Origin of the sequence: Sphingobacterium sp. ML3W, from assembly GCF_000747525.1 — a bacterium.
Classification (GTDB): domain Bacteria; phylum Bacteroidota; class Bacteroidia; order Sphingobacteriales; family Sphingobacteriaceae; genus Sphingobacterium.
The window spans coordinates 4,264,713-4,495,398 of record NZ_CP009278.1; the positions used below are offsets into that span (position 1 = coordinate 4,264,713).

At 36.4% G+C, this 230,686-nt stretch carries 194 protein-coding genes, 3 tRNA genes, 3 rRNA genes and 2 pseudogenes (2 of these 202 only partly in view); 98 read left to right on the forward strand and 104 right to left on the reverse strand.

Translation table 11 applies throughout. The annotated features are described in order from the left end of the window. Positions 1–3,005, reverse strand: partial view of a two-component regulator propeller domain-containing protein gene (locus tag KO02_RS18305; RefSeq protein WP_158500312.1) — the 5' portion only. The gene continues 835 nt to the left of window position 1, outside the view; the window shows 3,005 of its 3,840 coding nt (coding positions 1–3,005); the start codon lies at positions 3,003–3,005; its stop codon lies off the left edge, out of view. A gap of 12 nt (positions 3,006–3,017) precedes the next feature. Next, positions 3,018–3,266 (reverse strand): annotated as a pseudogene (locus tag KO02_RS24405) (hypothetical protein); the annotation flags it as partial. A gap of 207 nt (positions 3,267–3,473) precedes the next feature. Here KO02_RS24405 and KO02_RS18310 point away from each other — a divergent pair. Genes KO02_RS18310 through KO02_RS18320 form a run of 3 tightly spaced genes read left to right on the forward strand, consistent with a single transcriptional unit; the run spans position 3,474 to position 5,983 of the window. Next, positions 3,474–4,427: a DUF2157 domain-containing protein gene (locus KO02_RS18310; protein WP_038700638.1), complete on the forward strand. Its 954-nt coding sequence runs from the start codon at positions 3,474–3,476 to the stop codon at positions 4,425–4,427. Further along, positions 4,417–5,508 (forward strand): DUF4401 domain-containing protein, encoded by a 1,092-nt coding sequence (locus KO02_RS18315; RefSeq protein ID WP_038700640.1) that lies wholly within the window; start codon positions 4,417–4,419, stop codon positions 5,506–5,508. The genes KO02_RS18310 and KO02_RS18315 overlap by 11 nt, the downstream gene beginning before the upstream one ends. Continuing rightward, a complete protein-coding gene (locus KO02_RS18320; RefSeq protein WP_038700642.1) occupies positions 5,495–5,983 on the forward strand; it encodes a GDYXXLXY domain-containing protein in 489 nt (162 codons plus the stop codon). The genes KO02_RS18315 and KO02_RS18320 overlap by 14 nt, the downstream gene beginning before the upstream one ends. Before the next feature lie 58 nt (positions 5,984–6,041). Here the strand turns inward: KO02_RS18320 and atpG are convergent, their stop codons facing one another. From atpG to KO02_RS18365, 9 genes are all read right to left on the reverse strand, one after another. Continuing rightward, positions 6,042–6,935, reverse strand: coding sequence for an ATP synthase F1 subunit gamma (atpG, locus tag KO02_RS18325; RefSeq protein WP_038700644.1), 894 nt, complete (start codon positions 6,933–6,935; stop codon positions 6,042–6,044). A 79-nt stretch (positions 6,936–7,014) separates the two neighbouring features. Then, the gene (atpA, locus tag KO02_RS18330) at positions 7,015–8,589 is read right to left on the reverse strand and encodes a F0F1 ATP synthase subunit alpha (protein WP_038700646.1); all 1,575 of its coding nucleotides are present in this window, start codon (positions 8,587–8,589) and stop codon (positions 7,015–7,017) included. A gap of 49 nt (positions 8,590–8,638) precedes the next feature. Further along, complete coding sequence (locus KO02_RS18335; protein ID WP_038700648.1) at positions 8,639–9,184, reverse strand: F0F1 ATP synthase subunit delta; 546 nt, start codon at positions 9,182–9,184, stop codon at positions 8,639–8,641. A 31-nt stretch (positions 9,185–9,215) separates the two neighbouring features. Continuing rightward, positions 9,216–9,716 (reverse strand): F0F1 ATP synthase subunit B, encoded by a 501-nt coding sequence (locus KO02_RS18340; RefSeq protein WP_038700650.1) that lies wholly within the window; start codon positions 9,714–9,716, stop codon positions 9,216–9,218. A 92-nt stretch (positions 9,717–9,808) separates the two neighbouring features. Next, positions 9,809–9,997: an ATP synthase F0 subunit C gene (gene atpE, locus KO02_RS18345; protein ID WP_021188666.1), complete on the reverse strand. Its 189-nt coding sequence runs from the start codon at positions 9,995–9,997 to the stop codon at positions 9,809–9,811. 35 nt (positions 9,998–10,032) lie between these two features. Then, a complete protein-coding gene (atpB, locus tag KO02_RS18350) occupies positions 10,033–11,121 on the reverse strand; it encodes a F0F1 ATP synthase subunit A (RefSeq protein ID WP_038702969.1) in 1,089 nt (362 codons plus the stop codon). Between the two features lie 76 nt (positions 11,122–11,197). After that, a complete protein-coding gene (locus tag KO02_RS18355; protein ID WP_038700652.1) occupies positions 11,198–11,602 on the reverse strand; it encodes a hypothetical protein in 405 nt (134 codons plus the stop codon). After that, positions 11,595–11,816: an AtpZ/AtpI family protein gene (locus tag KO02_RS18360; protein ID WP_038700654.1), complete on the reverse strand. Its 222-nt coding sequence runs from the start codon at positions 11,814–11,816 to the stop codon at positions 11,595–11,597. The genes KO02_RS18355 and KO02_RS18360 overlap by 8 nt, the downstream gene beginning before the upstream one ends. Before the next feature lie 48 nt (positions 11,817–11,864). Beyond that, positions 11,865–14,105: a helix-turn-helix domain-containing protein gene (locus tag KO02_RS18365; protein WP_038700655.1), complete on the reverse strand. Its 2,241-nt coding sequence runs from the start codon at positions 14,103–14,105 to the stop codon at positions 11,865–11,867. A 243-nt stretch (positions 14,106–14,348) separates the two neighbouring features. Between KO02_RS18365 and KO02_RS18370 the strand changes: the two genes are divergently transcribed. Further along, the gene (locus KO02_RS18370) at positions 14,349–14,846 is read left to right on the forward strand and encodes a phosphoheptose isomerase (RefSeq protein WP_038700657.1); all 498 of its coding nucleotides are present in this window, start codon (positions 14,349–14,351) and stop codon (positions 14,844–14,846) included. Positions 14,847–15,035: 189 nt separating this feature from the next. Here KO02_RS18370 and KO02_RS18375 read toward each other — a convergent pair whose 3' ends face one another. Both KO02_RS18375 and KO02_RS18380 read right to left on the reverse strand, forming a co-directional pair. Continuing rightward, complete coding sequence (locus tag KO02_RS18375; protein WP_038700659.1) at positions 15,036–16,139, reverse strand: zinc finger domain-containing protein; 1,104 nt, start codon at positions 16,137–16,139, stop codon at positions 15,036–15,038. A gap of 6 nt (positions 16,140–16,145) precedes the next feature. Further along, positions 16,146–17,267, reverse strand: a complete 1,122-nt coding sequence (locus KO02_RS18380) for an SPFH domain-containing protein (RefSeq protein ID WP_038700661.1) — start codon at positions 17,265–17,267, stop codon at positions 16,146–16,148. A 202-nt stretch (positions 17,268–17,469) separates the two neighbouring features. Between KO02_RS18380 and KO02_RS18385 the strand changes: the two genes are divergently transcribed. Both KO02_RS18385 and KO02_RS18390 read left to right on the forward strand, forming a co-directional pair. After that, positions 17,470–19,332: a DNA topoisomerase IV subunit B gene (locus KO02_RS18385; protein ID WP_038700663.1), complete on the forward strand. Its 1,863-nt coding sequence runs from the start codon at positions 17,470–17,472 to the stop codon at positions 19,330–19,332. 240 nt (positions 19,333–19,572) lie between these two features. Further along, positions 19,573–21,357 (forward strand): hypothetical protein, encoded by a 1,785-nt coding sequence (locus KO02_RS18390; protein ID WP_038700665.1) that lies wholly within the window; start codon positions 19,573–19,575, stop codon positions 21,355–21,357. Positions 21,358–21,500: 143 nt separating this feature from the next. Here the strand turns inward: KO02_RS18390 and KO02_RS18395 are convergent, their stop codons facing one another. From KO02_RS18395 to KO02_RS18405, 3 genes are read right to left on the reverse strand one after another with little or no spacing between them, the layout of a single operon-like run. Beyond that, a complete protein-coding gene (locus KO02_RS18395) occupies positions 21,501–22,406 on the reverse strand; it encodes a class I SAM-dependent methyltransferase (protein ID WP_038700667.1) in 906 nt (301 codons plus the stop codon). Between the two features lie 54 nt (positions 22,407–22,460). Further along, positions 22,461–23,213, reverse strand: a complete 753-nt coding sequence (locus KO02_RS18400) for an ABC transporter ATP-binding protein (protein WP_038700669.1) — start codon at positions 23,211–23,213, stop codon at positions 22,461–22,463. A gap of 16 nt (positions 23,214–23,229) precedes the next feature. Further along, entirely contained in the window at positions 23,230–23,964 is a 735-nt protein-coding gene (locus tag KO02_RS18405) for an MlaE family ABC transporter permease (protein WP_038700671.1), read from the reverse strand. A 282-nt stretch (positions 23,965–24,246) separates the two neighbouring features. Between KO02_RS18405 and KO02_RS18410 the strand changes: the two genes are divergently transcribed. Both KO02_RS18410 and ispG read left to right on the forward strand, forming a co-directional pair. After that, on the forward strand, positions 24,247–25,191 hold the full coding sequence (locus KO02_RS18410) for a LiaI-LiaF-like domain-containing protein (RefSeq protein ID WP_038700673.1): 945 nt from the start codon (positions 24,247–24,249) through the stop codon (positions 25,189–25,191). Positions 25,192–25,236: 45 nt separating this feature from the next. Then, positions 25,237–27,249: a (E)-4-hydroxy-3-methylbut-2-enyl-diphosphate synthase gene (gene ispG, locus KO02_RS18415; RefSeq protein WP_038700675.1), complete on the forward strand. Its 2,013-nt coding sequence runs from the start codon at positions 25,237–25,239 to the stop codon at positions 27,247–27,249. 55 nt (positions 27,250–27,304) lie between these two features. Here ispG and KO02_RS18420 read toward each other — a convergent pair whose 3' ends face one another. After that, positions 27,305–27,769: a T9SS type A sorting domain-containing protein gene (locus KO02_RS18420; protein WP_081918429.1), complete on the reverse strand. Its 465-nt coding sequence runs from the start codon at positions 27,767–27,769 to the stop codon at positions 27,305–27,307. A gap of 255 nt (positions 27,770–28,024) precedes the next feature. On the opposite strand from KO02_RS18420, the gene KO02_RS18425 reads away from it, so the two are divergent. Together KO02_RS18425 and rlmF are read left to right on the forward strand one after the other, a co-directional pair. Next, positions 28,025–29,971, forward strand: coding sequence for a KUP/HAK/KT family potassium transporter (locus tag KO02_RS18425; RefSeq protein WP_038700677.1), 1,947 nt, complete (start codon positions 28,025–28,027; stop codon positions 29,969–29,971). A 252-nt stretch (positions 29,972–30,223) separates the two neighbouring features. After that, positions 30,224–31,135 carry a 23S rRNA (adenine(1618)-N(6))-methyltransferase RlmF gene (rlmF, locus tag KO02_RS18430; RefSeq protein ID WP_038700679.1) on the forward strand — a complete coding sequence of 304 codons (912 nt, stop codon included), beginning with the start codon at positions 30,224–30,226 and terminating at the stop codon, positions 31,133–31,135. A gap of 56 nt (positions 31,136–31,191) precedes the next feature. Here the strand turns inward: rlmF and KO02_RS18435 are convergent, their stop codons facing one another. Continuing rightward, positions 31,192–32,886: an amino acid permease gene (locus KO02_RS18435; RefSeq protein WP_038700681.1), complete on the reverse strand. Its 1,695-nt coding sequence runs from the start codon at positions 32,884–32,886 to the stop codon at positions 31,192–31,194. A gap of 80 nt (positions 32,887–32,966) precedes the next feature. After that, complete coding sequence (locus KO02_RS18440) at positions 32,967–33,650, reverse strand: hypothetical protein (RefSeq protein WP_038700683.1); 684 nt, start codon at positions 33,648–33,650, stop codon at positions 32,967–32,969. 112 nt (positions 33,651–33,762) lie between these two features. On the opposite strand from KO02_RS18440, the gene tyrS reads away from it, so the two are divergent. After that, positions 33,763–35,046 (forward strand): tyrosine--tRNA ligase, encoded by a 1,284-nt coding sequence (tyrS, locus tag KO02_RS18445; RefSeq protein WP_038700685.1) that lies wholly within the window; start codon positions 33,763–33,765, stop codon positions 35,044–35,046. A 260-nt stretch (positions 35,047–35,306) separates the two neighbouring features. Here tyrS and KO02_RS18450 read toward each other — a convergent pair. The 6 genes and pseudogenes from KO02_RS18450 to KO02_RS24265 all read right to left on the reverse strand — a co-directional run bounded on the left by KO02_RS18450 (position 35,307) and on the right by KO02_RS24265 (position 41,859). Continuing rightward, positions 35,307–36,152 (reverse strand): annotated as a pseudogene (locus tag KO02_RS18450) (RteC domain-containing protein). Positions 36,153–36,640: 488 nt separating this feature from the next. Further along, the gene (locus KO02_RS22965) at positions 36,641–37,099 is read right to left on the reverse strand and encodes a hypothetical protein (protein ID WP_051960042.1); all 459 of its coding nucleotides are present in this window, start codon (positions 37,097–37,099) and stop codon (positions 36,641–36,643) included. A gap of 10 nt (positions 37,100–37,109) precedes the next feature. Beyond that, complete coding sequence (locus KO02_RS24020; protein ID WP_200878566.1) at positions 37,110–37,931, reverse strand: ATP-binding cassette domain-containing protein; 822 nt, start codon at positions 37,929–37,931, stop codon at positions 37,110–37,112. A gap of 50 nt (positions 37,932–37,981) precedes the next feature. Continuing rightward, positions 37,982–39,307, reverse strand: coding sequence for an ABC transporter transmembrane domain-containing protein (locus KO02_RS24025; protein WP_200878567.1), 1,326 nt, complete (start codon positions 39,305–39,307; stop codon positions 37,982–37,984). Beyond that, a complete protein-coding gene (locus KO02_RS18465) occupies positions 39,304–41,652 on the reverse strand; it encodes a TonB-dependent receptor domain-containing protein (RefSeq protein WP_038700687.1) in 2,349 nt (782 codons plus the stop codon). The genes KO02_RS24025 and KO02_RS18465 overlap by 4 nt, the downstream gene beginning before the upstream one ends. Before the next feature lie 78 nt (positions 41,653–41,730). Then, positions 41,731–41,859 (reverse strand): hypothetical protein, encoded by a 129-nt coding sequence (locus tag KO02_RS24265; protein WP_262506673.1) that lies wholly within the window; start codon positions 41,857–41,859, stop codon positions 41,731–41,733. A gap of 334 nt (positions 41,860–42,193) precedes the next feature. Between KO02_RS24265 and KO02_RS18470 the strand changes: the two genes are divergently transcribed. Together KO02_RS18470 and KO02_RS18475 are read left to right on the forward strand one after the other, a co-directional pair. After that, complete coding sequence (locus KO02_RS18470; protein WP_158500313.1) at positions 42,194–43,495, forward strand: sensor histidine kinase; 1,302 nt, start codon at positions 42,194–42,196, stop codon at positions 43,493–43,495. Beyond that, the gene (locus KO02_RS18475) at positions 43,488–44,156 is read left to right on the forward strand and encodes a response regulator transcription factor (RefSeq protein ID WP_038700691.1); all 669 of its coding nucleotides are present in this window, start codon (positions 43,488–43,490) and stop codon (positions 44,154–44,156) included. Before KO02_RS18470 ends, KO02_RS18475 begins: the two co-directional genes overlap by 8 nt. A gap of 28 nt (positions 44,157–44,184) precedes the next feature. On the opposite strand, the gene mobB is transcribed toward KO02_RS18475, so the two are convergent. Together mobB and mobA are read right to left on the reverse strand one after the other, a co-directional pair. Continuing rightward, complete coding sequence (gene mobB, locus KO02_RS18480; RefSeq protein ID WP_038700693.1) at positions 44,185–45,447, reverse strand: conjugal transfer protein MobB; 1,263 nt, start codon at positions 45,445–45,447, stop codon at positions 44,185–44,187. Between the two features lie 4 nt (positions 45,448–45,451). After that, complete coding sequence (gene mobA / locus KO02_RS18485; protein WP_038700695.1) at positions 45,452–45,886, reverse strand: conjugal transfer protein MobA; 435 nt, start codon at positions 45,884–45,886, stop codon at positions 45,452–45,454. Between the two features lie 546 nt (positions 45,887–46,432). Between mobA and KO02_RS18490 the strand changes: the two genes are divergently transcribed. The 7 genes from KO02_RS18490 (at position 46,433) to KO02_RS18520 (ending at position 50,105) form a co-directional block, all read left to right on the forward strand. After that, a complete protein-coding gene (locus KO02_RS18490; protein WP_038700697.1) occupies positions 46,433–46,927 on the forward strand; it encodes a DUF3408 domain-containing protein in 495 nt (164 codons plus the stop codon). Positions 46,928–47,068: 141 nt separating this feature from the next. Then, positions 47,069–47,758 (forward strand): nucleotidyl transferase AbiEii/AbiGii toxin family protein, encoded by a 690-nt coding sequence (locus KO02_RS18495; RefSeq protein ID WP_038700699.1) that lies wholly within the window; start codon positions 47,069–47,071, stop codon positions 47,756–47,758. 49 nt (positions 47,759–47,807) lie between these two features. Then, positions 47,808–48,116 (forward strand): DUF6922 domain-containing protein, encoded by a 309-nt coding sequence (locus KO02_RS18500; RefSeq protein WP_051960043.1) that lies wholly within the window; start codon positions 47,808–47,810, stop codon positions 48,114–48,116. 18 nt (positions 48,117–48,134) lie between these two features. Beyond that, a complete protein-coding gene (locus KO02_RS18505) occupies positions 48,135–48,449 on the forward strand; it encodes a DUF6922 domain-containing protein (RefSeq protein ID WP_051960045.1) in 315 nt (104 codons plus the stop codon). Between the two features lie 612 nt (positions 48,450–49,061). Further along, positions 49,062–49,430 carry a hypothetical protein gene (locus KO02_RS18510; RefSeq protein ID WP_235212287.1) on the forward strand — a complete coding sequence of 123 codons (369 nt, stop codon included), beginning with the start codon at positions 49,062–49,064 and terminating at the stop codon, positions 49,428–49,430. Further along, entirely contained in the window at positions 49,372–49,827 is a 456-nt protein-coding gene (locus KO02_RS18515; RefSeq protein ID WP_235212288.1) for a helix-turn-helix domain-containing protein, read from the forward strand. Before KO02_RS18510 ends, KO02_RS18515 begins: the two co-directional genes overlap by 59 nt. Further along, on the forward strand, positions 49,824–50,105 hold the full coding sequence (locus tag KO02_RS18520) for a helix-turn-helix domain-containing protein (protein ID WP_038700703.1): 282 nt from the start codon (positions 49,824–49,826) through the stop codon (positions 50,103–50,105). Before KO02_RS18515 ends, KO02_RS18520 begins: the two co-directional genes overlap by 4 nt. A gap of 97 nt (positions 50,106–50,202) precedes the next feature. Here KO02_RS18520 and KO02_RS18525 read toward each other — a convergent pair whose 3' ends face one another. Further along, a complete protein-coding gene (locus KO02_RS18525; protein ID WP_038700705.1) occupies positions 50,203–51,453 on the reverse strand; it encodes a site-specific integrase in 1,251 nt (416 codons plus the stop codon). Positions 51,454–51,776: 323 nt separating this feature from the next. Between KO02_RS18525 and KO02_RS22970 the strand changes: the two genes are divergently transcribed. Next, positions 51,777–52,751 carry an energy transducer TonB gene (locus KO02_RS22970; protein WP_051960047.1) on the forward strand — a complete coding sequence of 325 codons (975 nt, stop codon included), beginning with the start codon at positions 51,777–51,779 and terminating at the stop codon, positions 52,749–52,751. 64 nt (positions 52,752–52,815) lie between these two features. Here the strand turns inward: KO02_RS22970 and KO02_RS18535 are convergent, their stop codons facing one another. Further along, entirely contained in the window at positions 52,816–53,514 is a 699-nt protein-coding gene (locus KO02_RS18535; protein ID WP_158500314.1) for a DUF4397 domain-containing protein, read from the reverse strand. 156 nt (positions 53,515–53,670) lie between these two features. Here KO02_RS18535 and KO02_RS18540 point away from each other — a divergent pair, with 156 nt between their 5' ends. Continuing rightward, on the forward strand, positions 53,671–56,370 hold the full coding sequence (locus KO02_RS18540; protein ID WP_038700709.1) for an FtsK/SpoIIIE family DNA translocase: 2,700 nt from the start codon (positions 53,671–53,673) through the stop codon (positions 56,368–56,370). Between the two features lie 2 nt (positions 56,371–56,372). Then, positions 56,373–57,029 carry a LolA family protein gene (locus KO02_RS18545; RefSeq protein ID WP_038700711.1) on the forward strand — a complete coding sequence of 219 codons (657 nt, stop codon included), beginning with the start codon at positions 56,373–56,375 and terminating at the stop codon, positions 57,027–57,029. A 52-nt stretch (positions 57,030–57,081) separates the two neighbouring features. Here the strand turns inward: KO02_RS18545 and KO02_RS18550 are convergent, their stop codons facing one another. Then, positions 57,082–57,891: a lytic transglycosylase domain-containing protein gene (locus KO02_RS18550; protein ID WP_038700713.1), complete on the reverse strand. Its 810-nt coding sequence runs from the start codon at positions 57,889–57,891 to the stop codon at positions 57,082–57,084. A gap of 247 nt (positions 57,892–58,138) precedes the next feature. Here KO02_RS18550 and KO02_RS23380 point away from each other — a divergent pair, with 247 nt between their 5' ends. Both KO02_RS23380 and KO02_RS18560 read left to right on the forward strand, forming a co-directional pair. Beyond that, on the forward strand, positions 58,139–59,902 hold the full coding sequence (locus tag KO02_RS23380) for a pseudouridine synthase (protein WP_038700715.1): 1,764 nt from the start codon (positions 58,139–58,141) through the stop codon (positions 59,900–59,902). 103 nt (positions 59,903–60,005) lie between these two features. Further along, positions 60,006–60,476, forward strand: a complete 471-nt coding sequence (locus KO02_RS18560; RefSeq protein WP_038700717.1) for a nucleoside triphosphate pyrophosphohydrolase family protein — start codon at positions 60,006–60,008, stop codon at positions 60,474–60,476. 40 nt (positions 60,477–60,516) lie between these two features. On the opposite strand, the gene KO02_RS18565 is transcribed toward KO02_RS18560, so the two are convergent. Further along, positions 60,517–61,464, reverse strand: coding sequence for a TIGR01212 family radical SAM protein (locus KO02_RS18565; RefSeq protein WP_038700719.1), 948 nt, complete (start codon positions 61,462–61,464; stop codon positions 60,517–60,519). A gap of 115 nt (positions 61,465–61,579) precedes the next feature. Between KO02_RS18565 and KO02_RS18570 the strand changes: the two genes are divergently transcribed. After that, positions 61,580–62,605: a LacI family DNA-binding transcriptional regulator gene (locus tag KO02_RS18570; RefSeq protein ID WP_038700721.1), complete on the forward strand. Its 1,026-nt coding sequence runs from the start codon at positions 61,580–61,582 to the stop codon at positions 62,603–62,605. A 1,172-nt stretch (positions 62,606–63,777) separates the two neighbouring features. Here the strand turns inward: KO02_RS18570 and rrf are convergent. The 10 genes from rrf to spt all read right to left on the reverse strand — a co-directional run bounded on the left by rrf (position 63,778) and on the right by spt (position 74,675). Further along, positions 63,778–63,889: ribosomal RNA gene (gene rrf, locus KO02_RS18580) — 5S ribosomal RNA — on the reverse strand. A 112-nt stretch (positions 63,890–64,001) separates the two neighbouring features. Then, a 23S ribosomal RNA gene (locus KO02_RS18585) occupies positions 64,002–66,888 on the reverse strand. A 225-nt stretch (positions 66,889–67,113) separates the two neighbouring features. Next, a tRNA-Ala gene (locus tag KO02_RS18590) sits at positions 67,114–67,187 on the reverse strand. An 11-nt stretch (positions 67,188–67,198) separates the two neighbouring features. After that, positions 67,199–67,275 (reverse strand) — tRNA-Ile (locus KO02_RS18595). Between the two features lie 122 nt (positions 67,276–67,397). Next, positions 67,398–68,927: ribosomal RNA gene (locus KO02_RS18600) — 16S ribosomal RNA — on the reverse strand. Together the 16S, 23S and 5S rRNA genes with 2 tRNA genes alongside form the textbook arrangement of a ribosomal RNA operon. A gap of 1,334 nt (positions 68,928–70,261) precedes the next feature. Continuing rightward, on the reverse strand, positions 70,262–70,648 hold the full coding sequence (locus KO02_RS18605) for a GtrA family protein (RefSeq protein ID WP_038700725.1): 387 nt from the start codon (positions 70,646–70,648) through the stop codon (positions 70,262–70,264). A 3-nt stretch (positions 70,649–70,651) separates the two neighbouring features. Continuing rightward, the gene (locus tag KO02_RS18610; protein WP_038702983.1) at positions 70,652–71,341 is read right to left on the reverse strand and encodes a CDP-alcohol phosphatidyltransferase family protein; all 690 of its coding nucleotides are present in this window, start codon (positions 71,339–71,341) and stop codon (positions 70,652–70,654) included. A gap of 11 nt (positions 71,342–71,352) precedes the next feature. Continuing rightward, the gene (locus KO02_RS18615) at positions 71,353–72,345 is read right to left on the reverse strand and encodes an NAD-dependent epimerase/dehydratase family protein (protein WP_038700727.1); all 993 of its coding nucleotides are present in this window, start codon (positions 72,343–72,345) and stop codon (positions 71,353–71,355) included. Further along, complete coding sequence (locus KO02_RS18620; RefSeq protein WP_038700729.1) at positions 72,342–73,466, reverse strand: hypothetical protein; 1,125 nt, start codon at positions 73,464–73,466, stop codon at positions 72,342–72,344. The genes KO02_RS18615 and KO02_RS18620 overlap by 4 nt, the downstream gene beginning before the upstream one ends. 9 nt (positions 73,467–73,475) lie before the next feature. After that, complete coding sequence (spt, locus tag KO02_RS18625) at positions 73,476–74,675, reverse strand: serine palmitoyltransferase (RefSeq protein ID WP_038700730.1); 1,200 nt, start codon at positions 74,673–74,675, stop codon at positions 73,476–73,478. A 389-nt stretch (positions 74,676–75,064) separates the two neighbouring features. Between spt and smpB the strand changes: the two genes are divergently transcribed. Beyond that, positions 75,065–75,520, forward strand: coding sequence for an SsrA-binding protein SmpB (smpB, locus tag KO02_RS18630; protein ID WP_038700732.1), 456 nt, complete (start codon positions 75,065–75,067; stop codon positions 75,518–75,520). On the opposite strand, the gene KO02_RS18635 is transcribed toward smpB, so the two are convergent. Continuing rightward, positions 75,507–76,430, reverse strand: coding sequence for a helix-turn-helix domain-containing protein (locus tag KO02_RS18635; protein ID WP_038700733.1), 924 nt, complete (start codon positions 76,428–76,430; stop codon positions 75,507–75,509). The two genes, smpB and KO02_RS18635, sit on opposite strands and share 14 nt — an antisense overlap. 161 nt (positions 76,431–76,591) lie before the next feature. Here KO02_RS18635 and KO02_RS18640 point away from each other — a divergent pair, with 161 nt between their 5' ends. Together KO02_RS18640 and KO02_RS18645 are read left to right on the forward strand one after the other, a co-directional pair. After that, on the forward strand, positions 76,592–78,094 hold the full coding sequence (locus KO02_RS18640) for an aldehyde dehydrogenase family protein (protein WP_038700735.1): 1,503 nt from the start codon (positions 76,592–76,594) through the stop codon (positions 78,092–78,094). A gap of 121 nt (positions 78,095–78,215) precedes the next feature. Beyond that, positions 78,216–78,590: a DUF779 domain-containing protein gene (locus KO02_RS18645; RefSeq protein WP_038700737.1), complete on the forward strand. Its 375-nt coding sequence runs from the start codon at positions 78,216–78,218 to the stop codon at positions 78,588–78,590. A 47-nt stretch (positions 78,591–78,637) separates the two neighbouring features. Here KO02_RS18645 and KO02_RS18650 read toward each other — a convergent pair whose 3' ends face one another. From KO02_RS18650 to KO02_RS18670, 5 genes are all read right to left on the reverse strand, one after another. Then, the gene (locus KO02_RS18650; RefSeq protein WP_038700739.1) at positions 78,638–79,042 is read right to left on the reverse strand and encodes an acyl-CoA thioesterase; all 405 of its coding nucleotides are present in this window, start codon (positions 79,040–79,042) and stop codon (positions 78,638–78,640) included. A 6-nt stretch (positions 79,043–79,048) separates the two neighbouring features. After that, positions 79,049–80,872, reverse strand: coding sequence for a MutS-related protein (locus KO02_RS18655; RefSeq protein WP_038700741.1), 1,824 nt, complete (start codon positions 80,870–80,872; stop codon positions 79,049–79,051). Positions 80,873–80,995: 123 nt separating this feature from the next. Beyond that, positions 80,996–81,652, reverse strand: coding sequence for a protein-L-isoaspartate(D-aspartate) O-methyltransferase (locus KO02_RS18660; RefSeq protein ID WP_038700743.1), 657 nt, complete (start codon positions 81,650–81,652; stop codon positions 80,996–80,998). Positions 81,653–81,784: 132 nt separating this feature from the next. Next, entirely contained in the window at positions 81,785–84,268 is a 2,484-nt protein-coding gene (gene priA, locus KO02_RS18665) for a primosomal protein N' (protein ID WP_038700745.1), read from the reverse strand. Positions 84,269–84,365: 97 nt separating this feature from the next. Beyond that, on the reverse strand, positions 84,366–84,755 hold the full coding sequence (locus KO02_RS18670; protein ID WP_038700747.1) for a DUF423 domain-containing protein: 390 nt from the start codon (positions 84,753–84,755) through the stop codon (positions 84,366–84,368). Positions 84,756–84,911: 156 nt separating this feature from the next. Between KO02_RS18670 and KO02_RS18675 the strand changes: the two genes are divergently transcribed. From KO02_RS18675 to KO02_RS18685, 3 genes are all read left to right on the forward strand, one after another. Beyond that, on the forward strand, positions 84,912–87,551 hold the full coding sequence (locus tag KO02_RS18675) for a WD40 repeat domain-containing protein (RefSeq protein WP_038700749.1): 2,640 nt from the start codon (positions 84,912–84,914) through the stop codon (positions 87,549–87,551). Positions 87,552–87,670: 119 nt separating this feature from the next. Continuing rightward, on the forward strand, positions 87,671–88,681 hold the full coding sequence (locus KO02_RS18680; protein WP_038700751.1) for a DHH family phosphoesterase: 1,011 nt from the start codon (positions 87,671–87,673) through the stop codon (positions 88,679–88,681). 18 nt (positions 88,682–88,699) lie between these two features. Beyond that, complete coding sequence (locus KO02_RS18685; protein WP_038700754.1) at positions 88,700–89,686, forward strand: FKBP-type peptidyl-prolyl cis-trans isomerase; 987 nt, start codon at positions 88,700–88,702, stop codon at positions 89,684–89,686. Positions 89,687–89,802: 116 nt separating this feature from the next. Here the strand turns inward: KO02_RS18685 and KO02_RS18690 are convergent, their stop codons facing one another. Both KO02_RS18690 and KO02_RS18695 read right to left on the reverse strand, forming a co-directional pair. Continuing rightward, entirely contained in the window at positions 89,803–90,321 is a 519-nt protein-coding gene (locus KO02_RS18690; protein WP_038700756.1) for an ankyrin repeat domain-containing protein, read from the reverse strand. A 20-nt stretch (positions 90,322–90,341) separates the two neighbouring features. Beyond that, the gene (locus KO02_RS18695) at positions 90,342–91,865 is read right to left on the reverse strand and encodes a catalase (protein ID WP_038700758.1); all 1,524 of its coding nucleotides are present in this window, start codon (positions 91,863–91,865) and stop codon (positions 90,342–90,344) included. A 477-nt stretch (positions 91,866–92,342) separates the two neighbouring features. Between KO02_RS18695 and KO02_RS18700 the strand changes: the two genes are divergently transcribed. Together KO02_RS18700 and KO02_RS18705 are read left to right on the forward strand one after the other, a co-directional pair. Further along, a complete protein-coding gene (locus KO02_RS18700) occupies positions 92,343–93,110 on the forward strand; it encodes a TatD family hydrolase (protein ID WP_038700760.1) in 768 nt (255 codons plus the stop codon). 8 nt (positions 93,111–93,118) lie between these two features. After that, complete coding sequence (locus KO02_RS18705; RefSeq protein ID WP_038700762.1) at positions 93,119–94,138, forward strand: asparaginase; 1,020 nt, start codon at positions 93,119–93,121, stop codon at positions 94,136–94,138. 68 nt (positions 94,139–94,206) lie between these two features. On the opposite strand, the gene KO02_RS18710 is transcribed toward KO02_RS18705, so the two are convergent. The 11 genes from KO02_RS18710 to KO02_RS18760 all read right to left on the reverse strand — a co-directional run bounded on the left by KO02_RS18710 (position 94,207) and on the right by KO02_RS18760 (position 106,212). After that, positions 94,207–95,505 (reverse strand): bifunctional folylpolyglutamate synthase/dihydrofolate synthase, encoded by a 1,299-nt coding sequence (locus KO02_RS18710; RefSeq protein WP_038700764.1) that lies wholly within the window; start codon positions 95,503–95,505, stop codon positions 94,207–94,209. A gap of 12 nt (positions 95,506–95,517) precedes the next feature. Next, positions 95,518–96,345: an energy transducer TonB gene (locus tag KO02_RS18715; protein ID WP_038700766.1), complete on the reverse strand. Its 828-nt coding sequence runs from the start codon at positions 96,343–96,345 to the stop codon at positions 95,518–95,520. 62 nt (positions 96,346–96,407) lie between these two features. Next, positions 96,408–96,815 carry an ExbD/TolR family protein gene (locus tag KO02_RS18720; protein ID WP_038700768.1) on the reverse strand — a complete coding sequence of 136 codons (408 nt, stop codon included), beginning with the start codon at positions 96,813–96,815 and terminating at the stop codon, positions 96,408–96,410. A 27-nt stretch (positions 96,816–96,842) separates the two neighbouring features. Then, a complete protein-coding gene (locus KO02_RS18725; RefSeq protein WP_038700770.1) occupies positions 96,843–97,559 on the reverse strand; it encodes a MotA/TolQ/ExbB proton channel family protein in 717 nt (238 codons plus the stop codon). 34 nt (positions 97,560–97,593) lie between these two features. After that, positions 97,594–98,787 carry an SPOR domain-containing protein gene (locus KO02_RS18730; RefSeq protein ID WP_038700772.1) on the reverse strand — a complete coding sequence of 398 codons (1,194 nt, stop codon included), beginning with the start codon at positions 98,785–98,787 and terminating at the stop codon, positions 97,594–97,596. A gap of 43 nt (positions 98,788–98,830) precedes the next feature. Then, a complete protein-coding gene (locus KO02_RS18735) occupies positions 98,831–100,567 on the reverse strand; it encodes a TonB-dependent receptor (protein WP_038700774.1) in 1,737 nt (578 codons plus the stop codon). Positions 100,568–100,573: 6 nt separating this feature from the next. Beyond that, complete coding sequence (locus KO02_RS18740) at positions 100,574–103,609, reverse strand: tetratricopeptide repeat protein (RefSeq protein ID WP_038700776.1); 3,036 nt, start codon at positions 103,607–103,609, stop codon at positions 100,574–100,576. Between the two features lie 241 nt (positions 103,610–103,850). Continuing rightward, the gene (locus KO02_RS18745; RefSeq protein WP_038700777.1) at positions 103,851–104,789 is read right to left on the reverse strand and encodes an aspartate carbamoyltransferase catalytic subunit; all 939 of its coding nucleotides are present in this window, start codon (positions 104,787–104,789) and stop codon (positions 103,851–103,853) included. A gap of 27 nt (positions 104,790–104,816) precedes the next feature. Next, the gene (pyrR, locus tag KO02_RS18750; protein ID WP_038700779.1) at positions 104,817–105,365 is read right to left on the reverse strand and encodes a bifunctional pyr operon transcriptional regulator/uracil phosphoribosyltransferase PyrR; all 549 of its coding nucleotides are present in this window, start codon (positions 105,363–105,365) and stop codon (positions 104,817–104,819) included. Positions 105,366–105,436: 71 nt separating this feature from the next. Next, positions 105,437–105,943: a hypothetical protein gene (locus tag KO02_RS18755; RefSeq protein ID WP_038700781.1), complete on the reverse strand. Its 507-nt coding sequence runs from the start codon at positions 105,941–105,943 to the stop codon at positions 105,437–105,439. A 44-nt stretch (positions 105,944–105,987) separates the two neighbouring features. Next, positions 105,988–106,212 (reverse strand): helix-turn-helix domain-containing protein, encoded by a 225-nt coding sequence (locus tag KO02_RS18760; protein ID WP_038700783.1) that lies wholly within the window; start codon positions 106,210–106,212, stop codon positions 105,988–105,990. A 101-nt stretch (positions 106,213–106,313) separates the two neighbouring features. Here KO02_RS18760 and KO02_RS18765 point away from each other — a divergent pair, with 101 nt between their 5' ends. Further along, the gene (locus KO02_RS18765; protein ID WP_038700785.1) at positions 106,314–106,598 is read left to right on the forward strand and encodes a hypothetical protein; all 285 of its coding nucleotides are present in this window, start codon (positions 106,314–106,316) and stop codon (positions 106,596–106,598) included. Between the two features lie 418 nt (positions 106,599–107,016). On the opposite strand, the gene KO02_RS18770 is transcribed toward KO02_RS18765, so the two are convergent. From KO02_RS18770 to KO02_RS18800, 7 genes are all read right to left on the reverse strand, one after another. Continuing rightward, entirely contained in the window at positions 107,017–107,856 is an 840-nt protein-coding gene (locus tag KO02_RS18770; protein ID WP_038700787.1) for a hypothetical protein, read from the reverse strand. 768 nt (positions 107,857–108,624) lie between these two features. Then, complete coding sequence (locus KO02_RS18775; protein ID WP_038700790.1) at positions 108,625–109,893, reverse strand: tyrosine-type recombinase/integrase; 1,269 nt, start codon at positions 109,891–109,893, stop codon at positions 108,625–108,627. 392 nt (positions 109,894–110,285) lie between these two features. Further along, positions 110,286–111,677 carry an APC family permease gene (locus KO02_RS18780; protein WP_038700792.1) on the reverse strand — a complete coding sequence of 464 codons (1,392 nt, stop codon included), beginning with the start codon at positions 111,675–111,677 and terminating at the stop codon, positions 110,286–110,288. Between the two features lie 227 nt (positions 111,678–111,904). Then, a complete protein-coding gene (locus tag KO02_RS18785; protein WP_038700794.1) occupies positions 111,905–112,345 on the reverse strand; it encodes a carboxymuconolactone decarboxylase family protein in 441 nt (146 codons plus the stop codon). Between the two features lie 229 nt (positions 112,346–112,574). Continuing rightward, entirely contained in the window at positions 112,575–113,207 is a 633-nt protein-coding gene (locus KO02_RS18790; RefSeq protein WP_038700796.1) for a gluconate 2-dehydrogenase subunit 3 family protein, read from the reverse strand. 5 nt (positions 113,208–113,212) lie between these two features. Beyond that, positions 113,213–114,949 carry a GMC oxidoreductase gene (locus KO02_RS18795; RefSeq protein ID WP_038700798.1) on the reverse strand — a complete coding sequence of 579 codons (1,737 nt, stop codon included), beginning with the start codon at positions 114,947–114,949 and terminating at the stop codon, positions 113,213–113,215. Positions 114,950–115,240: 291 nt separating this feature from the next. Next, positions 115,241–118,252: a DUF2723 domain-containing protein gene (locus tag KO02_RS18800; RefSeq protein ID WP_038700800.1), complete on the reverse strand. Its 3,012-nt coding sequence runs from the start codon at positions 118,250–118,252 to the stop codon at positions 115,241–115,243. A 290-nt stretch (positions 118,253–118,542) separates the two neighbouring features. On the opposite strand from KO02_RS18800, the gene KO02_RS18805 reads away from it, so the two are divergent. From KO02_RS18805 to pth, 8 genes are all read left to right on the forward strand, one after another. After that, a tRNA-Gln gene (locus tag KO02_RS18805) sits at positions 118,543–118,613 on the forward strand. Between the two features lie 676 nt (positions 118,614–119,289). After that, on the forward strand, positions 119,290–120,246 hold the full coding sequence (locus KO02_RS18815; RefSeq protein WP_038700802.1) for a ribose-phosphate pyrophosphokinase: 957 nt from the start codon (positions 119,290–119,292) through the stop codon (positions 120,244–120,246). Between the two features lie 141 nt (positions 120,247–120,387). Beyond that, positions 120,388–120,984, forward strand: coding sequence for a 50S ribosomal protein L25/general stress protein Ctc (locus tag KO02_RS18820; protein ID WP_038700804.1), 597 nt, complete (start codon positions 120,388–120,390; stop codon positions 120,982–120,984). A 180-nt stretch (positions 120,985–121,164) separates the two neighbouring features. Further along, complete coding sequence (locus tag KO02_RS18825) at positions 121,165–122,019, forward strand: PstS family phosphate ABC transporter substrate-binding protein (protein ID WP_038700806.1); 855 nt, start codon at positions 121,165–121,167, stop codon at positions 122,017–122,019. Between the two features lie 8 nt (positions 122,020–122,027). After that, positions 122,028–122,918 (forward strand): phosphate ABC transporter permease subunit PstC, encoded by an 891-nt coding sequence (pstC, locus tag KO02_RS18830; RefSeq protein ID WP_038700808.1) that lies wholly within the window; start codon positions 122,028–122,030, stop codon positions 122,916–122,918. Continuing rightward, positions 122,908–123,765 carry a phosphate ABC transporter permease PstA gene (gene pstA / locus KO02_RS18835; protein WP_038700810.1) on the forward strand — a complete coding sequence of 286 codons (858 nt, stop codon included), beginning with the start codon at positions 122,908–122,910 and terminating at the stop codon, positions 123,763–123,765. The genes pstC and pstA overlap by 11 nt, the downstream gene beginning before the upstream one ends. Continuing rightward, positions 123,755–124,501, forward strand: a complete 747-nt coding sequence (gene pstB / locus KO02_RS18840; RefSeq protein ID WP_038700812.1) for a phosphate ABC transporter ATP-binding protein PstB — start codon at positions 123,755–123,757, stop codon at positions 124,499–124,501. Before pstA ends, pstB begins: the two co-directional genes overlap by 11 nt. 97 nt (positions 124,502–124,598) lie before the next feature. After that, a complete protein-coding gene (pth, locus tag KO02_RS18845; protein WP_038700814.1) occupies positions 124,599–125,162 on the forward strand; it encodes an aminoacyl-tRNA hydrolase in 564 nt (187 codons plus the stop codon). 55 nt (positions 125,163–125,217) lie between these two features. Here the strand turns inward: pth and KO02_RS18850 are convergent, their stop codons facing one another. Together KO02_RS18850 and KO02_RS18855 are read right to left on the reverse strand one after the other, a co-directional pair. After that, a complete protein-coding gene (locus KO02_RS18850; RefSeq protein ID WP_038700816.1) occupies positions 125,218–127,125 on the reverse strand; it encodes a M56 family metallopeptidase in 1,908 nt (635 codons plus the stop codon). A 2-nt stretch (positions 127,126–127,127) separates the two neighbouring features. After that, entirely contained in the window at positions 127,128–127,493 is a 366-nt protein-coding gene (locus KO02_RS18855) for a BlaI/MecI/CopY family transcriptional regulator (protein ID WP_038700818.1), read from the reverse strand. Between the two features lie 330 nt (positions 127,494–127,823). On the opposite strand from KO02_RS18855, the gene KO02_RS18860 reads away from it, so the two are divergent. The 16 genes from KO02_RS18860 to KO02_RS18935 all read left to right on the forward strand — a co-directional run bounded on the left by KO02_RS18860 (position 127,824) and on the right by KO02_RS18935 (position 144,662). Beyond that, positions 127,824–128,729, forward strand: a complete 906-nt coding sequence (locus KO02_RS18860) for a LysR substrate-binding domain-containing protein (RefSeq protein ID WP_038700820.1) — start codon at positions 127,824–127,826, stop codon at positions 128,727–128,729. Between the two features lie 79 nt (positions 128,730–128,808). After that, a complete protein-coding gene (locus KO02_RS18865; RefSeq protein ID WP_038700822.1) occupies positions 128,809–129,789 on the forward strand; it encodes a c-type cytochrome in 981 nt (326 codons plus the stop codon). A gap of 3 nt (positions 129,790–129,792) precedes the next feature. Continuing rightward, a complete protein-coding gene (locus KO02_RS18870) occupies positions 129,793–130,263 on the forward strand; it encodes a DsrE family protein (protein WP_038700824.1) in 471 nt (156 codons plus the stop codon). A gap of 14 nt (positions 130,264–130,277) precedes the next feature. Further along, complete coding sequence (locus KO02_RS18875; protein ID WP_038702985.1) at positions 130,278–131,189, forward strand: molybdate ABC transporter substrate-binding protein; 912 nt, start codon at positions 130,278–130,280, stop codon at positions 131,187–131,189. 307 nt (positions 131,190–131,496) lie between these two features. Continuing rightward, positions 131,497–132,783: a citrate synthase gene (locus tag KO02_RS18880; RefSeq protein ID WP_038700826.1), complete on the forward strand. Its 1,287-nt coding sequence runs from the start codon at positions 131,497–131,499 to the stop codon at positions 132,781–132,783. A 214-nt stretch (positions 132,784–132,997) separates the two neighbouring features. Beyond that, positions 132,998–134,026 (forward strand): complex I subunit 1 family protein, encoded by a 1,029-nt coding sequence (locus KO02_RS18885; RefSeq protein WP_051960048.1) that lies wholly within the window; start codon positions 132,998–133,000, stop codon positions 134,024–134,026. Between the two features lie 17 nt (positions 134,027–134,043). Next, a complete protein-coding gene (locus KO02_RS18890; protein WP_038700830.1) occupies positions 134,044–134,607 on the forward strand; it encodes a 4Fe-4S binding protein in 564 nt (187 codons plus the stop codon). Beyond that, positions 134,607–135,155, forward strand: coding sequence for an NADH-quinone oxidoreductase subunit J (locus KO02_RS18895; RefSeq protein WP_038700831.1), 549 nt, complete (start codon positions 134,607–134,609; stop codon positions 135,153–135,155). Before KO02_RS18890 ends, KO02_RS18895 begins: the two co-directional genes overlap by 1 nt. Then, the gene (nuoK, locus tag KO02_RS18900) at positions 135,152–135,457 is read left to right on the forward strand and encodes an NADH-quinone oxidoreductase subunit NuoK (protein WP_038700833.1); all 306 of its coding nucleotides are present in this window, start codon (positions 135,152–135,154) and stop codon (positions 135,455–135,457) included. Before KO02_RS18895 ends, nuoK begins: the two co-directional genes overlap by 4 nt. Before the next feature lie 2 nt (positions 135,458–135,459). Then, positions 135,460–137,502, forward strand: coding sequence for an NADH-quinone oxidoreductase subunit L (nuoL, locus tag KO02_RS18905; protein ID WP_038700834.1), 2,043 nt, complete (start codon positions 135,460–135,462; stop codon positions 137,500–137,502). A gap of 2 nt (positions 137,503–137,504) precedes the next feature. Further along, positions 137,505–139,106 carry a NuoM family protein gene (locus tag KO02_RS18910; RefSeq protein ID WP_038700837.1) on the forward strand — a complete coding sequence of 534 codons (1,602 nt, stop codon included), beginning with the start codon at positions 137,505–137,507 and terminating at the stop codon, positions 139,104–139,106. A gap of 4 nt (positions 139,107–139,110) precedes the next feature. Beyond that, complete coding sequence (locus KO02_RS18915) at positions 139,111–140,601, forward strand: NADH-quinone oxidoreductase subunit N (protein WP_038700839.1); 1,491 nt, start codon at positions 139,111–139,113, stop codon at positions 140,599–140,601. A 178-nt stretch (positions 140,602–140,779) separates the two neighbouring features. Next, positions 140,780–141,385 (forward strand): DUF4254 domain-containing protein, encoded by a 606-nt coding sequence (locus KO02_RS18920; protein ID WP_038700841.1) that lies wholly within the window; start codon positions 140,780–140,782, stop codon positions 141,383–141,385. Beyond that, positions 141,385–142,410 (forward strand): glycosyltransferase family 9 protein, encoded by a 1,026-nt coding sequence (locus tag KO02_RS18925; protein ID WP_038700843.1) that lies wholly within the window; start codon positions 141,385–141,387, stop codon positions 142,408–142,410. The genes KO02_RS18920 and KO02_RS18925 overlap by 1 nt, the downstream gene beginning before the upstream one ends. A 46-nt stretch (positions 142,411–142,456) precedes the next feature. Beyond that, positions 142,457–143,590, forward strand: coding sequence for a glycosyltransferase family 4 protein (locus tag KO02_RS18930; protein ID WP_235212290.1), 1,134 nt, complete (start codon positions 142,457–142,459; stop codon positions 143,588–143,590). Continuing rightward, positions 143,571–144,662: a glycosyltransferase gene (locus KO02_RS18935; RefSeq protein WP_051960050.1), complete on the forward strand. Its 1,092-nt coding sequence runs from the start codon at positions 143,571–143,573 to the stop codon at positions 144,660–144,662. Before KO02_RS18930 ends, KO02_RS18935 begins: the two co-directional genes overlap by 20 nt. On the opposite strand, the gene KO02_RS18940 is transcribed toward KO02_RS18935, so the two are convergent. Next, entirely contained in the window at positions 144,659–145,420 is a 762-nt protein-coding gene (locus tag KO02_RS18940) for a glycosyltransferase family 2 protein (protein WP_038702991.1), read from the reverse strand. The genes KO02_RS18935 and KO02_RS18940 overlap by 4 nt on opposite strands. Positions 145,421–145,711: 291 nt before the next feature. Here KO02_RS18940 and KO02_RS18945 point away from each other — a divergent pair, with 291 nt between their 5' ends. Together KO02_RS18945 and KO02_RS18950 are read left to right on the forward strand one after the other, a co-directional pair. Beyond that, the gene (locus KO02_RS18945; RefSeq protein ID WP_200878568.1) at positions 145,712–146,467 is read left to right on the forward strand and encodes a glycosyltransferase family 2 protein; all 756 of its coding nucleotides are present in this window, start codon (positions 145,712–145,714) and stop codon (positions 146,465–146,467) included. Further along, on the forward strand, positions 146,464–147,447 hold the full coding sequence (locus KO02_RS18950) for a hypothetical protein (RefSeq protein WP_038700847.1): 984 nt from the start codon (positions 146,464–146,466) through the stop codon (positions 147,445–147,447). The genes KO02_RS18945 and KO02_RS18950 overlap by 4 nt, the downstream gene beginning before the upstream one ends. Before the next feature lie 61 nt (positions 147,448–147,508). Here KO02_RS18950 and KO02_RS18955 read toward each other — a convergent pair whose 3' ends face one another. Further along, positions 147,509–148,507: a hypothetical protein gene (locus KO02_RS18955; RefSeq protein WP_038700849.1), complete on the reverse strand. Its 999-nt coding sequence runs from the start codon at positions 148,505–148,507 to the stop codon at positions 147,509–147,511. 138 nt (positions 148,508–148,645) lie between these two features. On the opposite strand from KO02_RS18955, the gene KO02_RS18960 reads away from it, so the two are divergent. The 5 genes from KO02_RS18960 to KO02_RS18980 all read left to right on the forward strand — a co-directional run bounded on the left by KO02_RS18960 (position 148,646) and on the right by KO02_RS18980 (position 153,887). Continuing rightward, complete coding sequence (locus tag KO02_RS18960) at positions 148,646–149,668, forward strand: hypothetical protein (protein WP_051960054.1); 1,023 nt, start codon at positions 148,646–148,648, stop codon at positions 149,666–149,668. Between the two features lie 6 nt (positions 149,669–149,674). Then, on the forward strand, positions 149,675–150,712 hold the full coding sequence (locus KO02_RS18965; protein ID WP_038700851.1) for a hypothetical protein: 1,038 nt from the start codon (positions 149,675–149,677) through the stop codon (positions 150,710–150,712). A gap of 136 nt (positions 150,713–150,848) precedes the next feature. Then, the gene (locus KO02_RS18970; RefSeq protein ID WP_038700853.1) at positions 150,849–151,334 is read left to right on the forward strand and encodes a SixA phosphatase family protein; all 486 of its coding nucleotides are present in this window, start codon (positions 150,849–150,851) and stop codon (positions 151,332–151,334) included. Between the two features lie 21 nt (positions 151,335–151,355). Continuing rightward, entirely contained in the window at positions 151,356–153,359 is a 2,004-nt protein-coding gene (locus KO02_RS18975) for a thioredoxin domain-containing protein (protein ID WP_038700855.1), read from the forward strand. Between the two features lie 30 nt (positions 153,360–153,389). Beyond that, positions 153,390–153,887: a peptidylprolyl isomerase gene (locus tag KO02_RS18980; RefSeq protein ID WP_038700857.1), complete on the forward strand. Its 498-nt coding sequence runs from the start codon at positions 153,390–153,392 to the stop codon at positions 153,885–153,887. A 482-nt stretch (positions 153,888–154,369) separates the two neighbouring features. Here KO02_RS18980 and KO02_RS18985 read toward each other — a convergent pair whose 3' ends face one another. Continuing rightward, positions 154,370–155,545: an IS4 family transposase gene (locus KO02_RS18985; RefSeq protein ID WP_038694773.1), complete on the reverse strand. Its 1,176-nt coding sequence runs from the start codon at positions 155,543–155,545 to the stop codon at positions 154,370–154,372. 109 nt (positions 155,546–155,654) lie between these two features. Here KO02_RS18985 and KO02_RS18990 point away from each other — a divergent pair, with 109 nt between their 5' ends. Further along, positions 155,655–157,139 carry an MAC/perforin domain-containing protein gene (locus KO02_RS18990; RefSeq protein ID WP_158500315.1) on the forward strand — a complete coding sequence of 495 codons (1,485 nt, stop codon included), beginning with the start codon at positions 155,655–155,657 and terminating at the stop codon, positions 157,137–157,139. Positions 157,140–157,627: 488 nt separating this feature from the next. Continuing rightward, positions 157,628–158,803: an IS4 family transposase gene (locus KO02_RS18995; protein ID WP_038694773.1), complete on the forward strand. Its 1,176-nt coding sequence runs from the start codon at positions 157,628–157,630 to the stop codon at positions 158,801–158,803. A 295-nt stretch (positions 158,804–159,098) separates the two neighbouring features. Here the strand turns inward: KO02_RS18995 and KO02_RS19000 are convergent, their stop codons facing one another. Beyond that, positions 159,099–160,268 (reverse strand): IS4 family transposase, encoded by a 1,170-nt coding sequence (locus KO02_RS19000; RefSeq protein WP_038694775.1) that lies wholly within the window; start codon positions 160,266–160,268, stop codon positions 159,099–159,101. Positions 160,269–160,387: 119 nt separating this feature from the next. On the opposite strand from KO02_RS19000, the gene KO02_RS19005 reads away from it, so the two are divergent. The 4 genes from KO02_RS19005 to KO02_RS19020 all read left to right on the forward strand — a co-directional run bounded on the left by KO02_RS19005 (position 160,388) and on the right by KO02_RS19020 (position 166,245). Further along, a complete protein-coding gene (locus tag KO02_RS19005) occupies positions 160,388–161,926 on the forward strand; it encodes an MAC/perforin domain-containing protein (protein ID WP_158500316.1) in 1,539 nt (512 codons plus the stop codon). 199 nt (positions 161,927–162,125) lie between these two features. Next, entirely contained in the window at positions 162,126–163,388 is a 1,263-nt protein-coding gene (locus KO02_RS19010) for a S41 family peptidase (RefSeq protein WP_051960055.1), read from the forward strand. Between the two features lie 165 nt (positions 163,389–163,553). After that, positions 163,554–165,044, forward strand: a complete 1,491-nt coding sequence (locus KO02_RS19015; RefSeq protein WP_038700863.1) for an MAC/perforin domain-containing protein — start codon at positions 163,554–163,556, stop codon at positions 165,042–165,044. 1,021 nt (positions 165,045–166,065) lie between these two features. Then, positions 166,066–166,245: a hypothetical protein gene (locus KO02_RS19020; RefSeq protein ID WP_038700865.1), complete on the forward strand. Its 180-nt coding sequence runs from the start codon at positions 166,066–166,068 to the stop codon at positions 166,243–166,245. 289 nt (positions 166,246–166,534) lie between these two features. On the opposite strand, the gene mnmD is transcribed toward KO02_RS19020, so the two are convergent. Next, positions 166,535–167,206, reverse strand: a complete 672-nt coding sequence (gene mnmD / locus KO02_RS19025) for a tRNA (5-methylaminomethyl-2-thiouridine)(34)-methyltransferase MnmD (RefSeq protein ID WP_038702997.1) — start codon at positions 167,204–167,206, stop codon at positions 166,535–166,537. Positions 167,207–167,436: 230 nt separating this feature from the next. On the opposite strand from mnmD, the gene KO02_RS19030 reads away from it, so the two are divergent. Further along, a complete protein-coding gene (locus tag KO02_RS19030) occupies positions 167,437–168,654 on the forward strand; it encodes an FG-GAP repeat domain-containing protein (protein WP_051960057.1) in 1,218 nt (405 codons plus the stop codon). 87 nt (positions 168,655–168,741) lie between these two features. Here the strand turns inward: KO02_RS19030 and KO02_RS19035 are convergent, their stop codons facing one another. The 5 genes from KO02_RS19035 to KO02_RS19055 form a co-directional block, all read right to left on the reverse strand. After that, positions 168,742–169,875 carry a metallophosphoesterase gene (locus KO02_RS19035; RefSeq protein WP_158500317.1) on the reverse strand — a complete coding sequence of 378 codons (1,134 nt, stop codon included), beginning with the start codon at positions 169,873–169,875 and terminating at the stop codon, positions 168,742–168,744. A gap of 23 nt (positions 169,876–169,898) precedes the next feature. After that, on the reverse strand, positions 169,899–171,350 hold the full coding sequence (locus KO02_RS19040) for a RagB/SusD family nutrient uptake outer membrane protein (RefSeq protein WP_038703003.1): 1,452 nt from the start codon (positions 171,348–171,350) through the stop codon (positions 169,899–169,901). Positions 171,351–171,360: 10 nt separating this feature from the next. After that, complete coding sequence (locus KO02_RS19045) at positions 171,361–174,708, reverse strand: TonB-dependent receptor (protein ID WP_038700867.1); 3,348 nt, start codon at positions 174,706–174,708, stop codon at positions 171,361–171,363. A 135-nt stretch (positions 174,709–174,843) separates the two neighbouring features. Then, positions 174,844–176,028 (reverse strand): FecR family protein, encoded by a 1,185-nt coding sequence (locus KO02_RS19050; protein WP_051960063.1) that lies wholly within the window; start codon positions 176,026–176,028, stop codon positions 174,844–174,846. Between the two features lie 102 nt (positions 176,029–176,130). Then, positions 176,131–176,712, reverse strand: coding sequence for an RNA polymerase sigma factor (locus tag KO02_RS19055; RefSeq protein ID WP_038700869.1), 582 nt, complete (start codon positions 176,710–176,712; stop codon positions 176,131–176,133). Between the two features lie 357 nt (positions 176,713–177,069). Here KO02_RS19055 and KO02_RS19060 point away from each other — a divergent pair, with 357 nt between their 5' ends. Beyond that, entirely contained in the window at positions 177,070–178,323 is a 1,254-nt protein-coding gene (locus KO02_RS19060; RefSeq protein ID WP_316929678.1) for a dicarboxylate/amino acid:cation symporter, read from the forward strand. Here KO02_RS19060 and KO02_RS19065 read toward each other — a convergent pair. Next, positions 178,312–179,256, reverse strand: coding sequence for a lipid A deacylase LpxR family protein (locus tag KO02_RS19065; protein ID WP_038700871.1), 945 nt, complete (start codon positions 179,254–179,256; stop codon positions 178,312–178,314). The two genes, KO02_RS19060 and KO02_RS19065, sit on opposite strands and share 12 nt — an antisense overlap. A 213-nt stretch (positions 179,257–179,469) precedes the next feature. Here KO02_RS19065 and KO02_RS19070 point away from each other — a divergent pair, with 213 nt between their 5' ends. The 4 genes from KO02_RS19070 to KO02_RS19085 all read left to right on the forward strand — a co-directional run bounded on the left by KO02_RS19070 (position 179,470) and on the right by KO02_RS19085 (position 184,896). Continuing rightward, on the forward strand, positions 179,470–179,880 hold the full coding sequence (locus KO02_RS19070; RefSeq protein ID WP_038700873.1) for a cytochrome c maturation protein CcmE: 411 nt from the start codon (positions 179,470–179,472) through the stop codon (positions 179,878–179,880). Between the two features lie 20 nt (positions 179,881–179,900). Beyond that, positions 179,901–182,366, forward strand: coding sequence for a heme lyase CcmF/NrfE family subunit (locus tag KO02_RS19075; protein WP_038700875.1), 2,466 nt, complete (start codon positions 179,901–179,903; stop codon positions 182,364–182,366). Then, complete coding sequence (locus KO02_RS19080) at positions 182,366–183,130, forward strand: Rossmann-like and DUF2520 domain-containing protein (RefSeq protein ID WP_038700877.1); 765 nt, start codon at positions 182,366–182,368, stop codon at positions 183,128–183,130. The genes KO02_RS19075 and KO02_RS19080 overlap by 1 nt, the downstream gene beginning before the upstream one ends. A gap of 245 nt (positions 183,131–183,375) precedes the next feature. Continuing rightward, entirely contained in the window at positions 183,376–184,896 is a 1,521-nt protein-coding gene (locus KO02_RS19085; RefSeq protein WP_235212291.1) for an FMN-binding glutamate synthase family protein, read from the forward strand. A 52-nt stretch (positions 184,897–184,948) separates the two neighbouring features. Here KO02_RS19085 and KO02_RS19090 read toward each other — a convergent pair whose 3' ends face one another. Further along, on the reverse strand, positions 184,949–185,395 hold the full coding sequence (locus tag KO02_RS19090; RefSeq protein WP_081918433.1) for a MarR family winged helix-turn-helix transcriptional regulator: 447 nt from the start codon (positions 185,393–185,395) through the stop codon (positions 184,949–184,951). A gap of 178 nt (positions 185,396–185,573) precedes the next feature. Between KO02_RS19090 and KO02_RS19095 the strand changes: the two genes are divergently transcribed. Then, positions 185,574–185,951: a hypothetical protein gene (locus KO02_RS19095; RefSeq protein WP_038700881.1), complete on the forward strand. Its 378-nt coding sequence runs from the start codon at positions 185,574–185,576 to the stop codon at positions 185,949–185,951. A 6-nt stretch (positions 185,952–185,957) separates the two neighbouring features. Here KO02_RS19095 and KO02_RS19100 read toward each other — a convergent pair whose 3' ends face one another. Beyond that, positions 185,958–186,734: an amidohydrolase gene (locus tag KO02_RS19100; protein ID WP_038700883.1), complete on the reverse strand. Its 777-nt coding sequence runs from the start codon at positions 186,732–186,734 to the stop codon at positions 185,958–185,960. Between the two features lie 82 nt (positions 186,735–186,816). After that, positions 186,817–187,785 (reverse strand): polyprenyl synthetase family protein, encoded by a 969-nt coding sequence (locus tag KO02_RS19105; RefSeq protein ID WP_038700885.1) that lies wholly within the window; start codon positions 187,783–187,785, stop codon positions 186,817–186,819. A gap of 270 nt (positions 187,786–188,055) precedes the next feature. Here KO02_RS19105 and KO02_RS19110 point away from each other — a divergent pair, with 270 nt between their 5' ends. Together KO02_RS19110 and KO02_RS19115 are read left to right on the forward strand one after the other, a co-directional pair. Further along, positions 188,056–189,219 (forward strand): glycosyltransferase, encoded by a 1,164-nt coding sequence (locus tag KO02_RS19110; RefSeq protein ID WP_038700887.1) that lies wholly within the window; start codon positions 188,056–188,058, stop codon positions 189,217–189,219. Between the two features lie 8 nt (positions 189,220–189,227). After that, positions 189,228–189,557, forward strand: coding sequence for a metal-sulfur cluster assembly factor (locus KO02_RS19115; RefSeq protein WP_038700889.1), 330 nt, complete (start codon positions 189,228–189,230; stop codon positions 189,555–189,557). A 49-nt stretch (positions 189,558–189,606) separates the two neighbouring features. Here the strand turns inward: KO02_RS19115 and KO02_RS19120 are convergent, their stop codons facing one another. The 3 genes from KO02_RS19120 to KO02_RS19130 form a co-directional block, all read right to left on the reverse strand. Then, a complete protein-coding gene (locus KO02_RS19120) occupies positions 189,607–190,848 on the reverse strand; it encodes a cation:proton antiporter (RefSeq protein WP_038700891.1) in 1,242 nt (413 codons plus the stop codon). A 22-nt stretch (positions 190,849–190,870) separates the two neighbouring features. Beyond that, positions 190,871–191,350 carry a cation:proton antiporter regulatory subunit gene (locus KO02_RS19125; protein WP_038700893.1) on the reverse strand — a complete coding sequence of 160 codons (480 nt, stop codon included), beginning with the start codon at positions 191,348–191,350 and terminating at the stop codon, positions 190,871–190,873. A gap of 212 nt (positions 191,351–191,562) precedes the next feature. Continuing rightward, complete coding sequence (locus tag KO02_RS19130) at positions 191,563–192,339, reverse strand: MBL fold metallo-hydrolase (RefSeq protein ID WP_200878569.1); 777 nt, start codon at positions 192,337–192,339, stop codon at positions 191,563–191,565. Between the two features lie 116 nt (positions 192,340–192,455). Here KO02_RS19130 and recJ point away from each other — a divergent pair, with 116 nt between their 5' ends. From recJ to KO02_RS19145, 3 genes are read left to right on the forward strand one after another with little or no spacing between them, the layout of a single operon-like run. Next, positions 192,456–194,156: a single-stranded-DNA-specific exonuclease RecJ gene (recJ, locus tag KO02_RS19135; protein WP_038700895.1), complete on the forward strand. Its 1,701-nt coding sequence runs from the start codon at positions 192,456–192,458 to the stop codon at positions 194,154–194,156. Between the two features lie 46 nt (positions 194,157–194,202). Continuing rightward, positions 194,203–194,943: an LPS export ABC transporter ATP-binding protein gene (lptB, locus tag KO02_RS19140; protein WP_038700897.1), complete on the forward strand. Its 741-nt coding sequence runs from the start codon at positions 194,203–194,205 to the stop codon at positions 194,941–194,943. A gap of 17 nt (positions 194,944–194,960) precedes the next feature. Next, the gene (locus KO02_RS19145) at positions 194,961–196,475 is read left to right on the forward strand and encodes a GH3 auxin-responsive promoter family protein (RefSeq protein ID WP_038700899.1); all 1,515 of its coding nucleotides are present in this window, start codon (positions 194,961–194,963) and stop codon (positions 196,473–196,475) included. A gap of 63 nt (positions 196,476–196,538) precedes the next feature. Here KO02_RS19145 and KO02_RS23850 read toward each other — a convergent pair whose 3' ends face one another. After that, on the reverse strand, positions 196,539–196,679 hold the full coding sequence (locus KO02_RS23850) for a hypothetical protein (protein ID WP_158500318.1): 141 nt from the start codon (positions 196,677–196,679) through the stop codon (positions 196,539–196,541). A 382-nt stretch (positions 196,680–197,061) separates the two neighbouring features. Here KO02_RS23850 and KO02_RS19150 point away from each other — a divergent pair, with 382 nt between their 5' ends. Then, positions 197,062–198,132: a branched-chain amino acid aminotransferase gene (locus KO02_RS19150; RefSeq protein ID WP_038700901.1), complete on the forward strand. Its 1,071-nt coding sequence runs from the start codon at positions 197,062–197,064 to the stop codon at positions 198,130–198,132. Between the two features lie 104 nt (positions 198,133–198,236). Here the strand turns inward: KO02_RS19150 and miaA are convergent, their stop codons facing one another. The 5 genes from miaA to KO02_RS19175 form a co-directional block, all read right to left on the reverse strand. Then, entirely contained in the window at positions 198,237–199,151 is a 915-nt protein-coding gene (gene miaA, locus KO02_RS19155; RefSeq protein ID WP_038700902.1) for a tRNA (adenosine(37)-N6)-dimethylallyltransferase MiaA, read from the reverse strand. Further along, positions 199,151–199,741 carry an IS1096 element passenger TnpR family protein gene (locus KO02_RS19160; RefSeq protein WP_038700904.1) on the reverse strand — a complete coding sequence of 197 codons (591 nt, stop codon included), beginning with the start codon at positions 199,739–199,741 and terminating at the stop codon, positions 199,151–199,153. The genes miaA and KO02_RS19160 overlap by 1 nt, the downstream gene beginning before the upstream one ends. Positions 199,742–199,809: 68 nt before the next feature. Beyond that, positions 199,810–201,243 (reverse strand): CCA tRNA nucleotidyltransferase, encoded by a 1,434-nt coding sequence (locus KO02_RS19165; protein ID WP_038700906.1) that lies wholly within the window; start codon positions 201,241–201,243, stop codon positions 199,810–199,812. Positions 201,244–201,358: 115 nt separating this feature from the next. After that, positions 201,359–202,414, reverse strand: coding sequence for a 4-hydroxythreonine-4-phosphate dehydrogenase PdxA (gene pdxA / locus KO02_RS19170; protein WP_038700908.1), 1,056 nt, complete (start codon positions 202,412–202,414; stop codon positions 201,359–201,361). A gap of 51 nt (positions 202,415–202,465) precedes the next feature. After that, complete coding sequence (locus KO02_RS19175; protein ID WP_038703013.1) at positions 202,466–202,969, reverse strand: GNAT family N-acetyltransferase; 504 nt, start codon at positions 202,967–202,969, stop codon at positions 202,466–202,468. A gap of 165 nt (positions 202,970–203,134) precedes the next feature. Here KO02_RS19175 and rsmA point away from each other — a divergent pair, with 165 nt between their 5' ends. The 4 genes from rsmA to KO02_RS19195 are packed head-to-tail and all read left to right on the forward strand — an operon-like array spanning position 203,135 to position 206,920. Beyond that, the gene (gene rsmA, locus KO02_RS19180) at positions 203,135–203,914 is read left to right on the forward strand and encodes a 16S rRNA (adenine(1518)-N(6)/adenine(1519)-N(6))-dimethyltransferase RsmA (protein ID WP_038700910.1); all 780 of its coding nucleotides are present in this window, start codon (positions 203,135–203,137) and stop codon (positions 203,912–203,914) included. A gap of 28 nt (positions 203,915–203,942) precedes the next feature. Then, a complete protein-coding gene (locus tag KO02_RS19185; RefSeq protein WP_038700912.1) occupies positions 203,943–204,818 on the forward strand; it encodes a hypothetical protein in 876 nt (291 codons plus the stop codon). A 15-nt stretch (positions 204,819–204,833) separates the two neighbouring features. Then, positions 204,834–205,994, forward strand: a complete 1,161-nt coding sequence (locus KO02_RS19190; protein ID WP_038700914.1) for an FAD-dependent monooxygenase — start codon at positions 204,834–204,836, stop codon at positions 205,992–205,994. Then, the gene (locus KO02_RS19195; protein WP_038700916.1) at positions 205,991–206,920 is read left to right on the forward strand and encodes an NAD(P)-dependent oxidoreductase; all 930 of its coding nucleotides are present in this window, start codon (positions 205,991–205,993) and stop codon (positions 206,918–206,920) included. Before KO02_RS19190 ends, KO02_RS19195 begins: the two co-directional genes overlap by 4 nt. A 21-nt stretch (positions 206,921–206,941) precedes the next feature. Here the strand turns inward: KO02_RS19195 and KO02_RS19200 are convergent, their stop codons facing one another. Continuing rightward, positions 206,942–207,811: a UbiA family prenyltransferase gene (locus tag KO02_RS19200; RefSeq protein WP_038700918.1), complete on the reverse strand. Its 870-nt coding sequence runs from the start codon at positions 207,809–207,811 to the stop codon at positions 206,942–206,944. Between the two features lie 180 nt (positions 207,812–207,991). On the opposite strand from KO02_RS19200, the gene acs reads away from it, so the two are divergent. Beyond that, positions 207,992–209,908, forward strand: coding sequence for an acetate--CoA ligase (gene acs / locus KO02_RS19205; protein WP_038700919.1), 1,917 nt, complete (start codon positions 207,992–207,994; stop codon positions 209,906–209,908). A gap of 144 nt (positions 209,909–210,052) precedes the next feature. Here the strand turns inward: acs and KO02_RS19210 are convergent, their stop codons facing one another. From KO02_RS19210 to KO02_RS19255, 10 genes are all read right to left on the reverse strand, one after another. Next, positions 210,053–210,484 carry a PH domain-containing protein gene (locus KO02_RS19210; RefSeq protein ID WP_158500319.1) on the reverse strand — a complete coding sequence of 144 codons (432 nt, stop codon included), beginning with the start codon at positions 210,482–210,484 and terminating at the stop codon, positions 210,053–210,055. Positions 210,485–210,821: 337 nt separating this feature from the next. Then, the gene (locus KO02_RS24270) at positions 210,822–210,953 is read right to left on the reverse strand and encodes a hypothetical protein (RefSeq protein WP_262506674.1); all 132 of its coding nucleotides are present in this window, start codon (positions 210,951–210,953) and stop codon (positions 210,822–210,824) included. A 466-nt stretch (positions 210,954–211,419) separates the two neighbouring features. Beyond that, on the reverse strand, positions 211,420–211,680 hold the full coding sequence (locus KO02_RS19220; RefSeq protein ID WP_038700925.1) for a hypothetical protein: 261 nt from the start codon (positions 211,678–211,680) through the stop codon (positions 211,420–211,422). Between the two features lie 185 nt (positions 211,681–211,865). After that, the gene (locus KO02_RS19225) at positions 211,866–212,879 is read right to left on the reverse strand and encodes a hypothetical protein (protein WP_144243361.1); all 1,014 of its coding nucleotides are present in this window, start codon (positions 212,877–212,879) and stop codon (positions 211,866–211,868) included. Positions 212,880–212,939: 60 nt separating this feature from the next. Further along, positions 212,940–214,259, reverse strand: a complete 1,320-nt coding sequence (locus KO02_RS19230; RefSeq protein ID WP_081918434.1) for a DUF4302 domain-containing protein — start codon at positions 214,257–214,259, stop codon at positions 212,940–212,942. A gap of 4 nt (positions 214,260–214,263) precedes the next feature. Beyond that, the gene (locus KO02_RS22980) at positions 214,264–215,682 is read right to left on the reverse strand and encodes a substrate import-associated zinc metallohydrolase lipoprotein (RefSeq protein ID WP_051960070.1); all 1,419 of its coding nucleotides are present in this window, start codon (positions 215,680–215,682) and stop codon (positions 214,264–214,266) included. A 10-nt stretch (positions 215,683–215,692) separates the two neighbouring features. Continuing rightward, positions 215,693–217,189, reverse strand: a complete 1,497-nt coding sequence (locus KO02_RS19240; protein WP_038700930.1) for a RagB/SusD family nutrient uptake outer membrane protein — start codon at positions 217,187–217,189, stop codon at positions 215,693–215,695. A 12-nt stretch (positions 217,190–217,201) separates the two neighbouring features. Beyond that, complete coding sequence (locus KO02_RS19245) at positions 217,202–220,906, reverse strand: SusC/RagA family TonB-linked outer membrane protein (RefSeq protein ID WP_038700932.1); 3,705 nt, start codon at positions 220,904–220,906, stop codon at positions 217,202–217,204. Between the two features lie 125 nt (positions 220,907–221,031). Beyond that, complete coding sequence (locus tag KO02_RS19250) at positions 221,032–222,198, reverse strand: FecR family protein (RefSeq protein ID WP_038700934.1); 1,167 nt, start codon at positions 222,196–222,198, stop codon at positions 221,032–221,034. 216 nt (positions 222,199–222,414) lie between these two features. Then, positions 222,415–222,954 carry an RNA polymerase sigma factor gene (locus tag KO02_RS19255; RefSeq protein WP_038700936.1) on the reverse strand — a complete coding sequence of 180 codons (540 nt, stop codon included), beginning with the start codon at positions 222,952–222,954 and terminating at the stop codon, positions 222,415–222,417. A 209-nt stretch (positions 222,955–223,163) separates the two neighbouring features. Between KO02_RS19255 and KO02_RS19260 the strand changes: the two genes are divergently transcribed. Genes KO02_RS19260 through mnhG form a run of 7 tightly spaced genes read left to right on the forward strand, consistent with a single transcriptional unit; the run spans position 223,164 to position 228,893 of the window. Further along, the gene (locus tag KO02_RS19260) at positions 223,164–225,473 is read left to right on the forward strand and encodes a putative monovalent cation/H+ antiporter subunit A (protein WP_038700938.1); all 2,310 of its coding nucleotides are present in this window, start codon (positions 223,164–223,166) and stop codon (positions 225,471–225,473) included. 1 nt (position 225,474) lies between these two features. Then, positions 225,475–225,888 (forward strand): Na+/H+ antiporter subunit B, encoded by a 414-nt coding sequence (locus KO02_RS19265; RefSeq protein WP_038700940.1) that lies wholly within the window; start codon positions 225,475–225,477, stop codon positions 225,886–225,888. Positions 225,889–225,895: 7 nt separating this feature from the next. Next, complete coding sequence (locus KO02_RS19270; protein ID WP_038700942.1) at positions 225,896–226,252, forward strand: Na+/H+ antiporter subunit C; 357 nt, start codon at positions 225,896–225,898, stop codon at positions 226,250–226,252. Beyond that, complete coding sequence (locus KO02_RS19275; RefSeq protein ID WP_038700944.1) at positions 226,249–227,751, forward strand: proton-conducting transporter membrane subunit; 1,503 nt, start codon at positions 226,249–226,251, stop codon at positions 227,749–227,751. The genes KO02_RS19270 and KO02_RS19275 overlap by 4 nt, the downstream gene beginning before the upstream one ends. A gap of 8 nt (positions 227,752–227,759) precedes the next feature. After that, entirely contained in the window at positions 227,760–228,236 is a 477-nt protein-coding gene (locus KO02_RS19280; protein ID WP_038700946.1) for a Na+/H+ antiporter subunit E, read from the forward strand. After that, entirely contained in the window at positions 228,233–228,508 is a 276-nt protein-coding gene (locus tag KO02_RS19285) for a cation:proton antiporter (RefSeq protein ID WP_038700948.1), read from the forward strand. Before KO02_RS19280 ends, KO02_RS19285 begins: the two co-directional genes overlap by 4 nt. Further along, positions 228,501–228,893: a monovalent cation/H(+) antiporter subunit G gene (gene mnhG / locus KO02_RS19290; RefSeq protein WP_038700950.1), complete on the forward strand. Its 393-nt coding sequence runs from the start codon at positions 228,501–228,503 to the stop codon at positions 228,891–228,893. The genes KO02_RS19285 and mnhG overlap by 8 nt, the downstream gene beginning before the upstream one ends. On the opposite strand, the gene KO02_RS19295 is transcribed toward mnhG, so the two are convergent. Continuing rightward, positions 228,883–229,977, reverse strand: coding sequence for a lactonase family protein (locus tag KO02_RS19295; protein ID WP_038700952.1), 1,095 nt, complete (start codon positions 229,975–229,977; stop codon positions 228,883–228,885). The genes mnhG and KO02_RS19295 overlap by 11 nt on opposite strands. Before the next feature lie 268 nt (positions 229,978–230,245). Between KO02_RS19295 and KO02_RS19300 the strand changes: the two genes are divergently transcribed. Continuing rightward, a protein-coding gene (locus tag KO02_RS19300) for a peptidylprolyl isomerase (RefSeq protein ID WP_038700954.1) crosses the window boundary here: on the forward strand, positions 230,246–230,686 show its beginning. It continues 906 nt past the right edge of the window; only the first 441 of its 1,347 coding nucleotides appear in the window; its start codon is at positions 230,246–230,248; the stop codon falls past the right edge of the window.

Genomic DNA, 230,686 nt, shown 5'->3' on the forward strand with positions numbered 1-230,686 from the left:
CCCTCTACACTATCAATTGAAATATTTCCATTCAGAAACTCCACATAATCCTTAACGATAGAAAGACCAATACCTGTCCCTTGATTCAAACGGCCATTCTTTACATCATATTGAAAATAACGATCAAAAATTCGAGATTGGTATTCTTCGGGTATCCCAGGACCTTCGTCCTTAATTTCTAATCGCCAAACATCAAAATCATTAATTTGTTCCTCAATAGTAACCCCAACAGTCACCTTACCTCCAGACTTACTAAATTTAATTGCATTTGACAGTAAATTGAAAAGGATACTTTCAATTTTCCCTTTATCAAAATTACCTAGATAATGCTCCCGGTCATAACTTGCCTCTATATACAGAGAATTTACTTCGGCCAATTGGAAAAATGGTGCAATCTGTTCTTTATTAAAAAGAATCAAATCACCATATTCATCCATACGGTTAATCTGATTTTTTTCTAACTTTCTAAAATCCAACAATTGATTAACCAAAATCAATAAACGCGAAGCATTCTTATTGATCAGCCTTAAATCTTCCTTCTTCTGCACATCTGTTTCCTTTTGCAGAAGCTGCTCAGAAGGTGTTAAGATTAAACTGATCGGAGTCCTAAACTCGTGACTTACATTGGTGAAAAAACGAGTTTTCAACTCGTCCAGCTCTCTTGCCTGTAAAGCCTGTTCAGTCACCAAAATCAATTGGTTTCTGGTCTTTGAACGTAATTTCAACCAAGCCTGCCATAAGTAAGCACAAGAGATCAAAACCAGTACATAGAGCAATAATGCCCACGACGATTTCCAAAAAGGAGGCGCTATAGCAAGTGTCAATAATAATGTTTTCTCAGACCAACTTTCATTATCCACAGAATGCCTAATATAAAATTTATATGATTTTGAATCGAGATTGGTAAAATTTGCTTTCATGGTACCAGTCTCAAAATCAAACCATTCATCACTTAATCCATCCAGCTGGTACTGATATATACGATTATCCTGTTGCAAATAATTAAATGATGATAATTCAAGTGAAATAGCATTTTGATTATATGGAAGTTTTAATTTCTTCACATCAATCAACGACTCATTAAGAATAACCTGACCATTTAAGCGTTCACCAACATTTATTTTGCGATTAAAAAGATAGATATTAGATAATACAGGTCTTAAATTTTCCTTTGAACCCCAGATCATATTAGGGTCAATGATATTATACCCCTTGGGCCCACCAAATATAAGTTGTCCATTACGCATCTTCAAAGCCGAATTTTCATTAAATACATTGCTCTGAAGCCCTTGCTCCTTATTAAAATTACGAATTACAAATTGACTAGCATCTTTAATGGGAACGATTTCAGACAAACCCTTTGCCGAGGATGCCCACATGTTATTCTTGTTATCTAAAACCAATGTCAATATACCATTATCGATTAACCCATCCCCCATATTCAAATATCGGATAGTATCATTTTGAATAATATTTATACCCTCCTGCGTAGCCACCCAAATATGCCCCAACTCATCCTCCTTGATATCATAAATCAAATCATTAGAAAGACGTAATTTCCCTTCTCTTTCATTAATATGTTTAATTTGACCATTTGGTGTAATCAATTCAATACCGGTAGCAGTTCCAACCCAAATGTTTTTTTTAGAATCTTCAAACAGAACTGACACATATGTACTGGAAATAGGCTTTCCCTCACGAGAACGGAACGGAAAAAATCTTTCATGTTCCTGATTAAACAAATATAGACCAGCAGATAACGTTCCTATCCAGAAGCGTCCTCTTGAATCTTCAAATATTTCCCATACACTATCCCCCGGTAAACGAGCTGGTCCAGTACCCTTATCATATGTTTTAAACGTTTTACCATCGAATCGGCTCAATCCTCCATGATAAGTACCTACCCAAAGTATATTCTTATTATCCAAATAGAGACTTACTACAACATCACTAGGTATGGAATTTTGATCGCTCGGATCGTGTTTATATTGCTTATAGATTTTATTTTCAACATCATAATGGAGTAAACCACCACCATTCGTACCGATCCATAAATTATCATGATCATCTTGAATAAAACGATTAACATCATCAAAAGGTAATGTTTTAGAATTGCCAGCATAATTTTGGTAAACAGGAAATAACAATAAGTTTGGATGATAATAACTTATTCCACCCTTATACGTTCCAACCCAGATTATCCCTTTTGGATCCTTATAAAGAGAAGTGATACTGTTGTAAGGCAAACTTCTTAAATTATATTCTTCATGACCTATAATGTCAATAGATCCCGTCTTCTTATCAAACACATTGATTCCCCCATGATCAGTAGCTAACCAAATCAAACCATGCTCATCTTGAACAATATTTCCAACAAAAACATTTGACAGCCGTTCTTTAATAGGAATGATTTCATTTGATCCATCTTTAATCCAAAATGCACCTATTGGGATATCTTTTGAATGCACCCACAAATCTCCTTCTCCATCTATAAAAAGACGATAATTAACACGCTGTATATCAACCGGCAAAGCAAATTCCTTTATTCGTTTCCAAGATCTATTATGGATTAATTGAACCAAGCCATTGTCATATACAACCCAAAAAGATTCTTTCGAGAAATTCAAAACATCAACAATTTTTCGACCTTTTATGGATGGGAAAAATCTTGCTTTTTTTAATTGAGTATCGAATAAAACAAGTGAACTATCTTTATATAAGACCGCGAATTCATTATTGCCGAAAGAACGAATAATCTCTGGGTCGCCAGAAGGTAGATTCCAAATACGTAGAATAGAGTCAATATTTTGAGTAATAGTTCCTCTTTTTTGATCATATACATTCATTTTCGAATGCGTACGAATCCATATTTGTCCCTCAGGTCCCTCAAATAATCCTGAAATGGGATTGCTACTCAACCCAGAACCTTTGTTGGATGAATAACGAAAATTTGTAAATTGAAGTCCATCAAATCTACTCAATCCAGATTCTGTACCAAACCACATATAGTTATACTGATCTCGTAGCGTACAATTAATATGATTATGAACTAAACCTTGATCTGATGTAATATTTTTAAAAGAATAGCCTATACCTTGACTGAAACAAAAATTAGTAATCCATGAAAAAATAAGCATAAAGCTCAAAAGTAGGGCATTACGGAGCATCAAATTTACAATTAGTAGTTTAGCACCAATGATAGCAAAAATATAATTAAATAAAAAGAAAATATTCCCAGACAAATGTTTATTGCCATCACATCGCATATTTGCGATTGATTAAATGTAAACCAATCTAGCAGTTTAGCTATCAGGCATCAACTTATATCGATAAACCAAGTGGTTACTTTATCGGAACATGCTTATTCAACGTAATATGCAGAATCATGCTATCCATTAACAGCCTATCGCTACGAATAGACGGTTTTCAATAATTAGACAATCAAATCCTACAATTTATTATTAAATTTAGTAATGGAAAAAATAGATCGAGAAGACATATCTATTACTAGCAAACACAGTAATAGATCAAAAGAGCAGATAAAAAAGCTCCTAGAACAATATGTATATGCGAACAACGAAGATTGGAGAAAATTCATAAATCTATTTTTACTCATATTAGGAATAGGATTTTTTGTATCTGGAGTCATATTTTTCTTTGCATACAATTGGGCTGACCTCAATAAGTTCATGAAAATTGGAATTGTACTTATCTTACTTATAACGACTGTAGTTTGTGGAATCCAATTAAAGATAAAGGAGTCTTATAAAAATATGCTTCTTACCGCTGCTTCAGTAATCGTAGGGCTATTATTTGCAATATTTGGCCAAATATATCAAACTGGAGCTAATGCCTATGATTTTTTTCTAGCTTGGACACTGTTCATTACCATCTGGGTCTTAGCAATTAATTTCTATCCCCTTTGGCTCCTATATATGATTTTATTCAATACCACAATCATACTGTTCAATGAACAAGTACAGAACAATTTTGATACGAATGCATTAACAACACTTATTTTTCTCATCAATGGTATTACCTTGGTCGCACTCCTAATTTACAGTAAAAGGAAAAATAACAACATTCCACTCTGGTTTAGAAATACGTTGGTACTTATAGTCACTACGATAGCTACCATTGGTATGATCGATATAATTTTTTACGCTAAATTTCCAGAAGGTTTATTATTAACCTCCGGTACGCTCGGTTTCTTTATATACGGCATAATTTACGCACTCTCGACTAAAAGTACTTTCTTTATAGCGACCATATCATTCAGTCTATTAATCCTAATCAATAGTCTACTGATTAAAATTTTTGAAAACGAAGCTGTCTTAATCCTGGTCAGTATTGTTGTCATTATTGCGACAACGGCAATTATTAAATTATTACTAACTCTTCAAAGAAAGTGGAACAATGACAAATAATCAAGAACTATTAAAAAAGATAGAGGCACTAACCCACGATAGCGAAGCTGGATTTCAAATCAATAATCAAAAAGTCGTTGAAGAGTATCAGCATCTGAAAGAAAATAGAACCAACATAGCCATAAAAATATTGTCGATACTTGGAATTATCCTAAGTGTTTTAAGTTTTTTAGCTGCATTACTATTTCTCAATCTGTTGGATGAAAAATTAAACCTGATTATCAGTGGTGCCCTATTACTAATCCTTTCGATAGTAGGCCTTAAAAAATATAGCAGTATTATCATTGACACTGCGAGTATAACATTGTACGCAGTAGGAGGCTGGATGTTGATTTATGGTCTCGATACAAATAATACAAACTTGATATTAGTATTATGTATAGTGATTAGCTCATGCACACTCGTAATCGTGCAGCGCTATCTCTTATCTCTTCTTAATATGCTTTGTATCATTTACGCCATATTTGCTTTAATAGCTAATAACTTTGAAAATATGATTTACTTCGCATTTGCTAATGCTTTAATCGTAGTCGCCTTATTCTTAATTTCAAATCATGAAGCATTCATAATTTCGAAACGAAACTTCATCAGTCAAATTCAACAACCTTTACGAACAGCATTATTCTTATCCACCTTAGCAACAACAGCGTACATTGTACTTTCACATTTCGACACCTATGAAAATAGCGTAAACACTAGCTCAATAGCCTTATATCTAACATCGATTACCTATGCGGTTGCAATTATATATATGATTCACAAAATCATGCTCAAACTTGGTATCACTAATACAAAATTGCGCATCACGATCTATACACTAAGCTTAATGATTTTAATTGCAACTATAATCAATCCGGGAATATCAGCATCCATTTTCCTTATTTTACTATGCTTCTATTATCAATATAAGTTTGGTCTTTCATTGTCCATAATTGCAATGCCATTTTTTCTATGGCATTTTTACTACAATCTCAACTTTACATTATTGACCAAGTCCATCCTATTACTTGCCTCAGGAGCATTATTTATAGCCGCATATTTTGTTATCAACATCACTAAAGACCAACATGAAGAATTATAGAAACTGGATAATCGCTGTTAATCTACTGGCAATAATCGCTTATTTTAGCTATACAGTAATCGAAAAAGAACGCACATTAAGACATGGAAAACTCATTCTTCTAGCATTGGCACCTGTAGATCCTAGATCACTTATGCAAGGTGATTATATGCGTTTAAGGTATAGTATCGCAGACAGCATAGACCTACATACAGCCGCCCCGAGAGGTTATCTCGTTGTTAGGTTGAATGAGCAAGGTATAGCGAAAGGAATTCGGATACAAGACGATGCACTCCCCCTAAACAAAGGCGAAATATTAATAAAATATACCTTATCCAATAGAAACGCCTTAAACATTGGCGCCGAATCATATTTCTTTCAAGAAGGGCATGCTGTAAAGTATGAACATGCTAAGTTTGGAGGACTTAGAGTAGATGAAAAAGGAAATAGTTTATTGATTGGACTTTATAATGAAAAGGAAAAATTCATTGAATAAAACATAAAAGGCGATGAATATAATTCATCGCCTTTTATGTTTTTATTATTAAGCTTTATTATCCATTTGACAATGCTGCAGCACCAGAAACAATCTCTGTCAATTCTGTTGTAATAGCAGCCTGACGAGCTTGGTTGTATGAAAGCTTCAATGCTTTTAACAAATCCCCAGCGTTATCAGTTGCTTTGTCCATTGCAGTCATACGAGCCCCATGCTCAGAAGCATGAGAATCCAGAATAGCTTTGTATAATTGGGTTTTAATAGCTTTAGGAATTAATTCCTCGATGATCTTCTCTTTTGAAGGTTCGATAATATAATCAACCTCAGCAGTTTTTTCCTTAGCCGAAAGGTTCTCCTCCGAAGGAAGTAATGGTAATATTTGCTCAGAAGTCAAGATTTGTACCGCTGCATTCCTGAATTGGTTATAAACCACTTCTACACGATCAAAGGTACCTTCTTTGAATTGTTCCATTACAAATTCAGTGATTTTTGAAGTGTTTTCAAAATTCAAATCACCGAATAAATCACTATGATTGGCAATAATATTATAAGCAGGCCTTTTAGCATAGAAATCATAACCTTTCTTACCTACAGCGATGATACTCACATCACCTTTACGTAATTGATCGGCATATTTTTCAGCAACTAACTTATTAGTAGTCTTGATTGCATTCGCATTAAAAGCACCAGCCAAACCTCTATTTGAAGAAACAACAATAATCAACACTTTATTTGGTTCACGATCTACAGTGTAAGGAGAATTACTTCCTTCTACACTTGCAGATACATCTGCCAAAATCTCACGAAGTTTATTCGCATACGGACGCAATTGAACAATTGCATTAGTAGCACGTTTTAATTTCGCTGCAGACACCATTTTCATCGCTTTAGTAATCTGCTGTGTTGATGTTACCGACGCGATACGGATTCTTACTTCTTTTAAATTTGCCATATTTAATTTGAGATTTGAGTATTGAGTACTGTGTATTGAGTATAACTCGCTATACTCAATACTCTATACTCATATCTAATTAATATTTTGATGCTAAATCTTTAGCTACTGTTTCTAATACTGAAGTTAACTCATCAGAGAATTTACCCGCTTTAAAAGCGTTTAAAACCTCTGGATGACGTTGCTCTAACAACGTTAAGTACTCTTCTTCAAATTCTCTCACTTTATTTACTGGAACAGAACGGAATAAACCTTTTGTACCCGCATAAATAATCGCTACTTGTTTTTCAACAGAAACTGGAGAATATTGAGCTTGTTTCAAAATCTCAACGTTACGAATACCTTTGTCCAAAACTCCTTTTGTTGCTGCATCTAAATCAGATCCAAATTTCGAGAAAGCTTCTAGCTCACGGTATTGTGCTTGGTCTAATTTTAATGTACCTGCAACCTTTTTCATCGGTTTGATCTGCGCGTTACCACCTACACGTGATACAGAGATACCTACGTTAATCGCTGGACGAATACCCGCGTTAAACAAGTTAGATTCTAAGAAAATCTGACCATCAGTAATTGAAATTACGTTTGTAGGGATATAAGCAGAAACGTCACCCGCTTGAGTCTCGATAATAGGAAGAGCAGTTAATGAACCACCACCTTTTACCAAGTGTTTGATAGACTCAGGAAGGTCATTCATATTTCTAGCAATCTCGTCAGAAGCATTGATTTTCGCAGCTCTTTCTAATAGACGACTATGTAAATAGAATACATCACCTGGGTATGCTTCACGTCCCGGAGGTCTTTTCAATAATAAAGAAACCTCACGGTAAGCTACCGCTTGTTTTGATAAATCATCATATACGATTAACGCTGGACGACCTGTATCACGGAAGAATTCTCCGATTGCAGCACCCGCCATTGGCGCATAAAACTGTAATGGAGCTGGATCAGCAGCTGAAGCAGCAACAACAATTGTATATGCCATAGCACCACGCTCTTCTAAAGTACGAACGATGTTCGCAACTGTAGAATTCTTTTGACCAACAGCAACATAAATACAATATACAGGTTGACCTGCATCATAAAATTCCTTTTGGTTTAAGATCGTATCGATACATACAGCAGTTTTACCTGTTTGACGGTCACCGATTACTAACTCACGTTGTCCACGTCCTACTGGAATCATGGCATCAATTGCTTTGATACCTGTTTGTAATGGCTCAGTTACCGGTTGACGGAACAATACACCTGGAGCTTTACGCTCGATTGGCATTTCATATGTTTCACCTGTAATAGGTCCTTTACCATCAATTGGCTGGCCTAATGTATTTACAACACGACCACACATACCTTCACCTACTTTAATAGATGCTATACGATTCGTACGTTTGATAGTATCACCTTCTTTCACGATGTCTGAAGGACCTAAAAGTACAACACCAACGTTATCTTCTTCTAAGTTTAATACGATACCTTGTAATCCGTTATCAAATTCAACCAATTCACCGGACTGAACTTTAGTTAAGCCGTAAATACGAGCAATACCGTCACCAATACTAAGTACGGTACCAACTTCCTCTAGTTCGGCTTCTGATTTAAAGCCCGACAATTGTTCTCTTAAAACTGCCGAAACCTCATCTGGTCTTACCTCTATCATTGTTATTATTATAAGGGGTTCTTGATTTTATTAAATGTTAAAATCAACGCTATGCGCGTTGACCTTCAAAATATCTTTCTAATCTATTTAATTTACCTGCAATACTTGCATCATATTGTTTGTCACCAATAGTGATTACAAATCCACCGATCAACGATTGATCAATTTTATTAGTAATCAACACCTGTGCATTGATTTGATTTGCAATAATTGCTTTTAATTCTGATAAATTAGTATCAGAAAGTGGTGCCGCAGATGTAACTGTAGCATTTACAATTCCTTTTACCTCATTGTACGCACGAATAAATTCATGAGCAGCAGCTTCAATTACTTCAGCACGACCCTTTTGGATCATAATATTGAAGAATGATAAAATAGCGGGATTGATTTTATCTTTAAATAATGCCTCTAAGATATTTACTTTCTTATCCAATTTAATGATTGGATTAGACAATACTGCACGTAGCTCAGGATTAGCTTTCAAAACAGCGATAAATTGTTCCATATCTGTTTTGATAGCGTCCAAACTACCTTGTTCATTTGCCAAATCAATTAATGACTTTGCGTATCTCGATGCTACTTTAAATACTGACATACTTCTTTAATGATAAAATTTGAATGACCGATTAGTTTACTTTTACGTCTTTAAGCAAATCTGCGATTAACATCTCTTGCTTATTTTGGTCTTCAAATTCTTTGCTTAATACTTTGCGAGCGATATCCAATGCCAAAGTAGAAACTTGATCTTTCACCTCAGCCATAGCCTTATTTTTTTGCTCGTTGATTTCAACCGAAGCCTGAGCAATCATTTTCGCACCTTCGGTTTGCGCGATGGTTTTAGCTTCAGCAACAATCTTATCTTTTATTTCTTTTGCTTCCTTCAGGATTAAATCACGTTCTACGCGAGCTTCCTTCAATAAAGACTCATTTTCGTTTGTTAAACGAGCCATCTCTAATTTAGCTTTTTCAGCAGATTCCAAAGCCTCAGAAATACCTTGTTCACGCTCCGCTAATGCAGCTATGATAGGTTTCCAAGCAAACTTGCCTAATAAAAAGATAATGATTAATAAGATGATGACTTGCCAGAAAAACAAACCAAATGAAAACTGTTCTATTAATTTTTCCATTGATGTATGATAATATTTTTTGTATTTCGTCTAATTGAAAGTATTATCTATGACCAACCGTCATAAATAATACTTTTAAATTCATTGGGTGATTATTTACCTAATAATAACGCACCGAAAGCTAAACCTTCTAATAAGGCTCCGATAATGATCATCGCAGTTTGGATTTTACTAGCTGCTTCTGGTTGGCGAGCAATTGCTTCCATTGCTGAACCACCGATTTTACCTAGACCTAATCCTGCTCCGATAACGATTAAACCTGCTCCAATTAAATTGTACATAATAAATGATTTAAATATAATTAAACAAAAAATTCTTAGTGATGTGCCTCGTTGTGTTCTTCAACAGCCATTCCGATAAATAGGGACGACAACATGGTGAAAATAAACGCTTGTAAAAATGCAACTAAAATTTCAACTACCATAAGGAAACTTGTCAGTAACAATGAAACACCGATACTTCCGCCTACCGATAGCTGCTCTTGCAGCAAATAAACAACGGCAATTAAACCCATTACTACAGTGTGACCTGCCGTAATGTTGGCAAATAAACGAACCATTAAAGAGAATGGTTTTGTGAACAAACCCAAAAACTCGATTGGCATTAAAGCAATTTTAAAAGGAACTGGTACTCCTGGCATCCAGAAGATATGTTTCCAATAATCCTTATTTGCTTTAAGATTGATAAATAAAAATGTAAAGATCGCTAGACAAAAAGTAACCGTGATATTACCCGTTACGTTAAACCCTAGCGGAGTTAAACCCAAAAGGTTTAAAACCAATATCATAAAAAACACCGATAACAAATAGGGCATAAACTCTCTATAACGGTGACCGATATTTGGAATAGCCATCTCATCACGTACGTACAGTACCATAGGCTCTAATACGCGTCCAAAACCTTTTGGCAAGTTGTTAGCACCTTTCTTGTATGTGTTTGCTAAGCCTAAAAAGCCCCAAAACAACAATACAGTAGTTAAAAGTAAACCGACAACATTTTTTGTAATTGAAAAATCTAATGCTTTTTCATTTGTTGGATGATGTGCTTCGTCGTAATTAAGTGTTCCTGCAGCATCTGTCTTGTATATTTTTCCATGATACAATTTGTAAAACTGACCATCTTTCTCTACAACATTCTGTCCAAAATTGAATTCTGAAGACATAAACACTTTAATTCCTCCATCAATCAAGATAACAGGTAATGGGAACCCAAAAGTTTTACCCGCCTCTTTATCTGTGAATAATGAAAAATAATGATCATCTTGCAAGTGATGCTCGATGTAAGATGAGATTTCCTCACTTTGAGATTTAGGCTCTTCGCTTACTTCATTAGCTTTAGCCAAAAACGGATTAACAGCAAATAAAATCACTGCAAAAAAAAGAAATGCTTTCTTAACGCTCCCCATGTTCTGTTTTTTATTTTTGCGCAAAAATACAATATTATTGTCAATTTTTGCGATTAATTTGAACTTTTTATTAAAACTACTTATTGACTGATTCGACATCCTTATTTATGACCTTAAAAGCAACTAATACGTCAAAAAATAAGAAAAGAAAAAAGACGACTAAAAAATTATATTCGAAGATATCATCGGATGAATGATTCATTCCCGCTCTAAAATACACATAACTCAATGCAGCTTTGAGTGTGATCAATCCTAAAAAAATAAAACCTAAATTTTTAGGCATCACCGCATCAGAAATCAAAATAACAATCAGTATAACCAACGATGCAAGCGATTCAAATGTATACAAACTATATAACTCAAAACCGGTAAGACTTTTAAAGTCTGCTATTCCAAATGAAGGTAACGCGTAATGGTGCACCCCAAATAGGACAACAGTAAAAATTAAAAGTAGGGCAATAAATTTTATGTAATTATTCATCTCTATTCAATCGATTAGCTTCTCGTATAAAATGATAAAGTGAGGCGAAAATACCAATAAATGTACATATTTTCATGGCAAGACCATTAGAAAAATGGTACTTCTCATCTAACCATGTGCCTAACAAATACATCAAATAAATGGTAACACCCATTTGAAATGGTAATGATATAAAAACCATCCATTTATTTGGGTTCTTATTAGACTTTCCCATGGCTATTTATAGCTAACTTTTACAAACATACACATATTTTGAAACATCTTAATCATGAAGTGGAGTTTCTAAAACTTTTTGTCCGATTTTAATATGCGGATAATCCACACTTGCGCCTAATATCATCTTTAATTCTGATGATGATTTTCCTGGATTTGCCTTTATTGCATTAACGATAAGCTCCAATTTATCTTGCTCAATCAATTCAGTAGCTTCCACTTCTGTACCCACATAATGAATTAAATGACCATAAATAGTACCCGCAACCATCCCTCTTTTTACCGCAATTTCTTCAATGGTAGCACCATCCTTATACAGTTCCAAAGTCACTTGTTTGGTATCTAGCTTTTTAGCACTTTCTCCCTCTTCTTTCTGTACGACTAGATCTTCTTTTTCCTTTGTTTTAGATTGTTCCTGCACTTGCTCTAAAGCTTCCTGAAAATCATCTTTTTTCGAGAGTGCATCAGCAATAATCAAACATTGTTGCAGCTGCTCCCTCTTGCGCTTAAAATCCAACAATAACTCCTTAGCCTCGTCGATATATTTTTTTGTACGTTTCTTAATCTGCCAATCTTTAACATGCTTTTCCAATGCCGAAATCAGATCTTGATCCATTTTTGGCAAAAACCAATTCACAGCAGAGGTCGTACGCTCACAGATCAAGGCATAGTCCACATGTTGATCGGTCTTTTTCAACAATTCGTATAATTGCGTGATAAATTTATGCGCTACCTTTTCCTGTGTCGCCAAATTAGACTGCAGGGTAGACCAGAAAGCTTCCGCCTCCACTTTACCATCAATATTACGATCGGCTAAAGCCACGACCTGCTCTTGACAAGAACTGGTCAGATAATCCCAACGAAAACATTGGATTAGATTTTGAGCCAAGTAGGTTCTTTGACATTGCTCTAGAATTTCCTTAACATCGGTTTGAAATGAAGACCGTAAAGCAAATTCGACCACTTGACTATCGGTACGTATCGCATAGTTAGGGATGATAGATTTCAGCACAAGTCCATTCAAACTGGTCAATCTACTCAAAGCAACATACACCTGCCCTGCTGCAAACGAAGTGCCTGCATCTATAATCGCTTTATCGAATGTCAAGCCTTGGCTCTTGTGGATAGTAATAGCCCAAGCCAACCGTAACGGGAATTGTGAAAATGTTCCCAATACCTCTTCTTTTATCTGATCCTGTCCCTTATCATAATTATACTTGATGTTTTCCCAGGTTTCTCTTTTAGCAGTTACCTCCTCACTTCCATCCGGAAAAGTCACAACGACCGTTCCTGCTTGAAGATTAATATCCTTCACAGTACCGATTTTACCATTATAATACTTCCGATCTTCACCAGTGTCATTGCGAATAAACATCACCTGCGCACCAATCTTCAACGAAAGGATCTCTTCTGCTGGATAAGCCCCTTGAGAAAATTCATCCTTAACCACAGCTTTCAAATTAAGCATCTTCCCCGCCAGATTGGCCAATGCTTTACCATTAATATCATCTGCATTACGGTTATGTGATGTAAGCGTAATAAATTGATCTCCCTCCTTTGGTTCAAAATCGGGTTTATAATATGTATTAAGTTCCTGCAACATTTCGGTATCGCAGTTATTGTTTCGGATTGCATTTAAAATCGAAATAAATCCTTCATCCTGCTGACGGTAGATTTTATCCAGCTCCAATAAAATAGGTGGGTTGTCGCGAAGAACTTTAGCATTAAAAAAGAAAACAGAACTATAATGATTGCGAAGAACCTGCCACTCATGATCACGAACGACTGGTGGCAATTGATATAAATCTCCAATAAATAGTAATTGTAAACCACCAAAAGGACGCATATCGCGACGTACAGACTGCAGAATTACATTAATAGCATCTAATGTATCAGCACGAACCATAGAAACTTCATCAATCACCAACAATTCCAACTCCTGAAGAATCGTACGGCGTTGTTTAGTCAATTTAATGGTGCTGAACAATCGGCTCTTATTGTAAATATGGCCATCTTGCTCATCCCACTTCAACTCGTGGTCTTCTATAAAAGTTCCAAATGGCAACCAAAACAACGAATGCAACGTTGTCCCTCCCGCATTCATAGCTGCAACACCAGTAGGCGCAGTAATCGCCATTTTTTTATAACTGTGGTCACGTATATATTTCAGAAATGTCGTTTTACCTGTACCCGCCTTTCCCGTAAGAAAAATATGCTGATTCGTTTGATTAACAAAAGCAACAGCTTGCATAAAAGACGTATTTTCACGATCGATTTTAAATTCTGACATATTGATATTTTAAAGTAGGATTACAAAACTAGTCAAATATTCTGAGAGGATATAATGATAACAACGCTACAATTTATAGCAACCACAACTTACACTCCTCAAAGGTTAGCATAAATTAGGAATCGAATAATACGACCCATGTGTAATAAAAAAAATAGCTAAAACGTTTATGCTATTTTTATTTAAAAGATTTTTTTTATATTTAGCACTGAAATAAACGACATTCTCACTAAGAAACATATTATGGTAACTGATAAATCAACGCTATTTGAAGAATTAGATAAGGCGTTAAAAGAAAAGGGATTTGAAATTGATAAATCTGATCAAACAAGACCTTGGGGTGGCTTCTTTGTTATAAACGAAGACCAAGCTCAAAAATTTGCAGATGAGTATTTCGACGGTTTAGACATTAAGGATTTAAAAATATCCGGTAAATTAAGCCCGAAAGTGCTTGTTGTAGCACCACAAAAAAGATTGTCTTGGCAATATCATCACCGTCGTGCCGAAATTTGGAAAGTAATCCACGGGACTGTTGGTGTTATGGTTTCAGACACTGACGATGAATCAGTGGTACAAACCTTAACTGCTGGTAGTGTAATCAAATTACGTCAAGGTCAACGTCACCGCCTAATCGGATTAGATGGATATGGCATCCTTGCTGAAATATGGCAACATACAGATATTGAAAACCCATCTAATGAAGACGATATCGTTCGTGTTCAAGATGATTTTGGCAGATAATAAATATTGCTAGACAAATAGTCAACCAATAACAAGCTACATATAAAGAAATCATGGAACTTCACAGTCCATGATTTCTTCTTCCATCTTGTTCCATTGCTGTAAAATAATGGCTATCTAAAAAATCACCACAGCTCGTATAAAGATACGTCTCCTATCAAGATATCATTTTTGGATACTAAATCAACTTTATTGACTCAATAAAGCGACAATAATGACGATAAATAAAACAAGAAATGCAATCTTCCAAAAACTATAAGGTCGTTGACCATACACCCTACCATTAAATGCATTAACCATGATTTGGTAACTTTTACCCTTATATCGATAGGCTGACAACCAAACCGGAAGTAATACATACTTCAACTTGACATCCTTATAAACAGAATCAACATCATCTATTTGCTGTGTATCTCCTCCAATATCTGCGCGCACCGTGTTGGCGATTTCAGCATCCATTATATTTTTGGCAACATGGCTCCCTGCAATATGATCGATACTAAAAGTCTCTGCCACAAATCCACTTAAATATTGACTATTGAATGGTTTTAGATGCTGCATATCCCAAGGGCCTATCTTCGAAGCAAAATCATGAGGTAAAGATGTTGACGCACTGACCAATACATCTTTAAAACGATTATAAACATGCCCTGAAGCATGATGCCATCTTGTCCGTTGTTCCTGATAAGTTTCAGTTTTACCATCGGCCGCCCTCCGGGTTCTTGTTACATAATAATATTCACCTCGCTGCCCTTGATAAGATGAACTCGCATGGGCATCATAAGACCAAAAGGGAATATAAACTCCCTTTAACCGATTGTTCTGTGCGCTAAAAATACGTTTAAAGTTATTTGGCGCAAACCACAATCCACCCGACCATTTCTTGAAAAGAGAAAATGCTTTATTCTCTTCAATAAAAAACGGAATTAGAGCATGTGGTTTCACAACGCGTTTCTCCTGATGGTCAATCACCAATGGAGAAGCACAAAAAGCACATAAATCTGCTGTAACATGAGGATCCAAAGTTGAGTTTGCACCACAATTTTGACAGTGCACAACCTCAGCAGTGATCGTAAATCGAGCATCATGAATATCCTGCATCGCAGCAGTGAACTCATCGTAGTCAACAGCATCAATAACAGCATGAGCGATATCGCTTTCTATAATCTGATTTTCAGTCCCGCAATAAGCGCACTTCAAATATGATGTCCCAGGTTGATAGGCTAAAATAGCACCACAACCCTGACACTTCAAATCTTGGCTTATATCCGATGTTTTTTCTACAAAACCCATAATTGCTTACTGGACTCCTGGAATTGGGGGCGGCATAGCGTTGAATAAACTTTTCAATTCTTCTATTTCACGCGCTTCCTTCCAATTTTCCATACCTGCTTTCCAAACCAATGTTTCAGCAAGTAGTTTTCCACTCTTAACCTCACCCTGTAATTGTTCTATTCTAAATGGCCCTTCTTGCACACCATTTAAAGCTAAAAAATATTGAACCACCATAGGTATTGCAGGAGGAACTTCTCCGGATGGATGATTTCCATCAAATTTATTTTGCTGAAAAACGCCTGTCATTTGACCGGCCATTCCCGCTCCCAAACCTACGCCCAAGCCAGCTCCCATAATACCACCACCACTTGGGTTTTCTGCAGCCTTTTCCATGGCATTTGCAGCTTGAAACTGGGCATAAGAACCTAAGTTGCCAACAATACCCATACTGCTTCTTTTGTCCAACACTTTTTCAACCTCTTCCGGCAATGAAATATTCTCGATCAAAAATTTAGTTAAATTCAAACCGATTTCTTCAAATTCAGGATTTATCTTCTCATGCACAAAAGTCGAAACCTCATCATAATGAGAAGCCAAGTCCAAAACAGCAATTTTCGACTCCGCGATAGCATCCATCCCTCTGGTGACAGCAATATTACGCAGTTGCTCATGAATACCCTCTATAGTAAACGTTGAATTAGTCGATGCAATCTGCTTTAAAAACACCGCTGCATCCTTAACCTGAAAAGCATAAGATCCAAAAGCACGCAATCGTACAGGACCAAATTCAACATCACGAAGCATAATAGGGTTCTTAGTACCCCATTTCTGATTCGTAAACTGTCTTAAACTGATAAAGAATACATCCGCCTTAAATGGACTATTAAAACCGTATTTCCACCCCTGCAAGGTAGTCATGATGGGCATATTTTGAGTGGTCAAAACATGTCTACCAGCTGTAAAAACATCGGCTATTACCCCTTCATTCATAAATACCGCAACCTGCCCCTCTCTGACAGTGAGCTGTGTATTCATTTTTATTTCATTCTGATACCTCGGAAATTTCCATACGATTGTATCAGAACTATCATCGACCCATTCAATGATATCGATAAACTCATTTCTTATTTTATCAAACAACCCCATAATTACGTTTATTACGTTTCCTAAATTTAGTTAAATATTCAACATTCTAATGCAAATATTTCGACAATTTATCGCAATACATTTAAACCGGAACAAGGATAAACACCGCTTCCAGTTTAAATAGTTGATTTAAGATATTGACTTCACTTATTTAATCTTTATTTTGCTATTTTTGCTACACACCGAAGAATAATTAAAAAACATGAGTACTTATAACGAAGATAGTATACGTTCCCTCGATTGGAAAGAACATATTCGCTTACGTCCCGGTATGTATATTGGGAAGCTAGGAGATGGTTCTGCCTACGACGACGGTATTTATGTCCTATTAAAAGAAGTAGTCGACAACTCTATAGATGAGTTTGTAATGGGCGCAGGAAAAACAATCGAAATTACAGTCAATGACAATAAAGTTGCTGTACGGGATTATGGTAGAGGTATACCAATTGGTTCCGTAGTAGATGTTGTTTCAAAAATCAATACAGGGGGTAAATACGATAGTAAAGCCTTTCAAAAATCTGTCGGCCTTAATGGTGTAGGTACTAAAGCTGTCAATGCCTTGTCAGGACAATTTACCGTGCAATCATACCGCGAAAAAGTAACACGCGTAGCACAGTTTAGTCAAGGAGAGCTGCTATCAGATGAAGAAAAAGAAACCACACAGCGAAATGGTACAGCAGTTATATTTTATCCTGACGAAACCATATTCAGAAATTATAAATACCGCTTAGAATTTGTGGAGAACATGATTTGGAATTATGTTTTCTTAAACTCAGGCTTGACGATTAATTTCAACGGACAAAAGTTCATCTCTGAAAATGGGTTAAAAGACCTTTTAGAAAGAAATATCGATACGGAATCAATGCGCTATCCAATCATTCACCTCAAAGGAGAAGATATTGAAATAGCGATGACCCATGGTCAACAGTATGGAGAAGAATATTACTCTTTTGTAAATGGACAACATACCACCCAAGGGGGTACCCATCAAGCAGCCTTTCGTGAAGCATTGGTTAAAACCATACGGGAGTATTATAAGAAAGAGTTTGAAGCTTCAGACGTTCGTTCTTCTATTATTGGCGCTATTGCCATAAAAGTACAAGAACCCGTATTTGAATCGCAAACTAAAACCAAGCTAGGTTCGCAAAGTATTGGTCCAGATGGTCCTACAGTAAGAACATTTATCAACGACTTTGTAAAAAAAGCACTTGATGATTACCTGCACAAAAACTCGGATACAGCGGATGCCTTATTGAAACGTATCTTACAGTCCGAAAGAGAACGTAAAGATATTGCGGGAATCAAAAAACTAGCAAATGAACGTGCAAAGAAAGCATCGCTACATAATCGTAAGTTACGTGATTGCAAAGTTCATTTTTCGGATAAAAATGAACGCAATTTAGAAACAACCTTATTCATCACAGAGGGAGACTCCGCTTCTGGTTCCATTACAAAATCGCGTGATGTACAGACACAGGCTGTCTTTAGTTTAAAGGGAAAACCGTTGAATTCATTTGGCATGTCCAAGAAAATCGTATATGAAAATGAAGAATTCAACCTCCTACAACATGCTTTGAATATCGAAGATGGCTTAGACGGATTACGCTATAACAATATCGTATTTGCCACGGATGCCGATGTCGACGGTATGCACATCCGTTTGTTGCTTCTAACATTCTTTTTGCAATTTTTCCCGGATCTTGTCAAAGCAGGACACGTATCCATTTTGCAAACACCATTATTCCGTGTGCGCAATAAAAAAGAAACCATATACTGCTATTCCAATGAAGAAAGACAGCGTGCAATTGCTAAACTAGGAAACAAACCTGAAATCACACGATTTAAAGGTCTTGGTGAAATTTCACCATCCGAGTTTGGTTTATTTATTGGAAAAGATATGCGTTTAGACCCTGTATTCTTATCAAAAGATAATAAGATAAAACAACTTTTAGAATATTATATGGGCAAGAACACTCCTGATAGGCAAAAACACATCGTAAACAATCTTCGCGTTGAGTTAGATTTAGAAGAAGAACTAGCCAAACTAGCACAGCAAGCGGGTTAACCCCCGCTTGTTTTCTATCCTACTTCACCCAAGGTTACCATCCAACAACTCCAATCCACAGCGACTCGATGTCGGGAATTAAGAAGTGACACCTACCTAGACTAAAATTAATAATCAAAAAAAACCTAAAGTTACGTCCAATTCTAGGATTAAAAAGTGATCTATATCATTTTTAAAACACACAAGCATCACTTTTTGAGATCAATTTTATTCCGTATTTCGTATTGAAATAAAATTGATATGACGCACTCATTCCATATTCCCGTTTTGGGACTAGCCTTTTCAATAGACTCTCCTTTAAAAGTTGCTCGATTTGGCATTTCTTCTGTAATATCCATCGTAGATGATGAGTTAATAGAACGTATTCGAGCATACTACTGCAATAGCTATCATAAAGAATACCTCCCGATTACAAAAGCAGATCAAAACTACAGATCCCTAAGAATAACATCTTACCTAAATCTTGTTTCACAAGCAGTAAAAGAACAAATTGATCATATGCGAACAGAAATATTTGAACCAGGTTCAGCTATCGATCGCTATTTTCAACTTATTCCAGAATCACACCCAGCAAAAAACTGCTATTACAACATGTTGTTAGAAACCAACTATGTCGAAAAAGCGAAGAAAAAGCAAAGCTTAAGATCTTTTATCCAAGCAGGAGATATTGATGTGAATATCATGTCTAAAGTTGATAAGATAAATCACGATAAAAATGGAAATCCCTTAGATGAAAAATGGTCCGATGCTTTGGCGGCATTGCAGGGATTTGCAAACTCAGAGTTAAAATCTTCAGTCATTCTATCAGCCGGTATGAACCCAAGGCTCTATAGTTATTTAGCCGAATTACCTTCATTCTGGCAGAATGAGGATGGTACATTCGATAAAAAATTAACATTAAAAGTCAGCGATTATCGATCAGCTTTAATTCAAGCAAAATTTTTAGCAAAAAAAGGAATTTGGGTTTCCGAGATTAGAGTCGAATCAGGTTTAAACTGCGGTGGACATGCCTTTGCCACTGATGGTTTTTTATTGGGCCCGATATTATGTGAGTTTAAAAATAAAAAACTCATATTACAACAAGAGCTGTTCGCTATTTATCAACAATATTGGACTCAAAGAAACAGACACTTCGCAGATGCTCCTCCAATTAAATACACCGTGCAAGGTGGGGTCGGCACCGCAAGTGAACACCAATTTCTGCTGAAACATTATGAATTTGATGCCGTAGGGTGGGGTTCTCCTTTTTTACTTGTACCAGAAGCGACAACAGTTGATGATGAAACATTGACGGCATTGACAACTTCGGTAGCAGATGATTTTTACATTAGCGGCGCCTCTCCCCTTGGAGTTCCATTCAACAACTTTAGAAAAAGCACTGCAGAACGTTTGCGGAAAAAGAGAATAAAAGAAGGTCGCCCAGGTAGTCCTTGCAAAAAAAAATACTTGGTATCAAACATCGACTACGGCGCTGAACCTATTTGTACAGCATCTCGCCTTTATCAAGACAAAAAGATTAAAGAACTAAAAGCAAAAAAACTAGACCAAGTAACCTACGAGCAGGAATTCGCACGCATAACAGAAAAAACATGCCTTTGTGATGGACTTGCAGCACCTGCATATTTAAAATATAATATTTTAAAACCCAAAGAGCAGGATGCAGTGTCCATATGCCCTGGTCCGAATACCGTCTGGTTTAAACAGAAATTCTCACTCGACCAAATGATCAATCACATCTACGGAAAAGACGATTTAATAAAGAACGAAAATCGACCATTTTTTTTCATCAGCGAACTGGAACTATATGTAGCCCATATCAAAAAATACGTAGAACTGAACTCCTTTTCTGTGGATGATAAAAAAATAAAATACCTCGATAAATTCAAGAATCAATTGATTGATGGAATTACTTATTACAGAAATTTAACACATGATTTAAAAGATTTTTCACAACAAATTATAAATAGTATACCGCAACAACTGGAGAATGCCGAGACAGAACTAGCTGAAATAAAATTCCAATAGTCTGTTTTACCCTAAAAATCTATTCTTCACGGATTGCAAAAGCGATTACTGAACCAATCAGGAAGAGAACAAGCAACACAAGTTATAAAAGAAGAAGGGGCAGCTAATCAGCTGCCCCTTCTTCTTTTATAATGTAATTCCAGTTACTTCGCAACTTTTCTGAATTTACCAAAAACACCCAAAGGTAATTTCGGTCCTGCAGTAGCCTGAAGATAAAGTTCTCCAACTTCCAGATTCTCTACTTTCGGAAATGCTGTACGAATTAAGTTCTCTACGATAACAGAAGAAAAACCTAAAGAATAAGTATTCAATATCAAGAAATGTTCTTTAGGATCCAATAATTTCACTACATCATGCATCATCTCCATGATATGATCCTCAAGCTTCCATTTCTCTCCTTTTGGACCATGGCCGTAAGCCGGAGGGTCCAAGATGATACCATTATATTTATTACCGCGTTTTACTTCACGCTTCACAAATTTCAAAGCATCCTCTACAACCCAACGAATATTATCAATATCCGATAATTCTTGATTTTCATTAGCCCAAGTAACAACTTGTTTAATAGAATCGACGTGAGTCGTATCTGCACCAGCAGCACGAGCAATCAATGATGCACCCCCAGTATAAGCAAATAAATTTAATACTTTAGGTGTTTCAGTTTCAAATGCACGTACAGATTGAGATATATAATCCCAATTTACCGCTTGTTCTGGAAAGATACCTACGTGTTTGAATGATGTCAGCCCGAGACGAAACTTAATCGCAACATCATTATTTTTATATTGGATATGCCAGCGATCTTGCACTTTAGGGTTCTTTTTTAACCACTCCCCTGAAGTAGCAGAACGACCCTTGAATTTAATATCATGGTGTTTATTCCATTCTGCTTCCGTCAACGTTTTCGGCCATACAGCCTGTGGTTCTGGACGAATTAAAACTAAATCACCAAAACGTTCTAATTTCTCGAAATCACCACAATCGATTAACTCGTAATCTTTCCAATGTTGTGGTGTTAATAATTGTATATCTGTAGTAGTCAAAATCAATAATTTGGCGCAAAGATACGTAAATCTAAAAACAAATATGCAAAGATGAGTAGATTACATCGTTTCTTTTGCACGCTTCATCAAGGGACTTGCAAATACAAAATTATTGAGCTCCTCGACATCCGACCGCATCATATCTTGATTTGACCCTTCCCAAAACTTTTGTCCCTTATAGAGATATAAAATATATTCGCCAATTCCCATAACCGAATTCATATCATGAGTAACCACAATCGTCGTCGCATTGTATTCTTGTGTCAATTCCAAAATCAACTCATCGATCAAGATTGAAGTTTCAGGATCCAAACCCGAGTTTGGCTCATCGCAAAAAAGATATTTAGGACTCATGGCAATTGCACGTGCAATGCCAACACGTTTCTTCATTCCTCCAGATAATTCCGAAGGAAAGAGTTTATTTCTTCCTTTCAAGTTCACCCTTTCCAAACAAAAATTAGCACGATCCAATTTTTCTGATTTAGACATCTCCGTAAACATATCCAAAGAAAAAATTATATTTTGTTCAACAGTCATGGAGTCGAATAAGGCAGAATTCTGAAATAACATCCCGATTTCTTTTCGGATAGGAATACGGTCTTCAAAACTTAATTTAGAAAAATCCTGACCATTAAAGAGCACGCGCCCCTTATCAGGTTCATGCAAGCCCACCATACATTTTAATAACGTACTTTTTCCAGAACCCGAACCGCCAATAATCAAACTCACCTTTCCCGGCTCAAAAGTAGCGTCAATGCCTTTCAGCACCTCATTACTTCCGAAAGATTTATAAATATGCTCTATTTGTATCATAATATGTTAAAGAGAATTAAAGCATCAGCGCCGTAATTAAATAATCCGCTGCCAAAATTGTTATACATCCGATAACAACAGCTTTTGTACTTGCTTGCCCCACTTCTAATGCACCCCCACTAACAGTAAATCCTTTATAAGCTGATATGGAAGTAATAATAAAACCAAAGACAAATGCTTTCACCAAGGCAACAGTAACCGTAAATCCATTAAAACCCTCTTGAATTCCCATGATATAGTCCGAAGGTGTTACAGCCCCCGACAGAGCTCCCCCTAAAAGTCCGCCAACAATAGAGCAAAAAATTGCAATAGTAACCAATACAGGCACCATCGTGATACCCGCCAATATTTTAGGTAATATCAAATATCCAGGTGCATTAATACCCATGATTTCAAGTGCATCTATCTGCTCGGTCACACGCATAGAGCCTATCTGAGATGAAATAGAGGAGCCAACACTCCCCATAAGAACCAAAGCCGAAATCGTTGGACCCAGTTCCAAAATATTGGAATCTCGATTAATGGACCCAATTATTGAATTTGGAATTAAATCAGAAACCAGTTGAAAAGCAATTTGCATGGTCATTACCGCTCCTATAAAAGTGGAAATAATAAGTATGAGTCCGAGAGACCCAAGACCTATTTCATTCATGGCGTGCATGGTTTCCTTCCAATAAATTTTACCTTTCTCAGGCCTTTTAAAAACCGAACGTAGCAAAAGCAAATAAGAACCAATATGGTGAAATATCATATATTTTTACAGTATTTATTTCTTTAAAATCTAATATACCATTATAACACCATAAAATACAAATTGGTTTTTTATAATATGGGCATAAAAACATAATCAAAGATAGGCAATACTTATAAAAATGAACTAATTTCCCTTTCAACAGAAAACGCACAATTCAGTTACCGATGAAATGAGATATTTTACCGAGATTAGTACATAAATAACCTAATTCATAAAATCAAAAATTAATTTTAGTTTACATTTGTGCTAGAGCAAAACAAAATACTAAACGATTAGACTATGGATGCTAAAAGAATCACAACAGGTATTATATTTTTATTCATTGGAGTCATCCTACTTTTAAGTAAAATGGATATTATTGAGTTCAATTGGTTTGAGGTTTTTCGCTATTGGCCATTACTCATTATTTTAGTAGGTGTCAATATACTAGTCCCTAAAAAAGATATTGGTTATATCATATCCATCGGGACGACCTGCGTTATATTAGCCATATTTACGTACATCGGAATAACGACTCCAAATCAAAGTTTATTGTCCCGTATCATGGATCATAAAAATTTGAATATAGATTTAGATAATGATGAAGACTTTACAGGCACGTCAAACTTTGTTTCTGCTAAAAAAACTCTAAATACGACTCATGCAACAGCTAACATTGACCTAGGCGCTACCCAAATCAAGTTAAAGGACACAAGTGATAATTACTTGTTCGAAGCAGCAAACAGCTCAAACAATTACTTCCTTTCATTAAATTCAGAAACAGCTAAAGATAGTTCTGTTACCCTGAATTTAAACGGAAAAACAAAAAAAGGAATAAACTCAAAAGGCAATGCCACGGTCATCAAACTTAATAAAAATATCATCTGGGATTTGAACCTAGATGTTGGCGCTGCAGACATTCAAGCTGATTTATCAAATTTCAAACTTCGGAATCTATCCATTGACGCTGGAGCTAGTAATTTAGACCTCAAATTGGGTTATCCTCAGATGCTAACGAATATCAACATTGACGCAGGAGCATCTTCTATACAAATTGCGATTCCTAGAGAAGCAGCATGTCAGATAACAACAGAAATGGCACTTTCCTCGGTACATTCCGATGATAGCTTCGTAAAAGGAAATGAAAAAGGAACCCTTACAAGTTCGAATTTTGAAAGCGCAAAAAACAAATTCAAAATTTCTATTGATGGAGGCATCACTTCTGTATCGATAACACGGTATTAAAAGAGCTTAAATAAGTGCAATAGAATATCTAACTTTGCATTAGATATGGACACAAGTAAACTTTTGACATTACCAGGTATTTATTGCAATTCGCAAACCACTTATTCAAGATGGAAAACGAGAGAAGTGCAAATTGGTGATGTACCCATGGGTGGGGATAATCCCATACGTATTCAAAGCATGACAACGATCGACACCATGGATACTATGGGTTCGGTAGAACAAACGATCAGAATGGTCGATGCTGGTTGCGAGTATGTTCGAATAACGGCACCATCGATAAAAGAAGCCAATAATCTGGCCAATATAAAGAAGGAATTACGCCTCCGAGGATATCATGTACCATTAGTTGCAGATATTCATTTCACACCGAATGCGGCTGAGGTAGCTGCACGTATCGTTGAAAAAGTTCGTGTAAATCCTGGAAACTATGCAGACAAGAAAAAATTTGATCAACTGAGCTATACAGACAGTGAATATCAAGCAGAATTAGACCGCATTTATAAAAAATTCAAACCTTTAGTCAACATCTGCAAAGAGTACGGTACAGCTATGCGAATAGGGACCAATCATGGCTCACTTTCAGACCGTATCATGAGTCATTATGGTGATACACCAGAAGGCATGGTAGAATCAGCAATGGAATTCATTCGCATTTGTGAAGATTTAAATTACTATAATTTATGTATCTCCATGAAATCGAGTAATCCACAGGTGATGGTGCGTGCCTATAGACTTTTGGTCGAAAAGATGATTGCCGAAAACATGAACTATCCCCTGCATCTTGGTGTTACGGAAGCTGGTGATGGCGAAGACGGCCGCGTTAAATCTGCCGTAGGTATAGGAACATTATTAGAAGATGGATTGGGCGATACCGTTCGTGTATCTCTGACTGAGGAACCTGAAAAAGAAGCTCCAGTTGCGATAGCTTTGGTCAATCGGTACACGAAAAGGAAGCGTGATATTGAAGCAATTAAAAATCCAGAAATCTTAAAATTAACCGAAAATAATAGCGCTCAACCCTACATTTCAAAAGAAGTGAATACTTTTGTCGGAGGCTCATTAGTACCTCGCGTAATCGTAGACATTTCTAACGAAAATCTAAAAGATGTCAATTTCCTGTCCAAAGCAGGCTATCGTTATGACACCTTATTAGATAAGTACCATATGGGCGAGCAGTCTGTAGATTTTGTATATCTTGGCGATCAGTTGCCCTCATTTAATATGCCGGCCAATTTAAAGCAATTATATAATTACCAAACCTGGAAAAACATTAATAATAAAGCGAATATTCATCCTTTATTTACTTTAGAAGAATTCAACCAGGCTTCTGATAAAGATGCTGCACTAAATCTTATTAAAATAAAAAATACAGATCTAGCAACCCATTCATTCGAAAATTTGCAACTCGACAAAACTATTATATTTCTATTAGAAACAACTGCAGTACACGGAATGGCGGAGCAACGTCAATTCTTCAGAAATCTACAAGAAATTGGTCTAGATAATCCGGTCATTATTAAAAGAACATATGAAGCTGCTGCTTTTTCAGGACCAATTGGTGATATTATGAACCCAGAGGAGCCCATTTCAAAACTTCAGCTATATGCAGCAACTGACTTGGGTGCATTATTAATTGACGGATTAGGCTCAGGTATTTGGATTGATTCGCCCGCTACACCATTAGATAAAATAGTATCCTTATCTTTTGGAATCCTTCAAGCTACTAGATCACGGATATCAAAGACTGAGTATATCTCCTGCCCGAGCTGTGGACGTACATTATTTGATCTACAAGAAACGACCCAGATGATTAGGAATAGAACAAATCATCTAAAAGGTTTGAAAATTGGTATTATGGGATGTATCGTAAATGGTCCTGGTGAAATGGCTGATGCAGACTATGGTTATGTTGGTGCTGGACCTGATAAGATCACCCTATATAGGGGACAAGAGGTCGTTAAGAAAAATGTAAGTTCTAGACACGCACTTGATGAGCTCATCAATATCATCAAATCAGATGGTTTATGGATAGATGAAAACGAATTACCTGACTAAAAGAAAAAGGCTTAAATGATATCATTTAAGCCTTTAATATTTTTATGAGCATATTTTATTTGCGGACCGAAAATCTCTTCACGACCGTTTCCGAACCAGAAACGACACGCACAAAATAAAAACCATTATTGAGCTTACCACTTTGATCAAAAGATAGATTTTGATTTCCAGCTTCTAGCGTACCATTCATAAGCTGTAACACCTCATTACCGAGTGCATCCATGACTTTAATGGCAACTGCGCTTTGCTTACCTAATTTGAATGATAAACTGATCTGTTCGGAAATGGGGTTATAAAAAACCTTAACATTATTGATTAACTTATCCACATCCTTCGTGTTGTCAGGAGTCATTGCATTATAAGTTAAACGATCAGGTTTATCAAGCGATGATAGCACATCGAATGTCAGAAGTTCTGTCGTATTGGAAGCTTGTAATACAGATGCATAACCTAAACTACCCATCGACGTAATCGTGCAGAGCAGACATAAATAAGCTATTTTCTTAATATTAATATTCATTTGTATAATACGACTTCTTAAATTGGTTATAGTTTAATCAAATATAATATTTCTAAACCAATATATCAACAACAAAAATAGGTTATTTGTTTAGATTTTATCACCTTATTCGGTATAAATATTTGTCATTTAACAATTTTTAACAAGATTTGTCGTTGTCAAACAAATTGCTAAAATTTGGCACGAGTTTTTCACTTGCAACGAACCTTCATATTCGTGGTAAAACGAAGGTTTTCACTTAAAAAAATATAAAAAATGACGACAAGTCATCAAAGTACTGCACAAAAAGTAAGCCTTGCAGGGCTTCTCATTAGTTTAGGAATCATATTTGGAGATATTGGGACCTCTCCACTTTACGTATTTAAGGCTATCATGAACAAAGGTGTCATCGATAAAAACCTAGTCCTAGGCGGGCTATCCTGTGTATTCTGGACAGTAACCTTACAAACAACTGTCAAGTATGTCTTAATTACATTACAGGCAGATAATAAAGGCGAAGGAGGTATTCTATCTTTATTTTCTTTAGTTCGCAAAAGAGCACCATGGTTGATTTTCCCAGCGATGATAGGAGCAGCTACACTCCTTGCCGATGGTATGATTACTCCAGCCATCACCATCTCTTCTGCTATTGAAGGTTTGGATATTAAATATCCTGGATTACCAACCATTCCAATTGTAGTAACGATCATTACCGGGCTATTTGCGATTCAACGTTTCGGTACCTCAGTAGTGGGTAGAATATTCGGTCCGCTGATGTTTATTTGGTTTTCTACCATCGGCATATTGGGACTAAGTAATATTCACCTCGAACTGGAAGTCCTCAAAGCATTAAACCCCTATTATGCAGTCAAATTATTAATCGCCTATCCCAATGCACTATTTATTATTGGTGCCGTATTTCTATGTACCACAGGAGCAGAAGCCCTCTATTCAGACATGGGACACTGCGGAAAAAGTAATATCCGCATCAGTTGGATATTTGTAAAATTAACATTGGTCTTCAACTATTTTGGGCAAGGAGCTTGGTTACTTACCCAAGAAGGAAAAGTATTAGGTGAAAACAATCCTTTTTATGCCATCATGCCCCATTGGTTCCTTGGTTATGGAATTGCAATTGCAACCATGGCAGCAGTAATCGCCAGTCAAGCCATGATATCAGGATCATACACCCTCATATCAGAAGCGGTTCGCTTAAACATATGGCCAAAGGTGGCAATCCGATACCCAAGTGACCATAAAGGCCAGTTATATGTACCTTCAATCAATTTGATTCTTTGGGCGGGCTGTATGCTCATCATCAGGATTTTTGGAGAATCAAGCAATATGGAAGCCGCCTATGGATTAGCCATCAACTTAACATTCCTAACAACGACTATTTTGATGACATACTTTTTGGCATCAAAAAAAGTCAATAAATATATCATAGCACTCTTCACAGGATTCTATCTGTCTTTAGAGTTGATGTTCTTAGTTGGAAATGGAGTTAAAATTGCCCACGGAGGTTGGCTAACCTTATTATTAGCCTCACTCCTATTTCTTATAATGTACGCCTGGTGGAATGCAAGACGAATCAAAAACAGATTTGTCAACTTCATCAATATTGATAAGTACTATCCTATTATCTCAGAATTGAGTGAAGATAAATCGGTACCACCATACGCTTCACATTTGGTCTATTTGACAAGTGCAAACTTTAAATCCGAAATTGAATCGAAAATCATTTATTCGATATTGAATAAAAAACCAAAGCGTGCAGACGTTTACTGGCTGGTTCACGTAGATGTTATGGATCACCCACACACACGTGAGTATACCATAGACCAGTTGATTCCTGGAAAACTAATTCGCATTGATTTTAAACTTGGATTTAGAGAAGAGCAACGCATCAGTTTATTGTTCCGAAAAGTAGTGGAAGATATGGTTAAGAAAGGTGAAATCGATATAACAAGTCAATATGACACCCTAAAAAAACACAATATTCCAGGAGATTTTAAATTCGTAGTCTTAGAAAAAGTTTTATCAAAAGGCAATCAATTAAGCTGGTTTGAACGCATCATTATGGAAATATATGGGTATCTCAAAAAATTAAGCCTATCCGAAGAAAAGGGATTTGGATTAGATGCAAGCTTTGTTACCATAGAGCGAGTCCCCCTTAGTTTACCACAAACTTCGACTATTGAGTTAAAAAGAAAGAATAAATAGCCTATATTCAAAATGATATAAAGTGCCTCCAATAAAGATAAATTGGAGGCACTTTTTTTTACCAAAAACCGAAGGTGTTACTATAACCATATAAAATACTATTAATATATCGGCTAAAAGATCTGTAAATAATCATTCCAAAATGTTTAAAAAAAAGCAAAACGGATGATGCTATAGGTAAATTAGTGTAACCAATTATTATTTAAGGAATGTCTTAAAATAAAAGCTTATTTTTGCATCAAATACAACATTATGGCAGGACCAGTAACAACTCCCACGAAAAAACTTCACCCTAGAAATAAACATCTTGATGCTTACGACTTTGTTAAATTAACCAAGATTGTTCCCGAGCTCAAAGCATTTGTCTTCATCAATGACTATAAGACGAAAACAATCGATTTTACAAATCCAGAGGCGGTCAAGCTTTTAAACAAAGCATTACTCCAACAATACTATAATATTCAATATTGGGATATCCCAAAAGAAAATTTATGTCCTCCTATTCCTGGTCGCGCAGATTACATACATTATGTAGCCGATATCTTAGCAAAAGCCAATAATAATGAAATACCAAAAGGTAAACAGGTCAAAATCCTAGACATTGGCGTTGGTGCCAATTGTATTTATCCCATTGTAGGAAACCACGAATACAGTTGGTCCTTCGTAGGATCTGAGATTGTAAAAAAAGCATATAAAAATGCCATTGAAATAGTACGTTTAAATCCGGAACTTAAGAATAACGTACAAATCAGATTACAGAATAATCCAAAAGCAATCTTTAAGGATATTATTCTTGAGAATGAAAAATATGATATGGTTATCTGTAATCCTCCATTCTTCTCTTCACAATTAGAAGCACTGGCACAAGCAGACCGTAAAATAAAAGGGCTAAAACCAGTAGAAGAAGACAAAATAGTTCAGAGTTTTGCAGGACAAGGAAGCGAGCTGTGGTGCGATGGCGGAGAAAAAGCCTTTATCGGTAGGATGATTTTTGAAAGTCAGTTCTATAAAGACCAGGTAAAATGGTTTTCTACTTTGGTAGCACACCGTGAAGATATCAGAATCTTACAACACAAGCTAAAAAAGCTCAATGTGGCAGAGGTAGAAGTAATCCGAATGGAACAAGGAAATAAAATAGGTAGAATCCTCCTCTGGAGGTTTTAGTATATAAAAAAGCTCTAAACAATGTTTAGAGCTTTTTTTATATACGATCAATTCCGTTAAGACATGCTTTCCTTATTTAGTTTCGAATGCTTATACCCATATAAGAAATAAATAATAAGTCCTCCAATAAGCCAAATAATAAAGATAATCCAATTACTGGCCCCTAGCTCTGTCATTAAATATAAATTAATCAAAATACCGGTAACTGGTAAAAGGGAAAAGTTCATCTTAAAACTATAGAAACTTAAGACTAACCAAGTCAACCAAAAGATGATAACCAACACTTTATGTTTAATAATATCCATAAATGTAAGGTTTTTCCATTCCGTAACCACATCTTGGCCATATATCCAAAACAAAACGATTGCGGCAATCAATCCAAATCCAACCAGATATTTACCATTCACATAAGGAACCCTGAATTTTGATTTTTTTGATATGCCTGAATAATCCATGTACAGTACACCTGCACAAACCATGATAAAAGCAAAGAAAGTACCTACACTCGTAAGGTCAACAAAGAAATCCATTTTAAAAAACAAAGAAGGTACACCAACCACTACCCCTGTAACAATAGTTGCATAAGAAGGGGTTTTATACTTCGGATGTACACGAGCAAAGCGCTTCGACATTAAGCCATCGCGGCTCATGGTCATCCAAATTCTAGGCTGTGCCAATTGGTAAACCAACAGAGCACTTGTAATAGCGATAACAGATGTAACGGAGATGATCCCTGCCATATAGTCAAATCCAACGTATTTAAACACAAAAGCTAAAGGATCCTTTACGTTCAACTCGGTGTAATTTACCATTCCAGTCAGAACCAAAGTAATAGCGACATATAGCACAGTGCAGATGACCAAGCACCATATCATGGCTTTGGGTAAATCACGCTGTGGATTCTTACATTCTTCTGCCGTCGTGGAAATGGAGTCAAACCCAATAAAAGCAAAAAATACAGCTGCAACGCTGCCCATTACACCATGCATTCCATTCGGCGCAAAAGGTGTCCAATTTTCAGGTTTCACATAAAACATCCCTCCAAATATAACTGCTAAGATGATTCCGACTTTAATAATGACCATAACGGCACTGGCGCGTTGCGACTCTTTAATCCCAATATAGACTAAAGCAGTAACCAAAACTGTAATGATACCTGCAGGTAAATCAAATATAATCGGTATATCTCCGATTCGAGGAGCGCTCAAATAAGCCTCTAGCCCGTGTTTATCTGCTGCCGTTAAACTCGTTGCACCACTTTCTGCAAGTTTTTGAGCGGCGTCTAACGCATAACCTGGAGCCAAGGATAACCATGCCGGTATATGCAGACCAAATCCCTCCAACATGGACGCAAAATATTGAGACCACGATATTGCAATAACGGTATTAGAAACGGCATATTCTAGCACAAGCGCCCAGCCAATAATCCAAGCAAACAATTCTCCAAAAGCCACATATGCATAGGTATAAGCACTACCTGAAACAGGTACAGTACTCGCAAACTGCGCATAGGAGAGCGCCGTAAAGACACAGGCAAAAGCAGTGAATATGAACAATAGCGAAACCGCGGGTCCACCCTCGTAACTAGCCAAACCAATTGTACTGAATATTCCAGCACCAACGATAGCGGCAATACCTAGCGAAACCAAATCTCTTACACCCAGTACTTTTGCAAGTCCAGACCCCTCTCCATGTTGGGAGTCGTATATAATCTGATCTACACTTTTCTTTCGAAAAAGTCTTTTAAACATGTAGTTTATGTTAATATGTTAAGTAATTTGGTTACGAAAATAAAAAAAATAAGACTGATACTAGTACGACAACACAAATACTATTCAAAATCTATCATTTCGTAGTGAATATACTGATAGACATCATGGAAATCCTTCAAATCTTCCTTCATATACTGCGTCAACTTATTACTCACCGCTATAACACGTTCCTCTTTCAAGTCAAAAGACCACAATCGTTTACAAATCTGAAATAATGCGCGAGTAACCTGCGCCACATCAGCATATTCGTAAATATATTGCGACGCTATGAAGCGATCAAAAAAAACATCAAATTTTGGCGTATCCTTTAATTGGCTTATGTTTAAAAAAGAACGTAAAGCATCTCGATTTACTTTCTCCAAGGCCACATAAAATTTTGAAACTGAAATTGCCTTATGCGCTATTAGGAGGTGGTCCAGCAGTAATTCTAGTGCAATATGAGCAAAAAATGAAGGTCTTATTGGCAATCCGGCTAACTCATCTTTAATAAGCACCTTAATGGCATGTGTATGGTGAAAAAAATAATCCGCATTATGGAACAAACGATCAACTTCGATATGCCCATTCCATCCCTTAAGCAAATCCATATGGAGGGGGTTTCCACACAATTGATCTTCAAAATTATTGGGCTTGATCACAAAATCTTTATCCGCATTTTTCAATAAGTCAGGCAATAAACTACCCACAACCCGTTCTGGGCTTGTCGCGAAACGTTCGAAATAAAAGTGTGACAAAAAATTCATAACAACAATTTTATACCTATCGCAATTATTTAACGAGAAATATTGACTCAATATACAGCTTAATCTCTTATATTTGTGGCTTATATTAAAAATTTTTAACCCATTTTACACAATGAGCTTTGTAGAAGAATTACGCTGGAGAGGCATGCTTCAAGACATTATGCCAGGAACTGAAGACTTACTAAATAAAGAAAAAGTATCTGGTTATATTGGTTTTGATCCAACAGGAGACTCTTTACACGTAGGTCACTTGACACAAATCATGACGTTAATTCACTTCCAAAACGCAGGACATCAACCTGTTGCCTTGGTAGGTGGTGCAACAGGAATGATTGGAGACCCTTCTTTCAAATCTGCTGAACGTAACTTATTGGACGAACATACATTAAATCATAATGTGAATTGTTTGAAAAATCAATTAGGTAAGTTCCTAGCATTTGGAGAAGGTGAAAACGATGCAAAAATGGTTAACAATTACGATTGGTTCAAAGACTTCAAGTTTTTGGATTTCATCCGTGATGTCGGTAAATTAATTACTGTTAACTATATGATGTCTAAAGATTCTGTAAAAAAACGTTTAGAAGGCGAAAATGGCCTTTCATTTACAGAATTTTCGTACCAATTGATTCAAGGTTATGACTTCTATTATCTCTGGAAACACCACAATTGTAAAATACAAATGGGAGGATCTGATCAATGGGGAAATATCGTAACAGGTACTGAATTCATTCGTAGACAAGATCAGGGAACCGCTTTTGCAATTACGACACAATTAATAAAAAAAGCAGATGGTCAAAAATTTGGTAAAACAGAATCAGGTGCTGTTTGGTTAGATGCAAAGAAAACCTCTCCTTATAAATATTACCAATTTTGGTTGAATACTTCAGACGATGACGCAAAAAGCTGGATCAAGATCTTTACGTTAAAATCGAAAGAAGAAATTGATGCCATTATAGCTGAGCACGATGCGGCACCACATACAAGAGCAGTACAAAAGGCATTGGCAAAAGATATCACCATTCGTACACACTCGGAAGAAGCTTATGAAACAGCTATTAAGACTTCTGATTTTCTTTTTGGTAACGGAACTTTAGAATTCTTAAATGGTTTAGATCATGAAGCTATTTTAGATGTATTCGAAGGTATTCCACAATTCAATGTTTCAAAAGAAACTTTGAGCACAGGAATTAACATATTGGATCTACTGGCAGTAAACACCCAGGTATTCCCTTCTAAAGGCGAAGCGCGCAAAATGTTGCAAGGTGGAGGGGTTTCGATTAATCGAGAAAAAGCGACAGACATAGAACAGGTAATCAACACATCCAATTTGATTAATGATCAATATATCATTGCGCAGAGAGGAAAGAAGAATTACTATTTAATAATTGCTGAATAGGCATATTTAAGTTTATAGAATAAAATGGCCGATCAAAATCGGCCATTTTTATTTTAAAGTTTTCAGAAAAAAGCTGTATCGGTTGAATACTAAGCTTTTATAAAGATAATCAAAAAAGTCAGGTAACGATTTGGTAACGGTGCTTATTGCTTTGCTTTTCAATGTGTTTCCGCTAGCTCATAGCTAATATATAAAATTTATTCTTCTCAAATCCATACAAAAATTTTAAATCTTCGGTTTTTACATTTAATGTAACAGCCCTATAAATCTTTGTCTATATATTCTTCCAAATAAGATTTCAGTTGGTCTAAAAATGCGGTTCGGGAACCTACTCGATATTTCATTCGATGAAAAGAATTGTGCAAATCTCCCAATATAATCTGGAATAATTTTTCTAAAGTCAGACTGATTTTGCGTATTCCTACTTTACCGTAAGAAAGAGAACCATTCGCATACAGTGCATAAATCAGTTCTGTCAAGGCATTTTTGGTATCCGTCCAAAGAATACCATCGGATGAAATATCCCTTGGAGAAAGAGAACCTGCTATTTCATCATCGTTAATTTTTTGGAGTATATAAGTATAAAGTAGCTCATTTGCTATTACCTGAGCCACTCTATTATCATAATAAGTTGAAAACAGTGGGTCAATTTCAAAAGCAAAACTGTTCAGACCATCGTGGAAATTGATGTTGCCTAACCTGAAGTATGTTTCATCACGGTCGGTTCTTCCTGAGCGATAGTATCTGTAAAAATCGGAATTGTAGATGTGCTCCCTGTATTCCTGTTTTAATTCCTGTTACTGTTCTAAAAAATAACTTGTGTACATCTTTCCTCCGTCAACTGGACAGGTTGTCTGCATCCGAAATACTTTATTGTGGTAAATGAGTTTGGATAGTATGTATGGCTTAATGTTACGAAAGAAATTGATTTCCTTCCAATGGTTTTTAAAACCCTGCCTTATAACATCTTCTTTTGTTAATGTCAAAAATTCTGGCAGGTATATCATCATTTGGTATGCTTTATCAATAGCATTGATGGCAAACAGCGAAATTGCATTTTCTTTTCGCAGTATCTCTGAGATAATATGATTTAATGAAGATGCCATTTAAGTTAGTTTATTTACCATATTATTAAGACAACCATTTCAAATTATAAAGCAAAAAAATAAGTATATTATCAGGCTGTCGGTTACAATCTCCAAATGCTGCTTACGGTCTCTAACCTGTTCAAGGTCACTTTGAAAAAATAGTGTATACAGTTATTTTATGTTTTCATTCCAATAATAGCTATCAGAATAAATCCTTTGTCAGAATATAGCTGCACCTACCCTTATAATCGATACTCTCTCTGCAATAGCGGTTTCTATGTATCTACTCATACCATTGATAATTTCAGAAAATCCACGTCTAAAGTATTGGGGTTATAATTAGTTATTGTATATTTTGGAGTAATTAGAAGCTTTTACCCACCTCTTCAACTTCACCATTAAAAAACCTATGCTAAATATGTTCTTTGCTTTAAAAAATTACAAATTTTCAGTTTACTTTATCTATTCAATAGCTTTCGGCCTTTCTCTTGAAAATGTTTGAATGCTTATTTGAAACGCAGATATTGAATAAAAGACTCACTTCCTGTTTCAATTTCAACAGATAGTCGTGTATTATCTTCTACTTTGAACAACATTCCCTGTTCCGAAAATGGTGTGATTTGCATTTGTACAGTAGTCCAAAAGTAGTTCTCCTTTATCCGAAAATCGTTAATTGAATGCGGGATTATTGTTTGATGTAACAGTCGTCCATTTTTATATATCTTCATTTTGTTTCCTTTGGTAATTTTTTGTCCAACGTATTCTAAATACAGCTCTATCTGTTTTCCATCTTTTTGGATTACGATTTCTCCAAGTTGAATTTTGGGAAGCTTAATCGACATACTTATAATGAAGATTACTATGAGAAAAATTAAAATAAATATGTTGCCAAATCGAATGATTATAGTAGGTGTTTTTCCTATAATATTTCGAGTCTTCTCACTTTTCAACTCTATATTTTCCATTGTGTATATTTTAATTTCCTAATTCTAATTGGTTTTTGATAAGTTGAAAGTAATATCCCTTACTTTCGATAAGTTTCTGATGAGTTCCTTGTTCACAAATTTCCCCGTTATTTAATACTATGATATTATCGGCATTGATAACAGTATTTAAACGATGGGCAACAATTAAAACAGTCCGATCTTTAATAAATGATTGTAATCGTTCTGTAATTCTTTTCTCGTTATCTGAATCCAAAGCATTAGTTGCCTCGTCTAAAAAAATATACTGTGGCATTTTATAAACTGCTCTTGCTATTAAGATTCGTTGCTTTTGTCCCTGACTTAATCCCCTTCCTTCGAGACCTATCATAGTATTGAGCTTTAGTGGCAGGCTGTTAATAAATTCCTCTAGGTTTGCAACTTCGATTGCATAGCGTAGGCGTTCTTTATCTACTTCATCATCTGAAATGGAGATATTTCGAGCAATCGTATCAGAAAATATAAACCCATCCTGCATTACGGCACCACATACTGCTCTCCAAGTATCCGTATCAATAATGTTTAAATCATCTGCACCCAAATATATAGAACCTTGGGAAGCTGGATAGTATTGTAACAATAGTTTAATAAGGGTAGTTTTTCCACTTCCGCTTGCTCCAACAATAGCTGTAGTACTACCTTTTTTTATATTTAAATTAATATTCTTCAATGTGGGGCGGGTTGAACCTATATAGCTGAAAGACACATCTTCAAGAATAATATTCTGTACATCAGAATTTATATGCCTAACTTGACGCCCATTGTTTTCGTTCACTTTGTTATAGACATCTGCAATCCTTTCCATACTTATCATAGTATCTTGCCTATTATAAACAAACTGAGCAATTTGCTCTATCGGTAAATTTAATGACCTATAATATACTGAACAGCAAGCATCGTCCCTAATGAGAGGTCACCACTAATAACCGCATAGGCAGATAAGAAAGTAATAATTACATTTTTACTTTCATTAATAAAAGTACTTCCTGCCATTTGTTGTTGGCGAATTTTCAATGAAATGATATTCAAGTCCAACAGTTTTGCTTGTACATCTTCCCATTCCCATCTTAGACGTTGCGAACATCCTTGTAACTTTACTTCTTGCATACCATGTATCAACTGATAAGTTTTGTTATCATTGATGGAGCGCTGTTCGAACAATTGGTAATCCAATATTTTCCTTCGTTTCATAAAAAGTAATAACCATAGAATGTATAAAATACTTCCGATTGTGAAAACTGAAAATATTGAAAAACTGAATGATAAGAGAATTCCTCCAAAAACCAGTAGGTTGATTACTGCATACAAGACCGTCAAAGATTGCTGTGTGATAAACTGTTCAAATCGTTTAAAATCGACGAACCTTTGTAAAATGTCTCCCGTAAGCTTTGTATCAAAAAAGCTCATAGGAAGTTTCATTAACTTTACCAGAAAATCCGAAAGCATGGATACGTTGATACGTGTGCCTATATGTAAAAGGAGCCAGTTTTGTATAAATTCTGCTACCATTTTACTTAACAACAGAACAAGTTGAGCTATGAGAATGACATTAATAAATGCAATATTTTTATTATAGATACCTATATCCACTATCGCCCTGGTTAAGAAAGGAAAAATAACTTGAATTAGACTTCCAATCAGCAGACCGATAAGCAATTGATAAAAATATTTTTTATATTTTAAGAAGTATGGCTTTAGAATACCGGATCCCACTGATTTCTTTTTACTTTTTACAGAGAACTGATCAACCCCTGATTTCTTTTCTATGACCAAAATCACCCCTTTATCCTCCTGACCCGAAACTGTACTACACCAGTTTTCTTTAAAGTCCTTTTCTTTATACTTCAATAATCCAATATCGGGATCAGCAATATAAAAGGTATAGCCTTGTTCGGATTTCTTGATTTTGTATAGTACTACGAAATGTTCTTGATTCCAATGAATAATTGCTGGTAAAGGCTGTTTCTCTATCAGTCTTTCTGTCGTAATTTTTCCACCAATAGTGGTGTACCCGTAGAAATCTAAAGTACGTGCAATGGCGGATAAAGACACTCCTTCTCTTGTCGGATTACATTCACTTTTAATCTCCGATAAATCGATGAATTGATTGTTGTATTCGGTGATCATTTTGATACAAGCCGCTCCGCAATCCATCACGTCATGCTGTATACATATTGGAAACTTTCTCATTTTGCAATTCTGTCAAGTTCGAGTTGGTTACTATCGCTTGGTTTAAATAAAGTCTTAAATTTATTGATATTGAATTTTGCGGTTAAACCAATCATTCGTGTATCTAAATTAAGTTTCTGTCCATATTCGACCAGTCCATATCGCGAAATAGTATTTGGATTGCCTTTTCGTAAAATGTCATTCCCGAATAATGCAAGATCAAGTTTCCCATCCAATAAAGTCACATTAACTGCTAATGTCAATCTATAGGTAGGGTCAAATAAAGTATTGACATAACCATATTTACTACTCATAGCAATGTTTCCGACAAAGAAAACATTGGGGTTTAATCTATATATGTTTGCACTAATCAATTGGTATTGCGTTTTGTTATTAGATGTCTGACTCCCTAAAAATTCATATTTTAGAAACGGAGCGGAAACATCAGCTGTTAAATTAGAAATGAGTTTACCGAACATTTTACTGTACGTAGCATTGAAATTAACTGAGTAGCTATTCGGAATGTTTATTGGTGTATTTACCCATATGTTTTTCTCCTCATCAAATGGAACAATAGTATATGCAATGAGATTGTTACGATATGAAAAACCTCCATTAACGACCAAACCATTATCTAATGTTGCTCCTAAAGAAAAATTATGGGAAATCGTCGGCTTAAGGATTGGATTTCCTTGCTCGTATAACGAAGAGCTCAGGTAGTTTACTATAGGATCTAAATCCTCAAAGTTTGGACGGCTTATTTTGCTATTGTAATTGAAATTAAGCTGAGTAGATTTAGAAACATCATAACTAACAGATAAAGAAGGAAATATATTGGATAACTTTCTCGGTTGGTCAAACACTGATCTATCATTATTGTAATATTTTCCGATATTCCATTCTCCCCGTAGTCCCACTTCAATGAAAATATTATCTAACTGTCTTGAAAACGTTCCATAAACGGCTGACGTTTGCTCATTCAGTTTTGAATTAGTAATGAAAGATAAATCTGTATCGGAATTATTGAAATCTGATAAAGCGTGGTTACGGATACCTGAATAGCGGATACCTAACATCATGTCATAATTATTGAATAATTTAGTACTGTATTCTGTTCTGACAGCATAGGTATTGAATGTAGAATTTCCTTTTAAGAAGCCTTTATTATAAAATTGCTCTGTTGGATTCTGTGATAATATATTTTCAGTTCCGTTATTCGACTGGTGGATGTAATCCGCATAAACCTTTATTTGGTTCAGAGAATCAATTTTCCACGAATGGTTCATCGAAAGAGCAGGGTAGTTTTTAGAGTTAATAGAGCTCCGGAATATATCTAAATAGCTAGGGTTAGATTCACTACGATTTTCAAAGCCAGACACATTTAGTTTCTTGTCTTCAATGTTCATGTTATATTGGAAATTCAACTGATTTTTGTCATTGAAAACTATTGAACTTGACAAGTTTAACGAGTGTTCTTTCTTTTTATCTATAGCATCCGAATAATAGCTGTTACTTATTTTGCTGTTGTTGATATTTATGTTTTGAAAATTTTCAACCTTATCGTGACTTTTTCCATCTCCAAACTTGTAGGAAATAAAATTTGAGAATTTTCCTAATTTATGATTTACATTTATGGTTTCGTTATGATTATATTGCCTTTTTACGCCACTTCGATGGATGAGCTGTAAAGACAATTGATCCTTTAATTGGTCTTTGGTTTCTATTAAAAGAACGCTATTATAAGATGCGTCATACTGTGATGACGGGTTGCGATCCAGTGTTATTTTCTTTATCCTATCTGGGCTTAGGTTCGCAATTTCCTCTATGTTCTTAACCTCTCTACCATTTAGTATAATTAATGGTTTACCACGACCTACAACAGATAGATCACTACCAGAAACAGTTAGACTGGGCATCAAAGAAATAACATCAAGAGTTGAGGCTAGTCTGCTCAATTCAGAGTCAGCAACATTCATACTAATACGTCCTTTGTTATTGTTTATTAACTTGCGACGAGCTGTAATTACAAGTTCATCCAAGACAACAACTTCTTCTTGTAGTAGAATATTATCGAGAACGTTATCCGCCTCTATGTTTATTTCTTTGTCATAATCCAGATAACCCAAATACTCAACTTTAAGCAGATATGTTCCTTTTTTGGATACAGATACTTTATAGCGCCCATTTTTATCAGTAATACCCCCCTCTAATACACTGCTAGACGGTATTGTGGCGAGTGATATCGTAGCATATTCAATAGATTCATTCTTTTCATTTAGGATTCTTCCAGATATGGTATATGATTCTTGCGCTTTTGATGTTTGGATAGTAAGAAAGGAAATCAATAAAAGTAATATGGTTCTCATTTCAATGGTAATTAGATTATTTTTGTAAAAAAGAAGCAACGGCGACAGCCGTTGCTTCAAACCTATTCAAGAATAGGTTTAGAATTCGTATTCAACTTCGTAAGTTGTTCCATCGGGTCTGGTAACCTTTACTTTGATTTTACCACCACCCATTACGTCATTTAATTCTGATGTTAACACATCTTGAGATAAAAATACATTGTTCATGCCTTTTAAGTTTTTAAATTAGATAATTTTTTATTAACTCCGTTGTCAATAAGTATCGAGGCACCTTCGTCCTAATGACAATACAAACATATTACCAGATTGATCGAACAGACATAATGGTAATATAATATCAACCTAAGAGGGTTGTTATACGCAGTCTCCAATAATAGCCCTATATTTATATGTGGGCTTAAATGGACTCTATATGAGTTTTTGTTATCTTTGTTAGCCATATATTTAAACTATGTATAAGAAAAAAATATTCAATAAAAATATACTTCAGTGGTTTACCTCCATTGCAATCATAGTAGTTTTAATCTTTCAGTGTTATTCGATGGTATCACAGTATGATTATTTATCAAAAACATTAAGTAGCTTATATGAGGAAGCACTTATTACTACTGTTGACAAATATCGGGCGATCCAGTTCAGTAAGTTGCCTAAAAAATCACAAGGTATTTCCCTAAAATATAATTTTGAGAATAAATCAGGATCTTCAATGGATTCTTTAATCAATACCGATGATTATGTACTCCAACTACGTACTGAATCTGAGGAAGAAAAGCTAACTCCTGATCAGGTATTGTATAAAATCAACAGCTACGCAATCGCTAATGCTCCTTTTGATATTACTGAATTGGATAGTATTATGTCTGAGGTCATGAAAGAAAAAGATATACTTTGTGACTATGATTTAATAGTCTATAGCTCGAAGGAAAGTAAAGAATTAGATGCTACAAACAGAAGTATATTTAATGAATCCTCATCTACCTATAGTACTTCTAAGAAGGAACTGGATATTACAAGAGATGTACAGATGTATTATGAAAACCCAGCTTCTATTATTTTCCAGAAAATGCTCTATTATCTTATGTTCTCTGCGATAGTTCTCATTGTGGTAATTTGGGCAGTTTATTATCAATGGCAGATTATTCAGAAACAGAAAATGATAGAAACTGTCAGACAGGATTTTGTGGATAGTATGACACATGAGCTCAGACATCCGTTACAGGGCGCCCTGTCTGTTGCTGAAGTCATGGAAAATCCTTCCTTTATGGAAAGTCCAGAACGCAGATCAAAAGCTATTTCCCGTATAAAGACGAATCTTGATAATATAGATCAGCTTCTGGAGTCTATTGTGATAAAATCTTATTCAGAAGAATTATGGTTTGAACCGCAGTTAGAAGTTGGCAATTTACATGATGTCATAAATGAAGTCATAACCTCTTTCGCATTAAATTATATAAAAAGAGTAGATTTTGTAACTTACTTCGACGAAAACTTGACAGATGTAATTTTTGACCCCATTCATCTTCCTAATGCGATTAAAAATCTGATAGATAATTCAATAAAATACTCAAAAGAGAAAGTTAGGATTGAAATTTCTGTTATTCTAAAGGAGAAATGGATTCATATAACGGTCGGCGATAATGGGCTGGGCGTTAAAGAAAAGGATCTTCCAAAGATATTCAAGAAATTTTATAAAATAGAACACTCAAAGAAAAATCACGGACTTGGGTTAGGTCTTAGCTATGTAGAATGGGTATGCAAAATGCACAAAGGAAATATAAATGTTGAGAGCAAATATAATGAAGGATCTAAATTTACTATATCTATACCATTTATCAATGAATAAGAAAATACTAATTGCCGAGAATAACTCAGATTTCTCGTATGTAGTTCAATGGCATTTTGAGCAAAAGGGATTCATTGTTCTCGAAACAAAGTCGGGACAGGAAGCTATTGAATTATTTGAGTCCGAAAGGCCAGATATTGTGCTGTTGGATATTAATCTGGATGATGAAGTTGATGGAAAAAAAGTTGCAAAAAAAATAAGAGATCAGGATAAATATACTCCAATCATTTTTATGAGCGGAGAAAGTAAATCTCCTGCTGATGTAGTTGAAGGGTTTGAAATCGGGTGTAATTTCTTCCTTAAAAAGCCTGTCGCAATGGAAGAAATCGAAGCTCATATCAACACAGCATTAAAATCTATGCCAAATCAAAAAGTTTTCAAATACGAAAAGTGCGATATCGTTCCAACTGAACGAGTAATCCGTTTCGGCAATAATCAACGAGAGTATTTATCAGATAAGGAGAGTAGAGTTTTAACTTTGTTGTGCGATTATATTTCAGTAACCGTAAGCTCGCTTAACATTCTTAAAAATGTCTGGAATGACGAATACATGGAAGAATCACTTCGAAATATTATAAGTTCTCTTCGCAAGAAACTCACGAATAAAGGGCTGAAAATTGAGACTGTAAAAAATAAAGGGTACCGTTTGGAAACAATATAAAATTTAAAAAAAAAGAAGAATGAAAGGATTACAATCCCCTTCCTTTCTTCTTTTTTTTCATACGCTTGGCAAACTGTTCTTCCTCGTTATCCTCGCCGTCTGCATCAGGTAGCAAACTGAATAATCCTAAATCAGAAATATCCGAATGCTCTTTTGAAAGAATTTCAAAAAGGTCTTTTGTCGGTAGGTTTTCTATGTCATTTGCTTTGGAGACAGAGCTGACCTGTATCTTTAATTCGGGTTTATTTCCATTGTTCCACCACTCGTTAAACACATTAGCAGATAGGTTTCTGTCTAACTGTGAGCCGTTCCAAACGCTACGGCTTTCGTAGTCAATAAAGGTCATACCGTAAATTCGTCCTTCATTGTTTCTGCGTGTAATAGTATTAATACCTTGTTCTGTAAGTTGCTTTTTAAAATCTGTTTCGTTACTTGTGGTATGTATGGCAAGCTCCACCGTATTTTTCAGAACAAACCTTACAGAGGTCGTTTTCATTTTCTCTTTGGACTGCTCAAAGTGTTTTTGCAGATGTGCAACGCCTGCATCTTTCCCGAAAAGTGATGCTTTGAACGGATTGCTTACCTTGTTTCCGTTCTCGTCCAATGCCACATAAACCAAACCGTTTATCCTCTGACCGTTCCGCTCGCCTTTGACTTCTTCTGCTGTGATGTTGAAAAGTGATAGTAAAGCATTGTAACTACCCATAGTAGAAAAGTTATAATACTTTGGTAGATACCGTACTACCGAAGCAATCTGACTTTTTATGTCGCCATTTTTATGATTTACAGGCTTGAAAACTTTATTGGCTTGTTTCTGCTCTTGTTCAGTTGCCTTTTTCATATTATATTTCTGTTCCAAATCCCGACAGATTGCCATTGAGCGTGGATGGTCGTAATCATCGGGTATTTTCTTTCCGTCAATACCTACACAAGTCGAAACAATGTGTATATGCGTTCGGTCAATATCCGTATGCTTGAAAACAATATAGGGCTGATTACCGTAACCCATACGCTCCATATACTCCTGTGCCATTTCGGTAAACTGTTCATCGCTGACTTTATCTGAAGGATCTGGATTCAACGAAATATGCCGTACCGTCTTTTCCGTTTTGATATTTGCCGACAGGTACGGCTCAAAACACTTATTAAAATAGGCTACAGAATACCTGCCGTCGACCGTGTCGGGTATCTTGTTCAGTAATAAAACCGCTCCGTTTTCCGTTTCCACTTTCTGCTGATTGTACAAAATAGCTCCGTACATATTGCTTCCCTTTCCGATTTTTGCAATCATTTTTCTACTCTTTATTTAGATATTTTTTCTCAAATTCCTCGGTAAGAATTAAAACCTTTAGCAATAATTCTTTCATTTCTTTGCTATCCTTTTCTAATTTATAGAGGTATGCAGATGCTTTTTTATCCGAAAAATTGGTATTCAAGAGCTTTACAACCTGATTGTAATTTGTTGCTATTCCTCTGAACTGTCCGAAAAATTTGGTCAATCCTGCGTGGTATTCTATCGCATCCATATCAATTTTTACGGTCTTTACCGTCTTTTGAAAGATACAAGCCGTAATAAAATGTGCTGTAATCTTCATTCCCGACTGGTCAAAAAAGGCAAGAAACTTGGCGTTATCCTCATCATTGAGGTTGAAGGAATACCGATGTACCGCAGGGTCAATCTTCGGTTTTCTTCCTGTCTTTTTAATCTGATTTCTGTTTTTCTCTTCCATAATAATCCATTTTAATTTTTAAACAAACGGGCGACTTCGGAGCCGTTTCCAGCCCCCTGCAAGGGCAAGTGCTTTTGAGGTGCCGAAATTCATTTCGAGTACCTTAAAAGATAACTTGCTCTGAACAGGAGTTCAGAAAATCCGTTTTGCAAACGGATTGGAGTTAGCAGGGAAAACCCATCGCTTCCATTACAAATTTCGGCAAGACTATTTGAATAACAGTGGTTTATAACCACGACAATGAACGCCAAATGCTACCTCTGAGTGCCACCCTAACGTAGATTGGGACTGCTTTTACTTCCTTTGCATATAGTTAGCTGGCTGATTGGTTATATCCTTAATTAAATAACTAATCAACATCAATCCCGATAGCAAATCAGCGTGACTGATAGCAGGCTAATTGCAGTTTTTTTGGTTAGTGGAACGGCTAATTAAGCGTATGCAAGTGCATCGGCAGATATGTTGTTACATAGGTGCAACAGTACATACAGCTGACTGTTTAACTAACTAAACAGCTAATTGTAGATAACATTAAAAAGTAGCGATATGATACACGAAGAAAACAAAAATCAAAAACCCGAGACGGAAGATTTTTCTATTGAAAATTTCCTAACCGATGAAAGGAAACAACCTTTGACGGAACAACAAGCAGTAACACATCGGGAAGATTTTGCCAAACCCAAAGTAGATGAGGAAGCCATCATGCGTGTAATGGCAGGCGAAGAACCCGAGGAAACAGCAACGGAACAAACCAAACCGTCAGCGAACAGCACGAAAAAAAGTACCTCCAAGCCAAAGAAGCTGACCAAAGAGGACTACTGCGGACAGTTCTTTAAAATTCCTACCACAACGGCAAGCAAGGGCAAATCGGTCTATGTACGGCAGGAGCACCACGATACATTCAGCAGGCTTACAAGCATTATGGGTATGGACAAACTGACTATCTATGCGTATCTCGACAACATTATCGAATACCACTTTCAGGAGTTCGGAGAATTGATTAGCGAAATCTATAACGAAAAACACAAACCGTTGTTCTGATAACGGTTTTGTAGGCAAAGAGCAATATAATCTTTTGGATATTCCTCGCTGATTGTGCCAATGAACGCCAAACAGTGCCACTGACTACCGCTTTGGGCAAAGGCTTCGGTTTCGGGATTAAATTCCCGAAAAACGAAAATTATGTTGCACAAAGAAACAGTCAGCAGTGAGATGTGGGAACTTCTCCAAAAGCTGATGAAAGATGAAATGCTGAAAGATTATTTTTTAGTGGGCGGAACTGCTCTCGCTTTGCGATTGGGACATCGATTAAGTATTGATATTGACCTGTTCAGTAGGAAAACATTTGACCAGAACGCAATGTTTAAATATCTTGAAAAAACGTATGGAGCCGAATTGGTGGAAGAAGGTCTTTTCAATAATACGGTTTTGAGTTTTATAGGCAATATAAAAGTTGATATTATAACTCACAATTATCCGCTGGTGGCTCCTGTGGAAATTAATGACGGGGTCAGAATGGTATCAAATTATGACATCGGTGCAATGAAACTCCATGCAATTCATCAGACAGGTGACAGGTATAAAGATTTTGTGGATATGGCATTCTTACTTGAGCATGCTCCATTAAAAAATTATCTGGACAGTTATCACCAGAAGTATAACCAAGATCCTTATTGGGCATGTGTCGGTCTAAAAACCTATGATAGACTTGAATCTCTTAAGGGTGTTGGTATATTAAAGGGGAAAGAAAAAACCTTTAACGAGGTAAAAGCTATTCTGGAACAAGCCCTAAAAATCCCTTTGCAAAGAGTTGAATTACTGAAACAAAAAGACATACCAAAAATGACTAAAAAACCCAGATTTAGAAGGTAATCATATTGAAAATCAGTATATTTGTATATCTGTAAATAATCGTAATGACATGGGGGAAATTATAGTAAAGAGACCAGATCTGCACCCTAAATTCTTTTGGGATTTCAGGTATGATGAAATTGAATGGGAAGCCTATAAAATGGTTATAGCCCGTATCATAGAACGTGGTGGTCAGGAAGAAATTGATGAGCTTGTCCGATATTATGGCTACAATAAAGTATTTAAGGCTATCCGTGACGAAATTTACTTCTTGCCTAATTATGCAATTGATAAGGCTCTGAAATTTTTTCCAGAACTCAAAAAGGAAGAAATGTACTGTTATCTGAACCGTAAGGATAAACCTTACCATTGGATATAAATCCACAATTTTCAAACGATGGGGTTAAATAATGACAGAGACATTCCAAATCTTGACCGAGTATTTTTTTGGGATTTCGACATCGAAGCAATGAACTTTAAGAAAGCCTACAAGACTATTATAGCCCGTATCATAGAACGTGGCGGTCAAAATGAAATTGACGAGCTTGTCCGATATTATGGTCACAGCAAAGTAATCACGGTTATCCGTGACGAAATTTACTTCTTGCCCAATTATGCAATTGATAGGGCATTGAGGTTCTTCCCAGAACTCAAAAAGGAAGAAATGTACTGCTACCTGAACCGTAAGGACAAGCCTTACCATTGGATATAAATTACAATATTAAAATCTTATAGAGGGATAGGTTGAGAAATCAGCCTATTTTTTTTGTTATCCAACAGCTTAATAGTTCCGTTCAAAAGACACAATAAATATCCTGCTTATCTGATTATGGTTCTTGGTCTAGCCCCCCCCTCTAAAAAATTGTTTCCAAAACAAAAAAAAAGAAAAAAAAGAAAGCCATTTTAATAAGGCGGACAGGTGGAAAAACCAAAAGGAAACGGAATAAGTCCCGAAGGGTGGCGGGCAACACAGCAATTCGGCGAAGCCACCTTATTTGCCCTGCCATTATGCCGTAAGCTTTTGGTTGGGTGGTGCGGTGGCTGTCCGCCTTATCTTTGCTACCTTTTTATTCTTTTTAATCCATTCCAATCAAAGAAAGGATACTAAAAACACGTATGGGCTAAGGATTGGGTGTTTTTGGTATGCTTTCCTTTATCCGTACAAAACTCTTTAAATGTGTGGAGATTTGCGAGGGAAATTTACAGTGTTTTGAGGATTATTTTGCCTTTTATATTGTACCAACACAAGCCAAAGACTGCCACATAATGCCAAATGAAAACAACGCATATCCCTGTGTTTTATATTGGGCAAAATTTTGAACCTATGGCACAAAAAGCAACCACCGACAAAGAGCAATCTGAGAAAAAAAAGAATACATCTTTTATGCAGCTCGATAAACACAGCGACCCGATTTCCAATTTCATCGCCAACTTTAAACGTCAGTTCAGGGAAGCAAAAGGCTTAATAGATTGGCGAAAGCTGTTCAGAGGGAAACGTGCAGAGCAACAAAAACAACCAGCCGAACCTGAAAGCATCATTGGTGCTACAAAAACGGTTATCCGTTCGGATTTTAAAAACGATGAGAAAAGTCAGACCATCCAGACCAATAAGAAGCTTGATTTAAAAATGGACAATGCAATCAAACCACAACAAGTTCGCCCAAAAAGCAATAAACCAAAATTGGGATTATAGTCAAGTATTTGGCATCTGTACGCCAAATACCGCCATTGAAAGCAACATTACAATGACCTATGTGAATAGCTTCTATTTTCGAGGTTTAAATGATGCAGATATGGAAATAACGGTTTTAGACATTCAGATTTTGAAAGCATTGCACAGGGAAGTAAAGGAGGTTTCCGTATTGATTAAGGAAATGACTGCACCCTACAAAGCACTGCAACAGGCAACGAAATGGCTCGACCATCAGGAAGCCTGCCAACTGCTGAACATCAGCAAACGGACATTGCAGACATACAGGGCAAAAGGCATTCTTGGGGCAACGCAAATCAATCGGAAAACGTATTTCAGATTATCCGAAGTGGAATTACTTATGCAGGGAGAGCGAACATTAAAAAAGCAAAAGAAATGAAACAGATTGGAAATTCAAACGAGGATATGCTTGTCTTGCTCGAAGCTGTGGTAGGCATCAAAAATGAACTGCTGTATATCAGGGAATATTTCCACCCATTACTAAAAGGGGAAATTTACCTTTCAGGCGAACAGGTTTGCGAAATGCTTCACGTCAGCAAACGAACGTTGCAACAGTACAGGGATGACGGACTGATACCGTTTATCAAGCTCGAACGGAAAATCCTTTTCCGTGAAAGCGATATTATCAGGGTATTGGAAGATAACTACCAGCGTTAGCCGATTGTCTGAAACTGAAACTGTATCGGTCAATTAAAGAAACAGCCCACTGCATAAGCGGTGGGCTGTGGTGTTTTTAAGGAATTGTGATATAATGTTACAGGCTTGCAACAAAAGACTGCTCCAATCCTTTAAATTTATGTGATACCTTTCGCATATCCTTGCCAACTTTCTCGTTAAGTATCTTGGCGTAAATCTGTGTGGTGGCAATGTTTTTATGCCCTAACATTTTGCTCAAACTCTCCAACGGAACACCCTCACTCAAAAATAGGGTGGCAAACGTATGGCGTGCCAAATGAAAGGTTACTTTCTTTGCTTTAAGGCAGTCAATCAGTTGGGATATTACCTTTAGTCTATCATTACAGGAACTGTTAGATGGTACAGGAAATACCTTTCCATCCTTTGCCAATCCTGCATACTTTTCGATAATCATTTTCGGAATATCCAACAGCATCACGTTTGATGATGTAGCCGTTTTTTTTCTTCGAACGATAATCCACTCGTTACCATCAAAGAAATCCTGAATATTACTGTTTTTAAGTCCTTTCATATCTGAATAGGAAAGCCCTGTAAAACAACTGAAAACAAAGAGGTCTTTTATTAATTCATCTTTCTTTTTCTCACAGTTGAACATTACAAGCTGTTCCAACTCGTTCCGTAACAGATAACCACGGTCTTTGTCTTTTTTGGTGTTCTTATACTCGCTGAACGGATTAAAGGCAAGATGCTTTCTGTTCATTGCTAATCGGCAAAGCGTGGTAAATCCAATCATATACAGCCAAATAGTGTTGTGTGTCAAACTTTGGTCGTCACGCAGGTAATAATCAAAGTCCTGCACAAAATCAGGTGTAAGGTCATTAAATGATAAGTCAGAGTAACCGTATTTTGTAAGTGCAAAATTTCGAAGATGTTTCAAAAGTATTTTGTATTTACTGCGTGTACCATTTACCCGAAGTCCGCTGTTTACTTTTTTCTCATAGTCAGAAAGGAACTGTTCGTAAAATTTGAAAAAGGTCAGTTCTCCGCTTTCCATACCTAGGAAAGCATTTTTGAGTTTAGCACTGTTTACCGCTCCCTCATTCTTTAGGATTTTGGAATAGCATTCCTCGATACCCAAACGGATTTTATCAAGTTTGCCGTTTACTTCCTGGGCTTCTCGGCTTTTACCCAAAACCCTGCCGTACTTCAAATCCCAATTTGTTGCGGAAATATCCAACTTGGTACTGAATGCAGACTGCTTACCGTTTACGGTAATCCTGCACATAACCGTAACCTTTCCGTTTTTCTTCGGGGCGTTCTTTTTAAGGTAGAACAATACCTTAAATGTTGATTTTTTTGTCGTTTCCATACTCACAATTCTTAATGATAAAATTAAACCTATGTGAGCTACGGAACAATATGAAGAACTGTGCAAAAAGCTGAAATACAGTATTTTAAAAGGTTATTTCCAATATTTAAAAGTAACGTTTTAGTAACCTTACTTTTGCCAAACCTCGCTTTTTACTGCTTTTTACCTCATTACCAAAAATCATAAAACGGCTGTAAAGCCTTTATTTACAACCGTTTTGCCTGTTATTAATCTTTGATGTATTTTTACTGAAAATTTATTTTATAAACTTTTACTATCTTCATGCTTTAAAATAATTACATACCATACAACTTTTATATCTGATGAGAAAAATCGCACTACTTTTCCTATTGTATGTACTTACGGCTACAGTAGGCTATGCACAAGTGACGTCTCAAACTTTATACACAAAAAATGGAAAAGAAACCAAAGAATTAGATAAAGCATATTACGCTAAAATCATAATGTTACCGAACCAAAATAGTAAAGATACGCTAGTTGAAGAATTCTATATAGCAAATAACAAATTAAAATTACAAGGAACAGTAACAAACCTATCTGGTTCAAAATTCAAAGGAAAGAAATATGAACTCTTTGAAAATGGTAATCTAAAATCAGAGCTGATGTACTCAAACCATTCTCAACAGATTGATACCGCATTCTATTACCATGAAAACGGAAAAATAAAATCAATACTGTATTACCCTTTCTCAGTAGACACAAAAGGAAAATATAAAATCGAAACCCCTCTCTATTTAATCTATGCCGATTCAACGGGTAAAATTCTGTTAAAAGACGGATATGGCTTCGCAGTTTCAGATGACACCTATACCTACGAGGAGGGAAATTATGTAAACCACAAAAAAGAAGGCGAATGGAAAGGGCACTTTAGTGGAAAGCGATACACCTTTACAGAAACTTTCAAAGAAGATAAACTTATTTCGGGCATTACAACAGATTCAGTAGGTCATAAAACACCATATGATTCGATCAATGGCTCTAATCCTCCGAACTATCCTGGTGGAATTTCAAAATTGATGCAATTCATCGGTCAAAATTATAATTATCCAACACCAGCATTACATGCTGGTATAAATGGCGTTGTAGAAATCCAATTCATTGTTGATAAAAGTGGTGAACCAAGAGATTTTAAAATAAAGAGAGATCTCGGTTATGGAACAGGAGAAGCAGCACTACGAGTGGCAAAAAAAATGAAGAAATGGGAACCTGGACACATAAGAGGTATAGCAGTAAATGTAAGTTACTTTTTACCCATTCGATTAAGTACATCCCGATAAAAAAGAGCCTGTTCTTTTCAGAACAGGCTCTTTTTTATAATCAACCAATATTATAATTAGATTTTTATTTATGCTTAACAATTTGAAGACTATACCTTTTATCAATATCGTTACTCGACTTTAATCCAGAAGCATAAATAGTATATATTTCCTTCTCTTCAGGTCTGAAATCGGCTAGAAGTTCAGACATACCTACACCATTTACTTTTAGTTTATATACTTCAGAAATCGCGATTTCCTTAAAATTATCCAAGTCCTTATAAGCCTTGTCTTTCACGGATAAACTATCTGTATCGTTGAAGGTAAGCGTCAATTTAGGAGCTTCAGAACTCAAATTCATGAATCTAAATTTAGCAAACCCACTTCTTAAGGTTCCAAAATCATCCTCAGTAGTCAAAATTTCAATTTTATCCTTTCCAATCACATAGAGGCTGTAATATTTCCCAGGTGTTAGATCTATTTTTTGGCTCACTAACGCTGAATCGCCAACAGTAGCATTCGGATCAAATACACGAACCAACCTACTACCAGGATAAGCGTTTTTATAATTCAAAACTCGATTGTAAGAAAAAACTCCCTCCCAATTATTGTTCAATTTATTTTGATCTAATCCAATATCCAATCCAGTAGAACCAGGAACAACATTCACGGCAGACACAGCTGATATTTCTCTATAAGAGTAATCATCATCCAGTTTATTACATGAATTTAGAGCCAGCATAAAAACTATTATACCAAATCCAAAAAATAATGCTTTTTTCATCTTCATTTTTATTATTTTGAATAAAATTCAACGATCGTCTACATAAAAGACGTATGTTATAAATAAAATGCTACAACAAAAAATAAAAGGTTTGTAACACAATTAAATTTCCTTCTAAATACTTAAGTTTGTATGAAGGATAACTGTAAAATATTCATGTCAAATAAAGGAAATACATTTAGACCATCTAGCGCTAATACATCATTTAAGAGGATTTCTAAAAAAGAAACCCCCAAAAATAAGAAAGTTGAAAATAAAGAGGAAGTTCCAGCTAGAGACTTAACAGAATTGCAGCAAAAAATAATTAAAATTTTTGGTGCATTTCTCATATTATGTGCTATTCTGTTAGGAGTTGCTTTTGTTTCTTATCTGTTTACTTGGTCTGAAGACCAGAGTTATATTGCCACAAATAACGGTGGTTGGGGCACGGTACTCTATACAGCAGAAGAAATCGATAATCCAGATGTAGAATTACCCGTTGTACATAACAGCTTAGGAAAGTATGGTGCTTTATTCGCAAATCAATTTATTTATAACTGGTTCGGAATAGCATCGTTTTTATTTGTATTGGTTTTCTTTGTCATTGGCTATAAATTATTGTATAAAAAATCAATACTCCCTGTTTACAGAACCATTATTTATTCCTTCATTGCCATTGTTTTCATATCGCTCACATTAGGGTTTTTGCATAGCTTCATTGATAAAGTACCACATATTCTAGAAGGAAAATTTGGGTTTTGGACAAACAAATTACTTGAAGCACAAATAGGTACGGTAGGTGTAGCAGGAATATTGATCTTTGCTTATCTGACAACATTGATATTGGTTTATAATCTAGATTTGAAATTTAGTATTTTCGATTCTCGTAAAAATAAAGAATACGACGAAGACAATATTGATATCGAGGAAGAGGAAGCTATTTATACCAATTCAATTCGTCCATCAGAATCGAATCCATCAGAAACGATTGCTTCAGAACCGATAAGCAATAGAAGAGGGTCGTATAATCCAGCTCCTAGCCTCAATGAAAAATTTCAATCCCACAGAAACAATGATGCTCCACAGAGCGAGGAACCTCTTGCGAATAAAGAGATCATATTACCTGTAACTGAAATAAAACCAGAAAACAAAATTGTTATTCCATTTGAAATCGAGGCTCCTGCAGCAAATAAACAAGAGACCTCCCCTATCGAAGAGAACAGCATTTCATTTACTGTTGATCAACCAGTTGAGCTAGATCCCATCATTGAAGAAGTAATAGATGCTAGTCATGAACTGGAAGTAGAATCACTCAAAGAAGAGAAGACGATAACGGCAAATGATCTTGTAGCACAATTTGGTCAATATGACCCTAAATTAGATTTGCCAGGATACCAGCACCCAACTTTAGATCTATTGAGAGATTATGGTTCTGGAAAGATTACCATAAACCAACAAGAGCTAGAAGCGAATAAAAATAAAATCGTCGATACCTTAAGAAATTATAACATCGAGATTGAACATATCAAGGCGACGATAGGTCCAACTGTCACCTTATATGAAATCATTCCTAAACCCGGTGTTCGTATTTCAAAAATTAAAAATCTGGAAGATGACATTGCCTTAAGTTTAGCAGCACTTGGTATCCGTATCATTGCACCAATGCCTGGTAAAGGAACCATTGGTATTGAGGTGCCAAATAGCAGCCCAGAAATGGTATCCATGAAATCTGTTATTGCAACGGAAAAATTCCAAAAAACAGATATGGATTTACCTATTGCATTAGGAAAGACCATTTCCAACGAAGTCTATATTGCCGATTTAGCAAAAATGCCACACTTACTTGTAGCTGGAGCTACTGGGCAGGGTAAATCCGTCGGTATCAACGCAATTTTAACATCTTTACTTTATAAAAAACATCCAGCAGAATTAAAGTTCGTATTGGTCGATCCAAAAAAAGTAGAGCTTTCTCTATTCAAAAAAGTAGAGCGACACTTCTTAGCAAAATTACCAGGAGAAGAAGATGCTATTATTACAGATACAAAGAAGGTTATCAACACGTTAAACTCACTTTGTATTGAAATGGATCAACGTTATGACCTGTTAAAAAATGGGCAAGTACGTAATTTAAAAGAATATAATGCAAAATTTGTCAATCGCAGATTAAACCCTGAGGAGGGTCATCGATTCTTACCCTTTATAGTTCTTATAGTAGATGAGTTTGCCGACTTGATGATGACGGCTGGTAAAGAAGTAGAAACGCCCATTGCACGTTTAGCGCAGCTAGCCCGTGCCGTTGGTATCCACTTAGTAATTGCCACCCAACGTCCTTCAGTTAATATCATTACAGGTACGATTAAGGCGAATTTCCCAGCACGTTTGGCATTCCGCGTATTATCCAAAGTAGATTCACGAACTATTTTGGATTCCGGTGGTGCAGATCAGTTGATCGGACGAGGAGATATGCTGCTATCAACGGGTAGTGATTTAATTCGTATTCAGTGTGCATTCGTAGACACGCCAGAAGTAGAGACGATTTCGGACTTTATAGGAGGCCAACGTGGATATCCGTCGGCGTTTATGTTACCTGAATATGTTGATGAAAGTGGTGATGGCTCAGGTTCAACAGATTTTGATTTCACGGACAGAGATCAATTATTCGAAGAAGCAGCACGCATGATCGTCATGCATCAACAAGGGTCGACCTCACTTATCCAACGTAAATTAAAGTTGGGCTACAATAGAGCTGGAAGAATAATTGATCAGTTGGAAGCTGCCGGAATTGTCGGACCTTTTGAAGGTAGCAAAGCCCGTGAAGTGCTCTATCCTGATGAATATTCTTTAGAACAGTTTTTAGAAACATTAAGGAAGAATTAAAAATGAAAAAAACAAAAGCTATTTTACTAAGTCTAATAGCCTTAGTATGTACAATTCCAGCAATTGCACAACAAGATGCAGCCGCACAAAAGCTATTAGCAGAAGTCAGTAAAAAGTATGACAGTTATCAAACGATACAAGCCTCATTCTCTTTTTCGGTGGTTCAAGCGGCAAACAAAAATGGTTATTCGGACGCAGGTACACTTTATTTAGATAAAAAGAACAATAGGTACCACATTTCAATGAAAAATCAAGAGTTGATTTCAGATGCAAAGAGTCTCTATACGATCTTAAAAGATGAAAAAGAGGTTCAGATCGCTGAAATAGAAAACAGCAATGATGCAATTGACCCCAGTAATATCTTTAGTTTTTATAAAACTGGATTCAAGTACAGGTTAATTGCAAATGAAAAATCTGGTACAACACTTTTAAACGTAGTCGAATTGACAGCACTAGATACTAAAAAGAATTATTCTAAGATCAAGCTTCGCATCAACAGTTCTACAAAACTTATTCATGATGCGACCATCTATGATAAAAATGGAGGGCAATATAACTATACCATAAAAAGTCAAAATCCAAATAAAACGTTGGACAATACTTTATTTACTTTTAACAAAGGAAAATACAGTGGATATGAAATCGTCGACTTAAGGTAAAAAATAGTGTATAAAAAATAAAGGGCTTGAATAAATTCAAGCCCTTTATTTTTTATAACAAGTTTTCCTTCTGATCATCTAAATCAGCTCGGTTAGCATACCGAGTATAGCCATGCTTTTGAGGGTTTTCAATAATTTCTTTCATAGAAATCAACTTGTAGACGTAAGCACCGGTTTCATTATTCAATTTCAAATCGTAATAACTATCCTCCTTCTGACGTCTGATAGAACCTCTAAGACTACCACCACCGACATTGTAAGCAGCTGCAACAAGTGTCCAGTTTCCAAACTGTTTGTATAGTGATTTAATGTACTTAGCTGCCGCATGAGTAGACTTAACTAAATCTCGTCTCTCATCAACACTTCCATTTACTTTCAATCCATAAAGTCTGGCAGTAGCAGGCATAAACTGCCAATAACCACCAGCTCCCTTAGATGAAACAACTCCACGGTCCAGTCCACTCTCAACAAGCGGAACGTACTTAAAGTCGTCAGGAATGCCATAGGATGCTAAAATCTTTTCAATCTGCGGCAGATGAGTCGCTGCTTTTTTATGAAGACTGTAAGAGCCTCTCTTACTGAAAGAGAAGTTTTTAAAATATCGCAACAATTTACTTTCAACATGTGGCCGATTAATCGGCAATGTATCATTCGCAAATGTTAATGAACTTAAATAATGATCATAGTTATCATTATCTGCATTCTTTTCCTTTTCATCTTCCTCATGAGCAAGATTACTTGGCGCTATCATAGCAATGATCTTATCATCACCTGTAGCAATTGTGTTTGGGTTTGAGTACAATTTTGACAACACTAACGCCGACAAAATCAGACTACAACATAATACTTTTTTTCTAAACATTCACTCCCTTAATGCTACCCTATCCACGATAAAATCGATCAAAAAATAGCTTGGTACAAATTCAAGGCTACAAAGATAAATACTATTTACTTAAAAAACAAACACTTACCATTTTCAAGCTTTAAAGCAGTTTGAACCTTGATTATTTTGTAACATTTCATCCACAAAATAAAATAAATGGATTTAAACCTAAAAAAAAAGAATATTATAACTAACTTTGCCGTTCACATTATTTTATAGTAATAAGATGCCATTCAGCAATAACAGGAACAGTCGTGATGACAAGTCCAAAAACTCAAGAAGTACCTCAGAAAACTTCAAACCAAGAGGCGATCGTTCAAAGGATGATAGATCCTCTAATTTCAAAGAAAGTAAAAGACCGAGAAGTACACCATTCGGCACTAAAGATAACGCAGACAGACCATATAATAACGACAGAAAATCTTTTGGAGGTGATAGACCTTTCAAAAAATTTGATGGCGATAACACCGATAGAAAAAGAAGTTTCGACAAACCTTTCAATAAAGACGGTAAATCTTTTGGCGGCGACAGACCTTTCAAAAAGTTTGATGGCGCTAACTCCGACAGAAAAAGAAGTTTCGACAAACCTTTCAGTAAAGACGGTAAATCTTTTGGTAGCGACAGACCTTTCAACAAGTTTGATGGCGCTAACTCCGACAGAAAAAGAAGTTTCGACAAACCTTTCAATAAGGAAGGTAAATCTTTTGGCGGTGACAGACCTTTCAATAAATTTGACGGTGCTAATTCCGATAGAAAAAGATCATTCGATAAACCTTTCAATAAAGAAGGTAGAACTTTTGGCGACAAACCTTTCAATAAAGAAGGCAGAACTTTTGGCGACAAACCTTTCAACAAAGAAGGTAGAGCTTATGGTGACAAACCTTTCAATAAAGAAGGTAGAACTTTTGGCGACAAACCTTTCAATAAAGAAGGTAGAACTTTTGGCGACAAACCTTTCAATAAAGAAGGTAGAGCTTATGGCGACAAACCTTTCAAAAAGTTTGACGGCGATAACTCCGATAGAAAAAGAACATTCGACAAACCTTTTAACAAAGAAGGTAGAGCTTTTGGTGATAGACCAGATAAAGAAGATAGAACTTTTCAAAAAACTGAAGGAGAGCAAACAGATTTTAAACGTTCTACAAGAGATAAATCAGATAGACTATATAAATCTTCACATAAAAAATTCAGTACTGAAGAGGAGCGTAAAGAAGGTGCTACGGAGAGAAATTTCACGGAAAGACCTAAACGTACTAAATCTTCAGCGAAAGATGACGGCACAATTCGTTTGAATCGCTACATCGCTAACTCAGGAGTATGTTCTAGAAGAAAAGCAGATGAATTAATCGCAGCAGGTGTTGTTAGCGTTAATGGCGAATTCGTTACTGAATTAGGAACGAAAGTTGATCCAGCTAAAGACGACATCAAGTATAATGGTGAGCGTTTGAAACGTGAAAAAATGGTTTATGTTTTATTAAACAAACCTAAAGATTATATTACGACAACAGACGATCCACAAGAACGTCATACTGTAATGGAATTGGTTTCAAAAGCAACAAAAGAACGTATCTACCCTGTAGGTCGACTTGACAGAAACACCACTGGACTATTATTGATGACCAATGATGGTAATTTAGCTGAAAAGCTATCGCACCCTCGTAATAATATTAGCAAAATCTATAACGTTGAACTAAGTAAAAACTTAACTCAAGGTGATTTTAATAAAATTGTTTTCGGTCTTGAATTAGAAGATGGTTTTGTAAAACCAGATGATTTAAGCTACGTAACAGGTGGAACCAAACGCGAAATAGGTATTCAGATTCACAGTGGTAAAAATCGTATCGTTAGACGTATTTTCGAATCTTTGGGTTACGAAGTAATCAAACTAGACCGTGTTGTATATGCTAATTTGACTAAAAAGGATTTACCTAGAGGTCGTTGGAGATACATCGAAGAACGTGAACTAGTTCAATTGAAGCATTTAATTTAATATTAACTCCTTTATATAAAAAGCAGCTTCACAGCTGCTTTTTTGTTATACTCAATTTTTAAATTAGAATATATTACATAATTTAGCAAAAACAAAATAGAACATGACTGATCCAAAAACATTAACATCCGTAGCTGAATTTCATAAAGTTTTCCAACATCCTATATTAGAAAAGCCTACAATACCCAATGAAAAAAGAAGTGCTTTACGGGTATCTTTGATTGCAGAAGAATTGAAAGAATTGGAAGAAGCTATTCAGAATAATGATCTTGTAGAAGTAGCTGATGCTTTATGTGATATACAATATGTACTAGCAGGTGCCGTTCTGGAATTTGGACTAAAAGACAAATTTAATGAATTATTTGAGGAGGTTCAACGCTCAAATATGAGCAAAGCATGCCAATCCATAGCAGAAGCAGAAGCGACTATCCAACACTATAAGGATACCAAAGATGTAGATAGCTATTATAAAGAAGTAGACGGGCTATTTTTAGTATTCAGAACAGAAGATAATAAAACGTTAAAATCGATTAATTATTCTCCAGCAGATTTAAAAACAATCATAGAAAAATAGAAAAAGGGTTGCTATATATAGCAACCCTTTTTCTATTTTTCTATCCAATATATTTAGAGCCCTGTATCGCTTCTTTTCGTTCTAACATCTTATCAATATAGGTCTGAATGGCAGATTTTTTCATTCCCCAATTTGGCGCAATCAATAAATCTTGATCTGCTAAGCCAAATAAACGTTGAATAACAATATCCGGACGCAATAATGGAATAAATTCAGCCAGAAAATCACTATACTCTTCTATGGAAAATACATGAAAAGGCTCTCGCTTATATTGTACTCCCATTATAGATCCCTCTACAATATGTAAGTGATGTAACTTTACAAATTTGATCTGAGGATGCTTATTAATTTCATCCGCATACTTCAACATCATTTCTTTAGATTCCCAGGGAAAGCCAAAAATAGTATGTACACAAATCTCTAACGGACTATTTTCCACCAACTTTAAAGCAGTTTGCAATTCTTCATGCGAACAACCCCGATTGATCCTATTTAAAGTATCATCATAAATTGACTCCATACCCATTTCTAGGTCAACATCATATCGATCACAGTAACTTTCCAATAAAGCGACTTTCTCAAAATCAATACAATCAGGACGCGTACCTACAGACAAACCAACAGTGTCTTCAGGACAGACCGCTAACGCTTCATCATACATGGCCTTAAGAAAATGCGCCGGCGCATAGGTATTGGTATTTGGTTGAAAATAAATTATAAATTTATCCGCACGATATCCCTCCCTAGCTCTTTTAATACCTTCTTCTACTTGCTCACGAATTGTTGGCATTTTCCGAGCCGATTCAGGCGTAAATGAATCTACATTACAATATGAACAGCCCCCATAACCTTTACTTCCATCACGATTTGGACAAGTAAAATTGCCATCTACAATGACTTTATATACACGTTGACCATTATATTTCTTCTTCAAATAAGAACCATAATGATTATATGGCTTTTGTCCTATATCTAATAATGTACTCATAAATACAAAGATAGAAAGATTTCATAGCATTTAATTATTTCAATTATATAATATACGAAGTCTAAAGAGATTCTTTTGACAATTTAGTATCTTTATCAGTTATACTAGGAAAGCTATGAAAAAATTAACTCTTAAAGATATTGCAAAAGCGCTAAATTTATCAGTCCCTACCATTTCCAAAGCCCTTTCCGACAGTCATGAAATCAATAAGGATACAAAAGAAAAAATTGTAGCATATGCACAACAGCATAACTACCAACACAATGCTTTAGCAAGAAGTTTGAAAACTGGAAAAACAAATATCATCGGGGTAATTGTATCTACAATCAGTAATTCATTTTTTTCGGAGATCCTTGAAGGAATTGAAGAATCATCGCTTTTTCAGCACTACAATATCATTATTATGCAAAGCAGAGAAAGTCCCGACATCGAGAAGAAATGCATTGATATATTGTATTCAAAAGGTGTAGATGGCATATTGATTTCACCAGTATCCCACGATGCCAATTTAACCTACTTACAACAACTGCACAACTCCAGCTGCCCTATTGTGATATTTGACCGTATCAACTATGGTCTAGATACCTTTAAAATAGGCATAGACAATAAAAAAGCGGCAAAAAAAGCAACAGAAGAGCTCATCTCCAGAAATTACCGTAATATCCTACACATCACAGGACTGTCCAACGGGGTAACGAATGAAAGACTGGCGGGTTTTCAAGATGCCTTAAAAATCAATAAAATCACTTTTCAAGAAAGTAACCTTTTAAGATGCGACCTATCACATATACAAGTTGTAGAAGATGAAATATTAAATAAATTAGATGAATTAAAAAATCAACATAAAAGCCCCGATGCAATTTTTACCGCGACCGACTTGCTTACAAATCGTACAATAGGTCTATTAGCCCAACAAAAGATTAAAATTCCTGAGGAAATTGCCCTGATTGGCTTTTCAAACACCAATTATGCATTTTCATTCAATCCTCCCCTTACCTGCATTTCTCAACCAGCTAAAAAAATAGGAAAACTTGCTTTTGAGAAAATGATTGAAATTTTAGAATTCCGCCTTAAGAAAAGAGAAGTTGTTTATGAAACGATAACGCTAGATGCTGACATTATTATTAGAGAATCAATCTAAAATATTCCTGCATATTCATGAGAAGAGAATACAGTAAAATAAATTATAATAAGGGAATATAGCTATTCCCTTATCCTTAATGTCTACCACGATGCTTATCGTATTTACGATGCTTTTGGTGTCCCTTTTTATAATGTTTATTATGCCCTTTCTTATAGTGCCCATGTTTATGGCCTTGTTGATTCCTGTGTCCATGACCTTCGTAATATCCAACACAAGAGCTAGCCGATAACAATAACATTAATCCTCCCAAAAAAATTGCGAACTTTGCCTTCATAACTAAAATATACTTTGGTAACTATAGCCAAATACTATACCAAAGTATAGCTAAAGTAGAAAAGACAGTTCAACATTAATGTAAGACACTCGCTATAAAGTAGTTTATGCAACATATAAATTTCACACAAACCAATACAAAATAATTATAGCCTATCTAATGTATCTCAGAATGAGAAATTCACTTACTGATTATATACCGTATGTTTAAACAGACGATACTTTCAGCAATAAATATCCGACAACATGTAATAATAAATTATAGCTACGAAAAGGCTTACAGATTCGCTGAACTAGCACGAACACTAATATATATACCAATACCATTCAAAATAAGCTTAGATGAACAAAAATGCTATTGTTGGAGAACTTGATCAGCTATATCATCCTGATATGTTACTATAGCAGCATACAAATCGTTCTTCAACTTTCTTTCCTGAATCCCCATGATCATGAAGGGCTTAGGTGTTATTTAATTCCTCAGGATCATTTTCCAACTTATAAAGCTCCGCAAAATCTTCTATACAGTCAATGTTTGGAGTTTTTGCTAACTTATTAGCCTAATTTCCAATTACCTGATTGGTATCGTCAGCAGATAAAATAAAATTATGCTAGGCTTATTATCCTTTATCCCTGAAAAAGCATTAGAAAAGGATAAAAAACAGGTAATAGTAGTAGAATAAATAGGTTTCAACAGCATCACATAGAGCCAGAGATAATCGCTAATATGCAAGGACTTCAGTATAAGAAATGGTACCGACCTAATTTCCAGTCCATTGCAGTGTTTTGAGGCAAGGCCATCGGTTGCTGGGTGATGTCCGGTCCAGCGGTGCTGTCCCCCAGAAAATACGGAACACAAAAAAGCCCTTGCTGTACTGCAAGGGCTTCTGTATAAAAAAAGGCACCGACCTACTCTCCCACCTGTTACGGCAATACCATCGGCTCTGGCGGGCTTGACTTCTCTGTTCGGAATGGGAAGAGGTAGACACCGCCGATATAGGCACCTAAAATAAGGTTATCAGAATATAGCAACAATATCCTTAACGGATAAAAGTCACCATCTGATCTATAGACAATTGAAAGAAAAACTAAAAGAGGAAGACAACAGTGTCTGCGTTGCTTGAGAAAGCTTCGGGTGATTAGTATTGCTCAGCTATGGTATCTCTACCTTTACACCTGCAACCTATCGACGTAGTAGTCTTCTACGGCCCTATAAGGAAGTCTCATCTCGTGGCTAGTTTCGCACTTAGATGCTTTCAGCGCTTATCTATTCCCGACGTAGCTACCCAGCCGTACACCTGGCGGCATAACTGGTTTACCAGCGGTCAGTCCATCCCGGTCCTCTCGTACTAAGGACAGATCCACTCAAACTTCCAACGCCCACAACAGATAGGGACCGAACTGTCTCGCGACGTTCTGAACCCAGCTCGCGTGCCACTTTAATGGGCGAACAGCCCAACCCTTGGGACCTTCTCCAGCCCCAGGATGTGACGAGCCGACATCGAGGTGCCAAACCTCCCCGTCGATATGAGCTCTTGGGGGAGATCAGCCTGTTATCCCCAGCGTACCTTTTATCCTTTGAGCGATGGCCCTTCCATACAGAACCACCGGATCACTATGTCCGTCTTTCGACCCTGTTCGACTTGTTGGTCTCACAGTCAAGCAAGCTTATGCCATTGCACTCCTCGTACGGTTACCAAGCGTACTGAGCTTACCTTTGAAAGCCTCCGTTACCTTTTTGGAGGCGACCACCCCAGTCAAACTACCCACCAAACAATGTCCTCGATATAACCGAGTTAGAAACCGGATACAGAAAGGGCGGTATTTCAAGGTTGATTCCATGACTCCTAGCGAAGCCACTTCAACATCTCCCGCCTATCCTACACATCCTGTACCCAATTCCAATGTTAAGCTATAGTGAAGGTGCATGGGGTCTTTCCGTCCCGTTGCGGGTAATCGGCGTCTTCACCGATACCACAATTTCACCGAGCTCATGGCTGAGACAGCGCCCAGATCGTTACACCATTCGTGCAGGTCGGAACTTACCCGACAAGGAATTTCGCTACCTTAGGACCGTTATAGTTACGGCCGCCGTTTACTGGGGCTTCGATTCAATGCTTCTCTTACGATGACATCCCCTCTTAACCTTCCAGCACCGGGCAGGTGTCAGGCCTTATACTTCATCTTTCGATTTTGCAAAGCCATATGTTTTTGTTAAACAGTCGCCTGGGCCTTTTCACTGCGGCTTCTCCATTGCTGGAGGAAGCGCCCCTTCTCCCGAAGTTACAGGGCCATTTTGCCGAGTTCCTTAGCCATGATTCACTCGAGCACCTTAGGATTCTCTCCTCGACTACCTGTGTCGGTTTACGGTACGGGTTTTTATAACCTGAAGCTTAGCGGGTTTTCTTGGAAGTCTGTTTACCTGCTCTATCAACGCCGCCGAAGCTTTGCTGTACTATTGGGTTTCAGCAGGGTCGGCGGATTTGCCTACCGTCCCTATACCTACGCCTTTCAACGAACTATTCCGTCAGTTCGCGGCAGTGTCACTACTCCGTCACCACATCGCAGTTATAAAAAGTACTGGAATATTGACCAGTTGTCCATCGGCTTACTCCCTTCGGATGCGCCTTAGGCCCCGACTAACCCTGATCCGATTAGCGTTGATCAGGAAACCTTAGTCTTTCGGTGGGCGGGTTTCTCACCCGCCTTATCGTTACTTATGCCTACATTTGCTTTTCTATACACTCCACGACCCATTACCAGATCGCTTCACCGTAAATAGAATGCTCCCCTACCAGATGTATCTAATGATACAAATCCATAGCTTCGGTAATACACTTGATGCCCGTTTATTATCCACGCCCGGCCGCTCGACTAGTGAGCTGTTACGCACTCTTTAAATGAATGGCTGCTTCCAAGCCAACATCCTAGCTGTCTAGGCAACCGGACCTCGTTAGTTCAACTTAGCGTATATTTAGGGACCTTAGCTGATGGTCTGGGTTCTTTCCCTCTCGGCCTTGGACCTTAGCACCCAAAGCCTCACTGCCGGCCATATCTTATAGCATTCGGAGTTCGTCTGGATTTGGTAGGATTTGACTCCCCCGCACCCAATCGGTAGCTCTACCTCTATAAGACTCTATGCCGACGCTGTTCCTAAAAACATTTCGGGGAGTACGAGCTATTTCCCAGTTTGATTAGCCTTTCACCCCTACCCTCAGGTCATCCGAAAACTTTTCAACGTTTATCGGTTCGGTCCTCCATTACATGTTACTGCAACTTCAACCTGCCCAAGGGTAGATCACAAGGTTTCGCGTCTACCTCATCTGACTATGCGCCCTATTAAGACTCGCTTTCGCTTCGGCTGCGTGGCTGAACCACTTAACCTTGCCAGACAAGAGTAACTCGTAGGCTCATTATGCAAAAGGCACGCCGTCACTGCACCTGGCAGCTCCGACCGCTTGTAAGCACACGGTTTCAGGTTCTTTTCACTCCTCTGTTCGAGGTTCTTTTCACCTTTCCCTCACGGTACTAGTTCACTATCGGTCTCTCAGGAGTATTTAGCCTTATCAGATGGTGCTGACAGATTCCCACAGGGCGTCTCCGACCCCGCGGTACTCAGGGTACTGCTAGGCTAGCATTCTATACGTGTACCGGGCTATCACCGTCTATAGCTGGGCTTCCCATCCCATTCCACTTCTGTTTGCTAATGCCACATCGCAGCCCTACAACCCCACTGATGCCGTAACATCAATGGTTTGGGCTCTTTCCCGTTCGCTCGCCACTACTTGGGAAATCATTATTATTTTCTTCTCCTACGCCTACTTAGATGTTTCAGTTCAGCGCGTTCGCGTATTATACAACATACCTTCAGTATGCTAGGTTGCCCCATTCGGAAATCTTCGGATCGAACTCACATTTGCTAATCCCCGAAGCTTATCGCAGCTTATCACGTCCTTCATCGCCTCTGAGAGCCTAGGCATCCCCCGTGTGCCCTTATTTACTTTCTTCACCTCATAGCCCTTTTGCTACTATGGGTTGCTTTTTGATATATATAACCATGATGCTACGCATTAATCCGTTCGGCCTTGACCGAGGGTCTTCATAATACATCGAACACATCACAGTATTGTCTCTACTGTTGTCTTCTCTTGTAATTTTTTTCTTTCAATATGTCAAAGAACTCTTTGTCGCCCTTATCATGAACACAATATCTTGGTGTTCGGGCAGACCTGTGGAGAATATCGGAGTCGAACCGATGACCCCCTGCGTGCAAGGCAGGTGCTCTAGCCAGCTGAGCTAATTCCCCGTATCGTTTTATGGTAGTCCCGAGCAGATTTGAACTGCTGACCCCTACATTATCAGTGTAGTGCTCTAACCAACTGAGCTACGGGACTAGCTTATCATTCTCTCTCTGGACCATCCTACAGGGATGGGCACATTTCTTCAAATGTTTCTTTTTGTTTCTAAAATATAAATCATGTGTATACGTAACGAGCTTCAATCTTGAATGCTCTAGAAAGGAGGTATTCCAGCCGCACCTTCCGGTACGGCTACCTTGTTACGACTTAGCCCCAATTATCGGTTTTACCCTAACACGCTCCTTGCGGTTACATGCTTTAGGTACCCCCAACTTTCATGGCTTGACGGGCGGTGTGTACAAGGCCCGGGAACGTATTCACCGCGTCATTGCTGATACGCGATTACTAGCGAATCCAACTTCATGAGGTCGAGTTGCAGACCTCAATCCGAACTGTGAATGGCTTTTAGAGATTAGCATCATATTGCTATGTAGCTGCCCGCTGTACCATCCATTGTAGCACGTGTGTAGCCCCGGACGTAAGGGCCATGATGACTTGACGTCGTCCCCACCTTCCTCACTGTTTGCACAGGCAGTCTGTTTAGAGTCCCCGACATAACTCGCTGGCAACTAAACATAGGGGTTGCGCTCGTTGCGGGACTTAACCCAACACCTCACGGCACGAGCTGACGACAGCCATGCAGCACCTAGTTTCGTGTCCCGAAGGACTGATCCGTCTCTGGATCATTCACTAACTTTCAAGCCCGGGTAAGGTTCCTCGCGTATCATCGAATTAAACCACATGCTCCTCCGCTTGTGCGGGCCCCCGTCAATTCCTTTGAGTTTCAATCTTGCGACCGTACTCCCCAGGTGGATAACTTAACGCTTTCGCTTGGACGCTTACTGTGTATCGCAAACATCGAGTTATCATCGTTTAGGGCGTGGACTACCAGGGTATCTAATCCTGTTTGATCCCCACGCTTTCGTGCATCAGCGTCAATGCTAACTTAGTGAGCTGCCTTCGCAATCGGAGTTCTAAGACATATCTATGCATTTCACCGCTACTTGTCTTATTCCGCCCACTTCAAATAGATTCAAGTCCTACAGTATCAAAGGCACTGCGACAGTTAAGCTGCCGTCTTTCACCACTGACTTATAGGACCGCCTACGCACCCTTTAAACCCAATAAATCCGGATAACGCTTGGATCCTCCGTATTACCGCGGCTGCTGGCACGGAGTTAGCCGATCCTTATTCTTCAGGTACATTCAGCTACTTACACGTAAGTAGGTTTATTCCCTGACAAAAGCAGTTTACAACCCATAGGGCAGTCATCCTGCACGCGGCATGGCTGGTTCAGAGTTGCCTCCATTGACCAATATTCCTTACTGCTGCCTCCCGTAGGAGTCTGGTCCGTGTCTCAGTACCAGTGTGGGGGATTCTCCTCTCAGAGCCCCTAGACATCGTAGCCTTGGTGAGCCGTTACCTCTCCAACTAGCTAATGTCACGCGAGCCCATCCATATCCTATGAATATTTGATCATCGAGTGATGCCACTCAATGATGTTATGCGGTGTTAATCTCTCTTTCGAGAGGCTATCCCCCAGATATGGGTAGGTTGCTCACGCGTTACGCACCCGTGCGCCACTCTCATCGGTTCGTAGCAAGCTACTCCCCGAATCCCGTCCGACTTGCATGTATTAGGCCTGCCGCTAGCGTTCATCCTGAGCCAGGATCAAACTCTCCATTGTAAAATGAAGTGTAAGATCAAGACTATTTATAATAAATAGAATTGTCTTGTATTTTATTTCTAATTCTAAAATTGAACAGGTTGATTTTTTTTAACTTTCGTCGTTTCTCAACACTACTCGTTACGTTACATGATTATATTTTTAAAGAACTTTTTCCGCTTCCGCATCTCGCTTCGGCTATATGATGTCGGCATTGCGCCGTTATCGATCTTGTTTTGATTCCCTTCGTTTCCGTTGGGACTGCAAAGGTAGAGATCTTTTTGGTATATCCAAAATAAATGTGAAAATTTATTTTTGGAGACCTTTTCGATTTCTGCGTCTAAATAACATAGACCCTCTTTTTTTCATTGTCAGCCCTTTCGGACCGACCGTTCCTCCCTTGCGGAGTGGTGCAAAGATAGACCATTTTTATATTCACTTCCAAACGTTTTCTTACTTATTTATTGAGAAAGGAGGTAACTTGCTGTATCATTGGATGATTTATTTCTGAAAGAGCCGAACAGAGGGCTCGATATCGACCAAAAAGCAGGTGCTATGGCCGATCGCTCCTTTATCATGGCCGATCGCATGCTTCTTATTACAGCGCTATAGATTAAGTGTGGATGATTATCAATCGACTGGAATAGCAGATTGCTCCTATACATCGCATATAGTATCTAATTATTGCACCTCTATAAAAAGTGGGGATGGCTATCAATAGACCAGGATCGTCAATCTCTTCTTATACATAGCATATAGTAAACGCATATTGTACCGCTATAGATAAGCATGGACACAACAGCAGATATTCAATATGCAGATCCTACTTGGATTATAACCTAAGTAGTATGAACTAGGTACCAACTTCGGTATTAAAATAGGTGTAGATTAGATATAGCTTGGTGTTAGTAGGGGGTTAATAGAGATATACCCCTATTAACCCTCTACTACCCCCCTATAATCCCACTCTTAATACACTATTAAATATGAAGTTGGTACTAATTTGATATCAACTTATTAATAAGCTGATTTCCGAACCTTAATAATCACCTAAAGGATTTCAATTGCCATGAATATAGACACCATAATAAACGCTTTCATAAATGAATAAATAAACCATCCACTACTTATAGCTCATAGCGACATGAAAGTATTCAGAAGAAAAACGGATGAAGTGTATTCAGTAAAGAGGTATAGGATAAACAATACGAGTTTAGTATAGAACCTAATCAAAAGATATACGCAGATGATTCTTACGATATATGACTAGTTACACTAACACTAGAAAAGGTCATCTCTTTCGAAATGACCTTTTCTAAATATTTTATAATAACTAAAACCATCCATATGGTTTCTTATTTTTTGAAAACCCAAAAACGTTGGAGAGTATAATTAAAACCTAAAGAAACAACAATCTCCACAATAACCTTGCACAATAAGGGGTGCAAGTGCCACTGATCATCCAGCAAATAAATACCAGATGATTTCAAAATAATACTTCCTGCAACAACGATAACAAACTTAGAAAGTTGCTTGCCTAACGGAGTAGATGTGTTATTAAAAGACCAATAACGATTAATAACGAAATTAACAATGGCTCCTAAAGAGCCACTGATAACATTTGAGAACGCTGGTGAAAAACTCAGCAGCTTATAACAAACTGTATAAATTCCAAAATCTGAAAGACCACCTACAAAAGCTGATAACTGTGCCCTAAAGAATTCTTTGAGTTTTGCATTCATACCTTATAAATTTTCAGATTCTTTTCCCTTCTTCTCTTCAGCGTCTCTGATATCACCAAAATCCAATAATTTTTTCGTGTCTATGGTATTGATAATAAAAAGAATCGCACAGATTGCCATAACCAAATAATGGATAGTTCCTACAAAGAATACCTCGATGAGCAATACCGCACAGATGATGACTCGGATTTCGGTCGGTCCGACTATACCAGCATCAATAGTATACTTATCCGTAACCTTGTAGCGCAATAAAGATAAAATCATGGCCCAACCGTACAAAGCCACTAAAACAAAGCCTGTTAGCTCAAAATTACCCTTTGCATAAAAAACGTAGCCCAGTCCAATCATGACCGTACTGATCCAATCCATTACAATATCCAAAGAAAAGCCATACCATTTACGAGATTTATCCCTATAGTATGCAATACGCCCGTCAAGTGAATCACCAAACCATTGTACAAAGAACCCGACAATACCCAACAGCAAATATTCAATATGTAAATATTTGGCTAAAATAAAGCTTGCCATAATCATTAAAGACCCAAACAAGCCAATTGCCGTAAGACCATCCGATGAAATCCAGTTTGGTACACGGGGGACCAAATACGAAATAAACTGTTGTTCCGGATTACTCAATATATTTGTTCTTTTTCTATCTTGAAAAAGTTTCTTATTTATTTTTTGACCACTCATCTCTCTTTTTATTATAACCATTTATGATCACGGTACCACTGAAGTGTTAACTTCAGTCCTGCATCTAAATCATAGTTAGGCCTATATTGAATATTTTCTTTTGACAAACTGATATCACATGCCCAACTTGGAGCTGTCAATTCATTTAATCTTTCTGGATATAATACGGGTATTGAATTCGAATTTTTATAGGCCAACTCCATCACCCGTGCTACACCCTTAACTAGCGTAAATGGAAGGTGAAATCTGAATAGAGATTTAGCACTATATTTCTTAAATATTGTAGCCATTTCATAACGGTCATAAACGAATCCGTCAGTAATGTTATACACTTTTTTACCTCCTGCATCGAAGAAGCAAGCATTTAGGATCGCATGAGCCAAATCTTTTACATAAACAAAAGTCAATTTCTGCGGTGTTTTTCCGATATAAGCATCGAAACCCGCATTTAAAGTTTTGAATAATATAAAAAGGTCCTTCTCTTTCGGCCCATATACCGCAGTTGGACGAATAATGGAAAGTTTACTATCAGCATGCTTATCAAGCATACGCTCCGCCAACACTTTACTCCTACCATAAGCCGTAACAGGGCGATACTCATTTTGCTCAGTAATCGGATCGGCATCATAGGCCACGGGACCTATAGCTGCCAGACTACTAATAAAAACAAAACGTTCAAGAGGTATTTTGGACTCAAAAACCGCATCAGCCAGATGTTGGGAATAACCAACATTCACATCAACTAAATCCTTTTCATTCTTTGCTCTTGTCATCGCTGCAGCATGAACAACATAGGTGTATTGCTCTTGCTCCAGAAGACCCTTTATTGCATCCTTATCTTTAAAATCAGGATAGACAAATTGATCGACAAAAGACTTTATTTCACTAACGTCACTGGTTTTTCTCACCGCAGCATGCACCTCCAGTCCAGCTTCACGAGCAGCTTGAACAAGGTGATAACCGACAAAACCACTTGCGCCAGTGATTAAGATTTTTTTTCTCATAGCGCTTGCTCATACAAACGATAGCGTTTGTATAATTCTCCATTGATTTGCTCGATTGCATGATTCATCATATAATTAGTATCAAGCATCCAAGAACATTCAGCTCCTTTGACAGTAAAACCATCACCAGAGTTTTTTATTATCCTACCATAAAGGCAAGCTTCAATTCCCAATTTACGATATTCATCTAATACGCCTAACATTAATACACGTATCAAATTCACTTTTTTCAATCCAAATAATAGTTTAAAAATCCCTGTTGGCAATAATCTGCCGCGCTTGATTTTAATTAAAATTTGATTGATATCTGGAATTCCCAAAGCAAACCCAATGACCTTGCCATCCTTTTCTGCCAATAAAGCATACCTTGGATCAACAATCATTTTCATCTCCTTAGCAGCGTAATTAAATTCATCTTCCGTAAATGGGACAAAACCTAGATTTTTATCCCAAGCCTTGTTATAGATTTCTCTAATCTTCTCTGTTTCATTTTTAAAATCCTTCAAATTCATTTGTCGGATTTTAATTCCTGAACGGTTTAATCGCTCTTCCAATTTCTCCAACAGAAGCACAGAACGCTTGCTTGCTTTATTTTCCATCACAAGATATGCACGTAAATCAATTTTCTTTTGAAAACCTGCATTGGTTACTAAATCTGGATAATAAGCAAAATTGTAAGGCATCATCGCTACAGGTGGACTATCAAATCCTTCGATCAATAAACCACAAGTATCATTGGTTGTTAAATTAATTGGGCCAATAATATTATTGCCTCCCTTAGCTTTTACCCAATCCTTAGCTACCTTAAATAAAGCATTTGCAACCTCTTGATCATTAATCGAGTCGAAAAATCCCCACTGCCCTTCTTGAACTTCATTAAAAGCATTATGGTTTACATTCCAAATCGCCGCAATACGCCCAACGAGTTGCTGGTCTTTGTATGCTAAAAATAATTGAGTAGAAGAATGATTGTAGAAAGGATGCTTACCTGGAGTAAGCAAATCGTACTGAGCAAGATATAACTCGGGTACATAATAAGGATTTTCCGCATATAAACTATGCGGAAAATCTATAAATAACCGTTTCTGTTGCTTAGTTTCAACGGGGATAACCTGTATCATAATAGACACTTAGATTAAAGATTCAACATCTGCTAATTTGAAGACTTTTACCATCTTCTCGATAGCCTCATCAATTTGATCAAAGCTATGCGTCGCCATAAGAGAGAAACGAATCAATGATTCTTCTGCAGGAACAGCTGGTGAAACAACAGGGTTCACAAATACCCCATCATCTTGAAGCATTTTGGTAACCCAAAACGTCTTCTCGTTATTTCTAATAAAAATAGGTAGAATAGGGCTTTCTGTTGCTCCTAAATCAAAACCACTTTCTAATAATAATTTTTTAGCGTAATTTGTATTTGCCCACAGTTTCTCAATATGTTGAGGTTCTGCTTGTATAATTTCCAAAGCTTTTAAAGTAGAAGCTACAGAAGCTGGGGTCATACTTGCACTAAACATCACCGAACGAGCGGAGTGCTTCAAGTACTCAATTACATCGGCATCTCCAGAAACAAATCCACCTAAAGAGGCAAATGATTTACTGAAAGTACCCATGATTAGATCAGCACTATCCGTCAATCCAAAATGGGATGCAGTACCTGCGCCATTTACTCCGATAACACCTAAACTGTGTGCATCATCCACCATGACAGTTGCGTCAAACTCATCTGCAATTTTAATCAAATCTGGTAAGTTGACAATATCCCCTTCCATACTGAAGATTCCGTCCGTTGCAATTAATTTGCCGCTTTCCTCTGGTAATCTCGCAATTTTAGCACGCAAATCATTCATGTCATTGTGTGCATACTTGATTACTTTAGAAAAAGACAATCTACTTCCATCAATGATAGATGCATGATCGCGCTCATCCAACAAAATGTAATCATTACGACCTGTAAGACATGATAATGGTCCTAAGTTTGATTGAAAACCTGTACTGAATAAAATAGTAGACTCTTTCCCCACATAAGCCGACAACTTCTCTTCAAGCTCCACATGAATATCCAAAGTACCATTTAAAAAACGAGATCCAGCACAACCGGTTCCATATTTTGCTAATGCATCTTGAGAAGCCTTGATAATACGTTCATCCGTCGTTAATCCTAAGTAAGAATTAGAACCAAACATCAAAACACGTTTGCCATCAATTTGTACCTCGGTATCCTGTCTCGACTGAATCGGTCTAAAATAAGCATATAAGCCTTTAGCCTTTAGCTCACTAACGATTTTAAATTGCGATATTCTCTCGCCTAATTTTCCTTTACTCATGCGATTAAAAGGTGTTTCTTAAATTTTATAATTGTTCTTGATTGCAATGAACGCCAAAATACCAGCCTCATTATCAACACTTTCAATTCCTACTTCCAAATAGATTAACACAAAATGACTTCATAATACTGTACGAAATACAGTATTACATCAAAAACGATGCAAACATACGAAAACAAAAGCTGACTTTCACTTAAAGTAAGTCATATTTTTCACATATAAATATCGTAAAAATAATTTTAATTTAACACTTAAATTAAATTCCAAAATTTCACAATGCTGAAAAAACATCATTATAATATTTATATTTGCTTTTCCTCGTATTACATGCAACAAACTTAATTGGTTTTTGTATTAAAATGGAATAGGAATAAATATATTAAGAAATTATGGCAATATCATCAGATATCAATATAAAAAATAAAAGAGCCTCATACGAATACAACCTGCTTGACAGATATGTTGCAGGGATTCGATTATTAGGAACTGAGATTAAATCAATTAGAGAAGGGAAAGCGACTATTAATGACAGCTTTTGCAACTTTTTTCATGATGGTCTTTACTTGCGAAATATGCACATTGCAGAATATTCACATGGTTCTTTTTACAATCACGAAGCAAAACGTGAGCGTCAGTTGTTGCTAACAAAAAAAGAATTGAAAAAATTACGTTTAAAGGGGGAGGAGAAAGGTTTCACGATTGTACCGTTACGTATTTTCATCAGTCCCAGAGGATTTGCAAAAGTAGAAATCGCGCTAGCTCAGGGTAAAAAAGACTTTGATAAACGCGACACGATCAAAGAAAGGGAAGGAAAAAGAGAGTTGGATAGAATTATGAAAAAATAAGTTCATCCGCCAACATGTATGCCCCTGGTGTCACTCCTACCCTGCTTTTAAAGAGACGAACGAAATAGTTGACATCATTAAAACCAAGACTAAAGCACGTTTCTTTCACACTTTTCGTTTTTCGTAACAAGCCTTTTGCTTGTTGAATACGGGTACGAATGATATATTCTATGGGTGTTATTCCCAATTCGTTCTTAAAAAGGCGAAATAAACTAGAACGACTCATATTTGCCTGCTTTTCCAATACTTCAACAGAAATGGATTCGGAAAGGTGGGCATGTATATAGTTTCGGATATGCGCCAAAACAGTATTATTCTTCATCTTACCAAGTTCCAAAGACAACATAGTTTGCGCCTGCAACAAACGAATGATCAATTCATTGAAGGTCAAATCAACTAAAGCATCTTTCAAGGGGTTGCTACTGGTAATGGTTTGAAAAAGTTTATTGATCAATTCTGCTAACTCCGGTGTGTTGTACAGGTGAAATAAATTTGAATCTAATTTTCCTTCTGCCAGTACGAGCGTCCTCGGGTATTTTTCATTTAAACGGTTGATTACTTGGTCGATTTTAGTTTTACTTATCGTCAAAGCAGTGCATTGGGTAGGATCACTTAGACTCGCGTCGGGAAAATCAATATGCATCTTACTATAAGCGGGTAAAACCATGGTTTGTCCAGGCAAATAATCAAAAGAATCCACCTGATGCAGATGCATGACCTTTTTACCATGTATCATATTGATGATGACCAAGTCATCAAATTGCAGCGGTACCATTTCCGAAGACTGATAGGTCTCAAAAACATTCAATTCCAGATTTTCTAGCGTAAATGCTCTCCTATTTTCTACCAATGTAGAAAGTTCATGACGTGCAGAAAAAGGCAACGAATGTACAAGCCTGTTATTTATCATATTCCTATCTTTTAATATAATCGGTTGGTACTCAAAGATAATATTTTTAAAAGATAGATGGAAATATAATGCTATCCTTTGGAACCATAATGCTACAAATAAAGAAAGCTATTCATTAAATTTGAGTTGAACAGTTTGTAAAACATATAAAACTAATTATTATGGCAACAATTCAAAGACCATCGTTTAAAGAACGTTATGGAAATTACATCGGCGGAAAGTTTGTTCCCCCTACATTAGGTAAATATTTTGATAACATCTCTCCTTTAGATGGAAAAGTATTCACACAAGTTGCGCATTCTACAAAAGAAGATTTAGACTTAGCCGTTGATACAGCAGCTAAGGCATTTGAAACTTGGGGAAAAACTTCCACAACAGAAAGAAGCATCATTTTAAATAAAATAGCAGACCGCATCGAGGAGAACTTGGAGTACATTGCTGCAGTTGAAACTGTTGACAATGGAAAAGCTGTCCGTGAAACCCTAAATGCCGACATCCCGTTAGCCATTGACCATTTCCGTTATTTTGCTAGTGTTATCCGTGCAGACGAAGGTTCTTTGAGCGAGCTAGATCAAAATACAGTTTCGCTCATTGTACATGAACCACTTGGTGTAATCGCACAGATTATTCCTTGGAACTTCCCAATCTTAATGGCCGTTTGGAAATTAGCTCCAGCATTAGCTGCGGGTAACTGCGTCGTATTAAAACCTGCGGAAAGCACCCCTACGTCTATTCTAGTATTGATGGAATTGATTGGTGATTTACTTCCTGCTGGTGTTATTAATATCGTCAATGGATTTGGTGGCGAATTGGGTCGTGCCTTGGTTACAAACCCTAAAGTTTCTAAAGCAGCATTTACAGGTTCTACAGCAACCGGCCGTATGGTCATGCAGTATGCAACAGAAAACATCATTCCTGTAACTTTGGAACTGGGTGGTAAATCTCCGAATGTTTTCTTCAGCTCTGTCATGGACCATGATGATGCGTACTTGGATAAAGCCATCGAAGGTGCCGTTTTATTTGCCCTTAATCAAGGTGAAATCTGTACTTGTCCGTCCCGCTTACTGATTCAAGAGGATATCTATGATCGTTTTATAGAGAAGGTTATTGACCGTGTCAATAAAATTAAAGTGGGTGACCCATTAGATACCGAGACCATGATGGGTGCACAGGCTTCTAAAATCCAAAAGGATAAAATCATGTCCTATATCAAATTAGGGAAAGAAGAAGGTGCTGAGCTCTTAACCGGTGGTGATGAAAACAACTTGGGGAATGGTTTAGAAGAAGGCTACTACATCAAGCCAACTTTATTCAAAGGGCATAACAAAATGCGTATTTTCCAAGAAGAGATATTCGGTCCTGTTTTAGCGGTGACTACGTTCAAGGATGAAAAAGAGGCTTTAGAAATTGCTAACGATACCATCTACGGTTTAGGAGCAGGAGTATGGACACGTGATGCGCATCAATTATATCAAATTCCGCGTGCTATTCAAGCTGGACGTGTATGGGTGAACCAATATCATTCATACCCTGCTGGAGCTCCTTTTGGAGGCTACAAACAGTCTGGTATCGGTCGTGAGAATCACAAAATGATGTTAGATCATTACCGTCAAACAAAAAACATGTTGATTTCATACAGTAAAGAAAAATTAGGATTTTTCTAAGCTTGAAAAACATAAAATAAGAAAATGGGGTTATCACGGTAATCCCATTTTTTAATGAGGTTAAAATGGTAAGAAAAGGTGAATGACCCAAGTGAACACACAGATTAAAAAACAATAGGCTATGACAAATCGATTAGCGGTAACAGAAAAGGCATCGGCACTGATACAGGAATTGGAGAAGAAATACGGGGACCTGATGTTTTATCAAGCTGGAGGGTGCTGTGAGGGTACACAACCCCAGTGCTTTGAAAAGGGAGGGTTCTACCCCAGAATGAATGATGCGATGATTGGGCTAGCAGGAGGTTATGAATTTTGGATAGACCGCGATTTATTTGAATACTGGCAGTTTTCACATTTCACCCTTGATGTGCTCGACGGATTTGGTCCTGGAGGATTTTCTCTAGAGTCGTCTCTGGGGAAAACATTTAAAGTGCACTACAGGCTCTTTACTGAGGAGGAATTAAAAGACCTAACCCCTATAAAACGAATGGAATAACCTGTCAACGTTATTCCATTCCTACATTTACGATAAGCTTGTCTTCGTTATCCCTCGATATCCAATCCCTCTAACACAGGTATCGGTTTTTTATTGTCATCCAATGCGACAAAAGAAAAAACACCCTTCACGGCCAATTCTCTTCCATCTTTGTACATATCTTCCAAAAATATTTCAACTTTTACTTTTAAACTCGTTCTTCCCACGTGTATGACTTCAGCAATGGCTTCAATCATACTACCGGCAGGAATTGCTTTTTCAAAATCAATCTTATCCGAAGAAACTGTCACCAGTGCTTTTCTACAGAAACGTGTCGCACACATAAAAGTTACTTCATCCATAATTGCCATGGCCTTTCCACCAAATAGCGTTGCGTGATGATTTGTTGTAAACGGGAAAACAGTTATAAAATGATGTGTTCTCGACTGTTCAATTCTTTCTTGTAATGTCATTTTTATTTAGTTTCTTCCTTGTTCTACGTCTACTCCAATACCTTTTAGTAACATTGAAGCATTAAATATTTTGCATTCTCCTATTTTCAATTTATAGTCAAAAAGCATCTCTCCATCAATAACTTGAATATCAAAGTGATAATTTTTCACTAATTTCGGATACTCATCTGCTAATGTTGAAAGTTGTAAATCGTGCGTTGCCACCATCCCTCTTCCCTTTTCTGAGATCAGTTTCTTGATAATAGCACGTGAACCCAAGTATTTATCGACCGAGTTTGTTCCCCTCAGCATCTCATCGATTAAGAAAAAGCTATCGGGGCGCTGTGCCACTGTTTCTAAGATAAACTTCATGCGGTCCAGCTCTGCTTTAAAAGTGGACGTGCTTTCGTTCAGATTATCTTTGATACGCATATAAGAAATCAGATGAAAAATTGGAATTTCAAATGAGCTTGCTGGTACTACAGCACCTGCATAAGCCAATACAGCATTGATCCCAAGCGTCCGTAGGAATGTGCTTTTACCAGCCATATTGGAGCCCGTTACTAAAGCGATTTCATGATCTTCATTGGTATACGTATTGGCGATTGCCTTAGCAGTAGGAATGAGCGGATGAAGCAAATCAACAGCTTGAAGTGGAGTATCTAATGCTTCTAAAATAACGGGAGTAGCCCAATCCGGATGGTTACGCTCCCAGGTTCCCAAACTAACCAATGCTTCTACTTCAGCCAACGTATCGAACGATTCTAATATATCAGCTTGATACTTGGCCTTCCAATCCACAATAGCCAACACCTGCTTAAAATCCCACAGGAATATCAAGTTTAAAATAGTACCGACCATCATATTATTACGCGCATCCAGATTATTGATCAGTTTGCCGAGTTTTTTAAATGCCTGCGAAACAGAATCTGATGAGCCTACGATTTTCAACCGCTCTTGCAGTTCTTTATTACGCGTCGCAGTCCATGTTCTATTTTCGACCAGCTCCATACTAGCTGCATAAGAATCCAACAGATTTCCAACTTTATCAATTCTGCTGGAAAAAAAAGAAATTTTACCCCCGTTGACCATAGGCCACAGGATATGTACTAATCCAACTATTACCGGTAAAAATGCTATAGCGGGAATAAAGACGGCTAAAATCACCGTACTTAAAAAGAAAAATGGTGCTATTTTAACATATAGGCGCATAAAAGAATTGCCAAATGCAAAATCGTCGGATTGAAAGTACGTAGCTAAAAAAGATTTAACATCCAGTTTTTGATTCAAATTGGATAAGAGCTTTGCTTGAAAATCTTGGCACCAGTTCATATCTTTCGCCATTTCACTTGCTGCTTCCTGTCGCATCAAAATTTCACTACGCTTGGCATCTTGTAGCAACCAGCTTCCTAAAACAGCAATACTTGATTTTGTTGTTGACCGGTTTAACAGTTCGAACAAAGAGTGCGCTCCTACGATATCCAAATCGGCACTATAAGGATGCTTATTATCTTCCAAGTGAGCACCATTATCATAGATGTTAATCCCCTTGTTTTCTATTTCTATCTCATTCACATTGACAGCAAGCAATGCCTTCTGATAGTCGCTCCGCTTTTCCAACTTACTTTGTCTATTCACCAAGAAGGCAAAGAGAAAGATAAGCGCAAACAATAAAATCAAAACCAGCAGCAGATTTTCCAACTGAAAAGAATAGAATAAAGCAGCACCTCCTAAAAGGATGACCGCTAAACGATAAAAGCTATTCTTATTGATCGCTAACTCTAGTTGTTTTACTTCTTGTTCAATCTTAGCCTTATTGCTAAGGTATAATTCCTGGATTTCATTTTTCATGATATGAATTGGTCTTTTGAAGGTAATGAAGTGATCATGAGCTCATGCGACTTCATTGTGGTTTGCAAACTTGTCAAGCTCAAGATAGCTTTCATGTACTTATAAACTAAAAAAGCTTGGCTTCTACCAAGCTTGGTCCCCTACTAAGGGAACAAATCTAAATGTATCGAGTTCGATTCGATCAAAATCGTTTTCACCAGCGCGAATGATGGTTACCATTTTTTGTTCCTTTTCATCTCCAACGGGAATGACGAATATCCCTCCTATTTTCAATTGTTTCAGCATGATTTCTGGAACAAAGGGAGCCCCAGCAGTAACGATAATTTTATCATATGGTGCATGCTGCTCAATTCCCCTAGAACCATCGCCACAGAAAAAATGAGGTTTGTAACCCATATAGGGCAACACCTGTATCGTTCTATTGTATAGGTTTTCTTGCCGTTCTATTGTGTAGACATCAGCGCCGAGCTCCATCAGAACACAGGTTTGATATCCCGACCCCGTCCCTATCTCTAAAACCTTATCTCCTTTTTTGACATGTAGCAATTCCGATTGGTAGGCAACTGTATATGGCTGTGAAATCGTTTGGCCATCACCTATCGGAAAAGCAATATCTTTATACGATTGATTCCAAAATGTCTCATCAAAGAAAAAATGGCGAGGCACTTTTCCAATCGCATTCAGTACATTTTGGTCACTGATACCCCTTGTCTTCAATAGTTGCACCAATTGCTTACGAGCACCTTTTTCCCTATAATTATCTACAAATTTATACGCCATTATGACTCAAAAATACTATTGTTATTTTACAATTACCACTACAAGAACTTTTTCATAACTAATCTATTAACCTGCAAGCCCTTTCATTTGAAAAGGATAATTTTTGGCTATTTTTGTTTACCATGAACTAAGCTAATAAGGGTCTACATCAATCACAACACGTGCTCCAGCATTTGCTTTATCGGCAATAAAATCGTTCTTTACCAGCTTGATCAAATCTTTTACTTTCACAATACTGATATTATTTCTTTCAATCTTTAACGTAATGGTCTGAATAAAGTAGTTTCGTACTCTTCCTACCAGTGGCGTTTCGGGTCCTAAAACACGTGAACCGAGCTGCTGTCGCAATCCTGATGCAAATTTCTTAGCGCCATCATAACATTTTTGGATATCCATATGCTTGATATCAATTCGGATGACGCGATAAAATGGTGGATAGGCAAAATTCTTACGTTCTTTAACTTCCGTATCAAACATCCCTTGGTAATCATGTGCGACCACCTGCTCCAAAACGCGATGTTTTGGTGTATAGGTCTGAATGATTACCTGCCCACCTGCTTCTCTACGTCCGGCACGTCCGGCCACCTGTAAGAAAAGTGAAAAAGCCCTTTCATATGCTCTGAAGTCAGGAAAATTAATCATCGTATCGGCATTGATAATCCCGATTAAACTAACGCGTCCAAAATCCAATCCTTTTGCCACCATCTGCGTTCCGATCAGGATATCAAACTCATGTTCATCAAATGCACCTATGATTTTATCAAAACCATTCTTACCCTTGGTGGAGTCTAGATCCAAACGTGCAATACGTGCATTAGGCATCAACAACTCCAATTCTTCCTCTACCCGCTCTGTTCCAAAGCCCTTGCTTTCGATATGTGGCATCCCACAAGCAGGACATATTTTAATCGGAGGTTCCACATGGCCACAATAATGACAATGCATCATATTTGAACTTTTATGATACGTCATACTGACATCACAATTGATACATTTAGCTACGAAACCACAGGTATTACATTGAATAATGGTGGTATGACCACGTCGGTTTTGAAACAGTATCACTTGCTCCTTGCGTTCCAAAGCAGCTTCTATTGCCTTCAATAAAGTTCCGGAGAAATAAGAAAACATATTTTCCTTTCTTCCTTCCATTGGAATATCGACAATATGGATATCGGGTAGTTGCGCATTACCAAAACGCTCTAAAAGTTGTACAAATCCATATTTATTTGATTTTGCATTATAAAAACTCTCAATAGAGGGTGTTGCAGAGCCCAATAGAACTTTAGTCTGATGGATATATCCTAAATAGATTGCTGTATCGCGAGCGTGATAACGTGGTGCGGGATCATACTGTTTATAGGAGCTCTCATGTTCCTCATCAACAATAATAATTCCCAGGTCTTGAAATGGTAAAAATATAGAAGAACGTGCTCCAACAATAATCTGGAATTCATTTTTCATCACTTTATGCCATACCTCAGCACGTTCATTATCATTAAACTTAGAATGATAAACGCCCAACTTATCGCCAAAATGCAATTTCAACCGAGCGGTTATCTGTGCCGTCAAGGCAATTTCGGGTAATAGGTATAATGCAGACTTACCCGCTGCTATTGCTTGCTCGATAAGTCTAATATAGAGTTGTGTTTTTCCGGACGCTGTGACTCCGTGCAACAAGGTAACATCTTTGCTTTCGAAACAATGTTGAATCTCTTCATAGACACGCTGCTGATTGGTATTAAACTCAAAATTAGCATCCAATTCTACATCTTCCCCCTGAAAACGACTGACCACTTTCTCCTTTACTAGGAATACACCTTTATCGATTAATGCCGTAACAGCCCCTGAGCCACATCCCGAAGCTTCCATGATCATCTGTCGGGTTATCTCTTCGCCCTTTTTCAACAGTTGCATAAAAGCCAATACGGCATCTTGCTGTTTTGGAGCTCGATTTAATGCATCCAGCAACGTGCGTTTGCCCTCTTCCTCGCGAAATTCTGGAGCAAAGGAGAAAAAAACCTTCGTTTTTGGTTTATACCTTTCTGTTATCTCTTCGGAAATCAACACAATACCCTTATCAAACATCGTTTTCAATATCGGAAATACCGATTTTTGACTTAATAGCTTAACGATATCATTGACTTTCAATTCTCCAGCTACCTCAAGCGCTTCGATAATTAAGTATTCTTTATCCGTCAAAGATGAGCGATCGAAATCGTCGGGAATTGCCGATACGATTTTAGTTTCGCTGGCGAGTTTCAGTGCCGACGGCAGTGCTGCCTGCATAACCTCTCCCAAGGAGCACATATAATAATCAGAGATCCAATCCCACAGCAATAATTGCGCACCATCAACGATAGGTTTCTCATCAATGATATCTAATATATATTTCGCTTCGTAGTGTTTTGGTGCTTCTTTGCTTATTTGCTTGACGATGGCAGAATAGATCTTATTCTTACCAAATTGCACCATAACACGAACACCGACCTGAATCTTATCGTTCCATTCGACAGGAATACGATAAGTATAGGTATTGGCTAAAGCTAAAGGCAAAATAACATCGACAAAAACAGTCGCTCGGTCTGTGAAAAATAAATTTTGAGGCTCTGGCATGTTCATTTCAAGTATCATGTAAAATTACTAAAAATAAGCCCTCGAAAAAACGTTAATTTCTTCGAGGGCTTATTTTCACCGTATAAATAGGGTTATGCTATGATTTATTCTTAAGAGCTGCAACAAATAAGGCTACCCATCCCACAATAAAGGCTACGCCACCCAATGGTGTAATCGGCCCTAATATAGCGGGGTTGCCAAAACCAGTTATTTCCCTTACGCTTAACAAGTATAATGATCCTGAGAAGAAAAGCAATCCAATAATAAAAGCAATGAATGATACCCGAATAGATGCTGTTTTAGCCCGTGAAAAAGTGGATAAAAACAACAAAGAAAGGGTATGATAAAAGTGATACTGGTTGGCTGTTTTCCATGTTTCTATATGTTGCTCACTAATTTTTCCTTCCAAACCGTGTGCTCCAAAAGCGCCTAAAATAACTGCTAGTGTACCAAAAAATGCGGCCACTAGGATAATTTTCTTATTCATTATTTAAAATTATGTCTCTATTTTATTAATGCTGGCTAAATGTATCAAATCTTCCTCACAAAAGCAGAATAATTATTAAATTTATTGTTACAAATGGAGTTCTAACGTTAGATAAGTAGAGTTCTGAATATTTTTTTAGTAGGTTTGTTATTAGATATGAGAAATACGATTATAGTTACTGTTTTACTTTTTATAGCCGTAGTTGCGGCTACGGTCTATTACTTCTCAGACAGCAGCAGCAAACAAGAAAACGCAACAAAAACGCTCCAATATTTACCGGCAGATACTTATTTCATTACAGCCTTCAAGAATAATCAAACGACGGATACCATCTTTCGTAATTTCGAATTATTCGAAGCCATTCAGGGAAAACAGGTTTTTGAAAACCTCAAAACATTAAAACAAGATTTTCTGGGTTCCGAATCGCTAAAGGGAAAGGTGCAAGATACCGAAGTCATTCTTTCCTTTCATCCCAGTAAAACCGGTATCGCGACTTTATTCAGCATCGCATTACAGGAAAAGTTGAACAACACAACCTTAGAAACGATATTTCATGGTATAGATTCAAAGTACAAACAAAACCATGTCGACACCTTGGGTCACCGTATCTATCGTTTCGATAAGGGTATAAAAGACTCCGTGCTGTACTGTACACTTTATGAAAACGTGTTATTTGCAGGTTATGAACCTGCTCTTCTCTATCAAGTATTGGATAAAGCTGTTCCAAAATTAGATGCAAAACAGATTGCGTTTTTCATCAACCATAACAGTAAGAATACACCCCTGAGTCTTTATTTCAATAACAGTCAAATTTCGCCTCTTGCAAAACAAATGATGCGCAGTAAATTTGGTATCTACCTGCAACAAATAGACTCCTTACATGGAAGTACAGCTTGGAATCTAAACTTCAAAAGTGATGCTCTCATCTTTAAAGGGGAAACAAAGCTTGATTTAAATCATCGTACTTATCTTCATCTTTTCGCCAACCAATCGGCTCAGGTACAAACTTTAGCCAATTTTTTACCAAAAAACACGGCATCTTACCTCAACTATAGCCTTTCCGATATCGGTAGTTTTCATCATGCTCTAAATGATTTATTTGTCTACCGCAAGGAAGCTGACAAAATAAAGAGTCAACAACAGTTAATCGAAAAAGAAAGTAAAGTTGTGTTTCAAACAGATATACTTCCGCTGTGGAACGATGAGTTTGCGATAGCTGCATTAGATAACGATGTCCTATTGGGCCTGGTGAGCTTAGCGGACAGTAGCAAATTTATGGAAACAGCTAAAAAGATAAGTTCCAACCAAGGTGATTCTATCTATCAGTTTAATTATTCCAATATCCTATATGCTAGTTTTGGAGATCCATTCAAATCTTTTCAACGTCCATACTTTACCCGAATAGGCAATGTACTGGTCATCGCTAATCAAACAGGGATACTGAGAAAATATCGTCAAACCTATTTTGAAAACCAGCTGATGTCAGGCACTGCCATCTTCAAGAACCACAACGCCATTCATAGCAACCGTGCCAATGTGACATTTTATATCGAACCAAGCACGGCTAAAAATAGCATCATCACTAATTTAAAATCAGAATATGCACAAGATTTTAAAGATCAGGATGACTTTGGTTACCAAAATTACTACTCTGCATCACTTCAATTGAGTGGAAATGAGGGTGGATTTGTATCTGGTTTCTATGCCGTATATAAATCTAAAAACCGCTTAGGAGGCACTCCAGAATGGACCTTTCAGCTCAATTCAAGGTTGATCAACAACCCTTGGGTTTTTGATCAAAGCGAAAACAGTAAGTTTATATTGCTCCAAGAACAAGATCATACCGTCTATGCTTTAAGTCCATCTGGAAAAGAACTTTGGAAAACTTTATTTCAAGGTGAGATTTTGGGACAGCCAATTCAGTTGCAAGACCGTAGTATAATCTTAAATACACGTAGTCGTCTCTATCGATTTTCGCCTGATGGAAAATTGCTACCAGGTTTTTCAATTGGATTAGCTAATAATGCTACTGCAGGATTGACACTGACCAATTTTAATAATGAAAAAAGAATCTATATTCCTTGTTCAAACCAAATTGCTGTTTATGATTTGAATGGTAAAAAAATTGAGGAATGGAAAAACCCTACTTTAGATAGCAGGATACTTTTCGACTTAAAAGCTGCTACGATAGCAAACCAACATTTTATCGTCGCTGGGACGAGTCAGGGTTCGGTTTATTTTTTCAATGAAGGTGGAACTTTAATACATAAGCAAGAGCTCAATGTGAATGGGCAGACGCTGAAAAATCCGATAGGCATTATTACAACTTCGGATAAGAAAAACTCATATATAATCGTTCCTAAGGATAAAGGGGAGTTAATAAAGGTGCCCTTCGAAGGCGAGCCTATCAAACTTAAGGTTGGGGATTGGGGATCGAATTTCAGCTTCAATTTTGAAGATGTGAGTGGTTCTGCAGACAAGGATTATGTTGTGCTCAGTGAGAACAATCTTTCGGTCTACAATCAAAGGGATGCAACAAAATATTTTGAATACAAGTTTGTGGATGATGTGAATAATACCCCCACTTTCTTTAAGGTGACGAATAACAATGACTTAGTGGCTGTTTCTACCAATAATCGCATGATCTATATTTTTAATGAAGACGGACTTGTTCGCGATGGGTTCCCTATAGAGGGTATGTCCAAATTCTATTTTGGACCGATCGATTTTGGTAATAATTCGTCCTATTTAATTAGCTCTAAACGAGATCATAAACTTTATGTTTATAAGTTTTAACAAATTGTAATTCAAAAATTTAAAAACATAAATTAAACTTTTACAAACGTCTCAAATGTTTATAAAAAAATGCAGAAAATATATTTTTTTTATAGTAGGTTTGCAGACTTAATACGGATATGCTGACATCAGAACAACTAAAAACACGATTATCAGAACCTAAAAGAATTGTAATCACGACGCACTTCAAACCAGATGGCGATGCGCTTGGTTCTTCATTAGGTCTATTTTATTGGCTAAAAGCCCATAAACACGATGTAAGTCTTATCGTCCCATCCGATTTCCCTGCCTTTTTAGATTGGCTACCGGGTTTGGAACATGTACGCATCTATACGCGCAATGTGCAAGAGAATCAAAAATTAATTGCTGATGCTGAATTGATTTTCTGCCTTGATTTTAACGGTCTTGGCCGCATTCACGATATGGCTGAACCTATTGAAAAAGCAACAGGTATAAAATGTATGATCGACCATCATCTGGATCCTCAGGGATTTCATGACTATGCTTACTGGGATCCTAAAGCAGCTGCGACAGCACAACTGATCTTTAGATTTATTAAAGATGAGATGCATGACGAACAAAACATCTCTGCTGATATGGCGACCTGTTTATATACGGGTATCATGACCGATACGGGATCATTCCGCTTTCGATCGACGACCTCCGAGATTCACCGCATTATCGCGAGCTTAATTGATTGCGGCGCACAGAATTGGGCGATACACGAATCTATCTACAACAGCTCTTCCGAAGGACGTTTAAAATTCTTAGGCTACTGTCTGCTCAATCGTTTGGAAGTATTCCCGGAGTACAATACGGCGATGATTTATGTGACGCAAGAAGATCTAAAAAGCTTTGAAGTGATAACCGGAGATACAGAGGGCTTAGTGAATTATGCTTTGTCTATTAAAGGAATTCGTTTAGTTGCTTTAATTATTGACAGAACTGAACAAATTAAATTATCTTTGCGCTCGATTGGCGATGTTCCATGCAATGAAATCTGTAAGACATATTTCAATGGAGGAGGTCATCTCAATGCGTCGGGAGGAAATTCGTACGATGATATACAAACAACCATCGCTACATTTAAATCTGCTTTACCAAATTATAAAGAAATATTAACAAAATAAGATAGCAATTAAACTGAAATGAAGAAATCAATTCTATTATTCACAGCAGCAGGACTATTATTAACTGCATGCCAAAATTTTAAAAAGGCTGAGGGAGGCCTAGAATACAAAATCGCTAAGGATGCTGGTGCTGAAAAAGCGGTATCTGGAGATTTATTATCAGTAGATATAGTTGTAAAATCGGATAGAGATTCACTATTAAGCAGCACTTATGATAAAGGCACACCTGAAATCGTACAATTATACCCAGATAGCATCATCAAACAAAATCCTGGAGATCCAACAGGTCTATTCAAGTTGGTAGGTGAAGGTGATAGTTTAGTATTCAAAATCAATTTAGATTCGATGACTGCTAAAACACAACAACCAAAACCAGATTTTGCAGACAAATACATCATCTATACTGTTAAAGTACAAAAGCACTTCAAAAAAGGTAAATTAACAGATCAAGAAATTGGTGATCAAGTAACTAAATATTTTGAAGCTCAGGTTGCGAAATTAAAAGATGCTGAAGCTGGAAAAACTGCAGCATTCTTAAAAAGCAACAAATTAGAGCCGAAGAAAACAGCTTCTGGTTTACAATATGTGGTTACGAAAGAAGGAACGGGTAAAAATGCAGTTGTAGGTGATACGGTTGTTGTTAATTACATTGGTAAATTGACGAATGACAAAGTATTCGATACAAATCAAGCAGATTTAGCGAAAAAACATAAAGTTTTCAATCCACAAAGACCTTACGAAGCATTACGTTTACACTTAGGTGTTGATGGTGTTATCACAGGTTGGACTGAAGCATTCCAATTGTTTAACAAAGGTACTAAAGCAACGTTGGTTATTCCTTCAGCTTTAGCTTATGGTGAGCGTCCAGCAGGAACTATCCCTCCATATTCCCCTTTGGTATTTGAAGTAGAAGTTGTTGACATTATCCCTGGAAAAGCACCAGCTGCTGCACCAGAGCCAATCCCAGCAACAAAACTGACTCCAGCTACTCCAGCAAAAAAGTAACTAAAAAATAAAGCATAAATAAAAAGCGCTTACCGGATATCCGGTAAGCGCTTTTTATTTATGCTAGAATAATCGTCTAATCTTCGCTCGTGATGCAACACATCACAGCTGGACCATTACTTTAATAGCTTGATCAATTCAATATGCTCTTGCATAATGGCATGATCAAATGCCGTATTACCCCTATTATCTTTGAAGCTTTTGATTGCTCCATTTTCCAGTAAGAAAGCGCCTATATCCTTTTGTCCGAATGTAGCTGCATAGATCAATGCGGTAGCTCCATTACTATTTTTTGTGTTAATATCTGCTTGGTTTTCCACCAGTAGTTTAACCATCGGAAGATTACCTTTAAAAGTGGCTCCCATGAGCGCCGTATTGCCATGCTTATCTTGAAAATCGACAGCAGCTCCTTTACTCAGTAAATAAGGGGTTACGTGTTCGCTGTTATTATAAACTGCTAATATGAGTGCACTGAATCCTTTTTCATCTACAGCATCTAAATCTAAATTTGCATCTGCCTGAAATAAACTATCCATCATTGCTACATTGTCAGTTCTTGATGCCAAGAATATATCTTGAGCATTCAGCTGGCTCATGTAAATCAAACAGATCAAAAATAATATAACTTTCTTCATGTCGATAAATATAGGGTAAACTATTTTGCTAATAAAATTTGCATCTCTTTTCTATCCATTTTCACTACATCTGCTAGACGTTTTCCATAATTTTGGTCCGCTTGATAAAAGAATGCTATCATTTTAGCAACAATTACTCTATTTTTCACGGAGCTCAATGCGCCACCCAAGTTATCGATTAAATGATCTTGATCTACCTTACTGAAGGAGCGATAAAGTTCACCTGCTTGTTTGAAATTATTTTCTTTATCAATCTTACTCTGTACTGTGGTTGTTCCTGCTGGAAAAACGGTCTTCGAATATTTAAATTTAGCATGATCGACTACTGCTGGTTGATTGGTAGATGGTTGATAATTGACATCCCCTTTTTGCTCACGGATAGACATGTAGCCGTCTATATTGTAATTCGTAATTTTGTTTTTAGGAGCATTGACAGGAATCTGCTGAAAATTACCGGTCAAACGATAACGTTGTGTATCAGAATATGAAAATAAACGTCCTTGAAGTAATTTATCTTCCGATGGCTCGATACCATATACCAATGTTCCAGGAGAAAAGGCCGCTTGCTCCACTTGTTGAAAATAGTTGGATGGATTTTCATTCAGGGTCATCGTACCTACTTTAACTGATTTTGCGACTTGTTCAGGCCAAACTTTTGTGACATCAATTGGATTAAAGTCCAATGCTTCGAAATCTTCTTTTTTTAACATCTGTACATAGAGGTCCCATTTCGGGAAATTCCCCTTCTCGATTTCATGATATAGATCCAATGTAGCATGCTCTATACTTTGCGCTTGAATCAGGGCTGCTTCGGCTGCTGTTAAGTTCTTAGCTTCTTGCAAAGGCACCCACTTGTACTTCACATAGGTTACTTCTCCTTGTTCATTCACCCATTTATAGGCATGCACCCCATTACCCTCCATCTGACGGTAATTGGCTGGTGTTCCATAATCGGAAAATAACCAAGTCAACATATGGGTAGATTCTGGCAGATTGGAGAAAAAATCAAATACACGATTCGGATCTGAAGCACCATTGGTAATCGGCGATGGTTTAAATGCGTGCACCATATCTGGGAATTTAATAGCATCACGAATGAAGAAAACAGGTAAATTGTTTCCAACTAAATCATAGTTACCTTCTTCTGTATAAAATTTAACTGCAAATCCACGTGGATCACGATACGTTTCTGGCGAACCTTGTTGATGTGTTACGGTAGAAAAACGTACAAATAAAGGTGTTTTTTTTCCTGCTTGACCTAAGAAATTTGCTACTGTTACTGCTGAAAAATCTTGAGCAGCCACAAATTCTCCAAATGCACCGGCACCTCTAGCGTGTACAACCCTTTCTGGAATGCGTTCGCGATCAAAAGCTGCAAGCTTTTCAATCAAATGAATATCTTCCAATAATACTGGGCCATTGTTACCCACTGTTTTAGAGTTTTGGTTATCCCCTACTGCTGCGCCTGAGTTTGTCGTTAATTGTTGTGCAAATGCTCCTGTTGATAATAATACCAACCCTACTAGTAAATTTCTTTTAATCATCTTTATGAACTTGTTTATTTGACATCACAAATCTACCCTCGTGACGATCATAAATCAAATCTATATAATCTATCAGTTATCATAAATTATGATGATACAACACATCCCTCTGATTTACATGTGATAACACTTTAAAGTGATGCATTGCAATGCCCGAATGCTTATTATCTGTTTTTTAGTGTGATAAATTTTGTTAACAACAGGAGCGAGAATGCTGCTATTTAGTCAGTTTTAGCATGAAATGGCTCTAATTATAGGTTTCTTATGTATTTTTTGCTGCCAATGATTTTTTTTCATTTTTCGTGAAAAATAAAAAAAGTAGCTCCAAGTAGTCTATATTCGCAACAAATAGGTCGGATATGCAACTAATTTTTAAAGCATTGCACTAATCTGCATGAGCCTGATAATCGTTAAGTTTAATCGGATTAGGTCATATCATTCAAAACTTTTATTTTTACGCTAGCTATACTTTAACGCATGTTACTTACAGATACCCACACGCATATATATTACCATAACGAACAGGATACACTAGCTGCACAAATGGAGCGCTGTTTTGAGCACAATATTCATCGCCTATTTCTTCCAAATGTCAACAGTGAGTCTATTGCTGCCGTGATGAATACCGTTGCAGCTTATCCTCAAAATTGCTTTCCTATGTTAGGTTTGCACCCCTGCGATGTGAAGGAAAATTATGAAGCTGAATTAGCTAAAATTTATGCAGCCTTACAACAACATGAAGTGTATGCAATCGGAGAAATCGGTTTGGATCTTTATTGGGACAAATCGACTTTAGCGATTCAAATAGATGCGTTTCGCCAACAGGTGCAATGGGCTAAAGCACGCAACCTACCTATAGATATTCATTGTAGAGAGGCCTTTGATGAGCTATTTGTGTTATTGGAAGAACTGAAAGATGATAAATTATTTGGGGTCTTGCATTGTTTCACGGGTAATCTTGCTCAAGCGCAGCAAGCCATCGACCTCGGTTTTGCATTGGGAATCGGTGGTGTGGTCACGTACAAGAAATCTGGCCTTGACGAAGTCGTCAAACAGATTGACTTAAAACATATCGTATTGGAGACTGACGCTCCCTATTTAACTCCTGTACCGTTTAGGGGTAAACCGAATGAAAGTAGCTATTTACACTATATCGCACAGAAAATAGCGGATATCCACGAGGTATCAATGGAAAAAATAGCAGCAATAACAACTGAAAATTCAAAAAGAATATTTGGAATCTAAATCATATCATGCATAATATATTCATCATATACACAGGTGGCACGATCGGAATGGTCAAAGATGAAAATGGGACATTTGTTCCTTTTGACTTTGAGTTGATCATGAAGAACCTTCCTGATCTCAATCGATTAAATTACAAATTGACAGTCCACTCGTTTAGCCCCATTATTGATTCTTCCAATATGAAGCCCGAAATATGGGTGGAAATGGCACAGATTATCAAGGATAACTATGATGAATATGACGGATTTGTTATCTTACATGGCTCGGATACGATGTCATTTTCAGCTTCTGTACTGAGTTTCATGCTAGAAGGCTTACAAAAGCCTGTGATATTATCGGGCTCGCAGTTGCCAATTGGAGAAATCCGTACCGATGCTCGTGAGAATATGATGACAGCATTGGAAATAGCATCGACCAAACACTTTGGCCGATCGATGATTCAAGAAGTTTGTATTTTATTTGATAATAAATTATTTAGGGGCAATCGTTCTTTCAAATATCATTCAGCAAAATTCGAAGCTTTCCGATCACCTAATTACCCTGTCTTGGTAGAGGCGGGTATTCACCTACAGTATAATCAAGATGCTTTGCTCAACAATAGTGGCAAAGAGTTTATCTTACATACCAAACTGGATGACCGTGTTGCTGTCTTGAAACTATTCCCTGGCATTAACGCCAATACCATCAAGTCCGTATTGAATGCTGATGTTCGTTCGATTGTTATGGAAACTTTTGGATCAGGAAATACCACAACGGATCAATGGTTTTTAGACCTACTGAAAGAAGCTATCGACAGTGGCAAAAACATCTTGAATATTTCGCAATGTAAGGTTGGGTCAGTGGAATTGGGTCGGTACGAGACCAGTACGGGACTTAAAGCGATTGGAGTACTCAATGGTTACGATATGACATTTGAGGCCGCTGTCACTAAGCTCATGTACTTACAGGGGGAGTGTGAAGACCAAAAAGATGTTGCCTATTGGATAGAAAAGAATATTAGGGGTGAATTGACCGTAAACGATTAGGATAGGTTTGATAGGAGATATGAAATTTGAATGCTTATTCCAATCTCATATCTCCACCCTAAAATCAGCTACTTCATGTAAGCGAGAACTTCGGATACTACGAAATTACTTCCTCCGACAAAGATGAGATCCCCATCTTGATAGGCTTCTTTGGCGGCATCAAAAGCTTTTGTCACCGGACCATAGGCCGCCCCTTTCAATCCCAATTGATGAGCTGCTGCTGCCAACTCATCGGAAGGCATTGCTCTTGGCATATCCGGATTACTAAAATAATATCGTGCGTCTTTCGGTAATAAAGGTAGCATATGTCCCAGATCTTTATCCTTCATGGCTCCGATTACAAAATGTAATTGTTTGAATGAAGTTTGTGCTAGGTTTTTCAACACCTCTCTTATTCCATCTTCATTATGACCGGTATCGCAAATAATAAACGGATCTTGACCAAGTGTTTGCCAACGACCTTGTAGTCCTGTAAAGGATTGTACTTTGCTCAAACCGCTCTTAATCGCTTCGAGTGGTATCGCATACCCTAACGTACGTATTTTATCGAGTACGCTTAGCACGCCCAATATATTTTTTGCTTGATAAGTACCTTTTAGATCCAATGCATATTGTTCTGTATTTCCCTGCAAGTCGGATACAGTAATCAATAGATGATCTTGATTGACGGCTTGAATGACAGATTGCAATTTTTGAGAAGCAAACTCAAGCTGAGCATTTTCCTTTTTTGCCTTTTCAATGAATGTAGGAGCCGTCTCGACGTTATACTCCGAAACAATAACTGGCGTATCTTTTTTAATGATTCCCGCTTTCTCGAAAGCAATTTCTCCCAATGTATTTCCCAACATATTCATATGGTCAAAACCAATATTTGTAATTAAGGAAACGAGCGGCTGTATCACATTGGTAGAATCTAGGCGTCCTCCCAGACCAACTTCAATGATCGCTATATCTACTTGTTGTTTTGCAAAGAAATCAAAAGCCATTGCGACGGTCACTTCAAAGAAAGAAGGTTGAATCTGTTCGATCAATGCAAAATGGGTGTTGACAAAATCGACAACAAACTGCTGATCGACCATTTGTCCATCAACACGGATACGTTCTCGAAAATCCAATAAATGCGGTGAAGTGTACAGGGCAGTTTTATACCCCGCTTCGGAAAATACAGATGCCAACATATGGGATGAAGACCCTTTTCCGTTTGTTCCTGCAATATGAATGGATTTGAATTTATGTTGCGGATTGCCCAGCGCTTGAAGTAACGCCAGCGTATTATCTAAATCCTTCTTATATGCGGATGCCCCGTCACGGGTAAACATAGGTAATCGAGCATACAGATACTCGATTACCTCATTAAAATTATGCATTGACACTAAATTTTATCTTAACTTAAAATTGAATACAATTCTTCCTGTTTGAGAGTCAGGTGCATTTGGCAATTGATTCAAGCGAGCTCCACGGACAGCTCTTTCACATTTCTCCAGTAAACCTGGATCAGTGATGGTTGTACCTTTCACACCTGCACGTGCATAAATGATGACACCAGCTTGGTTCACACGAAACTCAACGGCAACTTTACCTGCTTGCTGTCCTTTATCATCGATTTGAGGTCTCTGTGTAAAACTTCTATTTTCGATAGAAAGCATCATGTTTCCGTCGCCAGAACCACCTTCGCCATAATTACTGGCTAAAGGATCTCCAAGTTTACTTCCTTGGTTTCCAGGTACTGTGCCGGTACCATCGCCTGAGCCCGTACCGTTATTCTTTTTACCTTTATAAAGTGCATTTGAATTTACAGCAGGTTTACTATCCTTCACTTCTTTGGTTGTTTCAGGAGCTACGGTCTTCACAGGTTTTGAAGCCTTTGTTACCACAGGAGCATCCTCCACATCTTGAGTCACAACAGCTTTGTCAGCGACCTGTTGCGAAGGTGTCGGGGTTGGTATTTCTTCAGGAACGACGCGGTCAGGTTTTACAATATTGGCATTGGGATCTACAGAAGGTTCTTCAACACTCATGTAATCTTCTCCCATACCTTCCTCTGCAGTACCGTAATTCACAATCATACCTCCCATACCGTATTCCTCAGGTGTTTTGGTACCAAAAATGATAAAGAAACTTATCAGTACCAAAATCCCCATTATAGCAGTAGCGATCCCTAATGCTTTGGGGAAGTTATTTTCCTCGTGTTGAAGATGGTAAGCCATGTATTATATCTCCTATTTCTTTAAATTTAGAACATTAAACTTGTTAAAAGTTTAATGTTCTTTTAATCTTTCTTTGGTTCAGTCGCCAATACAACTTTTATTTTCAAGCGGTTGGCAATATCCATCACCGAAATAACATTTTGGATAGGGACAGTATTGTCCACATACATCATGATGGTCAATTCCTCTCCTGTTTTCATTTGCGATTGGATCGCTGCTTCTAATGCTTCATACGGCACAACAGCCTTTTCGACATGATAAGCTAAATCCGATGTAATGGAAACCGTCAATGTTTTTTTCGATACCGACTGTTCTCCTGCACTAGATTTTGGAAGCAGTAGCTTCACGACCTGTGGATTGGAAACAGCAGATGCCAACAAAAAGAATAACATCAAGAAGAACATGATGTCGTTCAATGCTGAAGTATGTACTTCTGCTGCTGGTTTATTTTTTCTACTTCTTAGATTCATTATACGAAATTTTAATTGATTAATTAGCTATACGACCGGACGATTATACGCCGGCTCATCTAATAAATCAATAAATTCAACTGCATCAGTCTCCATGCGTAAAATTAAACGCTCCACCATCATGTTTAAGATATGGTAACCAATATACGCTACAATACCAACTGTAAGACCTGATGCTGAAGTCACCATCTTCACGTAAAGACCACCAGATACGGAACCGATATCGATACCACCTGCCATCTCTACTTCATGGAAAATCGTAATTACCCCAAAAATAGTTCCTACGAAACCAAGCATAGGTGCAATACCTGCGATAATCCCTAGAATATTGATATTCTTTTCCAATTTCGCAACTTCGAGTTTTCCTACATTTTCAATAGCCCCTTCAATATCTTTGATTGGACGTCCCACACGTAGCAATCCTTTTTGCAACATGCGTCCTAGAGCAGAATGGCTTGAACGGCAAACGGCCAAAGCGGCATCCAATTTTCCTGAAAGCACACTTGCTTTTACTTGAGACATTAAGGAAACATCATATTTCGCAGCTTTACGAATAGTCAGAAAACGCTCAAAAAAGATGATTAAACCAATAAAAAACAAAAGTATGATGGGTACCATGATCCATCCTCCTTTCATCATCATTTGGATTAAACTCAAATTCTCTTCTTTTACTACAGGAACCGCTTGTTGTGCTGCTTGATTAATGGTGTCCAAAAGATTGCTGTCGCTTTGAATCAATGACATAATAATTTATAATTTTAAAATTGTTTATATTAGACTATTTTGATATTTTCTCAACCCATGCTCCAGGGAAGGTTTTCACGACAGTTGCCTGATCACGATCTGCTTCTTCTTTCGACATATAGGTATTCCAAATCACCCGTTTTTTATTCTTTTTAAATTTGCTATCTATCGCACGTACTGTCGTATAGCCTTTTTTACGCAACCTGGCCACTTCTTCTGCCGCCAATTCCATTGACTTCGGAGTCGCGATGACCAATTGATAATTGGGATGTGCTACAGGCACTGACTCCTTCACTAACAACTGGGCTTCTGGTTCTTGTTTCACAACCACTGCTTGCGCAGTACTATCCACTTGTAAGCTATCCACTGTTAAAACAGAATCTTGCTTCATTAATTGTGTACTGTCTACTTTCGGTAGGGTATCAACCGGTGCTGCAACAATAGGTGCAACAACTTTTTGCTTTCCAAACAATTGGTCCTTCAATGTTGGATTGAGCATGAAAGCGACTATAACCGAAACCACAATGATAATAGCAGCAGAAATATAATACCAGACTGCATTTGATTTGGTATTTCCGTGCTCATAGCTATCAAAAGACTCTTGTCCTACGGGGGCCTCTTCCGCAATTACTGGAGTTTCAGCCTCAATACCAGTCACCTCATTTGCTACTGTTGGTACTTCTACCACTATCGGCACGATTTCCTCTTCTGCTACCGTATCTGCTAGTGGTTTTTCTTCTGCTATTACTTCCGTAACAGTTTGCTCTTTTTCAACAGGAACAGCCGCAATAATTTCCTCCAATTCACGATCAGGAATAACAGTTTCAATCTCCGCGACAGCAACGTGTCTTATGGGTTCAAAATTGAATCCTGATAGATCCAACGGTTTGAAAACTAAGCTAGAGCCGTAACTTACGATATGACCTAAATCTTCTAGTTTAGCTTGTCCGTTTTGAATCAGCTGATCCTTTAAATCGGCTACCGCATCTTGCAAAACTTGCGTTGCGGCATCTTGATTTAAATTTTGTTGCTGTTGTATATAATGAATAAAGTTAAATCCATTCTCACCTGCTGCATCAAATTCTACATAAGAAATTGGCGGTAAAAACAAGTCTCGCTGCTTATCGAACTGTGCAGCTGAATGTTTTCTTTTGAACACCCCCAAGCCCTTAACGTAAACTTCTGCGTAACGCTTTAATAGATTATTGATGTTTTTCCCTAAATTCATTCTTGTTCCTTATTTGCTTACGCAAAGTTATCATCTTCTTGTATTAAAAAGAAAAGTTTATACCGCCAATTACATTAAATCCTAAACGAGGATAGTATAAGTAACGTTCGTATTCTGTTCCAAAGATATTATTTGCCTTTACAAAAATCCCCAATTGTTTTTTAATGCGGTATTCAGCCCCAGCATTGAAATCTGCAAAAGAAGGAATCGTTACTTTAGAACGAGTAGGTGAACGATCTGTCTGGCTATTATAAGTATATGCCAATGCAGAAGTTTCTCCTTGTGTCGATAACTCGGCATCTACAAAGAATTTATCCGAAATATTAAATCTAGCATTAGCTAAGAAGCGAAATTTTGGTAATGACCATGCTTCTTCCGTATCTTTTACTTTATAATCATCGATATTCAGTTTACCTCCTAAGTTAACCAATTGCGACAGGCGGATATTGATTTCACCTTCTAGGCCAAAATGAGTAGCCTTACTTGAATAGCCATCATACATCACGTCGAATTTGTAGGGTACAAATCCACCATTTGAAGCGACCTCATCACTATTGACAAATAGTGCAAGTCCTTCTAACTGTTTATAAAAGGCTTTTACCTTATACCCAAAGTTAGCTCCTGCATTTCCTTTTAGACCTGCATATACATGCAATTTCTCTAAGGTATTACGCACATCGATATTGCTATTTAAATACGGGTTTTCCTTAGCAAAAGTGCGTAAAGACCCTTGTTTAACGCCACCATTTGCTCCTGCAAATAAGTATACATACTGTGGCACTACAGCAAAATCTGCTTCTACAGTTGGGAACACATTAAAACGGCTTGTATCACCAAACTCCGAAACCAAATTGGCTCCTAAAGTCACGTTATAATGATCACCTTTGAATCTGATGTATGGGTTGACGGATGCAACATGATTTTTAGTCGGGTTTACATCATCAACAGAATTGAAGCTAGCACTTAGATTAGCACCCACATTGAAGGTATTAACCTTCTTGTTGACATGCCCCGACAACGCAAATGAATTCTCTTTTGCATTGTACTTATCTTTAAATAAGTAGGCATCTGCCTTCGCCGAATAGCTGACAGCTCCTTCTTGGTTAACATCTGTATTACTGGTCAATTCACCATTAAAATAGATATCATTAAAAGCTTGCGCTTCTGGAGATGGGTTTAATAAATTTGCGTTACCATCAAACACTTGACCATAGAAATTGGTCGAATAACGGTTGTACCCTAAGGTACCGTTCACGGTAACAGGGTCATAAACACGACGGCCAAAAATACCGATATCTTGTGTTGCAAATTTTTGACCTTCTAAGCTCCCTTTTTGGTTCAGGTGTTTTGCAAATAAACCGAAACGTGTATTCTCATACCGATCTACTGCTAAATAGGCTTCGCCGAGAATGGTATTGTAATTCCCTACACCAAATTTAACATAATTACTCGTCTGATCGGCTAATTGAGAAAACGGTAACTCTTTTACATTTAACTCTCTTAATCCCGTATTGATATCGAGTTTCTTATCTGTTATATTCGTATAGGTCAATTTAGGCTGATATTCTCTTTTATTGGTCATATCAGGACTACGACGGATTTTTACCGCATCTGCAAGAATAGGTTTATAATCACGTACGACATCAAAAGAATCGATGGTCACTGGTGTAGCAGGATCAACTTTCTTTGGTGTTTCTTGTGCAAAGGAGTGCATTCCAGCTCCCAATAACAAGGTTGCTAATGTATATTTCTTCACTGTTGTATTGTGCAACTTCTTCATTATTTCCTATTTCTTTTTGTTCAATTTTTCTAAACGAGATTTTGCTTCTGGCAAAATATCGTCATTACCGTCATAATTCTCTATCACACTTTCTAGCGTAGATTTCGCTTGGAAGTTATCGCCTTTACCAATATAGGCATCGGCCATCAAGATAAAGCTTTTCGCTACCCAGTAATCATATGATGAAAACGAATCAGAAACATCAAAAGCAGATTTGATTGCAGTTTCATAATCTTTGTTTTCATACTGCATCAATGCCACGTTATAACGCGCTTCTGCACCGATAACCGTACGACTTTTTAGTGCCGCTAAATTAAACTCTTTTAAGGCTTCGGCACGCTTGTTTTGTTTCAAATAAGCTTTACCTGCGTACAATGAAGCATTTGCGATTTCCTCTTCTGAAGATTTCTCATAATTCCTAACCGCATTTGTGTAATTCAAAGCTTCTTTATAATCGCCTATCTCAAAATAGCTAACCATGAGGTTATTGATTGCATAACTGTAATTGGACTTATATTCGGAAGTCAATTCTAATTTTTTCAACAATTGAGTTGCCTCATTGTATTTCTTTTGTTTCAAATACAAACGCGATACGCTCACTAAAGTACGTTCGGTATAAGCACTTGTCCAATCGTTTAAGATGATATTGTAATCGTGTAAAGCTTCATCGGTATGACCTAAAGCAGCATTACTTTCGGCACGGATAAATCGGGCATATTTCTCCTGAATAGGTTTTGGAAATTTATCGAAATACGCATTCACCGCTTCAACTGCTCCTTGATAGTTTGACCTTGAAAACAACGTTGTCGCAGTAGAGAATGTACGGCTATCCTGTTCAGATGTGGTCAGGTTACCGATATTCGTTCCTGTTGCGTACTTGATATATCCGGTTGCATCGCTATTATCCAAATAAATATTCTCAATGGAACGCATCGCTTGTTTCGCCTCGTCTGTCGTTGCATATTGATCAACAACACGTTGGAAAGTTTTTAATGCCGCTTCGTTGTTATCTTGATTATATTGAACCAAACCGATCGTCACCAAAGCACGCGGCACATAACTACTACGTGGATATTTCTCCACCATGGTTTGCAGTCCAGCAATCGCTTGATCATGCTGTCCCATCAAGAAATACGTGTAAGGAATCTCGAATGAAACGTCATCAGCATAGTTTGAAGTCGGGTACTTAGCAATTACAGAATTTAACGTTGCTATTTTAGCATCGTTATTTCCTTGCAACCCTTGAATGATCCCGCGTTGGAACAATGCATAATCTTGACTTGCAGCTTTAGCATTGATCAACTTATCATATTGTACCATGGCTTTACCATAGTTCTTAGCTGAGAAATAAGAGTCTCCCAATCTTGCAACAGCGTCGTTACGGGTATTTAATTCGATACCTTTGGTGCCTCCTGTTGCTAAAAAGCGTTCAAAATAGTTTGCCGCCGTATTATAATTTGCATTTCTAAATGCAGCATATGCTAAGGCATAATTGGCATAGTTGTACACATCGGTCTTACTTGCAGCAGGTAAACGTAAGAATTTATTGAAATTAGTGACCGCTTCACCATATTTACGGACTTCATACATGGCTTCAGCTTTCCAATATGTAGTCAATGCATATATTTCTTCGTCATAGCGATTCGCTTCCGAACGCATGAATAAGGAAATGGCGTTTTCAAAAGCGCGCTCGTTATAATATTCGAGACCTCTATAGTAAGTTACTTTTTGATAGGCAACGTTCGCTTCTTTTCCTCTTTTTTGTATCGTTTCTAGGATATCTACGGCTTCACGATAATTTTTTGTACTCAACAATACTTCAGCCAACAATGTTTTAGCTTCTTCTTGACGCTTTGATCTTGGATAAGTTTTCAAATATTCTTGCGTCGATGCTAATGCTACTTGGTGAAATTCCAACTCATAAGAAAGTTTCGCATAATTGAACAATCCTTCTTCTTGTAAGTCTTTATCAAAGTCTAATTTTGATGCCTTGAAAAATGCATTACGAGCAGCTTGCTTATTTCCTTTTTTCAAGAATGCATCTCCTAACGTAATCATTGCACTTTGATAATAGGCATCTGGATCGGTCATTTTCTCCAATTCTGTAATAGCCTTATCGTAATCTTTCAATTTATAGGCGATATAACCGATTTGGTAACTATCCTGATTGTTTTGAGTCTTTCCTTGATCTTGAGCTTGGAACTTATCGTAATAGTTTTTGGATGATTTTAAATCTCCTTTGATAAAGTATGTAGCCGCAACAATACGAAACATATCTGTTTCATTCTCTTGTTTGGTACTTTGCAAAATAGGGAGTGCATAATCCAAAACATCATCATAACGTTTATCCAAGAAATACAATGCTGTGATGTAATACGGATAACTCGTTTCAAATGTTTTCGAACCATTCAAACGTTCAAATTCATTTAATGCTGTTTTATATTCTGCATCTAGATAGCACAGGTAAGCGTGGTAATAGATAGAAGCTTCTTGATATTCTGACCTTTGATCTTTAAGCGCTTCAAATAATGGTTTAGCAGCTGTATAATCTTTGGTCGTAAAATAAGAGTAACCCAATTTGAAGCGGTACTCGATACTTTCTTTACCTGCAAGATTTTTGCTATCAATCTTGGTAAACCATTCAATTGCTTTCACATAGTCTTTCTTAGCATAGTACGATTTTCCAATTTGAAAATATGCTGCCTTCGCATTCGCACTCGCTGGATAGTCTTTGATGTATTTCAAAAATTGCGCTTCGGCATCTGTTTCCCCTAACTCTAAAGCACATACTGCCTGAAAATAACGGACATTCTCTTTTAGTAGCGTTAGTTCTTCTGTTTCATCCAATTGTAAACTAGACTTGGTACGTAAGGCTTCCACGCGATTAAATTGTTCGGAAGCAGAGGTGAATTTACCTCTTTCCAACAACTCCATTCCGGATTTATAAGCTTTGTTGATTTGTTGCCATTCTGTTTGCTGTGCTAAAGCTGGTGTCGCCATCAAACTTAGCGCAAACCCTACCTGGTAAATCTTTTTATACATAATATGTGAAATATTTTATACGTTTTATTGTTTTAATTGCGGCTACCTTGCTGAAAAATAGCGAAGTCAATTCCACAGTAATCTTCAAAGTACTAAATTAAGCCTAAAATAAGAAGTTTTGCTCAAAAGTTATTCACAATTGTTAACATTATCAATTCTATAACGTATTTAATACAAAAAAAATATGCCTGATTTAAAAATAAAAAACCAGGCATATTGTTCGGTGGTGACTTATGAAATACTAACCACGTTGTCCCGCCAATAGATATAGTACAGCCATGCGGACTGCAACCCCATTTTCAACTTGATCCAATATAATGGAATGTGAACTATCCGCTACATCGGATGTAATTTCGACCCCTCTGTTGATTGGACCGGGATGCATAATGGTAATTTCTTTATCCAGTGAATCCAATAAGCCTTTATTTAAGCCATAAAGCATAGCATACTCCCGAATGGATGGGAAGTAAGCAATATCTTGTCTTTCCAATTGTATGCGCAACATGTTTGCCACATCGCACCAATTCAAAGCTTTCATCAGGTCATGTTCTACCTTAACCCCTAACGAGGTGATGTACTTCGGAATTAATGTGGTTGGTCCACAAACCATGACTTCTGCACCTTGTTTTTGAAGACATAGGATGTTAGAAAGTGCCACGCGTGAATGTGTAATATCGCCGATAATAGCGACTTTACGACCTGCTACATCACCGAAACGCTCGCGTATAGAGAATGAATCCAATAAAGCTTGAGTTGGGTGTTCATGTGCTCCATCACCAGCATTTACGATCTGTGCATCCACGTGTTTACTTAAAAACGTACCTGCTCCTGCATAAGGGTGGCGCATCACGATCATATCGACCTTCATCGCTAATATATTATTAACCGTATCGATTAGGGTCTCCCCTTTGCTTACCGAAGATGATGATGCTGAAAAGTTGACGATATCTGCTGAGAGCCTTTTTTCTGCTAACTCAAATGATAAACGAGTACGTGTTGAATTTTCAAAAAAGACATTTGCGATCGTAATATCACGCAGTGAAGGAACTTTTTTGATTGGCCTATTTAAAATTTCTTTAAAGTTGCTTGCTGTATTTAAAATCAATTGAATATCAGATTCGTTCAAATCTTTGATTCCTAACAAATGACGTGTACTTAATTGTTCAGCTGTTGATGACATTTTATAATGTATTCAGATTTTCTTATTCTATTTTTTATCTGTTACCAAGATGATACTATCTTGATTATCCGACTCCTGCCAGTTCACAATTACTTTCTGTGAATCAATAGAATCTACTTGTATTCCGATATAATCGGGTTGGATGGGAATCTGTCTTGAAAAACGGCGATCTACCAAAACCAATAGTTCCATACGCTCAGCCCGGCCGAATGTTTGGATTGCATCCATTGCGGAACGAATGGTTCGACCAGTCCAAAGGACGTCATCCATTAAAATTACCTTTTTACCTTCTACAATAAAATTGATGTTTGTGCTGTTAGCTAAAATGGGACCATCGTTACCTTTTCGACGAAAATCGTCACGATAAAATGTGATATCCAAATCACCACTTAAAATTGATATACCCAACATTTTCTCTAGTTCTTTGACAATGCATTTGGCTAAGAAAGTTCCACGAGGTTGTATACCAATTATAACTGTGTTTGAAAAATCTCCATGATTCTCAATCAATTGACGACAAAGTCTTTGAATGGTAATCTGAAATTTTGGTCCATCTAATAAAATCGACTGCTTCATTATATTAGTTGTAACTACTTGATTGTGAGTTGTTTTAATTTTTAACGTGTACCAAAATGTGTACCTAAGGGCTACCCCTCCTTACTTTTCGCTTTAGCTGTAGCTTTAGCGTACTGATTAAGTTTTTTCAAATTTCGCATTTTTCTATCATTATCCCTACCATTATCTTTATCTTTTTTCAAATTATTAATAAATAACTCTTCATATACTTCTTTAGCAATACTATTGGAATTGGTGATATTGTATTTTGCTAAAGTATTTTCAACTATTTTAAAAATTGATAAAGATTTGGATTCTTCAAAATGATATTCTAGGTGCTGATAATCTATGTATATTTCTCGTATACTTTCTTTAAAATTACTAATAAGAATAGATAGATATAAATCATCTTCATTTCTATAAATCATATCTTTAGACATTATTTCTTTCAATTTAGAATCTAAATATTCAAAAATTTCTAAATAATCTTGATTGATTAGGTTATAGGCTAAAACCTGCATTTCCGACTCAGGAAGATATTTAGAAATTAAAAAAAGATGACTAGCTGGCGCTAAAAGATTATGTACAACTTGTTTCATGCACTAAATTATTATTATAAAAAAGATTAAATATTTTAAAAAGCTCAAAAATCCATTCTTATTAAAAAATCTTTTAAGCTAATTTCTAGACCTTTAGAAATTTCATATAGGTAAAAAATTGATGGATTAATATTACCAGCTTCAAGTCTTTGGATAGACTGCTGGTCTTTATTTATTCGGTGTGCAAGTTTTCGCTGAGACAAGCCCTTTTCAACCCTAATTTCTTTAATCAATACACCTACTTTCTTAAGAACTGATTCTTTATCCATAATCAGATAAATGACGAAGTTATAAAGGACAAAACACACAACGGATTAGTTGTATTTTGAGAAATATTTATTTACTTTTGCTCACAGTTAATCAATTTTAAATGAAAAATATTATTAAAATCATATTGGTAGGCGGTCTACTCGTCTTTACAATAAATTTCTTTTTCAACAAATCCACAGAAGAATTAGCAAAAGAAGTATGTGATTGTTATAAAACTGTCCGAAAAATTCAAAATTTCGATGAAAAACTAAAAAAAGGTGCGGAATGTAAAAATCTTTACATGGACAATCTAGATAAAGTCAATGAGATAGCTAGCGATATGGATTACGAACAAACCAAACAAGAGATGGCGAAATTCACATTAATATTGGAAAAATGTCAATAAGAATATTAATATTTTAAATTATTAAATTTATATAAAATTATGAAATCATTAATCTTAGCCCTTGTCTTATCATTTACCTCAATTACTTTTATAGGATGCACGGGTGCATCTGACAATAGCGAAAATACTTCTGCAACATCAAATGTGTGTAAACGTTGTGAAGGTAGCGGAGTAATTGCAACTTACAGTACACTAGGCTGTAAAGACCCAATAAACCATTACCAAGGAGATTGTAAAGCTGAGGAACATACCTCCAGTTGCACTGCCTCAGGCTCAAAAACTTGTCCTTGCTGTCATGGCTCAGGAAAACTCTAATAAAAAAAAGCCCCTACATAAGGGGCTCTATATAAAAAAAAATTATTACAAAAATAACTGAACAACAGTTATTTAAAATTAATGATAGTATACTGCTTTAAAGCTATACAGCTTTTGCTAAGTACTTATCATTTAGACGTTTTTGATTAAAAATAAATTTGCTATCGATTACTACAACCAAATTATATTTTATTTTAAACGCTTCGAGTTTATCCATATTTACTGTATTTTTATTCATATTTATTATATTAATATTTAATATATTATCATTTTCAAACTTATTAAATAGACCTATCCAATTGGAATACTGCAACTTATCTATTTCTTTTTGTTTCCTACTGTATGTGTTCCATTGTTTTGTTATATAAATTAAAGAACCTAGAAATGTTTTAATAGGCTCACAATAAGGCGTATCACTCAATAACCAAAATTCCTTTATTCTATGGGTAAAAACATCAATATTATATAAATTAATTAATGCGTGCACATGCCAATTCCCTTTTTTATCCTCTTCATAAGTCCATATTGCTCTATCAATTATTTTTTGGCTATAGAGATGTTTAAAATATTTCTCGGTATATCTAACTAAACTCTTAAGTGACCTAGACTTTAAATGTTGCATTGGTAATTTAAAATCATCACTTAAACCCTTATTTATTTCTTTTATTTGTCTATTTACTGAATTGATGTTATCGTTCAAATTTGAGGTTAAAATATCTTCCTTTAGAACACAAAAATGTGAGAATAAAAAATGTCCAAAGAAATTTACGTATTCATCCCTGTAATTCAATTCATCTTGCTTACGAAGCGCATATTCATTTTCCAACCTTTGCGTTATACGTGCAATTTGACGACTAATCTTTTTTACAGTATTATAATAATGGGCATCATACTGCTTCCGTACATTATTCTTATGTTCATCGGGCATCTTATTTCTTCCCATTATCTATTTTATTTAATTGTCTCTTTAATTTAGTTATAGTTTGATAATAATATTTATTGTACAAGCTTTCCGTTATTTTCAATTGCTCAAAGGTTTTGACCCTTGGTCTACCTCTTGATTTTAATCTTAATTCATTCATTTTAAATATATTAAAAAATAAATCGTGGACACTTTTTTTACACAACTAATTGTTGGGTATCCATTAAGCTCCAACGATTTATTTAGGTATTAAACCTTGACAATAAATAGTTCATAAAGCTATTTTTTGGTAGTTTATTTTTTAATAAAAAATCAAATAAAAAGTAACCGACTGATTATCAATTAGAATTATTTTTAAATAAATCATAAGACTTAAAATAAAAGCACGAAAAAAAAATCAAAAAAATTTTTAATGCCTAATTTAAACATGTAGCCGCTCATATAGTAATAACAAGTCGCTTTACAGTATCAAATAAGCGGATACTATCAAATAAATGACAATAATCGTCTGTTCAAGCACTATGTATTAGCTAAATTATTTGAGGTTATTTCGAAATAAAATGAGGTTATTACGAGGTTTTTAATAATACTTTTTCACATTAATGATTATATAACTGATGAATTTTATTATATAACATGGTGGGTCAATAAAGTACACCCAGTTAAGACAAATAAGGCTGTGTAGTGATATAATTAACCAATTTCATTACCAATATAAATAAATTAAAAAAAGCCCATATAAGGGCTTAAATTGATTAGGAATTTACATCGGCGTACCATATTGACGTACTATTTAAATACAGGTAGTGGAGGGAATTCTATTTTTTTTGCCTTGTAGTCTTTCGCATACGTACCTAGCTGTTTAACATCCCTATGCCCTGTGATACTTATGATTTGATTTGCACTAAAGCCATTGTCCATCAAAAATTTAATACCTGAATGCTTTGCACTATAAAGTGTCGTATTAGCATGTATTAACGTAGGTATATTAGCTTTTAATTTAGTTTTTTTTAGGTTGGAAAATAGTGCACTGAATGTGTTTGCCCTGCTTTGTACAGAACCAAATAATTGTATTTTACCATCAACTCTTCCAAATAGAAAATCTGTTGGAAGTACATTATTTGAATCTAAATAATCTATTAATATTTGTCTAAGATGCGGTGCTATTGTAATTGTTACCTCTTCATTATTTTTTATTATTGATGCAGGCAGATAGATTAAATTCCTCTCTAAATCAATAAATTCTCTTTTAATTTGCACTAAAGTTTCAACCCGATTTAAAGTGAAAAAGATAAATTGATACATTACACCTAAATAATAATTTGATGCCTTTAATTCATTTACTAATGCTTCTAAATCTTCGACATTAGTTGCTTTATGTATCTGTGTTTTTCCTACATCTATATTTTTAAAAGTCTTCATAGGGTTGATAATATCCAAATCTTTGAAGTTAATAAGGTGATTATAAAAGCCTACAAAAAACCTATTATAATCATCTCTGTATTTTTTTGAAAATGGTTTTTTATTTTCAGTAGTAGAGAATAAATATGTATAAAAATCTGAAATATGAAACTTATCCACTTTTGTTAGTTCAATTCCTTCCAAATTATTTAATTCTAGCCAGTTTTCAAACCCATTAACCTTACTTGTGTATTGCAAGATTGACTTTGCATTAACTGTATTCTCATTCTCTTTAAATTGGATAAAATCCCTCATTAATTCAATGATTGACTTATCCTTCTCACCCACAAAAAAACAACCTTTATTAATATCAAAAATATCTGTTGTCAAATCTTGCTGGATTAACTCAATTCTTCTTTTTGCTAAAGCTTCCCTTTCTTTTATATTTTTCAACACCACACCCGTAGCATTAACTTTCTTTTTACCTTGTAAATCTAATTGAAAAAACTTACTATCATTTAGCCCTTCGGAATCATAATATCGTTTTATTTTACCTTTTGTATTGGTGTACTTAAAAGAAACTTTCCATATCCCCGTAGTTTTTTCTTTATTAATAAAGACTTTACCTATTTTATTTTCAATATTTTCAACTCTCATTACCAATCATTTAACAACTAATTTTCATTCAATTTCATGTGTACCAAAAAGTGTACCTAACCTCTATTTAATGTATGTTTTTAGCACTTCTACAATGGCATAAACACCGTTTAAAGTGTTTTAAAGGTAGGTAAAATAGTTGAATGAAGTCGACTGTTTCATTAAGGGAATGTTTAAGCAAACGTACTACTTTTTTTGAAAAAATGCGAATAAAAGATGAACTTATTATCGTTCAGTGAAGATCAACTCTTAAATTAAAAAAACAATAAATAAAGGCTTGCTGCAGTAAGTCGTCATTCTGCATTCCTTATTGGCAATAAGAAATAGGGCATTTCCTACATGAACATGAGGCAAGATTAGCGTTGTAATTGCTTCTTCTGCCTATTAGATGATTACCCCTTTGGCACTACTCGCTTATGAATCAACGCATACACAGGAAGACCTAATACAATTAAAATAAATCCTGGCCAGGTATAATGTGGTTTATACATAATCAATAAAATACAAAAAGTTGCGCCAATGATCAAATAGATCAACGGTACAAAGGGGTAACCCGGTATTTTATAAGGGCGTTCCAATTGCGGTTGCTTAATCCGTAGCCAGATGACTGCAAATACGGTAATCATATAGAAAAGAACGATTACAAATGATATCATGTCGAGTAAGTCACCGTACTGACCGCTCAAACACAGTAAAGAAGCCCAGACTCCTTGTAGCCATAAGGAATGTTCCGGTACTTCATGTTTATTATTCGGGATAGCCTGCTTCAAAAACAAACCATCTTTAGCCATCCGCTGAAATACACGCGCACCTGAAAGTACGATTCCATTCACGCAGCCAAAGGTTGATATCATAACCAATACTGCCATAATGATGGTTCCGGTTTCTCCCAGTATTTTATGTGCTGTTGCTACGGCTACACGATCATTTACAGCAAATGCTATTTCGTCCCTACTTAGCGCAGCAAGATACACGTAGTTACAAAGCAGATACAATACCATAACCAAGGATGTTCCGATCACCATAGCGCGCACGACATTTCGTTTTGGGTTTTCGATTTCTCCAGCTACGAATGTCACGTTCTCCCAAGCAACACTACTAAAAACAGAACCCACCATCGCTGCTGCAATGCCCCCTAAGAGAAGTCCATCATTGATGTTGGTCCATCCCAATCCTTTGAGGTTTTGAAAGGAATCTAGGTCATAACTCAGGTTTTCTGAAAAATGGTTTTCTTTGATCATCAACACTCCCCCTACTATCAAAAGTACCAGTGCTATTATTTTTGATGAGGTAAAAAAAGATTGAATGATCTTGCCGCTCCGAACTCCCTTGGTATTGATGAATGTCAGGAGTAGAATAACGACCATAGCCAGTATTTGTATCCAAGTAATCTTAAATGTGCCATTTTCATATAATGGAGCAGCATCATTTAAGTCTGGAATCAAATATGCGGTGAACTTTCCAAATGCAACCGCAACTGCTGCTATAGTTCCCGTTTGGATCACAGTAAAAAGACTCCAGCCATATAGGAAGCCTGTCATTTTTCCAAAAACTTCGGTTAAGTAAGTATATTGACCTCCTGCCTTTGGGAATAATGCGGATAATTCACCGTAACAAATAGCGGCAGATACTGTCATGATTGCGGTAATAACCCATACAATTATCATCCACCATCCTGAGCCCAACTGTCGCATCATATCCGATGAAACAATAAAAATTCCACTTCCAATCATAGACCCCATTACAATCATAATGGCATCCCAAAGTTTGAGTTGTCGATTCATATATTTTAGGCTGGTTACCTTTGACAAACTTACAAATATTATTGAATAACAGCGGGTTGACTAAAATAAAATCTGCTATTTCTCGGATCAGATAGCTTGTTCTATTGCAAGCAGTATGTGGGCAAACTGTTGGTTACAATGATGATCCAAAAGTGTAGATCTTCCATTCATTATATATTAAAGCACCCTAACCCGTAGGTCAGGGTGCTTTAATATAAAAAGACTGCTTATTCAGCTATTTTTTTATTTGTGCTAATGGAAATTCTATTCCACGCATTAATGGTGACTATTGCCATAATTATTTGAGCGATATAATTTTCATCAAATAATTTACTGGCTTTTTCATAGGTTAAATCCGAGAGTCCATTTTGATGAATAAAAGTGACCTCCTCCGTCATTGCCAAAATCACTTCCTCTTCTTCTGTAAATAATTCGGACTCCTTCCATGCATTTAGCAAAAATATACGTTGGGCTGTTTCCCCATTCTTCAGGGCTTCTGTAGTATGCATATTGATACAGAATGCACAGCCATTCAATTGAGATGCACGAATTTTAATGAGTTCTAGGTGAGTTTTTGACAGTTGTGAATTTTGAATGAAGCTTTCCAACGAAAACATTGCTTTGTAGGCATTGGGTGTTATTTCTTGAATATTTACTCTATTTTTCATGGATGTATGATTATTGTTTGTATTTATCTCTCTTCAAAGCTATTCTAGCCGTTACTTAATGGATTGTCGCGTGCTTACATCTGTATGTAGTTAAAAGCACATACAGATAGTGTTAACTAAACCGATGTAGGGTAAACAAAAAAACACAACAACTGTTTACATAAATAGTCTCATGCATACTGGATAATAAAAATCCCCTTTCAGTTTTAAATCTGAAAGGCGATTTTTATTATCCAAAAAATTTGGTGGGATCAAACCCATGTTCTATTAAAACATCATCTGGTACTCCTGTCCAGACTCCGGGGGTATTTCCCTTAAATCCTATGGCTTTCACACCGATTTCGCTGGTGTAAAATCCCGAAGAAGTCAGGTTACGCATCAACGAGAAGAAGGCGACTCCTTGTCGCATCTCGGGTCTCGCTAATTCAGGGTATGCAATATCATCCACAAGAGCCAATTGCTCTTGTTGCTTACAATTCACGAAAGCTTGGCCATATCTTTTTTGACATTGTACGTCCAACCATTTTAATCCTCCACGCATCGGTATTTTATTATCGGGTAGATCTTTGACGATAAACTCGATAAAATCTGGTACACCTGCATCCGAAGCACTTCCAGAAGATGCATCTTTAGGGATAATGATATCCGCTAATAATGTGATGGTTGCAAACTCATGTTCATTAAAAAACTTTTCTTCTTGCAAAGCTTTTGTACGTTCATATTCAAAATCCTGTACCCCTGGAAGCTTATCTGCTGTATCTACAGCACTCGTTTTTGTATTATCATTTTTACAGGAGGTGGCCAAAAGTCCAGTTCCTGCAGCAATCAGACCTAATGCTTTTAGTGATTCTCTTCTATTCATGAGTCCTAGCTATTTAAGTTTTTCTTTTCTTGTAATATATATTCTGCAGTTCGCATGGATAGGGCTAAAATTGTCCATGTTAAATTTTTATCCCCTTGTTGAACAAACGGTCCTGCATCTACTACATAAAGATTTTTACAGTCATGCGCCTGTCCCCATTTATTCAAAGCAGAAGTTTTCGGATCATTCCCCATTCGGGTAGTCCCACCTTCATGGATGATTTTTCCAGGTGCTTCTAAACCGTAAAGTGTATCTGCACCAGGAATGGTTGAAGTAACCACCGCACCCATTTCGTACATGACTGATTGAAAAGTTTCCTGCATATGTTTTGCTTGAGCGATTTCCTCATTTGCCCATTTATAATGGAAACGCAATACTGGAATCCCAAACTTATCGACTTGATTAGGGTCGATTTCACAATAATTATCAATTCTAGCTAATGCAGTTCCTCTTCCTGCCATACCCACATTGGCACCGTAGAAGCTATTATAATCTTGCTTTAACGATTCTCCATATCCACCTAACGCTTTTTGTTTACCATCGGTTCCTTTAGCATTATTATTCACACTAGGCACCCAATTTAAAAACCCGTAAGAAGGCATATGGAGACCTCCACCGTATTCGATATGGTAGCCGCGAGGGAAATTCAGTTTCTTATTATCTTCCCACCATGGTGAATAGATATGTACGCTTCCTACCCCATCTTCATTATAACGTTTACGATCTAACAATTGCGGTAAAAAACCAGAAAGACTAGCACCTGTAGAGTCGTGCAGGTATTTTCCGACAACTCCACTGCTGTTTCCCACACCACCTGGATGCGCCTTAGATTTAGAGTTCAGCATAATACGTGCACTTTCACATGCACTAGCTCCTAAAATTACCGTTTTACCTTTTACGGAGTATTCTTGCATATCTTTCGTATCCACATAAGATACGCCAATGGCAATCCCTTCATCATTTGTCAGTACTTCACGTACCATGGCATTATCAATAACCTTTAGGTTACCCGTATTTATCGCTGGGATGACCAAACAAGAAGAGGACGAAAAATCGCCATACACTTTACACGCACGTCCACATTGACCACAGTAAAAACAAGTGCCTCTACCTTTTATTTCTTTAGAAACTTCCGTCAATACTGCTCCACGACCTGGAATAACAGGTACACCTGCTTTTTTGGCTCCTTTTGCGATATACAACTCATTCAATCTTGGTTTTGGTGGTTTCATAAAGATACCGTCAGGTTCATTATGGATACCTTCTACGGTTCCGTATATCCCAATCATACGATCGACACGGTCGTAAAATGGTTTGACTTCATCATAAGTAATTGGCCATTCTTCGGTAACGCCATCTTTGGGTTTAAAATCATCGGGTCCCATCCTTAACGATATCCGGCCCCAGTGATTGGTTCGCCCCCCTAACATCCGTGCCCGGAACCACTCAAAGTCGGTACCTGCTACTTTTGTATAAGGTTCACCTTCTAACTGCCAGCCACCAAATGCAGCGTCAAAATCGCCGAACGGACGGGTAGTCGAAGCACCACGGCGGGGAGATTCCCAAGGCCAGCGTAATTGTAGCGAATCTTTTGCGGGGTCGAAGAAAGGTCCAGCCTCCAACATCAGCACCTTTAGGCCTGCATGTGCTAGGATATATCCTGCCATTCCTCCACCAGCTCCTGATCCAACGACAATAGCATCGTAAACTTCTGAACTCTCCTTTATTTGATAATTTACCATAATTAACTTTTAATATTCTCAAAGCGATACATCCTATCAATAGCTACAGCAGGACCATCCTAAGCTTCAAAATTGTTTGGTTATAATTCCTTGTTGAATGAAAGGACAAATTATCTAAAATACTTGAAATTTCAAAACAATTTTATCGATTTAGCTCTTTGTAAACAAGCCTTTACAATTAAGGAGGCTTTTAGGGTATAGTGACGCCAATACTCTAAAAGCCTCCTTAAAAAAAGAGTATAAAAAAGAGGCTTACAAAATTTTGCAAGCCTCTTTCTCGTTTTTTTAAAGCTATTCTACATGATACTGCTCCTTGTAAGTTTTCTCAAGCTGTTCCACTTCCTGCAATAATTTAGTCTCTTTAGTTTGAGACAAGATGCTCTTGTAGATAGCTAAAACTCGAAATGCGGTTTTGATATTACCGTATTCAAATTCAGGTTTCGTTCTTGCAATATCTTGGTAATAGGCTATATTCTGTTTCAAGAATACCAGATTACGGTTGACAATATCATTTGCCTTCTGGTTCTCACCGACACTGTACAAGACATTAATGATCGGCATGTAACTTAATGTTTCATTCATGATGAAAACGCGCTTCGGCAATTTCTCATAGGTCAATACCGCTATTTCTTTAGCTTCTTTCTCTTTCCCTTCTTCTAGCAATTGCGTAGCTGTACTGCCCATTACTCTATTCGTAATAAGGCTCAACATACGGTAAGATTCTGGATCTAAATAAGGCGAAGTAGCCATATTACCCCATGCGTATTTTTTAGTAATATCTGTAAAAGCCGCATCAGTATTGACAAGAACTCCTTCGTTTTCCTGCTCCACATGTATCGGCATCAAGCGATAAGCAAAACCCTCTTGCACTAAATACTTATCCAATCCCAAATAATTTTCAGTAGGTACAGTAGCTGCAAAATAAATAGGTCTTTTCCAATTATTATTCGCTAAAACTGATAAGATCGATAATTCGGCACGTGTTACATAGTTTTTATTATACGTCCAAGTCAAGGTATCTACGATTGCATTTTCCCATTCTTTTGGTACCACTTTATTTTGAATAACCGCATTTCGATCGATAGGTAAAGCTAAATTTTTCGTTGGTAAGAAGTTTTCAAACTCACCAGACGTTAATTGCGCTTTATTTTTAGGGTCGTCAGAAAGCATGATTTGTAAGACTAGATCCAGATCAACATATCCCGGAACTTGTAGATCCTGATAATACATCACATCGCGTATCCCTTTCTTAAATTTCTCTTTATCAATATCAATTGGCAATGCATCTGCATCATTTACCTTATGTTGCATTTGTGCCATATACCAATCGGCACTTAATAAACTTAAGTTTACCACACGGATATCTGGTCGTACACCTTCTACTTCCTGCACATACCATAGTGGGTACGTATCGTTATCACCATAAGTGAACAAGATGGCGTTTGGAGCACAAGATTCTAAATAATCCCTAGCCAAATCTCTTGCTGTCAACTTATGCGAACGATCATGATCATCCCAGTTTTCTTTTGCCAGCAACACAGGCGCGGCCAGTAAACAGACTACTGTTGTTAACCCAGCAGCAGTTTTCGGATTCATTTTCTTCCCTAGGAATTCGGCTATTGCAAATACCCCTAGGCCAATCCATATCGCAAATGCATAGAACGAACCCGCATATGCGTAATCACGCTCACGAGGTTGCAACGGACTTTGATTTAAATAAAGCACAATTGCTAGACCAGTGAAAAAGAATAACAATCCAACTACCCCTGCATCTTTTTGTCTTTTTCCAAAATGCCAGAATGCACCAATCAATCCAATGATTAAGGGTAAAAAGAAATATTTATTATTGGAAGGATCTGTATTCAAAGAATCAGGAAGAGCATTCTGCCCACCTACTAGCATTTGATCTATTGGTTTAATCCCTGATATCCAATTCCCTTCTGTAAAGGTCCCATGACCTTGTTGATCATTTTGACGACCAGCAAAATTCCATAAGAAGTAGCGGCCATACATATGTCCAATTTGATAATTCAAAAAGAACTTCAAGTTATCTCCAAAAGTCGGTGATTGTCCCTCTCCGAGATTCAAGTAATCTTGATAATAGCCAGGGTGACCATCACGGTTACTATATACGCGTGGGAACAATACCTCTTTATCATAGGTATACGTAGAACCTGTCTGTATTTTTGTATACTTATCTTTATCTTTTCGATACGAATAAGTTGGTTCCATTCCTGTAATCTTGGAATCAAAATTAGGTCCTTTAAACAGCGGCTCGCTCGCATACTGCTCGCGTCCTAAATAACTTAAGAACGTAAATGCATTTTCAGGATCGCTATTATTTAGGGTTGGGTTGGCTTTTGCACGAATCATGATCATCGCAAAAGAACTGTATCCAAAAATAATAAAAGAAGCACTAAGCAATACAATATTTAGAATAGGTTTTACTTTTTGGACAGAATACCAGATTCCGTAAGCCAATAAGGCAACTAACAAAATCACAAAGAATGTGAATCCGGTGCCAAATCCTAATCCTAATGTATTGACGAAGAATAAATCGAAGTAAGCTGCAAATTTCACAGAATACTGAATGATACCCCATAAAATAACGGCCAATACCACAACACCTAATAGGAATGCTTGTATCGCTCCTTTGTTTGTGATTATTTTTGCTCTTTTAAAGTAGATCACTATTGCGATAGCTGGGATGACCAATAAGTTCAAAAGGTGAACACCAATCGACAGTCCCATCACATAGGCGATGAAAATCAACCAGCGGTCAGCTCCGGGCTCATCTGCATGGTTTTCCCATTTTAAGATTCCCCAGAATACAACAGCTGTACATAGTGACGACATGGCATATACTTCAGACTCCACAGCGGAGAACCAAAAGGTATCTGAGAACGCATAAGCCAATGCACCTACTAATCCAGAACCAAATATTTTTATCAGATCTGCAGTTGCGTATTGACCATCTGCAGATTTTGTGACCACTTTTCGCGCTAGCGCTGTGATGGTCCAAAATAAAAACAGAATGGTGATACCGCTACATACTCCAGATCCCACATTCATCCAAAAAGCGATACGTGTGACCTCTCCTCCTGCGAGGTTGGAGAATAGATTTTGGATCATCAAAAATAAAGGAGCACCTGGCTGGTGAACAACTTGCATTTTGTATGCGGAGGCGATAAACTCGCCGCAATCCCACCAACTCGTTGACCTTTCGGCCGTTAACATATAAGTGACTGTAGCAATGATAGCACAAGTCCACCCTAAAACATTGTTAATTTTAGTATAGTTCATAAATTATACTGTATAAAGATTATAATACGTTCCGAAAATAAGGATATTTAATAAGAAACGACTAAATTATATTTTTTTCTCCTATAAAAACTCCGATTTGCTTCTGTCTCTTGAGCCGATTTTCACATTTTTAAGTATGCTTAAAAATGTTTTTAAAAATTATTAGCCTGAGAATCAATTAAAAGGCATTTATCATGCATTTTTTATTTGCAGAATTGAAAAAGCAACGTATATTTGCATCATCAAAAGTGACCAACACGCTTCCATAGTGTTACACAATTGATCGTGTTTGCCCGATAGTATAAAGGTAGTACGACAGTTTTTGGTACTGTTTGTCTAGGTTCGATCCCTGGTCGGGCAACATTTTAAAAAGGCTTACTTCGGTAAGCCTTTTTTCGTTTTACGCTATTTCACTCCATATATACATTTGAAGTCTGATCATTCGCAGCACCATTCAACTACGCTTCTTCAAATCCGTTTTTATCCATCGCTCAGGTTTCAACCGTATTTCTAAAGCAGCACCTAACAGAACTCCATGAATCATCTGCCTAGGACTAGCAGGATATAAAAGCCAAGCTACATAATATAGATAGCAGATAAATACTATACGCAGCATCTTTTTGTCAGGAAATACTTTCCTTATTTATGCTATCGCCACCTACTTTATGAACACCAACTGGTACCTAAAAAAATCGCTTTATCTTTTTCTCCTCATAATGAGGGCGATTTAAAAATATTTAAAATATTTTAACATTCAAATTTTGAAATTAAAAACATTTGCCTACCTTTGCAGCATCGCAACGATAAGGAATGATATATCACTCCAAGTTATTAAGATAGATTGCTCGATAGTATAAGGGTAGTACGACAGTTTTTGGTACTGTTTGTCTTGGTTCGAATCCAGGTCGAGCAACTTTAAAAAGAAAGAAATGGATTGTTATAAAAAGCAATCCTTTTTTTTTAAGTCATTAGAAAGTAATTGGCAACACACAAACAGAAAATTCTATTCTAATCCACTATATCAAAAATAAAAAACCATGCCTTTGCAATTCAACACGGTTAAATTATTCGCAGGTTCTGGCACTACAGAATTAGCAGAAAAAATCGCTACTTCCTATGGGAAACCTCTTGGAGATAAAACATTATCTCGTTTTAGCGATGGAGAGATCCAGCCATTTTACAATGAGTCAGTTCGTGGAAGCGATGTATTTATCGTTCAATCTACGAATCAACCAACAGACAATCTATTTGAATTACTGTTGATGATTGATGCTGCAAAGCGTGCTTCTGCACATTACATTACTGCAGTGGTTCCTTATTTCGGTTTTGCTCGTCAGGATCGTAAAGACAAACCACGTGTGGCTATTGGTGCTAAAATGATTGCGAATTTAATTACAGCTGCTGGTGCACACCGCATCATGACGATGGATTTACACGCTGCACAAATCCAAGGTTTCTTTGACATCCCAGTTGATCACTTAGATGGTTCTATCATCTTCGTACCTTACATCAAATCATTAAATCTTCCAAACTTGACGATTGCATCTCCAGACATGGGTGGTTCTTACCGCGCACGTACATTTGCAAAATTCTTCAATGCAGAAGTTATTATCTGTGATAAACGTCGTAAACGTGCAAACGAAATCGAATCTATGTCTATCATCGGTGATGTAACTGGTCAAGACGTTGTTTTGATCGATGACATCTGTGATACTGCTGGTACTTTATCAAAAGCTGCGGCCTTGATTATGGAAAGCGGTGCAAAATCTGTTAGAGCAGTATGTACACATGCTGTATTATCAGGTAAGGCATATGAAACAATTGAGAACTCTGTATTGTCGGAGATGATCGTTACAGACACCATTCAATTGGATACTGAAAAAATGAAACAGTCTACTAAAATTAGAGTATTGTCGACTGCAGAATTATTTGGTAAAGCTATTAAAAACGTTAACCAACACGGTTCGATTTCTGATTTATTCAGTATTGATTAATCAGTCATTAAAAACCATGACATAGCAAAACCTTTCTCTTCACTGAGAAAGGTTTTTTTTATTTATAATAATAGCGCTCTCAAGATATTATTATAAATAAAAATACATACCTTTGCACCTTAAATTTTAATTAAATTAAACATGAAATCAATTGCTATTAGCGGTTCTGTAAGACAGAACGTAGGGAAAAGAGATGCGAAAGAATTGCGTTACGAAGGTAACATTCCTGCAGTTCTTTATGGTGGTGCTACACAAACTCACCTTTCGGTATCCGCAGCTGATTTGAAACCAGTTCTTTACACTCCAGAGGTTGTATTCGTAGAATTAAACATTGATGGAAAAACTGTAAAAGCTATCGTTCAAGACGCTCAATTCCACCCATTAACTGACTTAATTACGCATATCGACTTTTTAGAGTTGAATGACGAGAAAGAAGTTACATTAAATATTCCTGTAACATTAACTGGAACTTCTCCAGGTGTTAAATTAGGGGGTAAATTAGTTCAAAAATTACGTAAATTACGTGTTAAAGCTTTACCTGCAAACTTACCTCAAGAAATTGAAGTTCCTATGGAATCTTTGGAAGTTGGTAAATCATTCCGCGTAGCTCAAGTAGTTTTAGAAAACGCTAAAGTATTAAACAACACTGACGATACTATCGTATCTGTTATCATGTCACGTGCTTTACGTCAAGCAGAAACAGAAGCTGCAAAAGCAGTTAAACCTGGTAAAAAATAATCTTTCGAGATATTTTCTAACAACTTATAAGAGGCATCGAGATATTCGATGCCTTTTTTTGTTAAGAGAACTTTAGGAAATTAATTCTTAACACCTTCTTAACATTGGCTTCATTACGAATTAACAGTGTATCGTTAATTTTGAAAACAACTTCAGGCAATGCCTTGTTTTATAAAAGTAATGAAAAAACACATTTTTGGATATCGTCAGATATTCTTATTCCCCATCCTTCTATTGATTCAAAGTTGTTCAGATGCTGATCATGCAATCAAGATGAAAGGTTCAGATACCGAGGTGAATTTAGCGGTCAATTTAGCGGAAGAGTTCTCTAAGGAGAACGCTGATTTCAGTATCGCCATCTCTGGCGGCGGATCGGGTCTCGGTATAACAGCATTGCTGAATGGCCAAGCTGATATTGCCAACTCTTCACGACCACTCACTGAAGATGAAATCGAACTATTTAAAGAAAAGAATATTTCTTTAAGGACTGTTGTGTTTGCTGAAGATGCGACAGCATTTGTAGTGAATAAGGAGAATCCCTTAGACTCGATCGATTTAAAAAATCTCGCGGAAATCCTAGACGGTACTCAAAACAGCTGGAATAAATTATCAAACAGCACACTGCCGATCACCATTTACGGCAGACAGAGTAGCTCTGGAACCTACTCGTTTGTCAAGAAAAAATTAAAGATCAGTTTCAGTCAAGCTGCCAAAGAAATGACAGGAAACTCTCAGATATTAGAAAGTGTGAAACTGGATAAATCTGGTATTGGTTATGTTGGTGCAGGTTACATTTCTCAAAATACAAATGTCCAACAAGGTATTAAGGTATTAAAGATCATCGATAAAACGAATACGGCAGTTTCTCCCTTGGATCAAGAAGCAATTCGTGAAAATCGTTACTATTTCCAGCGTCCATTATTCCAATTTATTCCAGAATCATCGTGGAAAAAAGTTGAACCCTTTATTTCATTCGAAAAGGGAGTCGGGGGAAAGGCACTGATTGAAAGGTCTGGGTATTATGTTATTGATTAATAGAGGTTATGAAGTATAAAAATAGAATTTTAATTGACCGTGTTGCACAACACACCTTCAAATTGACAGGATATCTTGTGTTGGCACTTCTAGGTGGAATCTTCGGTATGTTACTATACAATGCCATCTCCTTCTTTCTAGAAGTAAAGCCATTGGACTTCTTGACAGGTCGAGAATGGAACCCAACAGCTGCTACTCCCACTTATGGTATATTACCACTGATCGTGAGTACCACCATCGTTGCCTTTGGTGCTATGGTAATCGCTATTCCTTTAGGCATAGGTACTGCAGCCTACATTTCAGAATATGCGAGTCCAAGAGTTAAAAACATATTAAAACCATTAATCGAGATGCTGGCAGCGATACCATCTGTTGTCATCGGTTTCTTAGGAATCGTATTGGTAGGACCTAAGATTGCATCACTCACAGACCTGCCGAATGGACTAAATGCCTTAAATGGCTCTTTACTTCTGGCCATCATGGCACTACCCACTATCATTACCATATCTGAGGATGCGATACATGCGATCCCTAAAACCTATCGTGAAGGTAGCTATGCATTAGGTGCAAGTAAATGGGTGACATTGATAAAAATAACCATTCCTGCTGCGGCACCAGGTATCATTGCTGCTGTGATGTTGGGACTTGGTAGAGCCATTGGCGAAACCATGACTGTTTTAATGGCAACAGGTAATGCGGCACTCTTTCCACAAGACTTTTTTGATTCAGTCAAGACCATTACAGCGACAATCGCCATCGAAATGGGGGAAGTACCTTTTCAAACTACACATTACTTTGCCCTCTTTGCAATTGCAATCGTCTTATTCTTTATGACACTGATCGCCAATTTAGTAGGTGAATACTTTATTAATCGTTTTAGAAAATATCATGCGGCTTAATTTAAAAAAACTAACTCCCATTATTGAGTGGGGTTCTCTTCTCCTTTCTACAGGATTGGTATGCTTTTTCTTAATTGTCATCTTGTATGAAATCATTTCAAAAGGTTGGTCAGCGCTTTCTTGGTCTTTCATTAGTGAGCTGCCGACAGATGGCATGACCAAAGGTGGGGTGCTATCCCCTATCATCGGAACTGTTATCTTAACGATGATAACCGCTCTTTTTGCTATCCCATTTGGCGTATGTTGCGCGATCTACTTAAATGAGTATGCTAAAAACACATGGCTAACGCGTACCATCAGAGCATCCATCCGTAATCTCTCGGGTGTTCCATCCATTATTTATGGTCTATTTGGATTAGCATTATTTGTGCAGGGCCTGCATTTTGGAACCTCGTTGATATCGGCGGGCTTGACATTAGGCTTACTCTCATTGCCTTACATCATCACCACAACAGAAGAAGCGCTATTGCGCATCCCTGCCAGTATGCGAGAGGCTGCACTGGCAGTTGGTGCCACAAAGTTTGAGTCGATCAAAGACGTTGTTCTTCCGGCTTCATTGCCCGGAATATTAACGGGAGTGGTCTTGACATTATCCCGTGCAGCGGGAGAAACAGCTCCTATTTTATTTACTGGTGTTGCATTTTATATCACAGATGTATCGGTCAATACCAGTCAAGAATTTATGGCGTTACCGTATCACCTCTATATGCTATCTACGCAACATCAATCTATTGAAGAGGTGCGACCATTAGCCTACGGAACTGCACTTGTCCTTATTATCGTGGTTTTCTTAATGAACTTAACCGCATTTTACATTCGTTATAAATACAGAAAAAATGACCAATAATTTATATACCAAAGATCTTAATATCTGGTTTGGTTCCAAACATGTTTTAAAAGGAATTGATATTGAGTTTCCAGAGAAACAAGTAACCGCTTTAATCGGTCCTTCAGGATGTGGAAAAAGCACCTTACTTCGATCCTTTAATCGCATGCACGACCTCGTTCCTGATGCTAGGATTGAAGGAATGGTCAGTATCGATGGTCAGAATATCTATGAAAAAGGCACATCAGTTACGGATATCCGTAAACGGATCGGTATGGTTTTTCAAAAGGCAAACCCTTTCCCTAAAAGTATACAAGAGAATATCGCTTATGGATTAAAGCTGAACAATTTGGATGCAAGTCCAGCTGTCATTCAAAAAGCTCTGGAAGAAGTGTATCTCTGGGATGAGGTGAAAGATGATTTAAAAAAACCTGCGACTCGTTTATCTGGCGGTCAGCAACAGCGCTTATGTATCGCGCGTGCCGTTGCGCTTCGTCCTGATGTTATCTTAATGGATGAGCCATGCTCGGCATTAGACCCTGTGAGTACGTTGAAAATCGAGGAATTGATCCATAAATTGAAAGAGCAATACACCATCGTAATCGTCACACACAATATGCAACAGGCACAGCGTGTGGCTGACAAGACGATATTCTTGTATTTAGGTGAAGTCAAGGAAGAAGGTCCTACCTCTGAAATCTTCAACAATCCGCAACATGAGATTACCAAAAACTATATTAACGGACATTTCGGATAGGCTATATTTCCTATCCTATTATTTTGCGTATTAGGAGATCGGAAATCTTATTGTATATGAAAAGGTTTCCTTACTTTTGCCTGCAAAGTACTAAACAATGAATTATCTTATCGTAGGATTAGGCAATATCGGACGTGAATATGCCGACACACGACATAATATTGGTTTCATGGTTGCAGATCAGCTTGTGAAGGAGGCAAATGCTTCTTTTTCGACCTTAAAACTTGCAGCATATTCCGAATATAAGCAAAGAGGACATAATGTCTACGTCATCAAGCCAACTACTTATATGAATCTGAGTGGTAAAGCGATGAATTATTACATGCAACTACTGAAGGTGCCTATCGAAAACACCTTGGTTATTGTCGATGACTTAGCCATTCCTTTTGGCTCATTGCGTATCAAACCGAAGGGTTCTGCAGCAGGCCATAATGGTTTGAAATCTATCGAATCTTTATGCGGTGGGCAAGCATACCCTCGTCTTCGTTTTGGTATTGGCGACAATTACCCTAAAGGGAGACAGATAGATTATGTATTGGGCCCATTTGATGCTGAAGAGCAAAAAGAATTACCGCAACTCATTGATCATGCTGTAAAGATGATCAATAGTTTCATCAATATCGGCATCGAACTGACCATGACGAATCTGAATACAAAATAAAAACAAAGCCGTTAAATTTAACGGCTTTGTTTATTTACTGACTATCATAGCAAACCTATTTATCAGGCTTATTCTCTTCTTTTTTATAGCCTATTATAGTAACTTCCTGAAGTTTGGTCGCTTTTGATTCAACAATGGAATCCTGTCGTTGCCTTTCTTTGGATATTTCACTATTAATTGTTTTTTTAATTGTTTTTGGAATATCCGGCATCGCGTTTTTAGAAGCTTTAGAAGTTATTATAATCACACCATTAACCGCGCGGTCTCCATACAATTCTTGAGCAGAAGCATCTTTGATTATTTCAATCGCGGCAATATCCTCAGCCTTGATATCTTTCATCTTTGCATTATATATTTTTCCGTCCAAAACAAATAATGGATCCGGTTTATCAGATTTAACAACTTTAATCGACTTGGAAGTATCTTGTACAGCAATCGTAAACCTTCTATCTCTAAGTTCTACAACGCCATTCTTTCCTTTTTTACCATAAAGTTGAATAGCCTTTTCACCGGTATAGAGTGCCTTTACACTTAACTTATCTTCAGGCACCTTATTCACTTCATCCATAGCTACTTCTTTTCCTTCCAAAAGGATTAAGCCAATTTTATTTCCTTTAGCATTAATGAAGCCTTTAGGCGTATGTTTGTAACTGTTGTCATCTCCATTTGATTTCCCAGCATTAGATTTCGCTCCGGATTTAGTTGTGATTTCAATAGCACCATCTATCGCTTTTACCCCATATTTCGAAACAGCACTATTCCCTTTAAGAACAGACATTGATTCTATATCGTTTGGGTCTAAATTCGCGAAATCATCTGCACTCACTTTCTGGCCATCTACTACGTAATACACATTACTATTTAAAGTAGCATTCCTTATTTTCACTATCTCAGGATCTTCATTACTAGGAACAGCAATACGACTGGTATCAGATTTTGTTCCAACGACGACAATAGAATTATCAACAACTGCTACACCAGCTACTCGACCTTTTAATGTATCTTGCGTTATTTGAACAAGTGAATCTGCAGATTGAACTGCTGATACAATGGGTTCCAAACTTATATCCTTGGCAGCATCTATCACCTGCGTAATTTTAGCTTCTGCACTATTTAAAGTAAAAGCTCCAGCAGTTAATACCAATACAGGTAACATAAATGCATATTTGCCTATTTGTATTTTAGCCGATTGTTTCTTATTCATCATCATAATCCTTCTTTTAAGTGTTTTAAAACTAAATTGATTCCCCAATGTTACGGCACCAGCATGTTGATTGACGTGTAATAAGCTATATTGATAAGTTTGCTTATCAACACCATTACTGATTACTTGCTGGTCTGTCAAAAATTCTAGGTTTTCACGTATGGCTTTACGCATCAACCATACTAAAGGATTGAACCAACTGCATATTAACGTAAATTCACTGATCAAAATATCAATGGAATGTAACCCCTTGACATGAATATCTTCGTGCTTGAAAATATCCAGTAGCTCGGGTTCCGCGTGATGATCACGGTTGACGTATATTTTATTCAAAAATGAAAAAGGCACAATGGGTACAAAAACATTCCTAAAAAGATAGGTCTGCCATTGTGCAGGTTCTGAGTAAATATGGATACGCAATAAGCTAACCATCTGAACCACAAATCGGAAAGCGAGCATAGCTACCCCCATTATCAGAATGATAATCAATAAATTGTTCAGCGTATAACTGGATTGCTCCGTTTCATCACCAAGGTACAGAGACCAGTCCATCGCGATCTCCCCAACGGATGGAATAGGTTTACTGAACCATGATCGTATATCCAAAAATGGATATGCGAATGAAAATAGAATGCCTGCTAGAAAATACATGCGGTTAAGCTTATAAAATGTCAGGTCTTTAAGTAAAAAAATATAACCTAAGTAGACGATACTTAGCAATACATTAATTTGGATAGCATAATTTAGGATGTTTTCCATAGTTATTTACTTTTGTTGTCTTTAATCATTTGGACGATTTCCTCCAATTCTGATGCCGATAGCTTTTCTTCCTTTACAAAGAAGGAAACCATTTCCTTATAGGAATTTTTAAAATAATCACCCACAAAGGAATGCATAAATTTTTCCTTGTAATCTTCCTCAGAGATCAATGGCTCATAACGATTAGCATTCGCATACTTGACAGATTTTACAAACCCCTTTTTCTCCAGATTTTTAACCGTTGAAGCTAATGTAGTATAAGGCATCTTCTCCCCTTTGATATTATCCAAAATCTCTTTCACGAAACATGCCTTAAGATTCCAAATGGCTTGCATCGCTTGCTCTTCTTGTGCTGTTAACTTTTCCATACCTGATTATTAAACTACTAATTTTAAACAAACCTACGAAATATTCGTAATAAATCATTGAAATTATTTTATTTTTCAAAAAAGTAATGCTCAACTTTCTATTTTGAATCAAAATAGAAAGTATATCTTCCAGTCAAATTTCCATATCATTTCTTCCTTTTTTATCTAAATATTGTTTCCAGGCATATCATTTTTTAGTTGCATCACTATGGTCAAAGCCATTTTCTAGTTATTGCTATTGTGACAATTTTGTTAATCCATAAATGCACGTTCAATTTTTTATAGATTTGAAAAATACATATTTCAATAACGCATTAGGGTACTTCTATTATGGATTTCGATTTTAGGTTAAAAGTTTTTTATGTTGCAGCCAACACGCTCAACTTTACGAAAGCGGCATCAGAACTGTTTATCTCTCAACCTGCAGTAAGTAAAAATATTCAAGAAATTGAAAACACAATCGGTACACCCTTATTCGAAAGATTAGGAAATCGTTTAGCGCTTACACCCGCAGGAAAAATTCTCTACCAACATGCGCAGGTTATTCTAGAACAATACAATCAAGCTACGTATGAAATCAACGAAATCATGGGTAAGCAAAATGGCAACTTATCTTTAGGGATAAGTACGACGATTTCGCAATATGTCATTCCTAGGATGCTGGTTGAATTTAATCTCCAATATCCTGAAAATGAAATAAAAGTAACACAGGCCAACTCCAAACGAGTAGAACAGTTACTTATTAAAAATGAAATACATCTTGGCATTACGGAGGGATTTCCGGATAATAGATCCCTGAAATTCACCCCATATATCAAAGATGAAATCGTGCTAGTCACAAGAAATTCGAATCCCTTATGCAGTAAAGAAGTACACATGCTCCATGATATCTATAAATTATCCCTCGTTTTCAGGGAAGCTGGCTCGGGCACACGCGATATCATTGATACCAAATTAAAAGAGGCGGGAATCTCGATTCAGCACCTCCATACCGTAATTACCTTGTCTTCCTCAGAAAGTATTAAACAATACCTGAAATACTGTAATGCTGCGGCCTTTCTATCCATTCATGCCATTCAAGAAGAACTCAAAACTGGAGAACTCAAGATCATAGAGTTTGAAAATTTTAATATGGAGCGCTATTTTTACATCACCCACTTAGTAGGAGGTTTGGCAGGTTTACCACTCAAGTTTATGAACTTTATACAAATGCATAAAGCAAAAATATACTCATAACCATTCGTTATGACAGATAATAATTTCGACTTATCATCGCAATTTTTAATCAGCTACATTTGTTTAAAACCTAATATGAATGGAAGAAGAAATAAAAAAAATTAGCAGAAGTAGCAATACGATTATTGTCATTACCTCAATCTTGTTATGTTTAATTATTTTGTCTACCTATATGACAAATGCTTTACCTCATAAAACAGGAAGTAGTACGATAGAAAACGGCGACATAATCAATCATGTGGATCAATTAAAAGAAGTTCCATACGAAGATAATGCCGAAGACCAACTTGCTCTTTATGGTGAAAAACTGATCAAAGAGACCTATAATTATTTTTATGAAAAAGATGGTGTTAAAATTGGGAACCACTTGGCCTGTACGAACTGTCATCTCAATGGTGGTACTAAATCATTTGCAGCACCTTATGTCGGTCTTACCGGAGTTTTTCCAATATACATCGGCAGAGAAGACAAAGTGGAGTCTCTAGAAGAGCGGATCAACGGTTGTTTTGAACGCAGTATGAATGGCAAAGCCATCGACGTGAATAGTAAAGAGATGCGCGCAATCATTACCTATGTGAAACATATTAGTAAAAATACACCTAATGGTAAACGCATCGAGGGACAGGGGTTCGTGAAAGTAACTGTTCCAGAGCGCGCTGCCGACCAAAAAAATGGTGCAGTAGTTTTTCAACAACAATGTCAGAGCTGCCATGGGGAAAATGGTGAGGGCGTAAAACTTGCCAACAGCAAAGGTTATCAATATCCACCTTTATGGGGAAATGATTCGTATAATGACGGGGCTGGTATGGCTCGATTATTAACAGCGATGAAATTTATCAAAGGGAATATGCCCTTGGGTGCCAGTCACGACAATCCGATCTTAACCGATGATCAAGCCTATGATGTGGCAGCTTATATCAATTCGTTTTCAAGACCAATAAAAGCGAATAAAGAATTGGACTATCCTAATCTTGCAAAAAAACCAAAAGACTCGCCTTATCCTCCCTACAACGATGAGATAAGTGCTATTCAACATAAATATGGACCTTTTAATTTTTAAAAAATGAATAAAACGATTATCATTCTAATCCTTGCCGTATTATCTATGGGAAAACTATCGGCTCAAACACAAGACGAAGTATTACTTAAAAATGCATCCTTTCAGGGAGCAACAGCTGATAAAAAAGCCTATCACGCCATTTATCAATTGGATAGCAACGATCCAAAAACGATTGAAAAAGCGATACGTAATATCAACAATGTCTTGGACGACCCAAGGCTAAAGGGGAAATTAACACTTGAACTGATCGCCTTCTCAGGAGGAACGGAAGCATTTTTAAAGAGTAGTTCAAAATATGAAGAGCAATTCAAAAAATTAATCGCAAGAGGTGTTGTTGTAGCACAATGCACCAATTCTCTTAAAGAACGAAACCTTACAAAAGAACAACTTTTTGATTTCATCGGCTATGTGCCTAGTGGAAATGGTGAACTTGTCATCAGAGCGCACCAAGGATGGACGATCGTAAAACCATAAACAAACAAGATATCATGAAAATTATCATCAAAACTATACTTGCCCTATTATTGGGGACACCCCTTGCATACGCACAAGATTATCAATTCCACCCACCATGGAATACTCCGCCCGAATCCGCAGTAAATTTCACCATACCGGGTATCGACAATATCCCTGATCTCTATGGTGAAATCGAAAATCCACAATTGGTTATTTTCTTTGCTGGAAATCAGTTCATGGTCATTGATGATTTAATCAAAACGTTCAAAAAAGAGTATCCACAATATGAGCGTATTTTTGTCGAAACATTGCCTCCAGGAATCTTGGCTAAACAAATTCAGGGTGGATCACTTACGATTGGAAATCTAAAGATTACACATACGCCCGATGTTTATACTGCTGGTAAACGACGCATTACAGAAATGGCCGATTACTTTGACCAAACATTGACCTATGCGACCAATAAATTGACATTAATGGTTCCAAAAGGAAACCCTAAAAACATTAAATCCTTAAAAGATTTACAACGAAAAGACGTGCGCATCAGCATGCCAAATCCGGCATGGGAAGGTGTAGGTGAACAAATAAAAACAGCTTATAGAAAAGCTGGTGGCGAAGAACTCGTAACAGCAGTTATGGAGACAAAAGTAGCTGATAAATCTACTTATCTAACCAAAATACATCACCGTGAAAGTCCATTAAGAATATTGGAGGGACAGGCTGATGTAGCTCCAGTATGGTATTCGGAAACATTTTTTCAAAAAATGATTAACCATCCAGTGGAAAGTATCACCATCCCGGATCATGAAAACATCACCGCCAACTATATGGCTGGAAAATTGAAGAAATCGAAAAACAAGCAAGCAGCAACTGATTTTATGGCTTATTTGCAATCGACGTCAGCAAAAAACATATACAAAAAATACGGATTTCAGGTTGATTAAAATCAGTCGACTTACTCGTCATCGTACAGCAAATAAAGCCATCCTTCCAAAGCGCTATAACCTTCGGAAGGATGGCTTTATTAATAGTATGCGCAGACAACAATATGCTTGCAAACCTATAATTTTTAACTTCTCTGCCAAACAAATGCTTTAGGATAAACAAATGGCGTGAATTAGTAATAATTGAGATTTTTAATTAAAAATAAGTCAAATATGAATACATTATGGCATTATTATTACGAATATCTAGTATATTAGCTATCAATTTTATTACATTTGCATAAACACATGATAACATAAGAAGCTTATGTCTGAAACAGCATCTATTATTTTAAATGGTTCGTCATACGAATTTCCAGTTATTACTGGTACAGAAAACGAAAAAGCAATTGATGTCTCAAAACTGAGAGATCAATCTGGATATATTACATTAGATCCAGGTTTTAAAAACACCGGAGCGGCAAAAAGTGCAATCACTTTCCTTGACGGTGAAACTGGTATCCTAAGATACCGTGGATATCCTATTGAACAATTAGCTGAAAAATCAACTTTTTTAGAAGTTGCATACTTATTGATATATGGAGATCTTCCAACAAAAGCAGTTTTAGAGCAATTCAGAACGGATATCAAATCACAAATGATGATCCACGAAGATATGAAGAACTTCTTTGCTGGTTTTCCTTCAAAATCTCATCCAATGGGACAGCTATCTTGTCTTGTAGGAGCTTTATCAGCATTTTATCCTGAATCTTTAAATCCAAATCCAACACAAGAAGAAGAAGATAAAACGATTATCAATTTATTGGCTAAAATGCCAACAATTGTTTCTTGGATTCAAAAGAAATCTTTAGGTCACCCAGTTGTATATCCTAAAACAAATTTAGGTTATATCGACAACTTCCTAAATATGATTTTTGGTGAAGTCAACCAAGACAAAACTTTTGACCCAGTTGTAATCGATGCCATGCATAAGTTATTGATTTTGCATGCTGACCACGAGCAGAACTGTTCTACTTCAACTGTTCGTATCGTAGGTTCATCAAATGCTAACTTATACGCTTCTGTATCTGCAGGTATCAATGCGCTTTGGGGTCCTCTACATGGTGGAGCTAACCAAGCGGTAATCGAAATGCTTGAAGCAATCAAAAATGATGGCGGCGATGCAGAAAAATACTTAGCAAAAGCAAAAGATAAAAACGATCCTTTCCGTTTAATGGGATTTGGTCACCGCGTATACAAAAACTTCGACCCTCGTGCTAAAATCATTAAAAAAGCATGTGACGATATCTTAGCGAAATTGGGAGTTAATGATCCTGTTTTAGAAATCGCTAAAAAATTGGAAGAAGCGGCATTGAATGATCAATACTTCATCGACAGAAAATTATATCCGAACGTAGATTTCTACTCAGGTATTATCTATCGCGCTTTAGGTTTTAATTCTGAAATGTTTACGGTATTATTTGCATTGGGTCGTCTTCCAGGATGGATCGCACAATGGAAAGAAATGCGTGAAAACAAAGAGCCTATCGGTCGTCCAAGACAGGTATATACAGGTCCAACAGAGCGTGATTATGTAGAGATTACACAACGTTAATCTTAAAAAATATTACTTAAAAAAAGCATCTTTCGAGATGCTTTTTTTATTTCCAATAACAAATGTCTATTAAACCAGTATATATTTTTATTTTCCTTCTCTAAATTCATAGCTTTTCCTTAAATTTGCCTACTAGAAATCACTTATTAATAATCATTACAAATAAAATTTGTTAGATTTATTCATCCATATCCTTGTTCCTGTCGCTATATTCATGTTTATAGCGGTTTTTACGTTATTTGCGGTATACGCAGAACGAAAAATCGCTGGATTCGTTCAGGATAGATTAGGTCCTATGGAAACCGGAAAATATGGCTCTCTCCAAACGATTGCTGATATTTTAAAGCTTTTGCAGAAGGAATTAATCACGCCTCTTTTGGCCGATAGCATTTTGTTTCGAATAGCCCCAATTGTTATTTTCGTAGCTGTATTTACGGGTTTTTCTGTAGTACCTTGGTCTCAAGATTTTATTCCGGTCAACACACATACGGGTTTATTTTTAATTATGGCCGTTGTCTCCATCGATGCTATTGGTATATTAATGGCCGGTTGGGGTTCCAATAATAAATTTTCTTTACTTGGTTCCATGCGTGCCATTGCACAAATGGTTTCTTACGAAATCCCTGTTGGCTTGTCTTTGATCGCTGCTGTGATGTTGACGCAGACACTGAATCTGAATGATATCGCCACGAATCAAGGTATACATGCGACAGAGGAAGTCAAGTTTCTAGGATTCTGGTCCGTTAATCATATTGGTGGCCTATTCGCTTGGAATATCTTTCAGGCACCCCATATGATCGTTACCTATCTCATCTTTTTCATTGCCACGCTAGCGGAGTGTAATCGTGCTCCATTTGATATTCCGGAAGCAGAATCTGAGTTAGTAGGTGGTTTCCATACCGAATATGGAGGAATACAGTTTGCATTTTTGTTTCTTGCAGAATACGCGATGATGTTCTTAGTCTCCATGTTGGGTGTTGTCTTATTTTTAGGTGCTTGGAATACTCCCCTACCCAATATGGGGGTTGTTAAATTGGCAGATTGGACGACAGGATTTGCTTGGGGAATATTTTGGACTTTTTCAAAATCCCTCATTTTAGTCGGCATCCAAATGTGGATACGCTGGACATTGCCCCGTTTACGAGCAGATCAATTGATGAATCTATGCTGGAAGGTGTTAACACCACTAGCATTCTTGTGTATGGCCATTTCCGCAATTTGGAGAATTTTAGTAGTTGTTTAATTTAGGTTTAGCTCAATATGATATTCAAAACTGTTTTCCACGCATTAAAAACTGCTTCCAAAGGTCTTTCTTTGACGGTTAAGCATCTATTTGGCGCCCGGAAATCACGTCAAGAATTGGATATTACGAAGGATAATTATTTTGATAAACAGCATGGTATTGCCACTGTTCAATATCCAAAGGTTAAAATGCCCATTCCAGAGGTGGCACGTTATCAACTCGATGTAGAGATTGATGATTGCATCGTTTGCGATTTATGTGCAAAAGCTTGTCCAGTAGATTGTATTGCGATTGAAGCCATTAAATCTCCTGAGGTTATCGGTAAAACTTCTGATGGAAGCGTAAAAAGATTATATGCTGCAAAGTTTGAAATTGATATGGCAAAATGTATGTACTGTGGATTATGTACGGTTGTATGTCCTACAGAATGCATTACGATGACCGATCAGTATGACCGCAGCACCACAAAATTAACAGATTTAATATATGGCTTTTCGGATATGACCGAAGAGCAAATTGCGGAACGAAAATCTGACTGGACAAAATTTCAAGCTGAAAAGGAGGCAGCCAAATCAAAATAATGACATTAGAACTCTTTTTATTCTATGCATTCGCAGTATTGGCCGTAGGGTCTGCCCTATTGGTCGTCAGTTTGAAAAATTTAGCCCGCGCCCTATTCCTATTTTTCGTCGTCTTATTTGCCATGGCTGGACTCTATTTATTTGCTTTAGCAGATTTTGTGGCCATAACCCAAATCATGGTTTACGTTGGTGGGGTTTTAATCTTGTTGCTATTTGCCTTTATGCTTTCAAATAAGGAGCTGCTGCAAGATTTGCAACAAACAACAGGTTCCTTATTCTCCTTACCTACTTGGAAAGTAGCACCTCTAATCATTGCTTTCTTAGGTATCATGCTATTTGGCATCATCGAATGGCAGGAGTCAACTCCAGCATGGATAACCGCCGCTATCCAAAACAATACGGTCATCAAAAGCACTGACAATAATATACACCAATTGGGTCTTAAGTTTATGACACAGTATGTGCTCCCATTTGAAGTAATTTCTATTTTCTTAATGATGGCCTTAATTGGTGCATCGCATCTATCACGAAAGGATTTACAAAAATGATTACACTAACACACTTCTTAGTTGTTTCTGCCTGTATCTTCTGTATCGGACTTTATGCGGTATTGTCGAAGAAAAATGCCATTATGATTTTAGTTGGTATTGAATTGATGATCAATGCAGCCATTCTCAATTTCGTTGCATTCGGAAAGTATGACAGTGTCAACTACGGAGGTCAGATATTCGCTTTGTTCGCTATTGTACTCGCAGCTGCTGCTGTAGCAGTAGGGTTAGCGATTATCCTTAACGTATACCGACACTACAAAAGCATTAATCCGGATGAAATTCGTGAATTAAAAGATTAGCATTGAACATTATATTTGACATATCGCCTCTTAGTACCGCACTGTTTACTGTAGCGATGCCTTTATTGGCATTTTTATATCAAGCAATTATAGGTAAAAAAGATTCCACAGGTCTTGTGGCTACGATCGCTATCGGGGTCAGTTTTATCTGCAGTTTACTCACATTCCTCCAGGTATGGAATAATGCTCCACTAACATCCGAAATCGAGTGGTTTACAATTGGGCAAAGTACATTTACGGTTGGTATATTATTGAATAACTTGACTTCGCTCATGTTATTTCTGGTATCTACCATTGCTGTTCCGGTCCATATTTACTCGAAATCGTACATGCACGGTGATACAGGAATACATCGCTATTGGATGTATCTGAGTCTATTTTGTTTTGCGATGCTTGGTCTTGTTATCATGAACAACTTACTCCTCATGTATATCTTTTGGGAGCTTGTAGGATTTGCTTCTTATCTATTGATAGGATTTTGGTTCACGAAAGAATCCGCTGTGCAAGCCAATAAAAAGGCATTCCTAGTCAACCGCATTGGTGATCTGGGTTTCCTGATTGGTATTGCTATCGTCTATTCCCAATTTGGCACTTTAAATCTGGTCAGTTTATTTGAAACTGGAGGCTTAATCGATCTTACAACCGTTGAATATGGTCTATGGGTATCACCACACAATAGTATGGACGCTAGTTGGCTGACCATCGCTGGAATCTCCTTCTTCCTTGGTGCCATGGCGAAGTCGGCACAGTTTCCATTACACGTATGGTTACCCGACGCGATGGAGGGTCCTACTTCGGTTTCTTCATTAATACATGCGGCGACCATGGTTGCTGCCGGTGTATTTTTAATGAGTACTTTATTCCCGCTGTTCAATGAAACAGTACGCTTGATGATAACTATAATCGGCAGTATAACCGCTATTACTGCTGCATATTTTGCTTTAGCACAGTATGATATCAAAAAAATACTAGCCTTTTCTACCATTTCACAATTGGGGTATATGATGGTTGGAATTGGTATTGGTACTTGGGATGCCGCAATTTTCCATTTATTGACACATGCCTTTTTTAAATGTTTACTATTTTTATGTGCTGGAGCTGTGATTCATGAAATGTCGCACCTAAAAGCACATAGTCAGGCTGATTTTGATCCGCAGGATTTAAGAAATATGGGGGGACTACGTCAATATATGCCGCAAACCTGTATTTTGATGGTTATCGCTTCATTAGCGCTGGCAGGCTTTCCATTAACTTCAGGATATTTATCGAAAGACAGTATTATTATTTCAGCTTTCGAATGGGCTTCTACCCATGGGCCTATTTTTCAAATAGTCCCAATTGCACTAATTATCGTCAGTATTTTGACGTCATTTTACATTGGTCGCCTTATTTTCAAAGCATTCTTCGGAACATTACGCATTAAACATCTTGTTGGATCTCTTTCACCTTTAGGGGAATCTCCAAAACTGATGTTATGGCCGATGTATTTTTTGGGGATCTGTTGTTTCTTCCCGCTATTTTCCATCAATCCAATCTCCTATCATGATTCTTGGGTGATGGATGGATTATTGGTCGACTACCCTTACGAAGCTAATCACACGGCTCATTTGGTGATCCCAGTGGTTTTAACCCTTGGCGCATTATCCGCATGGATTGTTGCGTGGAGATGGTATGTCCAAGGATTGTACCCTTTGAATGCACATAGTTTTGCTAATCGTCTATCCTTAAATCAGGGATATCTCAATCAATTCAATGAAAAAGTTATTGTAAGTGGTGTACTGCATTTAAGTAAACTCTCTTACTGGTTGGATAGAAACATCGTTGATGGCTTTATCCATATTTTCACAAGATTCATACAGCATTTGGCTCACTTCAGTCACTGGCTGGATAAAAATATTGTTGATGGTCTTGTTAATGCTGTTGGTAAAATCGCACTTATATTAGGAAATTTTGCGCGATCGACCCAAAACGGAAAGCTACAGACCTATTTATATTCTGTATTCCTACTTGTTATAGTTGGTTTAATTTATCTTTTATTACGTTAGAAATGCCTACACTATCCTTATTGATCTTTTTACCGCTTGTAGCAACAGCCCTCATACTGGCGCTTCCTACTCGCTTCAAAGATTCTTATAAATACATTGCCCTCGCCTTAACGACCATACAATTTGTGTTAGCAGGAATGGCCTACTTTTCCTTTGATCCCACTCCAACGGGTATCAATACGCTTGAAGGCTATCAATTGGTTGAACAATTGTCTTGGATTCGCCTTGACTTGGGCGCTGTTGGTAAACTGGAGATCGATTATTTACTTGGTGTCGATGGTATTTCCATGCCTTTATTGGTTTTAAGTACGTTTGTCATGCTAATGGCTATAGGCGCTTCTTGGAATATGAAGAAAAGTGTAAAGGGTTACTTTGCTTTGCTTATGCTATTGAATATGGCAGTCATCGGTATATTTTGTGCGCTGGATTTTTTCTTATTCTACTTATTTTACGAAGTGATGTTACTTCCTTTATATTTCTTGATAGGAATTTGGGGAGGAGAGCGAAGAGAATATGCGGCAATGAAATTTTTCATCTATACGTTGCTAGGTTCTGTTTTTATGCTTTTGGTTATCGTGGGACTCTATTTCTCCGTCATTAATCCGATAACGGGTGCCCATACGTTTAATATGATTCATATGATGAATCCAGACAACTTTGTAGCAGGTTCTATTTTTGCTATCGATGGTTATCAAGAGATTTTTGGGATATCAGCACGTTTGATTGGCTTTATTGTACTTTTCTTTGCTTTTGCGATTAAAGTTCCGATAGTGCCGTTGCATACTTGGCTTCCTGATGCTCACGTTGAGGCTCCGACACCTGTATCGATTATCCTTGCGGGTATTCTTTTAAAAATTGGTGGTTACGGCATCATTCGCGTTTGTTTCAGTATCTTTCCTGATGCCGCTGCAGCTAGTAATTGGTGGCTGGGGTTAATTGGTGTTGTGTCCATTTTATATGGTGCATTTAATGCTTTAGCACAAAAAGACTTAAAGCGCATGATTGCTTACTCATCTGTTTCGCATATGGGTTTCGTATTATTAGGTTTAGCATCCTTTACGGCAGAGGGTATTTCTGGAGCGATGTTTCAAATGATCAGCCATGGTTTTCTATCTGCTGCTTTATTCTTTTTAGTAGGGGTTATTTATGACCGTGTACATGATCGTTATATCCCACATTTTAGAGGATTGGCGAATATCATGCCTAAATACACTGCTTATGTTGCGATTGCTTTCTTTGCTTCTCTAGGTTTACCGGGTTTTTCAGCATTTATAGCGGAAGCATTTGTCATTATCGGTACTTTCAATTCGGCAAGTTTAGGTACGGGCCTTCCACGATGGATGGCTATTGCTGGATCTATTGGAATCCTGATGAGTGCAGTTTATCTACTTTGGACATTACAACGGATGTTTTTTGGGGAAACCCGATTAAAAGGAGGTGAAGGATGGCATACCGCACTAGTGGATTTAACAGCACGAGAACAGCTTATATTATTTCCAACATTAGCCCTAGCGCTGATCTTGGGAATATGCCCTTTTATAGTATTTGATCAAATGAATGCTTCGGTTGTAAATTTGGTTGCTTTTATTCAACAGTATAACTAATAAAATGTCAGCATTTGCTTCTTCAATTTCGTCAATCTTAAACCATATCATAGCAAGCCTTCCCTTGTTTAAGCCGGAACTTGCCCTTATGGTTGCTTTTGTGTGCAGTATTGTTTGTAGCTTATTTGTAGATAAAATATGGAAACATAGTTCATTTGCTGTTACCATAGTGGGACTGCTATTCAGCTTATATTTTCTATTTGGGCAACTGCATTTCGGGATGGGGCAGTCTGGATTTTTTGACATGATAAAAATCGATAAGTTGTCTATCCTATCTCGGGGCATCATATCGCTATCCACCCTGTTGATCGTTATTTTCATTCAGCAGCGATTTACCGAGCAAAAACGTCCCATTGCAGATCTATATGCTGTTTTAATCACAGCAACGTTAGGGTTATACTTATTGACCTTAAGTAGCAATTGGTTGTTGCTATTTATCGCTATCGAAACGGTATCGATCAGCTCTTACGTGATGGTAGGTTACTTTTCCAAAACGAAGTTTGAAGCTGAGGCAGCCATGAAATATGTACTTTTTGGTTCTGTCTGTGCAGCAGTTATGTTGTATGGATTATCGCTGATCTACGGTTTCACGGGAAACTTGAATTTCGATTCTGCACAACATATTCAAGGACTCATTGAAGCTCCTAAAATCATGACGAGTATTGCTTTTCTCTTTTTACTTACTGGTATCGGGTTTAAGTTGAGCTTTGCTCCATTTCATGTCTGGAGTCCTGATGTTTATCAAGGTGCACCAACGCCTATCACAGCATATCTATCAACGGTACCAAAAATAGGTGCGCTCGTACTTTTATCCCGCCTATTGGCAAGCTGGACTGCTAGTCCGTTCTATTATTCAGAATTCTTGACTACCGTTATCATCATCATTGCAATTGCCACTATGCTTATTGGAAATTTAGCAGCATTAAAGCAAGGAGATGTCAAAAGGATGATGGCTTATTCATCTATAGGACATACGGGTATATTATTGATGGTATCGCTTGTCTATACACCAGAGGATCATAATGTCATGCTGTTCTATCTCGCCATTTATGCGCTGATGAATATTGCGGTTTTCATATTTATAGATCAATTGGAGCAATCACTTGGAACAACTAATATCACGTCTTATAAAGGTTTGGGTAAAAGGTACCCTATCATCTTCGTGAGCTTCTCTATCTTGTTGATTTCCTTGATTGGTCTCCCTCCTACTGCAGGATTTATCGGGAAACTGCTTGTTTTTTCTAAAGTTTTCGAACAGTATCAAACCGCACAGGAAGTTTCCTTGTTACTTTTACTTATCGTAGGTGCTTTAACCTCCGTAATTTCGTTATTCTTTTACTTCAAAATTCCATTACAAGCATTCTTAAGAGAGACTCCAACGCATATTGCGCTATCCAAATTCAACGGATTACTGCTATTTATTGCTGTTGCATTAAGTATCTTGGTCATTCTACTGGGATTATACCCGAGTTTACTTTTGAATCTCTTAAAATAGGTTCAATATCTTTTATACTGATATTCTGGATATAAAATAATGCTGGATAGCAGCGGAGCGCGCGATAACAGCGAAGCAATCCTGCGGATCTTTTGAAAACAGATTCTAACAAATAAATTAGTTTTATTAATGACGCAATTAAGATTGTAAATAAAACAAATTTATCTAAGTTTGCACTATGATAAGTGCATTAGCTAACACTATTTTTCAACGTGCAATCGCAGATTACCATGTTGAAAACGAAATTGACCAGGTCATTCAAAATCCATTTGAATCGTCATCACTAGAACATTTGTTGTATATGAAATGTTGGATTGATACCGTCCAATGGCATATGGAAGATGTCATCAGAAATCCACAGATAGATCCCAAAGTAGCTTTATATTGGAAAAGGAGAATTGATGAATCTAACCAACACCGCACAGATACCGTGGAATATATAGATAGTTATTATCTATTAAAATTTCAAGAAGTTACTCCAAAGGAAGAGGCTAAAATCAATACCGAAAGTCCAGCTTGGGCGATTGATCGTTTGTCTATTTTAGCCTTAAAGATCTACCATATGGAGCAAGAGACAAGACGTGAAGATGTAGAACAAACTCATATCGACGCTTGTCAAATCAAATTGAACATCTTATTGGAGCAGCGTATCGATCTATCACAAAGTATTGATGAATTGTTATCGGATATTCAAGCAGGCAAGAAATTCATGAAAGTATACAAGCAGATGAAAATGTATAACGACCCGAGTTTAAATCCGGTTTTATATCAGGCTGGAAAATAATGGCTTTACCTTCTAAAATAATTGTTACTCGTTTTTCTGCCATGGGAGATGTTGCCATGGTGGCTTCTGTATTGAAGGAATTTGTAAAACAATTTCCTTCGGTATCAATTATTATGGTAAGTCGTCCGCTATTTAAAGCTTTCTTTGAGAACATTCCCAATGTGCAATTCCATGCCTTTTATCCTAAAGATAAACATAAGGGCCTGAAGGGAATATTGGCTCTAAAAAAAGAATTAGCTTTAGAAGGGGCTGACGCACTAGCAGATTTACATTTTAATCTGAGATCACGCATCTTAGCCTTTCTATTAAAACGCTCTGGCCTACAAGTGAAACAGCTGGATAAAGGTCGTGCAGAAAAAAAGATGTTAACGCGGTTGAAAAACAAAGTTTTAACTCCGTTGAAACCTACTGTTGAACGCTATGCAGATGTCTTTCGTCAATTGGGTTTTCAATTCGTTTTACAGCATCAACTGGAGCCTAAAAAATTGCCATTACCCAACTTAGCACATGCTTTATTTTCAGATGATGGAAGTAAAAAGATTGGGATTGCACCTTTTGCCCAACATCCATATAAAGTGTTTCCTCTTGCAAAAATGCAGGAGGTTATTGCTAATTTATCACAAAAAAACGTTGATATATTTATATTCGGTGGAGGTAAAACGGAACAAGATCAAGCACAGAAATGGCAAGCGCTATATCCTAATGTACACAACACCATCGGTCGTTTCACGCTTAAAGAAGAATTAGCACTAATTGCTAATTTGGACCTAATGATTAGTATGGACTCATCGGGTATGCATATGGCTTCATTAATGGGTGTCCGTTGCATATCTATCTGGGGAGCCACACACCCGTTTGCAGGTTTTCTGGGGCACGGACAATCTTTAGATGATTGCATCCAAGTAGCGCATCCAAATAGACCTAACTCAATTTATGGCAACAAGGCTTGTAATTGTGATGGGATAGAAGCGATTGATCTGGTCACTCCGGAAATGATTATTAACAAAATCAAACAGATTATTTAAAAGGGGAAACAGCTGCTGCCCTTTTAAATTTTATAGTATAATAAAGATGTTGAAAATAGGATTTGATGCAAAACGTTTCTTTCATAATCAGACCGGCTTAGGAAATTACAGTCGTGATCTGATTCGTATCCTCCGTACGTATTATCCTGAACAAACCTATTTATTGTATACACCAAAACTTGGAAAATCCCATTATAATAATTTGGTTCCGAGTGATATCGTTAAGCAACCTACTGGCTTTATAAACAACATCTTATCTAGCCATTGGCGTTCAAGCCGTATTGTGAATGATCTTGATCTGGACAAGGTCGATATCTACCATGGCCTTTCTGGTGAAATTCCAAGAGGATTGGAAAACACTTCAATTAGATCGGTCGTGACCATCCATGATTTAATTTTCATTCGTTACCCCGAACTTTATAAAAAAATAGATCGTACCCTTTATCATAAAAAATTCAAATATGCCTGCGATCATGCCGATCAAATCGTAGCAATAAGTGAGCAGACAAAGCAAGACATCATCGCGTTCTTTCATATCCCAGAGAGTAAGATTAAAGTCATCTATCAAGGATGTCATGAATCATTTAAAACAGTTAAAACGGAACAGGAAAAGCAAGACTTAATTAGCAAACTGGGGTTACCGAAAGAATTTATCTTAAATGTAGGGACCATCGAACCTCGAAAAAATGCGCTATCTATAGTCGAAGCAATTGTTGATAAGGATATTTCCTTGGTTATTGTTGGCAAACAAACGTCTTATTCAAAGGAAATCCAAGCCTATGTTACGCAACATCAAATGGAAGATCGGGTGATTTTTTTACAAGGCTTAAGTATGCAGGAATTATCCGTACTTTATAGCCTTGCTACAATTTTCGTTTATCCATCCATTTTTGAAGGCTTTGGCATACCGATTATTGAAGCATTGTATAGTGGAACTCCAGTGATTACATCGAAATCAGGTGTTTTTCCGGAAGCTGGTGGCCCCTTCTCCTGCTATGTCGACCCCAATGATATTAATCAGTTGGGCGAAGCGGTAGATACCATTCTAAATTCCACGGAAAAACAGCAAGAAATGCGTGAAAAGGGCTTGGAATATGCACAACGATTCAATGATGGTTTATTGGCTGAGCAATGGATGAATCTTTATAAAAATTTAGGTAATGAAAATAGGATTTTTTAACTCTATAAAAACTTGGGGTGGTGGTGAAAAGTGGCACTTTGAAGCAGCTATTCATTTTGCTAAACTGGGGCATGATGTTTATTTTTTTGGCGATCAGGACAGCAAATTAAGAACAAAGTTACTTGATTATCCTGCGATTACTTTTGTAATGGTCAATTTAACAAATTTTAGTTTTTTGAATCCTGTAAAACGCTATTCATTAATTGCCAAGTTTAAGGAGTTAAAACTCGAAACACTGTTGATCAACAATCCAAAGGACTTGAAGATTGCTGCTTATGCTGCACATATAGCAAAGGTTTCCCGTATCATATACCGTAGAGGATCGGCTATTCCCATTAAAAATACATTTTTAAACCAGCGTATTTTTGGAAATTATATAACGGATGTATTAGCAAATTCGTTAGCTACAAAAAAAACGATCTTAGTCAATAACCTGCAATTATTTCCAGAAGAAAAGATCAAGATCATTTATAACCCGATAGACATAGAGGCATTTGACCAATCAACCTATCAAAAAATTGTCCCAAATAGGCAATCAGATGAACTCATAATAGGTACTCTCGCTAGACTATCTCCTGAAAAGAACCAAAAATTGCTGATTGACTTATCAGTAGAACTTTCACGGCAGGATATCAACCATCAGATTTATATCACAGGTAAAGGTGAATTAGAGGCGGAGCTGAAAGCCTACAGCCATGAAAAAGGTACAGATAAGCATGTTCACTTTTTAGGATTCACAGATTCTCCAAAGAGCTTTTTAATAGACCTAGATATCTTCATTTTACCTTCATTATGGGAGGGATTTGGCTATGTATTAGCAGAAGCTTCACTAGCAGAAAAACCTGTGATTGCTTTTAATAACAGTAGTGCGCCTGAATTAGTCTTGAATAACATCTCAGTTTTCCTAACAGAATTGAACAATATTCCACAAATTGTGGGAAAAGTTAAAGATTTACAACATGTAGAACTTCGCCATAAAATGGGTATTGCTGGTCGCCAATTCGTACATCAATCTTTTGATAAGAAGAAAATTTATGAGAGCTTAGAAAATTATATTTTAAAGGGAAATTAGCCGTGTTTCCTTTTATGATAGGCCTCTTTCACTTTTAAACATTTCAAGAAAACATAATAAGCCGAAAGCTTACTCCAATAATATCCTTCAATACCATTTAAAAAATTGAGATTTAGGATGTATTTTCTAAAAAATTGAAACTTCGGTTTAAGTAAAACCTGTAAAAAAGAGTAATTCTTTCCTTTTTTTAATGCTTTCTCCACGTTAAGGGTCGTATAGCTATTCATGGTATTAACATAGGCATGATATGAAGCATAGCTATCATGTAGCATATAGCCCTCGAGGACACCTATTTTTCCATTAGTCTGCAATACTTCATGAACAGCATCTGTTGTAAATCGAGCACCATCAGATACTAAACGTAAAATCTTTCTGCCTGACTCATCACCATATCTGAATATTTTACCCATGAAAACCTGTCTTCTTTTTATATAATATGCCTGATACTCCTGATCACTTTCTAGGATATGTTTGATGCTTGATATCAGTTTATCATCCAATACCTCATCAGCATCAATGGACAATTTCCATGGATATTGACATGCATCCAATGCCGCTTGTTTTTGCCTACCAAAACCTTCGAAATTCATCTGTATCACTTTAGCGCCAAACTGTTCTGCAATTTCTACAGTTCGGTCTGTACTAAATGAGTCTACGACAATGATTTCATCACACCAGGTTAATTTTTCTAGGGTTTTTCCGACATTTTTCTCTTCGTTAAAAGTAATCAGAAACACTGAAATCTTAGCTTTAGGCATATTTTTTGAATTAGAAGTCATGAATGGCACAAAAGTATCAAATTTCAGTGAATAATCATTTTACATAAATTAACATTTCTATTGTAACATAAAGAAGACATTCCTCGTTATCATATAAAAGATAATAAATCGTCCATGCGAAGTTTGAAGAAGGGTACTAATAGTCATTACCGCTTTCATCATGCAAAGCTGGAAGATTTAATAAAATTTCTATCAATAAGATATTAACATGTTCTTCAATTATTTAGAAGATGATGTATTCATAGTTTTATAAATTATAACCGAACTACAGTGGATCAAAAGATAAGTGCATTAGTCATAACTTATAATGAAGAGAAAAATATCCAAGATGTAATCTCCTGCCTAGATTTTGCAGATGAAATCATTATTGTAGACTCTTTCAGTAAGGACAATACGATTAATATAGCAAGGCAAAATAGTAAAGTTCGCGTATATCAACACAAATTTGAGGATTTTACAAAACAGAGAAATATAGCCATTTCCTACGCCAAACATGATTGGATACTATTTTTAGATGCTGATGAAAGATTGACGAAACCGTTACAGAAAGAGATTAATGAAACAATAAATAACCCAAGGGCACTAGACGCTTATTATGTCTACAGAACATTTTTCTTTTGTAATAAAAAAATAAGGTTTTCTGGAACTCAGAACGACAAGAATTTTAGACTTTTCAAAAAGTCTAAAGCGAAATTCTGTACCCTGAAAAAAGTGCATGAAACTTTAAATGTCAATGGTACTACAGGCATTTTAGAGCATAAGTTACTCCATTATTCCTTCTCTGATTATAAATCTTATAAAGACAAAATGATTCACTATGGCGTTTTAAAAGGACAAGAACTTTATTCAAACCATAAAAGATACAATATACTTACGCATTTTGGGAAAACAAGTTTCAGATTTTTTAAGGCATACATCATCAAATTAGGTATACTGGATGGAAAGCACGGCTTGGATCTTTCTTATTTACAAAGTTTGAGCGTGCACGAAACTTATGTATCTTTGAAGCGAAAAGAACAAGTATGAAAATCTGTGTTGTAAGTTTTGATTTCTGGCATTATGATCACTATATTATTGACGAATTATTAAAAAAAAATATCTCAGCTTCTCATATCAATATTGGGGATTATAAGTATGCGAATATTTTTGAAAGAATTTCCAATACATGCAGTAAAATATTCCTAGGAAAGAATTTAAAACATATAAACCGTCAAAAATATGTTCGCGATTCTTTAAAATCTTTAGGACATCAAGATCAAATTTTAATCATGAATCCACATACCCTAGCGTATGAAACGATTCAATATATCAAACAGCATACCAGTCATCTGATAGCCTACCTTTACGACAACCTCGACCGATTTCCAGTTCACGATAAACTCCATTTATTTGATAAGGTCTATTCTTTTGAGGATGAGGATGTGAAAAAACATGGCTTTGAAAAGTTAACGAACTACAATTATTTAGTAGATTTTCATCGTAATAAAAATGTACCTGAGCTGGATATTTTTTACATAACATCCTACGATAAAAATCGAAAAATCATTTTGAAAGATCTCGTTAATCGATTTCAGCAACTAAATTTAAAATTTAAAATCGTAACTGTTGGAAAAAAAGTATGGAAAGAACAGCTCCGCCAATTCTTTTTTCCAAAGTCAAAACATACAGCTTGTGAGTTCCACAGAAAACCAATATCCCATACCCATGTTTTGGATGCTTATCATAACACGCGTGTTATTCTAGACCTCATGAGACAAGATCAAACGGGTTTAAGCTTTCGGGTTTTCGAAGCCATGGCATTGGAAAAGAAAATGATAACCGATAACCCTAGTATAGTACATTATGACTTCTATAGACCTGAAAACATCTTGGTACTCAATGATGAGCATAGTACTCTAAGTGTGGACTTTGTATCCTCTCCATATGTACCGATTCCAGATGAAATCTATCATCAATATACTTTAGATAATTGGGTGACCAAGGTATTTAATCTCTCGGAAAAATAGGCCATCAAAAATGCATGATTACGTCGCCAAAATAGACTAATTCCTAAAATCTAATAACGCACTAATTTTCAAGCATATTCTTGATCCAACGGTCAAAATTGTATTTCTGTAAAACTTCATCTTCAATTACAATGTAGGGCTCATTTATAAAATCAGCTAAAGAACGAGTTTCATTGTCTAGAATATAAATGTTATTTGGATGATAAAAATCGTAATTCTTCACATCTACATTATTGGTTACTAATTTCCGTTGGTATCCAATTGCCTCAAATACCCTAAATGATAAACCTGTATGTACATTCGTTAAAAAATCGACTACAACTTGATTTTCTAAAGTTAGTTTAATCGTCTCTTCATAATTTATAGGAGTATCTATAAACTTTATTCCATCACACGTATAATGATTTGTGATATTTTCATCCTTAGTGAATAATAGAAAATTTGGAATACCGTCGTTTTGAATGATACATTTTGCTGTTCTCTGGATTTCCTCCCATCTACATTTCATGAAACTACCAATAAAGAAAAATGTCTTCTTCAATGGTATTATCTCTTTATGATTGAGATGTCCAAAGTAAAAATTGGTAGCTGACAAATAATTAGAGCTCTCAGAACTAGCGTCCCTTCTATCAAAAACATAAAAACGATCAAATAACCCAATCAATGGCTTTATAGCAGGATATCTCTCGACACCATCCCATTGATAGGCTATTGCTTTATTAGACTTCGAACAAATTTCTTCGATGACTTCCTTTGGATAAATATCCGCTCGAATCAATAAACAATAATCAGCTTTCCCTTCTATCCGCTCTAATTTTTTTAATACAGCATTTCCTAGTGATTTGAACTTTAATTTATTTTTATATCCCTTATCATTGAAGATTGATTTTCGAAAAAGGTTAACAAAACGATCCCATAAATTTTTGTACTTAAAGACATCGTCATCATAGCTAATATCGATTACCTCAAACCCCAATTGTTCTAACCTGTCAACCATGACTTTATAGATACTAAAAGTTCTGGGCATACCCAGAATAAGCTTTGGCTTCAATTTATTCATTTATCAATAGTTTACGAACAGAATTTACAAAAGTAAGTTTTCTCCGTGTAGAAAGAAAACTTTAAATTAGCTCTTAAGAAATCCCTATTGAAAATAATATGTCACATTTTAGCAATACAATTCGTTTAAACAAGAACTATGACTAATAAAAAGAAAATTATTTTAGGTGCGCCTACACATTTCAATTTCAGTAATTCAATAAAAACGGGATTACTTGAACAAGGATTTGAAGTAATCGATTTGTCACAAAGATTAGACACGCCCTTTAAATATAAAAATATCCTTCAAAGAGTTCATAATTTAATTAGAAAGGTATTCTTAAAAGACCGATCATATAAAGAAAAGTTGAAACATAAATCATTTCTAACCTTATTAGAAAATGATTTAAAAAACGTAGATAATGTTGATTATGCATTATTTATTAGGCCGGATCTATTTCCCATAGAATTTATTGAAAAAGTAAAACACAAAACGAAAAAATTAATAGCGTATCAATGGGATGGATTATCTCGATTCCCACATGTATTAAGCTATATTCCCTTATTCGATTTTTTTCATGTATTTGAACAGGATGATTTAAAAAATCATCCATCAACAATAGCCTGTACAAACTTTTATTTTAAAAAGGGAGAAATTCCAATTGTAGAAAACTTTAATAGAACCTATTATCTCGGAACATTTTTCCAAGATAGGATTGAAGTTTTAGCAAAAATAAAAAGCAGTCTAGAACGATTAAATTTCACAAATGAAATAATAATTTCTTCAAGTTCAAATACTCAAAAAGCTTTAATTAAAGAAAAAAGATTAGAATTTAAAAAGAATGCCATAACTTATGAGGAGAATTTAGAAAATGTATTATCATCAGAAGTACTGATAGACATTCAAAACACACTTCACGATGGATTATCCTTTAGGATTTTTGAATCAATAGGATATGATAAGAAACTCATCACAACTAATCCCAATATTTCAAAGTACGACTTTTATACACCAGATAATATATTGATCTGGAATAATCAATCTGATTTAGAAATTAAGAAGTTTTACGAACAACCTTATCAAAGTCTAAACACACATATAAAACAGAAATATTCTTTTGAGAATTGGATTAAATTTATTTTAAAAATAGATGGACATATCCCAATTGATATCCCAAGATAATTAGAAATGGTTAAGCTAAAAAATAATAGTAAAATATACATATTATGCCCAGGTGAATCCTTATCAGGAGGTCCTGAGGCATTGCATCAATTAGGATATTACCTTAATAAAATGGGTTACAATGCCTATTTATGCTATTATCATAAATTTACCACTAATCCTAGATATACTATCTATCGGCCACAGATACTTCCTATAGAAAGTATAGAAGATGATTGTAATAATGTAATTATTACTCCAGAAAGTAGCACTAAATTATTAAGAAAATACACTCATTCAAAAAAATGCATTTGGTGGTTAGGAATTCAACATTACGACGGATTTGAAACTTTTCCTATAGGAGTAAAAGCAATTTTAAAACAAAAATGGAGAATTCATACACCAGTACCATTCTGGAAAATAAGACAATTATTATTAAAAATCATCTCAAAAAGAAGATTTCAATCAGACTCTTTTATTCCAGACAATAAGGTTACGCACTTATGTGGATCTGAATTCGCATATGCTTATGTAAAAAAAACATTTAAAATTCCTTATTACCTAGTTGAACCACTCAGCTTACCATTCTTAGAAAGAAAAGATAATCCAATTCTAAAAAAAGAAGAACGAAGCAAGACGATATTATATAATCCTTCAAAACCTTCAATTATTATGAATAAGCTTTTAAAAAGGAAAGATTTGAAATTTACCCCGTTAGAAAATATGGATATATTACAGATGCAAATATTATTTCGAAAAAGTCTCCTATATATAGATTTTGGCTTTTTTGGGGGGCCTGAAAGAATTCCTAAAGAAGCAGTTTATAATGGCACATTGCTTTTAGTTGCTAGACGTAATGCTGCAGTAAATTCTCATGATGTTCCAATACCTGAACAATTTAAGATTGAAGATTTTAATAATGAGACAGTTATTGTTGAAAAAATAAAGTACATGCTTGACAACTACACAGAATTAATCACCTTATTTGGACCATTTAGAGAGAAAATATTAAATTTAGAAGCTAATTTTCAACGACAAATCAAGAACATATTTATCATTGAATAGTTTATACATATACTTTTCTAAAATACAACTTACATTAAAGTTAGACATAAAAACTGCATTATTATATCATTAAATTTTCAATCATGTTGCCTTATATAAATTCTTTTTAGCTATATTTATATGAACAAAGCGCACTATGGCTAAAAATCTTTACATCGTCCGTCATGCCAAAGCTGAACAGTCATTCTCTAAAAGAGATTTTGACCGTATCTTAATAGACAAAGGCATAGAAAGAGCACAACGCGTTTCCAATCACCTCGCATTACAAATGCAAGCCGATTCAACAACACTCTGCATTACATCTTCAGCCGAAAGAGCTTATCAAACTGCTGAAATATTTATCAAGGCGATTAAATACCCACAGATTGCCTTAATCCAAGAAGATAAACTCTATGAAGCCAGTTATTTGGATATCCTAAAATTAATAAACCAAGTTCCTCCTCATATCAATACCCTTTTTATATTTGGGCACAATCCTGGATTATCTGACTTCATCGAATACGTCAGTAATGAGTCAATCCCCTTATCAACATCACAGGTTGTACATTTGGTACTCGATGATGGTATTGATTTTAACAGCTTAAGCTCCAATACGACATCGCTTTTAAATACCATAGTATAATTCATTTTTGTACCTTCGGATATGGCAAATCAACTGCAATTTGAAAATTCACCGTATCTGAAGCAACATGCGCACAACCCTGTGCATTGGATGCCATGGGGTGAAGAAGCGCTAAAGAAAGCTCGAGAAGAAAATAAACTGATCATCATCAGTATTGGTTATTCTGCATGTCACTGGTGCCACGTCATGGAACGTGAAAGCTTTGAAAATGATGTCATCGCGCAGACGATGAATAAGTTTTACGTCCCCATTAAAATAGATCGAGAAGAACGTCCAGATATCGACCAAGTATATATGACTGCTGTACAGCTCATGACGAATGCTGGAGGTTGGCCATTAAACTGCATCTGTTTGCCCGATGGGAGACCCATTTATGGTGGCACGTACTTCAAATCTCATGATTGGCAGAATATTTTGATTCAAATTGCGCGAATGTGGGAAGAACAACCTGCTGTAGCGTTGGAATATGCTGACAAATTGACAAAAGGTATTCAACAAAGTGAACGATTGCCGATAAACCCTATACCTGAACAGTATACCAAAGGAGATTTAGAAGAGATCATTAAACCTTGGAAAGAACTATTCGATGTAAACGATGGCGGATATCATCGAAGTCCAAAATTTCCACTTCCAAACAATTGGGCATTTCTGTTACGCTATGCGGTATTGGCTAACGATAGAGAAACGCTAGATCACGTTCACTTCACCTTACAAAAAATAGCTTCTGGAGGTATTTATGACCATATTGGTGGAGGTTTTGCTCGTTATTCAGTCGATAGCGAATGGCATATCCCCCATTTTGAAAAAATGCTGTACGACAATGGGCAGCTCATTTCACTCTATGCAGAAGCATATCAACAAAATCCAAACCCGTTGTATAAACGCGTTGTAGAAGAAACAATCACATGGGCAAAGAACGAAATGTTGGCTCCTAACAAAGGCTTCTATTCTGCCTTAGATGCCGATAGCGAGGGTGTAGAAGGTAAATTCTACGCATTCACCCTCACAGAAATCAAAGCGGTATTAGGTGCTGATGCAGATCTGTTCATTTCGCACTACAATATCACGGAACAGGGCAATTGGGAAGAAGAACATACCAATATCTTGATTAGCGACATCGAAGCTGATAAACTGGCGCAAGAAGCAGGTTATACCGCTGATGAATGGGAAAATTATTTACGAGATATAAAGAAAAAATTATTTGATTACCGGAAAAAACGTGTACATCCAGGACTTGACCATAAGCAATTGGCAACGTGGAATGCATTGCTTTTAAATGGTTTAATCGATGCATACCGCGTATTTGACCGACAAGAATATTTAGATTTAGCTTTACAGAATGCCGAATTTATAAATAATGAACTGATTGCAGCTGACTTCAGTATGCTCCACCAACCTCAAGATACCAATCGCAGTATCCCTGGGTTTCTTGATGATTATGCTTTTACCATAGCGGCATTTACAGCATTGTACGAAGCTACATTTGAAGAAAAGTGGTTAATGAAAGCTAAAGGATTGATCGATAAGACGATTGAGTTGTTTTATGATAAGAATGAAAAAACCTTCTTTTATAGTGCATCCAATGCCGAGAAATTAATCGCACGTAAAAGTGAAGTCATGGATAATGTCATTCCGTCATCTACCTCGACAATATGCCGTCAATTAAAAAAAATAGGACTACTACTTGATAATGAAGACTATACATCAATATCAGGACAAATATTTGCCAATGTATTCCCACAAATCAAGACATATGGCTCTGCCTATTCAAATTGGGCAATATTATTGTTAGAAGAATTATACGGATGTAACGAGATCGCAATCACTGGTGAAGATGCATTAGCATATCGGAAAGAACTAGATCAACATTACATTCCAAATAAAATCGTATTAGGTGGGACAACAAGCAGTCTACCATTATTATTAAATAGGAAAGGTTTAAATTCAAAAGCATACCTTTGTAGAAATAAAACATGCAGTCTGCCACAAAATACGATTGCAGAACTTATAAAAATAATAGAATAATAACGGGGAAAATCCCAAAAATCAAAACAAATGGCAATAGTAACTAATGACGTAGTAGCGTTAACTTACAAACTTCACACAATCGAAAACGGCGAGAAAGTATTCGTAGAAGAAACAACAACTGAAAATCCTTTAGACTTCTTATATGGTGTAGGCATGATGCTTCCTAAATTTGAAGAAAACATCGCTGGCTTAAATGTTGGTGATACTACTGCTTTTGAATTATCTGCAGAAGACGCATACGGTGAAAAAGACGAGCGTGCTGTTGCTCAATTGCCAGCAGATATGTTCAAAGAAACTGGCTTACCTCCAGTTGGTGAAGTTATCCCATTACAAGATAACGATGGAAATCAATTCCGTGCAGTTGTAATGGAAGTATCTCCTGAGGTTGTAATTGCTGACTTAAACCACCCAATGGCTGGTAAATCATTACATTTCGAAATTGAAATCTTAAATGTACGTCCTGCAACTGAAGAAGAGTTATCTCACGGTCACTCTCATGGTGTAGATGGTACTCAAGGTCACTAATCTGGACCCAGATAAATAATAAAAAAAGCGGATGTTGGTTTTACCAGCATCCGCTTTTTTTATGTTTAGGAAAAGCATTGGTCCTTCAAGATATACTCAAATCAACACTTTGCGCTTAAATTTATCAGTTTCCATATATCTCTTATAACCTACTAGCAACATTTCATATAATTAAGGGGATACTTTCTTTAATCATATAATAGTAATTTGTTGTACATCATTATACGCCGACCCCACGCCCGACGTTCATTTAAAGAAAGAAATACTAACACAAATTTCATATACCAATTAAAACATCAATTAACAATTCTATAAAGTAATAATTGAAAACAAATCATCAATTAAAAAAACAATTTTAGCTAATATATTATTATTTTTCACTTTCTTTGTTGAATACCACTTCCGTCCTAAATAAATTTTAGGCGCGTGTTTCCCTTGAAACAGTATCTATTTTTAGATAATTTCAATTTTGACCCTATTTTTTAGTCTGAGAATATCTGTAGCTGTCCATTTTTACCCTTAACTGGTGGCCTGATAAAAGGATCATCTATCCATTGCCATATATTTATTTTCACGAATATATTCATCCTGATAAACCCGACCAAGTTAGACAGATTCCAATCGTATTTAGCCTTCTTCTGAAGGTATTTGAGCAGTAATATTCCAATCAACGAAGTCCATATTTGGATCATGACCGCATTTTCAGAAGTACCCACAAAAGATGATATTTTTAAGCGTTGCTTCAGATGCTTGAAGAAAATCTCGATCTGCCATCGCTGTTTATAAATGTTAGCTACTAGTGATGCCTTCCATTGGATATTATTTGTCAGAAAGTGGTACTGGTTGTCTGTGCTGCTGTCCCAAAAGTGAATCAAGCGTAATGGTTTAGAGTTGTATCTATCTGCTGATGGACCAGAAAGCTCAATGATCTCATCTTTAATGATTCCCTTTTCAAGGAGTGCTTCACTCTGGTATGACTTGATAACGTTGTACTTCATGTTAGTTTTACTCCTGGTAACAAAATAACAACCTCTGCTGTCCAAATCCCCGAGCCAGTTGTAATCCACATAACCTCTATCCACCACTACAACGCTTCCTTTGGAAAAACTATAGCTACCCGCACGCTGGCTTTCATGAACTTTCCCGTCTGTAATCTGCATGAAAACAGGAAGACATCCATCATAATCCAGCACAGTGTGCAGTTTTACAGCACCTTTGGTGCTTCTAAATTTAGCCCAGTCAAATACAGATAAACATAAAGGGATGATACTGGCATCCATCAGATAAACCTTGCGCTTTAATTGCGTTAGATCTTTGCGCAAATGGGTATCCTTTTGCCATAGCTTATCTAATAGCGAAAAGTACAGATCTTTAAAGAGTTCATGGGTGCGGTGCTTGTTGATATAGGAAATATTGGACTTGCTGGGTGCTCTACCAACACCTAAATGGTTCAAATTACCAGTCGTACTACGTAAGCCATTACTGATATCACGAACTGAATCTGCAGAAGAAAAATGGCAAAACAACATGCTAGCAAGATGCGTCCAGCTGTTGATCCCTTTACAATGTTTGTCACTCTTGTGCTTAGCAACCAAAACCTTGAATAATTCGCGGTCGATAAGTGATAAAATCTGACTAAAAACGTTTAAATTTACCATGGCGGTGTGTTAAAATTTGACGATTTAAATATAGCAACTTTGCTATAGCAAAACACCGCCACTTTTTTCAACGTTTAGGACGCTACTGGTTGAATACTAAAAAATGAAAATGAAAAGAATAAATTTAATTTGCACGTTAATAGCATCAACGCTGCTACTAACCAATTGTCAAAAAAAAGAAGTTTCTGATGAAACTTTATTAAACAACAACTCTAAAAACCAAGCTGCTGCCGGTGATGGCGAATTTGATGTTTTAGGCTATGGTTATGATGTCACTAAAGAATATTTGAACTCGAAGTCAGTATCATATACCCCAGTATTGGATATGAAAAGGTTAAAGGCTGACCATCTGGATAAAATCAATATACCAACTGCAGGCTCAGGAGATGGACGATATTTTTATGGAGCGACCGCCAAAGATTTTGTCAGCGACATTAATGTGCAAAGAACATTCAATGTATCAGCAACTATTGGAGATGAAAAACCTCAACTAGATGGACAGCAATACTTTACACCTTCCTTTGGAACAGAAAATACCGACCATAACATTAAAGATACTAAAAGTAGATTTTCATATGGAAGATATGAACATATTAAAGTAGTAAAGTCAATCCAATTTGCAAAATTTGTCACTACAGACTTATTGATAAATTATTTAAATAATGATTTTAAAAATAACATTAATCAATTAAGTGCCGATCAATTAGTTGATATTTACGGTACTCATGTACTTTTAGACATTACTGTAGGAGGTCGAATGCTTTTTAATTTCACAGCAAATATCAGCAGTGAGAAAACTACAGAGACAAAAAAATCAAAAGTTGAAGGTGGTTTAGGATTTTTTGTAAAGAAATTTGGAATTAACTTCAAGTCGAGTAAGACGACGGAAGAGATAACCACGAACTTTAATGAAAGTCGTGAAAGACAAATGAATATTAAATATCAAGGTGGATCAAATTCTGGGACAAGCGTTACTTTCAATTCCGATGGTTATTCTTCTGAAAGTATCAATATAGGGTCATGGGAACAAAGTGTTACGGATAGGAATTGTGCACTTATAGATATCACTAGAATGGTTCCTATATATCACTTCATAAGTAATCCTACGAAAAAGGCACTGGTAAAAACTGCAATCGATAAACATATTAAAGAAAATCAAATTACAGAACTTGGTGAAGTACCTGTATATTCCTTATACTATGATGGTTATAAATATAATAAAAAATCCTCTCTCGATAATCATGTCTTAAGTTTAAACCCAAGCATTGAAGATCAAAAAATGACAAATGAAGGCGTTATATTCTACGCTTTCAACAAACAGAAAGCAGGAACAATTCCTATTTATAGATTTAGAAATGATAAAATTAATGATAACTTTTTCACAAAAGATTTAGCAAATTATTCTGATTACAGAAATGAAGGAATAGTATTTTATGCCTTTCCTTCGTCAACTACTTCAATGACTTCAAATCTTACACCTATTTATCGCCACTGGAGTAATTTTCATATGGACCATTATTATACTCCCGTGTCAGGAACATTTACTAATTATACATTTGAAAAAATAGAATTTTACGGAATTAAAGCAAATTAAATTTTGAGTGATTTTCACACTAGAAGCTTTTAATATCAACTTTAAAATAAATGAATATAATTAATACACTATACTGTGGTGTAGATGGTACTCAAGGTCACTAATCTGGACCCAGATAAATAATAAAAAAGTGGATGTTGGTTTTACCACCATCCGCTTTTTTTATGTATAGGAAATGCATTGGTCCCTCAAGATATACTCAAATCAACACTTTGTGCTTAAATTTATCAGTTTCCATATATCTCTTATAACCTACTAGCAACATTTCATATAATTAAGGGGATACCTTCTTTAATCATATGATAGTAATTTGTTGTACATCTTTATACGCCGACCCCACGCCCGACGTTCATTTAAAGAAAGAAATACTAACACAAATTTCATATACCAATTAAAACATCAGTAGCGTCCTAAACGTTGAAAAAAGTGGCGGTGTTTTGCTATAGCAAAGTTGCTATATTTAAATCGTCAAATTTTAACACACCGCCATGGTAAATTTAAACGTTTTTAGTCAGATTTTATCACTTATCGACCGCGAATTATTCAAGGTTTTGGTTGCTAAGCACAAGAGTGACAAACATTGTAAAGGGATCAACAGCTGGACGCATCTTGCTAGCATGTTGTTTTGCCATTTTTCTTCTGCAGATTCAGTTCGTGATATCAGTAATGGCTTACGTAGTACGACTGGTAATTTGAACCATTTAGGTGTTGGTAGAGCACCCAGCAAGTCCAATATTTCCTATATCAACAAGCACCGCACCCATGAACTCTTTAAAGATCTGTACTTTTCGCTATTAGATAAGCTATGGCAAAAGGATACCCATTTGCGCAAAGATCTAACGCAATTAAAGCGCAAGGTTTATCTGATGGATGCCAGTATCATCCCTTTATGTTTATCTGTATTTGACTGGGCTAAATTTAGAAGCACCAAAGGTGCTGTAAAACTGCACACTGTGCTGGATTATGATGGATGTCTTCCTGTTTTCATGCAGATTACAGACGGGAAAGTTCATGAAAGCCAGCGTGCGGGTAGCTATAGTTTTTCCAAAGGAAGCGTTGTAGTGGTGGATAGAGGTTATGTGGATTACAACTGGCTCGGGGATTTGGACAGCAGAGGTTGTTATTTTGTTACCAGGAGTAAAACTAACATGAAGTACAACGTTATCAAGTCATACCAGAGTGAAGCACTCCTTGAAAAGGGAATCATTAAAGATGAGATCATTGAGCTTTCTGGTCCATCAGCAGATAGATACAACTCTAAACCATTACGCTTGATTCACTTTTGGGACAGCAGCACAGACAACCAGTACCACTTTCTGACAAATAATATCCAATGGAAGGCATCACTAGTAGCTAACATTTATAAACAGCGATGGCAGATCGAGATTTTCTTCAAGCATCTGAAGCAACGCTTAAAAATATCATCTTTTGTGGGTACTTCTGAAAATGCGGTCATGATCCAAATATGGACTTCGTTGATTGGAATATTACTGCTCAAATACCTTCAGAAGAAGGCTAAATACGATTGGAATCTGTCTAACTTGGTCGGGTTTATCAGGATGAATATATTCGTGAAAATAAATATATGGCAATGGATAGATGATCCTTTTATCAGGCCACCAGTTAAGGGTAAAAATGGACAGCTACAGATATTCTCAGACTAAAAAATAGGGTCAAAATTGAAATTATCTAAAAATAGATACTGTTTCAAGGGAAACACGCGCCTAAAATTTATTTAGGACGGAAGTGTTAAAACATCAATTAACAATTCTATAAAGTAATAATTAAAAACAAATCATCAATTAAAAAAACAATTTTAGCTAATATATTATTATTTTTCACTTTCTTTGTTGAATACCAGTAGCGTCCTAAATAAAAATTAGGGTTAAAAAAATCTCATTATTTACCCTCAATACGCTTGTATTTTGAGTTTTTACAATGTTATACCCTCTGTTATTTTCAAAAGACACCTAATTGTCCATTTTTATCTGGGATTTTATCCTTTATAAATGGATCATTTGCCCATTTCCAAAAGTCAATTTTCACAAATATATTCATCCTGATAAAACTGACCAAATTGGATAGATTCCATTTGTAGATCACCTTGTTTTGAATGTATTTCAATAAAAGTATCCCGATCAATGCCGTCCATATCTGGATCTGAACTGCATTTTCCGAAGTTCCAATAAAGCTTGTCACCTTGAGTCTTTGTTTGAGATGTTTAAAAAAGATCTCAATCTGCCATCGCTGTTTATATATCATAGAGACCATGGCAGGTTTCCATTGCAGGTTATTGGTTAAAAATTCATACTCATTACCTGTTGTGCTGTCCAAAACGTGTACCAGTCTAAGTTTTTTGTTTCCATAACGTTTTGATGCCGTTCCCTCCAAGGTAATGATCTGATCCTTAATGATGCCGCTTTCTCGCATAGCCTCGCTCTGATAGCTCTTGTTTACGCTGTATCTCATATTGCTTTTGCTACGCGTAACAAAATAACACCCCTTGCTGTCCAAAACGTTCATCCACTGAAAATCAACGTATCCACGGTCCACAACAACGACACTTCCCTTAGGGAAAGCAAAGCTGTTTGCCTTTTTGCTTTCATGTACCTTACCATCGGTAATCTCCATGAAAACCGGAAGACAGCCATCATAATCCAGGACAGTGTGCAGTTTGGCAGCCCCTTTATTGCTGCGAAATGTGGCCCAGTCAAACATCGAAAGGCACAGTGGGATCACGCTGGCATCCATCAGGTATACCTCACGTTTCAAGGACCGTAATTCTTTTCGATGATTAACATCCTTATTCCATAGGCTGGAAAGAAGAGCAAAATATAGATCCCTAAACAGATTAAAGTCCCGATGCTCATTCATATAAGAGATACTCGATTTACTGGGTGCTCTGGAAATGCCCATATGGCTCATGTTGCCAGTAGTACTACGTAGACCATTGCTGATATCACGTACCGAATCAGAGGATGATAAATGACAGAATAACATGCTCACAAGGTGGGTCCAACTGGTAAGGCCTTTCTGATGCTTGTCACTATTGTAGCTACTTACCAGGTTTTTGAAAATATCCCGATCGATCAACGACAGAATCTGGCTAAAAACATTTATATTTATCATGGCGGTGTGTGATTTTTTCCAATTTCAAGTTAGCTATTTTTTAAATAGCTAAACACCGCCTTTTTTAACCCTTCTCCAAATCGTTTAGGACGCTACTGGTTGAATACTAAAAAATGAAAATGAAAAGAATAAATTTAATTTGCACGTTAATAGCATCAACGCTGCTACTAACCAATTGTCAAAAAAAAGAAGTTTCTGATGAAACTTTATTAAACAACAACTCTAAAAACCAAGCTTCAGGTGCTGACGGGGAATGGGATGTTTTGGGGTATGGAATAGATGCTACTGCTAACATGCTAGAAACAAATAGCATGTCAGATGTATCTATTATTAACATTTATCAATACGCCAATGATTTTAAAGATAAAAATGATCCAAACAAAGTAAAAGTAACTGGAATTAGCGTAAATAGAGTTGGAGGAGGTTCTTACGATATCTTTACAGGATACTCTGCCCATGATTATTCTAATGATGTTAATACTAAAAAATCTATTGGAGTAGATGGAAAAGTATCAGTACCCTTTTCTTCTGACCCCTCAGCTCCAAGTAAAAAATTATTAAATTTTACAGGAAACTTCTCCAAAAACAGTGAGGATGAAAACAAAACTAGCATTTCTTCAAAATTTTCCTATGCTATGTTTGAATATTGGCACAGAGTAAAAAGAATTGGATTTACAGAAGATGTTACCACACAAACATTATTAAAGTACTTAACACCCGAATTTAAAAACTATATAGCTACTAAAACTGCTACGGAAATCGTTAACAGATACGGCACACACGTACTACTAGATATTAGCTTAGGATCACGAATAAGAATAGACTATAGTGGAGAAGCAATTAAAGAAACCTCAGACACAAAAAAAATATCAACAATAAAAGCAGGACTTGGCGTATCTGTTTTGGATATGTTTGGCTTTAATATTAATACGGATAAAACAAAAGAAGAAGTCACCAGACTTGCCAACGAAACTATTAAAAGAGAATATCATTCCAAATACTATGGTGGAAACAATACAGGTACAAGTATATCAATCGATTCAGAGGGCAAATCAAGTTCAAATTTTAATCTCACAAGTTGGCAACAGGGCGTAACTGAACGAAATGCAGCGTTGATAAGTATCGATAAAGCTTTGTTTATTTATGATTTTATTACTGATCCGGTTAAAAAAGCACAAGTAAAAACAGCCGTTGAGAAATATATTAAAGATCGCCAGCCTATAATGGAACCGGATTACACTTCACAACTTGTGTCTGTTAAATCATTTATTGCAAAAGCAGGGAAACACCATTATTTAACAACTACTACCGTTGGGGATTTTAATTATTGGCGCGAGGAAGGTCCAATATTTAAAGCATATAACAAAAATATACCAGGAACTGTTCCCATATATGCTTTTCATAGCCAGGGCAGAAGTAGCCACTTTTATACGACAACATCGCCAGGCGGTGACTATAATTGGTGGGCATGGAAAAATGAAGGTGTTGCATTTTATGCTTATAAAACACAAGTAAGTGGAAGTATTCCAATTTATGAGCACTATAGTTCAAAAGGATTAGACCATTACTACAGCCCTGATCCAGGCGCAACATTAGGAGATCCATCATATTGGACCTCAGTTAGTGGCCCTGTTTTTTACGCATATCCATTAAACTAACTTATTGTTATAAATAATGAACAATGACCCGGAGATAAAACTCTTCTAGTCATTGTTTATTATAATAAATAACAATAAATGAGCTAACGTTGATAGATTTGTTTAGCATTTCATTAGAACTATAAATTGGAAAACCTTTTAATAAATTTTAATCGTTTATATTAGTAAACAGATTTCACTAAATTAATTTACACCATTAATGAATTTAATTTTCAACAATTTAACATACAAAACGGTATCCATAGTAATATTTTCAATCCTATTATTTTCGTGTAAAAAACACCCATTAGAAGATACCCCAGTTTCTCCAGAAACAGGTACTCGAATGGAACTAACTATCGATTCCTTGTATCTTTATGCTAAAGAAATTTATTTATGGAATGAGGCTTTACCCAGTTACGCTACATTTACACCTAGAGATAAATACAAAAATATAACACCTGAGATAAATGCGTTAAGAAAGGAATTGTTTGATATTTCACAGTTTAAAATAAATGATAATACAAATTTGCCTTATGAATTCAGTTATTATGGTTCTCCTAAATATAGCTCAATTTTCGAACAAACAAAAGTAAACTTAAAGGCCAATTTATCCTCTTCAAGAAAAACAAGCAACAATGATTTAACAATAATCCAAATAAATAATATTTCCTATTTAGCGATACATGAATTCCCACAATTGCGTGAAATAAAATCTGATTTAGATGAAATATTTTCAGAAATTTCCATTCAATCACCCAATACCATCGTAATCGACCTTCGTTATAATCAGGGAGGATACATCGAGACGGTAGAATATCTAGCCAACTTAATCGCGTCCAGTAAATTAAAAGGAAAAGTAATGTATACCGAAAGTTACAATCCTACACTACAATCAGGAAAAGCTAAGATTTTAAAACATCAACCTTACACAGATAGTAACGGAAATTCTGTAATCATTAATGGCAGACAGGCAAATATGGCTGATGTTGATTATAGCGAAAAAGGTAATACTTACTATTTTGATAAAAAAAATAATTTAGAAAGTGTCAAGAACATATATTTTATTACATCAGGCACAACTGCATCAGCTAGTGAGTTGTTAATAAGTTTATTCAAGCCCTATTACGATGTCAAATTAGTTGGCCAAAAAACATTTGGAAAGCCAGTTGGTTTCTTCGCAGTCAATATTGACAAATACGTCACATACATGAGTAGCTTCTTAATAAAGAATGCAAATGGATGGTCGAATTATTTTGATGGTATGCAACCTAACATTGAAGTTGAGTTATCATCTAATCCAAACTTAGGAGATCCCAATGAAGAGTGTCTTAAAAGTATAATTCTCGATGTAAATGGAGATTTGAACATGCCATTAAAAAGTGAAACTGTTTTCAGAAAAAGTCCAAGTTCTAAACATAAATATAACGAAATAGGTAATAAAGGCATGTCTCTTGAAAATAGATTAAAACTAAAGTATTAAAAGGATTATCATTTGGTAAAAACCCATATACAACTATCTATAATTAACTTCCGAATTTTCGAATAACCATAAAATTAATTTAATATTAACAATTATCAATTAATTCACATATTCCTATATAAATACTGATATTTTATTATACTTTTGCATCAAACAAATTATATAATGAAAAGAAATAAACTTATAGGCGCATTGATTCTTTCAATTGCACTTCTTACAAATTGTACAAAAAACGATCCTTCATCAGAATCGTTATTGAATAATAACGCTAATAATCAAGCTGCTGCCGGTGATGGAATATATGATGTTCTAGGATATGGTTATGATGTTACTGGAGAATATTTAAGCTTGAAATCAATATCATATACTCCAGTACTTGATATGAAAAGATTAGCGACCGACCATTTAGATAAAATTAATACACCAACCACAGGTTCAGGAGATGGACGCTATTTTTATGGAGCAACCGCTAAAGATTTTGTCAGCGACATCAATGTACAAAGAACATTCAATGTATCAGCAACTATTGGAGATGAAAAGCCTCAACAAGATGGACAGCAATACTTTACACCTTCCTTTGGAACAGAAAACACCGACCATAACATTAAGGATACTAAAAGTAGATTTTCATATGGAAGATATGAACATATTAAGGTAGTAAAATCAATCCAATTTGCTAAATATGTCACTACAGACTTATTGATAAATTATTTAAATAATGATTTTAAAAATAACATTAATCAATTAAGTGCCGATCAATTAGTTGATATTTACGGTACTCACGTACTGTTAGACATTACTGTAGGAGGTCGAATGCTTTTTAATTTCACAGCAAATATCAGCAGTGAGAAAACTACAGAGACAAAAAAATCAAAAGTTGAAGGTGGTTTAGGATTTTTTGTAAAGAAATTTGGAATTAACTTCAAGTCGAGTAAGACGACGGAAGAGATAACGACGAACTTTAATGAAAGTCGTGAAAGACAAATGAATATTAAATATCAAGGTGGATCAAATTCTGGGACAAGCGTTACTTTCAATTCCGATGGTTATTCTTCTGAAAGTATCAATATAGGGTCATGGGAACAAAGTGTTACGGATAGGAATTGTGCACTTATAGATATCACTAGAATGGTTCCTATTCATCACTTCATAAGTGACCCTACAAAAAAGGCACTGGTAAAAACTGCAATCGATAAACATATTAAAGAAAATCAAATTACAGAACTTGGTGAAGTACCTGTTTACCAATACTATTCATCTAAATACTCTAACCATTATTTTTCTAAAGACAATTATACCGTTTTACCTTCGGTAGATGGAAACTATAAAAATGAAGGGATTGCGTTCTATGCATTTACGAAACAGAAAGCTGGATTAATTCCTATTTATCAGTATTATTCTTCCAAATACTCTAATCATTATTTTTCTAAAGACAATCATACAGTTTTACCTTCGGTAGATGGAAACTTTAAAAATGAAGGAATTGCATTCTACACATATTCAAAATTCAATAGTGAAGCAGCTCCCGTATTTCAGTATTATTCATCCAAAAATTCAGATCATTTCTTTTCACCTGAAAACACCCCAGTAATAGACGCTGGAGGAGGTAATTTTAAAAATGAAGGAATTGCTTTTTACGGTGTAAAAACTAATTAACGTGCTACTTATATTGTTAGGTTACTAATCTGGACCCAGATAAATAATAAAAAGCGGATGTTGGTTTTACCAGCATCTGCTTTTTTTATGTATAGGAAATGCATTCAGCTTAAAACATATGCATACTAATGGTGTCATCCACTCGAATTTTGTAAGCCGGCGTTTGAAATCGCCGATATACTGATGGCTCACAAAAAACAACCTCTTTTATTTCTTTATCAAACTTTAATACTATAGATAGTATTAAAGTATCCAATGCTTTAAAAGTTTCATGACATTCCGGTAGACGAAATATCTTCTATACATCAAATGGTTAAAACATCAAAAAGGTTATCTCAAGTAATTGTTAGATTGTCATTTTATTGTCAAGGTGATTCTATGTTGTAACAATTGTCTCCGATGCCCCGTTATATCAGTTCATAATTTAGGTTTATAATTGGTTAGTAAAACTCCTGTCGCTCCCCGCTTCAGGAGTTTTCTTATTTTTAGGACAAATGTAATGGACTACGCCGCTACTGCTTTATTTCCCAATAACCATCACCTTTGGGTGTTGCACAATAAGATATGCTGACCGCAACAATTTAATCTATCTTTTGATGCTTTTCACTGGTTTTTTTAATGTATTCGCAAGAATGGAGCTTCCTTACCTGATTGCAATGTTATCAAGAGTAAGTGAATTTACACCTTCATCACTAAAAACAGTTAACAAGACAATTATTAATCGATTATAGAAATAATGCTACTACACCACTTTCTTCATGATTAAAAACCAGCTTTAAAACAAAGCATACCACTTTCCTTAACTAATTGTTGCCTTTTGCTAGTCACTTCTTCAGTTTCAGTAATCACTTGTTATAAATAAGTAGTCACTTTATCCAAACAAGTGGGCACATGTTCAGAAAATCAGGACACTTATCGACAACAAGTGAACATGTATTGCAAACAAGTAGTAACTTCTGCTAAACAAGAGAACACTTATAAAGAAGAAGTGACCATATGTTGTAAATAAGTGAACAGTATTATGAAAGAAGGGAACACTTATCCAAAAGATGTGAACACTTATTCCAAAGAAGGGAACACTTATCCAAAAGATGTGAACACTTATTCCAAAGAAGGGAACACTTATCCAAAAGAAGAGAACACTTATCTCAAAAAAGGGAACACTTATTCCAAAGAAGGGAACACTTATCCAAAGAAGTGAACACTTATTCCAAAGAAGGGAACACTTATTCCAAAGAAGTGAACACTTATTCCAAAGAAGTGAACACTTATTCCAAAGAAGTGAACACTAATTCCAAAGAAGTGAACACTAATTCCAAAGAAGTGAACACTAATCTCAAAGAAGGGAACACTTATCTCAAAGAAGTAACTAGTAAAACCGAACAAGTAACCCTACTTAGGCCTCCCTCGCTCAAACTTGATCGCACAACAGTCCAATAAATTAGCATGCTAACCATTATTGATCATCGTTTAATGTAGCATTTTATATATTAGATCTTTGTGGCTCGTAGCATCTCTCTCTTCCCTGGCGCACCTGGGACTTTCTCAATAGTAAAGCCCAAAGCTTTCATACTTCTTTTCAGGTTACCTGTGATGGCATAGGTAACGAATACGCCACCAGGTTTAATAAATTTTGCTACATGCGCCAAAGCTTCATCCGACCACATCTCAGGCTGATGAATAGCAGCAAAGGCATCGAAATAAACAACGTCAAAGTTTATTGCTGAATCGAAATCCATCAATAAGGTGTGATTGATAGATAAATTTGTTTGTCCATTAATTTGGATCTTTTCTGTTAATGCCTGATTATAACCCGAAATGTAGTTTTTCCAGTTTTCCTCAGATACGAATGCACCATAGCCCATTTCTTGTATAACTTCAAGTGGTAATGGGTAACCTTCGATACCTACATAATCAACTTCAATAGTTGAGGCCTGATCTGAGAGGTAAGCCAATGTTTGGGTGAAATTAAGCCCCGTACCAAAACCTACTTCAAGAATTGCAAGATTGCTAACCGCATTCTTTTGCATATAATAGTCCAATCCCGCGTTAATAAAAACATGTTTGCTTTCTTGAACTGCACCATGCTTTGAATGATAGCACTCTCCTATTTGTTCATTAAACAATGTTTTTGAACCATCTCCTGTTGTAACAAATTCCATTTCAGCCATATTTAACAAAAATAAAAGAAAAGAAGTTAATCTGTACTCATAATGATCGATTCGATTCACATATTTTTCCGAAGTCGTATCGTAGCTGTAGTTAATGAAGTGCTATATCCCTAAATTGATCAATACTAGGGTAAAAATATAAAGAGCATATGCTAAATAACTTGACATAGAACATTTCAGTATAATTATTTGTATATTAAACTACTGAAACATAAGAAACTATGAATAATTATTTCGAAAAAACGCTAATTTGTATTGGTCTTTATATACTTTTAAGCCCATTTCAATATTGTTCGGCACAGTCAACTTATTTTAAGGATGTGACTTTAACTAACCTCCCTCAAGATGCGAAGGCACATGCTTTGGATGTTATCCTTGTGGATGTCGATCACGATGGAGATTTAGACTTAGTTTTGGCTTTGGAATCAGAACCAAATCGCTTGTACCTCAACGATGGAAAAGGTGGTTTTACTTGGAAAAAAGGTGTTTTTGCAGAAAAACCACATGATACCGAACATGTACGTACGGCTGACTTTAATAAAGACGGTTTTATGGATTTAATTTTTGTTGCTGAGGATGATCAAAACCATGAATATTATCTAGGCAAGGGCGATGGAACTTTTGTAGATGCTTCTGACCGTTTACTGGGAAAAAGCGAGGCCAATGGATTGGATATCGCGGATGTCAACGGAGATGGATTGGTGGATATCGTAATTGGCAATACAGGGAAAGCACCACAAAATTTCTTATGGCTAAATGACCCTGAACGTCCGGGTTATTTTATAGACCATACTACAACAGCTCTTCCTCAGGTGAACGACCAAACACAGTCCGTAAAATTAGCGGATTTGGATGGTGATGGACATGTGGATATGGTGCTTGGAAACGAAGTGCCTCCAAACCGGATATTATATAATGATGGAAAAGGAAATTTTACAGCGCATGATGAGGGATTGCCTTTGAAAGTACCCCTACATACCCGAGAAGTAATTGTGTTCGACGCCAATGGTGATGGAAAACCCGATTTACTTTTTGCAAACCTAACAAGTAATGGTGGCGCTAAGGACAAAGACCCTCGGGCACGTTTATGGATCAACCAAGGAAATCGTCACCTTGTTGATGAAACGGAATCGAGAATTCCGGAACAACTCTATTCAACCTATGCCGCCGCAACCATTGACTTTGATAGCGATGGACATCAGGACATTATTTTGAGTGCTATAAAGATACCCCCTTTTGAGGAGATGCAGGTTCAGGCGTTACGTAATGACGGTTCTGGTCATTTTTCTCTAGTTACTGATCAGGTAATACCAGAGGTCACACGTGGTAGAAGCTGGGGTATTGCCGTTGGCGATGTGGATGGAGACGGTATTGATGATATGATCATCGGTGGATGGGGTTCTCAGGTACGCTTATTACTTGGGCAAGTACGCAATTAACCTATCACTATTATTATACTAGCTTCAGAAAATAAAAAAGGCTGGGAAAATCCCAGCCTAAAAAGTAACTTTAAAAAGGAGTAAGTTTTATTTACCCATCATTTTATTCTTTTTTATATCATCATAAATCACTAGCATCTTATCCGATTCTAGGATTAACCCACGGCTCCTGCCATGCAGTCTATTGGATTCGTTGTTAACATTCACTGCTATTACCCTCCCTTTATAAAACTGAGTTACCTCGGGAAAAATAGTATGCCCCAAATATATTCTTTTTGCATCAAAAGCGATCAGCATTTTATCCAACTCTGTTTCACTTAAAGGATGATATTTTTCTTCCGGGCGAACCATACCACGATACCAAAGTGGTCCCTCAGTAGCAAAAAGAAACTTACCTGCAGACGATTTCTGACGTTCTTCTTTCACTTCAAAGATTTGAGCACGGACAGCGTCGTTCACCGCGGGAATGGTCCATTGTGGATCGAGCATGGAACTACTCAACCCAGCATGCACAAACAGATGATCATCTATTTTCTCCATCGTGTTTCTAAGCTGTAACCATTTTCCCAATTCGGTATTTATAGCCCAGAAATCTCGGTAGCTTTTCCCTAATGAATCGGCCAGAACATGATATTTATCCTGCATGTATTTATAATTACCTCGCAGGATCATTTCTTCATGATTTCCTAACAAAAAATGAACGCTTCCTCCTACTTTTTCAGCTTCAGCCTCTAATTTATAAATCAGCCAAAAAATAGGTAGTACATCTTGACCACGATCAAATACGTCACCATTAATCACAAGATCATTTTTACCGAAAACCCATTCATAGTTATCACCAATTACTTTTTGAGCTTTTAAGATCGAATAGAAAGATTCGAAATCACCATGGGGATCCGAAATCACCATAATATTACCTTGGCTTTTATAGGACCATTCAGGAGTTTTTATAGGATGTAGAGATACCTCAAAACGATGCTGACCATTTTCGGTCGTGACCGGAAATGGTTCTTCTGCACCTACTTTAATTTCGATTTCGCCATCTTCGACACGCACGAGCTTAATTTCCCCTTCTTCATGAAAGAGGTAAGGCCCATCGTATTTCCCTAATGACTTTGCATTTTGTGCATGTGCATCATCAAGGGTGAAAAATACCGCAACGAAACAGCAAAACAAACGCGTTCTAAAGGAAGTGATTCCCATTTTCGAAAAATGTTTCATCTTATTGTACATGATTTACATTCTTAATAACCATCATTCTGAATAATATTGATATTGGCATCAATTTCGCGTTGTGGAATCGCCATCAATGTTTTAAAGTAAGTGCGATCGAATGATTTTGTTTCTGCTCGCAACAAAGGCGATACATGGGCATTGCCTTTCCTTTCTATCCGCATATTATTACGTAAGGCATCAAATAACCGATGTCCTTCTCCCACTAATTCTCGTCGACGCTCTTCCATAACACGCGTTAACGAAACGACTCCACTAACTGTTTTTTCAGGGTTAGCACGTGTTACAATAGCATTTAAATATTTAAGAGCATTTGCATTATCACTCAATTTAACGGCTGCTTCTGCTGCAATGAGATATGCCTCGGAAAGCCTAAGTACGGGAATATCCGCAAATTCTGGATTTTCACCATCAGAGGTATTTCCAGGGTATTTATCTAAGTAATAATAATCGACATTCTTGCTACTATATTTTGTGATTATCGTATTTCGAACGTCTTTCGGATCATTTGCTAAGAGGTTCATGTAATCATCCGATAGGATAATATCATTATACCCGTTACGCCATAATAAATAACCCATTCCTTCTTTTCCAGGACCACTCTCAGTCTTTACAATGGACAATTGAAATAAGACTTCACTCGTATAATCTTTCGACCAAACAGAGGCATATTCATCATTTGTCCAAAGTTGATATTGACCCTTTAATGATGTTTGCCCTCCTTGTGCATCTTGGATCAATTGACTAGCCTGAGTGAGAGCTTTTTGGTTTTCTCCCATGTATAGGTAAGCTCTCGCTAATAATTGAGAGGCTGCAAATTTGTTGATTTTACCATTCTTTTTTGCTGCACTCAATAACTTAACTGCGTTTTCAAGATCCTCAACAATCTGTACGTAGACCTCCTTTACTGTATTTCGAACAGGTTTATTTGTCGAAATATGCTTTTCTATTTCAATCGGTATACCCAATGAGGCGCCATTGTCTTCTGTATAGGGAGCTCCAAAGACTTTCACCAGATCAAAGTGTGCCATGGCTCTAAGACTAAGAGCTTGCCCTTTAATATCCTTCAATTCATCGGATAAGTCCTCCTGAGGCAATCCAGCTACATAAGCCAAAACACCATTGGTGTTACGTAATACACGATAGGGTTGATACCATAATGATGATGGAGTATTGTCTTTATTTAAATCGAAAAGGTAATATTTTGCAGCTCGCTTTGTATCACCGTTTGAAAGCATATCTTCACCAGTAACATCACCATAATAAGTCATACGCGCACCGTAATACTCATGACCACGCATAATGTCGTATATACCATTTAAAGCATAATTGGCATCTCTCGCAGATTTGATAGCCTCCGAACTTTCGGTAGAAGTACTAGGCTGAGCTTTTTCTAACCATTGGTCTCCACATCCTACTAATAAAGTACATGATACAAGGACCGTTGATAATATATGTTTCATAGTCTGTTTTTTAGAATTTAACATCCAAACCAAAAGTCACTGTCTTTAGTTTAGGAGATTCGAAATATACGGTACCATTTACTGGCACTTCTGGATCATAATTTTTGTATGCCGCAAACGTTAAGAGGTTGACTCCGGAGCAATAAGCTCTAATGTTACTAACTTTGAGACGACGTGCGATATGTTGTGGTATGGATATACCAAAGGTCACATTCTTCAATCGGATATGATCTGTTGAATGTACACGGCGCGTATTAGCCACACTACTCATATCGTAAGTGTTACCTACCATAAACATTTCAATATCGGTATCATCACCTGGTTGCTGCCATCTTCTTTCATAATATTGCGGAATATTGTCATAACCTGTTTTTCCAGCTAATTCTGTTTTGCTTGCTCCGCTATCATATGAATATCCTCCTAAAGAATAGGTCCAAGTGAAATTTAGATCCAAAGTCTTATAGCGAAAGGTATTCGTAAAACCACCCACCAACTTAGGATCTACACTTTTGTAGAGGATACGATTTGCTTTGGTATAATCTTCTGTGATCGCTCTAGCATCGAGATTTTCTGGATCATTAATATAATATTGAGGTACACCAGATTCCTTATTTATTCCTGCAAATTCAATTAAATAGTAACTGTACCATGGCTGTCCGATACGATGGGTCATGGTGCCCTCTCTTAACTCGGCACTACCATCTGCTAATGCCACGGTTTTATTCTTATTCATACCAAAATTGAGGTTTGAAGTCCATTTAAATGCTTTATCTCTTAAAATATCAGCATTTAAATCAATTTCAATTCCCGAATTACGAATGGCTCCTATATTCGTTAAATATGATGAGAAGCCAGTTGTGTAGGATGTCGGCATATCATTCAACAAATCTGAAGACTGTCTTTTATACCACTCGAACGTAAGTCCCAATCGATCGAACAAACGTAGATCCATACCAATATTGAGGTTATTTTGTTTCTCCCATCTAAGCGCTGCATTACCAATTTGGGTCTCTCTGATACCAGGATTATTACCATATGGATAACCAAAGCCTGTTAAATCCATATACGTATAATAACTGCTTGGCAATGTTCCGTTTGTACCGTATGATACTCGGATTTTACCATCTGATACAATATGATTCAAAGATTCCATGAAATTTTCATTCGAGAATTTCCAAGCTCCAGACAAGGACCAAAATGTACCCCAACGACTATTGCGGTGGATACGTGAACTGCCGTCCATACGAATACTGCTTCCTAAAAAATACTTATTATCGTAATTATAATTTGCACGCGATAGGTAAGAGAGTAAGCGCCATTCCAAATTGGAACCAGATAGATCGGTAATCACTGAACCATTGGATAGCACAACTTTATCTACGGATGGAAAGTTATCTTTTGCCCCATCGATACCGTCCCTTTTATAGCTATTTACTTCATAACCTGCCAATACATCCAAATGGTGTTTAGAAGCAAAGTCCTTCGTATAAGTAAGGCTATTACGCCATACGATCTGATTGTAATCTGTAAAACTTGAACTTAAGGAACCATTTGCTTTTTCACCATCTGATGACCTCGGATCTGACCAAGAGTTGTACTTGGTGGTGGTATGATCAAGACTAAATGTGGTATTAAAGACTAAGTCATCAAAAAACTTATAATTTGCAAATACGGTATTGAATGAACGATCGCCTTGTTCTCTACGATAATTATACAAGGACGCGGCCTTCGGATTACGTTCTCCATTAGAGAAGAAGTCGGTAAAAAAAGTTCCGTCTTCATTATAAACAGGTTCTGAACCCGTTACCTTATGTCGTGTTGAATAAATAGGGGAAGTATAGGTACCACCTTCAGCATTGACATCTTGTGCAATGTTTGAATATAAAATATTAGCACCAAGCTCGAGTTTATCACTCATTTTATACTTTACGTTCAAACGTCCTGAAATCCGTTCGAAGCCCGACTGATAGGTTAATCCCGTTTGATTGGTATAGCCCATTGATGTATAATAGGATAGTTTACCATCGCCTCCAGAAGCAGAAAAATCGGCATTTCTAAAAGGTGAATTCTCTCTAAATAAAACTTTTTTCCAATCAGTCCAACCACTCCATGGAACAGGGGCATACTTATCGATATTGGTTTGAGCATAAGTTTCAATAGCAGTTTCATCCACAACCTTATCCATGTAACGTGCACGATTTCGAAGCCCTTCTAACAACATCTCTCGGCGTTGCGGTCCATCCATTACTTCTCTAAAATCTGTCGCTTGACTTGAAAGTCCATAACCGCCCCTAAATGAAAATACCGGTTTACCTGCCTTTCCTGATTTAGTTGTGATTAGAATAACTCCGCCTGCTGCTCTTGATCCATAAAGCGAAGCTGCTGCTGCATCCTTTATCACTGTGATTTGCTCAATATCTGCATTGCTTAATGTGGACATAACATCCAATCCAGCATTATTTGAACTGCTTGATGCAATATCACCCGACATAACAGGAACTCCATCTATGACAAATAGTGGTCTGCTTGAAGCATTGATAGAGCCCATCCCTCTAATGCGAATATCTGCTGAACCACCTGGCTGCCCCGAAAGTGAGTTTATCTGAACCCCAGGAGCATTTCCTTGAAGCATTGTTGAAAAGTCTACCGCAGGAACATCAGCCATACGATCGGTACGAATAGTGGATGCTGCACCTGTATAATCTGATTTCTTAATAGTACCATAGCCCGTAACAATAACCTCTTCTAAATTCGCCTGACTAAATATTAAACTTACGTTTACGACTTCATCGGTAGCCTCGACATCTTTTCTTTCATAACCCAAAAAACTAAACATCAAGACAGATCCGCGTGGAGCTGTTATCGCGTAATTTCCATTTTGATCGGTAGCAACCGTGTTCGTAGTTCCTTTAATAGAAACTGTCACTCCCGCAAGCGGCTTCCCGCTTTGATCCGTTACCTGCCCACGTATGCTCCTTTGCTCATGTATGGCACCCCCTTTATCATGGGTGCTCACATCGCGGTTAGCAGACGCAGGATGCCCCAGTTTGACGACAATTGATTTACCTTCTTTTACATAGGTAAGCCCTCTGGGTTCCAACAAGTCGGAAAGTGCTCGATCTAAAGGTACCCGGTCAAAATCCACACTTACAGCTGATGAATTTTTGACAATTTCCGATTTACATAAAACGGTAAAACCCGTTTGTTTTTTAATCTCTCGGAATACTTCTACAATAGAACTATTCTTCTTCTTGATACTTACCGTTTGAGCGAAACTTCCTGCATGAAGCTGTCCAACGGTAAACAAAAGAAGCATAATAATCATTTTCATAATAATGAGGTATTTATACTTTTTCATTACATTTGATTGGTTTTGTTAGTTTAATAAAAACAGTTAAGCAAGTTTAATTTGATTTTCGAACCAATTGCTGGGGAAGTACCACCTTCCTCAGCTTCTTGAGATTACGAAATATGATTTAGTGTATGTCACCCATTATTTCATAAGTCGCACCCTCCTTCCTTCAATTTTAACTTTAATTTTATCATCGGTCATTTTAATGATTTTCAAAACCTTATCGAAGCTATCCAATCTTGATACCGACCCCCATAATGTTATTGTTTGTAGACTTTGATCGATTTCGATATCCAAATCATACCATCTAGCCACTTGCGCTAATGCTGTACCCAACAATTCATTGTTAAACATAAATTCATCGTTTTTCCAGGATACACTTTCGTCTATAGGCATTTGTTGCACGATCAAATTAGCGCCATTATTAATGGCTTGATCTCCTGGTTTGAGCTCTTTCACTAGACCTTTAGGAATTGTTACTTTTACCTTCCCTTCTAACAAGGATACCTTGGACTCATCTTCATCAGGATAAGAGTATACGTTGAAATGTGTACCCAATACTTCTATTTTTTCCTTCGCTGTAGCTACTAAAAATGGTTTACCGTGAGATTTCGCAACTTCAAAATAAGCTTCGCCATCTAATTCTACTAAACGTTGTTCTCCGGTAAACTGAACGGGATAACGTAACCGTGTTTCAGCATTCAACCATACTTTCGTACCATCAGAAAGTACAATTTGATATTGCCCTCCGCGTGGCGTTGATAAAGTCATCATATTAGTTTTATCATAAACAGGAACTGAGGTTACAGAACCATCGTTATACGTGATGCTATCTCCGATTACGATACCTGCATGGCGCTGATCTAATCCTAAACTTGTACCATCAGAAAAATGAAGGGTCGCTCTATTTCCGCCTGGAAGAATATTTTCTGCTAACCGAACGACCTCACCCTCGTCACTAACAAGAGGATCTGTATATTTCAGTTTCCAAATGCCCAACAAAGTCAGGGCTATGAAACAGGCAGCCACAGCATACCATACAATCGGATTTTTCTGATTTCTTGATTTCTTGGGAATGGGTTGTTCAATACGATTTATGATATTGGATAGTACGCGTCTTTCTCTTTCAAGGCCGCCTATTTCAATTAATTTCTGGTACTTCAACAATTCCCGATTTAAATTGTCTGATTCCCCTAATTTATCGACCATTTCACGTAATTCTGGATATGCTTCAAGCAAGGTTCGAAGCTCCATATCATTATCTGGATGGATCGTACCTTTCAAATATGCGCGCAGTAATCGAACGGTGTTTTCTATATCATGCATTGTGTTTACTCTTCGTTTAATGATAGAAACACATGTTCTTACAAAATCTTACAAGAAATTATAAAATAAAAAAATAGCACGAAAATTAAGAAGTTACAAAAACTACTTTAACCCAACTAGCGTTAAAAAAGAAATGAGCATTAACGAATTTTTTGCCTTTAGTAAGTGCCTAATAGTACTTATAGCACGTGATCGATTGGTATATACAGATGTAGGGCTCATCGCTAATTCAGCAGCTATTTCGTCGACCGTTTTATCCTCTACGTAGGTCAAATTAAAAACTTGCTTTTGTTTTAATGGTAATTTTTCTACCTCACTAAAAATAGCGTGAATAAGTTCGGCATGAATCATCATGGAAAAAGCATCCTTATCATCTGTAAGTAAGTCTTCGTACTCGGAGATGGGCTCTTGTACACCTTTCGCACGTTGTGATCTGATTGCATTGAGACTGGCATTTTTGGCTGCTATATAGACAAAGGCTCGAAGACTTTCCATGGCATGGAAATCCATCCTACGATTCCACACCTTGACAAAAACGTCTGCTAGAATTTCTTCTGCAAGATCTGTTTCCTTAATATAACGCAGGATAAAAAAAAATACTTGCTTGTTGAGTCGATGGTAAATGGTCACAAATCCGGTCTGGCTGTCTCCTTTCAAACTTTCTATCAACTGTAAATCTGTCATAAGGTCGTATGAAAATTAGAGCAACCTCTTTGCACTAACAACTTAAAAGCATAAATTACAAGTGGTAAACAGGTTAGAATTACTATTTTGGTCTAAATTAGAAAACACTTTTTAGAATATCAAGGAGTTAACAATAATTTAAAACAGGAATAAATGGCACGATAGACTTTATAAGGCGCTTTCACTTACTTATTGCGATAAAACAACGTTCAATCGTAAAAGCAATTTTTTATTTATCACCCTTTATATGTTAGTGATTCGTACACAAGTAGCGTGAGTCCTCTATTTACCAAGATCTGCTATAACAAATCGTATTTCAATCACAATTAACAAATAAAAAGAACTAAATTAGTGTGCATGATGACATATTCAACCAACCTATTCTTCCGAAATTATGGCAGTATAATCTTACTTATCGTAGGTATACTGATAGGAAGTCTTATCGGCATCTATCTACCACAAGTTGTGACCTATATCAAACCTTTAGGAGATATTTTTCTAAACCTTTTGTTTGTTGCCGTTATTCCACTTGTTTTCTTTGCGATTGCTTCTTCTATCGCAAATATTGAAGGCACAAGTAAATTGGGGAAAATTCTCGCCGCAATGAGCTTTGTCTTTATCATATCGATCCTCATTTCTGCAAGCGCCACTATCGTAACCCTCTATCTTTTCCCCTTGGAAGTTCCCCATGCACCACAAGTGGAAACGATGTTAAATGATAACCCAAATGATACTTGGGGGGATAAGATGGTTCGGTTTTTAACTGTCTCCGAATTTTGGAAATTATTATCACGAGAAAATATGTTGGCTCTTCTGATATTTTCATTCTTAATTGGCATAGCAACCCGAAAGTCCAACGCCACAGCGCTTCCGTTTAAAGCATTCTTAAATGCTGGAAATGAGGTTATGAAAAATCTATTGATATTAGTCATGAAAATAGCACCGATCGGGCTAGGTGCATATTTTGCTTATCAAGTAAGCAGTCTCGGCCCACAGCTTTTTGGTTTTTATGCGAAACCTCTAGGACTTTACTATATTTTTGGCAGTGTCTATTTCTTTTTAGCTTTTAGCGTATTCGCTTTTATTGCTAATGGTAAATATGGCTTTGTCACTTTCTGGAAGAATAATATTATCCCAAGTTTAACGGCAATAGGTTCTTGCAGTAGTTTAGCTACTATGCCTGCAAACTTACTTGCTGCAAAAAAAATTGGAGTACCCGACGCTATCGCCAATGTGGTCATCCCCTTAGGAACAACCTTACATAAACAAGGTTCGAGTATATCGTCTATTTTTAAAATATATGTGGCATACCTCATTATCGGGAAAGATTTTTTTGAACCTCTAACACTTATCATGGCTTTGGGCATAACTTTGTTAGTGAGTATTGTAGCAGGTGGAATTCCTAATGGAGGCTATATTGGAGAAATTTTAATGATTTCGGTACTCGGACTACCTATTGAAGCCATACCTGCGGTTATGATTATCGGGACTTTAGTAGATCCACTAGCTACAATATTAAATGCAACGGGAGATACTGTTGCCAGTATGGTCGTCACCAAGCTTACTGGAAGTAAATTCCAACCTGCAATGCAAGACAGTTTAAAAACGTAATCCATAAAACAGGCTGCCGTATTGATGGGTATTATAAAGCAATTCTTTGGATTCACGTGATTGAAAAATATAAGACAGTCCAATAGATGATCTCCCTGTAGCGACCATAGCTCCAATCTTGTGACCCATTACCATTTTTTCAATTGTATACGGATACCTTACTGTCGAGTGTTTTATTAATCCCCCTTGAGTGGTCGCATTATAAACCTGATAAGTAACCGATGGGATATAGTATAAAAAGAATTCCTTTGCTTTTGTTTTGCTCTGCACATGCCCTTTTGTAAATAAAGACTCATCAAAAGACCGTAAATGACCCCAACGGATAGGTACGCCAATACTTGCATTTGTATGATTCATCCCTAGGGTTGCGGACCCTAATCCGGAAATATCAAAGTTCTTCCGGAGGGATGTATATAGCAAATATTGGTATTTGATACCCAAATCTAAACCGAAGGTATTGGGTAATTGCTCTTCCCAACCAGAAACCTCATAAATATTAAAAACACGATGGATAACCTCTTGAACTTCCTTCCCTTTTGCTTGTGGACCAATTTGTCCTAATTCAACTTTCAGACTCAATACCTGATTATGCCTATAATATTGGTTCAATTCGCCTGATAAATAAAAATAACCCGCAAAAGGTCTATCCCATTTTTGGGATTTTTCACTTAAATTAACGCCATTGTACATCTTCTGCCCAATTTCGATATCCATCACCCGATTGAGCGTCTTCGAAGTATCTGATTTTAATGCAAATCGATAATTAATCTGGATACCATTGGTGTAATAACGGTCTTGTGCAGTAAATAAATACACATCATTGTCATTCTGTAAAATGAGTTCATGTTTAAAAGATCTTTCTTGTGACCAAGCCAATTGTAAAGTACATAATGCTAAGAGTAAAAAAGCTAAACGCAGTCCAATTAATTTCATTCCATTCACAAGATTGTAAAATTTAAGATATAAACTTAATTAAAGATATCAATTAACATTCAATGGTTCTCACTTAGAATGATTTAAAGCACGTTATTCAACATCTTTAAGTCTATTTAGAAAGGTTATAAATAACTCCACAAAGTTGCAAATTTAGATACTTCGCTAATCTATTTGTAATTTTGCATTCGGTAAAGTGTTAAATTTTTAAAAATGAAAAAAAGTTCCATTATTTTAATCGCCCTCATTGCTGTTGCAATTGCTATGATTCTTGTAATTTACACCGATTCAAGCACCTATTCAACATTTTCAGAAGCTAAAGAGAAAAAGACAGAACTCTATGTTGTCGGCGTACTTAATAAAGATAAAGCATTGCATTATGATCCAAAGACTAATGCCAATCATTTTTCATTCTATATGTATGATAGCGATAGTACTGAATGCGAGGTCGTATTTAATGGTTCGAAACCACAAGATATCGAGCGTTCTGAACAACTTGTATTAACGGGGAAAATGGACGGTAACGTTTTCCATGCCTCAAAGATTTTGATGAAATGTCCTTCAAAATATAACGAGAACGAAGTAGAAGTTTTCGAAACTAACGCTACCGCTTTTAATTACTAATATTCATAATCACCACATAAATGGACGTAAACTACGTAGGCGAGAATCTATTGCCTGGAAAAATAGGTCAATTTTTTATTATTCTATCATTCGGATCAGCACTACTATCTTTCATAAGTTATTATTTTGCTACAAAAAATAAAGAGGATAAATCATGGCAAAAAATTGCTCGGATATCTTTTTGGGTAAATGCGATTTCAATCCTAGCGATTGCAACTACGCTATTTTACATCATTCACAATCATTTATTTGAATACCACTATGCCTATGCACATAGTTCTAAAGCTTTACCCACGCATTATATCATTTCCAGTTTCTGGGAAGGTCAAGAAGGTAGCTTCTTGTTATGGATGTTTTGGCAAAGTGTACTAGGTGGGATACTACTATTTAAAGCTAAAGATTGGGAAAGCTCAGTGATGACTTTCATCATGCTCTGTCAAGTATTCTTAGCTTCTATGATCGTAGGTGTCCAAATCTTCGGATTTCACTTAGGTAGCTCCCCTTTCATTTTATTAAGAGATGCTATCGAAGGTCCTATCTTCAGTCAACCAGATTATCTATCATTAATCCATGATGGAAGAGGATTAAATCCATTATTACAGAATTATTGGATGGTTATCCACCCACCAACGCTATTCTTGGGCTTTGCTTCCATGATTGTTCCATTTGCTTATGCTGCTGCTGCGCTATGGACCAAACGTTATAAAGAATGGATCACTCCAGGTTTACCTTGGGCACTCTTTGCTGTCATGATTTTAGGTGTTGGTATTATTATGGGGTCATTTTGGGCTTATGAAGCGCTTAACTTTGGTGGCTTCTGGGCTTGGGATCCTGTAGAAAATGCATCTATTATCCCTTGGTTTACATTAATAGCTGCAGTTCACGTGATGATTGCCTATAAAAATTCCGGTCATTCATACTTCACAGCGACATTTTTGGCATTAATCAGTTTTGTATTGGTGATTTATGCTTCTTACCTAACGAGAAGTGGTATCCTTGGTGAAACATCCGTGCACTCTTTTACTGACTTAGGCTTAAATGTTCAATTAATTGCTTTTAATGCCACCTTCTTCGTTATCGCTATCGTTGCATTGGTTGTACGTAAAAAACATATGCCAACAACCGAAAAAGAAGAGGATATCTATTCACGCGAGTTTTGGATGTTCATCGGTGCATTGGTATTGACCGTAGCATGTGTTCAAATGATTTCGTCAACTTCTATTCCAGTATTCAATGCTATTTTCGGAACAAAGGTTGCACCACCGTTAGATCCTATTCAACATTATAACAAGTGGCAATCGGGTTTTGCTGTTGTTATCATGATCTTAACTGCTATAAGCCAGTTTTTGAAATATAAGAAAACGGACCCTAGAAAGTTTTTCGCAGCTACTATTGCATCTTTAATCGTAGCTATCTTATTAACTGTTGTGGTTTCCTATATTACAAAAACCTATACGAATCTAATTTTCATCCTCATCACCTTCTCTTCGCTATTCTGTATTCTAGCAAATATTCGTGTATTAGCGGATGCAGTGAAAGGAAAGTGGAAATTAGCGGGTTCATCAGTTGCACATATAGGTTTCGGCCTGTTATTGATCGGCGCGATGGTAGCCGCTTCTACAAATGAGGTTATTTCGATTAACAATACAGGCTACATCGCAGTTTCGGGATTCGATAAGGTTGAAAAACCTGGTGATAACCTTTTCTTAACGGAAGGAGAACCTGTGCAAATGGGCGAATACCGTATCACTTATATTGGAGATAGTATTGCGGAACCAAACGTTTACTACAAAATCAAATATGAAAGTATTGATGAGGAAAGTGGAAAAGTAAAAAATTCATTTGTACTCATGCCATTTGCTCAGAATAACGAAAAAATGGGCGGTTTGATTGGAACTCCTGCTACAAAGCATTACTTTACACATGACGTATATACGTTAATAACAGCAGCTGCCTCTGACTTACAAACGAAGAATGCCAATATTCCTGAGGATCAAAAGACTGGCTTCGAAGACTACGAGGAGCCTGCAACTTATGAGGTCAATGTAGGCGATACTTTACGTTATAGAAATGGATTCTATGTTATCGAAGGTATAAACCGAAATGCACAACTGGAAAACATCCCTAAAGGAGAGAAAGATGTAATCGTCGGCTTAAAGATTAAGGTTGTTGCCTCAGATAAAAAAGAGTACAATGTAGAGCCCGTCTTTTTAATCAAAGATGGTACATCATACGATTTTAATAAGGATGTTAACGAACAAGGATTGCGCTTCCGTTTTTCTAATATTTTGCCTAAAAAGGATAAATTAGAAATTATGGTTTATCAGAAGCCACTCCCTGAAAAGAAATGGATTGTATTCAAAGCAATTAAATTCCCATACATTAATTTCTTCTGGTGTGGAACAATTGTGATGACTATTGGATTCTTTATGTCGATATTCAAAAGAAATAAAGACGCAAAACGACTGGATAAAAAACAAAAATAATGAATATTGTCATCTTAGGAAGTGGGAATGTAGCAACACATTTTGCGCATAACTTCCAGAATAAGGGTCACAAAATAACACAAATATACAGTCAACAAAAGGCCAATGCTCAAGCATTGGCCTTTACTGTAAATGCTGCTTCCGTATCGGACACTGCTGCTATTAATTTAGAAGCTGACCTATATATTATAGCCGTTAGTGATCAGGTGATCAGCAATATGGTATCTGCCCTTCCTGCAGATCTACGTGGTGTAGTTACCCACTGTTCTGGTGCTACGGATATGGCTATATTAGCCAAATTCAACCGATATGGTGTTATTTACCCACCGCAATCCATATCAAAAAACAAAGAGACAGATTTTAGCTTAATTCCATTTTGTATCGAAGGAAATACATATGAAACTTTCAACTTACTATTTGAATGTATCCATGAAATGGCTCCAAAATCTATACCTTGTGATTCGGTTCAACGATTAGCCATTCATATCGCTTCGGTATTCGCCAATAACTTTAGTAATGCCTTGTTCCAGATTAGTTGTGAAATTTTAGAACAGCATAATTTACCCTTCGATTTGATCCGCCCAATTATACTAGAAACAGCTGAAAAAGTACAATCAAGGCTTCCAAATGAAGTTCAGACAGGACCGGCCATTAGAAATGACACAAACACGATAAAAAAGCATTTAAATTTTATCAGAGAACAAGATGATTGGAAACAAATCTATCAACTATTGTCACAAGAGATTGTAAAAAGAAAAAGCTAATTATCATTTCTTTACTAAGTTTTTAAAACTACTTGCTAGCTCCCTAAAATTTTCGTTTACATCAAGTAACTTAGTACTTTTGCTGTATTGAAAATGAATATTGGTTCAATATTTGAAAGCTTATCTACAATAAAATTTAAGCGATCTTTGAACATGATAGCTGTAAACACATTTTCTATTTAAAAAAAATAAAGAGTCTAAATACAATTTAAATTATGACCGTTAGAAAATTAATTCTTGGCACCATGACTGTAATCAATTTGATTATAATCTCCTTTGGTCTTATTTTTACACCACAATGGTTTTGGTTATTAGTCATACCGATGCCGCTTCTATTTGTGGCTTTATACCACAGTTTTCAGCATAAACATGCCATCTTGCGTAATTATCCTTTAGTAGGTTATTTTCGCTATTTCTTCGAATCAATTCGCCCAGAATTACGTCAGTATTTTTGGGAATCTGATACCGATGGACGTCCATTCAATAGAAGACAGCGCTCCATTGTTTACCAACGCGCTAAGAATGAAAGAGAGACAGTGGCTTTTGGTATGCAGACTGATCCACAGACCGTAGGTAACGAATGGGCTGCACACTCGGTGTTTCCGTGTCATATTGAGAACCATGATTTAAGAACTACAGTTGGAAATGCTGCTTGTAAGCATCCCTATAGTTTAAGCTTATTCAATATTTCTGCAATGAGTTATGGCGCTTTGAGTAAAACGGCTATTACAGCATTAAATAAAGGTGCACAATTGCAAAATTTCGCACACAATACAGGTGAAGGTGGTATTAGTGATTATCACAACAGCGGTGGCGACCTCATCTGGCAAGTGGGTACCGGTTATTTCGGATGCAGAACACATGATGGTAAGTTTGACGCTGAACTCTTTAGGGAAAAGACATCACGTCCTAACATCAAGATGATTGAATTGAAAATATCGCAAGGTGCGAAACCAGGTCATGGAGGAATTCTTCCTGCAGCTAAGAACACCCCAGAGGTAGCGGCAATTCGACACGTCATCCCGGGAACTGATGTGATGTCTCCTCCTGCACATAGTGCATTCTCCAATCCCATTGAAATGATGGAATTCATTCACAAGATGAAAGAATTAAGTGATTTCAAACCTGTTGGATTTAAGATGTGTATCGGTGATAAACAAGAGTTTATTGAGATTTGTCGTGCAATGCAGACCACCCAAATATTTCCAGATTTTATTGCTATTGATGGTTCTGAAGGTGGAACAGGAGCTGCTCCATTGGAGTTCACAGATAACTTAGGAATGCCTCTTTATGATGCATTAGCTTTTGTAACAAAAACTTTAATTGCATTTGGTTTGAAAAAGCACATCAAATTATTGGTGTCAAGTAGAATTGTGACTGGCTTTGATTTATTAAAAGTTATCGCATTGGGAGCAGATGCTTGCTATAGTGCTAGAGGAATGATGTTCGCACTAGGATGTATTCAGGCATTGAAATGTAATGAGGATACCTGTCCAGTTGGGGTTGCTACACAACAACCGCACTTATACAAAGGATTGGATGTGAATGATAAATATGTACGTGTAGCGCAGTTTCACCGCAATACCTTACGTGCTACAGTTGAAATAATGGAAGCTTGTGGTTTCAAAACGATATCAGACGTTAGCGCTGATAAGTTCTTTAGAAAAATCGATGCTGTAAATACAGCAAGTTTTCAAGACATCTATTTTGGCAGAGAAGGACGATTAATCGAAAGTCATACAGACTTTGAAGCAAAAATATTTTAAATAAGAAATAGCAAATAAGAAAAGGCCTTTAATCGATTAAAGGCCTTTTCTTTTACTTTCTTAAATTACAGATTACTTGTTGAAGCGTTACTTGCGCCATTCCTATAGTCTCTGGACATACACCATCTAATGCCTCAGCAATAGTCTTATTAGCCTGCTGCATACCCATTTCTTTCAGTTTACGGGCTGATTTAGTGAGGTAAATTAAATTAGATCTACGATCTTCTTTATCATTCACACGAATAACTAGGTTTAATTTTTCTAAATTATTGATTAGTCTAGTAATACTTGGTTTGTCTCTAAAGGTCCTTGTGGCCAATTCTTGCTGCGTCAGTCCTTCCTCTAGCCACAAATTGTACAGAATACTCCATTGCTCAGCTGTAATATTGATTCCCACATCTTTTAAATTACGCTGCATTCTACGCGATATCGCAGTTGTCGCTTTGCCAGTTAGAAAATCATAGAATTCTATCTTTCCAATTAAATCTTCATTAAGCATAATAATCAAAGTCTTTTTAGGTTATAATATATAATACTTTTTATCCAAAGAGGAGACTTATTTTCTAAAAAAATAAAATTAACTACGACTCCCTGGTTAAATAGGTTTATATCTATAAATATATAACTTTACATGGTATAACAAAAATTTAAATTGATTTTTTTTGTATCTTCATGACATGGAAAAGTTTATACCTCTCTTAATCGGATTAGCAATTTTTGGCTTCAAATCATACCAAAACTATGTTAAAGAACAGGAAGCAGCATTAAAAAGAAAAAAATCAATGGCTCCTGTACCAACAAAAGCTGAAAAACCTGTTCATAAAACATACGTTAAGGAAACAAGGTCGGATGCACCTAAGCCTTCCTATATCGAGGAAATAAAAGAAATGAACGAAATCCAACGATTTAAAAAAGACCGAGAGGAGCATCGTTTAGCCATGAGTAGGAAAACTAATCTGAATGGAGAAAATCAAAAAAAGGATATTCCAACTGAAGATTTTGACTTGAGAAAAGCTGTAGTCATGTCCATTATATTGGATAGACCCTATCAATAATATCGCTTAATCTATTGTGAAAGAATCAGCGTCTTGTAAAAATGGAAAATTTCTACGGGCTTCCTGAAGATCTCTTGGCTGAAGGGTGAACGTATACAAATCCTCATCCTCAGGCTTGTAATATACCACATCTCCTAAAGGCGAGATGCACATGGAGCCTCCTGAATAATAGACATCATTACCATCGTGTCCTACACGATTTACACCAACCACAAAAGCTTGGTTTTCGATAGCACGTGCGGGAATCAATGTGCGCCAATGTGCTGAACGTTTATCTGGCCAATTGGCTGTATAAACCAATAAATCATATGCGCCACCGATATTTCTAGACCAAACTGGGAAGCGTATGTCATAACAGATCATCGGACAGATATTCCATCCTCTGATATTCACGATGATGCGCTCACGACCTGGCGTAAAGTATAGATTTTCTTTTGCAAGCCCAAATAAATGGCGTTTATCATACTTTACATATGTACCATCAGGAGACATCCAAACAAAACGATTGTAATATTTCTCTTCCTCTACAATAATCAGTGAGCCTGCAATAACACAGTTTAAACTCTGAGACATATGAAATAACCATTTCATGGTTTTACCGTCGATAGGTTCTGCACACTTTTCCACATTGTTGGTAAAGCCTGTATTAAACATTTCAGGTAAAATAATGAGATCCGTCTTTTCCCTCAAATTCGAAAGTTTAAGGGCAAGGTTACTCAAGTTTTTATCAACATTTTCCCAAAAAAGGTATGCTTGAAAGATTGTTACTTTTAACGGTTCCATTTTAGTTGTTTCGTGTAATATGATGAACTAAGTCTACAAATTAAGAATTTTTTAAATAAATATAGACAATTTATAAATTTTGCTATTGTTCTCTAATAAGTAGCTGATTCGATAATGTAATTAACGCCTCCTTCTTATCATTTGGTATATTGATAGCAGACAATCTTTCAAATGCTTGTTTGGTATAGCTATCTTTCAACTCATCAGCTGATGATTTAATAGCATACTTTTGATACAAGTGCAATACACCAGCAATTTTGTTAGGATTATCTGCTAAAGTAGAAGCTAATAATAAGTCTAACGCTGGTTTATCTTCTTTTTCAACAATTTCAAGTAATCGAACGAGTAAGTAAGTCTTTTTATTTATTAAAATATCACCTCCAACTTGTTTACCAAAAGTTTCGGGATTACCATAGGCATCCAAAACATCATCTTGGAGTTGAAAAGCAATACCTATATTTTCACCGAACTCATATATCAGTTTTTGATCTTGGAGACTCGCCCCAGCTAAAATAGCACCCATCTGCAGCGCACCTCCTAATAAGACAGAAGTTTTGAGCTTAATCATCTCCAGATATTGCGACATGCTGATGGATTCTGCATGTTCATAATCCATATCCAATTGTTGTCCTTCGCAAACTTGCATAGCGACACGATTGAAGGTTTTCAATAATTCAGGGATGTATAGTGGTGGACAATTCGCCAGCTCTTGGTATCCCTTAACCAATAATCCATCACCAGAAAGAATCGCAACATTGATGTCCCATTTCTCATGAACGGTCTGTTTTCCTCTTCTCAATGGTGCTTTATCCATAACATCGTCATGGACAAGGGAGAAGTTATGAAAATATTCTATCGATTTTGCAGCAGACAAAGCATCCATAATTTCTCCTATTCCAAACATCTCAGCGGCCATCAATGTTAAAGTCGGTCGAATACGCTTTCCTCCTAAACTTAAAAAATAACGAATAGGATCATATAAATTGGAAGGTTGATTCGGAAATTGACTGTTTTTAATCGAGTCAAAGATTAGTTTTTGTAAATGCTGCATAGTATCTTGTCATCGTCACCTAATGATATGCGAAGATAGGAATTATATGAACAATCTTTTGATAAGTCCGGTTGAAAACCGTTTTATTGACACAAAATAGTACACTTCTATTATAAAAGAATCCTTGGTGGGGGAGCAGAAATCCATACGGAGAAACAATCACGAACGTGATATAAAATAAACGCTCAGAAATAGGTTTATTTTATATCCGATGCAATTATAATTGTACATAAAACAAATTTATCTAAGTTTGTAAAAAAGCAAGTACCCATGCGCATTTTAATCATCCATACTTTTTATCAGAATCCAGGAGGAGAAGACACCGTTTTTCAACAAGAAAGCAAACTGCTTGCTATGGATAATGAGGTGGCTTTGCTGACCTTTCAAAACAAAAAAGGATGGAGAGGGGCTTTGCAGACTCTTTCTTCTTTTTGGAACGTTTCGGCGTCAAATCGTGTCAAAAGAACAATCAAGGAGTTTAAACCTGAAGTTGTCCATATCCACAATACTCACTACGCTTCTGGCCCCATTATCCTACGTGCAGTTCACCAGATGGGTATTCCACTTGTAATGACATTACATAATTTTCGTCTCCTTTGTCCATCGGCCATACTTTATCATGATAAAGCATTGTTCCTTTCTAGCTTACAAGAAAGTTTTCCATGGACGGCTATCAAACTGGGTGTCATGGACAATTCTGTTATTAAAACTTTTGTTCTTGCTTTGAATTATTGGTTTCACAGAAAAATCGGGACATGGAATAGGGTAGATCGATACATCGCACTCTCCAGCTTCGCAAAAAACTTGTTCATAAATTCGACCTTAAATGTTCAAGCTCGCAAGTTCAGCATCAAGCCCAACTTTACTTTTCCAATTGACAAGTACAATGCTACTTATGCTGATTATTTTATCTATATTGGAAGATTGACGGAGGAAAAGGGTGTTTTAGATTTATTGGAGGCATTCTCTAGAATTAGCGATAAAATACTGATCATCGGTGATGGAGAATTGAAGCAAGAGGTTTTAGATGCTGCATCTAAAAATGAGAACATAAAATACTTAGGCTTTAAATCGCGCGATGAGATTATACCATTGGTCGAAAAAGCAGCGGCTTTGATCGTACCCTCTATTTGGTTTGAAGGTATGCCTATGACTATATTAGAAGCTTTTTCAGTAGGAACACCTGTGTTAGGTAGTAATATTGGAGCACTTCAAGAATTAATTATTCCAAATAAAACTGGTTTATTGTTTTCTCCACAAAATGTGGATAGCATATTGAAAACTGTAAGCCAATGGAAAGATTACAATTCTGAAGAAAAATTTAACATTAGACAAACAACTAAAGAATTCTATTTTAGTAATTTTACTCCTGAGGAGAACAAAGAGAAACTATTACATATCTATCATGAGGCAATTCACGATAGCACTAAATAATAATTAAGATGAGTATTATAATTCTAGATAAGTTAAATATTGCCCCGGCCATACAAGCTGCATTAGAAACTGTTTATGATCCTGAATTAAAACCAGCCAATATCGTGGATTTAGGCTTGGTATATGAAATCATAACTAAAGAAAATGGCACTGCCAAGATTGTCATGACGTTGACTGCTCCGGGCTGCCCTGTTGCGGGTCAAATAATGGATGAAGTACAGAGTAAAGTTGCAGCAGTACCAGGGGTAACGGAGGCACTTGTTGAATTAACATTCGACCCACCATGGACAAGAGATATGATGAGTGAGGAGGCCCAATTAGAATTAGGCTTCTTATAAGAAAAAAGGGAATCTAGTGCTAGATTCCCTTTTTTTATGCTATATTTATTTATGACATCGGACCTGATTCCAAGTCACTTAATTTCTTAATTGTCTTGGGCTTTACCTCATCTTTACCGAATAACTTAACCCAAATGGTGCGTGATTCTTTCGTCAACAATGGTGAAACAATGGATAGAATCAACACATAAACGACAACAAAAGATTGGATAACAGGCAATAATGCTCCGGCCTTACCAATATTAGCCATAATGATGGAAAATTCTCCTCTGGCTGATAATGTAAAACCAATATCAAAAGCGGTTTTATGCTTCATACCTGAAAATCTTGCTGCAAAATATCCAGATGCTAGATTTCCTAGGATCGTGACAACTGCTGCTATGGAAGCCCATAAAACGGCTCCTCCAAGCGAAAGCATATCTATAGACAAACCAAAACTAAAGAAGAACATGGCTCCAAAAAAATCTTTATAGGGTAACACCATTGCTTCGATTTTTTTAATATACTGCGAATCTGCTAGTACCAAACCTGCCATCAATGCACCAATAGCCTCTGCTACATGTATTGTCTCCGAAAATCCTGCCGTTATAAACAATAAAGCAAATATGACAAGGACAAATAATTCGGAAGATTTGACTTGCAGTAATTTGTCAATAGCGGGAACTAATTTTCTTCCTAAAACTAAGAATGTTAAAATAAATCCTAATGCGAGTAAAGAAGTCCCAACAACTGTCCACATCGAACTGCTCCCTGTTAATATCAATCCTGAAAGGAACGAGATATGCATAGCAATGAATAAATCATCAAACATAATCATCCCCATGATTACTTCTGTCTCTGGATTTGCGGTACGCTTTAAGTCGGTCAACACCTTCGCAACGATAGCGGTGGATGAACTGGTCATAATACCACACAACACCATCATCTCTTTAAAGGGTAAATCCATCATCCAACCGATTAAGAGGCCGGATACGAAATTGAGCAATACATATACCGTACCACCTGTTACAATAGATTTTCCCGATTTAATCAAACGCCCAACAGAAAATTCGAGTCCTAGATAAAATAAGAGAAACAAAACGCCTAAGCGTCCCATAAAATCAATAAATGGTTTACTTTCTGTAAAGGTGAGATCAATATGACCGATTTGAGGAGCATGTTGCCCCAATACCATACCAATTAATATAAAAAAGGGAATGACAGAAAACTTCAGTTTATTAGCAATTAAACCAACAAACGCAACAAGGCTAATGGCAATTCCAATTTCTAAAATAAGTGTTTGTGATGGCATAAAAATTTACTTTTCTTAAACGTTATAATAATATTTCCTTTAATAATTTAATATTATTCTTTTTACCAGCTATAACGAGCGTAGTCCCCGGACTGATCATATAATCGGGACCTGGGTTAATAACCGTATTATCACCTAATATACCTGCAATGATGGATGCTCCTGTACGTTGACGTACCTCGAGCTGTCCAATCGTTTTATTAGCACCTTCGCATTTACCTTCAACTTTATACCACTCGATTCTCAAATCATCTAAAGCGACTTCAATTGTCTCTAATGCTTTTGGCTTATAGGATAATCCTCCTATAATCCCTGCTACCTGTCGAGACTCTTCGTCACTTAGCGTCATGACACAGCGTGATTCGCTTTCTTCCTCATCATAACGATATAATTCTCTTCGACCATCGTCATGAATAACCACGACCATATTGTCTCCAGCTTCAGTTTCAATTTGGTACTTCTTCCCTATACCAATAAGATCCGACTCTCTTACAATAGACATATTTCTTTGCTTTTTATAAAACTTAATTTTTACTGGCGGATGTAAATGGCATATCGCGCAGTTTCATACAAACTTAGATAAAAATTCATTCATATCAGCATTTCTAGCGACCAATAAATAATCAAAACGCAATAAAATTGGCAAATAAACGAACTAATTCACAGGCATATACTACAAAAAAGCTGCTCATTTTTTAATTGAGCAGCTTGAAATTATTTCGCTTCTATCATTTCGTAAGTTCCATCCGACCGAAGCTTGGGTTGTCCAATGGCAAAGCTTTTAGCATGATAGAAAAGATAAATCCAATTTTCAGGAGCACCTTGTTTCCAATATTCTTGGCGCAACTGTTTTGAAAGACGACCATTGTCATCATACTTTGCGATATGATTATGAATAATTTCTTCTGGCTTTGGCAATACATCTCCGCCAAAAAAATAATGGTTATCACCTGTTTCAATATGAAACACTTGATGATTGCGGGTATGTCCCCCACTCCGTTTAAATGCAATCTCATGGTTAACGCTCCCCGCACCTTCCACTAGGTTTAAATTACCACTTCGCTGTACGACATCAAAAATCTCCGTGCGATAGGATGGGTTAATACCTGAATAAGCATCCTCCCATTCCCCACGTTGTACGATATACTCTGCTTCTGGAAATGCTATCCGACCAACACCGTCCTCAAAATTCACCATACCGCCCGCATGATCTTTATGCAAATGAGACATCAGTACATATTTCACATCTTTAGGTTCATATCCCATCTTTTTAAGGTTTTGGTAAAGCAAGAGCGTTCCGTTTTCATCCTTTAGGCCGAGTCCTGTGTCACATAAAATTGGACCATTGGGGCTTTCTATCAAAAATGGATGAACCTGAATAAACATGGAACCTGGTCGATCGGTCGCGTTATGAAGGGCTGGGTCAAATGGAATAAATTTTTTCGAGGCATCCACTGAAAATGACCCTTCGAATAAGGAATATGCTTGCATTATCTTTAAATTATTGGAAACTTGCGTGTTATACAACACACGACCATTCCCCTATTCTATAATTAGGTTAGTCAATAGACAAAACGTATATTTACACATAATTACGATGCAAAGATATGCAAAAAAGGTGGGTACTAAAATCTAAAAGTGAAGTCAAAAAAGTCAATCAATTAAGCAATGAACTGGGTATTAATCCAGTATTAGCAGAATTATTAGTCAGTAGAAATATTGAAACTTTTGATGCTTCCAAGCAATTTTTTAGACCTTCTTTAGATCAACTCCACAATCCATTCTTAATGCAAGACATGGAAAAGGCGATTGCCAGAATTACGACAGCAATCGGTCAAAATGAAAAGATTTTAATTTACGGAGATTACGATGTGGATGGAACTACTGCTGTAGCTCTTGTATACAGTTTTTTTCGAGAGTTTCATTCTCGTATCGAATTTTACATTCCAGATCGCTATGCAGAAGGATATGGAATATCCACACAGGGTATTGATTATGCCTATGAAAATGGCTTCTCCTTAATAATTGCTTTAGACTGTGGTATTAAAGCAAATGATAAGGTCGAGTACGCCAACTCTAAAAACATTGACTTTATAATTGGTGACCACCATTTACCTGGAGATGAATTACCAGACGCTTGTGCTGTACTGGATCCTAAAAGGAATGACTGTCCGTATCCGTATAAAGAGTTATCGGGTTGCGGAATAGGTTTTAAACTTATTCAAGCATTCATCATGAAAAATGATATGTCGCTGGATGTATGCTATCAATATCTAGATTTAGTAGCTGTTAGTATTGCATCGGACATTGTCCCAATCACGGGTGAAAACCGGATCCTTTCGCATTTTGGACTCATAAAACTCAATACCAATCCGTGCTGTGGGCTTCAGGCATTAATTGATCTATCGACAAATAAAACGAAAATATTTACGGTAAATGATATCGTATTTCAAATTGGACCACGTATTAATGCCTCAGGGCGAATCGACCATGCAAAAGATGCCGTTAAATTATTGATTTCAAAATCATTACAAGAAGCAAAAGATTTCAGCATCAACATCGATGATCAAAACAATCAACGTAAGGATTTTGATTTACGTATAACAGAAGAAGCTCTCGCTATAATCGATGATAATGATTCGCTTAAAACCAGAAAATCAACGGTACTCTATAAGGCTGATTGGCACAAAGGTGTTATCGGTATCGTCGCATCACGATTGACCGAGAAATACTATAGACCAACGATTATACTGACAGAGACGAATGGCCATATAGCAGGATCTTGCCGTTCTGTGATTGGATTCGACCTCTATGAGGCTTTAAGCGAATGCAGGGATTTATTGGATCAGTTTGGCGGACATAAATACGCGGCCGGATTAACCATGCAGGTTGGGAACATTAAATTATTTCAAGATCGCTTTGAAGAAGTCGTAACAAAACTAATCAAGCCTGAAATGCTAACCCAGGAAATCTTAATTGACATGAAACTACATCTGCAAGATATAGATGCTAAATTTCATCGGATATTAAGTCAATTTGAGCCTCTGGGGCCTCAAAATGAAAGTCCCATATTTTTAAGCCAAAAGGTAAATTTAATCGGATCTGCATATCTAGTAGGCACGAATCACTTAAAAATGACCATTAACCAAGAAAACTCCCCTGCTTTCGACTGCATCGGTTTTGGCATGTCCGAACATATTCAACATATCAATAGCGGCAAACCTTTTGATATATGCTATAGCATAGAGGAAAATGTTTGGCGTGGTAAAAAGAATTTGCAATTAAATCTAAAAGGAATTCGATATTAAATATATTTGTTATAAGATTGTTATCTTGAGTTAAAATACTTATCAAATGATACTAAGAGCAGAGCATCTCATCAAAAAATACAAACAACGGACTGTTGTTAACGATGTTTCTTTCCAAGTAGAGCAAGGCGAAATTGTTGGGCTTTTAGGTCCAAATGGAGCAGGAAAGACGACTTCTTTTTATATGATCGTCGGATTGATCAAACCCAATGAGGGTCATGTCTATCTAGATGACCAAGAAATAACACAGGATGCGATGTATCAACGTGCTCAAAAAGGAATTGGTTACCTTGCTCAGGAAGCATCCATCTTCAGAAAACTATCTGTCGAGCATAATATCTTATCTGTACTGGAGATCCATTATCCGAATAAAACAGAACGTCTCGAAAAACTGGAAGAACTACTTTCGGAATTCAGCTTACACCGAGTACGCAAAAATAGAGGCGATTTATTATCTGGAGGTGAAAGACGCCGAACTGAAATAGCACGCGCATTGGCTGCAAATCCATCATTCATTTTATTGGATGAACCTTTTGCAGGTGTAGACCCTATTGCTGTTGAGGAAATACAAACCATTGTAGCCAAACTTAAAACACGAAATATAGGTATTCTAATTACCGATCATAATGTACAGGAAACTTTATCGATTACAGATAGAGCCTACTTATTGACTGAAGGAAAAATTATGCTGACGGGAACACCTGAGGAAATTGCTAGTAATGAAATGGCTCGTAAATTCTATTTGGGACAACATTTTGAACTTCGTCGCAAAAAGCTACATACCTAACATTAATTCTCTTAAATATGGCAATATTAGACTCACTATTCGCTTGGTTCATGAAGAAACGTATTCATCAGATTGAACTCTTCATGAAGTATCCACATGATGTACAAGAAGAATGGTTTCAAAGTTTAATATCATCAGCTGAAGCAACGGAATGGGGAAAGAAATATGATTACAATAGTATATTAACACCCGAAGAATTTAAAAATAGAGTTCCAATTCAAGATTACAACTCGTTGAAGCCCTATATTGATCGCATGATCAAAGGGGAGCAAAATATTTTATGGCCTTCTGATATTAAATGGTTTGCCAAATCATCTGGTACAACATCCGATCGAAGTAAATATATTCCTGTAAGTGAAGAGTGCCTTACTGAATGTCATTTTCAAGGGGGTAAAGATATGCTGACCATCTACTTCAACAACTGTCCGGATAGTCAAATATTTGCCGGAAAATCGGTCGTATTAGGGGGTAGTAGCCAAATCAATAGCTTCAGTTCAGATTCTTACTACGGTGATTTATCTTCCATCCTCTTACGCAATCTTCCATTTTGGGCGGAATTTAAAAGAACCCCGAACTTAGAAGTTACCTTATTACCGGATTTTGAGGAGAAAATAGAAAAAGTAGCTCATATTACCATTCACGAAAATGTGACTAATTTGGCTGGTGTTCCTACTTGGAACATTGTACTGGCGAAAAGAATTTTAGAAATAACAGGTAAGGATAATCTACTAGAGGTCTGGCCAAACTTACAGTTTTACACGCACGGTGGTGTCAGCTTTAAACCCTATCGCGAACAATTTAAAAAGCTGATTCCTTCGGATAAAATGTATTACCTGGAGAATTATAATGCCTCTGAAGGATACTTCGCACTTCAGGATTTATCCGACTCGGAAGACTTACTTTTAATGCTTGATTACGGAATTTACTACGAATTCCTTCCTATTGAGCATTTATATGAGGAAAACCCTAAAACTTTAGGGTTGCATGAGGTAGAACTCCATAAAAATTATGCTTTGATAATTTCTACGAATGCTGGCTTATGGCGTTATTTGATTGGTGACACTATTAAATTTGTATCCCTGTCACCTTATCGTATCCAAATCACCGGACGTACGAAACAATTTATCAATACTTTTGGGGAAGAATTGATCGTCGATAATGCGGAAGATGCGATTAAACAGGCGAGTGAGCTTACCCATGCAATAGTAAAAGATTATACCGCTGGTCCAATCTACTTTAAAGAAGGTGAGCCGGGTGCACATGAATGGATTATTGAATTTGAACAACAACCGGATAACTTTGAAAGTTTCTGTAAAATATTGGATGAAACGTTAAGAGCTATTAACTCGGACTATGATGCCAAACGTTATAAGAATATGGCATTACAATTTCCGGTTGTTCACAATGCTCCGACCCATACATTCTTTCATTGGATGAAATCAAAGGGCAAACTTGGAGGACAAAATAAAGTCCCAAGGTTATCTAATAATCGTGATTACTTAGAACCTTTGTTAACGATATTAAAAAAATAGGAACGATTTCTTAATATCATTCCTATTTCTTAATTCTTTAAAACCTGAAAAAGAATGAAGTTCTTATGGTTTAATTGCCGTTTTATAAAGGAATACAAGAAAACCTAAAATAAAATTTAATGAAAATCCTTTTTTAGTGACTGCAGTATTTTCATCAAACTCATCCTCTTCCAATGCATTATTTTTACTGTTTACTTTCTGCATGGTTCTATACGATTAATTTGTTTTATTGAATAAATGATTAGAAATGTGTACCCGACAAAATCCACATACCTAACACACTGTAGATTACCTACAGGTGATTTCAAATAACATGCCATACAATGGTTTCTATATTAATTCATATAAATTTAATACGGATGAAATTTAATCACACAATAGCTATTAGGAACGGATAAAATTAAATCCATATAGATGAGGTAAACTGTAAGCTGTCTATAAAATAAAACGCAATCTCCTAAAAACTAGACAACTTTGCTAAAACATAATCAAAATTAAGCTTTTTGAATAAAAAACGGAATAACAATTGGTTTATCACTCAAATTCATAGTTTTTTTCATACTTTAGCATAAGTAATTTAAATATAATGAGCGCGACAGAAAATTATTCAATTCGCGTAGAGCCCACACAACAATCGAGACTCTCGCAAGTAGATTTTAACAATCTAAAATTCGGAAAAATATTATCCGACCATATGTTGGTCGCAAACTATGAAAATGGAGCATGGACGGACGTCAGTATTGTTCCATATGGCGAAATTAGTATTAGCCCATCTATGTCAGCACTTCATTATGGTCAAGCAATCTTTGAAGGTATAAAAGCCTACAAATTTCAGGATGGCACCATTAGTGTTTTTCGTCCTGACAAAAACTGGGAAAGATTCAACACTTCTGCAGCTCGTTTAGAAATGCCAGAAGTACCTCAAGAAATATTTTTAGATGGTCTAAAAAAACTATTAGCAACAGACAGTAGCTGGGTCCCTAATGCACCTGGAACTTCGCTATACATCCGCCCATTTATGTTCGGTACAGAGCCTGCATTGGGCGTACACCCATCTAATTCCTATAAGTTTATCATCATCACAAGCCCTGTGGGTGCATACTATAGTACGCCATTAAAATTAAAGGTGGAAACGCATTATACACGTGCTGCTGAAGGTGGTGTTGGTTTTTCAAAAAACGCTGGTAATTATGCATTATCATTATACCCTACGCGCTTAGCAAATGATGAAGGTTTTGACCAACTGATGTGGACAGATGCATCTGAGCACCAGTACATTGAAGAAGCTGGAACAGCCAATTTAATCTTCCGTATCGGAGACAGCATCATTACTCCTCACGGTGATACGATCTTGCACGGTGTAACGCGTCGTACCATTATGGAACTCGCAAAAAAATGGGGCTATAAAACTGAACAACGTAAGGTATCGGTAAAAGAATTAATTGACGGAATTAAAGCTGGTGTTGTATCTGATGCATTTGCAGCAGGCACTGCAGCGACATTAACGCCTATTGCAACGATCGGTTACGAGGGAGAATTATTCCAATTACCTCCAGTAGAAGGTCGTGATTTTTCGCAAAAAGTATTATCCTACTTAGATGATTTACGTTATGGTAGAATTGCTGACGAATTTGGTTGGAACATGATTGTTGAATAACAACATGTAACCACAAAAAAACGCTAGATTATTTATGATAATCTAGCGTTTTTTGTTATTAACACAAGTTATCCACATTATGTTAATAACTTATGTGAAAACGTTTATAACTGTAAATAGTCTAGGATACCTTGTTTATCCGTAGCATCAAACCACCTAGTATCTTGGTCTTTTTTAAACCAAGTAAGTTGTCTTTTCGCATATCTTCTGGAGTTTTGCTTGATTTTATCAATTGCTGCTTCCCAAGAAACACGCTCTTCCAAAAAATCGAAAATTTCGGAATACCCCACAGTCATCAAAGCTGGCTTAGCCTGATAAGCAACTAATGCTTTAACTTCCTCTAAAAGGCCTACTTTTATCATTAAATCCACACGTAAATTAATACGCTCATATAAAGTTGCACGCTCCATATTCAGCCCAATGGTAATAATATTAAAAGGCCTTTGAGCTTTTGTATTTTGGAGAAAGCTAGAGAAAGGTAGACCTGTTGTTTCATATACTTCCAAAGCTCTTATAACGCGTTGTACATTTGAAATATCGACCTGATCGTAATAAATAGGATCCACTTCCTTTAAGTAAGTTTGTAGGGTGCCTATTCCCTCTTCTTCAAATCGTTTATTCAGCTGGTCACGAGTTTCAGGTAATGCCTTTGGCAGATTATCCAAACCTTCACATACTGCTCTAACAAATAACCCCGAGCCTCCGACCATGATAACGACATCTTTCGTTTGAAACAAAGTTGCTATTTTCGCCAATGCATCTCGCTCAAAATCACCAGCAGAGTAATCTTCTTCAATTGAATGGGAGTTAATAAAATGATGGGGAGCTTGACTTAATTCATCTGGCGTTGGTTTGGCAGTACCAATACTCATTTCACGATAAAATTGTCTCGAATCTGCAGAGATAATTTCTGTATCAAATTGCTTTGCAAGTTTAATTGCCATAGCAGTTTTCCCTACCGCTGTAGGTCCTACTATGGCAATTAGCGTTTTTTTATGGTGTTTTATTAAATCCGACATTAATATTCGTCAAACGAACCACTACTCTCTTCTTCAGATTTTTCTCCTTCTTCCTCTTCATCCTCCCCGTCGAATAAATCAAATTCTTCATCGTCATCCACACCATATTGTGTTTCATCGACTAAAACATCTTCTTCATCGTCATCTTCTAAAGGATCCTCAACTGGGAAATTGGCTGCTGCCAAAGATTTTGGTGCAATACCAATCGTTTTAAAAACTACTGGATATTCTTTTCCTTCTTCCTCTTTCAAAATTTTAATCAGCTCCACATGAAATTCATATGGTCTATCAAAATTATAGATGTAATAAAACTTCTGGTGAGGATCATCGATAAACTTACTTAAACGAATATTTTCCATAAGTAAAACACCGTCTGAAACTTTACGAGCAATCGGTAAGAGCGCAATTTCAGTTCCTTTCTTCCATTGATCATTGCTTACATAGAAGGACGATGTAAGGTCAGCTTCATAAGAAGTTGTCTTATGGATCGCCTCATGTAATTCTAAAAAAGTTTGTTTTGAAAGCATATCGATTTCTCTATACACATCCTCATAATCTTCAAAAGTGACTCTGAATCTATAAATAGCCATTTCTAATATTCGTTTTGTTTGTTAACAAGATGAGCCTCAATTAAGTATTGAAGCGATTGAATTATTTTTTATTTAACAGTTGTATTCAAATCCCATGCCTTTCTAATAGTCAAGCCTAAATCTTCTGCTTTATTGACCATAAAATGATAGGCTTCAATCTTGGCATTAGGTATTTCACCTTCCAAAATTGCTTCGCGAATAGCATTTTTCATTTTACCTACCTCACGTCCTGGACCAATACCAAATACTTCCATAATATCTTCTCCTGAAATCGGAGGCTGCCAATTTCGGATTTGATCGCGTTCCTCGACATCTTTAAGCTTTTGCTTAACCAATTCGAAATTCTGACGGTACTTCTTCTTTTTATATTCGTTTTTTGTCGTTACATCGGCATGGCACAATTGCATCAAGGCATCAATATCATTGCCTGCTTCAAAAAGTAATCGGCGTACAGCAGAATCAGTAACGATATCTTGTGCCAATACTATTGGTCTTAAATGCAATAGAACAAGTTTTTGAACGAACTTCATTTTTTCATTCAACGGAAGCTTAAGCTCTGCAAATAATTTAGGAACCATTCTAGCTCCTTTATCTTCATGGCCATGAAATGTCCATCCTAGCTTCTTGTCAAATCTCTTGGTCGCTGGTTTGGCAATATCGTGCATGATAGCCGCCCATCTTAACCATAGGTCATCTGTAGTTTCGCACACATTATCCAAAACTTCTAAAGTATGGTAGAAATTATCTTTATGTCCTTTCCCCTCTATGATATCGACACCGTAAAGGTTTTGCATTGCAGGGAAAACTAATGGCAAAAGGCCAGTATCAAATAGATATTTAAAACCAATAGAAGGCTTTTTCGACAAAATTATTTTATTAATTTCATCAATGATCCGTTCTTTGGAGATAATACGAATACGTTCTTTCGTATCTGTAATTGCTTGAATAGCTTTGACATCAATTTTAAAATTCAACTGAGTGGCAAAACGAATCGCACGCATCATACGCAAAGGATCGTCCGAAAAAGTAACAATAGGATCTAATGGTGTACGCATGGTACCCAATTCAATATCTTTGACTCCATTAAATGGATCCAAAAGCTGTCCATAATTATGTTTATTCAACGAAAATGCCATTGCATTGATGGTAAAATCGCGACGATTTTGATCATCTTCCAACGTGCCATCTTCTACAATTGGTTTTCTGGAATCACTGCGATAGGACTCTTTACGAGCCCCCACAAATTCGACATTTAAGCCCTCATAAACTAGCATTGCTGTTCCAAAACTTTTGTAGACAGCAACTTTAGATTTCAACTTATTCCCTAAAGCTGTAGCAAATTCAATTCCACTTCCTACAACAACAATATCTACGTCATTATTAAAGGGCCGTCCCATAATACGATCGCGCACATAACCGCCAATGACGTAGCACTCCGTATTTGTTTTCTCGGCTAACTCTTTAATGATTGGAAAAATAGGATGTTGTAAATTATCACTCATAGCATGAATCTAGGTCCTTAAAAAAACACTAGGATGCAAAAGTAAGGAATTTATTATAAATAGACATTAGTCTTGTGATATAAGCACACAAGACTAATGATTATGGTATTTCTTCTTAATCACGATCTCTAGAAAGCTTACGAAAAGCTAAAGGATTTTGAGATAGTTCTTCTTGTTCACGACGACGCTTTACAATATGAACCGCTTGAAATAGCGCTTCCATAAAAGATTCGTGAGCCGCAACATTCTGTCCTGCGATATCATAACCTGTACCATGATCCGGAGATGTGCGGACAATGGGAAGGCCAGCGGTGAAATTAACGCCGTTTCGCTTGGCTATATGTTTAAAAGGTATCAATCCTTGGTCATGATACATGGCTAATACCGCATCAAATTTTTCATATGCATGATTAGCAAAAAAACCATCAGCAGGGTAAGGTCCAAAACAAAGCATTCCTTTCTCTTTCGCCTTTTCTATAGCTGGTCGAATAATCAGATCATCCTCAGTACCTATTACGCCATTATCGCCTGCGTGAGGATTAAGACCTAGCACGGCAATTTTTGGTTTTTGAATCCAAAAGTCTTTTTTAAGACTTTCATGCATCAATTCCAATTTATTTAAAATAGATTCTTCTGTAATATGCTCGGCTATATCTTTTACAGGGATATGTCCCGTAACTACACCAACCCGCAACTCTTCACAGATCATGAACATCAACACATCATTCGCTTGTGTCTTCTCCTGTAAGTATTCTGTATGTCCTGGAAAATGAAATCCTTCTTGCTGTATATTATGCTTATTAATAGGAGCCGTCACAAGTGCATCAATTTTCCCAGCATTCAAGTCATCAACAGCTTTTTCCAATGAAATAAAGGCATACTTTCCGCCGATTTCATTTTCTTCTCCTAGCGTAATCTTAACATCCTCTTGCCAACAATTGATCATATTGGCACGCTTAGGATTGGCTTGTTCAGGGTCATTGATGACATTAAAACTAAAATCATTGACGCCTAAAGCTTTTCTATGAAAAGACGCAACTTTTGTATTACCGTAAACAATCGGAGTAAAAAATTCTAATACACGATTGTCCAATAAGGATTTTATAATCACCTCCAATCCGATACCATTGATATCGCCTACTGTAATACCTATTTTTAATTTGTCAGCCATAGTAAAAAATGAAATTATTGACTCAAAAGTAATTAAAATTATATGAAATACTCAAGCATCAATTGAAATATCAATTCGTTTAAACAGCATATGCTGTAAACCATATCTTCCATTTTTATAGCTACCTGTATCCAGGTAGCCCATTTGTCGATATAATTGGTAAGCATTTACATTATCGATATTCACTGTGAGTACAATCTCGTCTATATCTTCAGATAATCCTTTTACAAAGTGATCCAGAATAATCAATGCCTGTTTTGCAATTCCCCGACCTTGATAAGCAGGATTTAAAGATAATCCTCTCAATAATATTGAATTTGGATTACCCGTTACGAGAAGATGATCCTTAGTACGATCTAATACGAAAAACCCAACGGGTTCTCGTTCGTATAAAATCGTTATTGGGAATTTATTCTTGATTTTCTGAACCCCATCGACATTAATATTTTGATGTACCGTTTTAGTAAAACGAACCTGACTCTCCTCTAATTCATAAGACAATCGTTTAAAATGTCGATCATCATAATGCACAAGAGATACTGTTGACAAATCCATACGCATTATCTTACCTGTTTATTATCCTCTACAAGTTAAGTATTATTCCTCAATAAATAATTTTCGATGGAAGCGAAGAGATCGATAGCTTGTTTTTATTATATGACTTAATTAAAATTGGGAATAAAACAAATTTATCTAAGTTTGTACCAAATACGATCACATATGAGTACAGTAAGAGCAAAAAAACATTTAGGACAACATTTTTTGAATGATAAAAATGCAGCACAAAAAATAGTTAATGCATTGGATCCAAAGCTAGGGTTCACGCAGGTACTAGAAGTGGGTCCTGGTATGGGTGTTCTTTCCGATTTCCTATTGCAAAATGATGCATACGAAACATGGATGATTGATGTTGATGATGAGTCAATCGAGTTCTTAGCGGATAAATATCCACAATTGGAGCACCGCTTAATTCATGGTGATTTCTTAAACTTAGATTTCGCACAGCATTTTGGAGAAAAGATGGCCATTATTGGTAACTTTCCCTACAATATCTCTTCTCAGATTTTATTCAAGATCTTGGATGAACGGAATCGTGTTGTACAGATGACGGGTATGTTTCAAAAAGAAGTAGCAGAACGTTGTACAGCAAAATCTGGTAGCAAAGAATACGGTATTTTGAGTGTTTTTTTACAAGCTTACTATCATGTGGAGTATCTATTTACGGTAAAAGCTGGTGCTTTTAACCCACCTCCAAAAGTACTTTCTGGCGTGATTCGTATGACTAGAAACGAGCGTGCAGCATTAGATTGTGATGAGAAGCTATTTTGGCGAGTCGTAAAATCGGGGTTCAATCAGAGACGAAAAACATTGCGAAATTCTTTATCAGCAGTTGTTCCAAAAGATAAAATGTCAGACAACCCGCTTTATGAATTGAGAGCAGAACGACTGACAGTCAATGACTTTATCGTACTAACAAATGAAATATCTTCTCAACTTTAAGTAAAATCATAATTTAACCTTGATTAATATGGGTCTGAACACGACTTTTATGTATGTAGCTTTAGGTGAAAAATTCACATATCACCTTCAGACAATATTCAGTCTACTCAGTATAGTAAAATTTAAAAGTGACCCAACTAAATATGTGGTCTATACCGATCATCCGGAATACTATAATTGGTTATCACCATTAATTGAAATTCGTGAGATTGATACGCCTACATTTGAAAAGTGGATAGGCCCTACACAATATTTCTATCGGACCAAAATTAAAGCCATGCAAGATGCTGCATCTAAAGACGATGGGCATCTTGTATTTTTAGATAGTGACACCATGGTCATTAGAGATTTGACGAGTCTGATAGAGCAGCTTTCAGCTGGCCAAAATTTCCTTCATGTGAAAGAAATGCTCATGTCCGATAGGCATATTACAAATGAGCATAAAAGAATGTGGAAAATCATTCAAAAGACAGAAATCAATCATATCTTAATGGATGAATCCATTCGCATGTGGAACTCAGGTATCATCGCGTTAAATCATCAAGATAAAATCAATTTATTAGATGAAGTACTTTTATTTAATGATACGCTATGCGAGCAGAATATTGTCTGTCGTGTAAAAGAACAATTTGCATTCTCAGTAGTTTTAGAGAAGCACGGAAATCTAAAAGTTGCTGACGCATGGATACTGCACTATTGGGGAAATAAAGAGGAATGGCATCAAAAAATCCTAACATATATTTGCCCACAGTTACTAGCGGGTATGACGCCTGAAGAAGTTGCCTCAAGTATCGATCTAAAAGAATGGACGAAAATACCCTATCATAGACATGTGTCGTCCTTTAAAAAACAACTTTTAAAATTCAGCGCTAATAAAAAAGATCGTATCTTGACCATTGAATAATTAAAGTCGCAGTGTGTGAAAAGGTTTACCATCATCGGTGGCGGTGTTGCAGGATTAACGGCAGCAATTGGCCTCAATAAAATTGGCGTACAAGTATGCATTTTTGAAGGTGCAAAGGCATTAGCGGGCATTGGAGCTGGATTTGGCTTAGCAGCCAACGCCATACAAGCGCTAGATTACTTAAACCTCAAATCAGGGGTTACTCCTTTAGGTCACTATTTAGAGCATTATAATATTTTAGACGAGCGTGGCAGAACTCTGGTATCTCCAGAAACCAAAGCAATAAGCGCACAGTATAGTCAAGATAACTTTGCTATACACCGTGCCGATTTACACCAATTTTTATTGCAACAAATTGAACCGACAGACCTACATCTAGGGAAAAGAGCCTTTAAAATAGAGCGGCATGATGCGGGTATTGATATTTTCTTTGAAGATGGGACCATGCATCAAACCGATTTCCTAATTGTTGCCGATGGTGTGAAGTCCAAAATACGTCAACAACTCATTCCGAATGCCACACCACGCTATGCAGGATACACCTGTTGGCGAGCAACCATAGAGAATACAAATATAAACCTCAAAATTGGATCCGAAACATGGGGCAGCAAAGGTCGTTTTGGAATGACTCCACTTGTTGGGAACAAAATCTACTGGTATGCTTGCATCAATGCAGCAGAAAACAACACTCAATATAAAAATTATACGGTCAATGACTTAAGGCACAATTTCGCGTCGTACCATCAACCCGTGGCACAAATTTTAGATGGTACAAAAAATGAGCAGTTGATCTGGAATGATATTATTGATATCGAGCCTTTACAACATTTAGCTTTTGGACCTATTCTCCTTATAGGTGATGCCGGTCATGCAACGACGCCTAATATGGGACAAGGTGCCTGCCAAGCGATCGAGGATGTGGCTGTTTTGGTCGACGAATTACAGAAAACACAAGATGTCATAGTCGCTTTCCAGCATTTCGAAAAAAGAAGATTAAAAAGAACGCGCTATATTACAGAAACTTCTTGGACAATAGGTAAAATAGCCCAATGGACAAATCCGATTGCTATTGCTACTCGAAATGCTTTGATGCGTATCTTGCCCGAAAAAATTAAACAATATAAATTGAAAGCACTTTTAAGTGTTGATTTTATGAACATAAATAATCATTCATGAAAACAAATGTATTAATTGTTGATGATGTCCATTCAGTCCTAATGGAAAAACTTGAACAGCATGGTATTAAGTTCACTTACAGCCCAAACTTCACGCGTGAGGATGCTGAAAAAGAAATTGGATCCTATACAGGCTTGATTATCAGGTCTAAATTTCAAGTGGACCGCCAATTCATTAATCTAGCTCATAATCTTCAGTTTATTGCACGATGTGGAGCGGGCATGGATAATATCGATGAAGCTTATGCCGAATCGAAAGGAATCAAACTAATCAGTGCAAACGAAGGAAATCGAGATGCTGTGGGTGAACACATGATTGGGATGCTCCTATCTTTGATGAACCATTTAAACAGGGGGAATCAGGAGATAAAAACGGGTTTATGGCGTAGAGAATCCAACCGTGGATATGAATTGAAAGGAAGAACTGTGGCACTCATTGGCTACGGTCATAATGGCCAAGCTATGGCCAAGAAACTCTCGGGATTTGATGTTAACGTCATTGCTTATGACAAATACAAAACTGGATTTTCAGATCAATATGCCAAAGAAGTTTCGATGGAAGAAGTTGTCAAACAAACTGATATTTTGAGTTTTCACATCCCACTAACCAAAGAAACGAAAGGACTTATCAATGATGAATATTTGTATCATTTTCGCAAACCCATCTTTTTTCTTTTAGGTGCACGTGGTGGAATTGTTCAAATTCCTGCCGTATTAAAAGCTATGGATGAGGGCAAAATTATCGCAGCAGCGTTTGATGTACTTCCGGTAGAGAAATTCCCCGCACTTCAAGAGCAACCTTGGTTTTCAGATTTAGCGAGCAGGGATAATGTTTTGCTAAGTCCGCATGTAGCAGGCTGGACATTTGAAAGTTACTACAAACTTTCGGATGTAGTGGCGGAGAAGATTATTTCCCTTTTGAAATAATCTTTCCCCTTTGGCTTTAAATCATGCAAAGCATTGTACCAGTACAACAACAAGGAATTGGAGTACCAAACTAACATCTAATAAATAAGCATAGTGGTAATGCTCATTGGTCTTAAAGACCAAAAACCTTAATAAGAGATAAATTATTGCATTGGTAAGCAGAAGCCCAATTTTGAAAACCAATAGATAAGGTGCTGCTAAGATAAAGAGACTATGTACACCCAGAAGCAAGTAGCATAGTCTTTTGGCCCGCCCCTCCCCTAACATACTCGGCAATGTTCGTAAGTGATAATAAGAATCCTGTTTAATATCACGAATATCAAAAGGCAAAGTACAGATAATCAGAAATATGAATTTCAAAAACGCGAGATAATACAGTAGTTTGGTGTTCACAAAAACCGCATTACCATACAGTTCAATATAAGGAAGAAATACACTGCTCAATACCCAAACCAATGCGATATGAAATATTTTCATAGCAGGAACTTGTCTCAATCCCCCCCATCGACCATGCAGCGGAATAACAGGAAGGCTATAAAGTACACTTACAAAACCTATAACCCCTAAAAAAAAGATAACATATGGATGTATATGAAATAAACACCACAGACAAATTAACGTCGCGATGATCGTATTTATCCATAATAAGCGTTCATACTTAAAAACCCACCTTGTCCGAGCATAAACAGATAACTCAGGAGACTGAGGTTTTGATAAGATCAAGCTGAAATTATAGAGTGCAAGCGTAGCTGCCCCTTCAATCAAAACGATATAAAAATCAATTTCCTGACCGAGTATAATGTACGTGAGTACACATTGAGAGCCTGCGGCCAAAGCAATTAGTACATTACTGAAAATTGAAAAATAATACACCTTTTTTAATACATCCATACTAATCAATCCATTATATCATCAGCAATATAACAATAGTGTTATAAAAAAGTTAAATTTCAAATTATAAATTTTATAAATTGCCAATTGTCGCAAAAAAAACTAAATTAGCTGATTCCAAATGAACTTGTTTAATCAACCAAATAAGTTTTTTGGTATCTAAATTAATAAAACCAAAATATGAGTCTACAAATCAAATCGTTTGAAGAATATCAAGAAGTTTATAAAAAAAGTGTGGATAATCCGGAAACTTTCTGGGGAGAGATAGCGGAAAACTTTTTTTGGAAAAGAAAATGGACAAATGTTCTGAATTGGAATTTCACAGAGCCTAATGTGAAATGGTTCGAAGGTGGTAAATTGAATATCACAGAAAATTGTCTAGATCGTCACATCTATAATTTAGGAGATAAGCCGGCTATTATTTGGGAACCAAATGATCCAAATGAAGAACATCGAATTTTATCTTACAAGCAACTATTACAGAAAGTTGAGCAATTTGCCAACGTTTTAAAAAATAATAATATCCGCAAAGGAGACCGTGTCTGTATCTATTTACCGATGGTGCCCGAACTGGTTATTGCAACATTGGCATGTGCACGTATTGGTGCTATTCACAATGTTGTTTTTGGAGGATTTTCGGCACAATCTATTGCAGACCGCATCAATGATGCTGCTTGTAAAGTCGTCGTGACCTCTGATGGTAGTTACCGTGGTACAAAAGTATTGGAATTAAAAAGTATTGTTGATGATGCTTTGATGCAATGTGAATCGGTAGAACGCGTAATCGTATTGACGAGAACGCGTACTCCTGTATCCATGATCAAAGGTCGTGATGTATGGTGGGAAGATGAAATCAAAAAAGTAGAAACGCAAGGAAATCCTGCATGCCCGGCTGAAGAGATGGACTCAGAAGATACCTTATTCATCCTTTATACCTCAGGTTCTACAGGGAAACCAAAAGGAGTAGTCCATACAACAGGAGGCTATATGGTCTACACGGGCTATACTTTTGCAAACGTTTTCCAATATCAACAAGGTGAAATTTATTTCTGTACTGCAGATATAGGCTGGATTACGGGACACTCGTATATTGTTTACGGACCACTTTCTCAAGGAGCTACTTCATTAATGTTTGAAGGTACACCAACATATCCAGATGCTGGTCGCTTATGGGATATCGTAGACAAGTTTAAAGTAAATATATTATATACAGCACCAACGGCTATCCGTTCATTGATGGCCTTTGGAGATTCGTTTATAGATGGTAAAGATTTGAGCAGTATCCGTAAGCTAGGGTCTGTTGGAGAGCCTATCAACGAGGAAGCTTGGCACTGGTATAATGAGAAAGTGGGTAAAGGAAAAGCTCCAATTGTTGATACCTGGTGGCAAACTGAAAATGGTGGTATCTTAATCGCTCCTATGGCCGGTATTTCACCAACCATACCAGGATATGCCATGTTACCATTACCAGGGGTACAACCAGCATTGATGGATGAAAGTGGAAAGGAAATTGAAGGAAATGATGTTTCTGGAAATTTATGCATCAAATTCCCGTGGCCAGGTATGTTACGTACGACTTGGGGTGATCATGAACGTTGCCGCCAAACTTATTTTGCTACTTATGAAAATATGTACTTTACAGGTGATGGTTGTTATAGAAGTCCAGAAGGTTATTACAAAATCACAGGCCGTGTCGATGATGTATTAAATGTATCTGGACACCGTATCGGAACAGCAGAAGTAGAAAACGCCATCAATATGCACTCCGATGTTGTAGAATCTGCAATTGTAGGTTACCCACATCCCGTTAAAGGACAGGGAATTTATGCCTATGTTATTGCGAATCATCACATCGATGAAGAGAGCACGCGTAAGGATATTATGCAAACCATCACCAGATTGATCGGTGCTATTGCGAAGCCAGATATTATCCAATTCGTTTCGGACCTACCGAAGACGCGTTCTGGAAAAATCATGCGCCGTATCCTACGTAAAATTTCTGAAGGAGAAACTTCGAATCTAGGGGATACCTCTACTTTACAAGACCCTACGGTGGTGGATTCCATTATCGAAGGAGCTAAAAAACTGAAAAAGTAAGTTTGATTAACGTTTAAAAGAGAGCCGTCGGTTAAATCCGAGGGCTCTCTTTCTATTATGAAAGTTATTTCGAATTAATTACCAATTGTAATCCAACTCCTAGCATCACTTACAGATACTAGATCATATACTTTATCAGCAGTTTTAATTTATCTTTCCAGCTAGCTCAATACTTGGGTTAATTTCACATAACTGTTTAATAAAGTCCACTTGATCTTTGGGATTGACAAATACATCTTGAAAGTTACCATAATGAATCAATAGACCTTTCTGCATAGGACTAAAAATTCCTATGCCCCAGAAATGTGTATAGGTTTCAATCTTACGAATTGTAGTAATGTCGATATCAATCTTACCATTAATTGATCTACCTTGAAATGTTTTTCCATCAATTTGATATGCTGGGAATAAAAAAGTAAAATACCATACTACCACTGACAGACATCCAAATAATATCAGACCAAGGTATCTTCCTTCCTTCAGCGAGGGGTATGATAACCAAATCGTAAAAGTGACCATAAGAAGTCCCCAAAAGTATCCTATTGGTGTATTCCGTGATTTATATTTTATAACCATAAGAGTATATTGCTTAACTTCTATTTTTTTTTGCATAAAATGCCGTAAGCGCCTATCCGAATCTGTTTTATTTCAGATGAAACGGAGTTATTTATTTTGATATACATTTCAAAAACTTACTTACTATTTACTTGAAAATTATATTTCAGAACAATAAAGTCGCCATATATGTGCATAAATAAAATTCCATAATTTATCAATTCATTCTTAACATAATCCAACTACAATGTAACCAATGATTGACAGGATTCTGTATAGAGCTTAATATTCGCTCCATTCAATTAATCGACAAGTTTATAACCTCATTTTCCATCTTACTAAACAAAATCTCTTCCAGTTATTCTTTTTCATAAACACTATCTAATGGTGAACCATATTCATTTACCTCATCACGGTCTAACCAAAAGGTCGCTAATAAAAAAAATTGGCACCAAAAATTCAGGTTGACCTGCAAATAGTTCAATTTCATAAGGTTTTACTAAACATCTTTTTCAGGAAAATGCAGCTTGACAATCACTCTTGGAAGACTTTCTATCATTAAGTTAAAATTATTAGTTTTGAAACTACGATACCAAGCGTCCGTTATTTTATGCGCAATTCACAGTAAATAAAAAAGATAATTTAAAAACTGTTGCATGATACTATATCAAATTCATTACTTTATAATAGTAGCATTTCAAAATGGAAGTTTAGATAAGTAATTTCAATGTTATTTTTTAATTAGCTTAGAGTTTGCAATAAATTTATAGTTACTTTCAATATTAATTCTGATTTGTTCAATACTTAAGGGTGTTGGTTCGACTAATTTACTATTAGCATTATTATATAGTAGAATTCCTTCATAATACACCGGTACGAAAAAGAAATTACCAATTGATAACTCACGTTTGAAATAATCAATATCATACATGAAGAAGTTAATATCAGGCCGTGATTTAATCCTCCGCTCCAACTCTTCTGCCAGTTGATATTCTTTTATATTGGTTTTTATTGGTAATAACTATTAGATCATAACCGCAAATGTAAAAATAACGAATGCCGTCCTTTACATAAACCTGATCTTTATAATTCCCTCTTGCATAACTACCATACAGGATAATCATATCAGGCGACACAAAGTCATTTATCACTTGTTTAATGGCTTCAATCTCCTTAAGCTTATGCTCGGATAATGTTATGGGCAATTGAGTATTCATACCCTAAAGATACAGATTAGCAACCGAAAGACAATAAATCTAATTACAATTTACTAACAGCTGCGTATCAATGCAATCCTACATCAATTAGTTAAAGCCAAAATTAAAGAATCTCCGAAACAATAGATATTTCGGAGATTCTTTAATTTCAAGACTTTTCGAGTCGTTTTTTCTAAAAAAAGATTTTATAAATTTGGAACTGGCGTCGGTACTGGACCAGAAGGTAATCCACACCCGTTGAACGGATTATTTAATGGGGGTAGGGTGGGATATGGACAAGTTACACAAGAAGCTATAACACGAGTATCAATACAAACTCCATTTACGATTTCATAAACAGAAGAATCATTATTTGTGTAAAAACCACTTGGTAGAATACACGTGAAATTTACGTCTGAATAATACAAATTATTATTGGAAAATATTTTTGTTGAATGCGCTGGTGTACGACCACTAATGATCATTTCAATTCTCACCAAGCTTTCACCGAATTTAAAATTATCTATTCCTATATTAGGTATTTTAAAATGAGGAATATCCACCCCCCCAGGATCAGTTCCAGAGTTTGGTGTTTCAGTAGTTACATCAAAAGGTATTGCAGGTATTCCGCTATTAATACAGTTTTTTTCAATACAATCAGCTGCGGCTACAGTATAACAACTCTGCATTCCAAATGCACAAACTATTTTACCTACAGTTCCCAGTGCATACAGTGTTTTTTTAGCGCATTCTATTACACCTGCAAATGAACACTCATTTTCTAGTCCTCCAGAAGAATTAGGTACTCCAATAATAATATTTTCAACTCCATTAGTAATAATTGATTTATAAAATATTTCGCCATTTACTTTAAATACAATTTCACCATTGATATTTGAAATGTTTTGATTAACATAATTAGTGAGTTCACTTTCAGTTATTGCTGATGGAATATTTAAATTTAAACTTAATTGAGATTGTACTATTGCTTGTTGTGGAGTTGGTGTTGTTTCATTACTACTTATAATGGATTTAAGGTTTAAGATAGTTTGTTTCGAAGGGTAATTATTTACCGTTTCGGTTATTTGTAATGAGTCATTTTGCTTGCACGAATAGGTTAATATTGTTGTAGCAAGGAGACAAATGATCGCCATCTGAATTGATTTTAGACGCTTCATATTTTTTAAGTTAATTATGCTTGGTATATAATTATTTTTCAAATACAGGGAAATTATTATGAGAAAGTACACAGAACACTTTCTCATAATTTAATTTCATTTTTATTGATTTTTGCCTGTAAACGTAAAATTGGGATGTTCGATACTGTTAAATTGAGACAATATCTGACCTGTGGATGTGTCAACAAAGTACTCCATTTTAAATGTATCCGTATTAATTCTTTCTTGTAAGAATTGAGCTAGAGATACATATATAGCAGCTTCATTTCCACCTGCAGGTGGTATAATGTTAAATTTAAACTTTCCATCAGTCAACGTATAGGTATAATTATAAGTCAATGTTGTTGAAGAAGTTCCATAAGTAAGATTAAATACTATTGCTAACCGCTTATTCACTGTGTCAAAATTGAAATTAATTGTTCCCAAAACTAAAGGTGATCCTGATATATTCCAACCTCCAAGTGCTGATTTAATTGCAGCCCTTCTAGTCACAAAATCAGAGCTCCAACCAGCATATGTAGTTGCATTTTGAACGACAACCTTAGTAAAGGTTTTTCCTAATGCATTTAAATAAGGCACAATAGACGTCGTATTTGAACTTACTTCATAGGTCTTACCATCTCTGTCAATAGCAGATATAGTATTACCCTCCCATATAAAACTAGTTAAATAAACATTGTTAACTAATACCCCGTCGAGCACTTCTATTCCATCAATCGAATGATAAATTGAATTAGAGATAGATAAATACGAATCATCGGATTGTAAAGAAGTAAATTTAACAGATTTACTAATGAAGTCAAATGAAAATTCTGTTTTTTGTCCCCCGATTGTGATCGTTGTAAATGGATTCAAAGTAAAGTAATTTTTATTTTTGGCTATACCATTCTTATATGATCCATCTAAATAAGATTTTTGCTCTAATTCTGTTGCTTTAATCAAAATTAAAGAATTCAAATATTTTTTACCGATGAATATTACCGAGTCTCCTGAAATACGATCAAAATTAAATTCAATATCGCTCTGATAACCTTTCCCTGCTACACCTCCAGCTACTCCAGGTACAGGATCTTGCATCAAGGTAATATAATTATAGGTATCAAAAATTAATGACGCTGTGGAACCCCACTTTACACGATAAGTAGATGCTACAGATTTTGTTGCTGACTCGTCAGAATAATCACTTAACATTGTTAATTTATCATCTTCGCCAAACTTAATATAAAAACCATATCCTCCTTTGGCATTAGTTCCCATGCCAGCAATCCATCCATATGGTGCTGAAACTAATGCTGATTTAACCTCAGCAAGTTTTTCACCAATTCGCTCTTCTGGCGTCGCTTCGAAAGTAAGATCGGTTTTATCTTTGCTACAGCCCATAAATAGGACCGCAGCAAAACATATATATACTATTCTTTTCATAAGATTATTTTAAAACAACTGGTCCATAAAAATAGTTACTCGCTACACCTTTTTCGTAAAAACCTCCATAAGTTCTATACAAAGGAGAAGAAGGGGTAATTGTTGATGGTAACCAATCAGCGATAAACATTCTATTGGTCAAATATGGTAATAGATTTGCTTCAAATCCGTCATTAAATATATCCCCATTAGTTCCATAAAAAGTACCATTAAGCGTAGATTTTGTAAATAAAACCTCCCAAGTAGTCGGATTGATATTCATACCAAAATAGAAATCTGCACTATAATTAGTTGTTGCAGTAGAGCTCGTTCTAAAACCTATACGAACGACAACATTTGAAGCATCAGTAAATCTAAATTCAATATAATCGATCACTCCAGCAGGAAAAGGATTCACAGTATTTACTCTAAATGCCGCTTGAAGATTAGCTACTATATTTTTGAATGTCGCCGGGTCACCGTATTTATTCAAGTAAGGCGCATTTACAGTATAACGAATTGTCGAAACTTTACTATTTATCAACCAATTTGACAATGATTGAGAAATATCAACAGGATCAACAGCATTATAATTGTCTGCTAAAGATTTCTGCACAGCCGCTTGCAAAATTTTGAAATCAATATTATAATAATCCTTAAAATATGATGTAACTAACTGCTCTTTTGCTCTTAATTTTGAAGCTGCTACTGCATTTGTTGTAGAACAGTAATTTTCAAAAGCAATCTGACCATCGACTAAAAGAAATGAAGTCATTTCGGCAAAATCTTCTCCGAAAGAACTTCTCGAATATCGAGTAATAAAACCTAAACTCTTTGCAACAGCAGCTGTGTTGGCAGCACCAGTCCAGTCAGATGTATAATCTGCTTTAGAAATTTGTTCAAAAGCTGGAGGTATAACTATATTCTGATTTAAGATGTGTGTAAACTCATGGTGAATAGTATGTATAGGACGCTTAACTTGATCTGGATTAGTAAAATCTAAGCTATTTAATTCGTATAATACTATTCGTCTACCATTATCGGCTGTACCTAATGTAATCGATCCATTATCATTATAGGATGGCGAACCATAAAGCACAAATTGCTTTGGGGTATATTTTTTAATAAAGGCCTTTCCTGCAACCTCTTCATAGGTCTTCAAAAATGTCTTCAATACAGCATCCATCATCGGTTGTACTTTTTCAAAATAGACCGGCGAAATATCACGATTGACATCTGTAAAATTTCGTTCAAAGCGATAAACGACTTCAATATTATAAGGGTCAACAAAGGATGTTGTCAACCAATTATCAATTTCGTTATTAGCAGTAATATCTGAATTATATTTTGTTAAATCAACATCCAAGTTGTCTTCATCTTTGGTACAAGAAACAACATTCAATATCATCAATACAGCTATAATAGAATAAAATATCTTTTTCATAAAAATAAAATTATCTCGGGTTTAATTCTATTCCTGCAATCTTGGCATCTTGAGGAATTTGAAACATACGACGATTGTCATCAGGATCTAATGTCACAAATGTCTCTGATCCATCTACCGCCAATTGATTGTGTACTACTGGAATTCTATGTCTTAAAATATCAAACCAACGCATACCTTCACACATCCATCCAACTTGTTTAAATTGCAGGACTGTTTTTATCAATGCTTCTTTATCATCAGTAACATTAAAGAAAGCTTTTGATTTATCTACAGTAACCGCATGGTTTGTTGAATTAAAATTTGTAATACGAACACTTGCAAATTGGTTTAGATCTTGCAATGCTTCACCATAATTACCTTTTTGAATGTACGCTTCAGCTCTATTCATTAAGCCTTCGTCTGCAATAAATAAGGGCTGCATAATATAAGGGAATCCTATACCTGCGGCTACATTAGAATAATAAAAATATTCTTTAAAGACATAAGTAGTATAATTACCATCAGACCATCTAAGACCTTTATTATAAAAAGCGGCCCCCGCAGCAGTATTTCCATTATATATATTCTGAAAAACTGTCGTCCCAAAACCATAGCGTGTATTCCCTCCAATATTACTCCGCTGATAGGTGCTATAAGTATTTGCTAGTAAAATATTATAATTCTTATCTGCTTTGGTTAACTCAGTTCTAAAATCTTCTGAAGTATAATTTCTAAAAGTACTATTCCATGGACGCAATGACGTCAGGTAATTTCCGTTTGGAACAGCTAGATTAGCATGTTCAATAACTTTATCCCAGTCACCTTTAAATAAGAAAAAACGAGATGCAAATAGATGTGCTGCAGCCGGGGTAAAATGATATTTAGGAACCTGCCAAACTCCGCCATTTAACAATGCAATCCCTTCTTCTAAATCTTTTTCAATCTGCGCATACACTGACGCCACTGTTCCTCTTTCGTATTTGGCAAGAACAACAGTTTCTGGCTCCAAAACATAGGGAATTCCTGGTGAACTATTATCTTTTCCAATTTCGTAAGCTTTCGCAAAAAAAGTAACAAGCATAAAATGAGCATATGCTCTAGCAATCAATGCCTCACCCTTATATGGAAGTACTTTGTCTCCAAAATCGTTTTCTTGGATAGCTTTAAGAGCCTGGTTTGCATTATTGATACCTTCATAACAAGAGTTCCAGTAGATAGTCGGTGTATTATTACCATCATCACTAATATCTTTCCAATTATATAAACTGACAAAAGGTTCGTCATTATGCCCTACAGAGGGCCCCTTATCTACAGCATTATCTGAATAGGTCTCTGCCATCGCTAAATAATCGCGTCCAGGATATGCTGACCCAACTAGTTGTGCCACCTTTTCAACTGTATTTATATCGGTACGCATGTCAGGATATTCATCCAAATATTTATTACACGAGGTAAAAATAAAAGTACTTGCTAATAAAACTGAGAATACTTTTATATTTGGTGTTTTTATTTTCAATGTTTTCATGATTTTTAATTTCTAAAATCCAACTTTTAATGAAAGCGTATATTGTCTTGGTATAGGCATAGCCACCCCTCCATTATTAAAAAACTCTGGATCCGCCCCATTTAATTTCTTATCTGAATAAAGTAATGCAACATTATTTCCAACAAATGCTAACTGCGCATTTGCAAGTTTTAATCTTTGCGTAAAACTTTTTGGTAACTGATAAGAAACACTAATATTTTTCAATCGTACAAAATCACCCTTAGCAACACGTTCTGTTGAATAATTATAAGCATTATAAGGATAGGTAGCATTAACTGAACTTCCATCAGAAGCGACAACCCGTGAATCCGTGGTGAACCGATCCAAAATAGCAGGAATATTTGTTATAAGTTCATCTCCTGGCATAATCCAGCGATTAACAATATCAGTAGACATTGCAGTTAAATCATCATAATTCGAAGATATAGTAGGTTGAAGACGTACATAGTTACCTGTTGCAAATGTAAACAATGCAGACACTGTGAAATTTTTGTATGCAAATTGATTAAAGTAACCTCCTGTAAAAGTAGGATCCGTTGGCCCTTCATATTTTAAATAGTCAATATCAGTATCTTGTAACCAAATCGATGTTTCGTTACGTTCGCCTAAACTTCCAACAAAAGTAGGGTAACCATATTGAGAATTTAGTCCATCAAACTGAAGGGAATAAAGCCCTCTTTGCGCATTTCCTTTTAAAGGTGCACCTTCAGCTCTAACGAGTGTCCAAATATTTTGATTGATGTCTAAGTTTGTTACCTCATTTTTGTTTATTCCAAAATTGAATTGAGTACGCCATCTAAATCCATCCGTATTTTTGATAGGGCTTCCGCCAATTGTTAACTCTACCCCATGAGCTTTCATCTCACCATAGTTAGCAACTTTCTCATATTCACCACCAATACCAGATGTACGCAAAGGACCAATTAGATCAAAAATATTACGCTTATAATAATCGAAGGTTACATCAATCTTTTTAAATAAGGAAAGGTCTGCTCCAATATTGAATTCGTAAAGTTTTTCCCAAGTCAATTCCGAGTTTTCTAAACCTGAATTATAAATCAGTGATTCTTTCTCATTCTCATAAGGTCTTTTAGATAAAGTACTATAGAATATCGCTGCTGAATTTGTAGCATTACCCATACTTGCCACTAAACCATAAGTACCTCTAATTCTAGCTCCAGAAACCACAGACTCGATGGGTTGAAAAAACTTCTCTTGATCAATATCCCATGCTCCAGAAACATTCCATGTCGGCAACCAGCGTGATGTTCGTGATTTACCCATTAAATTTGAGCCATCATATCGAACAGTTCCATTTATACTATACTTACTCTTATAAGCATAAGCAGCACGAGCAGCATAAGCAACGAATCGATCTTTACTATATCCCATTCCAAAATATGGATCTCCTCCTTCTGCTGCCTTTTTAAAATATCTATAATTGGTATTAACTAATCCTGCATTATCATACTGATAGCCAACACCATCATAATCTGCAAATTGTCTATCTGTATAGCGTAACTCCATTGATGTAAAAACATTTAAGCGATGATCTTCGTTAAATGTTTTATCAAACTCCAGATTATGTCTAAAATAATAATTCTTAATATTATTAAGAGTTGTATTGTAAAAACCACCCTCAGGAAGTACTACGACAGCTTGTTCATTTGGATAGTCAGGATCGGGGTATAATAGAATATTACCATCATTAACAGTAGGATTTGCGTTAGCTCTAAATCCCTCAGCCATATTGGAATTATCTTGCACATGATGCTGGCGTTCACTTTTAGCATATCGATATGATCCATCTGCAGAATAGGTTAAATACGGTAAGAATTTATACTTAATACCTCCTTGAGCTTTTAAATCTAACATGGTCAATTGCATGAAATTATTCTCTAACTCATTCAATATATTAAACGGAGCATAATTTCTAGTGAAATATTCTAAACTACCATCTTCATTATAAGGGGTAATTAAACGACTCGTATTTAATGCATAAGAATAAGGATTAATATCAAAATCTCTTGAATATTTACCATATACCGGATCCGATTGTCTCGTTAATGTTCCTGGTGTTTGTTGATCTCTAATTGAACCATTCACCAACAATTCCACACTAAATTTATCACTTAGCTTAAAATTGTTACGCATATTGGCCGTATATCGTTTTACATTATCACCAATAGTCATTCCATTATCATTCATAAAACTCGTAGAAAAGTAAGTCTGTGACTTTTCAGTACCAGAATTTACACTGATAGAATGCTCTTGTAATAATGAATTTTTAAATAAAACATCAAACCAATCCGTATTTGCCTTAGCATAACGCGTCAGATAATTTAAACGATCCTGTTTTGTGTTTTTTAAAGCAAACGAATCTGTATTGGGATTATAATCATACATTTGATTATACATCTTATAAAAGATACCACCATCTTTTGCATTAGCAACAGCGCTATGACTATAGTAACCCTTATTTTCCATTTCAAGCAAAATAGACATTTGCTCTGCAGAATTCATAATGTCAAACTGATTGTAGTTAGGCTTTAAATATGTTGTAAAGTTTCCAGTGTAACTCACATTTGGCTTTCCATCTGTATTTCGTCCTCTTTTAGTATTGACAACAATTACACCATTCATGGCACGTGCACCATACATAGCAGTTGCAGCAGCATCTTTCAAGATAGTAAATGACTCAATATCATCCGGATTTAATCCAGCAACTGATGAGCCAATTAATGTATTGGCATCTCCCGTTGATAGGGCTTCATTAGAAATATTAACCACATCTTCTAAGATAATTCCATCAACAACCCATAATGGTTTGTTATCTCCTGAAAGTGATGTCGCCCCTCTTACTCTTATCTTAGGTGCAGCACCAAATGTTCCTGAAACATTTTGAACAGATACACCAGCAACTTGACCTTCTAACATTCTAGAAACATCAGGAACTCCGCTACGCTCTGCATCTTTGGCATTTACTTTACTTGTTGCACCTGTAAAAAGCTTACGATCGATATTCTGATAACCCGTAGATATTACGTCAACTACTTCTAGTTGCTGATCCTTACGATTCATCGTAATCGAAATAACTGATTTACCTTTTAAAGGTACTTCAATTGGACTAAATCCAACAAAGCGAACCAATAGAACAGCATTTGTTCCAGCATTGATTTTGAATTGGCCATTTCCGTCCGTGCTCACGGAGGTATTCGTACCTTTAACAGTTACACTAGCTCCACTCAGCGGCTTTCCTTCTTTATCCTTTACAGTTCCCGAAATGGAATTCTGTAACACCTCGTATTTCACTTCACTATGATTAACCAGGTTATTATTAATGGTAATCGTATTGGCAATAACCTTATAAGAGTAGTTATTCTCACTTAAAACTTCTTGAAGCGCATCTTCAAGACTTACATTCTTTAAGTTTAAACTAATGCGTTTAGCCCCTCTTGTAACATCATCGCTATAAAGAAAACGATGCTTGGTCTGCTTGCCAATAGCTGATAACGCATCCTCTATCTTAACATTCTTAAGATTCAGATTAACTTTCTGGGCAATACCCTTGGCTTGGACACCCGTTACGAAAGCAAACATCAAAAAGGTACTAATTTTCATAATACGTAAAGGTTTGCAAAATAGCGAGTCATGAGAGTCCCATGGTCGCTTTTTGCCAAATGGTAAGTTATTCATACATTTACATTTGGTTAATGAGTTAATTTATCTGGTTAGCTTCTTTAATTAAGAATAGATACAGGGATGCTGCAACATCTCTGTATTTTTTGTTTTTATTTCGTGTATTAATTTCCCATAATATTTTATTTATTTCTAATAATCAATTGATTCCCATCTATTTTAAATTTTAAATCACTCACATATTCCAACATTTCAATAACTTGAGAAAGAGGTACATTGCGATCAATGGATCCTGTAACGATTTTATTTTTATTAACATCATGCTCAAATCTGACTTCCAAGTCATACCAATTGGACAATTGATCTACAATAAATTTGATGTTATCCTTTTTAAAATAAAACTCATTATTATACCAAGCAAGATCTCGATTCAAATCTGCGGTACCCTTTTCAAGTATTCCATTAGCAGATTCCGAAAACTCCCCAGGAGCTAATAAGATAGATTGGTTCGCACTAGCGACTTCGACTTTTCCTTCTTGCAACGTCGTTCTTACTTTATGACTATAGGCATCCACATTAAAATGAGTTCCTAATACCTTAATGTCAGTACCATTTGCACGCACAATGAAAGGACGATTGACATCTTTTGTTACTTCAAAAAAAGCTTCTCCCTCTAATTCAACACTGCGCTCTCCAGCAGCAAAAAGCACAGGGAATTTTAATTTTGACATGGCATTTACCCATACTTTACTACCGTCGGACAACTCAATCTTATAATACCCTCCTTTCGGAACAACTAAAGTATTGTATTCCAATTCGCCAGTTCCTACCCCTTTTTCATATGCTAACTGTTCATCTTTGAGTTTAATATTATTGGAGATAAATTCACTTTTTGCCTTCGTTAAATCTAATTGATCACCATTATCTAAAATCAAGACAGCCTCCTGCGATGCTGGCTTAACATCATTTTTATGTACTTGGGAATGAATAGCGATGATTTTGGAATGACTTCTGGAAATATTTTGATTTAAGTATAATAAATAGAAACAAACCACAAGACATGAAGCAATAAGAGGAACCCAAATTTTCAGGTTAAACTTACTTTTAAACGGAAGAGTATGGCTTTCTTTTTTTTCTAAATTGTCCCATGCAGCTGCCACATCAATACGTTTGAACAAATTCAAATCATCTCTAATTGACTTGCCATCTTTGAAACTATCATACAGCTTGCTGTTTTCAGCATTTGAATTACGCCAGTTTTCTAATAATACTTTTTCCTCGTCAGAGAGTTTCTCTACCAAAGATTTCTTTATAATTGCGGCTATAATAAAAGGTTTACTCTCCATCATATAGTGTAAGGAAACTTTAACAGGAAAAAAGGGTGACAAGAAATGAAAAATATTTTTATATCTGTTTTAAGGAACAAAAAAAGGTCGAAATATATACTTTTGAATTGGAAATTGCGATAAGCATCTGGACACATGCTTATATTAGGAAGTTAAACATAACGAAATCCATTAGAATAGCTCATTGATATAAGCCATACAAATCTCGTACTCACAAAATTATCGAGAAAATAGGGTTTCTAAGAAAATTACTATCGGTAAAAACTCCGGGTTCATCTTCTGCATCACGAGTTTCATGCCACGTTGTTTCTGGGTTTTCACCGTGTTGACACTTATATTGAGCTCTTTAGAAATCTCTTGATTACTTAACCCTTCAAAATAGCCCATCCTGAATACAACTTGACAGCCAGGAGGCATACTTTCCACGATCCGGTGTACCTCAGCAACGACCTCCGAATGGATGATATTTAATTCAAATGAATCTTGACTCGATTCATTGAATGGTGTGGCTAACCAATACTTTTCAACTACTTTCTCCTTCCTTTTACTATTCAAAAACGCATATCTAACTGAAGTGTATAGATAGTTCTTAATCGCAACTTGATTTACGGAAACATGTTCCTGATTATTGAAATAAGAAATAAATGCATCCTGCACAAAATCCTCCGATTGGGTAAGATCTCCACAAAGTTTCCAGGCAAAATGACACAAGCTTCCATAATGCTCCTCAAATAGTTGTTTATTAGCGATACTTGTCATCTAAAACATGTTTCTTGTGAACTTGAAAGTAATTTAAAGGCTTTCTAAAAATTGATTAGCGAAACGCTTAAAACGAATATAATGTTAAATTTTGTTAAATACTATAGTCCTTTAAAAATTATTTTTTTAATAAAGTTGCTTCTCCAAAATATAAAAAACGCTCAATTTTCCTTATATTGGAGCGTTTCACAAATTAAAACAAAGACTAAATGCTATTTACCGTTCTAATAGGACTAATAACATCGAGCCTTATTGTTCCATTTGGTAAATTCATTAAAACCAAATGGGGGATTATTCTCGCAGCCATACCCTTACTTTTATTTCTCTACTACTTGCAATATATCCCGTTAGTAAATTGGGACAAATCCTACGTGCAACACATTGAATGGATTCCATCCTTAGGGGTCAATTTTGATTTTAGATTGGATGGATTATCGCTTTTATTTACTTTATTAATAACAGGAATTGGAACTTGCATATTTATATATGCAAAATCTTATCTAAAAAATGACCCATACATCGATCGTTTCTTTGGCTATCTATGCATGTTTATGTCTGCCATGCTTGGGCTGGTACTATCTGATAATATTTTTCTGCTATTCACCTTTTGGGAATTGACAAGTATAAGTTCATTTTTCCTGATTGGATTCAATAATGAAAAAATAGCATCCAGAAAAAGTGCGCTTACGGCTTTAAGTGTAACGGGTTTAGGTGGTTTTTTCTTATTAGCTGGCTTAGTTCTTATTGGCAATATCGCTGGTACCTATTCCATCTCAGAACTCGTTTCAAAGGCACAACTTATCCAAGATCATTATCTATATCCGTATATTTTAGGTTTGATTCTACTGGGGGCAATGACCAAATCTGCTCAATTCCCATTTCATTTCTGGTTACCTGGTGCTATGAAAGCGCCAACTCCTGTATCTGCATACCTACACTCTGCTACCATGGTAAAAGCGGGAATCTATTTACTTGCTAGATTCTTCCCGATCTTAGGGAGCAACCCTGCTTGGACTTACAGTCTAATGTTAATAGGTGGTATCACGATGCTTTATGGAGCTTTTCATTCACTATTCAGGACAGATATGAAAGGCGTACTTGCCTATTCCACTATTTCTGCCTTAGGAATTTTAGTCTTTTTATTAGGAATCGGTACGGAGGAGGCGATCATAGCTGCCGCTGTATTTATTGTTGTACATGCCTTGTATAAAGCCACATTATTTTTAATTACAGGTATCATTGACCATGAGGCGCATACGAGGGATCTTACCGTGCTGAGTGGATTAAGAAAAGTATTACTTCCTGTGGCAATCGCAGGCTTCTTAGCTGCTATATCAAGTGCTGGAGTACCCCTTACATTCGGATTTATCGGTAAAGATTTAATTTACGAAGCGACATTAAATAGTGACGAAAAATTAGCGATTTACCTAACTTCTGCCGCTGTATTAACAAATATTCTCTTGGTATCTGCAGGTTTCATGGCCGGTATTAAACCATTTATGGGGCCTATACCCGAAAGTTTTAAAAAGATACAGTTGCCCGAGAAATCGCTCTGGATACCGCCACTATTACTTGCTCTCTTGGGTTTAGTATTCGGATGTTTTCCTTCTATAATCGGAGATTGGATTGCACAGCCAACAGTCAATGGCATCATGAAAATCAATAGTGATTTTCATCTTAAAATCTGGCACGGATTCAATACAGTTTTATTACTAAGTGCTTTGACCATTATCTTAGGTACGCTAGTTTATTTCATTAATCAGCCAAGCCAGCGGAAATTGTTATGGATTGAAAAATTAAATTTCATAGCGCCACAATCCATTTTCCAAAACTGCTACAAAGCCATATACCGTTTCTCAACAAGCTATTCGCATTACTTTCATGATGGGTATCTGCGGTCGTACCTCTTAAAAATCATCATATTTGCTGAAGTTTTGTTGGCTTACCAACTTTATTTAGGTGGGCCTCTACATATCAATTGGGATTTATTATCCGCCATTAGTGTATACGAGGTAGTCACGATATTAATCGTATTCGGCGCTGTTGCACTGACCTTGAGTACTTCTTCTAGACTAACGGCTGTCGTTTCAACAAGTGTTATTGGATATGGTATCTGTTTGCTTTTTGTATTTTACAGTGCCCCAGATTTGGCGATGACACAATTTACAATTGATACATTGACGGTCGTTCTCTTTGTTCTAGTGCTGTTCAAATTACCTCCATTTTTAAACCTTGCCAACAAAAAAGTCTTGATAAGAGATATCATTGTTGCGGTCATATTTGGAGTAATTTTGGCTATGGTTGCTATTCGAGCGCTGCATGTACCAACAAATATTGCAATCAGTGAATTTTATGGTTCAAATGCTTACCTACTCGCTAAAGGTAGAAATGTCGTCAATGTACTGCTTGTAGACTTTAGAGGTTTTGATACGATGTTTGAGATTGTTGTTTTGACAATTGCAGCACTAGGAGTCTACAGTCTATTGAAATTACGTTTAAAATCATCGGAGAAAGAATAATATGAAAAGTACGATTTTACAAACAGCATCAAAATATTTACTTCCCATACTCCTTTTATTCTCTTTCTTCTTATTATTAAGGGGGCATTACTACCCTGGAGGAGGTTTCGTAGGGGGATTAGTTGCTTCTATTGCTTTTGTCTTACACAGCTTTGCACATGGTACTGATGAAACAATGCGCATCTTACGTTATAAACCACTATCACTACTTCCCATTGGATTGGGCATATCTGCTTTCAGTATGTTTATGCCAGCATTCTTTGGTTTACCCGTTATGACTGGTTTATGGTTAGAACAACCCATACCTGTTATTGGGATGATCGGTACAGCCTTACTATTTGATATGGGTATCTATCTCGTTGTTATTGGTGTTGTATTGACCATTTTATTTACTATTTCATTAGGTTCAGATTAATATAGGAATGGAATTACTACTTATTTTACTCATAGGCATCTTGTATGCTACGGGCATATATCTCATATTAAGAAGAAGTATGGTAAAATTACTTCTGGGTATCATGCTACTCGGTAACGCAACAAATATTTTGATATTTCTCCTCGGTAATATTACAAAGGGGAAACCACCCATAATTCGGGATGGACTAAAGGTATTTCAAGATATATATGCTGATCCTATACCACAAGCATTAATTTTAACAGCCATTGTCATCAGTTTCGGTTTGACCTCTTTTGCCATTGTATTATTAAAACGTGTATATGCATTAATTAACACGGACGATTTAGATAACTTAAACACTCCCGAAGACGAAGATATATGATTGACAATCAAATTATAGCAACAGTACTTGTACATTTATTTACAGCAATCATACAGCTTGGTTTTTGGCGAAAAACTGCAACACAAAGAGTTTTAAGCATCGGCGGTAGCTTCATCAGTTTAATTTTTGCAATCAAATTATTTGCTAAAGTATTCGATGGAAATATTCTTATTATGCATGCAGCCAATTGGGAAGCTCCATTCGGAATTGTATTTGTTGCAGATCTATTAAGCGCCACATTGATACTTTTAACAGCCATTGCAGGATTATCCGTCTCTATATACTCAGCTACTGGTATCGGTCGTCAACGGGTACTATACGGATACTTCCCCATCTTCCATTTCTTATTGATGGGCCTAAATGGTGCATTTTTAACAGGAGATATTTTTAACCTTTATGTGTTTTTTGAGGTTATTATTATATCATCTTTTGTTCTAATGACCTTAGGGGGGCGTAAAGCGCAATTAGAGGGTGCTGTAAAATATATGGCCATGAATATTCTGGCATCCACCTTTTTCTTGACTGGCATTGGTCTTCTTTATGGTATATCAGGTTCTTTGAATATGGCTGATCTAGCACTCATTGTTCCCAAGATAGAAAATCGTGCAATTGTTGATATAACGGCAACCTTCTTTTTGATTGGTTTTGGCATCAAATCGGCAATTTTCCCACTTTACTTTTGGTTGCCCTCCTCTTATCACACACCTCCTTCTGCTGTTGCTGCAATATTTGGTGGATTATTGACAAAAGTAGGTATCTACGCACTATTCCGAGTTTTTACATTGATATTTATTCCGAATGAATTTATTCGAAATCTATTTGTAATACTGGCTATTCTAACCATTTTGACTGGTGCTTTTGGTATGCTGATCAAAACTAATGTGAGACGAATTTTTTCTTATCTCATTGTTTGTCATATTGGTTTTATGATTGGCGGATTGGGTATGTATAGTAAATTGGCTCTTCTTGGCGCCGTATTCTACTTGATTCATGATATAATGGTCAAGACAAATCTCTTTCTCATAGCCGGATTAATTCGTCAAATGAGAGGTTCAATGGATTTAAAAAAATTGGGCGGTTTGTATGGCGAATACCCTAAAATATCCTTGCTGATTGCAATCGTTCTTTTCTCATTAGCTGGTATTCCTCCTTTATCCGGATTTTGGGCGAAAATATATTTGTTGCAAGGAGCTTTTCAAACAGAACATTATTTTTATGCTGGAGCACTGATATTAGGAAGTTTTATGACGCTATTTGTAATTGCAAAATTCTGGTCCGAAGTCTTTTGGAAGAAATTGCCAGAGCCAGATATGATTGAAGATAAATTCAAGGACCTCATCGGTATTCGAAAAATAGCCTTGATTTTACCAATTTGTATATTGGCAGCAAGTTCACTATATATTGGATTAAATGCCGAAAGTATTATTCAAGTTGCCGACCGTATATCATCTGAAATGTTAAACACCGAACCTTATATACAGGCTGTATTAGGTAAATAGAGAAACATATGATCAAACAGTTTTTAATGAACCTGCTGCTTTCTTTTATTTGGGTAGCACTAACAGGTTCCATGTACTATACAAATTTTCTATTTGGTTTCATGCTCGGATTCTTTATCCTATGGGTGATGAATCGAAACGAAATTGACCAACGTTACTTTTATCGGGTTCCAAAAACGATAAGTTTCCTTTTTTTCTTTCTTTATCAAATGATTATTGCAAACCTGCAGGTGGCATACGATGTAATTACACCTAAATATTTTTTCAAACCCGGCATTGTTAAATACCGAATGGATGCCAAGTCGGACTTTGAAATCAATCTCCTGTCCACTTTTATTTCCCTTACCCCTGGCACCTTGATTCTTGATGTTAGTGACGACAAAAAGATTTTATATATCCATGTGATGTATCTACATGATAAACAAAAATTCATGATGCAGTTGAAAAATAATGTTGAACGTAAACTTTTAGAAATTCTGAGATGAGCTTAACTGAATATTTAGATTACGTGGTTTTACCCATATTGATTCTTGCAACTGTAATCACTTTTATACGATTATTTAAAGGGCCACACGTTGCAGATCGTGTCATTGCCCTCGATTTAATCATTACTACTGGCATCGGTATCATCACTGTTTATAGTATCACTACATCGCAGGAAATTTTCCTTGATGTAGCCATGATTTTAGCATTGATTGCATTTTTAGGAACCGTTGCTTTTGCCTATTATTTAGAAAAACAAGATCACCATGACTGATATCATCATTGCTATACTGAGCACGATTGGCGCATTGGCCATTCTTTTTGCTTCAATTGGTATTTTACGGATGCCTGATTTCTATCTACGTCTTTCCGTAACCGTAAAAGCTGCGACATTGGGCGTCGGCTTACTCCTGCTTTGCGCTGCAATAGTCTTTCCAGATGTATCTGTTACTACGAAAACAATTGCAATCGCTTTCTTCCTTGTATTAACGGCTCCTGTGGCAGCACATATGATTGGAAGGGTTGCTTATATTACGGGAATTAAGGTGTGGAAAGGGACTGTAACGGATGAATTGGAAGGGATGTATGATGAAGAGACGCATGAATTGAAAGGAACTCCAGACGACTCTCCATCAAACGATGAATTGACTAAAAAATAATACACACTGGGGCTGGAATACGAACAGGTTTTCCAGTCTCTTTCAATAAACCTGTTTTTTCATTTCTTGCAAACGTTACGACCTCGTTGGTTGTTTGATTCGCAACCAAAAGAAACTTACCATCAGGGCTGATGTTAAAACTTCGTGGCCCTTCGCCTAAAGTAGGTTGATTCGCAACCTTCGTTAATTTACCATCCTTCGCTATAGAAAAAACACCTATGGTATTTGCATCTCCTCTATTTGTAGCATATATAAATTTACCGTCTGGAGATACTTTGATATCTGCTGCGCCATTCTTGCCAGCAAACCCATCTGGATTAATATTAATAGACTGATGAAAAAGCCAATCTTGCCCATCGCGCTTGTAAACTGCGATGTCTGCAGTCATTTCCAAAACGACATACATATAATGCTCTTTCTTTCCAAAAGCAATATGTCTTGGTCCTCCTCCAGCAGAAGTGAATACCTCAGCTGGATCACTGTGTAAAGAAGCATCATTTTTTTTAGGATTAATCAAATTATAAATTGAAACTTGATCTAATCCCAAATCTTGGACAAAGATTTCATTTCCTTTTTTTGAAAAAAAAGCCGAATGTACATGTGGTGCTTCTTGCCTTATTTTATCAACTCCCTTTCCTTCGTGTTGTACAAAATCTACAAGATCACCAATCACACCATTGGACTCTAATTTATACAATACAAATGATCCACCTGAATAATTGGATACTGCTATTAAATTTTTATTAGGACTTACTGAGACATGACAAGGATCGTCGCCTTTTGTAGGAACCGTATTCAGGGTTGTAAATTGACCATTGCTGTATGAATACGCTGTTAAATTTCCTTTATTATTTCCTTGTTCACTAACCGCATAAATAATGTTATCCTTACGGGATAAAAAAGAAGGATTAACCATTGGAGTCGTTGCAACCATTGCTATTTCACCCGTTTTAACATTGAAATCAAAAGCATAAATACCCTTACTCTCCGAATCGTTGGTATAGGTCCCGATAAACATCGGAATAGTTTGAGACCAGCCTAAAAAAGGAAAACAGGTCAAAATAAAAAATATAATCTTTTTCATGATTTCAAAATTAAAACTTTGTGTTAAAATGTAGTGTTAAAATTGGTTAAAACTACATTTTCTACATTGTAAATACTTATTTTAGCTGTTCCATGGATGTTCAGTATTCTTTTGTTATCATTGAACTTCTAAATGCTATAATCACTTGGAAATATTATTGAAATAAAATTAAGAATAATTAAGATATTCTAATAATTTTGTGCAAGCTTTCAGAACTTTTAGTTTGGACTGATTTATTTAAAAAAAGAATTTAATTTACATTCCACGAATGAAAAAAAACATATATACGTTGCTATTATTGGTATTTGTGACAGCACAAACAGTATTTGCGCAAAAACAAGTAATTGATCGAGTAGTTGCGACAGTTGGGTCGGGTATTATATTACAATCTGATGTTGATTTGCAATATGCACAATATCTTTCAGGCGGCAATAAACCAAATGAAAATTTCAAATGCGAAATGCTACAACAGCTCCTTACGCAAAAGCTTCTTTCCCAACAAGCGGTTATTGACTCTATCGAAGTTGGGGAAGCCGAAATAGATGATAACCTAAATAGTCGATTGAGATATATGTCGCAGCAAGCGGGTGGTCAAGAAAGATTAGAGAAATTTTTAAACAGATCTTTACTACAATATAAAGAAGATATGCGACCAAGTATTGCTGAGCAATTGAAAGCAAATAAAATGCGTCAAAATATCGTTCAAAAA

Bases quoted from the DNA above. Each gene is read 5' to 3' on its own strand.
- KO02_RS18740 (WP_038700776.1), bottom strand. From the start codon at position 103,609: ATGTATAAAAAGATTTACCAGGTAGGGTTTGCGCTAAGTTTGATGGCG.
- KO02_RS19055 (WP_038700869.1), bottom strand. From the start codon at position 176,712: ATGACAGATTTACAGTTGATAGAAAGTTTGAAAGGAGACAGCCAGACC.
- KO02_RS18935 (WP_051960050.1), top strand. From the start codon at position 143,571: ATGAAAATAGGATTTTTTAACTCTATAAAAACTTGGGGTGGTGGTGAA.
- pstB (WP_038700812.1), top strand. From the start codon at position 123,755: ATGACCAATAATTTATATACCAAAGATCTTAATATCTGGTTTGGTTCC.
- KO02_RS18490 (WP_038700697.1), top strand. From the start codon at position 46,433: ATGATACACGAAGAAAACAAAAATCAAAAACCCGAGACGGAAGATTTT.
- pstA (WP_038700810.1), top strand. From the start codon at position 122,908: ATGCGGCTTAATTTAAAAAAACTAACTCCCATTATTGAGTGGGGTTCT.
- KO02_RS19160 (WP_038700904.1), bottom strand. From the start codon at position 199,741: ATGGCTATTTATAGATTCAGAGTCACTTTTGAAGATTATGAGGATGTG.
- KO02_RS18875 (WP_038702985.1), top strand. From the start codon at position 130,278: ATGAAAATTATCATCAAAACTATACTTGCCCTATTATTGGGGACACCC.
- KO02_RS18560 (WP_038700717.1), top strand. From the start codon at position 60,006: ATGACTGATCCAAAAACATTAACATCCGTAGCTGAATTTCATAAAGTT.
- pstC (WP_038700808.1), top strand. From the start codon at position 122,028: ATGAAGTATAAAAATAGAATTTTAATTGACCGTGTTGCACAACACACC.
- KO02_RS18640 (WP_038700735.1), top strand. From the start codon at position 76,592: ATGGCAACAATTCAAAGACCATCGTTTAAAGAACGTTATGGAAATTAC.
- KO02_RS18720 (WP_038700768.1), bottom strand. From the start codon at position 96,815: ATGAATCTAAGAAGTAGAAAAAATAAACCAGCAGCAGAAGTACATACT.
- KO02_RS18675 (WP_038700749.1), top strand. From the start codon at position 84,912: ATGAGAAATACGATTATAGTTACTGTTTTACTTTTTATAGCCGTAGTT.
- atpB (WP_038702969.1), bottom strand. From the start codon at position 11,121: ATGGGGAGCGTTAAGAAAGCATTTCTTTTTTTTGCAGTGATTTTATTT.
- KO02_RS19220 (WP_038700925.1), bottom strand. From the start codon at position 211,680: ATGAATACTCAATTGCCCATAACATTATCCGAGCATAAGCTTAAGGAG.
- KO02_RS18670 (WP_038700747.1), bottom strand. From the start codon at position 84,755: ATGAATAAGAAAATTATCCTAGTGGCCGCATTTTTTGGTACACTAGCA.
- KO02_RS18850 (WP_038700816.1), bottom strand. From the start codon at position 127,125: ATGGAAAACATCCTAAATTATGCTATCCAAATTAATGTATTGCTAAGT.
- KO02_RS18525 (WP_038700705.1), bottom strand. From the start codon at position 51,453: ATGGAAACGACAAAAAAATCAACATTTAAGGTATTGTTCTACCTTAAA.
- KO02_RS22965 (WP_051960042.1), bottom strand. From the start codon at position 37,099: ATGGAAAATATAGAGTTGAAAAGTGAGAAGACTCGAAATATTATAGGA.
- KO02_RS18335 (WP_038700648.1), bottom strand. From the start codon at position 9,184: ATGTCAGTATTTAAAGTAGCATCGAGATACGCAAAGTCATTAATTGAT.
- KO02_RS18310 (WP_038700638.1), top strand. From the start codon at position 3,474: ATGGAAAAAATAGATCGAGAAGACATATCTATTACTAGCAAACACAGT.
- KO02_RS19090 (WP_081918433.1), bottom strand. From the start codon at position 185,395: ATGCTTAATGAAGATTTAATTGGAAAGATAGAATTCTATGATTTTCTA.
- KO02_RS18400 (WP_038700669.1), bottom strand. From the start codon at position 23,213: ATGATACAAATAGAGCATATTTATAAATCTTTCGGAAGTAATGAGGTG.
- KO02_RS24265 (WP_262506673.1), bottom strand. From the start codon at position 41,859: ATGAACAATGTATTTTTATCTCAAGATGTGTTAACATCAGAATTAAAT.
- KO02_RS18915 (WP_038700839.1), top strand. From the start codon at position 139,111: ATGTCAGCATTTGCTTCTTCAATTTCGTCAATCTTAAACCATATCATA.
- mnmD (WP_038702997.1), bottom strand. From the start codon at position 167,206: ATGGAATTTGTTACAACAGGAGATGGTTCAAAAACATTGTTTAATGAA.
- KO02_RS19045 (WP_038700867.1), bottom strand. From the start codon at position 174,708: ATGAAAAAGTATAAATACCTCATTATTATGAAAATGATTATTATGCTT.
- KO02_RS18710 (WP_038700764.1), bottom strand. From the start codon at position 95,505: ATGCATAATTTTAATGAGGTAATCGAGTATCTGTATGCTCGATTACCT.
- KO02_RS23380 (WP_038700715.1), top strand. From the start codon at position 58,139: ATGCCATTCAGCAATAACAGGAACAGTCGTGATGACAAGTCCAAAAAC.
- KO02_RS18690 (WP_038700756.1), bottom strand. From the start codon at position 90,321: ATGAAGAAAGTTATATTATTTTTGATCTGTTTGATTTACATGAGCCAG.
- recJ (WP_038700895.1), top strand. From the start codon at position 192,456: ATGCAAAAAAGGTGGGTACTAAAATCTAAAAGTGAAGTCAAAAAAGTC.
- KO02_RS18435 (WP_038700681.1), bottom strand. From the start codon at position 32,886: ATGTTTAAAAGACTTTTTCGAAAGAAAAGTGTAGATCAGATTATATAC.
- KO02_RS19085 (WP_235212291.1), top strand. From the start codon at position 183,376: ATGACTGTAATCAATTTGATTATAATCTCCTTTGGTCTTATTTTTACA.
- ispG (WP_038700675.1), top strand. From the start codon at position 25,237: ATGGACACAAGTAAACTTTTGACATTACCAGGTATTTATTGCAATTCG.
- KO02_RS24020 (WP_200878566.1), bottom strand. From the start codon at position 37,931: ATGATAAGTATGGAAAGGATTGCAGATGTCTATAACAAAGTGAACGAA.
- KO02_RS19245 (WP_038700932.1), bottom strand. From the start codon at position 220,906: ATGAATAACTTACCATTTGGCAAAAAGCGACCATGGGACTCTCATGAC.
- KO02_RS18660 (WP_038700743.1), bottom strand. From the start codon at position 81,652: ATGGCGTATAAATTTGTAGATAATTATAGGGAAAAAGGTGCTCGTAAG.
- tyrS (WP_038700685.1), top strand. From the start codon at position 33,763: ATGAGCTTTGTAGAAGAATTACGCTGGAGAGGCATGCTTCAAGACATT.
- mobA (WP_038700695.1), bottom strand. From the start codon at position 45,886: ATGGAAGAGAAAAACAGAAATCAGATTAAAAAGACAGGAAGAAAACCG.
- KO02_RS18365 (WP_038700655.1), bottom strand. From the start codon at position 14,105: ATGTCAGAATTTAAAATCGATCGTGAAAATACGTCTTTTATGCAAGCT.
- KO02_RS18500 (WP_051960043.1), top strand. From the start codon at position 47,808: ATGGGGGAAATTATAGTAAAGAGACCAGATCTGCACCCTAAATTCTTT.
- KO02_RS18995 (WP_038694773.1), top strand. From the start codon at position 157,628: ATGGTAAATTTAAACGTTTTTAGTCAGATTTTATCACTTATCGACCGC.
- KO02_RS18825 (WP_038700806.1), top strand. From the start codon at position 121,165: ATGAAAAAACACATTTTTGGATATCGTCAGATATTCTTATTCCCCATC.
- KO02_RS19110 (WP_038700887.1), top strand. From the start codon at position 188,056: ATGCGCATTTTAATCATCCATACTTTTTATCAGAATCCAGGAGGAGAA.
- KO02_RS19100 (WP_038700883.1), bottom strand. From the start codon at position 186,734: ATGGAACCGTTAAAAGTAACAATCTTTCAAGCATACCTTTTTTGGGAA.
- KO02_RS18925 (WP_038700843.1), top strand. From the start codon at position 141,385: ATGGCTTTACCTTCTAAAATAATTGTTACTCGTTTTTCTGCCATGGGA.
- KO02_RS19165 (WP_038700906.1), bottom strand. From the start codon at position 201,243: ATGAGTGATAATTTACAACATCCTATTTTTCCAATCATTAAAGAGTTA.
- KO02_RS19185 (WP_038700912.1), top strand. From the start codon at position 203,943: ATGGGTCTGAACACGACTTTTATGTATGTAGCTTTAGGTGAAAAATTC.
- KO02_RS24270 (WP_262506674.1), bottom strand. From the start codon at position 210,953: ATGAAATTGAACTATTTGCAGGTCAACCTGAATTTTTGGTGCCAATTT.
- KO02_RS19230 (WP_081918434.1), bottom strand. From the start codon at position 214,259: ATGAAAAGAATAGTATATATATGTTTTGCTGCGGTCCTATTTATGGGC.
- KO02_RS19150 (WP_038700901.1), top strand. From the start codon at position 197,062: ATGAGCGCGACAGAAAATTATTCAATTCGCGTAGAGCCCACACAACAA.
- KO02_RS18475 (WP_038700691.1), top strand. From the start codon at position 43,488: ATGAATAAGAAAATACTAATTGCCGAGAATAACTCAGATTTCTCGTAT.
- KO02_RS18565 (WP_038700719.1), bottom strand. From the start codon at position 61,464: ATGAGTACATTATTAGATATAGGACAAAAGCCATATAATCATTATGGT.
- KO02_RS18700 (WP_038700760.1), top strand. From the start codon at position 92,343: ATGTTACTTACAGATACCCACACGCATATATATTACCATAACGAACAG.
- KO02_RS18910 (WP_038700837.1), top strand. From the start codon at position 137,505: ATGCCTACACTATCCTTATTGATCTTTTTACCGCTTGTAGCAACAGCC.
- KO02_RS18390 (WP_038700665.1), top strand. From the start codon at position 19,573: ATGACGCACTCATTCCATATTCCCGTTTTGGGACTAGCCTTTTCAATA.
- KO02_RS19175 (WP_038703013.1), bottom strand. From the start codon at position 202,969: ATGGATTTGTCAACAGTATCTCTTGTGCATTATGATGATCGACATTTT.
- atpE (WP_021188666.1), bottom strand. From the start codon at position 9,997: ATGTACAATTTAATTGGAGCAGGTTTAATCGTTATCGGAGCAGGATTA.
- KO02_RS18610 (WP_038702983.1), bottom strand. From the start codon at position 71,341: ATGAGTGGTCAAAAAATAAATAAGAAACTTTTTCAAGATAGAAAAAGA.
- KO02_RS19200 (WP_038700918.1), bottom strand. From the start codon at position 207,811: ATGGATGTATTAAAAAAGGTGTATTATTTTTCAATTTTCAGTAATGTA.
- KO02_RS18890 (WP_038700830.1), top strand. From the start codon at position 134,044: ATGATATTCAAAACTGTTTTCCACGCATTAAAAACTGCTTCCAAAGGT.
- KO02_RS19070 (WP_038700873.1), top strand. From the start codon at position 179,470: ATGAAAAAAAGTTCCATTATTTTAATCGCCCTCATTGCTGTTGCAATT.
- KO02_RS18465 (WP_038700687.1), bottom strand. From the start codon at position 41,652: ATGAGAACCATATTACTTTTATTGATTTCCTTTCTTACTATCCAAACA.
- KO02_RS18470 (WP_158500313.1), top strand. From the start codon at position 42,194: ATGGTATCACAGTATGATTATTTATCAAAAACATTAAGTAGCTTATAT.
- KO02_RS18960 (WP_051960054.1), top strand. From the start codon at position 148,646: ATGACTAATAAAAAGAAAATTATTTTAGGTGCGCCTACACATTTCAAT.
- KO02_RS18685 (WP_038700754.1), top strand. From the start codon at position 88,700: ATGAAGAAATCAATTCTATTATTCACAGCAGCAGGACTATTATTAACT.
- KO02_RS19010 (WP_051960055.1), top strand. From the start codon at position 162,126: ATGAATTTAATTTTCAACAATTTAACATACAAAACGGTATCCATAGTA.
- KO02_RS19035 (WP_158500317.1), bottom strand. From the start codon at position 169,875: ATGAAACATTTTTCGAAAATGGGAATCACTTCCTTTAGAACGCGTTTG.
- KO02_RS18695 (WP_038700758.1), bottom strand. From the start codon at position 91,865: ATGATTAAAAGAAATTTACTAGTAGGGTTGGTATTATTATCAACAGGA.
- KO02_RS18975 (WP_038700855.1), top strand. From the start codon at position 151,356: ATGGCAAATCAACTGCAATTTGAAAATTCACCGTATCTGAAGCAACAT.
- rsmA (WP_038700910.1), top strand. From the start codon at position 203,135: ATGAGTACAGTAAGAGCAAAAAAACATTTAGGACAACATTTTTTGAAT.
- KO02_RS18815 (WP_038700802.1), top strand. From the start codon at position 119,290: ATGCCTTTGCAATTCAACACGGTTAAATTATTCGCAGGTTCTGGCACT.
- KO02_RS18440 (WP_038700683.1), bottom strand. From the start codon at position 33,650: ATGAATTTTTTGTCACACTTTTATTTCGAACGTTTCGCGACAAGCCCA.
- KO02_RS18970 (WP_038700853.1), top strand. From the start codon at position 150,849: ATGGCTAAAAATCTTTACATCGTCCGTCATGCCAAAGCTGAACAGTCA.
- KO02_RS18550 (WP_038700713.1), bottom strand. From the start codon at position 57,891: ATGTTTAGAAAAAAAGTATTATGTTGTAGTCTGATTTTGTCGGCGTTA.
- KO02_RS18790 (WP_038700796.1), bottom strand. From the start codon at position 113,207: ATGAATAGAAGAGAATCACTAAAAGCATTAGGTCTGATTGCTGCAGGA.
- KO02_RS18320 (WP_038700642.1), top strand. From the start codon at position 5,495: ATGAAGAATTATAGAAACTGGATAATCGCTGTTAATCTACTGGCAATA.
- KO02_RS18410 (WP_038700673.1), top strand. From the start codon at position 24,247: ATGGATGCTAAAAGAATCACAACAGGTATTATATTTTTATTCATTGGA.
- KO02_RS19260 (WP_038700938.1), top strand. From the start codon at position 223,164: ATGCTATTTACCGTTCTAATAGGACTAATAACATCGAGCCTTATTGTT.
- KO02_RS18605 (WP_038700725.1), bottom strand. From the start codon at position 70,648: ATGAATGCAAAACTCAAAGAATTCTTTAGGGCACAGTTATCAGCTTTT.
- KO02_RS18405 (WP_038700671.1), bottom strand. From the start codon at position 23,964: ATGATATTTCACCATATTGGTTCTTATTTGCTTTTGCTACGTTCGGTT.
- pyrR (WP_038700779.1), bottom strand. From the start codon at position 105,365: ATGAAGCAGTCGATTTTATTAGATGGACCAAAATTTCAGATTACCATT.
- KO02_RS18895 (WP_038700831.1), top strand. From the start codon at position 134,607: ATGACATTAGAACTCTTTTTATTCTATGCATTCGCAGTATTGGCCGTA.
- KO02_RS18725 (WP_038700770.1), bottom strand. From the start codon at position 97,559: ATGTCATTGATTCAAAGCGACAGCAATCTTTTGGACACCATTAATCAA.
- KO02_RS19285 (WP_038700948.1), top strand. From the start codon at position 228,233: ATGAGCTTAACTGAATATTTAGATTACGTGGTTTTACCCATATTGATT.
- KO02_RS19125 (WP_038700893.1), bottom strand. From the start codon at position 191,350: ATGTCTATTGTAAGAGAGTCGGATCTTATTGGTATAGGGAAGAAGTAC.
- KO02_RS18705 (WP_038700762.1), top strand. From the start codon at position 93,119: ATGCATAATATATTCATCATATACACAGGTGGCACGATCGGAATGGTC.
- KO02_RS18780 (WP_038700792.1), bottom strand. From the start codon at position 111,677: ATGAATCGACAACTCAAACTTTGGGATGCCATTATGATTGTAATGGGG.
- KO02_RS18855 (WP_038700818.1), bottom strand. From the start codon at position 127,493: ATGGAAAAGTTAACAGCACAAGAAGAGCAAGCGATGCAAGCCATTTGG.
- mobB (WP_038700693.1), bottom strand. From the start codon at position 45,447: ATGATTGCAAAAATCGGAAAGGGAAGCAATATGTACGGAGCTATTTTG.
- atpG (WP_038700644.1), bottom strand. From the start codon at position 6,935: ATGGCAAATTTAAAAGAAGTAAGAATCCGTATCGCGTCGGTAACATCA.
- KO02_RS19105 (WP_038700885.1), bottom strand. From the start codon at position 187,785: ATGCAGCATTTACAAAAACTAATCTTTGACTCGATTAAAAACAGTCAA.
- KO02_RS18620 (WP_038700729.1), bottom strand. From the start codon at position 73,466: ATGATACAGGTTATCCCCGTTGAAACTAAGCAACAGAAACGGTTATTT.
- KO02_RS18755 (WP_038700781.1), bottom strand. From the start codon at position 105,943: ATGAAACAAGTTGTACATAATCTTTTAGCGCCAGCTAGTCATCTTTTT.
- KO02_RS18865 (WP_038700822.1), top strand. From the start codon at position 128,809: ATGGAAGAAGAAATAAAAAAAATTAGCAGAAGTAGCAATACGATTATT.
- spt (WP_038700730.1), bottom strand. From the start codon at position 74,675: ATGAGTAAAGGAAAATTAGGCGAGAGAATATCGCAATTTAAAATCGTT.
- KO02_RS23850 (WP_158500318.1), bottom strand. From the start codon at position 196,679: ATGCAGAAAGTAAACAGTAAAAATAATGCATTGGAAGAGGATGAGTTT.
- nuoK (WP_038700833.1), top strand. From the start codon at position 135,152: ATGATTACACTAACACACTTCTTAGTTGTTTCTGCCTGTATCTTCTGT.
- KO02_RS18980 (WP_038700857.1), top strand. From the start codon at position 153,390: ATGGCAATAGTAACTAATGACGTAGTAGCGTTAACTTACAAACTTCAC.
- KO02_RS18505 (WP_051960045.1), top strand. From the start codon at position 48,135: ATGGGGTTAAATAATGACAGAGACATTCCAAATCTTGACCGAGTATTT.
- KO02_RS18340 (WP_038700650.1), bottom strand. From the start codon at position 9,716: ATGGAAAAATTAATAGAACAGTTTTCATTTGGTTTGTTTTTCTGGCAA.
- KO02_RS18540 (WP_038700709.1), top strand. From the start codon at position 53,671: ATGTCAAATAAAGGAAATACATTTAGACCATCTAGCGCTAATACATCA.
- KO02_RS18510 (WP_235212287.1), top strand. From the start codon at position 49,062: ATGGCACAAAAAGCAACCACCGACAAAGAGCAATCTGAGAAAAAAAAG.
- KO02_RS18655 (WP_038700741.1), bottom strand. From the start codon at position 80,872: ATGAAAAATGAAATCCAGGAATTATACCTTAGCAATAAGGCTAAGATT.
- KO02_RS19095 (WP_038700881.1), top strand. From the start codon at position 185,574: ATGGAAAAGTTTATACCTCTCTTAATCGGATTAGCAATTTTTGGCTTC.
- KO02_RS18355 (WP_038700652.1), bottom strand. From the start codon at position 11,602: ATGAATAATTACATAAAATTTATTGCCCTACTTTTAATTTTTACTGTT.
- KO02_RS18635 (WP_038700733.1), bottom strand. From the start codon at position 76,430: ATGATAAATAACAGGCTTGTACATTCGTTGCCTTTTTCTGCACGTCAT.
- pth (WP_038700814.1), top strand. From the start codon at position 124,599: ATGAATTATCTTATCGTAGGATTAGGCAATATCGGACGTGAATATGCC.
- KO02_RS18800 (WP_038700800.1), bottom strand. From the start codon at position 118,252: ATGAACTATACTAAAATTAACAATGTTTTAGGGTGGACTTGTGCTATC.
- KO02_RS18735 (WP_038700774.1), bottom strand. From the start codon at position 100,567: ATGAAGAAGTTGCACAATACAACAGTGAAGAAATATACATTAGCAACC.
- KO02_RS18315 (WP_038700640.1), top strand. From the start codon at position 4,417: ATGACAAATAATCAAGAACTATTAAAAAAGATAGAGGCACTAACCCAC.
- KO02_RS18520 (WP_038700703.1), top strand. From the start codon at position 49,824: ATGAAACAGATTGGAAATTCAAACGAGGATATGCTTGTCTTGCTCGAA.
- KO02_RS18795 (WP_038700798.1), bottom strand. From the start codon at position 114,949: ATGGTAAATTATCAAATAAAGGAGAGTTCAGAAGTTTACGATGCTATT.
- KO02_RS19060 (WP_316929678.1), top strand. From the start codon at position 177,070: ATGATGACATATTCAACCAACCTATTCTTCCGAAATTATGGCAGTATA.
- atpA (WP_038700646.1), bottom strand. From the start codon at position 8,589: ATGATAGAGGTAAGACCAGATGAGGTTTCGGCAGTTTTAAGAGAACAA.
- KO02_RS19195 (WP_038700916.1), top strand. From the start codon at position 205,991: ATGAAAACAAATGTATTAATTGTTGATGATGTCCATTCAGTCCTAATG.
- KO02_RS18385 (WP_038700663.1), top strand. From the start codon at position 17,470: ATGAGTACTTATAACGAAGATAGTATACGTTCCCTCGATTGGAAAGAA.
- KO02_RS18650 (WP_038700739.1), bottom strand. From the start codon at position 79,042: ATGACATTACAAGAAAGAATTGAACAGTCGAGAACACATCATTTTATA.
- KO02_RS19145 (WP_038700899.1), top strand. From the start codon at position 194,961: ATGGCAATATTAGACTCACTATTCGCTTGGTTCATGAAGAAACGTATT.
- KO02_RS18965 (WP_038700851.1), top strand. From the start codon at position 149,675: ATGGTTAAGCTAAAAAATAATAGTAAAATATACATATTATGCCCAGGT.
- KO02_RS18885 (WP_051960048.1), top strand. From the start codon at position 132,998: ATGTTTATAGCGGTTTTTACGTTATTTGCGGTATACGCAGAACGAAAA.
- KO02_RS19275 (WP_038700944.1), top strand. From the start codon at position 226,249: ATGATTGACAATCAAATTATAGCAACAGTACTTGTACATTTATTTACA.
- KO02_RS18775 (WP_038700790.1), bottom strand. From the start codon at position 109,893: ATGAGAGTTGAAAATATTGAAAATAAAATAGGTAAAGTCTTTATTAAT.
- KO02_RS18785 (WP_038700794.1), bottom strand. From the start codon at position 112,345: ATGAAAAATAGAGTAAATATTCAAGAAATAACACCCAATGCCTACAAA.
- priA (WP_038700745.1), bottom strand. From the start codon at position 84,268: ATGCCAGAGCCTCAAAATTTATTTTTCACAGACCGAGCGACTGTTTTT.
- KO02_RS18495 (WP_038700699.1), top strand. From the start codon at position 47,069: ATGTTGCACAAAGAAACAGTCAGCAGTGAGATGTGGGAACTTCTCCAA.
- KO02_RS18370 (WP_038700657.1), top strand. From the start codon at position 14,349: ATGGTAACTGATAAATCAACGCTATTTGAAGAATTAGATAAGGCGTTA.
- KO02_RS19120 (WP_038700891.1), bottom strand. From the start codon at position 190,848: ATGCCATCACAAACACTTATTTTAGAAATTGGAATTGCCATTAGCCTT.
- KO02_RS18680 (WP_038700751.1), top strand. From the start codon at position 87,671: ATGCTGACATCAGAACAACTAAAAACACGATTATCAGAACCTAAAAGA.
- KO02_RS18860 (WP_038700820.1), top strand. From the start codon at position 127,824: ATGGATTTCGATTTTAGGTTAAAAGTTTTTTATGTTGCAGCCAACACG.
- KO02_RS18990 (WP_158500315.1), top strand. From the start codon at position 155,655: ATGAAAAGAATAAATTTAATTTGCACGTTAATAGCATCAACGCTGCTA.
- KO02_RS19295 (WP_038700952.1), bottom strand. From the start codon at position 229,977: ATGAAAAAGATTATATTTTTTATTTTGACCTGTTTTCCTTTTTTAGGC.
- mnhG (WP_038700950.1), top strand. From the start codon at position 228,501: ATGACTGATATCATCATTGCTATACTGAGCACGATTGGCGCATTGGCC.
- KO02_RS19115 (WP_038700889.1), top strand. From the start codon at position 189,228: ATGAGTATTATAATTCTAGATAAGTTAAATATTGCCCCGGCCATACAA.
- KO02_RS18420 (WP_081918429.1), bottom strand. From the start codon at position 27,769: ATGAATATTAATATTAAGAAAATAGCTTATTTATGTCTGCTCTGCACG.
- KO02_RS18920 (WP_038700841.1), top strand. From the start codon at position 140,780: ATGATAAGTGCATTAGCTAACACTATTTTTCAACGTGCAATCGCAGAT.
- KO02_RS18375 (WP_038700659.1), bottom strand. From the start codon at position 16,139: ATGGGTTTTGTAGAAAAAACATCGGATATAAGCCAAGATTTGAAGTGT.
- KO02_RS19130 (WP_200878569.1), bottom strand. From the start codon at position 192,339: ATGCAAGCATATTCCTTATTCGAAGGGTCATTTTCAGTGGATGCCTCG.
- KO02_RS18820 (WP_038700804.1), top strand. From the start codon at position 120,388: ATGAAATCAATTGCTATTAGCGGTTCTGTAAGACAGAACGTAGGGAAA.
- KO02_RS18880 (WP_038700826.1), top strand. From the start codon at position 131,497: ATGTCTGAAACAGCATCTATTATTTTAAATGGTTCGTCATACGAATTT.
- KO02_RS19240 (WP_038700930.1), bottom strand. From the start codon at position 217,189: ATGAAAACATTGAAAATAAAAACACCAAATATAAAAGTATTCTCAGTT.
- KO02_RS19265 (WP_038700940.1), top strand. From the start codon at position 225,475: ATGAAAAGTACGATTTTACAAACAGCATCAAAATATTTACTTCCCATA.
- KO02_RS22980 (WP_051960070.1), bottom strand. From the start codon at position 215,682: ATGAAAAAGATATTTTATTCTATTATAGCTGTATTGATGATATTGAAT.
- KO02_RS19080 (WP_038700877.1), top strand. From the start codon at position 182,366: ATGAATATTGTCATCTTAGGAAGTGGGAATGTAGCAACACATTTTGCG.
- KO02_RS18730 (WP_038700772.1), bottom strand. From the start codon at position 98,787: ATGAATTTAGGGAAAAACATCAATAATCTATTAAAGCGTTACGCAGAA.
- KO02_RS18870 (WP_038700824.1), top strand. From the start codon at position 129,793: ATGAATAAAACGATTATCATTCTAATCCTTGCCGTATTATCTATGGGA.
- pdxA (WP_038700908.1), bottom strand. From the start codon at position 202,414: ATGGCTGACAAATTAAAAATAGGTATTACAGTAGGCGATATCAATGGT.
- KO02_RS19065 (WP_038700871.1), bottom strand. From the start codon at position 179,256: ATGAAATTAATTGGACTGCGTTTAGCTTTTTTACTCTTAGCATTATGT.
- KO02_RS19030 (WP_051960057.1), top strand. From the start codon at position 167,437: ATGAATAATTATTTCGAAAAAACGCTAATTTGTATTGGTCTTTATATA.
- KO02_RS18380 (WP_038700661.1), bottom strand. From the start codon at position 17,267: ATGGGGTTGTTTGATAAAATAAGAAATGAGTTTATCGATATCATTGAA.
- KO02_RS19015 (WP_038700863.1), top strand. From the start codon at position 163,554: ATGAAAAGAAATAAACTTATAGGCGCATTGATTCTTTCAATTGCACTT.
- KO02_RS18535 (WP_158500314.1), bottom strand. From the start codon at position 53,514: ATGAAAAAAGCATTATTTTTTGGATTTGGTATAATAGTTTTTATGCTG.
- smpB (WP_038700732.1), top strand. From the start codon at position 75,065: ATGGCAATATCATCAGATATCAATATAAAAAATAAAAGAGCCTCATAC.
- KO02_RS19005 (WP_158500316.1), top strand. From the start codon at position 160,388: ATGAAAAGAATAAATTTAATTTGCACGTTAATAGCATCAACGCTGCTA.
- KO02_RS18955 (WP_038700849.1), bottom strand. From the start codon at position 148,507: ATGAATAAATTGAAGCCAAAGCTTATTCTGGGTATGCCCAGAACTTTT.
- KO02_RS19280 (WP_038700946.1), top strand. From the start codon at position 227,760: ATGATCAAACAGTTTTTAATGAACCTGCTGCTTTCTTTTATTTGGGTA.
- KO02_RS18765 (WP_038700785.1), top strand. From the start codon at position 106,314: ATGAAAAATATTATTAAAATCATATTGGTAGGCGGTCTACTCGTCTTT.
- lptB (WP_038700897.1), top strand. From the start codon at position 194,203: ATGATACTAAGAGCAGAGCATCTCATCAAAAAATACAAACAACGGACT.
- KO02_RS19075 (WP_038700875.1), top strand. From the start codon at position 179,901: ATGGACGTAAACTACGTAGGCGAGAATCTATTGCCTGGAAAAATAGGT.
- KO02_RS18645 (WP_038700737.1), top strand. From the start codon at position 78,216: ATGACAAATCGATTAGCGGTAACAGAAAAGGCATCGGCACTGATACAG.
- KO02_RS19270 (WP_038700942.1), top strand. From the start codon at position 225,896: ATGGAATTACTACTTATTTTACTCATAGGCATCTTGTATGCTACGGGC.
- KO02_RS18950 (WP_038700847.1), top strand. From the start codon at position 146,464: ATGAAAATCTGTGTTGTAAGTTTTGATTTCTGGCATTATGATCACTAT.
- miaA (WP_038700902.1), bottom strand. From the start codon at position 199,151: ATGTCGGATTTAATAAAACACCATAAAAAAACGCTAATTGCCATAGTA.
- KO02_RS19040 (WP_038703003.1), bottom strand. From the start codon at position 171,350: ATGAAACATATATTATCAACGGTCCTTGTATCATGTACTTTATTAGTA.
- KO02_RS18745 (WP_038700777.1), bottom strand. From the start codon at position 104,789: ATGTCATCAACAGCTGAACAATTAAGTACACGTCATTTGTTAGGAATC.
- rlmF (WP_038700679.1), top strand. From the start codon at position 30,224: ATGGCAGGACCAGTAACAACTCCCACGAAAAAACTTCACCCTAGAAAT.
- KO02_RS18940 (WP_038702991.1), bottom strand. From the start codon at position 145,420: ATGCCTAAAGCTAAGATTTCAGTGTTTCTGATTACTTTTAACGAAGAG.
- acs (WP_038700919.1), top strand. From the start codon at position 207,992: ATGAGTCTACAAATCAAATCGTTTGAAGAATATCAAGAAGTTTATAAA.
- KO02_RS24025 (WP_200878567.1), bottom strand. From the start codon at position 39,307: ATGAGAAAGTTTCCAATATGTATACAGCATGACGTGATGGATTGCGGA.
- KO02_RS18515 (WP_235212288.1), top strand. From the start codon at position 49,372: ATGCAATCAAACCACAACAAGTTCGCCCAAAAAGCAATAAACCAAAAT.
- KO02_RS18985 (WP_038694773.1), bottom strand. From the start codon at position 155,545: ATGGTAAATTTAAACGTTTTTAGTCAGATTTTATCACTTATCGACCGC.
- KO02_RS18615 (WP_038700727.1), bottom strand. From the start codon at position 72,345: ATGAGAAAAAAAATCTTAATCACTGGCGCAAGTGGTTTTGTCGGTTAT.
- KO02_RS18930 (WP_235212290.1), top strand. From the start codon at position 142,457: ATGTTGAAAATAGGATTTGATGCAAAACGTTTCTTTCATAATCAGACC.
- KO02_RS18545 (WP_038700711.1), top strand. From the start codon at position 56,373: ATGAAAAAAACAAAAGCTATTTTACTAAGTCTAATAGCCTTAGTATGT.
- KO02_RS18425 (WP_038700677.1), top strand. From the start codon at position 28,025: ATGACGACAAGTCATCAAAGTACTGCACAAAAAGTAAGCCTTGCAGGG.
- KO02_RS18760 (WP_038700783.1), bottom strand. From the start codon at position 106,212: ATGGATAAAGAATCAGTTCTTAAGAAAGTAGGTGTATTGATTAAAGAA.
- KO02_RS18715 (WP_038700766.1), bottom strand. From the start codon at position 96,345: ATGGCTTACCATCTTCAACACGAGGAAAATAACTTCCCCAAAGCATTA.
- KO02_RS19255 (WP_038700936.1), bottom strand. From the start codon at position 222,954: ATGACAAGTATCGCTAATAAACAACTATTTGAGGAGCATTATGGAAGC.
- KO02_RS19210 (WP_158500319.1), bottom strand. From the start codon at position 210,484: ATGGTTATAAAATATAAATCACGGAATACACCAATAGGATACTTTTGG.
- KO02_RS19020 (WP_038700865.1), top strand. From the start codon at position 166,066: ATGAAAGAAGGGAACACTTATCCAAAAGATGTGAACACTTATTCCAAA.
- KO02_RS19250 (WP_038700934.1), bottom strand. From the start codon at position 222,198: ATGATGGAGAGTAAACCTTTTATTATAGCCGCAATTATAAAGAAATCT.
- KO02_RS18360 (WP_038700654.1), bottom strand. From the start codon at position 11,816: ATGGGAAAGTCTAATAAGAACCCAAATAAATGGATGGTTTTTATATCA.
- KO02_RS19000 (WP_038694775.1), bottom strand. From the start codon at position 160,268: ATGATAAATATAAATGTTTTTAGCCAGATTCTGTCGTTGATCGATCGG.
- KO02_RS22970 (WP_051960047.1), top strand. From the start codon at position 51,777: ATGAGAAAAATCGCACTACTTTTCCTATTGTATGTACTTACGGCTACA.
- KO02_RS18770 (WP_038700787.1), bottom strand. From the start codon at position 107,856: ATGGGAAGAAATAAGATGCCCGATGAACATAAGAATAATGTACGGAAG.
- KO02_RS18570 (WP_038700721.1), top strand. From the start codon at position 61,580: ATGAAAAAATTAACTCTTAAAGATATTGCAAAAGCGCTAAATTTATCA.
- KO02_RS19050 (WP_051960063.1), bottom strand. From the start codon at position 176,028: ATGCATGATATAGAAAACACCGTTCGATTACTGCGCGCATATTTGAAA.